This window comes from Pseudomonas sp. J452 (genome assembly GCF_024666525.1).
Taxonomy (GTDB): Bacteria; Pseudomonadota; Gammaproteobacteria; order Pseudomonadales; family Pseudomonadaceae; genus Aquipseudomonas.
Window position 1 is genome coordinate 2,836,207 of sequence record NZ_CP088294.1, and the last position, 226,609, is coordinate 3,062,815.

General features: G+C 63.8%; 206 protein-coding genes, 6 tRNA genes and 7 pseudogenes (1 of these 219 cut by a window edge). 138 read left to right on the top strand and 81 right to left on the bottom strand.

Going from position 1 to position 226,609, the window contains the following annotated elements; all coding sequences use genetic code 11:
• Positions 1–383, top strand: the 3' portion of a protein-coding gene (locus LRS11_RS12785) for an FMN-dependent NADH-azoreductase (protein WP_260493365.1). Its footprint begins 217 nt before the window's first position; 383 of the gene's 600 nt are visible here — the last part of the coding sequence; the start codon falls outside the window, past its left edge; its stop codon occupies positions 381–383.
• A 215-nt stretch (positions 384–598) separates the two neighbouring features.
• A complete protein-coding gene (rarD, locus tag LRS11_RS12790) occupies positions 599–1,495 on the top strand; it encodes an EamA family transporter RarD (protein ID WP_260493366.1) in 897 nt (298 codons plus the stop codon).
• 260 nt (positions 1,496–1,755) lie between these two features.
• Here rarD and LRS11_RS12795 read toward each other — a convergent pair whose 3' ends face one another.
• From LRS11_RS12795 to LRS11_RS12805, 3 genes are all read right to left on the bottom strand, one after another.
• The gene (locus LRS11_RS12795) at positions 1,756–2,319 is read right to left on the bottom strand and encodes a dihydrofolate reductase family protein (protein ID WP_260493367.1); all 564 of its coding nucleotides are present in this window, start codon (positions 2,317–2,319) and stop codon (positions 1,756–1,758) included.
• Positions 2,320–2,405: 86 nt separating this feature from the next.
• Complete coding sequence (locus LRS11_RS12800; RefSeq protein ID WP_260493368.1) at positions 2,406–2,819, bottom strand: RcnB family protein; 414 nt, start codon at positions 2,817–2,819, stop codon at positions 2,406–2,408.
• A gap of 114 nt (positions 2,820–2,933) precedes the next feature.
• Complete coding sequence (locus LRS11_RS12805; protein WP_260493369.1) at positions 2,934–3,587, bottom strand: 7-cyano-7-deazaguanine/7-aminomethyl-7-deazaguanine transporter; 654 nt, start codon at positions 3,585–3,587, stop codon at positions 2,934–2,936.
• Positions 3,588–3,820: 233 nt separating this feature from the next.
• Between LRS11_RS12805 and LRS11_RS12810 the strand changes: the two genes are divergently transcribed.
• Positions 3,821–5,158 (top strand): DEAD/DEAH box helicase, encoded by a 1,338-nt coding sequence (locus LRS11_RS12810; RefSeq protein WP_260493370.1) that lies wholly within the window; start codon positions 3,821–3,823, stop codon positions 5,156–5,158.
• 47 nt (positions 5,159–5,205) lie between these two features.
• Here LRS11_RS12810 and LRS11_RS12815 read toward each other — a convergent pair whose 3' ends face one another.
• A complete protein-coding gene (locus tag LRS11_RS12815; protein ID WP_409519813.1) occupies positions 5,206–6,009 on the bottom strand; it encodes a zinc-dependent alcohol dehydrogenase family protein in 804 nt (267 codons plus the stop codon).
• Positions 5,949–6,182 (bottom strand): hypothetical protein, encoded by a 234-nt coding sequence (locus LRS11_RS12820; protein ID WP_260493372.1) that lies wholly within the window; start codon positions 6,180–6,182, stop codon positions 5,949–5,951. The genes LRS11_RS12815 and LRS11_RS12820 overlap by 61 nt, the downstream gene beginning before the upstream one ends.
• Before the next feature lie 177 nt (positions 6,183–6,359).
• Here LRS11_RS12820 and LRS11_RS12825 point away from each other — a divergent pair, with 177 nt between their 5' ends.
• Positions 6,360–7,055: a substrate-binding periplasmic protein gene (locus tag LRS11_RS12825; RefSeq protein ID WP_260493373.1), complete on the top strand. Its 696-nt coding sequence runs from the start codon at positions 6,360–6,362 to the stop codon at positions 7,053–7,055.
• Positions 7,056–7,146: 91 nt separating this feature from the next.
• Here the strand turns inward: LRS11_RS12825 and LRS11_RS12830 are convergent, their stop codons facing one another.
• Positions 7,147–7,869: an rRNA pseudouridine synthase gene (locus LRS11_RS12830; RefSeq protein ID WP_260493374.1), complete on the bottom strand. Its 723-nt coding sequence runs from the start codon at positions 7,867–7,869 to the stop codon at positions 7,147–7,149.
• A gap of 420 nt (positions 7,870–8,289) precedes the next feature.
• Between LRS11_RS12830 and LRS11_RS12835 the strand changes: the two genes are divergently transcribed.
• A complete protein-coding gene (locus tag LRS11_RS12835; RefSeq protein WP_260493375.1) occupies positions 8,290–9,420 on the top strand; it encodes a PQQ-dependent sugar dehydrogenase in 1,131 nt (376 codons plus the stop codon).
• Between the two features lie 83 nt (positions 9,421–9,503).
• Here the strand turns inward: LRS11_RS12835 and LRS11_RS12840 are convergent, their stop codons facing one another.
• Positions 9,504–10,169, bottom strand: coding sequence for a COG3650 family protein (locus LRS11_RS12840; protein ID WP_260493376.1), 666 nt, complete (start codon positions 10,167–10,169; stop codon positions 9,504–9,506).
• A 179-nt stretch (positions 10,170–10,348) separates the two neighbouring features.
• Here LRS11_RS12840 and LRS11_RS12845 point away from each other — a divergent pair, with 179 nt between their 5' ends.
• The 9 genes from LRS11_RS12845 to LRS11_RS12885 all read left to right on the top strand — a co-directional run bounded on the left by LRS11_RS12845 (position 10,349) and on the right by LRS11_RS12885 (position 17,980).
• Complete coding sequence (locus LRS11_RS12845; protein ID WP_260493377.1) at positions 10,349–10,999, top strand: YceH family protein; 651 nt, start codon at positions 10,349–10,351, stop codon at positions 10,997–10,999.
• Between the two features lie 178 nt (positions 11,000–11,177).
• A complete protein-coding gene (locus LRS11_RS12850) occupies positions 11,178–11,852 on the top strand; it encodes a thermostable hemolysin (protein WP_260493378.1) in 675 nt (224 codons plus the stop codon).
• Positions 11,842–13,311: an AMP-binding protein gene (locus LRS11_RS12855; protein WP_260493379.1), complete on the top strand. Its 1,470-nt coding sequence runs from the start codon at positions 11,842–11,844 to the stop codon at positions 13,309–13,311. The genes LRS11_RS12850 and LRS11_RS12855 overlap by 11 nt, the downstream gene beginning before the upstream one ends.
• Positions 13,312–13,319: 8 nt before the next feature.
• Positions 13,320–13,994 carry a TenA family transcriptional regulator gene (locus tag LRS11_RS12860; RefSeq protein ID WP_260493380.1) on the top strand — a complete coding sequence of 225 codons (675 nt, stop codon included), beginning with the start codon at positions 13,320–13,322 and terminating at the stop codon, positions 13,992–13,994.
• The gene (locus tag LRS11_RS12865) at positions 13,981–14,778 is read left to right on the top strand and encodes an SDR family oxidoreductase (RefSeq protein WP_260493381.1); all 798 of its coding nucleotides are present in this window, start codon (positions 13,981–13,983) and stop codon (positions 14,776–14,778) included. The genes LRS11_RS12860 and LRS11_RS12865 overlap by 14 nt, the downstream gene beginning before the upstream one ends.
• Complete coding sequence (locus LRS11_RS12870) at positions 14,775–15,419, top strand: hypothetical protein (RefSeq protein ID WP_260493382.1); 645 nt, start codon at positions 14,775–14,777, stop codon at positions 15,417–15,419. Before LRS11_RS12865 ends, LRS11_RS12870 begins: the two co-directional genes overlap by 4 nt.
• A gap of 152 nt (positions 15,420–15,571) precedes the next feature.
• Positions 15,572–16,234, top strand: a complete 663-nt coding sequence (locus LRS11_RS12875; protein WP_260493383.1) for a response regulator — start codon at positions 15,572–15,574, stop codon at positions 16,232–16,234.
• Positions 16,231–17,604, top strand: coding sequence for an ATP-binding protein (locus LRS11_RS12880; protein ID WP_260493384.1), 1,374 nt, complete (start codon positions 16,231–16,233; stop codon positions 17,602–17,604). Before LRS11_RS12875 ends, LRS11_RS12880 begins: the two co-directional genes overlap by 4 nt.
• Before the next feature lie 55 nt (positions 17,605–17,659).
• Positions 17,660–17,980, top strand: a complete 321-nt coding sequence (locus LRS11_RS12885; protein ID WP_260493385.1) for a DUF5629 family protein — start codon at positions 17,660–17,662, stop codon at positions 17,978–17,980.
• Between the two features lie 123 nt (positions 17,981–18,103).
• Here the strand turns inward: LRS11_RS12885 and LRS11_RS12890 are convergent, their stop codons facing one another.
• From LRS11_RS12890 to LRS11_RS12925, 7 genes are all read right to left on the bottom strand, one after another.
• Complete coding sequence (locus LRS11_RS12890) at positions 18,104–18,451, bottom strand: hypothetical protein (protein ID WP_260493386.1); 348 nt, start codon at positions 18,449–18,451, stop codon at positions 18,104–18,106.
• Positions 18,452–18,589: 138 nt separating this feature from the next.
• Positions 18,590–19,810 (bottom strand): serine/threonine transporter SstT, encoded by a 1,221-nt coding sequence (gene sstT, locus LRS11_RS12895; protein WP_260493387.1) that lies wholly within the window; start codon positions 19,808–19,810, stop codon positions 18,590–18,592.
• A gap of 261 nt (positions 19,811–20,071) precedes the next feature.
• A complete protein-coding gene (locus tag LRS11_RS12900) occupies positions 20,072–20,773 on the bottom strand; it encodes an ABC transporter ATP-binding protein (RefSeq protein WP_260493388.1) in 702 nt (233 codons plus the stop codon).
• A 2-nt stretch (positions 20,774–20,775) separates the two neighbouring features.
• Entirely contained in the window at positions 20,776–21,543 is a 768-nt protein-coding gene (gene livG, locus LRS11_RS12905; protein ID WP_260493389.1) for a high-affinity branched-chain amino acid ABC transporter ATP-binding protein LivG, read from the bottom strand.
• 109 nt (positions 21,544–21,652) lie between these two features.
• On the bottom strand, positions 21,653–22,909 hold the full coding sequence (locus LRS11_RS12915; RefSeq protein WP_260496912.1) for a high-affinity branched-chain amino acid ABC transporter permease LivM: 1,257 nt from the start codon (positions 22,907–22,909) through the stop codon (positions 21,653–21,655).
• Complete coding sequence (gene livH / locus LRS11_RS12920) at positions 22,909–23,832, bottom strand: high-affinity branched-chain amino acid ABC transporter permease LivH (protein ID WP_260493390.1); 924 nt, start codon at positions 23,830–23,832, stop codon at positions 22,909–22,911. The genes LRS11_RS12915 and livH overlap by 1 nt, the downstream gene beginning before the upstream one ends.
• A 124-nt stretch (positions 23,833–23,956) precedes the next feature.
• The gene (locus tag LRS11_RS12925; protein ID WP_260493391.1) at positions 23,957–25,084 is read right to left on the bottom strand and encodes a branched-chain amino acid ABC transporter substrate-binding protein; all 1,128 of its coding nucleotides are present in this window, start codon (positions 25,082–25,084) and stop codon (positions 23,957–23,959) included.
• A gap of 323 nt (positions 25,085–25,407) precedes the next feature.
• On the opposite strand from LRS11_RS12925, the gene LRS11_RS12930 reads away from it, so the two are divergent.
• The 4 genes and pseudogenes from LRS11_RS12930 (at position 25,408) to LRS11_RS12945 (ending at position 29,660) form a co-directional block, all read left to right on the top strand.
• The gene (locus LRS11_RS12930) at positions 25,408–25,725 is read left to right on the top strand and encodes a DUF2288 domain-containing protein (protein ID WP_260493392.1); all 318 of its coding nucleotides are present in this window, start codon (positions 25,408–25,410) and stop codon (positions 25,723–25,725) included.
• 148 nt (positions 25,726–25,873) lie between these two features.
• Entirely contained in the window at positions 25,874–26,764 is an 891-nt protein-coding gene (locus LRS11_RS12935) for an NAD(P)-dependent oxidoreductase (protein ID WP_260493393.1), read from the top strand.
• A complete protein-coding gene (locus LRS11_RS12940) occupies positions 26,761–27,567 on the top strand; it encodes a hydroxypyruvate isomerase family protein (protein WP_260493394.1) in 807 nt (268 codons plus the stop codon). The genes LRS11_RS12935 and LRS11_RS12940 overlap by 4 nt, the downstream gene beginning before the upstream one ends.
• A gap of 97 nt (positions 27,568–27,664) precedes the next feature.
• Positions 27,665–29,660, top strand: a pseudogene (locus tag LRS11_RS12945) (polysaccharide biosynthesis protein).
• A gap of 73 nt (positions 29,661–29,733) precedes the next feature.
• Here LRS11_RS12945 and LRS11_RS12950 read toward each other — a convergent pair.
• A complete protein-coding gene (locus LRS11_RS12950; protein ID WP_260496913.1) occupies positions 29,734–31,785 on the bottom strand; it encodes a hypothetical protein in 2,052 nt (683 codons plus the stop codon).
• Between the two features lie 280 nt (positions 31,786–32,065).
• Positions 32,066–33,589: a GGDEF domain-containing protein gene (locus tag LRS11_RS12955; protein ID WP_260493395.1), complete on the bottom strand. Its 1,524-nt coding sequence runs from the start codon at positions 33,587–33,589 to the stop codon at positions 32,066–32,068.
• A gap of 368 nt (positions 33,590–33,957) precedes the next feature.
• On the opposite strand from LRS11_RS12955, the gene LRS11_RS12960 reads away from it, so the two are divergent.
• The 3 genes from LRS11_RS12960 to LRS11_RS12970 all read left to right on the top strand — a co-directional run bounded on the left by LRS11_RS12960 (position 33,958) and on the right by LRS11_RS12970 (position 36,172).
• Entirely contained in the window at positions 33,958–35,085 is a 1,128-nt protein-coding gene (locus LRS11_RS12960) for a CynX/NimT family MFS transporter (protein ID WP_260493396.1), read from the top strand.
• 273 nt (positions 35,086–35,358) lie between these two features.
• On the top strand, positions 35,359–35,787 hold the full coding sequence (locus LRS11_RS12965; RefSeq protein WP_260493397.1) for a hypothetical protein: 429 nt from the start codon (positions 35,359–35,361) through the stop codon (positions 35,785–35,787).
• Positions 35,788–35,839: 52 nt separating this feature from the next.
• On the top strand, positions 35,840–36,172 hold the full coding sequence (locus LRS11_RS12970; protein ID WP_260493398.1) for a YnfA family protein: 333 nt from the start codon (positions 35,840–35,842) through the stop codon (positions 36,170–36,172).
• 28 nt (positions 36,173–36,200) lie between these two features.
• On the opposite strand, the gene LRS11_RS12975 is transcribed toward LRS11_RS12970, so the two are convergent.
• The 7 genes and pseudogenes from LRS11_RS12975 to mnmC form a co-directional block, all read right to left on the bottom strand.
• Entirely contained in the window at positions 36,201–36,437 is a 237-nt protein-coding gene (locus LRS11_RS12975) for a YheU family protein (protein ID WP_260493399.1), read from the bottom strand.
• 82 nt (positions 36,438–36,519) lie between these two features.
• Positions 36,520–39,274 (bottom strand): annotated as a pseudogene (locus tag LRS11_RS12980) (7TM diverse intracellular signaling domain-containing protein).
• 110 nt (positions 39,275–39,384) lie between these two features.
• Positions 39,385–40,077, bottom strand: coding sequence for an MBL fold metallo-hydrolase (locus LRS11_RS12985; protein ID WP_260493400.1), 693 nt, complete (start codon positions 40,075–40,077; stop codon positions 39,385–39,387).
• A 1-nt stretch (position 40,078) separates the two neighbouring features.
• Positions 40,079–40,834 carry a sulfite exporter TauE/SafE family protein gene (locus tag LRS11_RS12990; RefSeq protein WP_260493401.1) on the bottom strand — a complete coding sequence of 252 codons (756 nt, stop codon included), beginning with the start codon at positions 40,832–40,834 and terminating at the stop codon, positions 40,079–40,081.
• Positions 40,834–41,376 (bottom strand): rhodanese-like domain-containing protein, encoded by a 543-nt coding sequence (locus tag LRS11_RS12995; RefSeq protein WP_260493402.1) that lies wholly within the window; start codon positions 41,374–41,376, stop codon positions 40,834–40,836. Before LRS11_RS12995 ends, LRS11_RS12990 begins: the two co-directional genes overlap by 1 nt.
• Before the next feature lie 19 nt (positions 41,377–41,395).
• Positions 41,396–41,662, bottom strand: coding sequence for a metal-sensing transcriptional repressor (locus tag LRS11_RS13000; RefSeq protein WP_260493403.1), 267 nt, complete (start codon positions 41,660–41,662; stop codon positions 41,396–41,398).
• Between the two features lie 97 nt (positions 41,663–41,759).
• A complete protein-coding gene (gene mnmC / locus LRS11_RS13005) occupies positions 41,760–43,721 on the bottom strand; it encodes a bifunctional tRNA (5-methylaminomethyl-2-thiouridine)(34)-methyltransferase MnmD/FAD-dependent 5-carboxymethylaminomethyl-2-thiouridine(34) oxidoreductase MnmC (RefSeq protein WP_260493404.1) in 1,962 nt (653 codons plus the stop codon).
• 85 nt (positions 43,722–43,806) lie between these two features.
• Between mnmC and pap the strand changes: the two genes are divergently transcribed.
• A complete protein-coding gene (gene pap / locus LRS11_RS13010; RefSeq protein ID WP_260493405.1) occupies positions 43,807–45,294 on the top strand; it encodes a polyphosphate:AMP phosphotransferase in 1,488 nt (495 codons plus the stop codon).
• A 36-nt stretch (positions 45,295–45,330) separates the two neighbouring features.
• Here pap and LRS11_RS13015 read toward each other — a convergent pair whose 3' ends face one another.
• The 4 genes from LRS11_RS13015 to LRS11_RS13030 form a co-directional block, all read right to left on the bottom strand.
• Positions 45,331–45,540: a DUF6316 family protein gene (locus tag LRS11_RS13015; RefSeq protein WP_260493406.1), complete on the bottom strand. Its 210-nt coding sequence runs from the start codon at positions 45,538–45,540 to the stop codon at positions 45,331–45,333.
• 208 nt (positions 45,541–45,748) lie between these two features.
• A complete protein-coding gene (locus LRS11_RS13020) occupies positions 45,749–46,369 on the bottom strand; it encodes an NAD(P)H-dependent oxidoreductase (protein WP_260493407.1) in 621 nt (206 codons plus the stop codon).
• On the bottom strand, positions 46,362–47,756 hold the full coding sequence (locus LRS11_RS13025) for a class II fumarate hydratase (protein ID WP_260493408.1): 1,395 nt from the start codon (positions 47,754–47,756) through the stop codon (positions 46,362–46,364). Before LRS11_RS13025 ends, LRS11_RS13020 begins: the two co-directional genes overlap by 8 nt.
• Positions 47,757–47,834: 78 nt before the next feature.
• Positions 47,835–48,848 (bottom strand): DUF2804 domain-containing protein, encoded by a 1,014-nt coding sequence (locus tag LRS11_RS13030; protein ID WP_260493409.1) that lies wholly within the window; start codon positions 48,846–48,848, stop codon positions 47,835–47,837.
• A 208-nt stretch (positions 48,849–49,056) separates the two neighbouring features.
• On the opposite strand from LRS11_RS13030, the gene LRS11_RS13035 reads away from it, so the two are divergent.
• The 5 genes from LRS11_RS13035 (at position 49,057) to LRS11_RS13055 (ending at position 53,540) form a co-directional block, all read left to right on the top strand.
• Positions 49,057–49,554 carry a DUF2059 domain-containing protein gene (locus LRS11_RS13035; RefSeq protein ID WP_260493410.1) on the top strand — a complete coding sequence of 166 codons (498 nt, stop codon included), beginning with the start codon at positions 49,057–49,059 and terminating at the stop codon, positions 49,552–49,554.
• Positions 49,555–49,564: 10 nt separating this feature from the next.
• The gene (locus LRS11_RS13040; RefSeq protein ID WP_260493411.1) at positions 49,565–49,861 is read left to right on the top strand and encodes a BolA family transcriptional regulator; all 297 of its coding nucleotides are present in this window, start codon (positions 49,565–49,567) and stop codon (positions 49,859–49,861) included.
• 326 nt (positions 49,862–50,187) lie between these two features.
• Complete coding sequence (locus tag LRS11_RS13045; RefSeq protein ID WP_260493412.1) at positions 50,188–51,123, top strand: rhodanese-related sulfurtransferase; 936 nt, start codon at positions 50,188–50,190, stop codon at positions 51,121–51,123.
• A 37-nt stretch (positions 51,124–51,160) separates the two neighbouring features.
• Positions 51,161–51,769: a DsbA family protein gene (locus tag LRS11_RS13050; protein ID WP_260496914.1), complete on the top strand. Its 609-nt coding sequence runs from the start codon at positions 51,161–51,163 to the stop codon at positions 51,767–51,769.
• Positions 51,762–53,540 (top strand): ABC transporter ATP-binding protein, encoded by a 1,779-nt coding sequence (locus LRS11_RS13055; protein ID WP_260493413.1) that lies wholly within the window; start codon positions 51,762–51,764, stop codon positions 53,538–53,540. The genes LRS11_RS13050 and LRS11_RS13055 overlap by 8 nt, the downstream gene beginning before the upstream one ends.
• A gap of 99 nt (positions 53,541–53,639) precedes the next feature.
• Here the strand turns inward: LRS11_RS13055 and LRS11_RS13060 are convergent, their stop codons facing one another.
• The 3 genes from LRS11_RS13060 to ccoG form a co-directional block, all read right to left on the bottom strand.
• Entirely contained in the window at positions 53,640–54,254 is a 615-nt protein-coding gene (locus LRS11_RS13060; protein WP_260493414.1) for a hypothetical protein, read from the bottom strand.
• 121 nt (positions 54,255–54,375) lie between these two features.
• Positions 54,376–55,785 (bottom strand): GntR family transcriptional regulator MpaR, encoded by a 1,410-nt coding sequence (gene mapR, locus LRS11_RS13065; RefSeq protein WP_260493415.1) that lies wholly within the window; start codon positions 55,783–55,785, stop codon positions 54,376–54,378.
• A gap of 64 nt (positions 55,786–55,849) precedes the next feature.
• The gene (ccoG, locus tag LRS11_RS13070; protein ID WP_260493416.1) at positions 55,850–57,265 is read right to left on the bottom strand and encodes a cytochrome c oxidase accessory protein CcoG; all 1,416 of its coding nucleotides are present in this window, start codon (positions 57,263–57,265) and stop codon (positions 55,850–55,852) included.
• A 209-nt stretch (positions 57,266–57,474) separates the two neighbouring features.
• Here ccoG and LRS11_RS13075 point away from each other — a divergent pair, with 209 nt between their 5' ends.
• From LRS11_RS13075 to LRS11_RS13115, 9 genes are all read left to right on the top strand, one after another.
• Positions 57,475–59,808 (top strand): multiheme c-type cytochrome, encoded by a 2,334-nt coding sequence (locus LRS11_RS13075; protein ID WP_260493417.1) that lies wholly within the window; start codon positions 57,475–57,477, stop codon positions 59,806–59,808.
• 202 nt (positions 59,809–60,010) lie between these two features.
• A complete protein-coding gene (locus LRS11_RS13080; protein WP_260493418.1) occupies positions 60,011–61,678 on the top strand; it encodes a nitrite/sulfite reductase in 1,668 nt (555 codons plus the stop codon).
• Entirely contained in the window at positions 61,675–62,184 is a 510-nt protein-coding gene (locus LRS11_RS13085) for a DUF934 domain-containing protein (RefSeq protein WP_260493419.1), read from the top strand. Before LRS11_RS13080 ends, LRS11_RS13085 begins: the two co-directional genes overlap by 4 nt.
• A 307-nt stretch (positions 62,185–62,491) precedes the next feature.
• A complete protein-coding gene (locus tag LRS11_RS13090; protein ID WP_409519814.1) occupies positions 62,492–64,939 on the top strand; it encodes an EAL domain-containing protein in 2,448 nt (815 codons plus the stop codon).
• A gap of 255 nt (positions 64,940–65,194) precedes the next feature.
• A complete protein-coding gene (gene hppD, locus LRS11_RS13095) occupies positions 65,195–66,268 on the top strand; it encodes a 4-hydroxyphenylpyruvate dioxygenase (RefSeq protein WP_260493421.1) in 1,074 nt (357 codons plus the stop codon).
• 61 nt (positions 66,269–66,329) lie between these two features.
• Positions 66,330–67,469, top strand: a complete 1,140-nt coding sequence (locus LRS11_RS13100) for a homogentisate 1,2-dioxygenase (RefSeq protein WP_260493422.1) — start codon at positions 66,330–66,332, stop codon at positions 67,467–67,469.
• 88 nt (positions 67,470–67,557) lie between these two features.
• A complete protein-coding gene (locus LRS11_RS13105) occupies positions 67,558–68,541 on the top strand; it encodes a fumarylacetoacetate hydrolase family protein (protein ID WP_260493423.1) in 984 nt (327 codons plus the stop codon).
• Positions 68,542–68,631: 90 nt separating this feature from the next.
• On the top strand, positions 68,632–69,282 hold the full coding sequence (maiA, locus tag LRS11_RS13110; RefSeq protein WP_260493424.1) for a maleylacetoacetate isomerase: 651 nt from the start codon (positions 68,632–68,634) through the stop codon (positions 69,280–69,282).
• Positions 69,283–69,626: 344 nt separating this feature from the next.
• Positions 69,627–71,036, top strand: a complete 1,410-nt coding sequence (locus tag LRS11_RS13115; RefSeq protein WP_260496915.1) for an amino acid permease — start codon at positions 69,627–69,629, stop codon at positions 71,034–71,036.
• A gap of 301 nt (positions 71,037–71,337) precedes the next feature.
• Here LRS11_RS13115 and LRS11_RS22510 read toward each other — a convergent pair whose 3' ends face one another.
• The 3 genes and pseudogenes from LRS11_RS22510 to LRS11_RS13125 all read right to left on the bottom strand — a co-directional run bounded on the left by LRS11_RS22510 (position 71,338) and on the right by LRS11_RS13125 (position 74,049).
• On the bottom strand, positions 71,338–72,201 hold the full coding sequence (locus LRS11_RS22510) for a methyl-accepting chemotaxis protein (RefSeq protein ID WP_409519815.1): 864 nt from the start codon (positions 72,199–72,201) through the stop codon (positions 71,338–71,340).
• Positions 72,193–72,945: pseudogene (locus LRS11_RS22515) on the bottom strand (HAMP domain-containing protein); the annotation flags it as partial. The pseudogene LRS11_RS22515 and the gene LRS11_RS22510, both read right to left, overlap by 9 nt.
• Positions 72,946–73,005: 60 nt before the next feature.
• On the bottom strand, positions 73,006–74,049 hold the full coding sequence (locus tag LRS11_RS13125) for a metal-dependent hydrolase (protein WP_260493426.1): 1,044 nt from the start codon (positions 74,047–74,049) through the stop codon (positions 73,006–73,008).
• Between the two features lie 177 nt (positions 74,050–74,226).
• On the opposite strand from LRS11_RS13125, the gene LRS11_RS13130 reads away from it, so the two are divergent.
• The 5 genes from LRS11_RS13130 (at position 74,227) to LRS11_RS13150 (ending at position 77,989) form a co-directional block, all read left to right on the top strand.
• Positions 74,227–74,649: a YciI family protein gene (locus LRS11_RS13130; RefSeq protein WP_260493427.1), complete on the top strand. Its 423-nt coding sequence runs from the start codon at positions 74,227–74,229 to the stop codon at positions 74,647–74,649.
• 10 nt (positions 74,650–74,659) lie between these two features.
• The gene (locus LRS11_RS13135; RefSeq protein ID WP_260493428.1) at positions 74,660–75,076 is read left to right on the top strand and encodes a VOC family protein; all 417 of its coding nucleotides are present in this window, start codon (positions 74,660–74,662) and stop codon (positions 75,074–75,076) included.
• A 164-nt stretch (positions 75,077–75,240) separates the two neighbouring features.
• Positions 75,241–75,654, top strand: a complete 414-nt coding sequence (gene arfB / locus LRS11_RS13140) for an alternative ribosome rescue aminoacyl-tRNA hydrolase ArfB (protein ID WP_260493429.1) — start codon at positions 75,241–75,243, stop codon at positions 75,652–75,654.
• Between the two features lie 57 nt (positions 75,655–75,711).
• The gene (locus LRS11_RS13145) at positions 75,712–77,031 is read left to right on the top strand and encodes a hypothetical protein (RefSeq protein WP_260493430.1); all 1,320 of its coding nucleotides are present in this window, start codon (positions 75,712–75,714) and stop codon (positions 77,029–77,031) included.
• A 4-nt stretch (positions 77,032–77,035) separates the two neighbouring features.
• Entirely contained in the window at positions 77,036–77,989 is a 954-nt protein-coding gene (locus LRS11_RS13150) for a diguanylate cyclase (RefSeq protein WP_260493431.1), read from the top strand.
• A gap of 79 nt (positions 77,990–78,068) precedes the next feature.
• Here the strand turns inward: LRS11_RS13150 and LRS11_RS13155 are convergent, their stop codons facing one another.
• The 5 genes from LRS11_RS13155 to LRS11_RS13175 form a co-directional block, all read right to left on the bottom strand.
• Positions 78,069–78,686, bottom strand: coding sequence for a DUF4157 domain-containing protein (locus tag LRS11_RS13155; RefSeq protein WP_260493432.1), 618 nt, complete (start codon positions 78,684–78,686; stop codon positions 78,069–78,071).
• Between the two features lie 136 nt (positions 78,687–78,822).
• A complete protein-coding gene (gene phnE, locus LRS11_RS13160; RefSeq protein WP_260493433.1) occupies positions 78,823–79,590 on the bottom strand; it encodes a phosphonate ABC transporter, permease protein PhnE in 768 nt (255 codons plus the stop codon).
• Entirely contained in the window at positions 79,587–80,414 is an 828-nt protein-coding gene (locus LRS11_RS13165) for a PhnE/PtxC family ABC transporter permease (RefSeq protein WP_260493434.1), read from the bottom strand. Before LRS11_RS13165 ends, phnE begins: the two co-directional genes overlap by 4 nt.
• The gene (locus tag LRS11_RS13170; RefSeq protein WP_260493435.1) at positions 80,408–81,205 is read right to left on the bottom strand and encodes a phosphonate ABC transporter ATP-binding protein; all 798 of its coding nucleotides are present in this window, start codon (positions 81,203–81,205) and stop codon (positions 80,408–80,410) included. The genes LRS11_RS13165 and LRS11_RS13170 overlap by 7 nt, the downstream gene beginning before the upstream one ends.
• The gene (locus LRS11_RS13175; protein ID WP_260493436.1) at positions 81,202–82,053 is read right to left on the bottom strand and encodes a putative selenate ABC transporter substrate-binding protein; all 852 of its coding nucleotides are present in this window, start codon (positions 82,051–82,053) and stop codon (positions 81,202–81,204) included. Before LRS11_RS13175 ends, LRS11_RS13170 begins: the two co-directional genes overlap by 4 nt.
• A 172-nt stretch (positions 82,054–82,225) precedes the next feature.
• Between LRS11_RS13175 and selD the strand changes: the two genes are divergently transcribed.
• From selD to LRS11_RS13190, 3 genes are read left to right on the top strand one after another with little or no spacing between them, the layout of a single operon-like run.
• Positions 82,226–83,260: a selenide, water dikinase SelD gene (gene selD, locus LRS11_RS13180; protein WP_260493437.1), complete on the top strand. Its 1,035-nt coding sequence runs from the start codon at positions 82,226–82,228 to the stop codon at positions 83,258–83,260.
• Positions 83,260–84,366: a tRNA 2-selenouridine(34) synthase MnmH gene (gene mnmH / locus LRS11_RS13185; protein WP_260493438.1), complete on the top strand. Its 1,107-nt coding sequence runs from the start codon at positions 83,260–83,262 to the stop codon at positions 84,364–84,366. Before selD ends, mnmH begins: the two co-directional genes overlap by 1 nt.
• Positions 84,363–84,734: a hypothetical protein gene (locus tag LRS11_RS13190; RefSeq protein WP_260493439.1), complete on the top strand. Its 372-nt coding sequence runs from the start codon at positions 84,363–84,365 to the stop codon at positions 84,732–84,734. Before mnmH ends, LRS11_RS13190 begins: the two co-directional genes overlap by 4 nt.
• A 404-nt stretch (positions 84,735–85,138) precedes the next feature.
• On the opposite strand, the gene LRS11_RS13195 is transcribed toward LRS11_RS13190, so the two are convergent.
• Both LRS11_RS13195 and phhA read right to left on the bottom strand, forming a co-directional pair.
• Positions 85,139–85,495 carry a 4a-hydroxytetrahydrobiopterin dehydratase gene (locus LRS11_RS13195; RefSeq protein WP_260493440.1) on the bottom strand — a complete coding sequence of 119 codons (357 nt, stop codon included), beginning with the start codon at positions 85,493–85,495 and terminating at the stop codon, positions 85,139–85,141.
• 134 nt (positions 85,496–85,629) lie between these two features.
• A complete protein-coding gene (gene phhA, locus LRS11_RS13200) occupies positions 85,630–86,415 on the bottom strand; it encodes a phenylalanine 4-monooxygenase (protein ID WP_260493441.1) in 786 nt (261 codons plus the stop codon).
• Positions 86,416–86,669: 254 nt separating this feature from the next.
• On the opposite strand from phhA, the gene LRS11_RS13205 reads away from it, so the two are divergent.
• From LRS11_RS13205 to LRS11_RS13235, 7 genes are all read left to right on the top strand, one after another.
• On the top strand, positions 86,670–88,223 hold the full coding sequence (locus LRS11_RS13205) for a sigma-54-dependent transcriptional regulator (RefSeq protein WP_260493442.1): 1,554 nt from the start codon (positions 86,670–86,672) through the stop codon (positions 88,221–88,223).
• A 265-nt stretch (positions 88,224–88,488) separates the two neighbouring features.
• Complete coding sequence (gene acs, locus LRS11_RS13210) at positions 88,489–90,444, top strand: acetate--CoA ligase (RefSeq protein WP_260493443.1); 1,956 nt, start codon at positions 88,489–88,491, stop codon at positions 90,442–90,444.
• A 528-nt stretch (positions 90,445–90,972) separates the two neighbouring features.
• Complete coding sequence (locus LRS11_RS13215) at positions 90,973–91,749, top strand: ABC transporter substrate-binding protein (protein ID WP_260493444.1); 777 nt, start codon at positions 90,973–90,975, stop codon at positions 91,747–91,749.
• 139 nt (positions 91,750–91,888) lie between these two features.
• On the top strand, positions 91,889–92,578 hold the full coding sequence (locus tag LRS11_RS13220) for an ABC transporter permease (protein ID WP_260493445.1): 690 nt from the start codon (positions 91,889–91,891) through the stop codon (positions 92,576–92,578).
• Between the two features lie 9 nt (positions 92,579–92,587).
• Positions 92,588–93,286, top strand: coding sequence for an ABC transporter permease (locus LRS11_RS13225; protein ID WP_260493446.1), 699 nt, complete (start codon positions 92,588–92,590; stop codon positions 93,284–93,286).
• A gap of 40 nt (positions 93,287–93,326) precedes the next feature.
• Complete coding sequence (locus LRS11_RS13230) at positions 93,327–94,091, top strand: ABC transporter ATP-binding protein (protein ID WP_260493447.1); 765 nt, start codon at positions 93,327–93,329, stop codon at positions 94,089–94,091.
• Positions 94,092–94,108: 17 nt separating this feature from the next.
• Positions 94,109–95,095 carry a GlxA family transcriptional regulator gene (locus LRS11_RS13235; RefSeq protein WP_260493448.1) on the top strand — a complete coding sequence of 329 codons (987 nt, stop codon included), beginning with the start codon at positions 94,109–94,111 and terminating at the stop codon, positions 95,093–95,095.
• Between the two features lie 15 nt (positions 95,096–95,110).
• On the opposite strand, the gene LRS11_RS13240 is transcribed toward LRS11_RS13235, so the two are convergent.
• On the bottom strand, positions 95,111–96,817 hold the full coding sequence (locus tag LRS11_RS13240) for a SulP family inorganic anion transporter (protein ID WP_260493449.1): 1,707 nt from the start codon (positions 96,815–96,817) through the stop codon (positions 95,111–95,113).
• A gap of 289 nt (positions 96,818–97,106) precedes the next feature.
• On the opposite strand from LRS11_RS13240, the gene LRS11_RS13245 reads away from it, so the two are divergent.
• From LRS11_RS13245 to LRS11_RS13315, 15 genes are all read left to right on the top strand, one after another.
• A complete protein-coding gene (locus tag LRS11_RS13245) occupies positions 97,107–98,888 on the top strand; it encodes a diguanylate cyclase (protein WP_260496916.1) in 1,782 nt (593 codons plus the stop codon).
• A 337-nt stretch (positions 98,889–99,225) separates the two neighbouring features.
• Positions 99,226–100,446, top strand: coding sequence for an aspartate aminotransferase family protein (locus tag LRS11_RS13250; RefSeq protein WP_260493450.1), 1,221 nt, complete (start codon positions 99,226–99,228; stop codon positions 100,444–100,446).
• Between the two features lie 161 nt (positions 100,447–100,607).
• Entirely contained in the window at positions 100,608–101,624 is a 1,017-nt protein-coding gene (aruF, locus tag LRS11_RS13255) for an arginine/ornithine succinyltransferase subunit alpha (RefSeq protein ID WP_173205212.1), read from the top strand.
• 88 nt (positions 101,625–101,712) lie between these two features.
• Positions 101,713–102,735 carry an arginine N-succinyltransferase gene (gene astA / locus LRS11_RS13260; RefSeq protein WP_260493451.1) on the top strand — a complete coding sequence of 341 codons (1,023 nt, stop codon included), beginning with the start codon at positions 101,713–101,715 and terminating at the stop codon, positions 102,733–102,735.
• Positions 102,735–104,201 (top strand): succinylglutamate-semialdehyde dehydrogenase, encoded by a 1,467-nt coding sequence (gene astD / locus LRS11_RS13265; RefSeq protein ID WP_260496917.1) that lies wholly within the window; start codon positions 102,735–102,737, stop codon positions 104,199–104,201. The genes astA and astD overlap by 1 nt, the downstream gene beginning before the upstream one ends.
• On the top strand, positions 104,201–105,547 hold the full coding sequence (astB, locus tag LRS11_RS13270; protein WP_260493452.1) for an N-succinylarginine dihydrolase: 1,347 nt from the start codon (positions 104,201–104,203) through the stop codon (positions 105,545–105,547). Before astD ends, astB begins: the two co-directional genes overlap by 1 nt.
• Positions 105,548–105,561: 14 nt before the next feature.
• A complete protein-coding gene (locus LRS11_RS13275; protein ID WP_160490414.1) occupies positions 105,562–105,849 on the top strand; it encodes a topoisomerase II in 288 nt (95 codons plus the stop codon).
• A 157-nt stretch (positions 105,850–106,006) separates the two neighbouring features.
• Complete coding sequence (gene astE, locus LRS11_RS13280) at positions 106,007–106,999, top strand: succinylglutamate desuccinylase (RefSeq protein ID WP_260493453.1); 993 nt, start codon at positions 106,007–106,009, stop codon at positions 106,997–106,999.
• A gap of 309 nt (positions 107,000–107,308) precedes the next feature.
• Positions 107,309–109,930: an alanine--tRNA ligase gene (gene alaS / locus LRS11_RS13285; protein WP_260493454.1), complete on the top strand. Its 2,622-nt coding sequence runs from the start codon at positions 107,309–107,311 to the stop codon at positions 109,928–109,930.
• 101 nt (positions 109,931–110,031) lie between these two features.
• Positions 110,032–111,270 carry an aspartate kinase gene (locus LRS11_RS13290; protein ID WP_260493455.1) on the top strand — a complete coding sequence of 413 codons (1,239 nt, stop codon included), beginning with the start codon at positions 110,032–110,034 and terminating at the stop codon, positions 111,268–111,270.
• A 184-nt stretch (positions 111,271–111,454) separates the two neighbouring features.
• The gene (gene csrA, locus LRS11_RS13295; RefSeq protein ID WP_069517029.1) at positions 111,455–111,640 is read left to right on the top strand and encodes a carbon storage regulator CsrA; all 186 of its coding nucleotides are present in this window, start codon (positions 111,455–111,457) and stop codon (positions 111,638–111,640) included.
• A gap of 62 nt (positions 111,641–111,702) precedes the next feature.
• Positions 111,703–111,793 (top strand) — tRNA-Ser (locus LRS11_RS13300).
• A gap of 53 nt (positions 111,794–111,846) precedes the next feature.
• Positions 111,847–111,923: transfer RNA gene (locus LRS11_RS13305), tRNA-Arg, on the top strand.
• A 72-nt stretch (positions 111,924–111,995) separates the two neighbouring features.
• Positions 111,996–112,072: transfer RNA gene (locus LRS11_RS13310), tRNA-Arg, on the top strand.
• Positions 112,073–112,144: 72 nt separating this feature from the next.
• Positions 112,145–112,221 (top strand) — tRNA-Arg (locus LRS11_RS13315).
• Between the two features lie 39 nt (positions 112,222–112,260).
• Here the strand turns inward: LRS11_RS13315 and LRS11_RS13320 are convergent.
• Positions 112,261–112,758, bottom strand: a complete 498-nt coding sequence (locus LRS11_RS13320) for an outer membrane protein assembly factor BamE (protein ID WP_260493456.1) — start codon at positions 112,756–112,758, stop codon at positions 112,261–112,263.
• 318 nt (positions 112,759–113,076) lie between these two features.
• On the opposite strand from LRS11_RS13320, the gene mgtE reads away from it, so the two are divergent.
• Positions 113,077–114,519, top strand: coding sequence for a magnesium transporter (mgtE, locus tag LRS11_RS13325; RefSeq protein ID WP_260493457.1), 1,443 nt, complete (start codon positions 113,077–113,079; stop codon positions 114,517–114,519).
• Between the two features lie 87 nt (positions 114,520–114,606).
• On the opposite strand, the gene LRS11_RS13330 is transcribed toward mgtE, so the two are convergent.
• Together LRS11_RS13330 and LRS11_RS13335 are read right to left on the bottom strand one after the other, a co-directional pair.
• Positions 114,607–114,933: an Arc family DNA-binding protein gene (locus LRS11_RS13330; protein WP_182834707.1), complete on the bottom strand. Its 327-nt coding sequence runs from the start codon at positions 114,931–114,933 to the stop codon at positions 114,607–114,609.
• 241 nt (positions 114,934–115,174) lie between these two features.
• Complete coding sequence (locus LRS11_RS13335) at positions 115,175–115,654, bottom strand: GNAT family N-acetyltransferase (RefSeq protein WP_260493458.1); 480 nt, start codon at positions 115,652–115,654, stop codon at positions 115,175–115,177.
• Between the two features lie 109 nt (positions 115,655–115,763).
• On the opposite strand from LRS11_RS13335, the gene LRS11_RS13340 reads away from it, so the two are divergent.
• Positions 115,764–115,840: transfer RNA gene (locus LRS11_RS13340), tRNA-Arg, on the top strand.
• 128 nt (positions 115,841–115,968) lie between these two features.
• On the opposite strand, the gene LRS11_RS13345 is transcribed toward LRS11_RS13340, so the two are convergent.
• On the bottom strand, positions 115,969–116,370 hold the full coding sequence (locus tag LRS11_RS13345) for a hypothetical protein (RefSeq protein WP_260493459.1): 402 nt from the start codon (positions 116,368–116,370) through the stop codon (positions 115,969–115,971).
• 120 nt (positions 116,371–116,490) lie between these two features.
• Here LRS11_RS13345 and LRS11_RS13350 point away from each other — a divergent pair, with 120 nt between their 5' ends.
• Positions 116,491–117,027: a methylated-DNA--[protein]-cysteine S-methyltransferase gene (locus LRS11_RS13350; protein WP_260493460.1), complete on the top strand. Its 537-nt coding sequence runs from the start codon at positions 116,491–116,493 to the stop codon at positions 117,025–117,027.
• A gap of 112 nt (positions 117,028–117,139) precedes the next feature.
• Here LRS11_RS13350 and LRS11_RS13355 read toward each other — a convergent pair.
• From LRS11_RS13355 to mobA, 3 genes are all read right to left on the bottom strand, one after another.
• Positions 117,140–117,216 (bottom strand) — tRNA-Pro (locus LRS11_RS13355).
• A 119-nt stretch (positions 117,217–117,335) separates the two neighbouring features.
• Complete coding sequence (locus LRS11_RS13360) at positions 117,336–117,557, bottom strand: YgdI/YgdR family lipoprotein (RefSeq protein ID WP_260493461.1); 222 nt, start codon at positions 117,555–117,557, stop codon at positions 117,336–117,338.
• A gap of 78 nt (positions 117,558–117,635) precedes the next feature.
• Complete coding sequence (gene mobA / locus LRS11_RS13365; protein WP_260493462.1) at positions 117,636–118,235, bottom strand: molybdenum cofactor guanylyltransferase MobA; 600 nt, start codon at positions 118,233–118,235, stop codon at positions 117,636–117,638.
• 65 nt (positions 118,236–118,300) lie between these two features.
• Between mobA and moaB the strand changes: the two genes are divergently transcribed.
• Together moaB and glp are read left to right on the top strand one after the other, a co-directional pair.
• Positions 118,301–118,840 carry a molybdenum cofactor biosynthesis protein B gene (moaB, locus tag LRS11_RS13370; RefSeq protein ID WP_260493463.1) on the top strand — a complete coding sequence of 180 codons (540 nt, stop codon included), beginning with the start codon at positions 118,301–118,303 and terminating at the stop codon, positions 118,838–118,840.
• Positions 118,837–120,033: a gephyrin-like molybdotransferase Glp gene (glp, locus tag LRS11_RS13375; protein ID WP_260493464.1), complete on the top strand. Its 1,197-nt coding sequence runs from the start codon at positions 118,837–118,839 to the stop codon at positions 120,031–120,033. Before moaB ends, glp begins: the two co-directional genes overlap by 4 nt.
• A 29-nt stretch (positions 120,034–120,062) precedes the next feature.
• Here glp and LRS11_RS13380 read toward each other — a convergent pair whose 3' ends face one another.
• Entirely contained in the window at positions 120,063–121,091 is a 1,029-nt protein-coding gene (locus tag LRS11_RS13380; RefSeq protein WP_260493465.1) for an AraC family transcriptional regulator, read from the bottom strand.
• A 126-nt stretch (positions 121,092–121,217) separates the two neighbouring features.
• Between LRS11_RS13380 and LRS11_RS13385 the strand changes: the two genes are divergently transcribed.
• The 7 genes from LRS11_RS13385 (at position 121,218) to LRS11_RS13415 (ending at position 129,312) form a co-directional block, all read left to right on the top strand.
• On the top strand, positions 121,218–122,816 hold the full coding sequence (locus LRS11_RS13385; RefSeq protein WP_260493466.1) for an FAD-binding oxidoreductase: 1,599 nt from the start codon (positions 121,218–121,220) through the stop codon (positions 122,814–122,816).
• 2 nt (positions 122,817–122,818) lie between these two features.
• The gene (locus tag LRS11_RS13390; protein ID WP_260493467.1) at positions 122,819–124,393 is read left to right on the top strand and encodes a glycerol-3-phosphate dehydrogenase/oxidase; all 1,575 of its coding nucleotides are present in this window, start codon (positions 122,819–122,821) and stop codon (positions 124,391–124,393) included.
• Between the two features lie 18 nt (positions 124,394–124,411).
• A complete protein-coding gene (locus tag LRS11_RS13395; protein ID WP_260493468.1) occupies positions 124,412–125,971 on the top strand; it encodes an FGGY-family carbohydrate kinase in 1,560 nt (519 codons plus the stop codon).
• A 66-nt stretch (positions 125,972–126,037) separates the two neighbouring features.
• Positions 126,038–126,451 (top strand): hypothetical protein, encoded by a 414-nt coding sequence (locus LRS11_RS13400; protein ID WP_260493469.1) that lies wholly within the window; start codon positions 126,038–126,040, stop codon positions 126,449–126,451.
• Positions 126,452–126,517: 66 nt separating this feature from the next.
• Positions 126,518–127,414 (top strand): lipid kinase YegS, encoded by an 897-nt coding sequence (yegS, locus tag LRS11_RS13405; protein WP_260493470.1) that lies wholly within the window; start codon positions 126,518–126,520, stop codon positions 127,412–127,414.
• An 89-nt stretch (positions 127,415–127,503) separates the two neighbouring features.
• Positions 127,504–128,430: a chemotaxis protein CheV gene (locus LRS11_RS13410; RefSeq protein ID WP_182834719.1), complete on the top strand. Its 927-nt coding sequence runs from the start codon at positions 127,504–127,506 to the stop codon at positions 128,428–128,430.
• A 78-nt stretch (positions 128,431–128,508) separates the two neighbouring features.
• Complete coding sequence (locus LRS11_RS13415; RefSeq protein WP_409519731.1) at positions 128,509–129,312, top strand: MOSC domain-containing protein; 804 nt, start codon at positions 128,509–128,511, stop codon at positions 129,310–129,312.
• A gap of 268 nt (positions 129,313–129,580) precedes the next feature.
• Here the strand turns inward: LRS11_RS13415 and LRS11_RS13420 are convergent, their stop codons facing one another.
• Positions 129,581–131,509 carry a transglycosylase SLT domain-containing protein gene (locus tag LRS11_RS13420; protein WP_260493472.1) on the bottom strand — a complete coding sequence of 643 codons (1,929 nt, stop codon included), beginning with the start codon at positions 131,507–131,509 and terminating at the stop codon, positions 129,581–129,583.
• 185 nt (positions 131,510–131,694) lie between these two features.
• Here LRS11_RS13420 and LRS11_RS13425 point away from each other — a divergent pair, with 185 nt between their 5' ends.
• Both LRS11_RS13425 and LRS11_RS13430 read left to right on the top strand, forming a co-directional pair.
• The gene (locus LRS11_RS13425) at positions 131,695–133,608 is read left to right on the top strand and encodes an ATP-binding cassette domain-containing protein (protein ID WP_260493473.1); all 1,914 of its coding nucleotides are present in this window, start codon (positions 131,695–131,697) and stop codon (positions 133,606–133,608) included.
• A 20-nt stretch (positions 133,609–133,628) separates the two neighbouring features.
• The gene (locus LRS11_RS13430; RefSeq protein WP_260493474.1) at positions 133,629–134,315 is read left to right on the top strand and encodes a DUF6901 family protein; all 687 of its coding nucleotides are present in this window, start codon (positions 133,629–133,631) and stop codon (positions 134,313–134,315) included.
• Positions 134,316–134,335: 20 nt separating this feature from the next.
• Here LRS11_RS13430 and LRS11_RS13435 read toward each other — a convergent pair whose 3' ends face one another.
• Positions 134,336–134,776, bottom strand: coding sequence for a universal stress protein (locus LRS11_RS13435; RefSeq protein WP_173205294.1), 441 nt, complete (start codon positions 134,774–134,776; stop codon positions 134,336–134,338).
• Positions 134,777–134,865: 89 nt separating this feature from the next.
• Here LRS11_RS13435 and LRS11_RS13440 point away from each other — a divergent pair, with 89 nt between their 5' ends.
• The 7 genes from LRS11_RS13440 to LRS11_RS13470 all read left to right on the top strand — a co-directional run bounded on the left by LRS11_RS13440 (position 134,866) and on the right by LRS11_RS13470 (position 143,218).
• The gene (locus LRS11_RS13440) at positions 134,866–135,303 is read left to right on the top strand and encodes a hypothetical protein (protein WP_260493475.1); all 438 of its coding nucleotides are present in this window, start codon (positions 134,866–134,868) and stop codon (positions 135,301–135,303) included.
• A gap of 382 nt (positions 135,304–135,685) precedes the next feature.
• Positions 135,686–137,833: a fatty acid oxidation complex subunit alpha FadB gene (fadB, locus tag LRS11_RS13445; protein ID WP_260493476.1), complete on the top strand. Its 2,148-nt coding sequence runs from the start codon at positions 135,686–135,688 to the stop codon at positions 137,831–137,833.
• 30 nt (positions 137,834–137,863) lie between these two features.
• Positions 137,864–139,039: an acetyl-CoA C-acyltransferase FadA gene (gene fadA, locus LRS11_RS13450; RefSeq protein WP_260493477.1), complete on the top strand. Its 1,176-nt coding sequence runs from the start codon at positions 137,864–137,866 to the stop codon at positions 139,037–139,039.
• A 75-nt stretch (positions 139,040–139,114) separates the two neighbouring features.
• Positions 139,115–139,351: a DUF1653 domain-containing protein gene (locus LRS11_RS13455; protein WP_173205307.1), complete on the top strand. Its 237-nt coding sequence runs from the start codon at positions 139,115–139,117 to the stop codon at positions 139,349–139,351.
• Between the two features lie 102 nt (positions 139,352–139,453).
• Positions 139,454–142,063 carry a type I DNA topoisomerase gene (topA, locus tag LRS11_RS13460; protein WP_260493478.1) on the top strand — a complete coding sequence of 870 codons (2,610 nt, stop codon included), beginning with the start codon at positions 139,454–139,456 and terminating at the stop codon, positions 142,061–142,063.
• A gap of 72 nt (positions 142,064–142,135) precedes the next feature.
• On the top strand, positions 142,136–142,654 hold the full coding sequence (locus LRS11_RS13465) for a DUF6586 family protein (protein ID WP_260493479.1): 519 nt from the start codon (positions 142,136–142,138) through the stop codon (positions 142,652–142,654).
• Between the two features lie 330 nt (positions 142,655–142,984).
• Positions 142,985–143,218, top strand: a complete 234-nt coding sequence (locus LRS11_RS13470; protein ID WP_173205314.1) for a hypothetical protein — start codon at positions 142,985–142,987, stop codon at positions 143,216–143,218.
• 111 nt (positions 143,219–143,329) lie between these two features.
• On the opposite strand, the gene sulA is transcribed toward LRS11_RS13470, so the two are convergent.
• Positions 143,330–143,803 (bottom strand): SOS-induced cell division inhibitor SulA, encoded by a 474-nt coding sequence (gene sulA, locus LRS11_RS13475; RefSeq protein WP_260493480.1) that lies wholly within the window; start codon positions 143,801–143,803, stop codon positions 143,330–143,332.
• Positions 143,804–143,836: 33 nt separating this feature from the next.
• Complete coding sequence (gene lexA / locus LRS11_RS13480) at positions 143,837–144,448, bottom strand: transcriptional repressor LexA (protein WP_160493274.1); 612 nt, start codon at positions 144,446–144,448, stop codon at positions 143,837–143,839.
• Positions 144,449–144,690: 242 nt separating this feature from the next.
• Here lexA and LRS11_RS13485 point away from each other — a divergent pair, with 242 nt between their 5' ends.
• From LRS11_RS13485 to LRS11_RS13500, 4 genes are read left to right on the top strand one after another with little or no spacing between them, the layout of a single operon-like run.
• Entirely contained in the window at positions 144,691–145,395 is a 705-nt protein-coding gene (locus tag LRS11_RS13485) for a TetR/AcrR family transcriptional regulator (protein WP_260493481.1), read from the top strand.
• Positions 145,396–145,439: 44 nt separating this feature from the next.
• Entirely contained in the window at positions 145,440–145,964 is a 525-nt protein-coding gene (locus LRS11_RS13490) for a L,D-transpeptidase (protein ID WP_260493482.1), read from the top strand.
• A gap of 21 nt (positions 145,965–145,985) precedes the next feature.
• Positions 145,986–146,984 (top strand): beta-N-acetylhexosaminidase, encoded by a 999-nt coding sequence (nagZ, locus tag LRS11_RS13495; protein ID WP_260496918.1) that lies wholly within the window; start codon positions 145,986–145,988, stop codon positions 146,982–146,984.
• 11 nt (positions 146,985–146,995) lie between these two features.
• Positions 146,996–147,733 carry an S-methyl-5'-thioinosine phosphorylase gene (locus tag LRS11_RS13500; protein ID WP_260493483.1) on the top strand — a complete coding sequence of 246 codons (738 nt, stop codon included), beginning with the start codon at positions 146,996–146,998 and terminating at the stop codon, positions 147,731–147,733.
• Between the two features lie 57 nt (positions 147,734–147,790).
• Here the strand turns inward: LRS11_RS13500 and LRS11_RS13505 are convergent, their stop codons facing one another.
• Together LRS11_RS13505 and mfd are read right to left on the bottom strand one after the other, a co-directional pair.
• Positions 147,791–148,315, bottom strand: coding sequence for a peptidoglycan binding protein CsiV (locus tag LRS11_RS13505; RefSeq protein ID WP_260493484.1), 525 nt, complete (start codon positions 148,313–148,315; stop codon positions 147,791–147,793).
• A 12-nt stretch (positions 148,316–148,327) separates the two neighbouring features.
• Positions 148,328–151,768 carry a transcription-repair coupling factor gene (gene mfd / locus LRS11_RS13510; protein ID WP_260496919.1) on the bottom strand — a complete coding sequence of 1,147 codons (3,441 nt, stop codon included), beginning with the start codon at positions 151,766–151,768 and terminating at the stop codon, positions 148,328–148,330.
• A 131-nt stretch (positions 151,769–151,899) separates the two neighbouring features.
• Between mfd and LRS11_RS13515 the strand changes: the two genes are divergently transcribed.
• Positions 151,900–153,366, top strand: a complete 1,467-nt coding sequence (locus LRS11_RS13515; protein ID WP_260493485.1) for a glyceraldehyde-3-phosphate dehydrogenase — start codon at positions 151,900–151,902, stop codon at positions 153,364–153,366.
• A gap of 202 nt (positions 153,367–153,568) precedes the next feature.
• On the opposite strand, the gene LRS11_RS13520 is transcribed toward LRS11_RS13515, so the two are convergent.
• On the bottom strand, positions 153,569–154,135 hold the full coding sequence (locus tag LRS11_RS13520; RefSeq protein WP_260493486.1) for a chalcone isomerase family protein: 567 nt from the start codon (positions 154,133–154,135) through the stop codon (positions 153,569–153,571).
• A gap of 266 nt (positions 154,136–154,401) precedes the next feature.
• Between LRS11_RS13520 and LRS11_RS13525 the strand changes: the two genes are divergently transcribed.
• The 9 genes from LRS11_RS13525 to sthA all read left to right on the top strand — a co-directional run bounded on the left by LRS11_RS13525 (position 154,402) and on the right by sthA (position 163,185).
• Complete coding sequence (locus tag LRS11_RS13525) at positions 154,402–155,739, top strand: Na(+)-translocating NADH-quinone reductase subunit A (protein ID WP_260493487.1); 1,338 nt, start codon at positions 154,402–154,404, stop codon at positions 155,737–155,739.
• 3 nt (positions 155,740–155,742) lie between these two features.
• Positions 155,743–156,951 carry an NADH:ubiquinone reductase (Na(+)-transporting) subunit B gene (locus LRS11_RS13530; RefSeq protein ID WP_260493488.1) on the top strand — a complete coding sequence of 403 codons (1,209 nt, stop codon included), beginning with the start codon at positions 155,743–155,745 and terminating at the stop codon, positions 156,949–156,951.
• Positions 156,944–157,729 (top strand): Na(+)-translocating NADH-quinone reductase subunit C, encoded by a 786-nt coding sequence (locus LRS11_RS13535; RefSeq protein ID WP_260493489.1) that lies wholly within the window; start codon positions 156,944–156,946, stop codon positions 157,727–157,729. The genes LRS11_RS13530 and LRS11_RS13535 overlap by 8 nt, the downstream gene beginning before the upstream one ends.
• Positions 157,726–158,400, top strand: coding sequence for an NADH:ubiquinone reductase (Na(+)-transporting) subunit D (locus tag LRS11_RS13540; RefSeq protein ID WP_260496920.1), 675 nt, complete (start codon positions 157,726–157,728; stop codon positions 158,398–158,400). The genes LRS11_RS13535 and LRS11_RS13540 overlap by 4 nt, the downstream gene beginning before the upstream one ends.
• The gene (gene nqrE / locus LRS11_RS13545) at positions 158,400–159,008 is read left to right on the top strand and encodes an NADH:ubiquinone reductase (Na(+)-transporting) subunit E (RefSeq protein ID WP_260493490.1); all 609 of its coding nucleotides are present in this window, start codon (positions 158,400–158,402) and stop codon (positions 159,006–159,008) included. The genes LRS11_RS13540 and nqrE overlap by 1 nt, the downstream gene beginning before the upstream one ends.
• A 155-nt stretch (positions 159,009–159,163) precedes the next feature.
• Positions 159,164–160,387: an NADH:ubiquinone reductase (Na(+)-transporting) subunit F gene (gene nqrF, locus LRS11_RS13550; protein ID WP_260493491.1), complete on the top strand. Its 1,224-nt coding sequence runs from the start codon at positions 159,164–159,166 to the stop codon at positions 160,385–160,387.
• Positions 160,388–160,442: 55 nt separating this feature from the next.
• Positions 160,443–161,441, top strand: coding sequence for an FAD:protein FMN transferase (locus LRS11_RS13555; RefSeq protein WP_260493492.1), 999 nt, complete (start codon positions 160,443–160,445; stop codon positions 161,439–161,441).
• Positions 161,438–161,671, top strand: coding sequence for a (Na+)-NQR maturation NqrM (gene nqrM, locus LRS11_RS13560; protein ID WP_260493493.1), 234 nt, complete (start codon positions 161,438–161,440; stop codon positions 161,669–161,671). Before LRS11_RS13555 ends, nqrM begins: the two co-directional genes overlap by 4 nt.
• A gap of 119 nt (positions 161,672–161,790) precedes the next feature.
• Entirely contained in the window at positions 161,791–163,185 is a 1,395-nt protein-coding gene (gene sthA, locus LRS11_RS13565) for a Si-specific NAD(P)(+) transhydrogenase (protein ID WP_260493494.1), read from the top strand.
• Between the two features lie 343 nt (positions 163,186–163,528).
• Here the strand turns inward: sthA and LRS11_RS13570 are convergent, their stop codons facing one another.
• Genes LRS11_RS13570 through LRS11_RS13580 form a run of 3 tightly spaced genes read right to left on the bottom strand, consistent with a single transcriptional unit; the run spans position 163,529 to position 165,128 of the window.
• Positions 163,529–164,248: a glycerophosphodiester phosphodiesterase gene (locus LRS11_RS13570; protein ID WP_173205354.1), complete on the bottom strand. Its 720-nt coding sequence runs from the start codon at positions 164,246–164,248 to the stop codon at positions 163,529–163,531.
• Entirely contained in the window at positions 164,245–164,556 is a 312-nt protein-coding gene (locus LRS11_RS13575; protein ID WP_260493495.1) for a phosphodiesterase, read from the bottom strand. Before LRS11_RS13575 ends, LRS11_RS13570 begins: the two co-directional genes overlap by 4 nt.
• On the bottom strand, positions 164,553–165,128 hold the full coding sequence (locus LRS11_RS13580) for a PilZ domain-containing protein (RefSeq protein ID WP_260493496.1): 576 nt from the start codon (positions 165,126–165,128) through the stop codon (positions 164,553–164,555). The genes LRS11_RS13575 and LRS11_RS13580 overlap by 4 nt, the downstream gene beginning before the upstream one ends.
• A 93-nt stretch (positions 165,129–165,221) precedes the next feature.
• On the opposite strand from LRS11_RS13580, the gene LRS11_RS13585 reads away from it, so the two are divergent.
• Genes LRS11_RS13585 through LRS11_RS13595 form a run of 3 tightly spaced genes read left to right on the top strand, consistent with a single transcriptional unit; the run spans position 165,222 to position 168,401 of the window.
• Positions 165,222–166,478: a lipoprotein-releasing ABC transporter permease subunit gene (locus tag LRS11_RS13585; RefSeq protein WP_260493497.1), complete on the top strand. Its 1,257-nt coding sequence runs from the start codon at positions 165,222–165,224 to the stop codon at positions 166,476–166,478.
• Positions 166,471–167,154 (top strand): lipoprotein-releasing ABC transporter ATP-binding protein LolD, encoded by a 684-nt coding sequence (gene lolD / locus LRS11_RS13590; RefSeq protein WP_260493498.1) that lies wholly within the window; start codon positions 166,471–166,473, stop codon positions 167,152–167,154. The genes LRS11_RS13585 and lolD overlap by 8 nt, the downstream gene beginning before the upstream one ends.
• 2 nt (positions 167,155–167,156) lie before the next feature.
• On the top strand, positions 167,157–168,401 hold the full coding sequence (locus LRS11_RS13595; RefSeq protein WP_260493499.1) for a lipoprotein-releasing ABC transporter permease subunit: 1,245 nt from the start codon (positions 167,157–167,159) through the stop codon (positions 168,399–168,401).
• Between the two features lie 58 nt (positions 168,402–168,459).
• Here LRS11_RS13595 and LRS11_RS13600 read toward each other — a convergent pair whose 3' ends face one another.
• A complete protein-coding gene (locus tag LRS11_RS13600) occupies positions 168,460–168,993 on the bottom strand; it encodes a DUF2062 domain-containing protein (RefSeq protein ID WP_260493500.1) in 534 nt (177 codons plus the stop codon).
• A gap of 122 nt (positions 168,994–169,115) precedes the next feature.
• On the opposite strand from LRS11_RS13600, the gene LRS11_RS13605 reads away from it, so the two are divergent.
• The 8 genes from LRS11_RS13605 to murB all read left to right on the top strand — a co-directional run bounded on the left by LRS11_RS13605 (position 169,116) and on the right by murB (position 175,989).
• Positions 169,116–171,341, top strand: coding sequence for a DNA internalization-related competence protein ComEC/Rec2 (locus LRS11_RS13605; RefSeq protein WP_260493501.1), 2,226 nt, complete (start codon positions 169,116–169,118; stop codon positions 171,339–171,341).
• A gap of 72 nt (positions 171,342–171,413) precedes the next feature.
• A complete protein-coding gene (locus LRS11_RS13610; RefSeq protein ID WP_260493502.1) occupies positions 171,414–172,088 on the top strand; it encodes a MotA/TolQ/ExbB proton channel family protein in 675 nt (224 codons plus the stop codon).
• Entirely contained in the window at positions 172,085–172,516 is a 432-nt protein-coding gene (locus LRS11_RS13615) for an ExbD/TolR family protein (protein WP_260493503.1), read from the top strand. Before LRS11_RS13610 ends, LRS11_RS13615 begins: the two co-directional genes overlap by 4 nt.
• Positions 172,516–173,520: a tetraacyldisaccharide 4'-kinase gene (gene lpxK, locus LRS11_RS13620; RefSeq protein ID WP_260493504.1), complete on the top strand. Its 1,005-nt coding sequence runs from the start codon at positions 172,516–172,518 to the stop codon at positions 173,518–173,520. Before LRS11_RS13615 ends, lpxK begins: the two co-directional genes overlap by 1 nt.
• Before the next feature lie 38 nt (positions 173,521–173,558).
• A complete protein-coding gene (locus LRS11_RS13625) occupies positions 173,559–173,744 on the top strand; it encodes a Trm112 family protein (RefSeq protein WP_160079593.1) in 186 nt (61 codons plus the stop codon).
• The gene (gene kdsB, locus LRS11_RS13630) at positions 173,745–174,509 is read left to right on the top strand and encodes a 3-deoxy-manno-octulosonate cytidylyltransferase (RefSeq protein WP_260493505.1); all 765 of its coding nucleotides are present in this window, start codon (positions 173,745–173,747) and stop codon (positions 174,507–174,509) included.
• The gene (locus tag LRS11_RS13635) at positions 174,509–174,973 is read left to right on the top strand and encodes a low molecular weight protein-tyrosine-phosphatase (RefSeq protein WP_260493506.1); all 465 of its coding nucleotides are present in this window, start codon (positions 174,509–174,511) and stop codon (positions 174,971–174,973) included. Before kdsB ends, LRS11_RS13635 begins: the two co-directional genes overlap by 1 nt.
• A complete protein-coding gene (gene murB, locus LRS11_RS13640; RefSeq protein ID WP_260493507.1) occupies positions 174,970–175,989 on the top strand; it encodes a UDP-N-acetylmuramate dehydrogenase in 1,020 nt (339 codons plus the stop codon). Before LRS11_RS13635 ends, murB begins: the two co-directional genes overlap by 4 nt.
• A 133-nt stretch (positions 175,990–176,122) precedes the next feature.
• On the opposite strand, the gene acnB is transcribed toward murB, so the two are convergent.
• Positions 176,123–178,732, bottom strand: a complete 2,610-nt coding sequence (acnB, locus tag LRS11_RS13645; protein ID WP_173205399.1) for a bifunctional aconitate hydratase 2/2-methylisocitrate dehydratase — start codon at positions 178,730–178,732, stop codon at positions 176,123–176,125.
• 462 nt (positions 178,733–179,194) lie between these two features.
• Between acnB and LRS11_RS13650 the strand changes: the two genes are divergently transcribed.
• Positions 179,195–179,671 carry a DUF1289 domain-containing protein gene (locus tag LRS11_RS13650; protein WP_260493508.1) on the top strand — a complete coding sequence of 159 codons (477 nt, stop codon included), beginning with the start codon at positions 179,195–179,197 and terminating at the stop codon, positions 179,669–179,671.
• A gap of 67 nt (positions 179,672–179,738) precedes the next feature.
• On the opposite strand, the gene LRS11_RS13655 is transcribed toward LRS11_RS13650, so the two are convergent.
• A complete protein-coding gene (locus tag LRS11_RS13655; RefSeq protein WP_260493509.1) occupies positions 179,739–180,602 on the bottom strand; it encodes a universal stress protein in 864 nt (287 codons plus the stop codon).
• Between the two features lie 252 nt (positions 180,603–180,854).
• On the opposite strand from LRS11_RS13655, the gene LRS11_RS13660 reads away from it, so the two are divergent.
• On the top strand, positions 180,855–181,463 hold the full coding sequence (locus tag LRS11_RS13660; protein ID WP_260493510.1) for a tRNA-(ms[2]io[6]A)-hydroxylase: 609 nt from the start codon (positions 180,855–180,857) through the stop codon (positions 181,461–181,463).
• Positions 181,464–181,551: 88 nt separating this feature from the next.
• Here the strand turns inward: LRS11_RS13660 and rne are convergent, their stop codons facing one another.
• Positions 181,552–184,611: a ribonuclease E gene (gene rne, locus LRS11_RS13665; protein WP_260493511.1), complete on the bottom strand. Its 3,060-nt coding sequence runs from the start codon at positions 184,609–184,611 to the stop codon at positions 181,552–181,554.
• A 566-nt stretch (positions 184,612–185,177) separates the two neighbouring features.
• Here rne and rluC point away from each other — a divergent pair.
• From rluC to sppA, 3 genes are read left to right on the top strand one after another with little or no spacing between them, the layout of a single operon-like run.
• Positions 185,178–186,131 carry a 23S rRNA pseudouridine(955/2504/2580) synthase RluC gene (gene rluC, locus LRS11_RS13670; RefSeq protein WP_173205414.1) on the top strand — a complete coding sequence of 318 codons (954 nt, stop codon included), beginning with the start codon at positions 185,178–185,180 and terminating at the stop codon, positions 186,129–186,131.
• Positions 186,091–186,819: an HAD-IA family hydrolase gene (locus LRS11_RS13675; RefSeq protein ID WP_260493512.1), complete on the top strand. Its 729-nt coding sequence runs from the start codon at positions 186,091–186,093 to the stop codon at positions 186,817–186,819. Before rluC ends, LRS11_RS13675 begins: the two co-directional genes overlap by 41 nt.
• Positions 186,809–187,786 carry a signal peptide peptidase SppA gene (sppA, locus tag LRS11_RS13680; protein WP_260493513.1) on the top strand — a complete coding sequence of 326 codons (978 nt, stop codon included), beginning with the start codon at positions 186,809–186,811 and terminating at the stop codon, positions 187,784–187,786. The genes LRS11_RS13675 and sppA overlap by 11 nt, the downstream gene beginning before the upstream one ends.
• Positions 187,787–187,836: 50 nt before the next feature.
• Here the strand turns inward: sppA and LRS11_RS13685 are convergent, their stop codons facing one another.
• Positions 187,837–188,415 (bottom strand): Maf family protein, encoded by a 579-nt coding sequence (locus LRS11_RS13685; protein ID WP_260493514.1) that lies wholly within the window; start codon positions 188,413–188,415, stop codon positions 187,837–187,839.
• 104 nt (positions 188,416–188,519) lie between these two features.
• On the opposite strand from LRS11_RS13685, the gene LRS11_RS13690 reads away from it, so the two are divergent.
• From LRS11_RS13690 to LRS11_RS13750, 13 genes are all read left to right on the top strand, one after another.
• Positions 188,520–189,047: a YceD family protein gene (locus LRS11_RS13690; protein ID WP_182834763.1), complete on the top strand. Its 528-nt coding sequence runs from the start codon at positions 188,520–188,522 to the stop codon at positions 189,045–189,047.
• Between the two features lie 13 nt (positions 189,048–189,060).
• A complete protein-coding gene (gene rpmF / locus LRS11_RS13695) occupies positions 189,061–189,243 on the top strand; it encodes a 50S ribosomal protein L32 (protein ID WP_003245185.1) in 183 nt (60 codons plus the stop codon).
• 3 nt (positions 189,244–189,246) lie between these two features.
• A complete protein-coding gene (plsX, locus tag LRS11_RS13700; protein WP_260493515.1) occupies positions 189,247–190,257 on the top strand; it encodes a phosphate acyltransferase PlsX in 1,011 nt (336 codons plus the stop codon).
• Positions 190,258–190,407: 150 nt separating this feature from the next.
• The gene (fabD, locus tag LRS11_RS13705) at positions 190,408–191,346 is read left to right on the top strand and encodes an ACP S-malonyltransferase (RefSeq protein ID WP_260493516.1); all 939 of its coding nucleotides are present in this window, start codon (positions 190,408–190,410) and stop codon (positions 191,344–191,346) included.
• Positions 191,347–191,366: 20 nt separating this feature from the next.
• A complete protein-coding gene (gene fabG / locus LRS11_RS13710; RefSeq protein WP_182834766.1) occupies positions 191,367–192,110 on the top strand; it encodes a 3-oxoacyl-ACP reductase FabG in 744 nt (247 codons plus the stop codon).
• A gap of 189 nt (positions 192,111–192,299) precedes the next feature.
• Positions 192,300–192,533: an acyl carrier protein gene (gene acpP / locus LRS11_RS13715; protein ID WP_160081363.1), complete on the top strand. Its 234-nt coding sequence runs from the start codon at positions 192,300–192,302 to the stop codon at positions 192,531–192,533.
• A gap of 112 nt (positions 192,534–192,645) precedes the next feature.
• Positions 192,646–193,890, top strand: a complete 1,245-nt coding sequence (gene fabF, locus LRS11_RS13720) for a beta-ketoacyl-ACP synthase II (protein ID WP_260493517.1) — start codon at positions 192,646–192,648, stop codon at positions 193,888–193,890.
• Positions 193,890–194,705, top strand: a complete 816-nt coding sequence (gene pabC, locus LRS11_RS13725) for an aminodeoxychorismate lyase (protein WP_260493518.1) — start codon at positions 193,890–193,892, stop codon at positions 194,703–194,705. The genes fabF and pabC overlap by 1 nt, the downstream gene beginning before the upstream one ends.
• 3 nt (positions 194,706–194,708) lie before the next feature.
• On the top strand, positions 194,709–195,746 hold the full coding sequence (gene mltG, locus LRS11_RS13730; RefSeq protein WP_260493519.1) for an endolytic transglycosylase MltG: 1,038 nt from the start codon (positions 194,709–194,711) through the stop codon (positions 195,744–195,746).
• A gap of 9 nt (positions 195,747–195,755) precedes the next feature.
• A complete protein-coding gene (gene tmk, locus LRS11_RS13735; protein WP_260493520.1) occupies positions 195,756–196,388 on the top strand; it encodes a dTMP kinase in 633 nt (210 codons plus the stop codon).
• Positions 196,381–197,367, top strand: coding sequence for a DNA polymerase III subunit delta' (locus LRS11_RS13740; protein WP_260493521.1), 987 nt, complete (start codon positions 196,381–196,383; stop codon positions 197,365–197,367). The genes tmk and LRS11_RS13740 overlap by 8 nt, the downstream gene beginning before the upstream one ends.
• 34 nt (positions 197,368–197,401) lie before the next feature.
• Entirely contained in the window at positions 197,402–197,758 is a 357-nt protein-coding gene (locus tag LRS11_RS13745) for a PilZ domain-containing protein (RefSeq protein WP_110682561.1), read from the top strand.
• Positions 197,759–197,832: 74 nt separating this feature from the next.
• Positions 197,833–198,615 carry a TatD family hydrolase gene (locus tag LRS11_RS13750; RefSeq protein ID WP_260493522.1) on the top strand — a complete coding sequence of 261 codons (783 nt, stop codon included), beginning with the start codon at positions 197,833–197,835 and terminating at the stop codon, positions 198,613–198,615.
• A gap of 383 nt (positions 198,616–198,998) precedes the next feature.
• On the opposite strand, the gene LRS11_RS13755 is transcribed toward LRS11_RS13750, so the two are convergent.
• A complete protein-coding gene (locus LRS11_RS13755; protein ID WP_260493523.1) occupies positions 198,999–200,132 on the bottom strand; it encodes an aminotransferase class V-fold PLP-dependent enzyme in 1,134 nt (377 codons plus the stop codon).
• A gap of 74 nt (positions 200,133–200,206) precedes the next feature.
• Between LRS11_RS13755 and LRS11_RS13760 the strand changes: the two genes are divergently transcribed.
• From LRS11_RS13760 to LRS11_RS13780, 5 genes are all read left to right on the top strand, one after another.
• On the top strand, positions 200,207–200,845 hold the full coding sequence (locus tag LRS11_RS13760; protein ID WP_260493524.1) for a TetR/AcrR family transcriptional regulator: 639 nt from the start codon (positions 200,207–200,209) through the stop codon (positions 200,843–200,845).
• A gap of 83 nt (positions 200,846–200,928) precedes the next feature.
• Complete coding sequence (locus tag LRS11_RS13765; RefSeq protein WP_260493525.1) at positions 200,929–201,897, top strand: GTP 3',8-cyclase MoaA; 969 nt, start codon at positions 200,929–200,931, stop codon at positions 201,895–201,897.
• 431 nt (positions 201,898–202,328) lie between these two features.
• On the top strand, positions 202,329–203,222 hold the full coding sequence (locus tag LRS11_RS13770) for a radical SAM protein (protein ID WP_260493526.1): 894 nt from the start codon (positions 202,329–202,331) through the stop codon (positions 203,220–203,222).
• Between the two features lie 83 nt (positions 203,223–203,305).
• The gene (locus LRS11_RS13775) at positions 203,306–203,911 is read left to right on the top strand and encodes a DUF4823 domain-containing protein (protein ID WP_260493527.1); all 606 of its coding nucleotides are present in this window, start codon (positions 203,306–203,308) and stop codon (positions 203,909–203,911) included.
• A 35-nt stretch (positions 203,912–203,946) separates the two neighbouring features.
• Positions 203,947–204,516: a DUF1285 domain-containing protein gene (locus LRS11_RS13780; RefSeq protein WP_260493528.1), complete on the top strand. Its 570-nt coding sequence runs from the start codon at positions 203,947–203,949 to the stop codon at positions 204,514–204,516.
• Between the two features lie 93 nt (positions 204,517–204,609).
• On the opposite strand, the pseudogene LRS11_RS13785 reads toward LRS11_RS13780, so the two are convergent.
• Positions 204,610–204,708 (bottom strand): annotated as a pseudogene (locus LRS11_RS13785) (RidA family protein); the annotation flags it as partial.
• 124 nt (positions 204,709–204,832) lie between these two features.
• Between LRS11_RS13785 and LRS11_RS13790 the strand changes: the two are divergent.
• Positions 204,833–205,726, top strand: coding sequence for a LysR family transcriptional regulator (locus LRS11_RS13790; protein ID WP_260493529.1), 894 nt, complete (start codon positions 204,833–204,835; stop codon positions 205,724–205,726).
• Between the two features lie 10 nt (positions 205,727–205,736).
• Here LRS11_RS13790 and LRS11_RS13795 read toward each other — a convergent pair whose 3' ends face one another.
• The 13 genes and pseudogenes from LRS11_RS13795 to LRS11_RS13855 all read right to left on the bottom strand — a co-directional run bounded on the left by LRS11_RS13795 (position 205,737) and on the right by LRS11_RS13855 (position 218,626).
• Positions 205,737–206,888 carry an aldo/keto reductase gene (locus LRS11_RS13795; protein ID WP_409519732.1) on the bottom strand — a complete coding sequence of 384 codons (1,152 nt, stop codon included), beginning with the start codon at positions 206,886–206,888 and terminating at the stop codon, positions 205,737–205,739.
• Positions 206,878–208,080: a carboxymuconolactone decarboxylase family protein gene (locus LRS11_RS13800; RefSeq protein ID WP_260493530.1), complete on the bottom strand. Its 1,203-nt coding sequence runs from the start codon at positions 208,078–208,080 to the stop codon at positions 206,878–206,880. Before LRS11_RS13800 ends, LRS11_RS13795 begins: the two co-directional genes overlap by 11 nt.
• A gap of 16 nt (positions 208,081–208,096) precedes the next feature.
• Complete coding sequence (locus LRS11_RS13805) at positions 208,097–209,179, bottom strand: alpha/beta hydrolase (RefSeq protein ID WP_260493531.1); 1,083 nt, start codon at positions 209,177–209,179, stop codon at positions 208,097–208,099.
• Between the two features lie 258 nt (positions 209,180–209,437).
• Positions 209,438–209,746, bottom strand: a pseudogene (locus tag LRS11_RS13810) (VOC family protein); the annotation flags it as partial.
• 77 nt (positions 209,747–209,823) lie between these two features.
• Positions 209,824–209,946, bottom strand: a complete 123-nt coding sequence (locus LRS11_RS13815; protein ID WP_260493532.1) for a hypothetical protein — start codon at positions 209,944–209,946, stop codon at positions 209,824–209,826.
• Positions 209,947–209,964: 18 nt separating this feature from the next.
• Positions 209,965–210,582: a hypothetical protein gene (locus tag LRS11_RS13820; RefSeq protein ID WP_260493533.1), complete on the bottom strand. Its 618-nt coding sequence runs from the start codon at positions 210,580–210,582 to the stop codon at positions 209,965–209,967.
• Positions 210,583–210,719: 137 nt separating this feature from the next.
• Positions 210,720–212,356 (bottom strand): annotated as a pseudogene (locus LRS11_RS13825) (BatD family protein).
• On the bottom strand, positions 212,353–214,137 hold the full coding sequence (locus tag LRS11_RS13830; protein WP_260493534.1) for a VWA domain-containing protein: 1,785 nt from the start codon (positions 214,135–214,137) through the stop codon (positions 212,353–212,355). The pseudogene LRS11_RS13825 and the gene LRS11_RS13830 overlap by 4 nt, the downstream one beginning before the upstream one ends.
• On the bottom strand, positions 214,137–215,156 hold the full coding sequence (locus LRS11_RS13835) for a vWA domain-containing protein (RefSeq protein ID WP_260493535.1): 1,020 nt from the start codon (positions 215,154–215,156) through the stop codon (positions 214,137–214,139). Before LRS11_RS13835 ends, LRS11_RS13830 begins: the two co-directional genes overlap by 1 nt.
• Positions 215,149–215,643: a DUF4381 domain-containing protein gene (locus tag LRS11_RS13840; protein ID WP_260493536.1), complete on the bottom strand. Its 495-nt coding sequence runs from the start codon at positions 215,641–215,643 to the stop codon at positions 215,149–215,151. The genes LRS11_RS13835 and LRS11_RS13840 overlap by 8 nt, the downstream gene beginning before the upstream one ends.
• On the bottom strand, positions 215,640–216,584 hold the full coding sequence (locus LRS11_RS13845; protein ID WP_260493537.1) for a DUF58 domain-containing protein: 945 nt from the start codon (positions 216,582–216,584) through the stop codon (positions 215,640–215,642). The genes LRS11_RS13840 and LRS11_RS13845 overlap by 4 nt, the downstream gene beginning before the upstream one ends.
• Before the next feature lie 85 nt (positions 216,585–216,669).
• Complete coding sequence (locus LRS11_RS13850; protein WP_173205513.1) at positions 216,670–217,629, bottom strand: MoxR family ATPase; 960 nt, start codon at positions 217,627–217,629, stop codon at positions 216,670–216,672.
• Between the two features lie 139 nt (positions 217,630–217,768).
• The gene (locus LRS11_RS13855; RefSeq protein WP_260493538.1) at positions 217,769–218,626 is read right to left on the bottom strand and encodes a DUF1353 domain-containing protein; all 858 of its coding nucleotides are present in this window, start codon (positions 218,624–218,626) and stop codon (positions 217,769–217,771) included.
• A gap of 330 nt (positions 218,627–218,956) precedes the next feature.
• Here LRS11_RS13855 and LRS11_RS13860 point away from each other — a divergent pair, with 330 nt between their 5' ends.
• A complete protein-coding gene (locus tag LRS11_RS13860) occupies positions 218,957–223,819 on the top strand; it encodes an NAD-glutamate dehydrogenase (protein WP_260493539.1) in 4,863 nt (1,620 codons plus the stop codon).
• 139 nt (positions 223,820–223,958) lie between these two features.
• Positions 223,959–224,696 carry a type 1 glutamine amidotransferase gene (locus LRS11_RS13865; protein WP_260493540.1) on the top strand — a complete coding sequence of 246 codons (738 nt, stop codon included), beginning with the start codon at positions 223,959–223,961 and terminating at the stop codon, positions 224,694–224,696.
• Positions 224,697–225,023: 327 nt separating this feature from the next.
• Here LRS11_RS13865 and LRS11_RS13870 read toward each other — a convergent pair whose 3' ends face one another.
• Complete coding sequence (locus LRS11_RS13870; RefSeq protein ID WP_260493541.1) at positions 225,024–226,376, bottom strand: SPFH domain-containing protein; 1,353 nt, start codon at positions 226,374–226,376, stop codon at positions 225,024–225,026.
• 114 nt (positions 226,377–226,490) lie between these two features.
• A pseudogene (locus LRS11_RS13875) lies at positions 226,491–226,571 on the bottom strand (UDP-2,3-diacylglucosamine diphosphatase); the annotation flags it as partial.
• Positions 226,572–226,609: the final 38 nt, after the last annotated feature.

Consider the following 226,609-nt stretch of genomic DNA (forward strand, 5'->3'; position numbering starts at 1 on the left):
CTGCCGCCCGTTCCAACCTGCTCACCGACGAACTGCTGGCCGCCGATGTACTGGTCCTGGCGGCACCGATGTACAACTTCGCCATCCCCAGCACCCTGAAATCCTGGCTAGACCATGTGCTGCGTGCCGGCGTCACCTTCAAATACACCGAAGCCGGCCCGCAAGGCCTGCTGACTGGCAAGCGCGCCTATGTGCTGACCGCCCGTGGCGGCGTCTACAGCGGCAGCGCGATGGATCACCAGGAGCCCTACCTGCGCCAGGCGCTGGCCTTCGTCGGCATCCACGACGTGACCTTCATCCATGCCGAAGGCCTGAACATGGGCGCCGAGTTCCTCGAAAAGGGCCTGGCCCAGGCGCGTGAGCAGCTGGCCAAGGTCGCCTGAAAACCTGTCTACGATCAAAAGATCGTAAACAGGCTCTGTAATACCGATCTTCCCTCCGGGCCGTGCTCCTCGGCCCGACGTTTGACCCGCTAGGCCTTGCGCCTGGCGGGTCATTTTTTATCCGGCTGTATGCCTGCTTTCCTGTGTAACTGTGTTTGAAATATTGCACATCCTGTGCTGATATCGTCGCCACTTAATCAGGGCCGGAGGCTCCCGTGCACTTGTCTGGTCGTGGTGTGGCGCTGTCGGTGGCAGCGTCGGTGCTGTTCGTGCTGATTCCCGGCTATGTGCGCGAGCTGGCACCGCTGGATGGCGTGCAGGTGTTCGCCCAGCGCATTCTCTGGTCGATTCCTGCCGTCCTGCTGCTGGTCGCCCTGGCGCGCCAGTGGACGGTATTGGGCGCAGCTTTTACGCGCCTGCGCCGCGAGCCGCTGCTGTTGCCGGCCCTGCTGCTGGCTGCGGCGCTGATGGGGGTGCAGTGGTTGCTGTTCGTCTGGGCGCCGCTGGCCGGGCGCATGCTGGAAGTGTCGCTCGGCTATTTCCTTCTGCCGCTGGCCATGGTTCTGGTCGGCCGGCTGTTCTACGGCGAACGTCTGCGCCCGCTGCAACGCCTGGCGGTGGTCTGTGCGCTGCTCGGTGTGGCCCATGAGTTGTGGCTGACCCAGGCGTTTTCCTGGGTGACGCTGGTGGCGGCCCTGGGTTATCCGCCGTATTTCATGCTGCGTCGCTGGATGCGCCTGGATGCGTTGTCCGGTTTCATCCTGGAGATGCTGGTGCTGACGCCCCTGGCGATCTGGCTGATCCATGCCCATGGCCCGCTCGGGGTATTCGACCAGGCACCGCAACTCTGGTGGTTGTTGCCGGGGCTGGGGTTGCTCAGCGCCCTGGCCTTCGGTGCGATGATGGCGGCCAGTCGCCTGCTGCCGTTGGGCCTGTTCGGCATCCTCAGCTATGTCGAGCCGGTGCTGCTGTTTGCCCTGGCGGTCTTGTTTCTCGGCGAGTCCTTCGATCCCCTGCAGCTGTGGACCTATGCGCCGATCTGGCTGGCCGTGCTGCTGACCGGTTGGGATAGCGCGCGCCTGTTGCGCAAGCAGGCGCGGCAGGTGCTCTAGGGGCTGTTCCCGTTTCGTTCGCGAACCGCGTTGCTGCGCAAAATCGCGCCAGGCTAGGCGTGGGACGCAGGCAATGGTCATTCCCTTGGCAAGTCCCGCAACGCCGCATGGCGCGATTTTGCGCGCAACCCGCAGGGGCCCGCTTTTGCGCGGGACGTTGTTACTCGACGGCTCATTTGGACAACCAAACCTCGCGTCTCGTGCCTAGCCCCGCGCAAAAGCGGGCTCCGTCGCGGCCGTGAACGAAACGGGAACAGACCCTATGTCTGCTGAAAACTGTCCGGCAGGGCGTTCTCTGGCAGGACCTGATAATGCAGCTGCACCACGCCGCTGCTGAAGCTGCGCTGCTCATGCAGCTTGAGGTGGCGTTCCAGGCCGGTGGCAAACAGCGGGATGCCGGCACCGAGCAGGTAAGGCACCAGGCTGACCACCAGTTCGTCGAGCAAACCTGCCGCAAAGCAGGTGCCGGCCAGGGCGCCGCCACCGACCAGCCAGATACGTTGGCAACCCAGTTCTTCGAGTTCGTGGAGGGCTTCCGCAGGGCTGGCATGCCGGGCGATCACGCCTGCCGGTGCCTGCTCCATGGGGTGGCGGGTCAGCACCCGGCAAGGTTTGTCGGGGTAGGGCCAGTCGCCGGCGAAGCCCAGCACCGTGTCATAGGTGCCGCGGCCCATCAGCAGGCCATCGATGCTGGCGTAGAAAGCCTGGTAGCCGTGGTCGTCGCCAGAGGCTTCGATGGGTTGCAGCCAGTCCACCCGCCCATCCGGACGGGCGATATAGCCATCCAGGCTGGCGGCCACGTAATAGATCAATGCTGGTTTCAAGTGCGCGGTTCTCAGTCAGCCCAAGGCGACCACCCGCGGGTCGCTAGAGTTTGGAGCCGCGTTGCGCCGGCAAAGTTTCCTGCGACTCAGTCCAGTACGTTCTGCAGCACTTCATAGATGATGCCGGTGGCAATGGCGACCAGTACCACATCGGTACCAACCTGCTGCCACTCGTAGCCAGCGTAGTACGGTAGTTGCCCCTGCAGGCGGCTGTCGAAGCGCTTGGCGATACCGGGCGGCAGCGGCTTGCCGCGCGCCAGGTTCTTGCGGATACCCGGTGGCAGCGCTTGCGCCGGACCGATCAGCTCGCGGTTGTTGCCGAGGGTGATACGCACCTGGCCGATGTCGATGGTCGGTCCGCGCAGGTCGACCTGAACATCCTCGCCACCACCATGCTTACCCTCATTGCTGTGTTTATCGTGCTTGGGTGCGGCGTTGGCAGCGTTGAGGCCAATGGCCAGGGCCAGGCCGGTGAGTACGAGAAGGGTTGAGCGCGACATACTGACTACTCCGTGTGGTGACAAGGCATTGGAGCCCGGTGGACGCTGGGTGTTCCCTGAGTGTTGCCGGGCTCCGGGGAAATGCCAAGGCCGTCTCCGCTTCCTGTGCAACCTTTAGGCTGCCACGCGAGCCCGCCCAGCCAGCAAACGCAGGATGGCGTTGAGCAGCAGGCCGTAGAGCGGCACGAACAGCATCAGGCTGACGGCCAGCTTGACGCCGTAGTCCACGCTGGCGATTTCCACCCAGTGCTCGGCCATGAAGGCATTGCTGCTGCGCCAGAAGGCCACGGAGAAGAAGGCGAAGGTATCCAGCAGATTGCCGACGATGGTCGACAGGGTAGGGGCGATCCACCATTGCGGCAGGCGGCGCAGACGGTCGAAGACCTGGATATCGAGGATCTGCCCGAGCACGTAGGCGAGGAAGCTGGCCACGGAAATGCGCAGGACGAATTCGTTGAACTCACTCAACGCCGCCAGGCCGTGGAAGGCGCCTTCCTGGAACAGCACCGAGACCACGTAGGAAGCCAGCAGCGCCGGCAGCATGACCCGGGCGATCACCTGGCGCGCCGGGCCCTTGCCGAGCAGGCGCACGGTCAGGTCGGTGGCGAGGAAGATGAACGGAAAGCTGAATGCGCCCCAGGTGGTATGCCAGCCGAACAGAGTGATCGGCAGCTGCACCAGGTAGTTGCTGGCGATGATGATGAGGATGTGGAAGGCAATCAGCACCGCCAGCGCAGAGCGCCGACGCTGCTCGGGAAGCAGGGACATAGCGGGACCTTTTTAATGAATGGGGTTAGGGAACCCATGCCTGCCGGGATTGGCAGGCGGCGCGCATTCTATCTGCTTGCTCAGCTTTGTACAAAAAACAAACAGCAGCTGTGGGGCGAAAAACTGCCGTTCGGCCGGTGCTGAGTGGCTTTTTGCATAACAGAGGCGGTCATTTACCCTGACAACCGGTAATCTATGCGGCTGTTTTGCTGATTTTTGTCGAGGTATCCCCCGTGTTCGCCCAATTCGCCCTGCATGAACGCCTGCTCAAGGCCGTCGCCGAGCTCAACTTCACCGAGCCGACGCCGGTGCAGCAAGCGGCGATTCCGCCGGCACTGGAAGGGCGCGACCTGCGGGTGACGGCGCAGACTGGCAGCGGCAAGACCGCGGCCTTCGTCCTGCCGCTGCTCAACCGCCTGATGGGCGATGCCCTGCCGCGGGTAACCATCCGTGCGCTGATCCTGCTGCCGACCCGCGAACTGGCGCAGCAGACGCTCAAGGAAGTCGAACGTTTCTCCCAGTTCACCTTCATCAAGTCGGGGATGATCACCGGCGGCGAAGACTTCAAGGTACAGGCGGCCATGCTGCGCAAGGTGCCGGACATCCTCATCGGCACTCCGGGGCGCCTGCTCGAACACCTCAACGCCGGCACCCTCAAGCTCAACGACGTGGAAGTGCTGATCCTCGACGAAGCCGACCGCATGCTCGACATGGGCTTCTCCGAAGACGTGCAGCGCCTGGGCAAGGAGTGCAGCAACCGTCAGCAGACCATGCTGTTCTCCGCCACCAGTGGCGGCAATGGCTTGCGCGAGATGGTCGCCAGCGTGCTGCGCGAGCCGGTGCACCTCAAGCTCAACAGCGTCAGCGAGCTGAACGAGGGCACCCGCCAGCAGATCATCACTGCCGACCACAACTACCACAAGGAACGGCTGGTCGAGTGGCTGCTGGCCAACGAGACCTACCAGAAGGCGATCATCTTCACCAACACCCGCGTCCAGGCCGATCGCCTGTGGGGCAAGCTGGTGGCGGCCGAGCACAAGGTGTACGTGCTGCACGGCGAGAAGGATCAGAAGGATCGCAAGCTGGCCATCGACCGCATCAAGCAGGGCGGGGCCAAGGTCCTGGTCGCTACCGACGTGGCCGCCCGTGGCCTGGATGTCGACGGTATGGATCTGGTGATCAACTTCGACATGCCGCGTTCCGGCGATGACTACGTGCACCGCATCGGTCGTACCGGGCGTGCCGGTGGCGAAGGCCTGGCGATCTCGCTGATTACCCACAGCGACTGGAGCCTGATGTCGAGCATCGAACGCTACCTCAAACAGCGTTTCGAACGGCGCAATATCAAGGACCTGAAGGGCATCTACCAGGGGCCGAAGAACCTCAAGGCCTCCGGCAAGCCGGTCGGGCCGAAGAAGAAAAAGGTCGACAAGAAGGACGCCAAGAAACCGGGCGCCAAGGCGGCCGCACCGAAGCGCAAGCCGACTGCGCGACCGAACAATGCCCCCTCCGCGGTGGTCAGCCAGGATGGCCTGGCACCGCTCAAGCGCAAGAAGCCGACGGCGGAATAAAAAGAGGGGGCCAGATGGCCCCCTTTTTTATTGCCTGGCTGGTTCTATCAGGGAACGATCAGGACTTTTCCGCCGCGTTCGCCACTGGCGGCTGCGGCAATGGCCTGCTTGATCTGGCTGATATTGAAGGTGGCGGCGACGCGTGCCTTGAGCTTGCCGGCAGCGATCAGTTGGGTCAGCTCGCCGAAGACCTTGAACTGCTCGGCCGGGGTGGCCTTCTGGAACCACTTGGCCAGCCAGAAGCCGCGCAGGGTCACGTCGCGGAAGACGAACGAGGCGGCCGAAACCTGGCACGGCTGGCCGCTCATCAAACCGTAGTTGACCAGAGTGCCGCCTTCGCCAAGGGAGGCGGCCAGGTGGTCGGTGGCCGTGCCGCCAATGGCATCGATACCCAGGAGTACCGGGGTGCCGCCAGTGGCTTCGCGTACCCGCTTGTGCAGGTCCGGACCATCCACCAGTACCACATCACCGCCTTCGGCCTTGACCTCGGCGATGGCCGACTCGCGGCGCACCACGTTGATGGTCTTGAAGCCGCGCAGCTTGGCCAGCTGGATCAGGTAGCCACCGACGCCCGAGTTGGCCGCGTTCTGGATCACCCAGTCGCCAGGCTTGAGGTCGACAAACTCGCTGAGCAGCAAGGAGGCGGTCGGTGGATTGATGGTCATCATCGCCAGTTGCTGCGGATCGGCGTCCGGCAGCGGAATCAGTTTGTTGGCGGCGGCGTGCAGGTGGGTCACCCAGGTACCGCTACCGACCGGCAGCAGCACGGTCTGGCCAACCTTGAGGTTGCTCACGCCTTCACCCAGGGCTTCGACGCGGCCGACGCCTTCGTTGCCGCCGATTGCCGGCAGGGGGGCAGCATGCCGTACTCGCCAGTCAGAGTGAGCACGTCGGACGGGTTGATCGGCGCAGCCAGCACCTTGACCAGTACCTGGCCGGCCGGCAGCGCTGGCAGGGTCAGTTCGACCGCTTCGATAACATCCTGAGGCACCTTGCCGCGGTGCTGGTATTCGGCTTTGAGCATGGGGTTTCTCCAAACGATCCATGGAACAGACCCACGCAGTCTAGCCCCTAGTCGCCGGCCATGGATGAATCCCCGGACATACGCCATGGTGATGGCGCGGCACGCGCTGCTGGGCCTATCCTAGAAAGATTCTTTGGGGGTGCAGGCATGCCGTGTCGCTGTTGGCTATGGGGGTTGATGCTGCTGGCATCCGGCGTAATGGCCGAGCCGCTACACATCGGTTTCGGCACGCACAAACCGCCTTACATCTTCGAGAATGAAGCACGCGGCCTGGAGTACGACATCGTCGCCGCGGCGGTGAGCGCCGCGGGCTTTACCCTGGAAGCACGCTACGCGCCGATGGAGCGCCTGCACCTGGCGCTGCGCCGGGGCGAGCTGGACGGCATCGCTACGACCAATCCGCAGAGCGGTATCGAGGCCTACTACTCGGTGCCCTATATCCACTATCACAACGCGGCGGTGGCCTTGTCCGCGCGCGGCTATCGAATCAGCAGTATCGCCGAGCTGGCGAATTACTCGATCAGCACCTTCCAGCGTGCCCGTTTTCTATTGGGGCCGGAGTTTCAGGCCATGGCCGAAGCCAATCCGCGCTATCGCGAGGAGGCCCAGCAGATCAACCGTAACCGTCTGCTCTACAGTGGCCGCATCGATGTGGTGGTGGGGGACTCGCGGATCCTGCGCTATTTCAATCGCGAAGTGGCCGAGCAGGTCGATACCACTCAGCCGCTGACCTGGTACATGTTGCTGCCGGCGACACCCTATAGCGTTGGTTTTCGCCTGGACGAGCAGCGCGAGCGTTTCGAACTCGGCCTGGCGACGATACGGGCCAATGGTGAGTATCTGCGGATCGAGCAACGCTACGCCGACTACTGAGGGCCGGTCTGCGATCTTTATCGCGACAATCGGCGCAGACTGGTGGTGGAAGCCGCATCGGTAGCCCAACTACAACGCCGCAATAGCCGGTTTAGAACTTCTCGTTCGGCCCCAGATAGCGCCACTGGCCAACCGGCAGCTTGGCCATGCCGGTGCGGCCGATACGCAGGCGACGAATTCCCACCAGCTGCAGGCCGACGCTTTCGCACATGAAGCGGATCTGTCCCGGCTGGGTCGCCTTGATGGCGAAGCGCAGGCGGTTTTCGCTCTGCCAGCTGACCTTGCACGGGGCCAGCGTCACACCCTTGTAGCTGAGACCGAAGGCCAGGCGCTTGAGGCCGTTGCCGACCATCTCGCCGCCGACCTCGACCACGTATTCGTGTTCCAGCTGGTCGGCGTCGTCCTTGAGCAGGCGGATCACCGAGCGGTTCTGGCTGAACACCAGCAGGCCGCTGGCATCGGTTTCCAGTGGGGTGAGCATGTCCAGGCGGGTGAAATGGCGCTGCAACGGGCGAATGCCGCTGGCATCGTTTTCCATCTGGTTGGCCAGTGTCAGCAGTTGCTGTACGGAGTTGGCCCCCATGCCGCAGCCCAGGCCGGCGGGCTTGTGCAGGATGATGGTCACCGGCGGCAGGGTTTCCGCCACGGCGCCGGGCAGCAGGGCGATGGTTTCGTCGCGCACCTTGAACTGCGGCTCTTCCACCACGCGCCCGTCGACGGTGACCCAGCCGTTCTCGATATACAGCTCCGCCTCGCGGCGCGAGCAGGGCAGCTGTTGGGTCAGGCGTTTGGACAGGCGCTCGGGTTCGCTCATGGTGGTAGCAGTCACAAAAGGAAATGAAAGGTGATTGTAACCGGCTGGGAGCCTCTACCGGGATTGGGCTACAAGAATGCGGTGCTAGGGTCTTTTGCCGTTTCGTTCACGGCCGCGACGGAGCCCGTTTTTGCGCGGGGCTAGGCAGCGCCCGCTCCCGGCGGGCTTGCTGCATTCACCACATCCATGTGGATCGCGCGAGACGCGAGGTTTGATCGTCCAAATGAGCCGTCGAGTAATGACGTTCCGCGCAAAAACAGGCCCGTCCCTGCGGGTTGCGCGCAAAATCGCGCCATGCGTCGTTGCGGGACTTGCCAAGGGAATGACCATTGCCGGCGTCCCGCGCCTAGCCTGGCGCGATTTTGCGCAGCAACGCGGTTCGCGAACGAAACGGCAACAGACCCTAATGGAGATATCAACATGGTCAGAAATTTCCTGCTCAGCCTGCTCCTGGGCTTGCCACTGCTGACGCTGGCGGATGTGGAGGAGAGCGAACTGGGCGTGCTGCAGCTGCACGAAGTGGTGCGTGGCCTGGAGCATCCCTGGAGCGTGGCTTTTCTACCGGATGCTCAGGGCAGCCTGATCACCGAGCGGCCGGGGCGCCTGCGCTGGCTGGATGCCAAGGGGCGGCTGTCGGCGCCGCTCGCCGGTGTGCCGCCGGTATTCGCGGTGGGCCAGGGCGGCTTGCTGGATGTCGTGCTGTCGCCAGACTTTGCTCGCGATCGGCTGGTCTATCTCAGCTATGCCGAGGCCGCTGCCAGTGGCGACTTGGCCGGTACGGCTGTGGGGCGCGCGCGCCTGGCGGACGATGGGCGCAGCCTGGAGCAGTTCCAGGTGATTTTTCGCCAGGCGCCCAAGCTGTCCAGTGGCATTCACTTTGGCTCGCGCCTGGTGTTCGATCGCCAGGGGCTGCTGTTCATCACTTTGGGCGAGAACAACCAGCGCGCTACCGCCCAGGAGCTCGACAAGTTGCAGGGCAAGCTGGTGCGCATCCAGGCGGATGGCCGGGTGCCGGCCGACAACCCCTTTGTCGGACGGGCCGGGGCGCGGGCGGAAATCTGGTCCTACGGCCACCGCAACCCTCAAGGTGCGGCGCTCAATCCCTGGACGGGCCAGCTGTGGCTGCATGAGCACGGTCCGCGCGGCGGTGACGAGATCAATATTCCCCAGGCCGGCAAGAACTACGGCTGGCCTTTGGCGACCCACGGCGTCAACTACAGCTTCCTGCCGATCCCGGAAGCCGAGGGGGAGCGAGTGGCCGGTACGGAGCCGCCGCTGCATGTCTGGGAAAAGTCGCCGGCGCTTTCGGGTATGGCGTTTTATTCGGCCGAGCGCTTCCCGGCCTGGCAGCACAGTCTGTTCATTGGTGCCCTGGCCGGGCAGGCGCTGATCCGCCTGCAGCTCGATGGCGACCAGGTGGTGCATGAGGAGCGCTTGCTGACGGAGCGCGGCTGGCGCATCCGCGACGTGCGCCAGGGCCCGGACGGCTATCTCTATCTGCTCACCGACGAGGCGGACGGCAAATTGCTACGCCTGGGGCTGCGGCCCTAGCAGTCTGGAGCTGAGTCAAGACGGGCATTGCCCCGAGGTGTGCACGCGCACCGTGCCCGTCTGGCTTGAGGTGGTGAACTGTTCTAGCGGTTACGCGCGCCGCCGAACGAGCCGCAGCCGCGGTAGATCTGTCCGTCCAGGCGCAGCTCGGCGCTCAGGTGCTGCACCGTGCCGCTCATGCTGTCGGTGCAGCGTTGCGGGGCGACCCACAGGTCCAGGCGCTGGCCGTTGGCTTCGCTGCTCAGGCTGAAGCGCCCGTCTGGCAGTGCTTCTTCCAGATAGGGCAGGGCGAGCGCCGGCTGGCCGGGGCGCAGCAAGGCCAGGCCCTTGCCGGTGACGTTGATGCTCCAGTCCGGCTCATGGCCATTGGCGCGCAGAAGCAGGCGCTGGAAGCCGGCTTCGTTGCAGGCCGGGCCTTCGCGCTGGATGCGGTACACCTCGCTGAGCAGCAGCTGACCATCGGCACCCTCTAGCGAACTGGCGCCGAGCTGGCCACTGACATCGGCGAACAGCGGGCCGGGGCCGTCGGCGAGCAGCTCTGCCGCTTCGCGCACGATGTCGGTACTGCCGTCGTTGCTGATGCTGAACTGACGTTGCTCGCCGCAGGGACGGAACTGCAGGCCGCTAGTGCCGGCGCTCAGCTCACCCTGCAGACGCTGCATGGGCAGCGGTGGCTCAGGCTGCTTGAATACCTGGCAACCGGCGAACAGCGGCACGAGGACGAACAACAGGGAACGGGCAGGCGACATGACGGGCTCTCCGGGCAAAGTGCGGCCACGTTACCCAGAGCCTGTGTCGATCTCAAGGGTTGCGGCGGTTTCCGGTGTACTGCCGGCTTGGCGATGTGCCCGACAGCATGACAGCGAAGATTCCCAGCCGGCCGTGCACATGTCAGGCTAGCGACCTTTGTCACTCCAGGGATAGCCGCATGTCCAGCGAAGCCGATACCACCCCGGGCATTGACCCGCTCAGCGCCATCGAGGCGCGCATCCTCGGTTGCCTGATCGAGAAACAGGCCACCACGCCGGAAACCTACCCACTCACCGTGAATGCCGTGGTCCTGGCCTGCAACCAGAAGACCAGCCGCGAGCCGTTGATGAACCTCACCGAAGGCCAGGTCGGCCAGGGCCTGCGCAGCCTCGAAGGACGCGGCCTGAGTCGCCTGGTGATGGGCGGCCGTGCCGACCGCTGGGAGCAGCGGGCGGACAAGACCCTGGAACTGGTCAAACCGCAGGTGGCGCTGATCGGCCTGCTGCTGTTGCGCGGCCCGCAGACCCTCAACGAATTGCTCACGCGCAGCAACCGCCTGTTCCAGTTCGATGATGTCGCCGAAGTGCAGCACCAGTTGGAGCGCCTGGCGGCCCGCGGCCTGGCATTTCTGCTGCCGCGTCAGTCCGGTCAGCGCGAGGATCGCTACATGCACCTGCTCGGAGAGCCAGCCGATCTGGACGCCCTGCTGGCTGCCCGTAGCCAGGCCGACAGCGCGCCGCGCAGCAGTGGCGTGGACGACAGCCGCATCGCCGAACTGGAAGCCCGGGTGACGGCGCTGGAAGAGCGCCTGGCGCGTCTGGAAGGCTGAGCCCACGCGGATGCCTCGGCTTCCATAGGGGCACTGGTGCACGCAGTGTTCAGTCGGGGGACATAGGTATCGGCTGAGCTGTCTGGGAAGATCGCCAGGCCCTTATCGCTAGCTTCAGGATTCATTAAGACTCGCTGCAGATACTCACCTCCACGAACTGTCCCGTGGAGGGAGCCCGATGCATCACCCCGAGTGGAATACCGTCTTCCCGCTGCACTTCGGTGCCGATCCGCAGTGCCAATCCAGCCTCTGCCTGGTGGGCGAGCAGGATCAGCAGCGTGCGGCTTACCAGCACTTCATCCAGCAGCGCTTCAACGAAGCCCATGGCGCCCGGGTCAGCCACTTCATGCCCGAACTGCTCGGCCTGCGCACGCCCCAGGCAGAGCTGACCGCCGTCTGTGGCGCACGCCTGGCCCGTAGCGAAGAGCTGTTTCTCGAGCAGTACCTGCAGGCGCCGGTGGAGAGCGTGATCGCCCGCCTGGCCGAGCGTCCGGTCAGTCGCAGTGAGATCGTCGAAGTCGGCAACCTGGCCGCGATCAGCCCCGGCAATGCACGCCTGATCATCATCGCCATGACCTGCCTGCTGGCCCGTCGTGGCCTGCAATGGGTGGTGTTCACCGGCGCCGCAAGCCTGATCAACAGCTTCCGCCGTCTGGGTCTGGAACCGCTGCGCCTGTGCGAGGCCGACCCGCAGCGTCTCGGCGAGCAGCAGCATGCCTGGGGCCAGTACTACGCGCAGCGGCCCCAGGTGTTTGCCGGCAATATCCAGCTTGGCTACCGCCAGCTGTGCGAGCAGGGCGTGCTGCAGCGCCTGGGTTTTTTCCTCTGTGAGGATGCCTCCCATGCAGCCTGAATTGCAGCACCTGCGCAACGCTCTGCAGCGCCATGCCGAGACGCAACCCCAGCGCCTGGCCTTGTGGGGCGACAGTGTGCGCGTGGATTACCAGAGCCTGCTGCAGGAAGTTCAGCGCTGTGAAGCCTTGCTGCGCATGCAGGGGGTCAAGGTTTTCGCCCTGGCCCTGGAAAACGGCACCGAGGCGGTGCTCTGGGACCTGGCGGGGCTGTTTGCCGGGATCGCCTGCGTGATCCTGCCGCCGTTCTTCAGTCCGGCCCAGCGTGCCCACTGCCTGCAACAGAGTCGGGCGACCCTGGTGATTGCCGAAGACAGCATGACCGAGGAGTTGCAGAGCTGCGGTTATCAGCACGACGGCCTGTTCTGGCGCCTGTCGGCAGACGCAGACAGCAGCCATCTGCCCGCCGGTACGGCCAAGATCACCTACACCTCCGGTACCACGGGCACGCCCAAGGGCGTGTGCCTGAGTGCCGAGGCCATGCTGCGCGTGGCCCGTGAGCTGGAGGACGTCAGCCGCAGCAGTGCGCCGCAGCATTACCTGGCGGTACTGCCGCTGGCCGTACTGCTGGAAAACCTCGGCATCTACGCCGCCTTGCTGGCCGGCGCCACGCTCAGTGTGCCGTCGCAACGCCAGCTGGGCATCCAGGGCGCCAGCGGCGTCGATTGGTCGCGCCTGCTCGGCCTGTTGATGGTACGCGGCGCGCAAAGCCTGATCCTGGTGCCGCAACTGCTGCTCGGCCTGGTCAGCGCCATCGAGCGCGGCGCCGTGCCGGCCAGTGGTTTCCGTTTTATTGCGGTGGGCGGCGCCAAGGTCTCGCCGGACCTGCTACAGCGTGCTGCCCGCGTCGGCCTGCCGGTGTATGAAGGTTACGGCCTGTCCGAGTGCGCCTCGGTGGTCTGCCTCAATCGTCCCGAAGCCAGACGCCCCGGCAGCGTCGGCAAGCCGCTCAGCCATGTGCAGGTACGCCTGGCCGAAGACGGCGAAGTGCTGGTCAGCGGCTCGACCCTGCTCGGCTACCTGGGCGAGCCGGCCTGGGCCGGCGCGTGGTGGCCCACCGGCGATATCGGCGAATTCGATGCCGATGGCTACCTCTACCTGCGCGGCCGTAAGAAGCACCAGTTCACCACCAGCTTCGGCCGCAACGTCAACCCGGAATGGGTGGAAGCCGAGCTGACCCAGCGCGGCGCCATCGCCCAGGCCTTCGTGCAGGGCGAGAGCCTGCCGCGCAACGTCGCGCTGCTCTGGCCCTTCGACCCGAGTTGCCCGGACAGCGTGCTGGAAGCGGCCGTGCAGGCGGCCAATGCCGGCTTGCCGGACTACGCCCGAGTCGGCCGCTGGCTACGCCTGGAACAACCCTTTAGCCCCGCCAATGGCCTGCTCACGGCCAATGGCCGGCCCCGTCGCGACGCCATCCTGGCGCACTACGGCGAACTCTTTTCCGAATCCTTAACCGCATGAGGTCAACCATGAAATTCTTCGACGAACTGCAAGCCGCCACCGCCCAAGAGCGCCAGACCCTGTTCAGCCTGCCGGTGATCCAGGATGCCCTGGCCGGCCAGGTCAGCCTGGACAGCTACATCGCCTTCCTGACTCAGGCCTATTACCACGTACGTCACACCGTGCCGCTGCTGATGGCCTGCGGTGCGCGCCTGCCGGCTCGCCTGGAATGGCTGCGCCAGGCCGTGTGCGAATACATCGAGGAGGAGTACGGCCATGAGCAGTGGATCCTCAACGATATCGCTGCCTGCGGTGGCGACGCCGAAGCGGTGCGCAACGGCCAGCCGTCCGCGGCCATCGAGCTGATGGTCAGCTACCTCTACGACACCATCGCCCGTGGCAACCCGGTCGCGCTGTTCGGCATGGTCAACGTGCTGGAAGGCACCAGCATCGCCTTGGCCAGCCAGGCCGCCGGCACCATCCAGAGTCGCCTGGGGCTGCCCAAGGAAGCCTTCAGCTACCTGTTCTCCCACGGCGCCCTGGACATCGGCCACATGGAGACCTATCGCGGCCTGATGGACCGGCTGGACTGTGCGGACGACAAGGCAGCGGTGATCCACGCCAGCCAAATGGTCTATCGCCTGTATACCGACATGTTCCGCGGCCTGCCGCGTAGCAGCGAGGTGCAGCATGCGGCTGCCTGAATGTCGCGCGTTGCTTACCGGCGCCAGTGGCGGCATCGGCCTGGCGCTGGCTGAGCAGCTCTGCGCCGGCGGCGCCCAGGTGCTCGCCGTGTCCCGCCAGGGGCAGGCGCTGGAGGAACTGGCGCGGCGCTATCCCAAGCAGCTGCGGCGGATCGAGGCCGACTTGACCAGCCTGGCTGGGCGCCAGGCGGTGGTCGAGGCGGCGCGCAGCTTGGGCGGCCTCAACCTGGTGATCAATGCTGCCGGGGTCAACCGCTTCGCCCTGCTGGAGCAGCTGGATGACCAGGAAATCGCCGAGATGCTCGGCCTCAACCTGGTCGCCACCGTACAGCTGACCCGCGCCCTGTTGCCGCTGCTGCGTCAGCAGCGCCAGGCCCTGCTGGTCAACGTCGGTTCGATCTACGGCTCGATCGGCTACGCCGGCTATGCCACCTACTGCGCCAGCAAGTTCGCCCTGCGCGGCTTCTCCGAGGCGCTGCGCCGGGAAGTGGCGGACACCGGCGTGGGCGTGCTCTACGTCGCCCCGCGCGCCACCCGTACCCGCATGAACAGCGCCGCCGCGGTGGCGCTCAATTCGGCGCTCAAGGTGAGCATGGACGCACCGGAGCAGGTGGCTGCCGAAGTGTTGAAAGCCATCGTCGGCGACCGCAGCGAGCTGTATCTCGGCTGGCCGGAAAAATTCTTCGTCCGCCTCAACGGCCTATGGCCCGGGGTGGTCGACAAGGCCCTGCGCAAGCAGCTGCCGCTGATTCGTCAATTCAGCAACAAGGAGTCTCATCTATGAACAAGCTGTTTTCCCTGCTGCTGGCCCTGAGCCTCAGTCTGCCCGCCTGGGCCCTGGACGAAGCCGGCACGCAACGCCTCAAGCAAGTGCAGACGCGCTGGGCACAGATCCAGTACCAGACCGACGCGGCGCAGAAGGAAAAGGCCTTCGAGCAACTGGCTGCCGACAGCGCCGCGTTTACCCGCGAGCAGCCGCAGGCGGCCGAGGCCTGGATCTGGCACGGTATCGTCACCAGCAGTTGGGCCGGTGCCCAGGGCGGCCTCGGTGCACTGGGCAAGGCCAAGAGCGCGCGCGACTCCCTGGAAAAATCCATCCAGCTCGATCCGGCTGCGCTGCAAGGCTCTGCCTATACCAGCTTGGGCACCTTGTATGCGCAGGTGCCGGGCTGGCCGGTCGGCTTCGGCGACGACGACAAGGCCCAGCAACTGTTGCAACAGGCGCTCAAGCTCAATCCCACGGGCATCGACAGCCTGTATTTCTGGGGCGACTACCTTTACCGCCAGGACAAATTCGCCGAAGCTCGGGAGGCACTGCTCAAGGCCAAGCAGGCGCCGGCACGGCCGGGTCGTGAGTTGGCCGACCAGGGCCGGCAGGGCGAAATCGATAGCCTGCTCAAGGCCGTGGAAGAAGAGCTGCAATAAAAACGGCTATGTCCCAGTCATGGGTTATACGGCGGCATAGCTCTAGGTAGGAGCCAGCTTGCTGGCGATCCAGTGCACCGCGAAAGGCATCGCCAGCAAGCTGGCTCCTACAGGCGCTGCGTTATAAAGAAGCACTGAACGAAGGGCACAGCATGCGTTTACTGTTGGTCGAGGATGACAAGGCGCTGGGTGAGGGCCTGCGCCTGGGTTTGCGTCAGGAAGGCTACACGGTGGATTGGCTGCAGGACGGCGCCAGTGCGGTGCATGCTCTGCTCAGCGAGAGCTTCGACCTGCTGGTGCTCGACCTCGGCCTGCCGCGCCTGAGTGGTATCCAGGTGCTGCAGCAGCTGCGCAAGAGCGGTTCGGCGCTGCCGGTGCTAATCCTCACGGCGCGTGACGCCACCGAGGACCGCATCGCCGGGTTGGATGCTGGCGCCGACGACTACCTGATCAAACCCTTCGACCTCGATGAGCTCAAGGCCCGCTTGCGCGCCTTGCTGCGACGTAGTGCCGGGCGCGCGGAAGTGCGCATCGAGCATGCCGGGGTCTGTCTCGATCCGTCTTCGCAGCAGGTCACCTACCTGGGCAAGGCCGTGCCGATGACGCCCAAGGAATACCTGCTGCTGCATGAGCTGCTGTCGCAGCCGGGCAAGGTGCTGACCCGCGAACGCCTGGCCCAGTCGCTCTACGGATGGGACGAGGAAGCCGAGAGCAATACCCTGGAAGTGCATATCCATCACCTGCGCAAGAAGCTGTTCAACAATCTGATCCGCACTGTGCGCGGGGTCGGCTACCTGGTGGAAGAGCAGCCATGACCTCGATTCGCCGGCGCATCCTCGCCCTGGTGCTCAGCCTGCTGCTGCTGGGCACGGCGCTGATCTCGCTGTTCAACTACCTCGACAGTTCCCACGAGGTGGAGGAGGTTTACGACGCCCAGCTGGCCAATACCGCGCGCCTGTTACAAGGGGTGATGCACATGCCCTTGCCCAGTGCCGAGCGCAGTGAGCTGTATGCCGCCTTCAACTCGGCGCTCGGTCAGGCCGGGCAGCACAAGGCGGGGCATCCCTACGAGAGCAAGCTGGCCTTCCAGGTCTGGGGGGCGGCGGGTGAGGTGCTGGTGCGTACTGCCAGCGCCCCGCAGTTGAGCGAGCCGCCGCGCCAGGCCGGGTTTGCCGATATCGACCTGGGGCCGCACCAGTGGCGTGGCTTCCTGCTGATCGACGAGCAGCAGGGCGTGCGCATCTGGATCGGCGAGCGCGACGATGTGCGTCAGGAACTGGTGGCCAGCATCGTGCGCCACACCCTGCTACCCAATCTGATCGGCAGCCTGGTGCTGGCGGCGCTGATCTGGTGGGCGATTGGCTGGGGGCTACAGCCCCTGCGCAATATGGCCGCGGTGATTCGCGCGCGGCATGCCGACTCGCTGGAGCCGCTGCAGCTGCAACCCTTGTCCAGCGAGCTGGAGCCGATGCAGGCGGCGCTCAATCGCCTGCTGGCGCAGATCGACCAGGTGCTGGAGCGCGAGCGGCGCTTTATCGCCGATGCCGCTCACGAGATGCGCACGCCATTGGCCGTGCTGCGCGTGCATGTGCAGAACGCCATCCAGGCCAGCGATGAGGCGCAGCGCAACGAGTCGCTGGGCTTCCTGATCGGCGGTATCGACCGTGCCACCCGGGTGGTCAACCAGTTGCTGACCATGGCTCGGGTCGAACCGACGCTAGCCAAGGGCAACTGGCCGATCATCGACTTGCAGGCGCTGACCCGCGAAACCCTGGCCGAGTTGACGCCCTGGGTGCTCAAGCAGGGGCTGGAGCTGTCACTGGAAGTGGCCGAGGGCGACTATCACCTCGCGGCGGACGCAGGCTCCATCGGCATTGCCCTGCAGAACCTGCTGACCAACGCGGCGAATTTCTCGCCAGCCCATGGCCAGTTGAAAGTGCTGCTCAGCGCTGATGCCCAGACGCTGCGCTTGAGCGTCGAAGACCAGGGCCCGGGTATTGCTGCGCAAGAGCTGGAGCGGGTCTTCGAGCGCTTCTACAGCCGTGACAACAGCCAGGGCGCCGGCCTCGGTCTGGCCATCGTCGAGATGATCGCCTCGCGGCTGGGCGGGCGTATCCACCTGAGCAATCTGCCCCAGGGTGGTCTGCAAGCCAGTCTGGAACTGCCCCGTCACCCGCCGGCCTAGGCCAGGGTAGCGTTGCATGGCTTATCATGGCGCTTTCTCTTTCGGTGATTGCCCCATGACCACGCCCAACCTGCTGACCCAACTGCAACACGCCGACATGCTGCTGATTGATGGCCTGCATGCCTGGCAGTTCGAACTTGTCGACGAGGCCAGCGGCGAGCAAGTGCAGCTGCGTGTGGAGTGCATGGATGGCCGCGAGCGCCGCGTGTGGAGCTTCAGCGCCGCTGCCATCGCTGCTGCCAGCCAGGGCGCGGCAGGTGACAGCTGGCAGCTCGCGGCTGGCGAGGCGAGCCACGAGCTGATTATTCTTAGTGGCGTCACTGCCAGCAATGACGATGACGACGAGGCGGCCAACGACGACGCAGTCGTCGACTGACTCCGCAATGATCCAGTGCAAGCCTGTGTATGCGCCGGATGATCTATGGGGGCAGCCCGAGTTCCTCAAGAAAGAACTGGAGTGCCGCGGGCCGCCCAGTTCGCCGGTGTGTTTCGCCAGCCTTCAGTACGCGCCTGAATCGTTGCACAGCAGCTCGTCGTCTGCGGCCACGGCGTAGCAGAGCATGCGCTCGTCCTTGAATGGCAGCTGCAGCACATAGCCCGGCTTGCCGTTGACCAGCGTGCCCTGCTTGTCTTCCGTCAGGGTGATTGCCACCTGGTTGCCGTTGTCCCAGTCCCAGGTGCTGAAGAAGTACTGGTCGGTGGCCGCACAGGTGGTCACGGCGCACTTGTCCTGGCCTTTCAGCTCGCCGGCCTTGTAGTAGTAACAGGTGCCACTGCCTTCGCCACAGCCGGCTGTTGCATTGCCGGCCAGACCGAGGCTGAGCAGCAAGAGGAGATGTTTGCGCATGGGGCGATATCCTTATCGATGAGGGGCGTGATTATCCGGTTTCCGCAGCAACAGGCCGGATGCAGGCCAGTGCTGCGCAGACTGTAAAAGAAAACCGCCCCGAAGGGCGGTTTCTCTTGTTGCACTCGACGTTGGCTATCAGCTCGCCGGGCGCTCTTCCTTGGCCAGGCAGGCCGCGGCGGTGAACAGCACGTCGGTGGAGGAGTTCAGTGCGGTTTCCGCGCTGTCCTGCAGGATACCGATGATGAAACCGATGGCCACCACCTGCATGGCGGTCTCGCTGGGGATGCCGAACAGGCTGCAGGCCAGCGGAATCAGCAGCAGCGAACCACCGGCCACGCCCGAGGCGCCGCAGGCACAGACGGCAGCCACCACGCAGAGCAGGATGGCGGTCGGCATGTCGACGACGATGCCGAGCGTGTGCGCGGCGGCCAGGGTCAGCACGCTGATGGTGATGGCGGCACCGGCCATATTGATGGTGGCGCCCAGCGGGATGGACACCGCATAGGTGTCTTCATGCAGGCCCAGGCGTGCGGCCAGCTGCAGGTTGACCGGCACGTTGGCCGCCGAGCTGCGGGTAAAGAAGGCGGTGATGCCGCTTTCACGCAGGCAGGTGAAGACCAGCGGATAGGGGTTGCGGCGGATCTGGCTGAAGACGATCAGCGGGTTGACCACCAGCGCCACGAACAGCATGCAGCCGACCAGCACCGCCAGCAGGTGGACATAGCCGAGCAGGGCATTCAGGCCGGCATCGGCGAAGGTGGTGGCGACCAGGCCGAACACCCCGAGCGGGGCGAAGCGGATCACCACTTTGACGATCAGCGAAACGCCTTCGGCCAGGTCACCGAATACGGCGCGGGTGGTTTCGCTGCCGTGGCGAATGGCAATGCCCAGGCCGATGGCCCAGGCCAGGATGCCGATGAAGTTGCCTTTGAGCAGGGCATTGACCGGGTTGTCCACCGCGCTCATGGCCAGGGTCTTGAGCACTTCGGCGATGCCGCCGGGAGGTGTGCTGCCGCTGGCCACATCGCTGAGTATCAGAGTCGATGGCCACAGGCTGCTGGCGATCACCGCGACGATGGCGGCGGCCAGGGTGCCGATCAGGTACAGCAGCAGGATCGGGCGGATATGGGTCGGTTGGCCGGGCTTGTGGTTGGCAATCGCCGAGGCCACCAGGATGGACACCAGGATCGGCGCCACGGCTTTCAGGGCGGAGATGAACAGGCTGCCGAGGAAGCCGACTTCATCGGTGGCTTGCGGCCACAGCAGGGCCAGCAGGATGCCGGCAACCAGGCCGATGATGATCTGGCTGACCAGACTGGTGCGGGTCAGCAGTTGCAGGATGGGACGATGGATCATGGTCGATGTTCCTGAGGTTCGGCATGCCGCGTCGGTGGACGCCGTGCATGCGGGGCGACAGTCCAGCCAGGCAGGGGTGGTGACCCATGCTGGCTGGACGGTCGGATTCCGGGTGTCTGCCGGGTGGCGGCAGATGCAGAAAACAAGGCGGCGATTCTAAAGGCCTGCACGGTTTTGTGCGGGCCTTCCGTCAGGCCGCTGCGAGTGTGGCGGACAAATGAAAACGGCCCGTGAGGGCCGTTGCCATTCACCCTGCGAGCATCAACCGCCGAGGTAGGCGTCGCGCACTTTCGGGTCGACCAGCAGGTCGGCGCCGCTGCCCTGCATGACGATGCGACCGTTCTCCAGTACATAAGCACGGTCGGCCAGCCTGAGCGCCTGGTTGGCGTTCTGCTCGACCAGGAACACGGTCACGCCATCCCGGCGCAGCTGTTCGACGATGTCGAAGATCTGCTGAATGATGATCGGCGCCAGGCCCAGCGACGGCTCGTCGAGCAGCAGCAGCTTGGGCTTGCTCATCAGTGCACGGCCGATGGCAAGCATCTGCTGTTCGCCACCGGACATGGTGCCGGCGCGCTGGGCGAAGCGCTCCTGCAGGCGCGGGAATAGCTGCAGGACCTTGTCCATCTGCTCCTGGTTGTCGCCCTTGCTGCCGAAGAAACCGCCCATGGCCAGGTTTTCTTCCACGGTCAGGCGGGCGAACACGCGGCGGCCTTCCGGGACCACGGCGATGCTCTTGCGCATGATGTCGCAGGAGTCCTGGCCGACCAGTTCCTCGCCCATGAAGCGGATGCTGCCACTGGCCGCGCGCGGCGAACCGCACAGGGTCATCAGCAGGGTCGACTTGCCGGCACCGTTGGCGCCGATAAGAGTGACGATCTCGCCTTGCTGCACTTCGATGCTGACGTCGTGCAGGGCCTGGATCTTGCCGTAGAAGGTGGAGACGTTATGGAAACTGAGCATGCTTACGCTTCCCCCAGATAGGCTTTGATCACGTCCGGGTTGTTGCGGATTTGCTCCGGCGTGCCGTTGGCCAGGGGGGTGCCCTGGTTGATCACGTAGATGTGGTCGGAAATGCTCATGACCAGCTTCATGTCGTGCTCGATCAGCAGCACGGTGACATCGTGGTCATTGCGCAACATGCCGATCAACGCCTTGAGGTCTTCGGTCTCGCGCGGGTTGAGACCGGCCGCCGGCTCGTCGAGCATGAGGATGCGCGGGCGCGTCATCATGCAGCGGGCGATTTCCAGGCGACGCTGCTGGCCGTAGGCCAGGGTGCCGGCCGGACGGTTGGCGACGTCGGTCAGGTTGACCTGTTCCAGCCAGTGCGCGGCGTACTCCATCGCGGCTTTTTCGCTGCGGCGGAAGGCCGGGGTCTTGAGCAGGCCGGCGAGGAAGTTGGTGTTGAGGTGGCGGTGCTGGGCGACCAGCAGGTTCTCCACCGCGGTCATTTCCTTGAACAGGCGAACGTTCTGGAAAGTCCGCACCACGCCTTTGCGGGCGATCTTGTGGCCGGGCAGGTGCTGCACCGGCTCGTCGTCGAGCAGGATCACCCCGCCGGTGGGCTGATAGAAACCGGTCAGGCAGTTGAACACGGTGGTCTTGCCGGCACCATTGGGGCCGATCATCGACACCACTTGCTTGGGCTGAACGGAGAGGGCGACATTGTTGACGGCCAGCAGGCCGCCGAAGCGCATGGTCAGTCCGCTGACTTCAAGTATTGGCCGGCTCATGCTTTCAACTCCACGGGTTGGGGCTGCACGCTGAGGGCCACGCCGTTGACGGGCTGCAAGAGGCCGCCGAAGCGCATGGTCAGCCCGCTGACTTCAAGAATCGGGCGGCTCATGGTTTCAACTCCAGGTGCGGGCGTTGCATGGGCAGCAGGCCCTGCGGACGCCAGATCATCATCAGGACCATCAGGGCACCGAACATCAGCATGCGGTACTCGCTGAACTCGCGCATCAGCTCGGGCAGCAGGATCATCACCACCGCAGCGAGGATGATGCCGAGCTGCGAACCCATGCCGCCGAGCACGACGATGGCGAGGATGATCGCCGACTCGATGAAGGTGAACGACTCCGGCGTGACCAAACCCTGGCGCGCGGCGAAGAAGCTGCCGGCGAAACCGGCGAAGGCGGCACCGAGGGTGAAGGCCGAAAGTTTGATGATGGTCGGGTTCATGCCCAGGGCGCGGCAGGCGATCTCATCTTCGCGCAGGGCTTCCCAGGCGCGGCCGATCGGCATGCGCAGCAGGCGGTTGATCACGAACAGGGTCAGCAGCACCAGTAGCAGGGCGATCAGGTAGAGGAAGATCACCTTGTTGATGCCGTTGTAGGCGATGCCGAAATACTCGTGGAAGGTCTGCATGCCTTCGGCCGCGCGGCGCTCGAACGACAGGCCGAACAGGGTCGGCTTGTCGATGTTGCTGATGCCGTTGGGGCCGCCGGTCAGCTCGGTCATGTTGCGCAGCAGGATGCGGATGATCTCGCCGAAACCGAGGGTGACGATGGCCAGGTAGTCGCCGCGCAAACGCAGCACCGGGAAGCCGAGGATGAAGCCGAAGAACGCCGCCATCAGGCCGGCGATCGGCAGGCAGATCCAGAAGCCAAAACCGTAGTAATGCGATAGCAGCGCGTAGCTGTAGGCGCCGACGGCGTAGAAACCGACGTAACCCAGGTCGAGCAGGCCGGCCAGGCCGACCACGATGTTCAGGCCGAGGCCGAGCATCACGTAGATCAGGATCAGCGTGGCGATGTCCACCGCGCCGCGGCTGCCGAAGAACGGCCAGGCCAGGCCGACGACGATCAGGCCGAGGATGATCCAGCGCTGGGTCGAGGGCAGGGTCAGGAAGTTGCTCGCACTGGCCGGTACGCTCGGCAGGCTGGGCACCTGGGCCCAGGCGCTGGACAGGCGATCACGGAACAGCTGCCAGGCAAACATGGCGATGGCGCAACCGGCGATGGTCCAGAGGATGGCCGGGCTGGCGCCATGCACTTCCAGCTGGATGCCGACCGTGGTCAGCTTCAGACCGAGCACCGGGTAGGCCACGGCCAGCACCAGCAGGGCGCTGAAGAAGGCGGTCTTGAGGTTCTTGGTCATCATACTTTTTCAACCTCCGGACGGCCCAGAATGCCGGTCGGCCGGAACAACAGGACCAGGACCAGCAGGCCGAAGGCCACCACGTCCTTGTATTGATCGCCAAAGATGTCGGCACCGAAGGCTTCGGCCACACCGAGCACCAGGCCACCGAGCATGGCGCCGGGGATGCTGCCGATGCCGCCGAGTACCGCGGCGGTGAAGGCCTTGATCCCGGCGAGGAAGCCCAGGTTGGGGTTGATCACCCCGTATTGCATGCCCAGCAGCACCGCGGCCACGGCCGCCAGGCTGGCACCGATGACAAAGGTCAGGGCGATGATGTTGTTGGTGTTGATGCCCAGCAGGTTGGCCATCTTGATGTCTTCCGCACAGGCGCGGCAGGCACGGCCGAGACGCGAGCGGGAGATGAACAGGGTCAGGCCGTACATCACGGCAAAGGTGACGATGAAGATCACCACCTGCATGTAAGAGATGGTCACGCTGTGCATGGCACTCTCACCGAACACGAAGTTCCCCGGAATCAGGTTGGGGATGGCTTTGTCCTTGGAGTCCTGGGCGAGAAGTACCTCGTTCTGCAGGAAGATCGACATGCCGATGGCGGAGATCAGCGGGATCAGGCGATTGCTGCCGCGCAGGGGGCGGTAGGCGACCCGTTCGATACTGTAGCCATAGGCACTGGCGACGATGATGCTGGCGGCAAACGCCGCAACCATCAGTAGGGGCAGGCTGTCCAACCCCATGAAAGTAAGGCCGGCGATGACGATGAAGGCCACGTACGAGCCAATCATGTACACCTCGCCGTGGGCGAAGTTGATCATGCCGATGATGCCGTAGACCATGGTGTAGCCAATGGCGATCAAGGCATAGGTACTGCCAACGGTGAGGCCGTTGATCAGCTGCTGCAGGTAGTGATAAAGATCAGGCATTGCCTAGCTCCTGGGTCGCTACGCAAGGCGGCGCTTGTGGCGCAGCGTAAGACCGGGATTCTTCGAATAAACAAAGCCCACTGCGTTTGCAGTGGGCTCTGGGTTCAGGCGGGAAGCCTTCTCTTTATTTAAGAGGGGCTTCGGTTTTGGTGCCGTCCTGGTGCCACTCGTAAACCACGAAGCTGAAGTCCTTCAGATCGCCTTTCTCGTCAAAGCCGAGGGTTCCGGTGGGGGTTTCGAAGCTGTTGGCGCGCAGTGCGGCAGCAACCTTGGCGGTGTCGGTGTCGCCAGCCTTCTTGATGCCTTCGGCAATTACTTGCACGGCGGCGTAGGCCGGGAAGACGAACGGGCCGCTCGGGTCCTGGTTCTTGGCCTTGAAGCCTTCTACCAACGCCTGGTTCTTCGGATCCTGGTCGAACGACTTCGGCAGGGTCACCAGCATGCCTTCGGAAGCCGGGCCAGCGATGGCGGAGATTTCCTTGTTACCCACGCCTTCCGGACCCATGAACTTGACGTTCAGGCCTTTCTCTTTGGTCTGACGCAGCAGCAGACCCAGTTCCGGGTGGTAGCCGCCGTAGTAGACGAAGTCGACACCGGCTTGCTTGAGCTTGGCGATCAGCGCGGAGAAGTCCTTGTCGCCGGCGTTGATGCCTTCGAACAGGGCGACTTTGGTGCCTTTGCCTTCCAGGGTCTGCTTGACCGCGGTGGCGATGCCTTCACCGTACTGCTGCTTGTCGTGGATTACGGCAACGGTTTTCGGCTTGACGTGGTCGGCAATGAAGTTGCCGGCAGTCGGGCCTTGCAGGCTGTCCAGGCCGATGGTGCGGAACACCAACTGGTAGCCGCGAGCGGTGATGTCCGGGCTGGTGGAGGCCGCGGTAATCATCAGAATGCCTTCGTCTTCGTAAATGTCGGACGCCGGCTGAGTGGAGCTGGAGCAGAGGTGGCCAACCACGAATTTGACTTCGTCGTTGACGATCTTGTTGGCTACGGCAACGGCTTGTTTCGGGTCGCAGGCATCGTCGTACTTGACGCCTTCGAGCATCGCGCCGTTCACCCCGCCGGCCTTGTTGATCTGCTCGATGGCCATTTCGGCACCGATGAACTGCATCTCGCCGTACTGGGCAACAGCACCGGTAACCGGGCCTGCCAGAGCGATTTTGATGGTGTCAGCGGCCATCGAATAGCTGGTCATGCCAGCCAGAGCCATGGCGGCGAACAGCTTGGATACTTGCTTGCTAGCCTTATTCATAGTGCTCCACTCTTTATTGGTGTTTTTCGTTGTTGTAATCCATGCGGCCAGAGCTGCAGGACCGGTTCAGTTTCCCCGGCCACACCCCCGGCAACTGTACCGGGACAGTGTAGAACTCCGTTTCCTGCCTTGAAAAGCGGGCAGTCCGGAGCGAAGAGGGGGTGTGTCGCTAAATTGAAACAAACGTACAGAATAACGGCGCAACTTTTGCTGACTGGCCAGTCGTTGGCGAAGGGCGGATCGCGCAACTGACTTGCCTGTCGGGCGTCCGACGCTATCATGCGCGCCGCACCCTCAACCAGCTGCTTGTAAACAGGCCAGTCATGACAGAACAACCTAGCACCCTCTATGCCAAGCTGCTTGGCGAAACCGCCCCGATCACCTGGCAGGAGCTGCAACCTTTCTTTGCCCGCGGTGCCTTGCTCTGGGTCGCTGGCGCGCTGGATCTGGTGGAGGTGGCGCTGGCCGTTGCCGAAGACGATCAGGCCAAGGTAGCGGGCTGGTTGCAGGCAGGGCTGGTGGCCAAGGTCGAGGAGGCGCGTGCCGAAGACCTGTTGGCCCGTGATCCCCAGCTCTGGGCCGTGGTGGTGGCGCCCTGGGTGCTGATTCAGGAACGTGCAGAAGCGCCCACGGTGCACTGAAACCGGGTGGCCAGAGTTGGGTCAAGGCTCGCGAGCTTTGCGTGGCAGCGGCTTGAGCCGTGAAAGAGCTTTCGCCACCGACGTTTTAGCGCAGATAAATCCGCCACAGGTCGATGAAAACCGTCGTTTCTAACTATTGGAGCCCTGCATGCCCGTATCCCCGCCCGTTTTGGCCTTCGCCGGTATTGGCCTGATGGGGCTGCCCATGAGCCGGCGCCTGCTGGCGGCGGGTTATCCGTTGCGGCTGTGGAACCGTTCGGCGGAAAAGCTGCAGGACTTGTTGGCGCAGGGCGCGCAGGCGGCGGCTGCGCCGGCTCAGCTGTGCGCCGAGGCTGAGATTGTCATGCTCTGCCTGGCCGACACTGCGGCGGTGCGCGAGGTGGTGTTCGGCCCCGGCGGCATCGTCGAAGGCGCGCGCCCTGGCCAGCTGCTGGTCGACTTCTCTAGCCTTGAGCCTGCCGCCACGCGTGCAATGGCGACCGAGCTGGAGCAGCGCACTGGCATGCGCTGGGTCGATGCGCCGGTGTCTGGCGGTACGCCTGGCGCAGAAGCCGGCAGCCTGGCGATCATGGCGGGTGGGCGGGTCGAGGATATCGAGCGGATCCGTCCGATCCTTGCCCATCTTGGCCAGCGTCTGACGCGCATGGGCGAGGTTGGCGCCGGGCAGGTGACCAAGGTCTGCAATCAGATGATCGTCGCCTGCAATGCCCTGGTGATCGCCGAGGTGGTGGCTCTGGCCGAGCAGGCCGGAGTCGATGCTCGTCTGCTGGCTCCGGCACTGGCCGGCGGCTTTGCCGATTCCAGGCCGCTGCAGATCCTGGCGCCACAGATGGCAGACAGCCAGTTCGAGCCGATCAAGTGGCATGTGCGCACCCTGCTCAAGGATCTCGATACGGCCAGCAAACTGTCCCGCGAGCAGGGCAGTGCTACGCCCATGAGCGGCCTGGCGGCCCAGTTGATGCGCTTGCATGGTAGTCAGGGACATCTTGAGCATGATCCCGCCACGCTGGTGCAGCTCTATCGCGAGACGGATGCATGAAGATCGCGGCCAATCTGTCCATGCTGTTCGCTGAACTGCCGCTGCTCGAACGTGTTCAGGCAGCCGCAGCGGTTGGGTTCGATGGCGTGGAAATCCAGTTTCCTTATGAAGTGCCGGCCATTCGTCTCAAGGAAGCGCTGGAGCGTGCCGGTCTGCCGCTGGTGCTGATCAACCTGCCAGCCGCTGACCTGATGACTGGCGGCCCGGGGCTGGCGGCAGTGCCTGCACGCCAGGCCGAATTTGCTGCGGCGCTGCAGGAAGCATTGACCTATGCCGCCATGGTCCAGCCGAGTTGTGTCAACGTACTGCCCGGGCGACTGGCCGAGGGTGTGATGCGCGAAGAAGCCCTGGCAGTCCTGGTGGCCAATCTGCGCAAGGCTGCCGAGGCTTTTCAGTGCCTGGGCATTCGCGTGCTGTGCGAAGCGATCAATCCACTCGATATGCCGGGCTTTCTGATCAACACCCCCGAACATCTGGATGAATTGCTGCGAGCAGTCGATCACCCCAACTGCCTGGCTCAGTTCGACCTCTACCACATGGCTCGGCAGGGGCTGGATATCGAAGCAGGCATGGGTTTGCTGGCGGGGCGCATCGGTCATGTGCAGTTCGCCGACTGTCCAGGCAGAGGAGAACCGGGGAGTGGCGAGCTGGATTTCCTACCCTTGATCGGGGTATTGCAGGCCCAGGGATATGGCGACTGGTTGGGCGCCGAGTACAAGGGAGGTAGACTGCGGGTCGGGTCGTTCGCCTGGCTCAGATTATGGCAGGACATCCTTAGGTATGATTGCGCAGATGGTGTATGAGTCAGCTGCCGGCTGACGCATGAAGTACTGTGGGTAAGTTAGGGTGTTGGGATTTTTGTCTATCAGGATGGAATAGCGTGTGATCAAGCCTACTGTATTGCGTGAACGCTTGTTGGGGCTGCGTCGCCGTCATAAACGTTTGTTGCAGGTTGCTGCCGATGTGGTGCTCGTCTGGTTGGCACTCTGGTTGGCATTTGTTGTTCGGCTTGGCTTCGATAACTCCATCAATGTTTTCAGCAAATATGGTTGGCTGTTTATTGTTGCGCCCTTGATCGCTATCCCCTTGTTTATCCGCTTGGGTATGTACCGTGCGGTACTGCGCTATTTGGGTAATGATGCGCTGTTGACCATTGCCAAGGCGGTTTCGGTTTCTGCGTTGCTTCTGGCCTTGGTTGTTTACTGGTACCGGGATGCGCCTGCCGTTGTTCCGCGTTCTCTGGTATTCAATTACTGGTGGCTGAGCCTGACCCTGATTGGCGGGTTACGTTTGGTCATGCGCCATTACTTTATGGGTGACTGGTACGGTATCGGTCGCAGTGCCACGCCTTCACAGAGTGACGGCAGAGCCCCGAAAGTAGCCATTTATGGCGCTGGCACTGCAGGAAATCAGCTGGTTGCTGCGCTGCGCATGGGGCGATCGATGAACCCCGTAGCTTTCATCGACGATGACAAGGGTATCGTCAGCCAAGTCATCGCCGGGCTCAAAGTATATAAGCCTGCCAGCATTACCCAACTGATTGAAGATACCGGCGTGCAGGAGATTTTGTTGGCCATGCCGTCGGTGTCGCGCATGCGTCGCCGGGAAATTCTCGAGTACCTGGAGCAGTTCCCTCTGCATGTGCGCAGTGTGCCTGACTTCACGGATCTGGCCAGCGGCCGAGTGCAGGTTGATGCGCTCCAGGAAGTCGATATTGCCGATGTGCTGGGGCGTGATGCCGTGCCCCCCCATGACGGGCCTGTTCGAGCGCTGCATCCGTGGGCAGGTTGTTCTGGTGACGGGCGCCGGCGGTTCTATTGGGGCCGAGCTATGCCGGCAGATCATCAGCGTGGAGCCAGCGGCCCTGATCCTGTTCGATCACGCCGAGTACAATCTGTATGCCATTCACGGCGAGCTGGAAGCGCGCATTGCGAGAGAGGCGCTGTCGATTCAACTGATCCCGATTCTGGGCTCAATCGGCAGTGCTTCCCGCTTGCTGGATGTCATGCGCTGCTGGAAGGTCAATACGCTCTACCATGCCGCGGCCTATAAGCATGTTCCGATTGTTGAGCACAACATCGCCGAGGGTGTGTTCAACAATGTGCTGGGCACCGTCAATGCTGCGCAAGCCGCGGTCAGGGCTGGAGTGGAACACTTCGTGCTGATCTCCACCGATAAGGCGGTTCGTCCGACCAATGTCATGGGCAGCACCAAACGCCTGGCCGAAATGGTGCTGCAGGCGCTCAGCCGCGAGACCGCTCCGGTGCTCCTGGACGACAAGGATGGCGTGCGGCAGATCAACAAGACGCGCTTTACCATGGTCCGTTTCGGTAACGTGCTGGGCTCTTCGGGCTCGGTTATTCCGCGCTTTCGCGAGCAGATTCGTTGCGGTGGCCCGGTGACGGTGACGCATCCGAATATCACCCGTTACTTTATGACCATCCCCGAAGCTGCCCAGCTGGTTATCCAGGCCGGCGCCATGGGGCAGGGCGGTGATGTGTTCGTGCTGAACATGGGGCAGCCGGTGAGGATCGTCGATCTGGCCGTCAAGATGATTCATCTGTCCGGCCTGACCGTACGCAATGAAAAAAATACCCACGGCGATATTGTCATCGAGTACAGCGGCCTGCGCCCGGGCGAAAAGCTCTATGAAGAGTTGTTGATCGGTGACAATGTGCGGCCCACAGAGCACCCGATGATTCTCTCTGCCAGCGAAGAGCATCTGGACTGGGACAGCCTCAAGCAGCGCCTGAGCGAGTTGCTGGCCGCTGTAGATGCGGGGGATTACGCCAAGGTGCGCCAACTGCTGCGGCAAACGGTCAATGGCTATACGCCGAGTGATGACATCGTCGATCTGATGTATCTGCAGCAGCAGGGGCCTGGCCACGCTAATTGACGCCAATCGACACGCATAACGAAAAGGGTCTGCAATTGCAGGCCCTTTTCGTTGGTGCGGGGTCGTTAGCTGTTCAGTCCTCGCCGCTGTAGTCATTGAGCGAGATGACTCGCGTCTTGCCGACACGGTGGCGGTAGATCTCGCGCAGGTACTTGATGGCTTTCTTCACGCTCTCGCGCGACAGGCGGATGTCGTTGATCGAGACGAACTTGTCCTTGTCGTTGATCAGCTCGCGGTACTTCTTCTCGTACATCGGCTTGATCGCGTACCAGTTGGTATCGAGGATCTTCGCTGGGTTCTCGTACTCGTTAAGCATGGCCTCGATGCGCTCTTCGTCGAACTCCTCGGAGACGATAAAGTCGAGCATGGAGTTGTCCAGGCTGTCGTCGTAGCGGTACTGGTCGCGGGCGAAGCAGCGTTTGATGAAGGCTACGATCAGAGTCAGGAAGTCGTCTGACAGGCACGGGCTCTTGACGATCAGGGTGGTCAGCGACAGGTTGGCCGAGGCGCCGATCACCAGGGCGTAGCGCTTCAAGGTGGTGTTGGGGAACAGGCTGTTGAGGTGGCTCTTCAGGCGGTTGAGGTCCATGTAGGACAGCTTGTAGTCCTTCGGCAGGGAGACGATGGATACCACCGAGGAGCAGTTCTTGAAGAAGTGCAGGTCGCTCAGGGCGCTGGCGTCGAAATTGGACTTCTTGTATTGCTCCAGCGCCGCACGGTAGCGCTTGGATTCGATCGGCAGCAGGCTGATGCCTTCGATGGCCTGGGTCGCCTTGTTGAAGTGCGGCAGGTCGATGGAGCGGAAGAACAGGTCGTCGATATTGAGCTTGGGCTGTTCCTTCTCGAATACCTTGAATTTGTCGGTGGTGGTCGGCGCTGCCTGTTCGGCCACTACCGATTCGGCATAGGCCACGGCCACCGGGCCGGCCAAGCTCATGAACAGGTCGTTGGCATCCAGACGGATGGTTTCGCCGATGTCGATGCCGGCACGGCGGAAGTAGTTCTGGTCGTAGTCGGTGGTCACCGCCTGGGCGGTGAGGATGTTGAAGATCTGCTGCGAGATGTACTGGTTGGCGTGGCGCTCCATGGCGTTCACGTCGATGTTCTGGATATTGCCGCCGTCGCTTTCCTCGGCGTAACGCATGATGTCGTTGGAGATCAGCATCATCGCGTTCCACGGGCGGATGCGGCGCATCACGCTTTCTTCGCCGGTTTCCTCGTTGTCGAAGTTGTAGGAGAAGTCCCACTCCTCGGCGAGGTACTTGCACAGCAGGCGGCCGGCGTTGATGTGCAGGGCTTCGGACATCTCGATGCGCTGGTCGGAGATGTTCGGCAGGATGCAGATACCGCTGGTGAAGATCGGTTCGAAAACGAAGGAGTGGTCGCGGTTTTCGTCGCTACCTTCTTCGGCCTTGGTCTCGAAGGTCTTGCTCATGTAGGCAAATTGCTGGGCCAAACCGAACTCCGAGGCCATGCCCGAGCCGGTGCCGCCGCCAGCACTGAAGATGTAGAAGTACAGGCGCGACTGGTTGGCTTTGATCCCGCAGGAGTCGATCAGGTAGCTGTGGATGAATTTCCAGTCGGCATTGCTGAAGCGCTGGGTGTCCTTGTTGAGGATGATCTTGGCCAGGTACTGGCCGAGGATCGGTGCGTTACCGGCGCCACCGGCATGCACCTCGGACAGGTCCATGATCTTCATCTTGCTGTAGTCGCTGAGGAAGCCGCTTTTCTCGGTCTTGCGCGAGAAGCGGATGCGCCCTTCGATGTCCTTGTCCAGATCGCCGAGCATCACCAGTGGCTCGATGAGGAACACCGGCTTGGCTGCACGACTGGGCGCCAGGCGCAGGTTGCTGCGGATCCAGCTGGTCGGGCGCTGTTCGTTGGCCGGTTTTTCCTGGCTGCTGAATTCGTTGAGGTAGAACTTGCGCGCGTTGTACACCAGGGAGGCGACGTCCAACGCAATGTTGGAGCCGCAGCGGCCAAGACCAATCAGGCATACGGAAGGGAAATGCTGGCTGGAGCGCACGTCACTGCCATCGTCGCCCAGTACCTTGGGGAATACCCGCTCACGCAGGCCGTCGAGATTTTCCAGAATGCGGTCGATGTCGCGCTCGGTGAAGTACATGTACTGCTCACCATTGCCGGCCGGGCTGATTCGCACGCGGGGCGCTAATAGGCTTTCAGTAACTTCAGCAATCTCGGCGACCACTGGGCGCGCTTCGGAAACGGTGGAATCTGCGTCTTTTGTTGTTTTCATCATCGACATTCCGTGGATGTGTGCGGCGTATCAGGGATTCGAATTTAGCTTGATACATTCTTGTTGCATGGATAAGCACTATATACAGCGAATTTGCATTGTTCGAGGTAGATGCCGGATTGCTGGCGGCTTTTTATTGACCTTCTGTTTATGCCTCCACCCGATTACGGCCCAGTTGTTTGGCTCTGTAGAGTGCGGCATCGGCATTGCGTACCAAGTCGCGCAGTAACTCTCCGGACGCCAGTTGGGCAATGCCGAAACTGGCGCTGATGGGCTGCTGTTCCAGCAATGTTGCTCGGGCTACCAGTTCGCGCAGCTTCTCCGCCAATTGCTCGGCTTGCTGCTTGTCTGTATGGGGCATGAGGATGAGGAATTCCTCACCACCCCAGCGGCACAGGCTGTCAGATTCACGCAGGTGCCCGCTGACCAGTTGGGCCAGGCGGCACAGCACCTGATCGCCCACCTCGTGGCCATGCTGGTCGTTGATGTCCTTGAAATGGTCGAGGTCGAAGAATACCAGCGACAGGGGGTAGCCATAACGCTCGGCGCGGCTCACCTCCTGGTGGGCCACTTCCTCGAACTTCAGGCGATTCCACAGGCCGGTCAGGCGATCGGTATTGGCCAGGCGTTCCAGCGTGCAGTTGCTGGTGAGCAATTGCTCTTCGGTATTCTGCCGGCGGTTCACTTCGCGTTGCAGGGCGCGTGACAGCGCGGCGAAGCGCAAGGCAATGGCGCCGACCAGCACGATGACCAGCAGGGCGAGCATGCCGCCCAGGTAGACCATGCGGTAATCCTGCTCGACCTGTTCGCTGTAGAGAAACCCCTGCAGGTCGACCGGCCCTGGCGCCATGCCCAGTTGTACATAGCTGTTGGCGATGTACTCCCAGCGCCCGGGGTTCATGTGCCCGAGCTGCACCAGTTCCGGCATGATCAGTTTGTGCAGGGCCTCGGCCTCGAAGCGCAGGTGCTCCAGGGTTTTGTCGGGCGCATAGCGTTGCTGGATCAGGCGAATGGTTTCTTCCCGGTGTTCCAGGGCGTACTGCCAGCCTTTGAGGCTGGCCTCGACGAAGGCGGCGACCTGGGCGGGTTTGTCTTCCAGCAATTGCTCGCGGGTATACAGCACATCGTTGTAGAAGTTGACGCCATACTCGCGCGGGTTGATCAGGCGGTAGTCGGCGCCATGCTGGCTGAGCCAGTAGGGTTCGTTGGAGATATAGCCATCGTAGGCGTCGGTTTTACCGTCGATCAGGTCCTGCGGGTTGAAGCTGGTGGGCTGGATGGTCAACTGGTCGATGTTGATGCCTTCACGGCGCAGGGTGATCAGCAGCTCGGCGCTTTCTGGCGCAGGCATCAGCATCAGGCGCTTGCCGGCCAGGTCCATCGGCGTGCGGATGCCGGAGTCGGCGCGCACGATCCATACGATTGGCGAGGTCTGCATGATCGCCGCCAGCGCCACCACTGGCCTGCCGGCCATGCGTTCGATGACCATGCCACTGTTGCTGATGGCGAAGTCGCTGTCGCCTGCCAGCAAGGCATCCACCGGTTTGAGCGCGCTGGGGCCGCCCTCGAGGATTTCCACGTCCAGCCCGGCGTCGCGGTAATAACCCTTTTCCAGGGCCATGTAGTAACCGGCGAACTGGAACTGGTGCAGCCAGCGCAGTTGCAGGCGCAATTTGTCGGCGGCCAGGGCCGTGCCCGCAGGCAGTGAACAGAGGGCGAGCAAAGCCAGCAGGCATAGGCATATAGCCCTCTGGCTGGCATGGCGGCGCGAGATGAGTGGCTGGCTGGACGGCACGGGATACTCAGGGTGTGGCACTTTGCTTTCACTGTAGCGGTTTCTGGCGCTTTCTGGATATCCGCAGATTGCCTGATCAGAGCCTTGGGTGAATGTGCTGAGGTGATTTCTACTTGTCTGTCCGGTCAGTATTTTCCTGTGCAGGCTTGCCCGGCGCGCAGCCTGCGGGGTAGGGTGGCGGGCCCGGTCCAGGTGGCCGTTCTGCGTGTGGATGTGTTGTGAAATCTGCTTCTCGGGCCTTGCTGATGCTGGCTCTGTTGCTGGCGGCGATCAATTTGCGCCCCGGCATCACTTCCCTTGCTCCCTTGATCGAGCGAATTGCCAGTGAGCTCGCGCTGAGCCGTGGCCTGATCAGTCTGACTACGGCCTTGCCCGTGTTGTGCATGGGCCTGCTGGCTCTGCTGGCGCCCCGCTGTGCGGTACGTTTTGGCCTGGAGCGCACGATTACCGGCTGCCTGTTGCTGATCGGCCTGGCCCTGCTGCTGCGCCTGGGCAGTCATGCTAGTGCTTTGCTGATCGGCAGTGCCGTGCTGCTGGGCTGTGCCATCGCCGTGGCCGGGCCGCTGCTGTCGGCCTTTATCAAACGTCATTTCGTCGGCCATATCGGCCGGGTGGTCGGCTGGTATTCGTTTGGCATGGCGATTGGCGGGGCGGCCGGGGCGGTGCTGACCATTCCGCTGACCCGCGCGCTGGGGGATAACTGGAGCTTCGGCTTGGCTGGCTGGGCGTTGCCCGCATTGATCGCTGCGGCGCTGTGGGCGTGCTTGCCGAACAGCAAGGAAATTCCCAGTGAGAACGATGGCCAGGGTTTGCCCTGGCGTGAGCCGCGGGCCTGGCTGGTGACCGGTTTCTTCGCCATTCAGGCGGGCATGTTCTACACGCTGGCCACCTGGCTGGTAGCGCGTTACCACGAAGCCGGCTTCAGCCTGCTGTACAGCAACGGTTTGTTTGGCAGCTTCATGCTGGTCGGCTTGCCCAGCGCCTGGCTGCTGCCCTGGCTGGCCCAGCGCTTCGATATCCGCCAGCCGCTGCTGGTGTTCTGTGGTCTGACGATGACCCTGTGCCTGGGCATGATCAGCGTTGTCCCGCAATGGCTGCCGGAAGTCTGGGCGCTGCTCATGGGCCTGGCTCTGAGTGGCTCTTTCGCCCTGTCGCTGGTGCTGCCGTTGTACGAGGTGCATACGCCGCTGGCGGTTAGCCGCTGGACGGCGATGATGCTCTGCGCCGGTTATTGCATGGCCTGCCTGGCGCCCATCCTGGCCGGCCTGGCACGCGACCTGGCGGGTAACTATCAGGTACCGTTCATGGTGCTGGCTGGCCTGGGTGTGCTGATGACGCTGATTGCCTGGTGCCTGCGCACGCCCAATCGGTAGAGTTAGAGCCTGCTTTGGGTCTTTTGAGCTAGAGCCAGGCAAGGCGCAACGACCACCGGGAGTAACAGCCGTAGGCTGGCCCGAAGGGTGAGCGCCAGCGAATCAATTGGCCGAGGAAGCGCAGTTTACAAGCTGTAAATGAGCATTCCGAGGCTGTTTTTAACGCGGTATGGTCGACAGTCAGGAGATCGAAAACAGGTTCTTAGGCAGTGGTTCCTTTGCAGAGGCAAAGCCCTGTGATAGAAGGCAGCCTGCATTTTCTGGAGTACCCGCGTGGAGCCTGAATCCATCGTCTACGGCTGCATCCGCGACTGGCCATCGGGCGAGCGTGAACAGCGTGTGTTGCGCCGCAGCACCAATCACCGCGTGCTCGATCAATTGCCGCAGGGCGAAGGCTGGTCGTTTCTCGGTCGCGAGATGTTTTCCTTCTGTGCCCGTGAAGATGAGGGGCTGTACCAGACCCAGGTGATCCACTTCGGTGCCAGTTACCGCGCGGTGGAGTACGAATGGACGCTCTGGGTGCAGGAGTTTGAGGCTCTGCTCAAACGCCTGTACTGGGCCAGTGCGGTGGTGCACCTGGAGACCGAACTGAACGGCGTACATACCTTTCGCTGGGAATCCGAGAGCGGTTTCCATAGCCCGCAGGAAGGCGATCTGCGCATGCGCTGCGTGTGGGAACGCGAAGGCAGCCTGCGTGGTTGAGTGCTTGCAGGCCGGCGCTATCTACCGGCACAACCGCTGAAGGGATGTTCGGATGCTCAACTACCTGTGGTTCTTTCTCGCTGCACTCTTCGAGATCGCTGGTTGCTATGCCTTCTGGATGTGGCTGCGGCTGGGCAAGAGTGCCTGGTGGGTGATTCCCGGCCTGCTCAGCCTGAGCCTGTTCGCCCTGCTGTTGACCCGTGTCGAGGCGGCCTACGCGGGGCGCGCCTATGCCGCCTATGGTGGGGTCTATATCGTCGCTTCGCTGCTCTGGCTGGCGGCCGTCGAACGTACTCGGCCGATGCTCAGCGACTGGCTGGGGGCGGCTATCTGCCTGCTCGGTGCCACGATCATTCTGCTCGGGCCGCGGCTGGGCTGGCGTTAAGCGCCGCCCTGGCGCTCAGAGCCTGGTCTCAGTCCTGATCCTGCAGCCACTCGCGCGGCACTTCCTCTTTCAACAACAACTGGCATTGCTGGCTTTCCGGATCGAAAACGATCAGCGCCTGGCCCTTGAGCAGTGCCTTGCGTGCCCGCTCGACGCGGGTGGCCAGCGGGGTTTCGTCACCGTTGTCGGTACCGTCGCGGCTGACGAAATCCTCCAGCAGGCGGGTGAGGGTATCGGCTTCGAGCATCTGGTAGGGGATCAGCATGGCGGGTCCTTTTGGCGGGCGGCCATCTTAGAGCATGTGGCGCCGTTGCAGGGCTAGCGCTGCGTGCCAGATCCGCACCGATCTAGTCGTTACTCACTGACTGAGCGAGCAGGTAGCGATCCAGGGTGGCATAGAGCAGCTGGCAATCCAGCGGTTTGCCGAGGAAGTCATTCATGCCGGCTTGGGCGCCATGTTCGCGGTGTTCGTCGAGGATATGTGCAGTCAGGGCGATGATTGGCACTGCTGGCAGGCGCTTGTTGTGCTCCAGCTTGCGGATCTGCCGGGTGGCTTCGAAACCGTCCATTTCCGGCATCTCGCAGTCCATCAGGATCAGCTGGATCGAGGCCGGATCGCGGTTGTACTCGGCAACGGCGGCCAGGCCGGTGGTGACCAGGCGCACGCAGTAGCCGCGCTTCTTCAGAAAACCCTGCACTACCAATTGGTTCACCGCATTGTCTTCGGCGACCAGGATGCACGGGGTGGCGCTGCCATCGCTGCGCAGTTCGCTCACCGCGGCGCGTGGCTCGACCCGGCGCTCGCTGTAGAGCTCCTGCAGGGCTTCGCGCAGGCTGGTGATGGCCACCGGCAATGCCAGGTTGAGCAGGCGCAAGCCGCGGGTATCGGGGATTGGCTGGCTGTGCTGGGGCGGATGCAGCAACAGCACCCGCTGGCCGCGTTCCAGCAGTGGGCTGAGACTGTCCAGCCAATGGCCGATGCTGCCCGGCCAGGGCGCCATCAACACCAGCAGCGGCGGGTTGCTGAAGTCTTCCAGGCAGTCGCGCAGGCGCTCCGGGTCCTGGCAGCGCTCGGTACGCATGCCCCAGCGGCCGAGCAGGTGGCTGAGGGCGTCCAGGCCCAGGCTATCCAGCGAGCAGAGCAGGGCGGTACGGCTGTTGAGCAGCTGGGCCAGTTCATCCGCCTCGGCGCGAGCGGCTTGCAGCGGGATGTCGAAGGCAAAGCGCGAACCCTGGCCCTGACTGCTCTGTACTTCGATATGGCCGCCCATCATCTCCACCAGCTCCTTGCTGATGGCCAGGCCCAGACCGCTGCCGCCGTAACGGCGGGTGGTGCTGGAGTCGCCCTGGGAGAAGGATTTGAACAGCTGACTGAGCGTTTCGCTGTGCATGCCAATACCGCTGTCGCGGATGGCGAAGAGCAGATGTTCGCGGCCCTGGCTGTCACTGCGTTTGCCCACCTGCAGGGTGACATGGCCTTCCTGGGTGAATTTCAGGGCATTGCTCAGCAGGTTCATCAGCACCTGCTTGAGGCGGGTCGGGTCGCCCTTGATCTGCCGCGGCACACCGCCTTCCAGGCTGACGTACAGGCGCAGGCGTTTTTCCAGGGCCTGGCCGGTGAACAGGCTGAGGGTGTCGGACACCAGCTGCTCCAGGTCGAATTCGATTTCTTCCAGGCTGAGCTTGCCGGACTCGATGCGTGCATAGTCTAGGATGTCGTTGATCACCGCCATCAGCGAGCTGCCGGAACTGCTGATGGTGTCCACATAGAAGCGCTGGTTGCGATCCAGCGGGGTGTCACGCAGCAGCTGCAGCATGCCCAATACGCCATTCAGCGGGGTGCGGATCTCGTGGCTCATCTTGGCCAGGAAACGGCTCTTGGCCTGGTTCTCGAAGGCCGCCTGCTCGGCGGCCTGGCGCGAGCGGAAGCCTTCCTCCTTGAGCAGGTTGATGCGATCGGCCAGGCCGATGGACAGGGTCAGCAGCTCGACCGTGACCCCCATCTTGACCACCGCCGAGCCGTAGATGCCGAAAATCTCGACACCCAGCGAGCCGCTGGTGACCAGCATGAAGGCCACCAGCAGCACGCTCCAGGCCAGCACATAGTAGGAGCCGTGGCGGATGCCCTGGCGCCAGACGTAGATGCCGGTCAGCAACAGCAGCAGCGAGACCACCAGTACCGTCAGGCTGGCCAGGATGTTCCAGGCCTGCAGGCCGATCAGCGGCACCGACAGCAGGCAGCCGAAGATCGCCAGCATCAGCAGGCGCAGGCTGCGGTCCAGGCGCGGGAAGTGCTGGCGAGTGTGCAGAAAGTGGCGACTGAACTGGGTGGCCGTCAGGCAGTGGAGGAACATCAGGATATAGATGCTCACTGACTGCAGGGCCACGTGCTCGGGCAGCAGCTTGAACAGCATGCCGTCGAAGCAGGCGGCGAACAGGCCGACGTTGATGTTGTAGAGCAGGTACCAGAAGTAGGCGCGTTCGCGCAGCGAGATGAACAGGAACAGGTTGTAGATGAACATGGCGAACAGCACGCCATAGAAGGCGCCGTTGATGCCCATCAGGTTTTCCTGGGCCGCCGCGCTGGCACCGTAGGTGCTGAAGAACAGCGGCACGAACACCGTACTGGTGGTTTCCACGCGCAGCAGCAGCTCGTTGCTGCCGTGCGGCAGTTGCAGCGGAAACCAGAAATGGCGGACTTGCACCGGGCGCTGCACGAAGGCGAAGCGGTCGCCGCCCCGCTGGGCCTGCAATTGGCCACCGGCGCCGGCCAGGTAAACGTCGATCTGGTCGAGCAGGGCGTAGTTGACTTCCAGGTAGCCGTTCAGCGGCTGCGGGCGGCTGTTGACCAGGCGCACCTTGAACCACCACACCGAATCATTCTTGCCCAGGTTGGCGTGATCGCCGCTGACGCCGGTAAAGGCGCTGTCTGGCAGTTGCTGGACCTGTTCGGCGCTGAGGTTGCCAGCCCGGTCCTCGTAGTAGCCCATGTAGGGCGCTAGCGACAGGCGCAGTTCGTCTTGATCCAGGGGGGGCGGGGGAAAGCGCCCAGAGTGGAAAGCTGAGGCACAGCAGGAGGAAACCAAGACAGCAGCGAGGCATCCGCAAACCTCATTATTTTTATACGCCTGTCACCGCACTTTGCCCGGATGTGGGCGGGGCTTCAAGCGCAGCTCTCACTCCTCTGCTGCACGCCTGTACCGTGGGCTGGCTCAGGCCTGGCCACAGGCGCGGTTTGCGGGCACGGCGATGTCCATCAGTTTTGGGTTGGGCAGTTTCAGGCTAGCCATCAGTTGCGCATAGGCGTCGGCATCGGCGACTTGCAGGCGCGGGTTGTGCGCGGCTTCCTCGGCAATGCTGGAACGGGTCCAGCCGCGATAGTCGTGGCCCGGCCAGACCACGGTGTCGCCGGGCAGGGCCAGCAGGCGCTGCAGGCTGGCCCATTGGCTGCGCGCGTCGCCGTTCTGGAAGTCGGTACGGCCACTGCCACGGATCAGCAGGGTATCGCCGCTGAACAGTTGGGCCGCTTCGTTTTCGGCTGCGGGCAGCAGGAAACAGTAGGAATCATCGGTATGCCCAGGCGTATGCCAGGCGATCAACTGGCGCTGGCCGAAGGTCAGGGCCTGGCCGTCGGTGAAGGTGAAGCTGGCGCACTGGCTGCCGCTCTGCGTGCCGAAGCCGCTACGGCAGCCGGTGGCGCTGCGCAGCTCGCCAAGGGCGGTTATATGGTCTGCGTGGGTGTGGGTGTCGAGCGCCAGCACCAGCTTGAGGTCCAGCTCGCGCAGCAGGCGCAGGTAGTCGTCCAGTTTGTCCTTCACCGGGTCGATCAAGACGGCTTCGCCCTGGTCGGCCAGCAGATAGCTGTAGGTCGAGCTGGCGCTGTCGAACAATTGGCGTAGCAACATGTCAGGCTCCTCCAAAGAGTTTCTGCGCGGCCAGCGACAGGCTGACCACGACGAGCATCAGGGCGAACAGGCGCTGCAGCAGTTGCCCGCCGAGGCGCAGGGCCCAGTAGTTGCCGGCCAGCACGCCGAGCGCTCCGCCGCCGGCCAGGCCGAGTAACAGGAGTGGCGAGGGATTGGCCTCGCTCAGGTAGAGCAGGAAGCCACCGCCGGAAACGATGGCGATCAAGGCCATCGAGGTGGCGGTGGCCGCCAGCATCGACAACGGGGTGAACCAGAGCAACGCCGGCACCACCAGGAAACCGCCGCCGACCCCCATCAGCCCCGACAGCAGGCCGACGCCCAGGCCGATGCCCAGCAGTGGCAGGTTGCGGGTGCGCTCCTGGTTGCTGCGCGGCAGCTTGGCACCGCGCCACATGCGCCAGGCCGACCACAACACCAGCAGGCAGAAGGCGATGATCAGCAGGCTTTCCGCGATGAACTGCCCCAGCCATTGGCCCAGGGCATTGCCCGGTAAACCGCAGAGGCTCAGCAGAAGCACCGGGCGCCAGGCCACCAGGCCCTGGAAGGCGCGGGGGATGGCGCCGACCAGGGCGGTCAGCGCCACGGCGCCGAGGCTCACGCCGATCGCGTCGCGCAGCGGCAGATGCAGGCTGAGCAGCAGGGGCAGGGCCACCAGCGAGCCGCCGGCACCGGTCAGGCCCAGCAGCAGGCCGAGGATCGCACCGACCCCGAGCGCTTCGAGGAGCAGCAGATCCATCAGCGATTCCAGGGCATGCGGGCCAGCAGCAGAGCCATGGCGCAGGTGTTGCTGAGGCCGGCAAAGGTCAGCCCGGCGCCGACGAATGCCGCCAGGCCGTACCAGCCCGGATGTAGCCAGGTGCCGAGCGCGCAACCGAGCAGCACCAGGCTGCCGGCGCTGATCTGCACCTGCTGCTGCAGGCTGATCACGCCACTGGCACCCTGATTGGTAGCCATGCCACAGGCCACGCAGGCCTCGGTGCCGCCGTCGATCACCTGCACGCCGGGGAGCAGATGTTGCAGCTGCTCGGCGGCGCGTTGTGCCCGTTGTCCGCGCTGGCAGAGCAGGAACAGTTCATCGCCGGCGCGCAGACCTTCGCGCTTGAGCTGAGCAACCAGTTGCTCGGGTTGCAACTGGTCCAGCGGTACGTTGCGGGCGCCGGCAACATGCTGAGCGCGGAATTCGGCCGGGCTGCGCACGTCGATGAGGAAACGCACCTGGCCCTGGTGCTGGGCAGCCGCGAAGCGTGGGGCGTCGATCAGGCAGATTGGCTGGTTCATTGGGTACTCCCGGGGGGTATCAGGTGTATTTGGTGAAAATGGCACGGACCCGGGTCAGGGTCTCGGCATCATCGCGCTCGGGGTCGAGCATGGTTTCTTCCAGCAGGCAGGCGAGCATTTCCTGGTAGGCCTTATCCAGGGCCTTGCGCGCGGCGGCGAACTGCTGGGCGATGGCCTCGCATTCCTCACCGCGGCGGATCATCGCCTGAATGCCACGAATCTGCCCTTCGACACGGGCCAGGCGTTTGAGCATGGCGTCTTGTTGCTGCAGGTTGGCGGCGGTCATCTGTGCTCTCCTGGTATACCCATGGGGGTATAAAGTTACTGGGGGGAGTATGTGTTGGGGCTGGCCGGCAGGCAAGTCCGCCTGTCGGCGCAGAGAGTCAGGCGTTGCGGATCAGCTTGCGCAAAACGAAGCGATTGGGGTGACAGGCTTCGGCCACGCTGCGTGGTACGGGCAGCGGCTCGTCATTCAGCCAGGCGGCCAGTAGTTCGCCGGACAGCGGGGCAGTGATCAGCCCGCGTGAACCGTGGCCGCTGTTGACGTACAGGCCATCGAGCCAGGGGCAGGGGCTGTCCGGCACCTGACGCGCATCCTTGCCGAGCACGGCATAGGCCGCAGCGAAGGCTGCGCTGTCGGCCAGCGGACCAACGATCGGCAGGTAGTCGGGGCTGGTGCAGCGGAAGGCGGCGCGGCCTTCGAGCTGCGCCGGGTCGAGCTGGTCGGCCTGTAGGCGTTCGGCTAGGTCGCGGGAAATGTCCTGCAGCAGCTGCAGGTTGCCGGCATGTTCGGCGGCAGTCGGCGTGAGGTCGTCGCTGTGGAAGTCGAAGCTGGCGCCCAGGGTGTGTTCGCCGTGGCGCGCCGGGGCGACATAGCCTTCGGCGCAGACCACGCAGGTCAGTGCGGTGCTGGCAGTCGTTTGCGGCAGGCGGCTGATCTGTCCGCGAATGCGCTTGAGCGGCAGTTCGACGGCAGCGGCGAAGCGTTTGACCTCGGCCGCGCCGGCCAGCACGGCGACCGCCGCACTGGCCAGCAGGCGCTCGCCATCCAGGGCCTGCCACTGGCCATCGACCCGGCGCAGCTGCAGGGCTTCGCTATGTGGCAACAGGCGGATCTGCGGGTGCTCGGCCAGCAGTCGGCAGAGTGCCGGCGGATGCACCCAGCCGGCCTCGGGATAGAACAGGCCGCCGGCCGGCAGGCGAATACCGGCGTGGTCTTCGGCCTGGGCCTGGTCGAGGCTATGCAGCAGCTGACTGGGGAAGGCGGCAGCCAGGCGCGCCTGGCGTTCTGCTTCCTTGCTATCGAAGGCCAGTTGCAGCACGCCGCAGGGAGCCCAGTCGCTGCCGGCCTGCAAACGCTGGAGCAGGCGGCGGGTATGGCCGAAGCCGCTGACGATCAGCTGCGACAACGCCGTGCCGTGGGCAGAGAGCTTGAGGTAGAGCACGCCCTGGGGGTTGCCCGAGGCTTCCTGGGCCACGTCGGCGTGGCGCTCCAGCAGGCTCACCTGCCAGCCCCGTGCGGCCAGGCTGGCGGCCGTGGAGCAGCCGGCCAGGCCGGCACCGATCACCAGGGCGGTGCGTTGCGGTGGACGGTATTGCGGGCGGGCAAACCAGGGTTTTTCCGCTGTTGCGGCGGGCCCGGCGTAATGGCCGTTGAGGTTCTCCCATTTAGTGCCATAGCCCGGCACGCGGCGCATGGCGAAGCCGGCTTCGATCAGCGCACGCCTGACGAAACCACTGCTGGCGAAGGTGGCCAGGCTGGCGCCGGGAGCAGACAGCCGGGCCAGTTGCTGGAACAGCGGCAAGCCCCACATGTCCGGATTCTTCGCCGGGGCGAAGCCGTCGAGGAACCACACGTCGATCCGCCCATCGAGCTGTGGCAACAGCTCCAGGGCATCGCCGATCAGCAGGGTCAGCACCACCCGGCCGCCGGCCAGCAGCAAGCGCTGGAAGCCGGGGTGGATGGCTACGTATTGCTCCAGCAACTGAGTGGACCAGGGCGCCAGTTCCGGCCACAGGGCCAGGGCGCGTTGCAGGTCGGTGGGGCTCAGCGGGTATTTTTCCACGCTGACGAAATGCAGCTGGGCGTCGCTCGGCGCGCTCTGCTCGAACAGCTGCCAGGCACAGAGGAAGTTGGTGCCGGTGCCAAAGCCGGTCTCACCGATGCACAGGCGCCCGCCGGCGGGCAGTGCGGCACAGCGTTCGGCCAGCTGGTTGCCGGCGAGAAACACATGGCGGGTTTCGCCCAGGCCATCTTCGCGGGCGAAGTACACGTCGTCGAACTGGCGTGACAGCGGTTGGCCTTGGGCATCCCAGTCGAGCTGGGCGTAGGGAGAGTCGGACATGCGGACACCTGTGCAGAGGCGCGCATTGTAATGCCAGCAGCGCGCCGACGGGCTAGGCTGTGCACATCACATCAGGGAGCTGCACATGTTCGAATCCGCCGAGTTGGGTCACGCCATCGATGAGGAAACCTTCGACAAGGAAGTGCCGGCGCTGCGCGAAGCGCTGCTGGAGGCCCAGTACGAGCTCAAGCAGCAGGGGCGTTTCCCGGTGATCATCCTGATCAACGGAGTCGAGGGCGCCGGCAAGGGCGAGACGGTCAAGCTACTCAACGAGTGGATGGACCCACGGCTGATCCAGGTCAGCACCTTCGACCAGCAGACCGATGAGGAGCGCGCGCGGCCGCCGGCCTGGCGCTTCTGGCGGCAGCTGCCACCCAAGGGGCGGATCGGCATCTTCTTCGGCAACTGGTACAGCCAGATGCTGCAGGGGCGGGTGCATGGCCACTTCAAGAACGCGGTGCTGGATCAGGCCATCGATGGCGCGCTCAACCTGGAACAGATGCTCTGCGACGAGGGCGCGCTGATCTTCAAATTCTGGTTCCACCTGTCCAAGAAGCAGATGAAGGCGCGCCTCAAGTCACTGCGTGACGATCCGCTGCACAGCTGGCGCATCAGCCCGCTGGACTGGCAGCAATCGGAGACCTACGACCGCTTCGTGCGCTACGGCGAGCGGGTGCTGCGGCGTACCAGTCGCGATTTCGCGCCCTGGTACGTGGTCGAGGGTGCCGATGAGTATTACCGCAGCCTGATGGTCGGACGCATCCTGCTCGACGGCCTGCAGGCAGCGCTGAAGGCCAAGGCACGGCGGCCGGTGCAGCCGCATGTGGCGCCGCTGACCGCCAGCCTGGATATCCGCGGCCTGCTCGACAGCCTGGACATGAGCCAGGCGCTGGAGAAGGAGGACTACCAGGAACAACTGACCACCGAACAGGCCCGCCTGGCCGGGCTGATGCGTGATAAACGCATGCGCCGACATGCCCTGGTGGCGGTGTTCGAGGGCAACGACGCCGCAGGCAAGGGCGGCGCCATTCGCCGGGTGGCGGCAGCACTGGATCCACGCCAGTACCGTATCGTACCGATTGCCGCACCCACCGAGGAGGAGCGTGCCCAGCCGTATCTGTGGCGCTTCTGGCGGCATGTGCCGGCGCGCGGCAACTTCACCGTGTTCGATCGCTCCTGGTATGGCCGGGTGCTGGTCGAGCGCGTCGAGGGCTTCTGTGAACCGGCCGACTGGCTGCGCGCCTACAGCGAGATCAACGATTTCGAGGAGCAGCTCAGCGAGGCCGGGGTGGTGGTGGTGAAGTTCTGGCTGGCCATCGACGAAGACACCCAGTATCAGCGCTTCAAAGAGCGTGAGCAGATCGCCTTCAAGCGCTTCAAGATCACCGAGGAAGACTGGCGCAACCGTGACAAGTGGCGGGATTACTGCGATGCGGTAGGCGACATGGTTGACCGCACCAGTACGGCGATTGCGCCCTGGACCCTGGTCGAGGCCAATGACAAGCGCTTTGCCCGGGTCAAGGTGCTGCGCACCATCAACGAGGCGCTGGAGAAGGCCTTTGCCAGGGATTGAGCGGTACTGGCGTGAGCCCGGCAGGCGCCCTGATGCCTAGTGCACCCTGCTAGCGGCGAGTTGGTTGGCCTGCATCATGCGGCGAATATAGGAGCCGATCTCACGTTCGGCATCGACGCGGGTGAAGTAAGGGCCTTCCAGGGTGCCTTCGCGGGTGGAAAAGAAATACTGGCCGTTGACCGCACTGACCCGCTCGCTGCGGTAATGGGTGCCGGCGGTCGGGTCGACGCGACGCTGACCAAACATAGTGGAATCTCCTGCTCGAAGCTGCACTGTTTTTAGTCTAGCGGCTGCATTGCGCCGAGCAGGCGTGGGCGACAAGTGGTCAAATTTTGTTCAGCTGCAGGCGGCGGATCTGATCACCGTCACCTGCGGTCGTCTGCTCGGCGCGGGCTGTTGGGGCCGACCTGGTGGATGGGGAGCAAGGCGCCTCAGGTCGTCGATCAATAGAGATTCAGGCGCGGACTCCCAGACGTTCCGCGCGGCGCAGCCAGCCCTGGCGTTGCTCTTCGGTGGACGGGCGCACGGGGGCGAACTCGGCCAGGCGGCGGGTCTTGATGCCGCTGAAGCCGAGGATGGTGCGGGTCATCTGGCGGTGCGCCGGCGCGCCGTAGATCCAGCGGAAGTACCAGGGTGGCGTGTCCAGGGTCACCAGCAGGTCGGCAGTGCGGCCGCTGAGCAATTTGTCCCACAGCTGCGAGCGGTTTCGGTACTTGAAGGCAAAACCGGGCAGGAAGGTGCGGTCGAAGAAGCCCTTGAGCAGAGCCGGCACGCCACCCCACCAGACCGGGTAGACGAACACCAGGTGTTCGGCCCAGTGGATCTGCCGCTGCGCTTCCAGCAGGTCCGGCTCCAGGGCCTGGCCCTGACTGTAGCCATCGCGCAGGATCGGATCGAAGTGGATCTCCCCCAATTTGAGCTGGCGCACCACGTGGCCTTCGCCGCGCGCGCCATTGCTGTAGGCCTCGGCGAGGGCATGGCAGAAACTGTCGGACTTGGGCGTGCCAAGGATCATCAGGATACGTTTGCCGTCGCCTTCCAGTGGCGTGGCGCCGCTTTTCACTTCATCAACCATGTTGACCGGACTCCAGCATGTCTTGCGGACGCACCCAGGCGTCGAACTGTTCGTTGTTCAGGTAACCCAGCTGCAAGGCCGCCTCGCGCAGGCTGAGGTCTTCGGCGTAGGCCTTCTTGGCGATCTCGGCGGCCTTGTCGTAGCCGATATGGCGGTTCAGCGCGGTGACCAGCATCAGCCCGCGCTCCAGGTGCGCGGCCATCTGCCGGGCGTCCGGCTCGAGGCCGGCAATGCAGTGCTGGTTGAAGTTGCGGCAGCCATCGGCGAGCAAGCGGATCGATTGCAGCAGGTTGTGGATGATTACCGGCTTGAACACGTTGAGCTGCAGGTGCCCCTGGCTGGCGGCGAAGGCGATGGTGGTGTCGTTGCCCAGCACCTGGCAGGCGAGCATGGAGAGGGCCTCGCACTGGGTCGGATTGACCTTGCCGGGCATGATCGAGCTGCCCGGCTCGTTGGCCGGCAGGCGCACTTCGGCGAAGCCGGCGCGCGGTCCGGAGCCGAGCAAACGCAGATCGTTGGCGATCTTCATCAGCGCCACGGCCAGGGTCTTCAGCGCACCGGACAGGCTGGTCAGCGGCTCGTGACCGGAGAGGGCGGCGAACTTGTTCGGCGCCGGGACGAAGGGCAGGCCGGCCAGTGCTGCCAGCTCGGCCGCCATGGCCTCGGCAAAGCCGTGCGGGGCATTCAGCCCGGTGCCCACGGCAGTGCCGCCTTGGGCCAACTCGCAGACGGCGGGCAGGGTGGCGCGAATCGCCCGCTCGGCGTAGTCGAGTTGCGCGACGAAGGCCGACAGCTCCTGGCCGAAGGTGATGGGCGTGGCGTCCATCAGGTGGGTACGCCCGGTCTTGACCAGGTCCATGTGCCGCGCCGCCTGTTCGGCCAGGCCACCGGACAGCTCGGCGATGGCCGGTAGCAGGTCGTGCTGCACGGCCTGCATGGCGGCGATGTGCATGGCGGTGGGGAAGCTGTCGTTGGAACTCTGGGCGCGGTTGACGTGGTCGTTGGGATGCACCGGGCTCTTGCCGCCGCGTGGGTTGCCGGCCAGTTCATTGGCGCGCCCGGCGATCACCTCGTTGACGTTCATGTTGCTCTGCGTGCCGCTGCCGGTCTGCCACACCACCAGCGGGAACTGCGCGTCATGCTGGCCGGCCAGCACCTCGTCGGCGGCCTGTTCGATCAGCCGGGCGATATCCGGCGGCAGCTCGCCGATGCGGTCATTGACCCGCGCCGCGGCTTTCTTGATCAGTGCCAGGGCATGCACCACCGCCAGCGGCATACGCTGCTCACCGATGGCGAAGTTGAGCAGCGAGCGTTGCGTCTGTGCGCCCCAGTAAGCCTCGCTGGGCACTTCGATGGCGCCGATACTGTCGGTTTCGATGCGGCTCATGGGCTTTCTCCTGATGGGCTTCCGGCAGTTTAGGCCGCGCCAGGCTGGAGCGGTTCCCGGCTATCTCTATCGCAGTGATTACCAGCGTGCGTGGGTCGCCCCGACCCAGCCATAGGCATTCGCCACCGGCACCTTCTCGCCGTGCGGGCCGCGCAGTACACCATCGAAACAACCGAACCACTGGCGGGTGTCGGCGTAGAGCGGGCCGATCTTCGGGTAGGCCTGATGCTGCTGGCGTGGCGTGAAGGTTAGGTCGACCTGGCCACTGGCGCTGCTCAGGCGCCAGGGCGCCAGCGGGCCCTGCGGGTTCTGTTCGATCTGCACCGGTTCATCCAGGTGCAGCAGCTCGCCACCGAACCACAGGGCGTTTTCCGACAGCCCGCTGTAGTCGCTCCAGCCGGCGCCGAAGTTGCCGGCGATGCCGCCGGCGCTGGCGAAGGCGGCGCGCGTCCAGTGACTGCGCAGGGGCCAGATACCGCGGGCGAAATCCAGCGAGGCAAAGCTCTGCCCCGGCACGCAGTGGTACTGGCGCCCGCCCAGCTGCACGCTACCGCTGACCGGCAGGCCCAGTTGGCGGCAGGTGGCGTGGAACGCGCGGCCGCCCATGGGGCAGATCAGGTTGACCGAGTCCAGGTGCGCGGGCCGCAGGATATCCAGGGCCGCCTGCAGGGGCTGACCACCGATATCCGCCGCCATGGCCGTCAGGCGTACCGCCGAGCCACGGTCATCGGCGCGCAGGTGCAGGCGGTTGTCACAGAATTCATGGCTCTCCAGCGGTGTGTCGGGGAGCGTGCAGCCACGCCCGAACAGGCGCAGCTGGGTGTGGCTGACCAGCTTGCCGCTGTCGAGGTCGAGGAAGTAGGCCGCGCCATAGCCCAGGTAGTCGAGGTCGGCGAAGGTCATCGCCAGCATCCAGTGCGGAGTGGTGATGCACCAATGGTTCCAGCGCTTGCGCCGGCCGACGTTGCCGGGCAGGGCACAATGCACCAGCGGGCGTGACGACCAGCCCACGGCTTGTGGGTTGAGCCGCCCCTGGCTGTCGCACAGCGGCTGTAGTGGTGGGGAGGTGATGCTATTGATGAAGCTGTTCATCAGACACGTCCATGTGCAAGGCGTAGCCGGGCGCTGCCGGCGACGTATATAGAGTGGGGCAGCTGCGCAGCATGCCTCCATGGCTCAAGGATGGGCAAGTGCTGGCCTTTTGACAACCGCTGCACGGTGCTGCTGGCTTGAGCGGAGCAGGCGGTGGGCGCAGAATGTGCGCCCGCACTTTTTTGCCTTTGTTAATCCAGGAAATGCCATGAGCCGTCTGCGCCTTGTTTGTTCTGCTTTGCTGCTGGCCGTCAGTGGTCCGCTATTCGCCGATGCCGCCAGCCATGCTGCCCAGGCCGAGCGCTTCCTCGAACTGACCCGTGCCGACAAACTGGCCGTGCCGGTGTATGCCCAGGTGCAGCAGATGTTCGCCCAGCGCTTCGCCCAGGCCCAGGCGCCGGCCGACAAGCAGGCCCTGTTGGAGAGCTATCAGGCCAAGGCCGATGCGGCGCTGAACCGTGCCATCGGCTGGGACAAGCTGGAACCGGACATGATCAAGCTCTACACCAGCACCTTCAGCGAGGCCGAGCTGCAGGAGCTGATGGCCTTCTACCAGAGCCCGATCGGGCGCAAGGTGCTGGAGAAGATGCCGGTGCTGGCGGCTCAGTCGGTACAGATTTCCCAGTCGCGCCTGCAGGCCGCAGTACCGGAAGTGAACAAGCTGCTGGAAGCAATGAGCGCCGATCTGGACAAGCAGAAGCCCTGAGGACTGACCGATGAACATGCGCGAGCAGATTCTGCAGGCCCTGGATGCCCTGCAACCCGAACACCTAGAGGTGCTGGACGAGAGTCACATGCACAGCCGTGGCCAGCAGACCCACTACAAGGCAATCATCGTCAGCCCGCTGTTTGCTGGCCTCAACGCGGTCAAACGGCACCAGAAGGTCTACGCCAGCCTGGGCGAGCTGATGGGCCAGTTCCATGCGCTGGCCTTGCACACCTATACCCCCGAGGAGTGGGCGGCGCAGGGCGTGGCCCCGGCATCGCCAACCTGTAAGGGCGGTAGCCATTGAGAACCGGTTTACGAGCTTTTGTGCATCGATTTAGCGGCGTGTAGAGGTGGCTGCGGATCGCTTTGCCCCCTCTCCCGTTCACGGGAGAGGGCTGGGGAGAGGGTGTTTTAAAAAGTACCCTCTCCCCCAGCCCCTCTCCCACAAGTGGGAGAGGGGAGTTTCCGAGGTCCTAGACAGCCTGGTTAGATCATCGCCTCCGTTGATCCAGCCAGGCTGCAGCGCCGCTTCACCCTGCGTTAGAATCGCCTCCGCGCCGGCCCTTGCCGGCGCAGTCGTTTAAACCCCGGTCCGTCCTTTGCGAGGACGACCACTGGAGAGAAGTCCCGATGACTGCAAAGATCGTCGTCGCGGCGCTGTACAAGTTCGTCTCCCTGCCGGACTACGAAGCGCTGCGCGAACCCCTGCTGCAAACCCTGCTCGATAACGGCATCAAAGGCACCCTGCTTCTGGCCCAAGAGGGCATCAATGGCACCGTTTCCGGCACCCGCGAGGGCGTCGATGGCCTGCTCGCCTGGTTCGCCCTGGATGCGCGCCTGGCCGATATCGACCATAAAGAATCCTACTGCGACGATCAGCCGTTCTACCGCACCAAGGTCAAGCTGAAGAAGGAAATCGTCACCCTCGGCGTGCCGGGCGTGGATCCGAACAGCAAGGTCGGCACCTATGTCGAGCCGCAGGACTGGAATGCCCTGATCAGCGACCCCGAAGTGCTGCTGATTGACACCCGCAACGATTACGAAGTGGCCATCGGTACCTTCGAAGGCGCCATCGACCCCAAGACCAAGTCGTTCCGCGAGTTCCCCGAGTACATCAAGGCGCACTTCGACCCGAGCAAGCACAAGAAAGTGGCGATGTTCTGCACCGGTGGCATCCGCTGCGAGAAGGCCTCCAGCTACATGCTGGGCGAAGGCTTCGAGGAGGTTTACCACCTCAAGGGCGGCATCCTCAAATACCTCGAAGAAGTGCCGCAGGACGCGACCAAATGGCGCGGTGACTGTTTCGTGTTCGACAACCGGGTCACCGTGCGCCACGATCTCACCGAAGGCGATTACGACCAGTGCCACGCTTGCCGTACGCCGATTTCCGTGGAAGATCGCCAGTCCGAGCACTATGCCCCCGGCATCAGCTGCCCGCACTGCTGGGATACGTTGTCGGAGAAGACCCGCACCAGTGCCCGCGAACGGCAGAAGCAGATCGAGATCGCCAAGGCGCGCAATCTGCCACACCCCATAGGTTTCAATTACAAGGCCCTCGACCAGTAAGGATCCGCCTGTGCGCCCACCCCGCCTGCTCTATGTGATGGACCCCCTGTGCTCCTGGTGCTGGGGCTTCGCTCCGGTGGTTGCGGCGTTGGCGCAGCAGGCGGCGGCCGGCGGGGTGCCGCTGCATATCGTGGTGGGCGGTTTGCGCCAGGAGCGCGCCGCGCTCGACCCAGTGAGCAAGGTGCGCATCCTCGCGCACTGGCAGGCGGTCAACGCGCGTACCGGCCAGCTGTTCAACTTCCATGACGCCTTGCCCGATGGCCTGGTCTACAACACCGAGCCGGCCTGTCGTGCCCTGGTGGCGGCGCGCAGCCTGGACGAGCAGAGCGTGTGGCCGCTGCTGCAGCTGATCCAGGAGGCCTTCTACGCCGAGGGTCGCGATGTGACTCGCCCGCAGCTGCTGGTGGAACTGGCCGAGCAGGCCGGTATCCCGCGCATCGAATTCGCCGAGCTGTTCGACAGCGAGCAGATGCACGCGGCGACTGCTGCCGATTTTTCCTGGGTGCAGGATCTTGGCATCGCCGGCTTCCCCACCTTGCTGGCCGAGCGCGATGGCCAGCTGGCGCTGCTGACCAATGGCTACCAGCCGCTGGAGGAACTGGCGCCCATGCTCGATCGCTGGCTGCAGCGAGGTGCGCGTGGCTGATCGGCTGACCTGGGCGGAGATCCGCCAGCTGGCCTTGCGCCATCGCAAGGGCTTGCTGTTGGCCAACCTGATTGCCGTCTTCGCCACCCTGTGCAGCGTACCGATTCCCCTGTTGCTGCCGCTGCTGGTCGATGAAGTCCTGCTCGGCGACGGCAATGCCGCGCTCAAGGTGATGGACCGGTTCCTCCCGGCCGCCTGGGAAAACGCCGCCGGCTATATCGGCCTGATGCTCGGCCTGACCCTGTTGCTGCGCCTCGGCGCCCTGGCCAGCAACGTGCTGCAGGCGCGCCTGTTTGCGCGGCTGTCCAAGGATGTGATCTATCGCCTGCGCATTCGCCTGATCGAGCGGCTCAAGCGCATCGCCCTCGGCGAGTACGAGAACCTCGGTGGCGGCACGGTCAGCGCGCACCTGGTGACCGATCTGGACACCCTCGACAAGTTCATCGGCGAAACCCTCAGTCGCGTGCTGGTCGCCCTGCTGACCCTGACCGGCACGGCCGCGATTCTGCTGTGGATGCACTGGCAACTGGCGCTGCTGATCCTGCTGTTCAACCCGCTGGTGATCTTCGCCACGGTGCAGCTGGGCAAACAGGTCAAGCACCTGAAGAAGCTGGAGAACGACAGCACCTCGCGCTTTACCCAGGCCCTCACCGAAACCCTCGAAGCCATTCAGGAAGTACGCGCCGGCAATCGCCAGGGCTTCTTCCTCGGTCGCCTCGGCCTGCGCGCCAAAGAGGTGCGCGACTACGCCGTGGCCTCGCAGTGGAAGAGCGATGCGGCCAGCCGCAGCAGCGGTCTGCTGTTCCAGTTCGGCATCGACCTGTTCCGAGCCGTGGCCATGCTCACCGTGCTGTTGTCCGACCTGTCGATCGGGCAGATGCTCGCCGTGTTCAGCTACCTGTGGTTCATGATCGGCCCGGTGGAGCAACTGCTCAGCCTGCAATACGCCTACTACGCGGCCGGTGGTGCGCTGCAACGGATCAACGAGCTGTTGGCGCGTGCCGACGAGCCGCAGTATCCCGGCCGTTTCGACCCGTTCAAGGGCCGCGATACGGTGGGTATCGAGGTGCGCGGGCTGAGTTTTGCCTACCGCGAGGAACCGGTGCTGGATGACCTCAACCTGAGCATCGCGGCGGGTGAAAAGGTCGCGATCGTCGGCGCCAGCGGGGGTGGTAAGAGCACCCTGGTGCAATTGCTTCTCGGCCTGTACTCGGCCCAGGCCGGCAGCATCCGTTTCGGCGCGGCCAGCCTGGAGGACATCGGCCTGGAAACCGTACGCGAGAACGTGGCCGTGGTGTTGCAGCATCCGGCGCTGTTCAACGACACGGTGCGCGCCAACCTGTGCATGGGCCGCGAGCGTGACGACGCGGCCTGCTGGCGAGCCCTGGAAATTGCTCAGCTGGCGGCGACCATCCGCGCGCTGCCGCAGGGGCTGGACAGCATGGTCGGTCGCTCCGGCGTGCGCCTGTCCGGTGGCCAGCGTCAGCGCCTGGCCGTGGCGCGCATGGTGCTGGCCGAGCCCAAGGTGGTGATCCTCGATGAAGCCACCTCGGCCCTGGATGCGGCCACCGAATATGCCCTGCACCAGGCCCTGACCAGCTTCCTCTGCGGCCGCACCACGCTGATCATCGCCCACCGCCTGAGTGCGGTGAAACAGGCCGATCGGGTGCTGGTGTTCGACGGCGGGCGCATCGCCGAGGACGGCGATCACCAGCAGCTGATCGCCGAGGGCGGGCTGTATGCCAAGCTCTATGGGCATCTGCAGCACTGAACTAGTTATGCGCTATACGCTGTTTTGAGTAGCGGCTAGCCGCCTTTGCTCCCTCTCCCGTGTCCGGGAGAGGGTTGGGGAAAGGGCGTGAAAGGTATGTTACTCAGCCGGCTTGCCGTTGGCCCACTGCTGCAGTGCCTTGGCCCGCGCCTGGCTTTCTGCCAGTGGCTTGTTCAGGTCGGATTCATAGTCTTCCAGCCAGCTGCGCGAGCCGGCGATCATCCCGGCCAGGTCGCGCATGCCGCTTTTCAGGGCGGTGATGGTCTTCTGGTAACTCTGCTCCTGGCCGATCAGGGTTCTGGCCACCATCAGCTTGGTCTCACTGGCAGACTTGTCGGGCTCCGTGCTGGCGGTCACAGCCGCATCCTTAGCCGGCGCTGGCGTGGCAGCGGGTGCCGGTAGCCCGTCCTTGAGCAGGTTGAACAGTGCTTGCTGGTTCTGCACCTGCTGCTTGAGCGGTTCGACCTGCTGTTCCAGGCTGGCCAGCCGCTCTTCCAGCGCCTTGACGCTGGCCAGAGTCGGGCCTTTTTCCGCTTCGTCTTCTTCACCGCCGCCGAGCAGGCCGACCAGCAGGATGGCCAGCAGCGCCAGTAGCAGTCCGCCGCCCAGGCCGTAAATCAGCAGGCGGTTGAGTTTGCCGGTTTTCTCCAGCAGCTCGATACGCTGCTGGTCGCTGAGCATTTCGTTGGTGCTGGTATCGCTGTCAGTGCTCATGGCGCTTCACTCTATTGTGGTTCTTGTCGTGGTGTCGGCTGGATAAGTATCAGTGTGTCACTATTTCGACGTCGGCTTTACCAGGTATCGGCACAGTTGCCGCGCTGATCAGTGCGCACGCTCAAAATGAGGCCAGAATCCGCCCGAGGAGTTCCATCGCCTGCTCGCTCTGCGCATCCCAGGGATGGCCATGGTTGAGCCGTGCGCAGTTGCGAAAACGTCGGGTAGCAGAAAAGATCGGCCCCGGCGCCAGGCTGATGCCCTGGGCCAGGGCCAGCTGGAACAGCTGCAGCGAATCGACCGGTTCGGGGAACTCGAACCAGAGGAAGTAGCCGCCGCTGGGCCGCGTCACCCGCGTGCCGGCCGGGAAGTGCCGGGCGGCGGAGGCGAGCATCGCGCCCTGCTGGGTTTCCAGGGCATGGCGCAGCTTTCGCAGGTGGCGGTCGTAACCGCCGTGCTGCAGGTAGTCGGCGATCGCCGCCTGGGCCGGCACCGAGGGCGAGATGGTGGTCATCAGCTTGAGCCGGCTGATTTGCTCAGCGTAACGGCCGCCGGCTACCCAGCCGACCCGGTAGCCCGGCGCCAGGCTCTTGGAGAATGAGCCGCAGTGCATCACTAAGCCGTCGCGGTCGAAGCTCTTCACCGGTTTGGGCGGCTGCGCTCCGTAGTACAGCTCGGCGTAGACATCGTCCTCGATCAGCGGCACCTGACGCTGGTGCAGCAGTTCATAGAGCGCCTGCTTCTTGCTGTCGCTCATGCTCGCGCCCAGCGGGTTCTGCAGGCTGCTCATAAACCAGCAAGCCTTGATCGGCAGATCGGCCAGGCGCTCGGCCAGCACCTCCAGGTCGATTCCTTCACGCGGGTTGACCGGGATTTCCACCGCCTTGAGCTTGAGCCGTTCCAGCACCTGCAGGGTGGCGTAGAAGGCCGGCGCCTCGATGGCCACCAGGTCGCCGGGGCTGGTTACCGTCTGCAGGCACAGGTTCAGCGCTTCCAGGGCGCCGTTGGTGATGACCAGCTCGTCGAGTGGCAGGCGCACGCCGGCGACCATGTAGCGCAGGGCAATCTGCCGGCGCAGGTCGGGGTTGCCGCTGGTCATGTCGGCGATCACCGCATGCGCCGGCATGTCGCGCAGGGCGTGGGCCATGGAGCGCGCCAGGCGTTGCAGGGGGAACAGCTGCGGGCTGGGGAAGGCCGAGCCGAAGGGCACGGTGTGCGGGTCTTTCAGCGAGCCGAGCACGGAGAACACCAGTTCGCTGACGTCGACCTCGGTGGTCTGCGCCGCCTGCGCGCTGGTCTCCGGCTCGGCCAGGGAATGCCGCGCCAATTCGCGGACGAAATAGCCGGAGCGCGCCCGCGCCTGGATCAGCCCGCGGTCCTCCAGCAGGTAATAGGCTTGGAATACGGTGGACGGGCTGACCCCATAGGTGCGGCTGGCGTGGCGCACCGAAGGCACTTTCTCGCCGGGCGTGAGCATCCCCGAACGGATCAGTTCGGCTATCTGGTCGGCGAATTTCTCGTAGCGTTTCATCGTATCCGTAGGGGCGGCCAGCAGATGGCCGCACTGTACGGGGAGTTTCGCGCCCACGCGACTGTCAGCGCCTGGCCGGGGCGATAAACATGCTCTGGGTCTGCGCGCTTTCACCGGTGTCGGCCAGGTTGCTGACCTCGAAATGGATCGGCATAGCGGTGGCGCTGGCCTGCTCGGCGAGCTGCACCAGGGTCACCGGCACGTCGAGAATTTCCCCCGGGGCCAGCAGCAATTGCTGGGGCGCGTCCAGGCGCAGGCCGGGGTTGTCGACCAGGGTCAGGCGGTAGCGCTGCGCCTGCTGGGTCTTGTTGATCACCTTGAGGCGGTAGGTGTTCTCGATCTGCCCGGCGGCGTTTTCGCGGTACAGGCTGCGGTCCTTGGCGGCGTCGATGGACACCAGCGAGCGCGCTTCCAGGGCCCAGACGAAGGCGCCGATCATCAGCGTTAGGGCCACGCCGTAGCCAAGCAGACGCGGGCGCAGCCAGTGGGTCTTGCCGCCCTGTAGTTCGCGCTCGGAACGGTAGCCGACCAGGCCCTTGGCATAGCCCATCTTGTCCATGATCGAGTCGCAGGCGTCGATGCAGGCAGCGCAGCCAATACAGTCGATCTGCAGACCGTCGCGGATGTCGATGCCGGTCGGGCAGACCTGCACGCACAGCTGGCAGTCGATGCAGTCACCGAGGCCCTCGGCTCTGTAGTCGCTGTCTTTGCGCCGTGGGCCACGGCCTTCGCCGCGCTGGGCGTCGTAGGCCACCAGCAGGGTGTCCTGGTCGAACATGGCGCTCTGGAAGCGCGAGTAGGGGCACATGTGCACGCAGACCTTCTCGCGCAGCCAGCCGGCGTTGAGGTAGGTGGCGGCGCTGAAGAACAGCACCCAGAACAGCGTGGCACCCTCGATCTGCAGGCTGAACAGCTCTGCGCTCAGTTCGCGGATCGGCGTGAAGTAGCCGATAAAGGTCAGCGCGGTGAGCAGGCTGACCGCCAGCCAGATGGCGTGCTTGGCGCTGCGCCGGGCCAGCTTGTTGAGCGACCATGGCGCCGCGTCCAGCTTGACCCGCTGGTGGCGTTCGCCCTCGGTGATCTGCTCCGCCCACATGAACACCCAGGTCCACACACTCTGCGGACAGGTGTAGCCGCACCAGATACGCCCGGCCACCACCGTGGCGGTGAACAGGCCGAAGGCGGCGATGATCAGTAGCGCCGAGAGCAGGATGAAGTCCTGCGGCCAGAAGGTCGCACCGAAGATGTAGTAGCGGTGCTCGGCCAGGTTCCACAGCACCGCCTGGCGCCCGTCCCAGTCGAGCCAGGCGGTACCGAAGAAGATCAGGAACAACAGACCGGCGCCATACAGGCGCAGGTTGCGGAAACGCCCGCTGAAACTGCGGGTATGAATCGGCCCGCCGGCCAGGGATGGCGTCAGCCGCACAGGCTGGGTGACGTCGATGGATTCCACGATCCGCGCGGGGATGCGTTCGCTCATGACAGGTGCCTCATCAAGCTTTCCAAGATGAGGCAATGGTCGGCGCGTCAGCGTTTACATAACAGATTCAGGTTGATCGATAAAAAGCGGATCAGATGCAGTGCTTGGACCACTGCGTGGCGGCATATTGGCAATTCATGCAGGTGAGTGATTCAGGATCACCCCAAGGTTGCCTTACAGTAGGCGCACTTTTTGGACCAGTCCGCCCAATGTCGAAAGCACACAAGAAGAACCAAAGCCCTGCGGTTGAGCCTGCGTCCTCCAGTCGAGCATCTGGCTGGGGCTGGCCGCTGCTGGCCTGTTGTCTGCTGTTGTTGGCGCTCGGCATCTGGCTGGTTCAGGTGGCGAAGCCGCAGGCACCGGCTGCCCCACTGGGCACGACAGTCCAGAGGCCCATGCCCGTGAAGCATGACGGCAAACTGGTCGATGAGCGGCAGTGCCAAGGCTGCCACGCCGAACAGTTTGCTCAGTGGCAAGGCTCGCACCATCAACTCGCCATGCAGGAGGCTAGCGACACATCCGTCCTCGGTGACTTCAACAATGTCAGCTTCAAGAGTGACAGCGAGACCACGCGCTTCTTTCGAAAAGGCCGTGAGTTCTGGATTCATGCGCCTGGCGCCGATGGCCAGCCGCAGGATTTCCGCGTGGCTTATGCCTTCGGTATAGAGCCGCTACAGCAGTACCTCATCGATACCGGCAAAGGCCATCTGCAAGCACTCGGCGTGGCCTGGGATACCCAGAAAAAATCCTGGTTCCATCTCTATCCCGGGCAATGCGTGGATTTCCGGGATCCGCTGCACTGGAGCACGCCCCAGCAGAATGCCAATTTCATGTGCGTCGAGTGCCATACCACGGGCTACCAGCGCAATTACAACAGCGCGTCCAATACTTACAGCAGTGCCTGGCATGCCTTGGGCGTGGGTTGTCAAAGCTGTCATGGTCCGGCGTCGAATCATCTGGCATGGACGCGAGAGCCGCAGGGCTGGAGCAACGCCGGGTTCAGCCAGGCAGCTCATGAAAAAGACAATCTCAACGAAGTGGAAACCTGTGCCCGCTGCCATTCACGGCGTGCCAACCTGGGCGATGGATTCCGTTCCCACCTGCGCCTGATGGACGATTACTTGCCGAGCGTACTGGCCCCTGTGCTGTATGAGATAGACGGCAAGATCAAGGACGAAGTCTTCGAATACGGCTCCTTCACCCAGAGCAAGATGTTCGCCAAAGGCGTGCGTTGCAGTAGCTGCCACAACCCCCACAGCGCCAAGCTGCGCCAGGAGGGCAACGAGCTGTGCACCCAGTGCCACAATCCGTCCGGCCAGGCCGCGCAGGTGGGGATTGCAGGCCAGGGGCTGCTGGCGAAAAACTATGATTCCCCCGAGCATCACCGCCACCCGGCCGGTAGCCCGGCCGCGCAATGCACGAGCTGTCACATGCCCGGCAAGCTTTACATGGTCAATGACTACCGGCATGACCACAGTTTCAGCCTGCCCAATCCCGAGCGTGCGCTGAAGCTCGGAACCCCGGATGCCTGTATCGCTTGTCATACGGCAATGCCCAGCGCCAAGCTCGCCGAGCAATTCCAGCAGTGGTTTGCTCAGCTGCCGACCAAAGAGCCGCGCTACGACGAGGCCCTGCTGCGTATCCGCCAAGGCAGCCACGGGGCGGCCGCTGCGCTGCTGGAACAGCTGGCACGCCAGGAGTTGCCCGCCATTCGCCGTGCAACCCTGCTCGCCGAGGTGGCCAATTACCCCGGTCAGCCGCTCTTCCAGGCGGCAATCAATGATCTTCGCCATACCGCTCCCCAGGTCAGGGAGGCCGCGGTATCGGCGGTTGCAGCACTGCAGCCGCAACGGGTCGACATCCTCGGGCCGCTTCTCGATGACCCTGTGCGGGCGGTCAGAATCAATGCCGGCTTCCAGCTTCTGGGCCTGTCGCCGCCGCAGCTGGGTCCCTATGCGGAGGCCTGGCGCAAGGCGATTGGCGAGTATGAGCAGGTTCAGGCCAGCCTGGCCGAGCGCGCAGAGAGCCATCTCAACCTGGCCATGCTCTATCAGGCCGATGGCCGCTCAGGCTTGGTCGAGCCTGCCCTGCGTACGGCTCTGAAACGCGATCCAGACTTTCTGCCAGCCCGGATAGCACTCGCCCAGTGGCTGGAAAACAACGCCCAGGTGGAGCAGGGCCGCCAACTGCTGCAAGAGTCTCTGCACCAGCACGCCGATTCGGCGCTGTTACAACATGCCTGGGGGCTGGCGCTGGTGCGCACCGGTGAGCATGCCCAGGCACTGCACGCGCTGGCCCAGGCGGCACAGCTTGAGCCGGACAATCCCGAGTATGGCTACGTCTATGCCATTGCCCTGCATGACACCGGCAAGGGGGATCTGGCGCGTGAGCAGCTGCAGGCGCTACTGGCGCGCCAACCGAGCAATCGCGCCGCGCGATTTGCGCTCATGAACTACTTGAAAGAGGTTGGTCAGGACGCGCAAGCGCGGCAACTGGCCGCAGAGCTGGCCTTGATCAACCCGGCAGACCCTGCATTGCGTTAGCGGCATATAAGAGCAGCGGAAATCGCAGTGAGCGACCAGTCGCTGCTCTGCATCACCGGGTGAGCGTCTGTGGTGTGTGGCAGATATTGGCGTATCTGCTCCGTATTTTCTTCCCCAATCTGAGTCTGTTCTGCTCGCACTCCGCAACGCCATAGTCACCCCGACTTGAACCCGCCGTGCGGGTAGTGGATGAGGGGGCGGGATGTACCAGTACGACGATTACGACCACGCGCTGGTGCGCGAGCGGATGGCGCAGTTTCGCGACCAGGTGCAGCGCCGTCTGAGTGGCGAGCTGAGCGAGGAGGAGTTCCTGCCGCTGCGCCTGCAGAACGGTCTGTACCTGCAGAAGCACGCCTACATGCTGCGGGTGGCGATTCCCTACGGCACCCTGTCGTCGACCCAGTTGCGCGCCCTGGCGCGGATCGCCCGCGAGCATGATCGCGGCTACGGCCACCTGACCACGCGGCAGAATATCCAGTTCAACTGGATCGAGCTTGAGCAGGTGCCGGATATCCTCGAGCAGCTGGCGGCGGTAGAGATGCACGCCATCCAGACCTCCGGCAACTGCGTGCGCAATGTCACCACCGAGGCCTTTGCCGGGGTGGCGGCTGACGAGCTTCTCGACCCGCGGCCGCTGGCGGAAATCCTCCGCCAGTGGTCGACGGTCAACCCGGAATTCCTGTTCCTGCCGCGCAAGTTCAAGATCGCCCTGTGCGCCGCTGCTGAAGACCGCGCCGCGGTGCAGGTCCACGATATCGGCTTGCAGCTCTACCGCGACGCCGGCGGCGAGCTGCTGTTGCGGGTGCTGGTCGGCGGTGGCCTGGGGCGTACGCCGATCATCGGTGTGCCGATCCGCGACGACCTGGCGTGGCGCCACACCCTGAGCTACGTCGAGGCCATCCTGCGCGTGTACAACCGCCACGGCCGGCGCGACAACAAGTACAAGGCGCGGATCAAGATCCTGGTCAAAGCCTTGGGTATCGAAGCCTTTGCCCGCGAAGTGGAGGAGGAGTGGGCGACGATCAAGGATGGCCCGGCCGAGCTGACCGAAGCGGAATACCAGCGGGTGGCCATGCACTTCCAGCCACCTGCCTATGCCGCGCTGGCCGATGGTGGCGTGCGATCGGGTGAGCAGCTGCATGACCCGCAGTTCGCCCGCTGGCTGGCGCGCAACGTGCACCCGCACAAGGTGCCGGGTTATGCCAGCGTGGTGCTGTCGAGCAAGCCGGGTGCGGCGTTGCCGCCGGGCGATATCACCGCCGCGCAGATGGAGGCGGTGGCCGACTGGGCCGAGGCCTTCGGCTTCGGCGAAGTCCGTGTCGCCCACGAGCAGAACCTGGTGCTGCCGGATATACGCCAGAGCGATCTGTATCACCTTTGGCAGCTGGCCACGGTGGCCGGCCTGGCCACGCCGAATATCGGCCTGCTCAGCGACATCATCGCCTGTCCGGGCGGCGACTACTGCGCGCTGGCCAACGCCAAGTCGATCCCCATCGCCCAGGCTATTCAGCAGCGTTTCGCGGACCTCGACTACCTGCACGATATCGGTGAGCTGAGCCTGAATATCTCCGGCTGCATGAACGCCTGCGGCCACCACCATATCGGCAACATCGGCATTCTCGGCGTGGATAAGAACGGCAGCGAGTGGTACCAGATCACCCTCGGCGGGGCCCAGGGCCACGGCGCCGCGCTGGGCAAGGTGATCGGCCCGGCGTTCGGCGCCGACGAGGTGCCGCAAGTGATCGAGAGCCTGATCCAGGTCTACCTGCAGCAGCGTGCGCTGGGCGAGCCCTTTGTCGACTGCGTGGCGCGTATCGGCCTGGAACCGTTCAAGCAGCGGGTCTATCGCCAGCAGGAGCAGCCGGCATGAACAACCTGATCAGGCTGGCGGATGGCGCGGCGCGGCTGATTGATGACGATCCCTGGCAGCTGCTGCGCGAGGGCGAACACGCGCCCGAGCAGGCGCACCTGATCCTGCCGCTGGCACAGTGGCGCGAGCGCCAGGACGATGCGGTACTGACTGGTCGCACGCTTAGCCGTGATGGTCTGTGGCTGGCGCCGGACGACGAGGTGGAAAGCCTGGCTATCTGCCTGCCGGCGCTACCGCTGATTGCCGTGGATTTCCCCAGTTTCCGCGACGGCCGCGGCTACAGCCAGGCCTACCTGCTGCGTACCCGCCTGGGCTGGCGCGGCGAGTTGCGCGCGGTGGGCGATGTGCTGCGCGACCAGCTCAGCCATATGCGCCAGTGCGGCTTCGACAGCTTTGCCGTGCGTGCCGACAAGTCGGCGTCGGATGCGCTCCAGGGCCTGGCCGGTATGAGCGTGCAGTACGGCCGCTCGGTTATCGAGCCGCGGCCGCTGTTTCGCCGGCGCTGAGTGGCAGTCGATTTGACGTAGGAGCGAGCTCTGCTCGCGAACCTCTGCCGGCCTACTGCAAAGTGCTTCACGAGCAGAGCTCGCTCCTACAGGTAGCGCGCTTCGCGCTTATGCAGCGGAGTTGACCTGTCGCTCAGCAAAAAAGCCATCTATACCTCATCCATATGCCAATGCCTCTTGGGCAGGGCTATGGCTGCCTTGTTGTTCTCGCCCTGAGCTTCGGCGCAAGGGAATGATGCATCTACCGGCGCCGTGGCCCATGCCCACGCGCGGTACGCTCAGGAGAAAGGGATTGATGAGTGCAGAGATCAGTGCCAGGCGAGCGCGTACCACTGCCCAGTTGCTGCGGCTGGTCTGGCCGTTTGCCCTGGTGATTCTGCTGCAGTCGCTGCTGGCGGGTGGCAGTCTTTATGTGATGTCGGCCGTGCGCGGCTATGTGGGCGGCGAAAGCCTGTGGTCGAAAGGCCTCAAGGATGCCATCCACCATCTCGATCGCTATGCGCAGAGCCAGGATCCTGTGCACTTTCAGCAATACCGCCAGGCGATTGCCGTGCCCCTGGGCGATCACATTTTTCGGGTCGAACTGAGCCGCGCCGAGCCCGATCTGCTGGCGGCGCGCGCCGGCATTCTGCAAGGCAAGAATCATCCCGACGATGTCGAGGCGATGATCTGGCTGTTCCGTAATTTTCGCGATTTCAGCTACCTGCAGCTGGCCATCGAGCAATGGACGCTGGGCGACCGCTATATCTTCGAACTCACTGCATTGGCGGACGAGATGCACGCCAGCATCACCCGCGGCCGGGTCAGCGCCTGGCAGAGGGCCGACTGGCAGGCACGGATCGAGCAGATCAACAACGGCGCCACGCCGGCCGCCGAGGCGTTTTCCAGCATCCTCGGCGAAGCCTCGCGGGTGGTTCTGCGTCTGCTGATGCTGCTCAATTTGTTCACCGCCACCCTGTTGATCGGCCTGGCGGTGCTGCGCACGCGCAACCTGCTGATCGAGCGCGAGTATGCCGATCACGCCCTGGAACGCGAAAAACAGCGCGCCCAGGTGACCCTGGCGGCGATTGGCGATGCGGTGATCAGCCTCGACCGGCATGGCCATATCGCCTACATGAACCCCACCGCGGAGCAGCTGATTGGCTGCCGGATCGAGGATGCCCAGGGCCAGGCCTTCGATGCGCTGTTCTCGATTGTCGACGAGCAGCCGGGCGAGGGTGGCGAGCCGTTCGTGCAGGCGATTCTGGCGGGCAGCAGCCAGAGTGTGTGTGATCACACCAAGCTGATCCTGCGTCCGGACGGCAGTTCGGTGGCGGTCAACCTGGTCGGTACGCCGATCCTCATGGCCGGCCGGGTCAGCGGTGCGGTGATGGTGCTGCACGACATGACCCGTGAACGCCAGTTCGTCGCCAGCCTATCCTGGCAGGCCAGCCACGATGCACTGACCGGCCTGGTCAACCGCCGCGAGTTCGAATACCGCCTGGCCCAATTGCTGGAGCGCCTACAGCACGAACAGCGCCGGCATGCCCTGATGTTCCTCGATCTCGATCAGTTCAAGCTGGTCAACGACACCAGTGGCCACGCCGCCGGCGACGAGTTGCTGCGCCAGGTCTGCAGCGAGCTGCAGCAGCACCTGCGCGAGGGCGACACGCTGGCGCGTCTGGGCGGTGACGAGTTCGGCATTCTCCTGGAGAACTGCCCGGCGCAGGCCAGCGAGCGGATTGCCGAGGCCTTGCGCAAGTCGGTGCAGGATTTGCGCTTTATCTGGAACGGCCGCCCCTTTGCCATCAGCGTCAGCATCGGCCTGGTGCAGATTGCCGAAGGTCACAGCAGCCTGGAGTCGCTGCTGCGCACCGCCGACATGGCCTGCTATTCGGCCAAGGAGAAGGGCCGCAACCGCGTGCACGCCTACCAGCCGGATGACTCCGAGCTGTCTCTGCGGGTCGGCGAGATGAGCTGGGTGCAGCGCATCCACACGGCCCTGCAGGAGGACCGCTTCTGCCTCTACGCGCAGAAGATCATCGCCCTACGCGACGAGGTCGAGAGCGTGCATGTGGAAATCCTCCTGCGTCTGCAGGACGAGCACGGCCAGATCATCGGCCCCGGCAGTTTCATCCCGGCGGCCGAGCGTTACGGCCTGATGCACCTGATCGACCGCTGGGTGCTGCGCCACACCCTGCAGGCCCTGGCCGAGCAACTGGCCAGCGGCGCCCTGCAGGCCAGCGCTACCTGTGCCGTCAACCTGTCGGGGGCGAGCATCGGCGATGGCGCGTTTCTCGATTACATCCGCGAACAGTTCGCCAGCCAGCCGGTGCCGCCGCAGATGATCTGCTTCGAGATCACCGAAACCACGGCGATCACCAACCTGGCCGAGGCCACCCGTTTCATCGGCGAGCTGCAAGGCCTGGGCTGTCGCTTCTCGCTGGACGATTTCTGCGCCGGCATGTCGTCCTTCATGTACCTCAAGCACCTGCCGGTGGATTACCTGAAGATCGACGGCAGCTTCGTCCGCGACATGCTGGAAGACCCGATCGACCGGGCCATGGTCGAGGTGATCAACCATATCGGCCATGTCATGGGCAAGCTGACCATCGCCGAGTTCGTTGAGTCCGAGGAAATTCTGCAGGTCTTGCGCGAGATCGGCGTCGACTACGCCCAGGGCTACGTGATTGCCCGGCCGCAGCCTTTTGCGCTGCACGGCGAACTCAGCGCGCCGCTCGACGCGTGTTTGTCGGCGACCGACCCGGCGACCTAGGGCGTGCCGCGCCGTCTGCTGGCAGCTTCCTGAGCCGCATTGGCAAGAAATCGTTACGCGTGGCAGGCCGTTGCGGTGGCGCTTTACGGTGATTTCGGGGGTGTAAGGAAAACCTGCCGATCAACCGGGCAGGGTGGTGGTCACGCTGTCGCAGGTCGGCTTGTTCGCCTGCGGTTCGCGGGTTGTTATGGGGCTATCCACAGCGCGCTGCCGCCAGGGCAGGGTGCATGCCTAGAAGAACAACGAGGAGGCCGGATGAACGCCGTGGCCATGATCGAACAGCACAACCCCATTGGTACCGACGGCTTCGAGTTCGTCGAATACACCGCCCCCACCCCGGAAGGTATCGAGCAGCTGCGTCAGTTGTTCACCGCCATGGGCTTCACCGAAACCGCCAAGCACCGCTCCAAGCAAGTCTGGCTGTTCCAGCAGAACGATATCAACTTCGTCCTCAACGGCAGCCCCACCGGGCATGTGCGCGAGTTCGGCCTCAAGCACGGGCCGAGTGCCTGCGCCATGGCCTTCCGGGTGAAGAACGCGGCCCAGGCCGCCGCCTATGTCGAGGCCCAGGGCGCCACGCTGGTCGGCAGCCACGCCAACTTCGGCGAGCTGAACATCCCCTGCGTCGAAGGCATCGGCGGCTCCCTGCTGTACCTGGTCGACCGCTACGGCGACAAGACCATCTACGACGTCGACTTCGAGTACATCGAAGGCCGCACGCCGCACGACAACGCGGTGGGGCTGCAGACCCTCGACCACCTGACCCACAACGTCAAACGCGGGCAGATGGACGTCTGGTCGGGCTTCTACGAGCGCATCGCCAACTTCCGCGAGATCCGCTACTTCGATATCGAAGGCAAGCTTACCGGCCTGCTGTCGCGCGCCATGACCGCGCCGTGCGGCAAGATCCGCATCCCGATCAACGAGTCGGCCGACGACAAGTCGCAGATCGAGGAATTCATCCGCGAGTACCACGGCGAAGGCATCCAGCACATCGCCCTGAGTAGCGAGGATATCTACGCCACCGTGCGCAAGCTGCGCGCCAACGGCGTGGAATTCCTCAGCACCCCGGACACCTACTACGCCAAGGTCGACACCCGTGTTGCCGGGCATGGCGAGTCGACCGAGGTGCTGCGCGAGCTGAACATCCTGATCGACGGTGCGCCCGGCGACGACGGCATCCTGCTGCAGATCTTCACCCACACGGTGATCGGTCCGATCTTCTTCGAGATCATCCAGCGCAAGGGCAACCAGGGTTTCGGCGAAGGCAATTTCAAGGCGCTGTTCGAGTCCATCGAGGAAGACCAGCTGCGCCGTGGCGTGATCTGAGGATGAGTGCCTTGTTCAGACCCTTGTGGTGCGCACGGCGCACCCTACCTGGAGCTTCGCGATGAGCCGCCAATGGATTAGCTTCCCCCTGCGTGAAGGCGAATGTTCGCGTCAGGCGCACTGCGACTTCCCGCAGGGCACCTACGAGCGCGAGATGGGCCGCGAGGGCTTCTTTGGCCCGGTGACTCACCTGCACCACAAGCATCCGCCGACCGGTTGGGTTGATTGGGAAGGCCCGCTGCGCCCGCACGCCTTCAACTTCAACCAGATCGCCAGCGAGCGCGACTGCCCGCTGCAGGCGCCGCTGACCCTGCACAACGCCGACGTCAAGCTGCGCGTGTGGAAGACCCACGGCGCCATGCGCCACCTGGTGCGCAACAGCGACGGCGACGAGCTGCTGTTCGTGCATGACGGCGCCGGGCATTTCTACTGTGATTTTGGCCACCTGGAATACCGCGACGGCGACTACCTGGTGATCCCGCGCGGCACCGCCTGGCGCATCGAGCCGACGGCACCGAGCCACTTCCTGCTGATCGAGAACACCGACGGCGCCTACCAGCTGCCGGACAAGGGCCTGCTCGGCGCGCAGGCGATCTTCGACCCGGCGGTGCTCGACCATCCGCGCATCGACGCCGCCTTCAAGGCCCAGCAGGACGAAAACCCCTGGCAGATCCACATCAAACGCCGTGACCAGATCAGCACGGTGACCTATCCGTACAACCCGCTGGATGTGGTCGGCTGGCACGGCGACAACACCGTGGTGCGCCTCAACTGGCGCGACATCCGTCCGCTGATGAGCCACCGCTACCACCTGCCGCCGTCGGCGCACACCACCTTCGTCGCCAATGGCTTCGTCGTCTGCACCTTTACCCCGCGGCCGATCGAGTCCGATCCGGGCGCGCTGAAAGTGCCGTTCTTCCACAACAACGACGACTACGACGAGGTGCTGTTCTACCACCGCGGCAACTTCTTCAGCCGCGACAACATCGAGGCCGGGATGGTCACCTTCCACCCCTGCGGCTTCCCCCACGGCCCGCATCCGAAGGCGCTGAAGAAGGCCCAGGAAGACCCGGCGACCTTCGCCGAGGAAGTGGCGGTGATGATCGACACCCGCCGCGCCCTGGAGGTGGCCGAGGCCGCCGCCGGCGTGGACGTCCCCGAATACGTGAACTCCTGGCGTGCGCCGGGGAAATCAGTCTGAACAAACCTGTAGGAGCCAGCTTGCTGGCGATGCTGTTGACCTGCTGATCGCCAGCAAGCTGGCTCCTACATATTGACGGAAACTGCTTATGAAACTCGCATCACTGAATCAAGGCCGCGACGGCTCGCTAGTCGTCGTATCCCGCGACCTGACCCGCGCGGTCAAGGTGCCGCAGATTGCCGCCACCCTGCAGGCCGCCCTGGACGACTGGGCGATCAAACGCCCGCACCTGGAGGCGACCTACCAGCGCCTCAACGATGGTCTGGAGCCGGATGCCTTCTACTTCGACCAGGCCGACTGCCACAGCCCGCTGCCGCGTGCCTATCACTGGGCCGACGGCAGCGCCTACGTCAACCATGTCGAGTTGGTGCGCAAGGCCCGCGGCGCCGAGATGCCGGAATCCTTCTGGCACGACCCACTGATGTACCAGGGCGGCGCCGACAGCTTTATCCCGCCGCACAGCCCGATTCTGATGGCCGACGAAGCCTGGGGCATCGACCTGGAAGCCGAGCTGGCGGTGATCACCGACGACGTGCCGATGGGCGCCAGCGCAGCCGAGGCCGCCGGGCATATCCAGCTGCTGATGCTGGTCAACGACGTGTCGCTGCGCAACCTGATCCCTGGCGAGCTGGCCAAGGGCTTCGGCTTCTATCAGAGCAAGCCGTCGTCGAGCTTCTCTCCAGTGGCGGTGACCCCAGACGAGCTGGGCGACGCCTGGAAAGATGGCAAGGTGCATCGCCCGCTGGTCTCGCACATCAACGGCGCGCTGTTCGGCCAGCCGGATGCCGGCACCGACATGACCTTCAACTTCCCGACCCTGGTCGCCCACGCCGCCAAGACCCGCCCGCTGGGCAGCGGCAGCATCATCGGCTCAGGCACCGTGTCGAATTACGACCGCAGCGCCGGATCAAGCTGCCTGGCGGAGAAACGCATGCTGGAAATCGTCGAGAGCGGCGAGGCGAAGACGCCGTTCCTCAAGTTTGGCGACCGCGTGCGCATCGAGATGTTCGACGCCGCCGGCCACAGCATCTTCGGCGCCATCGACCAGGCGGTGGAGCGCTATGCGCACTGATTGCTCCCGCATGCGTAGGAGCCAGCTTGCTGGCGATCCGGCGCTAGCAAGCATATCGCCAGCAAGCTGGCTGCTACAGGGAGGTTTGGCATGCTGACGCTCTATTCCTACTGGCGCTCCAGCGCCGCCTACCGGGTGCGCATCGCCCTCAACCTGAAAGGCCTGGCCTATCAGCAGGTACCGGTGCACCTGGTCAAGGACGGCGGCCAGCAGCACTCTGCCGACTACCTGGCGCTCAACCCGCAGGGCCTGGTGCCGCTGCTGGTGGACGCCGGTAATAGTGGGGTGCGCATCGGCCAGTCGCTGGCCATCCTCGAATACCTTGACGAGGTGTTCCCGGTGCCGGCGCTGCTGCCAGCCGACCCGGCCCAGCGCGCCCAGGTGCGCGCCCTGGCCCTGCATATCGCCTGCGACATCCATCCGCTAAACAACCTGCGCGTGCTGCAGTACCTGTCCACTGAACTGGGCGCCTCGGACGAGGCGAAGAACGCCTGGTATCGCCATTGGGTCGACAAGGGTCTGGCAGCGGTGGAGCAGGGCCTGGCCGTATTCGATGGGCGCCTGTCACTGGGCGAACGCCCCGGCTACCTGGAAGCCTGCCTGATTCCGCAGCTGTACAACGCGCGGCGCTTCGCCTGCGACCTCAGCGTTTACCCGCGCCTTCTCGCCATGGAGGCGCGCTGCGCAGCCCTGGATGCCTTCAAGAACGCCGCTCCAGAGGTGCAGCCCGACGCGCAGTAGGGTTTCTCCTGGGAGAGGGGGCTGCCCGTGTGGCCAGGCAGCCGTAGCCCGGATGCAATCCGGGAAGCAGGCAGCTCCGCTCCCGAATTGCATCCGGGCTACCACGCGACTATTCCCTTCCTGTTTACCGAGCCTGCTGTCCTTTGCACACGCGGCGGGGGCAACGCGCCAGTCTGATTCCGCGGTGTATACTGCGACCCGCCCAGCATGGCTACAGGTCAGGCGGGCCGCGGCTTATCGCTCAGAAAATCTCTGCTGGATCACGAGTCCGGCGGCTTATTTCGACAGTCAGGTGACCCCATGCCTTGCACTTGCCTTGCCCTCCGTCCGCTGCGGAGCCTTCGCTGATGTCCGAACATCTGCACGCCGGCCCGCTCAAGCGCGGCCTGAAGAATCGCCATATCCAGTTGATCGCCCTCGGTGGCGCCATCGGCACCGGCCTGTTCCTCGGCTCGGCCGGAGTGCTGGAGAGTGCCGGGCCGTCGATGATTTTGGGCTATGCCATCGGCGGCTTTATCGCCTTCCTGATCATGCGCCAGCTCGGCGAGATGATCGTCGAAGAGCCGGTGGCCGGTTCCTTCAGCCACTTCGCCCACAGCTATTGGGGGCCGTTCGCCGGCTTCCTGTCTGGCTGGAACTACTGGGTGCTCTACGTGCTGGTGGGCATGGCCGAGCTCACTGCGGTGGGCAAGTACGTGCAGTACTGGTACCCGGGGATTCCTACCTGGGCCACGGCGGCGGCGTTCTTCGTGCTGATCAACGCGATCAACCTGGTCAACGTCAAAGCCTTCGGCGAGACCGAGTTCTGGTTCGCCATCATCAAGGTGGTGGCGATCATCGGCATGATTCTGCTCGGTTGCTACCTGCTGTTCAGCGGTGCTGGCGGCGAGCAGGCGAGCATCAGCAACCTGTGGAGCCACGGCGGCTTCTTCCCCAATGGCATCTCGGGCCTGGTGATGATGATGGCGATCATCATGTTCAGCTTCGGCGGCCTGGAGCTGGTCGGCATCACCGCCGCCGAAGCGGACCAGCCGAAGACGGTGATCCCCAAGGCGATCAACCAGGTGGTCTACCGCATCCTGATCTTCTACATCGGCGCGCTGACCGTGCTGCTCTCGCTGTACCCCTGGGACAGCCTGGTGCAGACCCTCACTGCCGGCGGCGACGCCTATGGCAGCAGCCCGTTCGTGCAGATCTTCTCGCTGATCGGCAGTGATACCGCCGCGCACATCCTCAATTTCGTGGTGCTCACCGCCGCGCTGTCGGTCTACAACAGCGGCGTGTACTGCAACAGCCGCATGCTCTACGGCCTGGCCGAGCAGGGCGACGCACCCAAGGCGCTGATGAAGGTCAACAGCCGCGGCGTGCCGGTGCTGGCCATCGGTCTGTCGGCGGCGGTGACCCTGCTCTGCGTGGTGGTCAACTACCTGGCGCCGGAGGGCGCGCTGGAGTTGCTGATGTCGCTGGTGGTGGCCTCGCTGGTGATCAACTGGGCGATGATCAGCCTGACCCACATCAAGTTCCGCAAGGCCATGCAGGCCAAGGGTGTGGAGCCAAGCTTCAAGGCCTTCTGGTTCCCGCTGAGCAACTACATCTGCCTGGCCTTCGTGCTGTTCATCCTCGGCGTGATGCTGCTGATTCCGGGGATTCAGGTGTCGGTGTATGCGATGCCGGTGTGGGTGCTGTTCATCTGGGTCTGCTACCGCATCAAGCTGGCGGCGGGTAGCCCGAGTGCCGAGGTCAGCAATCGCTGAAACCCGCAGCCATGAAAAAGCCCGGCTCAGGCCGGGCTTTTTTTATGTGGGCAAAGGAGCTAGCAGTTGTAGCCCGGATGCAATCCGGGAGCGGGGCTGCCTGTTTCCCGGATTGCATCCGGGCTACGACTGTAGGAGCGTGCTCTGCTCACGAACTGGAGAGCGGCGCTTTTTCTTGCGGCACATGCAGCGGCTATGCACTGGGATAATGACTTTCTGGCAACACGGGTAGTCCCCTCTCCCACTTGTGGGAGAGGGGAGAAAGTCAGGCCGGGCTTCTGTGCGTGCGCAGCACCAGACCCTAGGTCTGGAACTGCAGCACCGAGCTCTGCATGCTGCGCGCCACGCGGTCCAGGCTCTGCGCCGCGTCTGCCAGCTCGTGCACGGTGCGGGTGTTGCTCTGTGACATCTGCGCGATATGTTCGACGCGCTGGGCCACTTCGCTGCTGGCCTTGCTCTGTTCGCTGATGGTGTGGGAAATCTCTTCCACCATCTCCGCGGCGCGGTGGGCGCCGCCACGGATCTCGTTGATCGACTCGCCGGCCTGGCGGGCCAGGGCCACGCCATCGTTCACCCGCTCCACGCCGGTCTGCATGCTGCTCACCGCCTGCGCGGTGCTGCTGCGGATACGTTCGATCATGCCGGTGATTTCCTGGGTCGATTGGGCGGTGCGCGCCGCCAGGTTGCGCACTTCGTCGGCGACCACGGCGAAACCGCGGCCGGCCTCGCCAGCGCGCGCCGCCTCGATGGCGGCGTTGAGGGCCAGCAGGTTGGTCTGTTCGGCGATGCTCTTGATCACCTGGATGATCGAGTGGATTTCCTCGGACGACTGGCCCAGGGCGGTGATGGTGCTGGACGATTCGTTGACTGCCTCGGCGATCCGGCTCATGCCGTCGACCACGCCCATGATCACCTGGCCGCCACTGCTGGCCAGCTGTTCCGATTGCGAGGAAATGGCCTGGGCACTGCGGGCGTGGCCGGCAATCTGGTCGATGTTGTGGATCATCTCTTCCATGGCCGCCGCCATGCTGGTGGCGCTGTCCGACTCTTCGCTGGTGCTGCGCACAATGCTCTGCGAGGCCCCGCTGAGGTTCTGCGCGGTGTGCTGCAGTGTCTCGCCCTCGTGGCGGATGCTGTCGATCATCTGCCGCAGGTTGCCCTGCATGTCGGCCAGGGCCTGCTGCAACTGGCCGGCTTCGTCGTTGCTGTCGATATGGATCACGCTGCGCAGATTGCCCTGGGCGATGGCCCTGGCCACCTTGATGGTCTTTTCCAGGGGCCGTAGCACGGCCTTCATCAACTGGGTGGTGAGCAGGCAGAGCAGGCAGCACACCACCAATATGCCGCCGATCAACAGCCAGGCGGCTTGGCGCACGGCGGCTTCACTGTCGCTGCGGGTCTGCGCGGAGTGGTCTTCGATCAGCCCACTGAGAGCTTCGTTCTTCTCTTCCAACACGCCAAAGCTCTGGTCGAACGCAGCCATTTCGTTGCGTGCGGCCTGTGGGTCGGCCAGCGCCAGGGCGACGATGCGCTCGGCCTGGGCGATGTAGTCGGTGAGTGCCGGCTGCGATTCGGCAATCGCCTGGCGGATGTTCTCGCTCAGCGGCAGCTTGGCGTTGTCTGCTAGGGTGCGCTGGAACCACTGGCTGTGTTCGCGCAGGTCCGTACGCACCTGCTCGGCCGCCGCACTGTCGCCGGGCTCGATATAGAAGGCGGCGAGCACGTCGGCGCGCAGGGCGTCGTGCATCATGTCGCCTTCCAGGTGGTTGCGCAGGGCGCTGACGCTCAGCTCGTTCTCGGCCAGCGAGGCGGCCAGCTGGGTCTGCCCCCAGAAGCCGATGCCGCCGAGCAGGGCGGCGGCAATCACGCTGATGGCGCCACAGGCGATCATTTTCTGGCGGATGTTCATGCTGGCGCTCTCCGGTGTCGGCTTTCCGTCAAGCCTAGTCCAGAACAAGAGCGCCTGAGCTCAGGGTTTTCCTTGCAGGGCGTTGGCCCAGCTCAGTAGTTGTACGGGCTCGCGGTCGTTCCAGATGCGTTGCCAGAGCACCAGCAGGTGTTCGGGCTGGCCACGCGAAAAGGGCAGGCGCTCGACATTGGCCAGTGGCTGCCAGCGTCCGTCACGGCGCTCGGCGAAGATGAAGCGGAACGGGTGAAAACCGGTCATGCCCAGGCGCAGGTCGGTGACGATCAGCTGCTCACCGATCTGGTCGTAGCGCAGCACATCGTGGGTGAACCAGGCCAGGCGTGCGTGCTGGGGCGAATGCTGCAGCGGCTTGGCCAGGGCCGTGCCACGGGGAATGCGTTCCAGTTGTGGCGGTTTATCGTCGAGCCAGCCGACCAGGGCCTCGTGGTAGTCCGCACCGTCGATCACGATGACCCGCCAGAGCAGGCTGTTGAACGGTGTCGGCGTGCTGAACACTTGCTCGGCCTGGATGCCGCGCTGGGCCAGGACCTGTTCGACCTGCTGCTCGGCCATCCACTTGCCGGCCACGGTAAAGGCCAGGTACAGGCTGGACAGACCCAGTGCAGAGATGGCCAGCCATTGCGGCCGCTCGCGCAGGCCACGCAGCAGGCCGGCGATCACCGCTACCAGCAAGGGTAGGGTGTAGAGCGGATCGATGATGAACACCGAGGACCAGGCCACCGGCGGAAGGGGCATGGGCCAGAGCAGCTGGGTGCCGTAGCTGGTGAAGGCATCCAGCAAGGGATGGGTGATCAGCGCCAGCCAGACGGTGAAGAATAGTCGTCGTGTCGAATAACCGGGGTTGGGCTGCAGGCGCCGGGCGACCAGGGTAATCAGCAGGGCCAGGGCGCTGAGCACCAGCAGCGAATGGCTGAAGCCGCGGTGATAGGTCATGTCGGCTACGGCGTCGCCGTAGTCGATCAGCACATCGAGATCCGGCAGCGTGCCGAGTATGGCGCCGTACAACAGCGCGCGGCGGCCTTGCCAGCGGCCGAGCAACGCGCCCTGGATACTGGCGCCGAGTACCGCCTGGGTGAGCGAATCCATGCTGTTACCCCCTGGAAAAATCAGATGCTTAACTTACCGCCGAGTTGGCTTCCTGGCAGTGCAGAAATTCCGACTAAAAGTTTCAGCGGCCTGTCGATTTTCCCGGCAGCGGTTCGACTACTAGCTAGAACCGCGGCACAACCCGGTTCCTTTAATGACCAACAAGGAGAATGAACGATGCGATTCATGGTGATAGTCAAGGCAACTGCGGACTCGGAAGCCGGTGTGATGCCCAGCGAGGAGTTACTGGCGGCCATGGGCCAATACAACGAGGAGCTGGTGGCGGCTGGTGTGATGAAGGCCGGCGAGGGCCTGCACCCGAGCAGTCGCGGTGTGCGGGTGAAGTTCTCCGGCAGCCAGCGCAGTGTGGTCGATGGCCCGTTCGCCGAGACCAAGGAGCTGATCGCCGGCTTCTGGCTGTGGGAAGTGGCCTCGTTGGCCGAGTGCATCGATTGGGCCAAGCGCTGTCCCAACCCGATGCCGGGCGATTCGGAAATCGAGATTCGGCAGATCTTCGAGGCCGAGGACTTCGGCGCCGAGTTCACGCCCGAGTTGCGTGAACAGGAAGAGCGTCTTCGGGTGCAGATGGGCAAGGGTTGAGGAGCGCGCGATGAACATGCATGCCTACCTGATTTTCGACGGCCAGTGCGCCGAGGCCTTCCGCTTCTATGCCGAGGTCATCGGCGGCGAGCTGCAGGTGATGCCTTTCGGCGATAGCCCGGAGTGCGGCGAGATCCCACCCGAGCACCGCGACCGCACCCTGCACGCCTGCCTCAATTGCGACGGCCAGCTGTTGATGGGATCCGACACCATGCCGGGCCAACCCTACGAGGGCATCAAGGGCTGCCACATGTCCCTGCAGGCGGACGACATGGCACAGGCCGAGCGCCTGTTCCAGGCCTTGTCCGCCGGCGGCCAGGTGCAGATGCCGCTGCAGCGCACCTTCTGGGCCGAGGGCTTCGCCATGCTCACTGATCGTTTCGGTGTGCCCTGGATGGTCAACTGCTCCGGTGATTGTCAGCTCTGAGCCCAGGTGCGCACGGCGCACCCTACGCCGAGCCGCCCAAGCCGGGATCAGCCGCGTAGGGTGGATAACGCTCTGCTTATCCACCCGCGTGCTGCTGGATCGGCTCAACAGCGTGAGGGGCGCCGGGTTATCCTGAGCGCCCCTCAGCTTTCCGGCCCCACCCCATGCTGGTGATTTCCAACAGCGTCCACCTGCCCGACGATGAAGTCGAGCTGACCGCCATCCGTGCCCAGGGCGCCGGCGGGCAGAACGTCAACAAGGTGTCCAGCGCCGTGCATTTGCGCTTCGACAGCCAGGCTTCGTCGTTGCCGCCGTTCTACAAGGAGCGTTTGCTGGAGCTGCGCGACAGCCGCATCACCGCCGAAGGCGTGGTGATCATCAAGGCCCAGCAGTACCGCACCCAGGAGCAGAACCGCGCCGACGCCCTGGAGCGCCTGGCCGAGCTGATCCGCAGCGCCGGCAAGACCGAGAAGGCGCGTCGTCCGACCAAACCCACCCTGGGCTCGAAGAAGCGCCGCCTGGAGGGCAAGAGCAAGCGCGGAGCGATCAAGGCCGGGCGCGGCAAGGTGGATTTCTAGACGGCGTGCAACGGCCCTGGTGTATAAACAGTCCCAGCCAACGACAGGGACCGTGATATGCCTATGCCAGCAGCCGCACAGCAAGCCCGCCAGCACCTAGCCGCCGCCCAGGAGAAGATCGAGCGCCTGCGCAACCTAGACCCCTATCTGATCGATCTGTCCCTGCGTGAGAACCCGGTGGGTGCGCGGATTGGCCAGACCCTGGCGGACAAGCTGGCGATCCTGCCCAAGCTGCGCGAGTTCGGTTTCCGCAACATCCACCTCGGCACCCTCGATTATTCCTACCCGGACGAACTGGAAGTCGACGACGACTTCATGATGTATCTGCGCGACCAGCAGATCGACATGACCGGCTGCTTCGCCTTCACCGCCATGGGCCTGGTGGATGCCGGCGGCACCTTCGTGCCCGATCCGTCGCAGCTCAAACTGCGCGACTACCGGGTGCCCAACACCCTGCACGAAATCTACCTGAGCAAGGAGGGTATGGCCGGCCAGTACGACCTGGCCACCGTGCTGCGCAGCCTGCCGGCCAGCATCCAGTGGCTGCAGGAGAACATTCGCGGCGATCACGGCGGCGCACCGCGCATCCTGATCAACATCGTCGATGGCTGCGACGCCTTTGCCGAGAACCCGGACGGCGTGTTCGAGGTGCTGGCCATGCTCGCCGAGCAACCGATCGAGGGCGTCAGCATCGAGGACGACCGTGGCACCTACCTGCCGTTGCAGGTCGGCGCCTTCATCGCTGCCGCGCGCAGCTTCCTGCCGCCACCGCTGAAGATCGTGGTGCACATGCACGCCGGCGGCGGCTTCGAGAACGCCTCGCTGATTGAGGCCCTGCTCAACGGCGCGGACGGTGCCTGGGGCGGCCTGCCCAAGCGCGCGGCGATCATCGGCCACGCTTCGCTGGGTGAGCTGATCGCCAACCTGGTGCGGGTCGGCAACCCGCATATGCAGCAGTACCAGCTGGATCGCCTGCTGCCGCTGGCCACCAACCTGCAGGAACTGGACGACGAGGCGCAGGTGCCGGACGACCTGCCGATTCTTGGCCACAACGCCTACCGCCTGCCGCTGAGTTTCTTCCGGCAGATTCCCGGGCGCTTTATGGATCTGCCGCCGGAGGCCATTGGTGGCACCTATCGCTACCGCATCTGCCCACTGGTCAGCGACACCGCGGTGATTGCCGGTCGTCTGCAAGAGGTCTGTGGCCGGCCGGCGGGGGATTTCCCCCAGGCTGTGTTGGAGCAGATGATCTTCATCATGCGTCGTGACCTGCGCGCCGGCGAACGGATCGCCTACGATCAGCCGGAAAATCTGATGCAGCTGTACGCACGCGCTGTGCGCGCGTGCGAGACTTTAGCTCCGCAAGCCGAGGCCTGAGACCGTGGAAACCGACAGCGCCGTCTACAAGACCCTGCTCGAGTCGACCAAGGCAATTCCCTGGAAGATCGACTGGAAGAGCATGACCTTCGCCTACATCGGCCCGCAGATCGAACCGCTGCTGGGCTGGACGCAGCAGAGCTGGATCAGCGCGAACGACTGGGCCGAGCGCATCCACGAGGAAGACCGCGAGCGCGTGGTGAACTTCTGCATCGCCCAGTCCCAGTGCGGCATCGACCATGAGGCCGACTACCGGGCGCTGACCAAGGACGGCGACTATGTGTGGATCCGCGATGTGGTGCACGTGATGCGTGACGCCAACGGCGAGACCGAGGCACTGGTCGGCTTCATGTTCGACATCAGCGAGCGCAAGAAGACCGAGGAACAGCTGCTGGCCCTGCAACGGCAGCTGGAGGAGTACTCCTACAAGGACGGCCTGACCGGTATCAACAACCGACGCATGTTCGACTCGATCCTCGACATCGAATGGGGCAACGCCCAGCGTACCCGCCGGCCGCTGTCGCTGATCCTGCTGGATATCGACTTCTTCAAGCAGTTCAACGACCACTACGGGCATATCCGCGGCGACGACTGCCTCAAGCGCATCGGCCAGGCGCTGCAGGGCGCGGCGGTGCGCCCGCGTGATTGCGTGGCGCGCTACGGTGGCGAGGAGTTCGTGCTGGTGCTGCCGGAGACCGACGGCGAGTCGGCGCAGAAGATCGCCGAGCGCTGCCGCAAGCTGGTGCGCAAGGAGCAGATCAGCCACGAACAGTCCAACGTGGCACAGCTGGTGACCGTCAGCCTGGGCGTCGGCACCATCATCCCAGAGGCGCATGACACGCCGCTGGCCTTTATCGAGGCGGTGGATCGTCTGCTCTACCAGGCCAAGCAGCAGGGCCGCGACCGCCTGCAATATGGCCACTGTGGTGGTGGCGAAGCGGACGCCTGCCAGGCCTGAAAGTCTCGCGAGCTAGAGCCGGGGCGTCCGTAGCCCGGATGCAATCCGGGAGATCAGGCGACACCTCTATGACGAAGCCCTAGCGCACCTGCCCGTTCTGCGCCACCTGGGCGCGTAGCGCGCGGGCGACTTCGATTTGCAGCTTGTAGGCGGGGGCTTCGATGGCGTCGTGGTCGCGGGTGTAGCGGCGGGCGAATTCGCGCACGCCCCACTGCTGGTACTGCTGCACATGCAACAGCTCGTGGGCCCATAGCGCGACATTGTCCTGCGCGTCTGCGGCGTTACGGAAAACGATGATGTCGATCAGCGTCACCGCCTGCACATCGGGGTTCTGCAGCATGGTATTGGCGGCGCCCAGGGTTTCGCCGTCACCCACCTTGTAGCGCGCCGCGTCGAGTACGCCGATGTCGTAGTAGGGCTCCAGTTGGGCGCGGATATGCAGCGGAATCGGTTGGGTGCCGCTGGCGGCCGCCGTCTCGCGTGACTGCAGCAGCCACTGCTCCAGGCCCGAGGCGGCCATCTGGCTGACGTCTTCGTAGAGCACCTCGATGTCTGCCTGGCTGATCGGTGCACAGAAGCACACCACCGCGCAGACCTGCTGCTGCCCGCTTGGGCAGGCCAGCACCGAGGCGGCCAGGCCGAGCCCGCCAAGCAGGGCGACCAGGCGAAAAATGCGACGTGAAAATACAGCAGGCAAGGCAGTCTCCCGTAACCATGATGTGCGGCCCGTGCCGCCTGGACGGTGCCGCGCCGGGTTGGACAGTGGCGACCGGCTTTGGTGCCGAGTAGGGCGGGTGAAACCCGCGTGGCGCGCACCGCGGGTTTCACCCGCCCTACGCCCGCACCCAGCGTTGCCGCGTCCAGCCGCTCAGCGCATCGACGCCGAACACCAGCACCAGCATGGCCAGAATCACCGTACTGGCCTGGGCCTCCTGAAACAGGCTGAGGCTGACGTAGAGCATCTGCCCCAGGCCGCCGGCGCCGACGAAGCCGAGCACGCTGGCCATGCGGATATTGTTTTCCCAGCGGTACAGGCAGTAGGCCAACAGCTGCGGCCACAGGTTGGGCAAGGTGCCATAGCAGAAGGCCGCGACCTGGCTGCCGCCCTGCAGGCGGATGGCCTCGGCCGGCGCCGTCGGGGTGTTTTCCAGGGCCTCGGCAAACAGCCGGCCGAGCACCCCGGCGGTGTGCAGGGCCAGGGCCAGGGTGCCGGCATTCGGGCCGAGTCCGGCGGCCAGCACCATCAGCGCCGCCCAGACCAATTCGGGAATCGCCCGCAGCGCATTCAGTAGCAGCCGCGCGGCGCTCTGCAGCGGCCAGCCGAAGCGCCCGGCGGCGGGCAAGGCCAGCAACAGGCCGAATACCGCCGCGAGCAAGGTGCCGATGGCCGACATGGCCAGGGTTTCCATTGCGCCACGGCCGATGGCGGCGAGGTGCGCGGTGCTCAGGTCCGGGCTGAGAAAGCGCCGCACATAGCCGGCCATCTGGCCCAGGCTGTCGCCATGGGTCAGCGCGCCCAGGTCGATACCCAGGTAAACGAACGAGGCGATCACCGCCGCGCCGATGCCGAGCAGCAACAGCAGATTGATCAGCCGGTTCATGCCAGCCTCCCGCGCAGCACGCGGCTGAGCTGATCGGCCAGCAGCACCAGCAGCAGGAAGGTCAGCAGCATGCTGGCCACCTCACCACCGGCGAACATGCGCATCGACAGGTCGATCTGCTGGCCCAGGCCGCCGGCGCCGACGAAGCCCATCACCACCGAGGCGCGGATCGCGCATTCCCAGCGGTACACCGTGTAGGAAGTCAGCTCCGCCGCGGCATTCGGCAGGATGCCGTAGACAAAGGCCGTCAGCCGGCCGCTGCCGGCCTGCAGCAGGGCGTGGGCCGGGCGCTGGTCGACCGACTCGAAGATTTCCGCATAAACCTTGCCGAGCATGCCGCTGTAGGTGATGGCGATGGCCAGTACCCCGGCGGTAGGGCCGAGGCCGACCGCGCGGACGAACAGCAGGGCCCAGACGATTTCCGGCACGCTACGCAGGAAAATCAGCAGCCCGCGTACCGGCCAGCGCAGCAACTGCGCCAAGGGTTTGGGCCGCCCGCCACGGGAGGCGGCGGACAGCGACAGCGCGCGACTGGCCAGCAGGCTGGCCGGAATCGCCAATAGCAGCGCCAGGCCCATGCCCGCGGTGGCGATGGCCAGGGTTTGCAGGGTGGCCTGCAGCAGCAGTTCGAGGAATTCCGGGGCATGCGCCGGCGGCCAGAAGGCGGCGACGAAACGGCCCATCTCGCTCTGGCTGTCGGTTTGCAGCAGCACGCCCAGGTCCAGTTCGCTGAGCTGAATACCCGGCCACAACAGGGCCAGCGCCAGCAGGGTGAGCAGCAGGCGGGGCAGGGCGGCCGGGTCGCGGGTGTCGCGGTTTAGCATCGCGGGATCTGCAGGCTCAGGGTCACGCTGGGCGCGGGCGGCGAGAGCAGCTGTTCGTTGGCATACAGAGCGTCGAGTTGCGCCTGGTCGACTTCGCCGGCTGGGCGGTCGAAGAGGATCTGCCCGTCACGCAGGCCGATAATCCGCGGGAAGTGCGCCAGGGCCAGCTCCACCGCATGCAGGCTGGCGACCAGGGTCACGCCATGCTGTTCGGCATGCCGACACAACACATTCAGGGTGTGTTCGGCCAGCACCGGGTCCATGGCCGATACCGGTTCATCGGCCAGCAGCAGTTCGGGCGCCTGGTACAGCGCACGGGCGATGCCGACCCGCTGCAACTGGCCACCGGACAGCTGCTGGCACTGGGCGAACAGCTTGTCGGCCAGGTCCAGCTTGGCCAGCTCGCGGCGAGCGCCGGGAACATCCACGGGATGCAGCAGATTCAGCAGGCTCTTGCCCAGGCTCCACTGACCGAGCTTGCCGGCCAGCACGGCGGTAACCACCCGTTGCCGCGCCGGCAGGGGCGGCGCCTGGTGGATCAGACCGATGCGTGCACGCAGACGTTGGCGTTGGCGACTGGACAGCTGCCAGGGCTGTTCACCGAGCAGCTGAATCTCGCCGCTGCTCGGTTGCAGGGCGCTGGCCAGCAGGTTGAGCAGGCTCGACTTGCCGGCCCCGGACGGGCCGATGATGGCGACCCGCTCGCCGGCGCCGATGTGCAAATCCACGCCGCGCAGGGCGTGGACTCCGTTGCCGTGGCTGAGGCGGGCGCCGGACAGGCGCAGGGTCATTTCAGCAGGTCGGCGGCGCGTGCGGCGTCCTCGATGCCTTTGTAATTCTCCGGCTTGGTCTCGATGAAGCGGCTGGCGGCTTGCAGGTCGAGGATCGCCTTGTGCTCCGGGTTGGCCGGGTCGAGGGCGAGGAAGGCAGCCTTGATCTTCGCGGCCAGGGCCGGGTCGAGGGTGCCACGCACGGTCCAGTTGTAGTCGAAGTAGGTCGGGGTGGTGGCGAAGACCTTGACCTTGCTGGTGTCGACCTTGCCGGCGGCGACCAGCTTGTCCCACACGCTGGCGTTAAGCACGCCGCCATCGACCTTGCCGGCCTGGACCCAGGCGGCGGTGGCGTCATGGGCGCCGGAGTAGCCGACGCGGCTGAAGAAGGTTTCCGGCTTGATGCCGTCCTGCAGCATGAAATAGCGCGGCATCAGGCTACCGGAGGTGGACGATACCGAGCCGAAGGCGAAGGTCTTGCCCTTGAGGTCGGCCAGGGATTTCACGTCCGGGTTGGCGCTGATGAACTTGCTGGTGAACTGGGCATCCTGCTCGCGCTGTACCAGCGGGATGGCGTTGCCGGTCTTCAGGCGCACCTGAACGAAGGTGAAACCGCCCAGCCAGGCCAGGTCCAGACGGTCGGTGGCCAATGCCTCGACCACGGCCGGGTAGTCGGCGACTGGGACGAACTCGACTTTCATGCCCAGCTGTTGTTCCAGGTAGGCGCCCAGCGGTTTGAACTTGCGCAGCAGTTCGGTGGGGGCTTCGTCGGGAATGGCGGAGACGCGCAGCACGTCGGCGGCCTGGGTCAGGCTGGCGGACAGGGACAGGGCAAAGCCGGCGGCGAGCGCCAAAGTACGCTTGAGCATGGGAGTTCTCCGGTTCAATAGCGGAAAAAACGAGGAAGCGCAGGCGAGCCCTTGGCCGTGCCTGCGCTCCGACAGGTTAGTAGAAGCGGCGGCGATTATATGAGGCGCTGCGGGAAAGAACAGCTTTGCTAGAATCCGCGGCCTGTTTTCCGATTTGCCGAGAGCGTTACCGATGAGCGAGCCGATCCGCCTGACCCAGTACAGCCACGGTGCCGGTTGTGGCTGCAAGATTTCCCCCAAGGTGCTGGAAGTGATCCTCGCCGGCAGCGGCGCACAGAACCTCGACCCCAAGCTGTGGGTTGGCAACGCCTCGCGTGACGATGCGGCGGTCTATGCCCTGGACGACGAGCGCGGGGTGGTCTCGACCACCGACTTCTTCATGCCGATCGTCGACGATCCCTATGACTTCGGTCGTATCGCCGCCACCAATGCGATCAGCGACATCTACGCCATGGGCGGCGACCCGCTGATGGCCATCGCCATCCTCGGCTGGCCGGTCAACCTGTTGCCGCCGGAAGTGGCCCGCGAAGTGATTCGCGGTGGCCGTGCGGTGTGCGACGCGGCCGGTATTCCGCTGGCTGGCGGTCACTCGATTGACGCCCCGGAGCCGATCTTCGGTCTGGCCGTCACCGGTGTGGTCGAGAAAAAGCACATGAAACGCAATGACACCGCCACGGCCGGCTGCCAGCTGTACCTCTCCAAGCCGCTGGGCATCGGCATCCTCACCACCGCCGAGAAGAAGGCCAAGCTGCGCGCCGAGGACGTCGGCCTGGCGCGCGACTGGATGTGCACCCTGAACAAGCCTGGCGCGCGCTTCGGCAAACTGGCCGGGGTCACGGCGATGACCGACGTCACCGGTTTCGGCCTGCTCGGCCACCTGGTGGAGATGGCCGATGGCGCCAATCTCACCGCCCAGCTCGACTACGCCGCCGTGCCGCGCCTGCCGGGGGTCGACTACTACCTGGCCGAGGGCTGCGTGCCGGGCGGCACCCTGCGCAACTTCGACAGCTATGGCGACAAGATTGCCCCGATCAGCGATGCGCAGCGCGATCTGCTCTGTGACCCGCAGACCAGTGGCGGCCTGCTAGTGGCCGTCACCCCCGAGGGCGAGGCCGAATTCCTCGCCGTGGCCGCCGAGCTGGGCCTGAAGCTTTCGCCGATCGGCCGTCTGGTCCCGCGACAGACTTACGCGGTCGAGGTGCTGTGATGCGTGATAACAGCAGCGACTACCGCGACATCTTCCTCAATGACCGGCCGATGATGGATGCCCGCGCCCCGGTGGAATTCCACAAGGGCGCCTTCCCCGGCGTGCTCAACCTGCCGCTGATGAACGACATCGAGCGGCAGAAGGTCGGTACCTGTTACAAACAGCATGGCCAGGACGCCGCCATTGCTCTCGGCCACCAGCTGGTCGGCGGCCAGGTCAAGGCCGAGCGGGTCGCGGCCTGGGCCGCTTTTGCCAAGGCCAATCCCGAGGGTTACCTGTACTGCTTCCGTGGCGGCCTGCGCTCGCAGATCACCCAGCAGTGGCTGGCGGAGGCGGGCATCGACTACCCGCGGGTGATCGGCGGCTACAAGGCGATGCGCACCTTTTTGCTGGAAACCACCCAGCAGGCGGTGGTCGAGTGCGATTTCGTCATCGTCGGCGGCATGACCGGCACCGGCAAGACCGAGGTGATCGCGCAACTGGGCAACAGCCTGGACCTGGAAGGCCACGCCAACCACCGCGGCTCCAGTTTCGGCAAGCGCGCCACCGGCCAGCCGGGGCAGATCGACTTCGAGAACCGCCTGGCCATCGACATCCTCAAGCAGCGCGCCGCCGGCACCGAGCAGTTCGTGCTGGAGGACGAGAGCCGCCTGGTCGGCAGCTGCTCGCTGCCGCTGGAGCTGCACCAGGGCATGCAGGCGTATCCGCTGGTGTGGCTGGAAGACAGCTTCGAAGGCCGCGTCGAGCGCATCCTCGGCGATTACGTGATCGACCTGTGCGCCGAGTTTCTCAGCGTGCATGGCGCCGAGGACGGCTTCCGTCTGTTTGCCGAGCGCCTGCTGCAGAGCCTGAGCAATATCCAGAAACGCCTGGGCGGTGAGCGTTACCAGCGCCTGCTGGCGATCATGCAGGCGGCGCTGGCCGAGCAGCAGGGCAGTGGCAGCGTGGATTTGCATCGCGGCTGGATTGAAGGCCTACTGCGCGAGTACTACGACCCCATGTACGCCTTCCAGCGCGAGAGCAAGGCTGAACGCATTGAATTTGCCGGTGAGCAGGCGGCCGTTGTGGCCTACCTGCGTGACCGTGCCCTACGGAGAAAGTCATGACCACGCCACACAGCTTGCTGGACCACGCCGATGCCCAGGATTGCACGGTCTACCGTCCGGACGATCTCGATCCGGATGCCGACGAGCTGGAACTGGGCGATGCACGCATCCTCTTGACGGGCCCGTTCGTGGCGCCGGCCGACTGGGATGCCCTGGCCCGCGAGGACTACTTCGATGGCCATGAGGAAGACCTGTTCGTGACCGCGCGCATCGAGAGCGAGGCGGTCAAGGGCACCCAGGGCTATTTCGTCGCCGAGCCGGGTGACTACGCGGCCGTGGTGGTCGATGGCGAAGTGCAGATGTACTACGTCTATGACCTGGCCGACGGCAGCTACGTGCTGATCCGCGACGACGAAACGCTGGAGTGATCCCGTAGCCCGGATGCAATCCGGGAACGGAGTTGCCTGCATCCCGGATTGCATCCGGGCTACGTCAAGGTTGAGTGAGGGCGCGGACTGCTCCCTCTCCCGTTCACGGGAGAGGGCAGGCCTGTACCCTCTCCCCCGGCCCCTCTCCCACAAGTGGGAGAGGGGAGACGTCAGGCGCACACTCTGGCCATCGCCGTCGGCAGCTATGTCAGGCGCTGTTCCGCCATCCCCGCCACGCTGGCGCGGCCGCTGCTGACCCTCTACATGCTGAATTCCTCACGCAGGCTGGCGATGCGCCGGCGCATGGCGTCCCACTTCCTCGGCGACACTCAGCTACCCGCCCGGTGGGCCGAAGATCGGGTCGCCCGGCACCCTGGCGACGTTGGCGACGTTGGCGAAGTGGCTCACTTGCGGCCCTCGGCGCTGGCGGCGAGCACATCGGTGCGCGCGGCCATGATGAAGTCGTTGCGGTGCAGGCCTTTCATTTCGTGGCTCCACCAGGTGACGGTGACCTTGCCCCATTCGGTGAGCAGGGCCGGGTGGTGGCCGACTTCCTCGGCGATGGCGCCCACCGCATTGGTAAAGGCCAGGGCATGACGGAAGTTCTTGAACAGGAACAGGCGCTCCAGCTCCATATGGTCGTCGCGCACTTCGATGTTCCAGTCCGGGATCTCGCGGATCAGTTCGGCCAGTTCCTCGTCCGACACATGGGGCGCGTCGGCGCGGCAGGCTTCGCATTGGGCTTGGCTAAGGGCGGTCATGTCGGGTTCCTCTGGGATTCGTGGGCAGAGCATAGAAGGTCAGGGGGGGGGCGGATCAGTTCCCTCTCCAGCTTGCGGGAGAGGGTTAGGGAGAGGGCGCTGTTTGGTTCGACCCTCTCCCCCAGAGCCAAAGCCTACGCCGCCTTCGGCGGAAATTTCGGCGTATGCAGGCCCAGTGTCATGGCGTGCTGGACCATGCCCATGATGTCCTCGTGGGCCAGTTCGAATAGACGCTTGAGCTGCGGCAGGACAAAGTACAGCGGTTGCAGGATGTCGATGCGATACGGCGTGCGCATGCATTCCAGCGGGTCGAAGGCCTGGTGCTCGGGGGCGTCGGACAGACTGTAGACCGTCTCCTTGGGCGAGGAGAGGATGCCGCCGCCGTAGATGCGCCGGCCCTGCGGGGTGTCGACTAGGCCGAACTCGATGGTCATCCAGTACAGCCGCGCCAGGTACACGCGCTGTTCCTTGCTCGCGGCCAGGCCGAGCTTGCCGTAGGTGTGGGTGAATTCGGCGAACCAGGGGTTGGTCAGCAGCGGGCAGTGGCCGAAGATCTCGTGGAAGATATCCGGCTCCTGCAGGTAGTCCAGCTCCTCGGGTGTGCGGATAAAGGTGGCCACCGGGAATTGCTTGCTGGCCAGCAGCTCAAAGAAGGTCTGGAACGGAATCAGCGCCGGCACTCGCGCCACGCTCCAACCGGTGGCGGCTTGCAGCACCTTATTGATCTCGCCGAGCTGGGGGATACGCTCGTGGGGCAGGCCGAGCTGCTCGATGCCATCCAGGTATTCCTGGCAGGCGCGACCCTCGATCACCTTGAGCTGGCGGGTGATCAGGGTGTTCCACACCGCGTGTTCGCTGTCCGGGTAGTGGATAAAGCCAGTCGCGTCGGGTTCGCGGGCCAGGTACTGCGTGGTCTTCATCGTCGCCTCCAGCAGGTTTTTGTTGTTGTATTGGACAACAGATAACCCGCTGGCAGTCCGCGGGAAGGTGGTGAGCAGGCATATGCGGCGACTGGTTCAGGCTTATTCGTAAAGAAATGGTTACGCGATTGGCGATGTGGCGTGTCATCGCCTTGCTGCATTGCTTATCTGTCACATATTCTTGACGAATAAAATGTCGCAGCGCCCTCTAATCGAGCCGCTGCGTCCATAACAAGCCCGAGCCGAGCCCCGCCATGCGTATCAAAGTCCACTGCCAGAACCGCGTCGGCATCCTGCGCGACATCCTCAACCTGTTGGTCGACTACGGCATCAACGTCGCCCGTGGCGAAGTTGGCGGCGAGCAGGGCAATGCCATCTATCTGCACTGCCCGAACCTGATCAACCTGCAGTTCCAAGCCCTGCGTCCCAAGCTGGAGGGCATCGGCGGGGTGTTCGGGGTCAAGCGCGTGGGCCTGATGCCCAGTGAGCGCCGCCATCTGGAGCTGAATGCGCTGCTCGGCGCCCTGGATTTCCCGGTGCTGTCGATCGACATGGGCGGCTCTATAGTCGCCGCCAACCGCAGCGCCGCGCAGCTGCTCGGCGTGCGCGTGGACGAGGTGCCGGGCATTCCGCTGTCGCGCTACGCCGAGGATTTCGATCTGCCGGAGCTGGTGCGCGCCAACAAATCGCGGATCAACGGCCTGCGGGTCAAGGTCAAGGGCGACATCTTCCTCGCCGACATCGCCCCGTTGCAGTCCGAGCACGACGAGAGCGAGGCGCTGGCCGGCGCGGTGCTCACCCTGCACCGCGCCGACCGCGTCGGCGAGCGCATCTACCATGTGCGCAAGCAGGAGCTGCGCGGCTTCGATAGCATCTTCCAGAGCTCCAAGGTAATGGCCGCCGTGGTGCGCGAGGCGCGGCGTATGGCACCGCTGGATGCGCCGCTGCTGATCGAAGGTGAGACCGGTACCGGCAAGGAGCTGCTGGCGCGCGCCTGCCACCTGGCCAGCCCGCGCGGCCAGTCACCGTTCATGGCGCTGAATTGCGCCGGGCTGCCGGAATCCATGGCCGAGACCGAGTTGTTCGGCTACGGCCCCGGTGCCTTCGAGGGCGCGCGCCCGGAAGGCAAACTCGGTTTGCTGGAGCTGACTGCCGGCGGCACCCTGTTCCTCGATGGCGTCGGCGAGATGAGTCCGCGCCTGCAGGCCAAGCTGCTGCGCTTTCTGCAGGACGGCTGCTTCCGTCGCGTGGGCAGCGACGAGGAGGTGTACCTGGATGTGCGGGTGATCTGCGCCACCCAGGTCGACCTGTCCGAGCTGTGCGCCAAGGGCGAGTTCCGCCAGGACCTCTACCACCGCCTCAACGTGCTCAGCCTGCATATTCCGCCGCTGCGTGAGTGCCTGGATGGCCTGGCGCCGCTGGTCGAGCACTTCCTCGACCAGGCCAGCCGGCAGATCGGCTGCCCGCTGCCCAAACTGGCGCCGGCGGTGTTGGACAAGCTCGGTCACTACCACTGGCCGGGCAATGTGCGCCAGCTGGAGAACGTGTTGTTCCAGGCCGTGTCGTTGTGCGACGGCGGCACGGTCAAGGTCGAGCACATCCGCCTGCCAGACTACGGCGCGCCGCAGCCGCTGGGTGATTTCTCCCTGGATGGCGGGCTGGATACTATCCTCGGCCGCTTCGAGAAGGCGGTGCTGGAGCGCCTCTACCACGAACACCCGAGCAGCCGCCTGCTGGGCAAGCGCCTGGGGGTGTCGCACACCACCATCGCCAACAAGCTGCGCCAGCATGGTTTGGGCAAAGAGTAGAACTACGACCTTGGTGCAATAGGCAGCGAGGCGGGGTGGGGGTAAAAAGTCAGGCGTCCGGTTCCTGCGAATCCCGGACGGCGTTTCTAGCATTCCTCCCCCGGAATGAATTGGCAGGCGGCCTCCGGGTCGCCTTTTTTTGCCCGCCGAACGCCGCCAGGATCTTGGTCGTAGAGCGCTAAGACCATGGTCGAATGGCCCTACGGGCTGTCGGGGGATACAACAGGCCCCATAGAACAACAACTACCCGCCGAGGTGTTTAGTCATGAGTTCCGCTTCCCTGTATCCCGTGCGCCCCGAGGTCGCTGCCCAGTCACTGACCGACGAGGCGACCTACAAAGCCATGTACCAGCAGTCGGTGATCAACCCCGACGGCTTCTGGCGTGAGCAGGCCAGGCGCCTGGACTGGATCAAGCCGTTCAGCAAGGTCAAGCAGACCTCCTTCGACGACCACCACGTCGATATCAAGTGGTTTGCCGACGGCACCCTCAACGTCTCGGCCAACTGCCTGGACCGTCACCTCGCCGAGCGCGGCGACCAGTTGGCGATCATCTGGGAAGGTGACGACCCGTCCGAGCACGAGGAAATCACCTACCGCCAGCTGCACGAGCAGGTGTGCAAGTTCGCCAACGCCTTGCGCGGCCAGGATGTGCACCGTGGCGATGTGGTGACCATCTATATGCCGATGATTCCGCAAGCCGTGGTGGCCATGCTGGCCTGTGCCCGCATCGGCGCCATTCACTCGGTGGTGTTCGGCGGCTTCTCTCCGGAAGCGCTGGCCGGGCGCATCATCGATTGCCAGTCGAAGGTGGTGATCACCGCCGACGAAGGCCTGCGTGGCGGCAAGAAGACCCCACTCAAGGCCAACGTCGATGACGCCCTGACCAACCCGGAAACCAGCAGCGTGACCAAGGTCATCGTCTGCCAGCGCACCGGCTCCGAGATCAAGTGGAACCAGCACCGCGACATCTGGTACGAAGACCTGATGAAGGTCGCCGGCAGCGTCTGCGCGCCGAAGGAGATGGGCGCCGAAGAAGCGCTGTTCATCCTCTACACCTCCGGCAGCACCGGCAAGCCCAAGGGCGTGCTGCACACCAGCGCCGGCTACCTGCTGTATGCCGCGCTGACCCATGAGCGGGTGTTCGACTACAAGCCGGGCGAAGTCTACTGGTGCACCGCCGATGTCGGCTGGGTCACCGGCCACAGCTACATCGTCTATGGCCCGCTGGCCAACGGCGCGACCACCCTGATGTTTGAAGGCGTGCCGAACTACCCGGACGTGACCCGCGTCGCCAAGATCATCGACAAGCACAAGGTCAACATCCTCTACACAGCGCCGACCGCCATCCGCGCCATGATGGCCCAGGGCAAAGCCGCCGTTGCGGGTGCCGATGGTTCCAGCCTGCGTCTGCTCGGTTCGGTCGGCGAGCCGATCAACCCGGAAGCCTGGCACTGGTACCATGAGAACGTCGGCCAGTCGCGCTGCCCGATCGTCGATACCTGGTGGCAGACCGAAACCGGTGGGGTGCTGATCAGCCCGCTGCCGGGCGCTACGGCGCTCAAGCCGGGCTCGGCGACCCGTCCATTCTTCGGCGTACAGCCGGCGCTGGTGGACAACCTGGGCAACCTGGTCGAAGGCGCGGCCGAAGGCAACCTGGTGATCATCGATTCCTGGCCGGGCCAGGCGCGCACCTTGTACGGCGACCACGACCGCTTCGTCGACACCTACTTCAAGACCTTCAAGGGTATGTACTTCACCGGTGACGGTGCCCGTCGCGACGAAGACGGTTACTACTGGATCACCGGGCGGGTCGACGACGTGCTCAACGTGTCCGGCCACCGCATGGGCACCGCCGAGATCGAGAGCGCGATGGTCGCCCACCCGAAAGTCGCCGAGGCCGCCGTGGTTGGCGTGCCGCACGACCTCAAGGGGCAGGGTATCTACGTCTACGTGACCCTGAACAACGGCGAGGAACCTTCCGAGCAGTTGCGTCAGGAACTGAAAAACTGGGTGCGCAAGGAGATCGGCCCGATCGCCTCGCCGGATGTGATCCAGTGGGCGCCTGGTCTGCCCAAGACCCGCTCGGGCAAGATCATGCGCCGCATCCTGCGCAAGATCGCCGTCGCCGAATACGATGCCCTCGGTGACATCTCCACGCTGGCCGATCCTGGCGTGGTGCAGCATCTCGTCGATACCCATCGCACCATGCAGGCGGCCTGATTCGTCAGCTTCCGCGCAGCGTGCACAACCCCGGCCACAAGCCGGGGTTTTTCTTTTCTGGCGGGGAAGGGGGATGAATATCGGGATTTGTCCGCTTCTGCCCGGCGACGTAACACCCGGCGGTAACGCGCTGCGCGGTTTCGGGGAGGGCGGAAACACTGTACGCCGGGATGGTGCGCAAAAGCCTGCGGGAAAATCCTGTTAGATCGCTGAAAAGCCGCATTGCAGGGGCTTTCAGGTTTTTATGGCGTGGATATTGCTGGCATCTAAGGTTAATGTTTTTGTCTCTCTGGTCATGTTTTTCATGGCCTGTCAAGCCGCCTTGCGCGCCTCTCCTGTGGTTCTGTAATTAGTTGTCGCTTTGAGGAAATATCGGTCTTCCCCTGCTCGCTAGAATGCCGCCCACCTGGCCGCACCACTTGTGGCGCCTTTCGGGGCGGCAAAGCTGGTGACACTTCCTACAATTTACCCACGGCCCTGGCGAACCTCATTCTGCCAAACGATGTCCCCATTCGAAGGAGTCACACCATGAAGAAGATCGTACTTCTCGGCGCCCTGGCGCTGTCCGCGTTCAGTGCGCTGGTTCAGGCAGAAGACAAGCCGCTGCGTATCGGTATCGAGGCAGCCTACCCACCGTTCGCCTTCAAGCAGCCCGATGGCAGCATCACCGGCTTCGACTACGACATTGGTCAGGCCCTGTGCGCCGAGATGAAGGTCGAGTGCAAGTGGATCGAGCAGGAATTCGACGGTCTGATTCCGGCCCTGAAAGTACGCAAGTTCGATGCCGTGCTGTCGTCCATGTCGATCACCGAAGAGCGCCTGAAGTCGGTCGACTTCACCGCCAAGTACTACCACACCCCGGCCAAGCTGGCGATGAAGGCCGGCACCGTGATCACCGATCCGCTGGTTGACCTCAAAGGCAAGAAAGTTGGCGTGCAGCGCGCCTCGATCTACGACCGCTACGCCACCGACGTGTTCGCTCCGGCAGGTATCGAAGTGGTGCGCTACAGCTCGCAGAACGAGATCTTCCTGGACCTGGCTTCCGGCCGTGTCGATGCCACCCTGGCCGATGTCGTCAACATCGACGATGGCTTCATCAAGACCGATGCCGGTAAAGGCTTCGCCCTGGTAGGCCCGGACTACACCGAGGAGAAGTACTTCGGTAACGGCGCGGGTATCGCCGTACGCAAGGGTGACAAGGCCCTGGCCGACAAGATCAGCGCCGCCATCCTGGCCATCCGCGCCAACGGCAAATACAAGGAAGTGCAGGACAAGTACTTCCAGTTCAACGTTTACGGCGAGTAAGGCCGGGCTGACCTGCCTTCGCCACTGAAGGCAGGTGCTCCGCCGGGCCGGTTGCAGGGCGCCGCTATCGGGCGCCACTGCAGCAGCCTGCTCCCCTGGCGCAGGGGCGTTCCTCCTGTTTTTCCCTGAGGATTAATTCATGCTCAACGGCTATGGCTCGACCATTCTCGATGGTGTCTGGCTCACCTTGCAGCTGGCTCTGCTGTCGATGGCGGTGGCTATTTCTCTCGGCTTGCTCGGTGCGGCCTGTCGTCTGTCGCCGATCAAATGGCTGGCGCTGTTGGGTGAGACGTACGCCACGGTGATTCGCGGGATTCCCGACCTGGTGCTGATCCTGCTGATCTTCTACGGCGGCCAGGACCTGGTGAACCGTATTGCCCAGCTGGTGGAGTACGACGGCTACATCGATATCAACCCGTTTATCGCCGGGGTCGGCACCCTGGGCTTCATCTATGGCGCCTACCTGTCCGAGACCTTCCGCGGTGCCTTCATGGCCATCCCCAAGGGCCAGGGCGAGGCGGGCATGGCTTACGGCATGAGTTCGCTGCGGGTGTTTTTCCGCATCCTGGTGCCGCAGATGATCCGTCTGGCGATTCCCGGCTTCACCAACAACTGGCTGGTGCTGATCAAGGCTACCGCGCTGATTTCCCTGGTCGGCCTGCAGGACATGATGGCCCGCGCCAAGAGCGCCGGCGATGCGACCCGCGAGCCGTTCACCTACATCCTGCTGGCGGCGGCCATCTACCTGGCCATCACCAGTGTTTCCCTGCTCGTTCTGCGCTACCTCGAACGCCGCTATTCGGTGGGCGTCAAGGCGATGGAAATTTAAGGGGCTGCCATGATTTTCGATTACAACGTGGTACTCGACAGCCTGCCGCTCTACTTTGGCGGTGTGCTGATCACCCTCAAGCTGCTGGTGATCGCCCTGGCCTTCGGTCTGGCCCTGGCCGTGCCGCTGGCGCTGATGCGTGTGTCCAAGCAGCCGGCGGTGAACTTCCCGGCCTGGCTGTACACCTACGCCATTCGTGGTACGCCGATGCTGGTGCAGCTGTACCTGCTGTACTACGGCCTGGCCCAGTTCGAAGCGGTGCGCGAGAGCGTGCTCTGGCCTTACCTGTCCAACGCCACTTTCTGCGCCTGTCTGGCCTTTGCCATCAACACCAGCGCCTATTCGGCGGAGATCCTCGCCGGCAGCATCAAGGCCACGCCTTATGGCGAGATCGAGGCGGCCAAGGCCATGGGCATGTCGCGTTTCAAACTGTACCGGCGGATTCTGCTGCCCTCGGCCCTGCGCCGTGCGCTGCCGCAATACAGCAACGAAGTGATCATGATGCTGCACACCACCAGCCTGGCGTCCATCGTCACCCTGGTCGACATCACCGGTGCGGCCAAGACCGTCAGCTCGCAGTACTACCTGCCGTTCGAGGCCTATATCACTGCCGGTCTGTTCTATCTGGTGCTGACCTTCATCCTGGTGCGCCTGTTCAAACTGGCCGAACGTCGCTGGCTGGCCTATTTGGCCCCGCGCAAAGCCTGAACCACCGATTCCACCGCATTCGCATACGAGAGCCGAGACCATGTACAAACTTGAAGTCCAGGATCTGCACAAACGCTACGGCGACCACGAAGTGCTCAAGGGTGTATCCCTGGCGGCCAAGGCCGGCGACGTGATCAGCATCATCGGCTCCAGCGGCTCGGGCAAGAGCACCTTCCTGCGCTGCATCAACATGCTCGAGCAGCCCTACGGCGGCAAGATCCTGCTCAATGGCGAAGAGCTCAAGCTGGTGAAGAACAAGGACGGCGCGCTCAAAGCCGCCGATCCCAAGCAGCTGCAGCGCATGCGCTCGCGCCTGTCCATGGTGTTCCAGCACTTCAACCTGTGGTCGCACATGAGCGCCCTGGAAAACGTCATCGAGGCGCCCGTGCATGTGCTCGGCGTATCGAAGAAGGAAGCCCTGGAAAAGGCTGAGCACTACCTGGCCAAGGTCGGTGTGGCGCACAGAAAAGACGCCTATCCGGCGCACATGTCTGGCGGCGAGCAGCAGCGCGTGGCGATTGCCCGTGCCCTGGCCATGGAGCCGGAAGTGATGCTGTTCGACGAGCCGACTTCGGCGCTCGATCCCGAGCTGGTCGGCGAAGTGCTCAAGGTCATGAAGGACCTGGCCCTGGAGGGTCGCACCATGGTCGTGGTCACCCACGAGATGGGTTTTGCCCGCGAGGTGTCCAACCAGCTGATCTTCCTGCACAAGGGCATAGTCGAAGAAACCGGTTGCCCGAAAGAAGTGCTGGCCAATCCGCAGTCGGATCGCCTCAAGCAGTTCCTTTCCGGCAGCTTGAAGTAGGAACTAGACTGCGAGCCATGACTGCCACTTCCCACTGCATCGGTTTCCTTATCTGGCCAGAAACCAGGCCCATGACCCTGGCCCTGGCCGAGGAAGCCCTGCGCGTGGCGCAGCGCGTGCACCCGGAGGTGGTCTACGAACTGCGCTTCCTGCACGCCGAGCCACTGGCCGAAGGCGGTTGGCAGATGCCGGGCGAGCCCTGGGCCGGGCGCCTGGACGGCTGCCAGAAGTTGTTCCTGCTGGCCGACGAGCCGCCGGTGCATGTCGCGCCGGCATTGGCTTCCGCATTGAAACAGCTGGCCCGTGCCGGTGCGCAGCTTGGCGGGTTGTCGGCCGGGGTTTATCCGCTGGCCCAGCTCGGCCTGCTCGACGGCTACCGCGCTGCCGTGCACTGGCGCTGGCAGGATGATTTCACCGAACGTTTCCCCAAGGTCATCGGCACCAGTCACCTGTTCGACTGGGACCGTGATCGCCTCAGCGCCTGTGGCGGCCTGGCCGTGCTCGACCTGCTGCTGGCCGTGCTGGCCCGTGACCACGGCGCCGAACTGGCCGGGGCGGTCAGCGAAGAGCTGGTGGTCGAGCGCATCCGCGAAGGTGGCGAGCGCCAGCGCATTCCGTTGCAGAACCGCATTGGCTCCAGCCACCCCAAGCTGACCCAGGCCGTGCTGCTGATGGAAGCCAATATCGAAGAGCCGCTGACCACCGACGAGATCGCCACCCATGTGTGCGTGTCGCGGCGCCAGCTGGAACGCATCTTCAAGCAGTACCTCAACCGCGTGCCGAGCCAGTACTACCTGGAGCTGCGCCTGAACAAGGCGCGCCAGCTGCTGATGCAGACCAGCAAGTCGATCATCCAGATCGGCCTGTCCTGTGGCTTCTCCTCCGGCCCGCACTTCTCCAGCGCTTACCGCAACTTCTTCGGCGCCACCCCGCGCGAAGATCGCAACCAGCGTCGCAGCACCAGCCCCTTCGAAATCGCGCCGAGCCCGTCAGAGCGCGGTTGAGCGGCGCTTCGCCGGTCAGTCGGGCGCTATGCCCAGGTCGCCATTGCGCTGGATCTGTTGCGGTTGTGAGGCCTGATCGGCGCGCTGCTGCGCCTGGTACTGGGCGATGGCCTGGCGGGCATTGAACAGCAGATGCTCGCGGCCCAGTTGATCTGCCAGGCCGCTATGCCGAACCATTTTCAGCACTTCCGGGTTGAGGCCGGCCAGCCACAGGCTGATGCCCTGCTCGGCGGCGCGTTGCTGGGCCTCCTGGAGCATCTTGAAGGCGGAGTACTCGATGTCCGGCACCCGGCTCAGATCGAGGGTCAGCACCTTGGGTTGGTACTGCGTCAGCAGGGTCTTGATCTGATCGGCAACCAGCTGGACATTGACGAAGAACAGGCGGCCTTCCGGGCGTACCAGCAGCAGGCCGTCGAAGGTCTCGTCGTTCGGGTGCTCTGGCGAGAGCGGGCGCAGCACATCGGTGCCGGGCTTGCGGGCCAATACATAGACATGGGGTTTGGCGGTCTGGCTGGCGAGGCCGATCAGCGACACCACGATGGCCACCACAATGCCTTGCAGCGTGCCGAACAGCAGTACGCCGATACAGGCGATGCAGGCCCAGCGGAACTCCATGCTGCGCACCTGCAGGATCGAGCGGAATTCGCCGGGCTGGATCAGGCCCACCGAGTAGACGATCACCACGGCCGCCAGGGTGGCGTGTGGCAGCAGGCCGAGTAGTGGCGCGAGCAGCAGCATGGTGGCCGCGGCTGTGCCGGCAGTCACCAGCGAGGCCAGCTGCGAGCGGCCGCCGGCGGCCTTGACCACGGCGGTCTGCGAGGTGCCGCCGCCCGCCGGCATGGCGCCGAACAGGGCGCCGCCCAGGTTGGCCGCGCCGGTCGCCAGCAGTTCGCGGTTGGCATTGATCGGTGGTTGGTTGGTTTCGGCAAAGGCGCGCCCGGCGGCAATCGACTCGGTAAAGCTCATCAGCGCGATACCCAGTGCGCCCGGCAACAGCAGCATCACCAGATGAGTGTCCGGCAGGGTCAGCGATGGCAGGCCCTGCGGGATCAAGCCGACAATCGCCACGCCCTGTGCCTGCAGGCCGAACCACCAGGCGGCGGCGATGCCGCCCGCCACCGCCACCAGCGGGGCGGGGGAGTGCGGCAGCAGGCGCTCCATGCCGATCAGTACGACCAGGGTGGCCACTGCCACGGCAAGGGTCAGCAGCGAGGTTTGTGGCAGCAGGCTGAACAGGCTCAGCAGGTCGGGGAAGAAACCCTGTTTGTCGAGGTGTAGCCCCAGCAGCTTGGGTATCTGGTCGAGCACGATGACCAGGCCGATGCCAGCCTTGAAGCCGGTCAGCACCGGGGTGGAAATGAAATTGGCGATAAAGCCCAGGCGCAGCACCGACGCCAGCATCAACAGAACGCCCACCAGTGCGCTGAGCGTGGCCACCGCAACAATCAGCTTGTTGGGGTCGCCATCCGGCACCGCCAGGCCGAGCTGGGTGCCGGCCAGGATCGCCAGGGTGGTGGTGGAGCTGACGCTGAGCACGCGCGAGCTGCCGAGCAGGGCGTAGATCAGCATGGGCACGAAGGCGGTATACAGGCCGATCGCCACCGGCAGCCCGGCAACGGTGGCATAAGCCATGGATTTGGGCAGCACCACGGCGGCGGCGGTTAGCCCGGCTACCAGATCCAGGCGCCAGGTTTTACCGAGACCGCTGAGAAATGTTGTCATCGTTTGGTTTCCTTGGTGCCGGTCTGTTTACGCTTGATGTAGGCAGGCAAAGTCTCGCTTCGGCTTTGGTATCACGTATTGATCTGGGTTGGCTGAACCGTGCATGTCTGAAGATGGCTGTGCGAGCCACTTGCGCCGGTGGATGCGTGCTTTTGCTATGCCTCGGTGAGCTCGTCGGCGATGGCTTCGTGCCGCTTTTGCAGCACCATAAATCGGCCTATGCTCAGTGCGGTACAAGCCGGATAACTATAAGAAGATGCGCTTATTACAGATACTGCTGTTTTGCTGGATGAGTTCCGGCGCTGCCGCTGTGGCTGCTGCCAGTGATGCGTTTCTGCTCCTGGATGAGAGAAATCCGCGCGTCGAGCTCAATGCCTATTTCGAATATCTCGCGGATCCGGGTTCCGTAGAAGATGTCTATGGCATTCACGCGCTGCCTGCCCAGCGCTTCACCCGCCATTTCGCCGAGGTGCCGAACTTCGGTTTCACCGGGCAGCGCTATTGGTTCCGCACCCAGTTGCGGCAGAGCGCTGGTGATGAGAGCTGGTTCCTGGAGTTCGATTATCCGCCCCTGGATAACATCGATGTGTATCTGCTCGATCAGCATGGCGAGGCGCTGGTCGCCGAGCATGGTGGGGATCGGCGACAGTTTGACCGGCGCTCGATCAAAAGCCGGCAATTCACCGTGGAGTTGCAGCTACCGCTGGATGAGCCGGTCTGGCTGTATGTAGCGGTGCAGACCGAGGGCTCGCTGCAGGTGCCGGCGGTACTCTCCAACGCCACCCACTATGTGTCCAAGAGTCGCACCGAGTATTACCTGCTGGGGCTCTACTACGGCGCTCTGCTGTCGATGCTGCTCTACACCCTGCTGACCTATCTGTCGGTCCGGGATGTCAGCCACCTCTATTACATTGCCTACATTGCCGCCTATGGGTTGTTCCAACTGACGCTCAATGGCCTGGCCTTTGAGTATCTGTGGCCACAGTGGCCAGAGTGGAACAACCGCATGCTGCCGCTGTCGATCTCGGTGGCCACGCTCACCCTGATTGCATTGACCCGCTCGTTCCTGCAGACCCGCATATTGGTGCCGCGCATCGATCGCCTGCTGTTGCTGATGCTGTGGTTCTATGCCCTGTCAGCACTGGCCTGTCTGGCCATTTCCTATAACTGGGCGATTCGCTTGAGCACCGCGTCCGTGGTGATTTCTCCGCTGGTGGTGTTTGCGGTGGCGGTGCGGATTTTCTGGGCCGGCTATCGGCAGTCGCGCTTTTTCCTCCTGGCGTTCACGGCGCTGCTGCTGGGCATGGTGCTTTACGCACTGAAGACCTTTCATGTGCTGCCGGGTAACCCTCTTACCGAGCACGCCCTGCAGTTCAGCTCTGCGCTGCAGATGATCCTGCTGGTGGTGGCGCTGGCCGACCGCATGCGCCTGTTGAAGCAGGAAAATCTGCGCATCGAGCAAGAGGCGCGAGTGCTGCTCGAACAGCGTGTGTTGGAGCGCACGGAAGAGCTCAACAGTGCCCTGCGCGAGCTGAGCGACAAAAACCGCCAGCTCAGCGAGCTGAGCACGATCGATGGGCTGACCGGGGTGTATAACCGCGCCCATCAGGAAGAAGTCCTCGCCACAGAGTGGGCGCGTGCCTGCCGGCAGAAAGGCCCGCTGTCCGTGCTGATGGTCGACATCGACCATTTCAAACGCATCAATGACAATTATGGGCACCAATCTGGTGATGCCGTGCTCCAGACGGTCGCGGCGCTTATCAAGAGCTTTGCCAAGCGCAAGGCCGATGTGGTGTGCCGTTATGGTGGCGAGGAGTTCATGGTGATTCTGCCGGATACCACCGCCGAGGGCGCCCAACTGGTCGCCGAGGGTATTCGCCAGGCCCTGGCTGAGCTCGATATTCCGCTGGCTGGCGAAGTCCTCAGGGTCACCGTCAGCATCGGCCTGGCATCGGCGATTCCCGATTCGCCGGCCCAGAATGAGCTGGTGGCGCTGGTTGGTGCGGCAGATGCCGCGCTCTATCGGGCCAAGCAGGAAGGGCGCAATCGGGTCCGCCAGGGCGGTCTGTAGCTCGCGGCCTGATTGTCGCGGGCCGTCTGGCGGGCTGGCGAAGGCATCAGGCGCAGCAGCCCGGCTTTGTCAGCGGCGGCTAGAGTCGCAGCCCGTTGCACCGCTACAGGACATTTCGCCTCCTGCTTTTTTCCCCTCAGCAGCGCCGATGCCGCTGCGCAGCGTTTAAACTGCGCAATTCCGCTGCTTTCTGTCGCATTGCCGAAAGCCCCGGAAAACCACGGGTTGCCGCTGTAAGAAGTTGTCGCATGGCGGCAATGCGGGCCCGTAACCAGCCCCTACAATCCTTTCATCACCTGCCATTCAGTGCCGGTGCTGCTTATTCAGGAGAGCTCAGATGTCCGTTCAGCACGATCCGGTGCAACGCGCCGATTTCGACCAGGTCATGGTCCCCAACTATGCGCCCGCCGCTTTCGTGCCGGTGCGTGGTCAGGGTTCGCGAGTCTGGGATCAAAGCGGTCGAGAGCTGATCGACTTCGCCGGCGGCATCGCCGTCAACGTGCTGGGTCACTGCCATCCGGCATTGGTCAGCGCGCTGACCGAGCAGGCCAACACCATGTGGCACATCTCCAACGTGTTCACCAACGAGCCGGCCCTGCGCCTGGCGCACAAGCTGGTCGACGCGACCTTCGCCGACCGCGTGTTCTTCTGCAACTCCGGCGCCGAAGCCAACGAGGCCGCCTTCAAGCTGGCCCGTCGGGTTGCCTTCGATAAGTTCGGCGAGGACAAGTGCGAGATCATCGCCGCGACCAACAGCTTCCACGGCCGTACCCTGTTCACCGTCAGTGTCGGTGGCCAGCCGAAGTACTCCGACGGTTTCGGGCCGAAGATCCAGGGCATCAGCCATGTCCCGTATAACGATCTGGACGCGCTGAAAGCGGCGATCTCCGACAAGACCTGCGCCGTTGTGCTGGAGCCGATTCAGGGCGAGGGCGGTGTGCTGCCGGCCGACCAAGCCTACCTGGAGGGCGCGCGCAAGCTGTGCGACGAGCATAACGCGCTGCTGGTGTTCGACGAAGTGCAGACTGGCATGGGCCGCAGCGGCGAGCTGTTCGCCTACATGCACTACGGCGTGACCCCGGACATCCTCTCCAGCGCCAAGAGCCTGGGTGGCGGTTTCCCGATCGGCGCCATGCTCACCACCACCGAGCTGGCCAAGCACCTGGCCGTCGGCACCCACGGCACCACCTACGGCGGCAACCCGCTGGCCTGCGCCGTCGGCGAGGCGGTGATCGATGTGATCAATACCCCGGCCGTGCTGGCAGGGGTGAAGGCCAAGCATCAGCAGTTCACCAGCCGCCTGCGCGCGATCGGCGAGAAGTACGGCGTGTTCAGCGAAGTGCGTGGCCTCGGCCTGCTGCTCGGCTGCGTGCTTTCCGATGCCTGGAAAGGCAAGGCCAAGACCGTGCTGGATGCCGCCGCCGCCGAAGGCGTGATGGTGCTGCAGGCCAGCCCGGATGTGGTGCGCTTCGCCCCGAGCCTGGTGGTGGAAGACGCCGACATCAACGAGGGCCTGGACCGCTTCGAGCGCGCCGTGGCCAAGCTGGTACAGGGCTGATGCCCTGGCCGCGCCTGCGGGCGCGGCCGGTTGGCGGCACAGGCAGTGCCGCCTGCTTTCTCAGGACGAGCAATTCCATGCGTGATCGGGCCATGGCCCGGTCTTTCTCCAGCGCCTTCCATTGAGGCGCCTGGAGCTTTTATTGAAAAAGGAGTGACGCCATGCTGGTGATGCGCCCCGCGCAACTGTCCGACCTTGCCGAAGTGCAGCGTCTGGCTGCGGATAGCCCGGTAGGTGTCACTTCACTGCCGGACGACGCAGCCCGCCTGAGCGACAAGATCGCCGCCTCGGAGGCCTCGTTCGCCGCCGAAGTCAGCTTCAACGGCGAGGAGAGCTACTTCTTCGTCCTCGAAGACACCGCCAGCGGCCGTCTGGTCGGCTGCTCCGGCATCGTCGCCTCGGCCGGCTACTCCGAGCCGTTCTACAGCTTCCGCAACGAGACCTTCGTGCATGCCTCGCGCGAGCTGAAGATCCACAACAAGATCCACGTCCTCTCGCTGTGCCACGACCTCACCGGCAACAGCCTGCTGACCAGCTTCTACGTGCAGCGCGAACTGGTCGACAGCGCCTTCGCCGAGCTCAACTCGCGGGCCCGTCTGTTGTTCGTCGCCAGCCACCCGGAGCGTTTCGCCGACGCCATGGTGGTGGAGATCGTCGGCTCCAGCGACGAGCAGGGCGACTCGCCGTTCTGGGATGCGGTCGGGCGCAACTTCTTCGACATGAGCTACACCGAGGCCGAGCGCCTGTGCGGCCTGAAGAGCCGCACCTTCCTCGCCGAGCTGATGCCGCATTACCCGATCTACGTGCCGCTGCTGCCCGATAGCGCGCAGGAGGCCATGGGCCAGGTCTACAGCCGCGCCCAGGTGACCTTCGACATTCTCATGCGCGAAGGCTTCGAGACCGATCACTACATCGACATCTTCGACGGCGGCCCGACCCTGCATGCGCGTACCTCGGGCATCCGCTCGATCGCCCAGAGCCGCGTGGTGCCGGTGCGCATCGGCGAGCCGGGCAAGGGTGGCCGCCAGTACCTGGTGAGCAACGGCCAGTTGCAGGACTTCCGCGCCATCGTCGCCGACCTCGACTGGGTACCCGGCAAGCCGGTGACCCTGTCCGCCGAGGCGGCCGAGGCTCTGGGTGTCGGTGAAGGCGTCAGCGTCAGGCTGGTCGCGGTTTAAATACAAGCGGCGCGCTGCACGCAGCACGCCTGGACGCATTTCAAACTCGTAGCTGGCCGCCGCAGGCAGGCCGCTATCCGGAGGATCTATGATCGTTCGCCCCGTCCGTAGTGCCGATTTGCCGGCGCTGTTCGACCTGGCCCGCAGTACCGGCGCCGGGCTGACCACCTTGCCGGCCAACATGGAGCGGCTGGCGCATCGGGTCAGCTGGGCGGAGAAGACTTTTCGCGGCGAGGCCGAGCGCGCCGATGCCGACTACCTGTTCGTGCTCGAAGACGATGACGGCCAGGTTGTCGGCATCTCCGCCGTGGCCGGCGCCGTGGGCATGCGCGAGCCCTGGTACAACTACCGCCTGGGCCTGACCGTGAGCGCCTCGCAGGAGCTGAAGATCTACCGCGAGATCCCCACCCTGTTCCTCGCCAACGACCTCACCGGCAACTCCGAGCTGTGCTCGCTGTTCCTGCATGCCGACCACCGCAGCGGCCTCAACGGCCGTCTGCTGTCGAAGGCGCGCTTCCTGTTCATCGCCGAGTTCCGTGAGCTGTTCGGTGACAAAGTGATCGCCGAGATGCGCGGCATGTCCGACGCCAATGGTCGCTCGCCGTTCTGGGAAAGCCTCGGTCGGCACTTCTTCAAGATGGAATTCAGCCAGGCTGACTATCTCACCGGCGTCGGCAACAAGGCCTTCATCGCCGAGCTGATGCCCAAGTTCCCGCTGTACACCTGCTTCCTCTCCCCGGAGGCGCGCAGCACCATCGGCCGCGTCCACCCGGACACCGAGCCGGCGCTGGCCATGCTCAAGGGCGAGGGCTTCGCCTACCAGGGTTATGTCGACATCTTCGACGCCGGCCCGGCCATCGAGGTGCCCACCGACAAGATCCGTGCGGTGCAGAACAGCCAGACCCTGGTACTGGCCGTCGGCACGCCGGGCGATGACGCCACGCCTTACCTGATCCACAACCGCAAGCGTGAAGACTGCCGCATCACTGCTGCCCCGGCGCGCGTCGCCGCCGGCACCCTGGTGGTCGATGCGCAGACCGCGAAACGCCTGCAACTCGCCGTCGGTGCCCAGGTGCGCGCGGTACCGCTGTCGGCCAAGGAGACAAAATAATAATGACCACTCACTTCATCGCCGGTCACTGGCAACCCGGCCAGGGCGAGGCCTTCACCTCCCTCAATCCGGTGACTCAGGAAAGTATCTGGGCTGGCCAGGGCGCCAGTACTGCGCAGGTCGAGGCTGCCGTGCAGGCCGCCCGTGCCGCGTTCCCGGCCTGGGCCCGGCGCTCGCTGGAAGAGCGCATCGCCGTGCTCGAGCAGTTCGCCGTCACCCTCAAGGCGCACAGCGACGAGCTGGCGCGCACCATCGGCGAGGAAACCGGCAAGCCGCTGTGGGAGTCCGCCACCGAAGTGACCAGCATGGTCAACAAGGTCGCCATCTCCGTGCAGAGCTACCGCGAGCGCACTGGCATCAAGAGCGGCCCGCTGGCCGACGCCACCGCCGTGCTGCGGCACAAGCCGCATGGCGTGGTGGCAGTGTTCGGCCCCTACAACTTCCCCGGTCACCTGCCCAACGGCCATATCGTGCCGGCGCTGCTGGCCGGCAACGCGGTGGTGTTCAAGCCCAGCGAGTTGACGCCGAAAGTCGCCGAGCTGACGGTCAAGTGCTGGATCGAAGCCGGCCTGCCGGCTGGTGTGCTCAACCTGGTGCAGGGCGCCCGCGAAACCGGCGTGGCCCTGGCCGCCAGCGCTGGCATCGACGGCCTGTTCTTCACCGGCTCCAGCCGTACCGGCAACCTGCTGCACAGCCAATTCGCCGGGCGTCCGGACAAGATCCTGGCCCTGGAAATGGGCGGCAACAACCCGCTGGTGGTGGATCAGGTCGCCGACCTGGATGCCGCCGTGTACACCATCATCCAGTCCGCCTTCATCTCCGCTGGCCAGCGCTGCACCTGTGCGCGGCGCCTGCTGGTGCCGGCGGGCGCGTGGGGCGATGCCCTGCTGGCGCGGCTGGTAGCGGTCAGCTCGACGATCAAGGTCGGTGCCTTCGACGAACAACCTGCGCCCTTCATGGGTTCGGTGATTTCCCTGGCGGCGGCCGAGCATCTGCTCAAGGCCCAGCGCCAACTGGCCGACCAGGGCGCCAGCGTGCTGCTGGAGATGATCCAGCCGCTGCCGAACGCCGCGCTGCTGACCCCGGGCATCATCGACGTCACCGCGGTTGCCGAGCGCATCGACGAGGAGTTCTTCGGCCCGCTGCTGCAGGTGATTCGCTACGCCGATTTCGACGCTGCCATCGCCGAGGCCAACAACACCCAGTTCGGCCTGGCCGCTGGTCTGTTGTCGGACTCCGCCGAGCGCTACCAGCAGTTCCTCATCGAGAGCCGCGCCGGCATCGTCAACTGGAACAAACAGCTGACCGGCGCCGCCAGCAGCGCGCCCTTCGGTGGCGTCGGCGCCTCCGGCAACCACCGCGCCAGTGCCTACTACGCGGCTGACTACTGCGCCTATCCGGTCGCCTCGCTGGAAAGTGAAACCCTGAGCCTGCCCGCCACCCTGACCCCGGGAGTGAGTCTGTGATGTCCGCCTATGAGATGAACTTTGACGGCCTGGTTGGCCCGACCCACAACTACGGCGGCCTGTCCTACGGCAACGTGGCGTCGCAGAGCAACAGCCAGGTGGCGTCCAATCCCAAGGAAGCGGCGCTGCAAGGCCTGGGCAAGATGAAGGCGCTGATGGAGATGGGCTTCAAGCAGGGCGTATTCGCCCCGCAGGAACGCCAGGATGTCGCCGCTCTGCGCAGCCTGGGTTTCGCCGGCAGCGACGCCCAGGTGATTGCCCAGGCGGCGAAACAGGCGATGCCGTTGCTGGCTGCTGTCAGCTCGGCCTCCAGCATGTGGACGGCCAACTCCTGCACCGTCAGCCCGAGTGCCGACACCGCCGACGGCCGCGTGCATTTCACTGCGGCCAACCTCAACTGCAAGTTCCACCGCAGCATCGAGCACCCGACCACCAGTCGCGTGCTCGGTGCCATGTTCGCCAGCGAGCAGCACTTCGCTCACCACGCCGCGCTGCCGGCCGTCGGCCAGTTCGGTGACGAAGGCGCGGCCAACCACACGCGCTTCTGCAAAGGCTATGGCGATGCCGGCGTGGAATTCTTCGTCTACGGCCGCAGCGCCTTCGACAGCCGCTACCCGGCGCCGCTGCGCTACCCGGCGCGGCAGACCCTGGAAGCCTCGCAGGCTATCGCCCGGCTGCATGGCTTGAGCGACGAGGGTGTGGTCTATGCTCAACAGAACCCGGCGGTGATCGACCAGGGTGTGTTCCACAACGATGTGATCGCGGTGGGTAACGGCGAAGTGCTGTTCTACCACCAGGATGCCTTCCTCGACACCGAGCAGGTGCTGGCCGAACTGGCCGCCAAGCTCGGGCGCCGCGGCGGTAACTTCCAGGCGGTCTGTGTGCCGCGTGAAGCGGTGACGGTGGACGATGCGGTGCGCTCGTACCTGTTCAACAGCCAGCTGCTGACCCGCGCCGACGGTAACATGCTGCTGATCGTGCCGGAGGAGTGCCGCAACAACGCCAACGTGTGGGGCTACCTGCAGCAGCTCACCAGCGGCAACGGCCCGATTCGCGAGGTCAAGGTGTTCGACCTCAAGCAGAGCATGCAGAACGGTGGTGGCCCGGCTTGCCTGCGCCTGCGCGTGGCGCTCAAGGACAACGAACTGGCGGCGGTCAATCCAGGCGTGATCATGACCCCGAGCCTGTACGAAACCCTGACCGTCTGGGTTGGCAAGCATTACCGCGACCGCCTGGCGGAAAGCGATCTGGCCGATCCGCAACTGCTCATCGAATGCCGCACGGCATTGGATGAACTGACGCAGATCCTTAAACTAGGCGCGGTTTATCCTTTCCAATTGGCTTAAAGAGTACTTATTTCATGTCCGACGCCCTGCAACTCATCCTCGAAGACACCGACGGCACCCAGCTGGAAACTTCCTGCACACGCTTTGCCGTCATCTGGCAGGGCAAGGAAGTGTGGATTCAGACTGCCGGCAACGGTCAGCTGCTGATCGGTGTGGATGTGGAGGAAGGCGACGCCGAATACGCCAACCTGCTGCTGCGTCCGCTGGCCACCAACCTGGTCAGCCTGCAGCTGGAAATGGAACCGGCCGAGGTCGGCGACGAAGATGACGACCATGTGCATGGTCCGGACTGCAACCACTAAGAGCCGATTCCAAGTCTGCTGCGCGTCGGCCCTGCCGCGTTAACAACAGGCTCGGAATGCTCATTTACAGATCGTAAACTCCGCTTCCTCGCCTGTTCTTGCCTTGCATGGCTCTAGCTCGCGAGACTTTGAACCGGCTCTAAGGGAATCTGCTGCCATGCTCGCCCTCGGCAAACTGCTTGAACTGACCCTGGCCGGCCGCGAGCCGACCGAGAAAATTCAGCTGACCCGCGAGGGCGCGCGCCTGCACTGGCTGGGGCTCGGGGCGCTGGAAGTGACCCCGCCGGCCAGTGTTGATAGCGGTCTCGATCTGCTGCTTTCCGCCGGTATCCACGGCAACGAAACCGCCCCAATCGAATTGCTCGATCGCCTGCTGCAACGCATTGCCTCCGGGCAGCTGATTCCGCAGGCGCGCATTCTCTTCCTGTTCGGCAATCCCGAGGCCATGCGCCGCGGCGAGCGCTATATCGAGCAGGACATCAATCGTCTGTTCAGCGGTCGCCACGAGCAGAGCAGTGGTCCGGAGGCCTTGCGTGCCAACGAGCTGGAGCGCCTGGCCGCCGCCTTCTTCAGCAAGGCCGGGCGTGCCCGTCTGCATTACGACCTGCACACCGCCATCCGTGCCTCGAAGATCGAGCAGTTCGCCCTCTATCCCTATGCGGAAGGGCGTGAGCACTCGGCCAGCGAACTGGCGCGCCTGCGTGCCGCCGGTATCGATGCGGTGCTGCTGCAGAAGAAGGTCGGCATCACCTTCAGCTCCTACACCTATGCCCACCTGCAGGCCGAGGCCTTTACCCTGGAGCTGGGCAAGGCGCGACCGTTCGGACAGAACCAGGAGGTCAACCTCGACCTGCTGGAAAAGCGCCTGCAGCAACTGATCGAGAACAACGAGCCGGCCGATGCCCAGCTCGATGGGCTGCAGCTGTTCAGCGTGGCGCGCGAGGTGATCAAGCACAGCGATGCGTTCAAGCTGAACCTGCCCAGCGACGTGGAGAACTTCAGCGAGCTGCCGGTCGGCTACCTGCTGGCCGAAGACATTGCTGGTACCCGCTGGCTGGTTGAAGAGCAGGGTGCACGGATCATCTTCCCTAATCCGAAAGTGAAGAACGGCCTGCGCGCGGGGATTCTAATCGTTCCCACCACCCTCTAAGAGCCTGTTCAAAGTTTCGCGAACTAGAGCCAGGCAAGGCGAAATCGGGCGAAGAAGCGCAGTTTACGAGTTGTAAATGAGCATTCTGAGCCCGGTTTCAACGCAGCATGGCCGACGCGCAGCAGACTTTGAGCAGGTTCTAAGCCGCTGAGCAAAACCGGCTCGTCGGTCATTTTCTGCGCGCTTCATCCAGTCGATAGCCGTTTTCTATCCTTTTTCCCTGCAAACGGGCTGTGCCTGCCGCGCGGGGCCGATATAATGCGGCCCTTTGCCGGCTTGCCGTGGCCGTCGTTTGCCTGGAAGAAATACATGAAAAGCGCAGAAATCCGTGAAGCCTTCCTCCGCTTCTTCGAAGAGAAGGGGCACACCCGTGTCGCATCCAGCTCGCTGATCCCGGCGAACGACCCGACCCTGCTGTTCACCAACGCCGGGATGAACCAGTTCAAGGACTGCTTCCTCGGCCTGGAAAAGCGCGCCTACACTCGCGCCACCACCAGCCAGAAATGCGTGCGTGCCGGCGGCAAGCACAACGACCTGGAAAACGTCGGCTACACCGCGCGCCATCACACCTTCTTCGAAATGCTGGGCAACTTCAGCTTCGGCGACTATTTCAAGCGTGACGCCATCACCTATGCCTGGGAGTTCCTGACCAGCGACAAGTGGCTGAACCTGCCGAAGGAAAAGCTCTGGGTCACCGTCTATGCCACCGACGACGAGGCCTACGACATCTGGAATAAGGAAGTCGGCATCCCGGCCGAACGGATGATCCGCATCGGCGATAACAAGGGCGCGCCGTACGCCTCCGACAACTTCTGGGCGATGGGCGATACCGGCCCGTGCGGCCCGTGCACCGAAATCTTCTTCGACCACGGCGACCACATCTGGGGCGGCCCGCCCGGCTCAAAGGAAGAAGACGGCGATCGCTACATCGAGATCTGGAACAACGTGTTCATGCAGTTCAACCGCACCGCGGACGGCGTGCTGCACGCGCTGCCGGCGCCGAGCGTGGACACCGGCATGGGCCTGGAGCGCATCAGCGCAGTGCTGCAGCACGTCAACTCGAACTACGAGATCGACCTGTTCCAGAGCCTGCTGAACGCCGCGGCCAAGGCCATCGGCTGTGCCAACGAAGCGCAGGCTTCGCTGAAAGTGGTGGCCGACCATATCCGTTCCTGCGGCTTCCTGATCGCCGACGGCGTGACCCCATCCAACGAAGGGCGCGGCTATGTGCTGCGCCGCATCATCCGTCGCGCCTGCCGCCACGGTAACAAGCTGGGCGCCAAGGGCAGCTTCTTCTACCAGATCGTTGCCGCGCTGGTTGGCGAGATGGGCGAAGCCTTCCCCGAGCTGAAACAGCAGCAGGCGCACATCGAGCGCGTGCTGAAGACCGAGGAAGAGCAGTTCGCCAAGACCTTGGAGCAGGGCCTGAAGATCCTCGAACAGGATCTGGCCGAGCTGAAAGGTAGCGTCATCCCCGGCGAAGTGATCTTCAAGCTGTACGACACCTACGGCTTCCCCATGGACCTCACCGGCGATATCGCCCGTGAGCGTGAGCTGACCCTCGACGAGGAAGGCTTCGAGCGCGAAATGGATGCCCAGCGCGAGCGCGCCCGCTCCGCCAGCGCCTTCGGCCTGGACTACAACAGCCTGGTCAAGGTCGATGTCGACACCGTGTTTACCGGTTACGCGGGCACCCAGGGTGCCGGCAAGGTCGTCGCCTTGTTCAAGGCCGGTGCCGCCGTCGACAGCCTGGGCGAGGGCGAGGAGGGCGTGATCGTCCTCGACCAGACGCCGTTCTACGCCGAATCCGGCGGCCAGGTCGGTGACACTGGTTACCTCACCGCCGCTGGCGTGCGCGTCGATGTGCGCGATACCACCAAGGCCGGTGGTGCGTTTCTGCATCACTGCATCGTCGCCCAGGGCGGCATCAAACTCGGCGCCGAGCTGCAGGCGGAGGTCGATGCCTCGGTACGCCAGGCTACTGCGCTGAACCACTCCGCGACCCACCTGCTGCACGCGGCGCTGCGCCAGATCCTCGGCGAGCACGTACAGCAGAAGGGCTCTCTGGTCGACAGCCAGCGTCTGCGCTTCGACTTCAGCCACTTCGAGGCGATCAAGCCCGAGCAGCTGAAAGCGCTGGAAGAACTGGTCAACGCCGAGATTCGCAAGAATCTGGCCGTCGAAACCATCGAGACCGATATTGAAACCGCCAAGCAGAAAGGTGCCATGGCGCTGTTCGGCGAGAAATATGGCGATGAAGTGCGCGTGCTGAGCATGGGCGACTTCTCCGTCGAGCTGTGTGGCGGTACCCACGTCTCGCGTACTGGCGACATCGGCTTGTTCAAGATCACCAGCGAAGGCGGTGTGGCCGCTGGTGTGCGCCGCATCGAGGGTGTCACGGGTGGCGCGGCACTGGCCTGGCTGAACGGCGCGGAAGAGCAGCTGAAAGAAGCTGCTGCGCTGGTCAAGGGCAGTCGCGATAACGTGCTGGACAAGCTGGCCGGCCTGATCGAGCGCAATCGTCAGCTGGAAAAAGAGCTGGAGCAGCTCAAGGCCAAGGCCGCCAGCGCGGCGGGCAATGACCTGGCCGGCTCGGCCGTCGAGGTCAAAGGCATCAAGGTTCTGGCCTCGCGTCTCGATGGTCTGGACGGTAAGGCCCTGCTGGCGATGGTCGACCAATTGAAGAACAAACTCGGCAGTGCGGTGATCCTGCTCGGCGGCGTATTCGAGGACAAGGTCGTGCTGGTCGCTGGCGTGACCCAGGACCTGACCGCCAAGCTCAAGGCCGGTGACCTGATGCGTCAGGCTGCTGCGGCTGTCGGCGGCAAGGGCGGTGGTCGTCCGGACATGGCTCAGGGTGGCGGGGTGGATGCCGGCAAACTGGACGAGGCCCTGGCCTTGGCTGCGAGCTTCGCCGAACAAGGCTTGTAAAACAGCGAAAGCCAGGCCTGCAGTGCGTCCGGCAGGCCTTGGCAGTATGACCCGATGCGGGTTTAATGGGCGCCCTTCGAGGAATCAGGCGGCTTTTTGACATGGCTTTGATCGTACAGAAGTTTGGGGGCACCTCCGTCGGCACCGTCGAGCGTATTCAGCAGGTGGCCGAGAAGGTGAAGAAGTTCCGCGCAGGCGGCGATGATATCGTCGTCGTGGTTTCCGCCATGAGTGGCGAAACCAACCGCCTGATCGAACTGGCCAGACAGGTCAGCGACGGTCAGCCGGTGCCGCGTGAACTCGACGTGATGGTTTCCACCGGTGAGCAGGTGACCATTGCCCTGCTGGCCATGGCCCTGATCAAACTGGGCGTGCCGGCGGTGTCCTACACCGGCAACCAGGTGCGCATCCTTACCGACAGCGCCCACACCAAGGCGCGTATTCTGCAGATCGATGACCAGCGCATTCGCACCGACCTCAAGGCCGGTCGCGTAGTCGTGGTTGCCGGTTTCCAGGGTGTGGACGAGGAGGGCAACATCACCACCCTCGGCCGTGGCGGCTCCGATACCACCGGCGTGGCCCTGGCCGCGGCACTGAAAGCCGACGAGTGCCAGATCTACACCGACGTCGATGGTGTCTACACCACCGACCCGCGCGTAGTGCCCAAGGCCCAGCGCCTGGACAAAATCACCTTCGAAGAGATGCTGGAAATGGCCAGCCTCGGCTCCAAGGTCCTGCAGATCCGCTCGGTGGAATTCGCCGGCAAGTACAACGTCCCGCTGCGCGTGCTGCACAGCTTCCAGGAGGGGCCAGGCACCCTCATTACCCTTGATGAAGAGGAATCCATGGAACAGCCGATCATCTCCGGCATCGCTTTCAATCGCGACGAAGCCAAGCTGACCATCCGTGGCGTGCCGGATATTCCGGGCGTGGCCTTCAAGATTCTCGGTCCGATCAGTGCCGCCAATATCGAAGTGGACATGATCGTGCAGAACGTGGCGCACGATAACACCACCGACTTCACCTTCACTGTGCACCGCAACGACTACCAGAGCGCCATGGGCGTGCTGGAAAACACCGCGCGCGAGCTGGGTGCTCGTGAGGTGATCGGCGATACCAATATCGCCAAGGTCTCCATCGTCGGTGTTGGCATGCGTTCCCATGCCGGCGTTGCCAGTCGCATGTTCGAGGCGCTGGCCAAGGAAACCATCAATATCCAGATGATCTCGACTTCGGAAATCAAGGTTTCCGTGGTGATCGAAGAGAAATACCTGGAGCTGGCGGTGCGCGCGCTGCACACTGCCTTCGAACTGGACGCTCCGGCCCGACAGGGCGAGTGATGCGTTGCCCAAAAGGCGCGGACTAGTCCGCGCCTTTTGTCTTTTTGAGTGGTGCGGCGGAACTTTCCTTTTGCCCGCACTGGTCAATACTTGAGTGAAGGTTCCGATTAGAGCTTCGCGGGGCTGCCACTATTTTATTTTCTGCAGACTTGTTGTCCTGAACTAAATCCGTGAGGAGAAAGGAATGCTGATTCTGACTCGCCGGGTCGGAGAGACCCTGATGGTCGGTGATGAAGTGACCGTCACTGTGTTAGGCGTGAAAGGTAATCAGGTGCGCATCGGCGTCAACGCTCCGAAGGAAGTTGCCGTGCACCGTGAGGAAATTTACCAACGTATTCAGAAAGAGAAGGGCGACGAACCAAGCCACTAATTTTTATCGAAATTTTGGCTTTGCAAACGGGGAAAACATGGTTATCATGCGCCCCGTGTTGCGGAGAGGTGGCCGAGTGGCCGAAGGCGCTCCCCTGCTAAGGGAGTACACCTCAAAAGGGTGTCGGGGGTTCGAATCCCCCCTTCTCCGCCATTATTTAGTGCTGTAGGCGTTAATGTTGGATGTCTACAGTGCAAGCGTTACATGCACTCATAGCTCAGCTGGATAGAGTACTCGGCTACGAACCGAGCGGTCGGAGGTTCGAATCCTCCTGAGTGCACCAAATCGGAATGGCTTGCAGCGATGCAGGCCATTTTGTTTCAGCCAGGGGTGATCTGGTTAAAAAGCGCCATTTGCACTCATAGCTCAGCTGGATAGAGTACTCGGCTACGAACCGAGCGGTCGGAGGTTCGAATCCTCCTGAGTGCACCATTTAAGAATCATGCGCAGCAATGCGGTTGATTCGGTTTCAACCAGTGGTGATCTGGTCTAAAAGCGCCGACTGCACTCATAGCTCAGCTGGATAGAGTACTCGGCTACGAACCGAGCGGTCGGAGGTTCGAATCCTCCTGAGTGCACCAAACCCCAAAAGGCCCGCATTGATGCGGGCCTTTTGCTTTTCAGCGTTTGCCCTTCACGCAGCCGCCTTCATCGAACGTCACCTGGCGTCGATTGCCATCCGTATCTGTGTACTGATAGCGGGTCTGGCCATCCTGGGTAGTGACCTTGTCCGGCTTACCCAGGCTGCTTTCCACGTCACTCTGGGTCATGCCGCTGCGCACTTGCTGGCGGATAATGGCGTTGCGCCGCTCGCTGCCAGTAACTCGATTGCCGCAGCCGTCCTGCGTCTCGCCTGTGACGAGCACCTGCATGCCGTTGTTTTTATCACTCTTGCTGCTCTGGCTCTTGCTGGTCTTGGCCAGTGGTACCGGCTTGCCCTGGCCTGGCGTTTGGTTGTCGGCACTCTGCAGGGCTTGGCTGGCATCTAGTGGGCAGCCGTTGCGGGTGTAGGTGATATGGCCGCTGGCATCCTCGCAGCGAAATACGGTCGAGGCGAGTGTGGTCTGGCTTGAGTAGAGCAGGGTTGCGCAAAATCCTGCGCATATCAGTCGTAGCATAAGGCGTCCTCCATGACGTTCCTGGCCAAGCCTAGTCGCGGCTGCGTAATGCGCCAGTGGTGTCTTGTGATGCGCTGCAAACGTCAGAGCCAAGCCTGTAATCACCGCTGAGGTATGTGATGCAAGCGCTTGTTCTTACCGTGATTTTGTCGCGTCCCGGGCTGGTTGGAGTGCTATCATTGCCTTGTCAGCCCCGCCGGGGCTTGTGGAATCCCACCATGGACTTACCCAGTAGTTACTCAACACCTCGATTGCCCAATCGCGAATTGACTGATTGATCCCCGTGGCGTGCTCTGCTGCTGGGGTGGAGCGCGCCATATGACTGAAGTAGAAGCCAAAAAGCCGCAAGAGAGCATGCAGGACCGCCTGGCGCAGGTGGTTGATCTGCTGCATCGGCACAAGCTGGTCGAAGGCCTGGCGCATCGCCAGGAAGGCCAGCACCGGGACCTGGTGGAAAACCTGGTCCATCGGCAAAACCTCGCCGAGTTGCAGCGCAAGCTCGATGAGCTGCACTCGGCCGACGTCGCCCATATCCTTGAAGCCCTGCCGCTCGCTGAGCGCCTGACCGTCTGGCAGCTGGTCAAAGCTGAGCGCGACGGCGACATCCTCCTCGAAGTTTCCGATGCCGTCCGTGAGTCGCTGATTGCGGACATGGATGATCACGAGATCCTCGCGGCTGCCCGCGAAATGGATGCGGACGAGCTGGCCGATCTGGCGCCCGAGCTGCCGCGTGATGTCGTGCTCGAACTGATGGAGTCCCTTGATGCACAGCAGCGCGAGCGTGTGCGCTCGGCGTTGTCCTACGAGGAGGATCAGGTCGGTGCATTGATGGACTTCGAGATGGTCACCATCCGCGAGGATGTCAGTCTCGAAGTGGTGCTGCGTTATCTGCGGCGCCTCAAGGAGCTGCCTGGGCATACCGACAAACTATTCGTGGTCGACTATGACGGCATCCTCAAGGGTGTGCTGCCAATCAAGCGCCTACTGGTCAATGACCCGGACAAACAGGTCGGCGAGATCATGGCCAGCGACCCCGTCAGTTTTGGTCCGGATGAGGATGCTTATGATGCGGCGCAGGCTTTCGAGCGTTACGACCTGGTTTCTGCGCCCGTAGTCGATGGCTCTGGCAAGTTGATCGGTCGACTGACCATCGACGAGATGGTCGACCTTATCCGTGAGGAGAGTGAGACCGAAGTCCTCAATATGGCCGGTCTGCGCGAAGAAGAAGACCTGTTCGCATCGGTGTGGAAGTCACTGGGCAACCGCTGGTCCTGGCTGGCGATCAACCTGATCACCGCCTTTGTCGCCTCGCGGGTGATCGGCCTGTTCGAGGGTTCGATCGAGAAGCTGGTGGCGCTGGCCGCGCTGATGCCGATTGTGGCGGGTATCGGGGGCAACTCAGGCAATCAGACCATCACCATGATCGTGCGCGCCATGGCGCTGGATCAGATCGGCACCGGCAATACCTCGCGCCTGGTGCGCAAGGAATTGGGGGTGGCGCTGGTCAATGGCCTGGTCTGGGGCGGGGTGATCGGTGTGGTGGCTTTCCTGTTGTATGACAGCTGGTCTCTGGGCGTGGTGATGACCGGGGCGATGACGCTCAATCTGCTCCTGGCGGCGCTGATGGGTGTGCTGATTCCGATGACGCTGGTACGCATGGGGCGCGATCCGGCCATGGGTGCCAGTGTGATGATCACGGCGATGACCGACAGTGGCGGCTTCTTCATCTTCCTGGGCTTGGCCACTATTTTTCTGCTGTAGCCCGTCGCAATAAAAAAGCCGCCTACGGGCGGCTTTTTCACGGGCATGAAAAAGCCGGCGATCAAGCCGGCTTTTTCGGTTTATGGCTTATGCCTGTTCGGCAGCCAACTCAGCATCGTGGGCGATCAGGGCAACCAGGGCATTCTGCTGGCGGTGCGACAGCTGACGGAAACGCTGCAGCAGTTCGCGCTCGTGCAGGGAAAGCTCTGGGCTGTCCAGGCGTAAGCCTTGGTCATCTCCCAATACGCCTTCCTGCAGCAGAGTCTGCTCCAGGCGGGCGATGATTTCCGAGTTCATGCTGCGATGATGGTTGCGCGCCACGTCAGCGATGCGCTCGCGCATGCCGTCGGGGAGGCGAACCACAAACTTGTCAGCCGTACGGCTGGAATAGATAGCTTGTTTCATAGGGCGCATACATTAAACCGGTTAGTTCAGGAAAGCGATGCTGGCATTGGGCTATGCGATTGTTACTGCTATGACTGCGTTTGGCACTAGCCGTTCACCGGTTGCATCGACATTTCGTTAGTGGGCCGAGTATTTGACGCCAATTACGTGTCGGATTTTGCCCCCTGATGCAGGCTCATTGCCAGCACCAGTTGTCTGAAATGCGTGCCACTATGCAAAACGATCGTACCAGTATCCCCAGGTGCTCTGGCTAGAGCGGGGCTTTCAGGTTGAGGGCAAGGCTAATTCCATGTTGCTCGAAGCCCAGGCTCCGATAGAAGTGATGGGCAGCCTGGCGCGATGCCGCGCTCGATAATCCCACTTTGTAGCAATCCCAGAGGTTTGCCTGGTCGATGGCGTGGAGCATCAAGGCTCTGCCTATCCCGCGCCCGCGTTGTGCGCTGTCTACCACCATGTCCTCGATGATCGCCGAGCGGGCGAAGCCATGGGCAAGGTGTTCGATCAGGTGCAGCGTGCAGGTTCCCAGCAGCAGGTTATCCCGTTCTGCCACCAGAACTTCGCGGTTGGCTCTTGGGCTCAGTTGCCGTGCAAGGCTGACGCTGTCTGCCGCCTGCTCATCGTGGCCGAGTTGTTTGAGCAAACTGGCCAGTTGCTGGGCGTCGTCGGGGCGGGCGCGGCGAATTTTAAGATTGCAGTCCGTGGTTTTGCCGGGGGAGGAATGACTCGGCATGCTGGATACCGCGCTGATGAGTAAAACAGGGTGTACGGCATGACAAATTCAGGCATGCCCGTTAACATGCGGGCCCGTCAGAGGTGGCTCAGCTTGCCGCTTCTTGCAGGTCCCAGTAGCTCAATTGGATAGAGCATCCCCCTCCTAAGGGGAAGGTTGGTGGTTCGAACCCACTCTGGGACGCCATTTGCTCAGCGGCTGCAGAATCTGTGTTGATGATTCGGGCCGGTTTTGCCAATTTCTTCTTTTTCTCTGCGCGCGCTGATCCAGCCTCTACAGGCATTTTTCTGTTCGACGATCCGTGTCCGGCTGCCTCAGGCATCCCGCAGGAGGTCGTGGGCGTTGAGCAGCTCGTAGGCGATCTCCGGATGTTTTTCCAGACCACGCCGAATTGCAGCCGGGATCGACTGGCGGGTTTTGCGGCACAGCCCAGGTAGTTCATCGAGCCTGATCGCAATACCGCGCATGCTGCGGACTTCATTGAAGCCGGGCGCAATCTCCAAGCGAATGCCTAGCTGTTCATGGAGGCGCCGCTGCATGTGCTCGAGATCGTTCAGATCGGCAATGTTTTCCAGCCGATCGAGCAGGCGCTTCTCCTCCGTGCGGGTCAGAAGCAGGATGCGCAGATCGGCGCCGGGTTTATCCAGCAGATCGTCACGTCCGCAGTTGCAGGCACCGGGCGGACAGGGTTGGCGGACTTGGACAGGGGAAGTCATGGTGTCCGATCATAGCCATGCGGTGGCACGCTTGCCTATCGGCGTGGTGGCGCTGCTGGTCAGGTATTCTCGGTGCTATCGCCATTAATCCAGTGAAGCGCCCCGACAGCATGAGGCCCTATGCCGAGAACAACTGATCAGGAAATGGTCTGCGGCGACCTGTTCGATTCCCCGCTGGGGCCGATGCTGGCTTTGTTGAATGAGCAGGGCGCGTTGTTGCGTCTGGATTTTTTGCCTGACGAGCATGTGCCTGCGCAGTGGCATGGTTATACCTGGCAGCGCGATACGGCGGCGGTGGCCGCAGTGGCCCGGCAACTCGACGAATACTTCGCCGGTCAGCGCCGGGTTTTCGATCTGCCCTTGGCGCCGCGTGGCACGCCTTATCAGCATGAGGCCTGGCGCCATCTGCGCCAGGTGCCTTATGGCGTCACCCTGACCTATGCCGAGCTGGGTATGCGATTGCTGCCACACAAGACTTCGGCGCGGGCCATCGGCCGGGCCAATGCGCTCAATCCGATCTCGATCATTGTGCCGTGCCACCGCATCATCGGTGCCGATGGCAGCCTGACCGGCTATGCCGGCGGTCTGCAGCGCAAGCTGGCCCTGCTCGAGCTGGAAGGTGTGCCGATCACGCGACAGCAGTCACTCATGCTTTAGCGTTGTGCCACCAGGCAGTGAAATGTATGGGCGGGGCTGAAACGAAAAAACCGGCCACTGGGGGCCGGTTTTCGGAGTAGATCACTCGCTGAGTTTTCTACTTTCGGGAATTTGGTCGGAGCGACAGGATTCGAACCTGCGACCTTCTCGTCCCGAACGAGACGCGCTACCAAGCTGCGCTACGCTCCGTTCAATGGCGCGCATTGTACCGAAAAGGTTTTGCTGCACAAGGGGTTAGCGCGAACATTTTTGTTCCCGCAGTGGTTGCTCAGGTCCTTGAACAGCCACTGCGGGAGCGGGGTGAAGGCTCACAGTTCCTTGACGCTGAGTACCTCGTCCTTGTTGATTCTGGCCGGCTTGCCGTCGAGCTGTTCGAACTCGTAGAAACCCGCCTCGTCGTCATATTCCGGCGCGTCCACGGTCTGGATTTCGCGGCCGTCATTCAGGGTGATCACGCTGGGCGTGGCACAGCCGACCAGGGTGCTGAGGCCGAGGGTGATAAACAGGCTGGCAAGGATTTGTCGAGTCATGGGGTTCTCCCGTCTTTTCAGGTGGGTACCCGGTTTCTGACGGGGCGGTGCTGGGCAAGTTCCGCAAAAAAGTGCCTGTCAGCCTCGCGGTGCGCTCGCCGCTAATAGCTCGGGGGTGTTCAGATTGGCCAGGCGCGGATCGTCTTCGCCGCAGTCGAAGGCCTGGGCGCCGAGCTGCAGCAACAGGCGCCGCGGGCTGCGCTCGCCGGCTTGCCAGGCCTGTTCGATGGCATCGGCGAGGCTGCGTGGCAGCAGGCAGAACAATGGTTCCCACTGCTCGCCACGACGGATCAGCAATGGCTTGTCCGGCTGTTCGGCGGCGCGGGCGCGCATGGCCTGCAGCAGGGCGGCATCGATCAGTGGGGCATCGCAGGGCAGGACCAGCAGCCAGGGTTGGCGGGCGGCCTGGAGACCGGCACGGATGCCGGCTAGCGGGCCGGGGAATTCGCCGTCGTCATCCGCAACCAACTGATCGGCGTAGGCCGCGTAGCGCTCGGCGTTGCGGTTGCAGGAGATGATCAGGTCGTCGCTCAGCGGGCGCACCACGGCGTGCAGATGGGCGATCAACGGTTGCCCGCACCAGTCCAGCAGGCCCTTGTCCTGGCCGCCCATGCGCTGCCCGCGACCGCCGGCGAGGAGCAGGATGGAGCAGGCGGGAAGGGGGCTGGAGTCGGTCATGGCGGTGCTCTGGCTGGGGCCTGTGATATAACACCGGCCTGTTTTCGCCACAACCGGATTGCGCCATGAGCCACAAGGCCGAGGCGGCATTCGTGCCGCTGAATATCGCCGTTTTGACCGTCAGTGATACCCGCAGCTTGGAGACCGATACCTCGGGCCAGCTGTTCGTCGATCGCCTCAGCGCCGCCGGGCACACCCTGGCCGCGCGGGTGCTGCTGAAGGATGACCTGTACAAGATCCGCGCCCAGGTCGCCAGCTGGATCGCCGAGGATCAGGTGCAGGTGGTGCTGATCACCGGCGGCACCGGCTTCACCGGCCGCGACAGCACTCCGGAAGCCGTGCGCTGCCTGCTGGACAAGCAGGTGGATGGTTTCGGCGAGCTGTTCCGGCAGATTTCCGTGGCCGATATCGGCACCTCCACCATCCAGTCGCGCGCCCTGGCCGGCCTGGCCAACGGCACCCTGGTGTGCTGCCTGCCGGGTTCGACCAATGCCTGCCGCACCGCCTGGGACGGCATCCTCGCCGAGCAACTGGACAACCGTCACCGGCCCTGCAACTTCGTGCCGCACCTCAAAGCGGTCGGGGCCTGCGAGAGCCGCGGATGAGCCTGTTGCCGGTCGAGGACGCCCTGGCGCGCCTGCTGGCCCAGGCTGCGGCGGCGCCGATTGGCGAGTGCGAGAACGTGCCCTTGGTCGATGCCGATGGCCGCGTACTGGCCGAGGCGCTGGTCGCTACTCTGGACCTGCCGCCATGGCCGAACAGCGCCATGGACGGCTATGCCCTGCGCCTGGCCGATTGCAGCGGTGAGCCGTTGCCGGTCAGCCAGCGCATCCTCGCCGGCCAGGCGCCCGCGTCGCTGCAGCCGGGAACCTGTGCCCGAATCTTTACCGGCGCACCGATGCCGGCCGGGGCCGACTGCGTGGAGATGCAGGAAAACGCCGAAGTGCTGGCCGATGGCCGAGTGCGTTTCAGCGAGCCACTACGGGCGGGGCAGAACGTGCGGCCGCAGGGCCAGGAAACCCGCGCCGGCGAGCAAGTGCTGGCAGCCGGCACGCGCCTGGGCCCGGTCGAACTGGGCCTGGCCGCTTCCCTTGGCCGTGCCGAGCTGGCGGTGCGGCGCCGACTGCGGGTCGCGGTGCTGTCCACCGGCGACGAGCTGATCGAGCCTGGCCTGCCGCTGGGCCCGGGGCAGATCTACAACAGCAATCGCAGCCTGCTGTGCGCCTGGTTGCGCCGCCTCGGTTGCGCGGTGGTGGATGCCGGCATCCTCGCCGACGACCTGCAGCGCACCCGTGATGCCCTGACGGCGCTGGCCGATGTCGACCTGATCCTGTCCACCGGCGGGGTGTCGGTGGGTGAGGCGGATTTCCTCGGCCAGGTGCTGCAGGAAGACGGCGAGCTGACTTTGTGGAAGCTGGCGATCAAGCCGGGCAAGCCGCTGACCTGCGGCCACTACCGCGGTGTGCCAGTGATCGGCCTGCCCGGTAATCCGGCCTCGACCCTGGTCACTTTCGGCCTGCTGGCGCGCCCCTATCTGCTACGGCGCCTGGGTGTGGTCGAGGTCGAGCCGCTGGCCATCCAGGTGCCGGCCGGTTTCGTCTGGAGCAAGGCCGGCAAGCGTCGCGAATACCTGCGCGCGCGCCTCGAAGGCGGCCGCGCGGTGCTCTATCCGAACCAGAGTTCCGGCGTGCTGCGCAGCGCCGCCTGGGCCGATGGCCTGGTGGAAGTGCTGGAAGACAGGACTTATGCCGAAGGCGAGCTGCTGCGCTTTATTCCGCTGTGCGAGCTGCTGGGGTAGGGCGGGCGCAGCCTGCGACTTGCCCCGCGCTACAGCGGATTGCCCTTGTGCCGTTCGCGGTACTCGCCCGGGGTCATGCCGGTGCGCGCCTTGAAGCTGCGGTGCAGCGAGCGCGCCTCGGTAAAGCCCAGGTAGCTGGCGATATCCTCGATCGCCAGGTCGCTGCGCAGCAGGTAGTGCTCGGCCAGTTCCTGGCGCAGCTGGTCGAGGATTTCCTGGTAGCTGGTGCCGGCGTTCTGCAAATGGCGCTGCAGGGTGCGCACGGTCATGTGGAACTTCTCGGCGACCTTTTCCTTGCGCGGCAAACCGTCCTTGAGCAGCAGGCGCAGGGCGTTCTTTACCCGTTGCGGCAGCGGCTCGTTGTCGTCCAGGCCGGCCATCAGGGTCAGCGCGTGTTCTTCCAGGGTGCGCAGCAGGTTGGCATCGGCCTGGCGCAGGGGGATGGCCAGGTAATCCATGGGTACCAGCAGGGCGTTGCAGGCCTGCTCGAACAGCACCGGGCAGCCAAACACCGCTTCGTAATCGGCCTGGGTGGTGCCGTCGGGGCGGGCGTGCTCCATCCACACCTCACGCGGCGACTTGTCCATGTCGGCGATCCAGCGCGCATAGAGCATCCACGACGCGAGGACACCCTCGACCATGTGCCGACGAATGTCCGGGCGTTCGTGGCGGCAGTTCCAGACCAGCTTGACGTGGTCGCCTGCGGCCAGCAGCTGGCTGGTGCCCATGTCGCCGACCAGTTTCTCGTAGGGCACGATGCGGCTCATGGCTTCGCCCAGGGTGGCGCAGTTCATGGTGATGTAGCCGAGCACGCTCCAGTAGCCGGGCTGCACGAACTGCGCCGAACGCAGGCCGAACAGCGGGTCGCCGGAGACTTCCAGCAGGTGGCTGAGCAGGCGCTCGTGCAGCTCGCTGGGGATGCGCTTGCCGTTGTCGGCCAGGTCTTCGGCGCTGATGCCGACGGCGGTGCGCACGGCTTCCACGTCCAGGCCGAGGCGCTCGGCATGGCGCAGGTATTTGATCAGGGCGGGAACCGAGGTATAGCCAAGGGTCAGCATGGTTCTTGTTGTTCTGCTTGTCTTGATTGGCGATAACCGCTGTCCCGATCTGACAGTGACCGGATGACGCGGCCGGCTAGTATAGGCACCCATCGATGGTCAGCGGAACACACAGGGGAGCGGCAGATGCGACGTTGGAACGGATGGGGTGACGAGGCCACGCAGGTGGTGCTGCCGGCTAATGGCGGCGCCTTCCTTGAGGCGCGGGTCGGCACGGGCCAGGCGCTGGCCGATGCCAGCCTGGCGCAGGTGCTGGCCCAGGTGCCGGTGTCGCGTCTGCTCGCTCGCCATCCGCTGGTCTGCCTGGACGCCGAGGTGCGTGTGCGGCATGCCCGTGGGCAGAGCCTGCCGGACTGGCTGGCCATGCGCTCCGGCGACTTCGGCGTGTTCCCCGATGGCGTGGCCCTGCCGGAAACGCCGGCGCAGATCCGCGAGCTGCTGGCCTGGGCCCGCCAGCACGACGTGATCCTGATCCCCTATGGCGGTGGCACCTCGGTGGCCGGGCATATCAACCCGGTCGAGTCCGAGAAACCGGTGCTGACCCTGTCGCTGGAGCGCATGACCCAGTTGCTCGACCTCGACGAGAGCAGCCTGATCGCCACCTTCGCCCCCGGCGCCAACGGGCCGCAGGTGGAGGCGCAACTGCGCGCCCGCGGCTACACCCTCGGTCACTTCCCGCAGTCCTGGGAACTGTCGACTCTCGGCGGCTGGGTCGCCAGTCGTTCCAGTGGTCAGCAGTCGCTGCGCTACGGACGCATCGAGCAGCTGTTCGCCGGCGGCAAGGTCGAGACTTTTGCCGGCACCCTGGAGATCCCGACCTTCCCGGCCTCGGCCGCCGGTCCCGACCTGCGCGAGCTGATCCTCGGTTCGGAAGGGCGCTTCGGGGTGATCTCCGAGGTCAAGGTGCGGGTCACCAAACTGGCCGAGCAGGAGAAGTTCTTTGCCGTGTTCCTGCCCAGCTGGCAGCAGGCCCTGGCCGGCATCCGTGCCCTGGTGCAGGCGCGCGTGCCGCTGTCGATGCTGCGCCTGTCCAACGCCATCGAGACCGAGACCCAGCTGGCCCTGGCCGGCCACCCCGAGCAGATCGCCTGGCTGGAAAAATACCTGGCCCTGCGTGGCGCCCGTGCCGGCAAGTGCATGCTGACCTTCGGCGTCACCGGCAACCGCGCGCAGAACGCGCTCTCGGTGAAACAGGCCAAGCGCCTGCTCAAGGGGTTCGGCGGGGTGTTCACCGGCACTCTGCTGGGCAAGAAGTGGGCGGAAAACCGCTTCCGTTTCCCCTACCTGCGGCATGGCCTGTGGGAGGCCGGTTATGCGGTGGACACCCTGGAAACCGCCACCGACTGGAGCAACGTCGACAACCTGCTGAACAAGGTCGAGGACAGCCTGCGCCATGGCTTGAGCGAGGAGGGCGAGCGGGTGCACGTGTTCACTCACCTGTCGCATGTCTACGGCCAGGGTTCGAGCATCTACACCACCTACGTGTTCCGTCCCGGCAGCAGCTACGGCGAGACCCTGGCGCGCTGGAGCAAGCTCAAGCAGGCGGCCAGCCGGACGATTGCCGACAACCGCGGCACCATCAGCCACCAGCATGGTGTCGGTCGTGACCATGCACCGTACCTACAGGCGGAGAAGGGCGCGCTGGGTATCGCCGCGCTGAGGAGCATGGCGCAGCATTTTGACCCGGATGGGCGCCTGGCTCCCGGCGTGCTGTTGGAAGACTGAATATGGCCTGGAACGCCGCCTGGCGTGAGGCGGCGCTGCCCGAACTGGCGGCGCGCGACTGGGACCTGATCGTCGTCGGTGGCGGCATCAGCGGCGCCGGCATCCTCCGTGAGGCGGCGCGGCGCGGCTGGAAATGCCTGCTGCTGGAACAGCGCGACTTCGCCTGGGGCACCTCCAGTCGTTCCTCGAAGATGGTGCATGGCGGCCTGCGCTATATCGCCAAGGGCCAGCTCGGCCTGACCCGCGACTCGGTGCGCGAGCGCCAGCGCCTGCTCGGCGAGGCGCCGGGGCTGGTGGATGCTCTGCCGTTCCTGTTCCCCCATTACCGCGGGCAGTTTCCCGGGCCCAAGGTCTTCGGTGGGCTGCTCGGTGTTTATGACGCCCTGGCCGGCCAGCGCCTGCACCGTTATCAGCCACTGCGCGAGCTGCGCTTTCTCGCTCCCGGTTTGCAGGACGAGCAACTGCTGGGTGCCACCCAGTTCACTGATGCGGTGACCGACGATGCGCGTCTGGTCATGCGCGTGCTGGGCGAGGCGCGAGCCGAGGGTGGCGAGGCGCTGAACGGTCTGCGGGTGGTCCAACTGACTCGCGACAATGGCCGGGTAGTCGGGCTGCAGGCCGAGGACAGCGAGTCCGGCCAGCGCTACGCCTTGCGTGCCCGCGTGGTGGCCCAGGCCACAGGTGCCTGGGCCGATGAGCTGCGCCACCGGGATGGCCTCGAACATATCCGCCCGCTACGTGGCAGCCACCTGCTGCTGCCGGCCTGGCGCCTGCCGGTGGCGCAGGCGATCAGCTTTATGCACGGCCAGGATCAACGCCCGGTATTCGTCTTCCCCTGGGAAGGTGCCACGGTGATCGGTACCACCGATCTTGACCATGACGAGGCGCTGAACCGCGATGCGCGTATCACCCGCGAGGAGGTCGATTATCTGCTGGCCGCCTGTGCCCAGGTCTTCCCCGCGGCCGGCATCGCACGGGACGATGTGCTGTCGAGCTGGGCCGGGGTGCGGCCGGTGGTCAGTGCAGACGCGGCACCCACCAGCAAACCATCGGACGAGAAGCGCGAACACGCCCTGTGGATCGAGCCCGGCTGCGTGACCCTGGCTGGCGGCAAGCTGACCACCTTCCGCCTGCTGGCCCTGGAGGTGCTGCGCGCCTGCGCGCCCTTTGCCGGCAAGACGGTCGAGGATGTCGGGCAGCCGGTGTTTCAGCGGCCAGCGCCGCTGCTGCTGCCGGGCCTGAGTGCGACCCAGCAGCGCCGCCTGGCCGGCCGCCATGGCCTGGCGCTGCCATGTCTGGCGGCATTGCTGGACGAGCTGGGTAACGCACGCATCGGCGCCAGCGACACCCTGTGGGCCGAATTGGTCCAGGCCTGCGACGACGAGCTGGTGTTGCACCTGGACGACCTGTTGCTGCGCCGCACGCGCATCGGCTTGCTCCTGGCCGCAGGTGCCGCCGCCGAGCTGCCGCGTATCCGTGCCCTGTGCCAACCGCGCCTGGGCTGGAGCGATGCGCGCTGGGACACCGAACAACAACGCTATCTGGAGCTGTGGCGCCGTTGCTACAGCCTGCCGTGACCTGCCGTGGAAACCGACGTGACCGAACAACGCTACCTGCTGGCCATCGATAACGGCACCCAGAGCGTGCGCGCGCTGCTCTTCGACCTGGCCGGCAACCTGCTCGGCAAAGGCAAGGTCGAGCTTGAGCCCTATTACTCGGAGCACCCCGGCTGGGCCGAGCAGGACCCGGAGTACTACTGGGCCAGCCTCGGCGAGGCGTGCCGGCGGCTGTGGGCCAGCGTCGAGATCGACAAGGGCCAGATCGCCGGCGTCTCCGTCACTACCCAGCGCGGCACCCTGATCAACGTGGACGAGGCCGGAAAACCGCTGCGCCCGGCGATTCTCTGGCTGGATCAGCGCCGCGCCGAGGTGGCCGGGCACATCAAGGGTCCCTGGGGTTGGCTGTTCAAGCTGATCCGCGAAGAGGCCACGGTGGATTATTTTCGCGCCCAGGCCGAGGCCAACTGGATTGCCCAGCAGCAGCCGGACATCTGGGCGCGTACGCACAAGTTCCTCTTGCTGTCGGGCTTTCTCACCCATCGCCTGAGCGGCCGTTTCGCCGACTCGGTGGGCAGTTGCGTGGCCTACCTGCCGTTCGACTACAAGCGCCTGTGCTGGGCCAAACCCAGCGACTGGAAGTGGCAGGCCATCCCGGTCCGGCCGTCGATGCTGCCCGAGCTGGTCAAGCCGGGTGAGCGCCTGGGCTGCATTACGGCCGAGGCCAGCCGGCATACCGGCATCCCCGCAGGCCTGCCGCTGATCGCCGCGGCCTCGGACAAGGCCTGCGAGGTGATCGGTGCCGGCGGCGTGGAGCCGAGCACGGCCTGCCTGTCCTATGGCACCACGGCGACCATCAACACCACGCGTTCGACCTACCTGGAAACCATCCCACTGATCCCGCCCTATCCGGCGGCGATTCCCGACCACTACAACACCGAGGTCATGATCTTCCGTGGCTTCTGGATGGTCAGCTGGTTCAAGGAGCAGTTCGGCCACGCCGAGCGCCAGCGTGGCCTGGAGCTGGGGGTGGAGGCGGAAACCCTGTTCGATGAGCTGGTCAACAGCGTGCCGCCCGGCTCCATGGGTCTGACGCTGCAGCCGTTCTGGTCGCCGGGCATCCGTGAGCCGGGCCTGGAAGCCAAGGGCTCGATCATCGGCTTCGGTGACGTGCACACCCGTGCGCACCTCTATCGCGCCATTCTCGAAGGCCTGGCCTATGGCCTGCGTCAGGGCAAGGAGAAGATCGAGAAGCGCTCGGGCACCCGCATCAGTCGCTTGCGTATCTCCGGCGGCGGCTCGCAGAGCGATGCGGCCATGCAACTGACCGCCGACATCTTCAACCTGCCGGCCGAGCGCCCGCACCTGTACGAGACTTCCGGCCTCGGTGCGGCCATCGATTGTGCGGTCGGCCTCGGTCTGCACCCGGACTTCCCCACCGCCATCGCGGCCATGACCCGCGTGGGCAAGGTGTTCCAGCCCAACCCGCAGGCGGTGCAGGTCTACGAGCGGCTGTACCGCGAGGTCTATCTGCGCATGTACCAGCAGTTGCGCCCTCTGTACCGCAGTATTCGCGAGATCACCGGCTACCCGGCCTGACACTGCTATGGACAGCTGGTGGGCGGATGGTTAGCGTCTGTCGACCACTTTTCATGGAGGATCACAATGGATAACCCTTACGCGGCACCTAAAACAGCACTCGCAGAAACCGACGAGTCCAGTTTGCAGATCAAGCGAGTCGTGAGCGGGCAGAAGTTTATGATCTCGGCTCTCGGTCTCTATCTGCTGCTAATTGGTGCTTATGCTGTGATTGCTGCGCAAGACGCTGGAAAGGTGACCGTTGAGGCCTTGTCCATCGCTTCACTGGTGGTTCCGGTGTGCTGTCTGGTTCTTGCCATTATCGGCATTCTAAAAGTAGGTGCTGGCATGGGGCGCAGCCGTTTGGCCCGGGCCTTTCATGTGTTCTGTCTATTCCTGCCAACGATCAATCTAATCATTCTTCTCGTGATCAATGCTCGCGCCACCCGCTTCCTTAAACAGGCCGGCTATTCTGTCGGCCTATTCGGCGCTCGGGGGTAGTCGCCAGCACTTTCATGCTATCGACCTGGTCTGCTGTACTCGAATGGGTGAAGAAGAGGGTGTCGCATGAGCGAACGCAAGGCATTGCTGATCCTGCACGGCAAGCAGGCCCTCAACGAAGAAGTACGCGCCGCTGTGCTGGCGCAGCGTGAGGCCGGCTGGGAGTTGGCCGTGCGCCTGACCTGGGAAGCTGGCGACGCCGCGCGCCTGGTCGACGAGGCGCTGGCCGCCGGTTATTCGACTCTGATTGCCGGTGGCGGGGATGGCACCCTGCGCGATGTCGCCGAAGCCATGGCGCTCAGTGATACCCAGGCTTCCCTGGTACTGCTGCCGCTGGGCACGGCCAATGACTTTGCCCGGGCGGCGGGCGTCCCCCTGTTGCCGGGCGAGGCCCTGGCCCTGCTGGATGAGCGGCCCAGGCCCATCGATCTGGGTGAAGTGGATGGCCAGTTGTTCCTCAATATGGCCACCGGTGGTTTTGGTTCGAAGATCACCGCTAATACCTCGGAAGACCTGAAGAAACTGCTCGGTGGTGCGGCCTATTTCCTCACTGGGCTGACGCGCTTCTCCGAGGTGCATTCGGCGTTCGGGCGTTTCCAGGGGCCGGATTTCAGTTGGGAAGGTGAGTTTCTCGCCCTCGGCATCGGCAATGGGCGCCAGGCCGGCGGTGGTCATTTGCTGTGTCCACAGGCGCTGGTGGATGACGGTTTGCTGGATATCTGCATCGTGCCGGCACCGCAGGATCTGGTCGGCACCCTGGGCACCTTGCTGTCCGGCGGCATTCTCGGTCTCGAATCGGTATCGGTCAGCGCGCGCTTGCCCTGGGTCGAGGTCGAGGCGGCAGAGGGGCTGGATATCAACCTCGATGGCGAGCCCCTGGAGAGTCGGCGCCTGCGCTTTGCCGTCCGCCCGGGCGCCTTGCGCGTCCACCTGCCGGCGGGCTCGCCACTGCTGCTTGGCTGATGCATGATGGCGCCTGGCCATATGCTTTCATTTAGCCCGCAACTGGCCGATACACTGGCTAGACTCGATTTAGTTAACAGGAGCGCGTAATGGCCGGCATTCTCGATTCAGTGGATCAACGCACCCAACTGGTGGGAGAGAACCGCCTGGAAATCCTTATGTTCCGTCTGGCTGGCAGGCAACTGTTCGCCATCAACGTGTTCAAGGTCCAGGAAGTCCTGCAGCTGCCCAAGCTGACCCTGATGCCGCAGCGCCATCCGCACGTCTGCGGCGTGGTCAACCTGCGCGGGCAGACCCTGCCGGTGATCGACCTGTCCCAGGCCATCGGCATGCGGCCGATTACCCCGAGCGAGAACAGCACCATCATCGTCACCGAGTACAACCGCTCGGTGCAGGCCTTCCTGGTCGGTGGCGTGGATCGCATCCTCAACCTCAACTGGGAATCCATCCTGCCGCCGCCCGGTGGCGCCGGTCGCCAGCATTACCTGACGGCGATCACCAAGGTCGACGACCAGATCGTCGAGATCATCGACGTGGAGAAGGTGCTGTCGGAAATCGCGCCGATGAGCACCAAGGTTTCCGACGAGAAACTCGCCGATCCGCTGCTGGCCAAGGCCGTGGGGCGCGAAGTGCTGCTGGTGGACGACTCCACCGTGGCCCTCAATCAGCTGCGCGAGACCATGTCGCAGCTGGGCCTGCGTACGCATTCGGCCAGCGACGGCCTCAAAGCCCTGCAGCTGCTGAAGAAGTGGGCGGACAGCGGCGAGGTGATGACCGACAAGCTGCTGATGATCTTCACCGATGCGGAAATGCCGGAAATGGACGGTTATCGCCTGACCACGGAGATCCGCAACGACCCGCGCCTGAAAGACCTCTACGTGGTGCTGCACACCTCGCTGTCCGGCAGCTTCAACGAGGCCATGGTGAAGAAGGTCGGCTGCGACAACTTCCTTTCCAAGTTCCAGCCGGACAAGCTGGTCGATGTGATTCGCGAGCGCCTGCAGCTCGACGAATAAGCTGCCACTGGCGCGACGGGCTTGAGCTGGTCGCGTGCTCGCCGTATAACCGGCATCTTTCCCTCAAGGATGCCGGTCATGCAACTCGCCTCCCTCTATCGCTACCCACTCAAGTCAGGCAAGGCCGAAAGCCTGGCCAGCGTGCGCCTGGATGCCTTGGGCGTGGTCGGCGATCGGCGCTGGATGCTGGTGGAGGAGGGCAGTGGCCGTTTCCTCACCCAGCGCCTGTTGCCGCAGATGAGCCAGCTCTCGGCGCTGTGGAATGCGGCGGGCGGGCTGACCCTCAGCGCGCCGGGGCATGACAGCCTGGATGTGCCGCTGCCGGAGGCCGATAGCGACTTGCGCGGGGTGACCGTCTGGCGCGACAGCCTGCGCGTGCCGGATGCCGGTGATGCCGCCGCCGAGTGGCTGAGCTCCTTTATCGGCCGTGCCTGCCGCCTGGTGCAGGTGCCGGAAAGCCGCGCACGGCAGGTTGATACCGGCTATGCCCAGCCCGGCGACAAGGTGGCGTTTGCCGACGGTTTTCCGCTGCTGCTGATTGGCCAGGCTTCGCTGGACGACCTGTCGGCACGCGTCGGCCGGCCGCTGGAGATGCTGCGCTTCCGCCCAAACCTGGTGGTGCAGGGCAGCGCGGCCTTTGCCGAGGACAGCTGGAAGCGTATCCGCATCGGTGCGCTGGAATTCGAGGTGGCCAAGGGCTGCAGCCGCTGCGTGCTGACCACCATCGACCCGCAGACCGGCGAGCGTAGCGCCGACCGCGAGCCGCTGACCACCCTGAAGACCTACCGCGAGCGCGAAGGCGAGGTGTATTTCGGCCAGAACCTGTTGCCGCGTGGTATCGGCGAATTGCAGGTCGGCATGTCAGTGGAAGTGCTGGAGTAGCCCGGATGCAATCCGGGGGCTTTCTCGGTAGCCATTCCCGGATTGCATCCGGGCTACGGTTCTGTTTGCTTTAGAACCTGTTCATGAGCTTGCGAGCTAGAGAAAAACAAGGCGAAGACAGCTGAGGAAGCGGAGTTGACTGGTGTCAATGAGCATGACTCGTTGCACTCGCCCTGCGGGTCGCGCTAAAGCGCGCTAGTCACAGGTGACTTTCCGAAGCTGTCTTCAACGCAGTTTTTCCGACGCGCAGCTGCTCATGGGCAGGTTCTCACTGATCGTCGAAGAAGCGTTCATGCCAGTCCACCAGCGGTGTGGGGGCGTTGAGCTTCTGTCCGTAGATCACCGAGTAAGACAGCACGTTCTGCACGTACTGGCGGGTTTCGTCGAACGGGATGTTCTCCACCCACACGTCGAAGGCCAGGTGGTCGGCGCCGCGCAGCCACTGGCGCACGCGCCCCGGGCCGGCGTTATAGGCAGCCGAGGCGAGCACGCGGTTGCCGTTGAACTGGCCGTGCACCTGGCTCAGGTAGGCGGCGCCGAGCTGGATGTTCTTCTCCGGCACTAGGGCCTGCTGCGGGTTAGCTAGGGCAATGCCGAACTTGCGCGCGGTTTCCTTGGCCGTGGCCGGCATCAGCTGCATCAGGCCCATGGCGCCGACCGGTGAGCGGGCGTCGGCCATGAAGGCGCTTTCCTGGCGGGTGATGGCGAACACCCAGCTGGAATGCAGGCCGCGCAGCTTGGCCTGTTGCGTCAGGCTGGCTTTGTGCGCCATCGGGAAGCGGATATCCAGGTCGTCCCAGTACTGCGCCTGGCTGATGGTGCGGATGGCCGGGAAGTACCACTCTTTATCGAAGGCCAGGCGGGCCTGGGCGACCAATTCGTCGCGGCTGAACAGGCGACTGACGTGATACCACTCGCGGCGCCCGTCGACGATCTGGCCACGGTCGTGGAACTCCAGGGCGCGGCGAATGCCGGCGGTATTGCGGACCTTCTGCACCAACTGCGGGTCGAGGGCCAGTGGCTTGTTGTTCAGGCTGTAAGGCGATTCGATGCGGTCGGCGGCGAGGAAGCCGTAGAAGTCACGCTCCTTGGCCAGCGGCTGATACAGGGCCTGCACTTGCGGGTTTTGCGGCTGCGCCAGTTGCAGACTGCGTGCTTGCCAGTAGCGCCAGCGGGGCGTTGAGGCCAGATCGGCCGGTAGGCGGCTGGTCAGCTGGTAGGCATCGTCCCAGCGCCCGTGGCGCAGCAGCAGGCGGGCGCGCCATTCGGAAACGGTGTTGTCGCGCAGCTGCGGATCGTACTTGCTCATCACGTCCAGGCCGCGCATGTCGAAGCGCTTGGCCAGGGTCAGGCCGATCTCGCGGGCGATGGCGACTTTCTCATCGTCGGAGAAACTCATCTTGCCGGCGTAGACGTCGAGCAGGCTCAGGGCCTTCTCCGGATCCTGGCGGGCCAGGCGGCGCAGACCCAGGCCGACGACATCGGCCATGGCCCGGTCGGCCGGGGTGAAGCGGGCGCTCTGAGTCAGCAGCAGCGGCTTTTGCGCCACCTCGACCAGCAGCTTGCCTTGCTTGTCGAGGCTCGGCAGGCCTTTGACCAGGTAGCTGGCGAGGCCATAGTTGCGCGCTTCGGCGGCCAGTTTGGCGCGTTTCCAGCGGCGCTCCTCGGTCAGTTGGCCGTCGGCGCGCCAGATGTTGAAGAGTACGTCGCAGGCTTCCGGCTGGGATTTGCCGACCAGCCAGAGCTTCTCGGTGGTGACATTGCCTTCGGCCTTCATGCCGTGCTTGAGCTGGTACTGGCCGTAGAGGCAGTCCAGTTCGGTGAAATTCAGCTTGGGATCGTAGTAATTGATGAAGGTCTGCCATTCACCGCGTTCGGCCAGCCAGCGCAACCAGCGCAGCTTCATCCAGCCGGCTTGTGGCAGGTCGCCATGCTCGGTGAGAAATTTCTCGATTTCTTCATTGCTGGCCCATTTCAGCCGGGCGGTCAGCTCGTCATAGGCCAGATAAGGTTCCAGCGGGTAGTCGCGCAGGGCATCGGCATAGCGCAGGTAGGGGCCCTTGTTGCCCTTGGCCAGGGCGCGCTTGGCCTCGTCGTACATCTGGCGTTGTTGCGCCAGGCTGGCCGCATGGGCGCTGGGCAGGCTGAAGGTGCAGAGAAGCAGGCAGGAACACAGGCTGAGCAGAGAACGGCGCATGACACTTCCGGGCAGAAGACAGTAGGGTGCAGGCTTCGCCGAGCACCAAATATGTCTAGCTTAGCCTTTTGCGCGATGTCGGTGAAAGCACGCCGCGTTAGCGTGATGTGTGATGCATAAATGCCAGCATGGATTGCCGGCAACTCAGTTAGAATGCGTCCCCGGTTTTTTGGAAGTCGCTCGTCATGACCCTGCTCAAGTTCACCGAAGTTTCCCTGGCCTACGGCGCCATGCCGCTGCTGGACAAGGTGTCCTGGCAAATTGCCCGTGGCGAGCGCGCCTGCATCATCGGTCGTAACGGCACCGGCAAGTCGAGCATGCTGCGCCTGGTCAAGGGCGATCAGATGGCCGATGACGGCGAAATCTGGCGCGCGCCAGGGCTGAAAATCGGCGAACTGCCGCAGGAGCTGCCGCGCGCCGACGAGCGGACGGTATTCGATGTGGTGGCCGAGGGCCTGGCCGGGGTCGGCGAGTTGCTGGCCCGTTATCACCACCTGAGCCAGAACATCCACACTGACGAAGACCTCAACCAGCTCATGCATGTGCAGCAGGAGCTGGAGGCGAAGGACGGCTGGCGCCTGCAGCAGCTGGTCGACAGTACCCTGAGCCGCCTGCAGCTACCGGCCGACAAGACTCTGGCCGAGCTCTCCGGTGGCTGGCGTCGCCGTGTGCTGCTGGCCCAGGCGCTGGTCTCCGAGCCCGATCTGCTGCTGCTCGACGAACCAACCAACCACCTGGATATCGGCGCCATTGCCTGGCTGGAAGAAGCGCTGCTGGGTTTCAACGGTGCGGTTCTGTTTATTACCCACGATCGCTCCTTCCTGCAGAACCTGGCTACGCGCATCCTCGAGCTGGATCGCGGCGGCTTGATCGACTGGAACGGCGACTACGCCAGCTTCCTGGTGCACAAGGAGCAGCAGCTGGCGGCGGAAGAAACCGCCAATGCCCTGTTCGACAAGCGTCTGGCCCAGGAAGAAGTGTGGATTCGCCAGGGCATCAAGGCCCGCCGCACCCGCAACGAAGGGCGCGTGCGCGCACTCAAGGAAATGCGCCAGGAGCGCAGCGAGCGGCGTGAGCGCCAGGGCAAGGCCAATATCCAGCTGGAAACCGCGGACAAGTCCGGCAAACAGGTGATGGTGGTGGAGAGCGTCAGCTTCGCCCACCCAGGCGGCCCCAAGCTGGTCGACGATTTCTCCTTCGTTCTGCAGCGCTCCGACCGCATCGGCCTGCTCGGCGCCAACGGTACGGGCAAGACCACGCTGCTGAAGATGTTGCTCGGCGATCTGCAGCCGACCAGCGGTAAGATCGAGGTGGGTACCAAGCTGGAAGTGGCGTATTTCGACCAATTGCGTCACCAGCTGGAGCCGGAAAAGACGGTGATCGACAACGTCGCCGAGGGTCGCGACTTCATCACCATCGATGGCCAGAACCGCCATGTGCTTAGCTATCTGGGCGACTTCCTGTTCAGCCCGCAGCGTGCCCGTACCCCGGTCAAGGCGCTGTCGGGTGGCGAGCGGGCACGACTGTTGCTGGCCAAGCTGTTCAGCAAACCGGCCAACCTGCTGGTGCTGGACGAACCGACCAACGACCTCGACGTGGAAACCCTCGAGTTGCTCGAAGAGGTGCTGTTGAATTTCCCGGGCACCGTGCTGATGGTCAGCCACGACCGGGCCTTCCTCGACAACGTGGTGACCAGCACCCTGGTGTTCGAGGGCGAAGGGCGCGTGCGCGAGTACGTCGGCGGTTACCAGGACTGGCTGCGCCAGGGCGGTTCGCCACGTCTGCTCGGTGTTGGTGAGAGCAAATCAGGTAAAGCAGAACTGAGCGCGGTGGCACCCGCTGCGCCGGTAGTGGAGCCCGCGGCGGAAGTACCGGCGGCCAAGAAGAAACTCAGCTACAAGCTGCAGCGTGAGCTGGAAGCGATTCCCGGGCAGATCGACGCCCTGGAAAAGCAGCTCGCAGAGCTCCAAGCGCAGATCGCCGCTCCGGCGTTCTATCAGCAGCCGGCGGTTACCACCGCGGCCGTGCTGGATCGCCTGCAGAGCCTGCAAGAAGAACTGGACCAGCTCTTGGAGCGTTGGGCCGAACTGGAAGCCTGAAGAGCCTGTCGGAGAGACGCATGGCGATTGAGTACCGCATCACCCTGGATGACAACCATCAGTTCAGCTACAGGATCGAGCTGGACCGGCCGTACGATGCCCAGAGTGCTGAAACGATGCCCAAGTGGACGCGCCTGGAGCATAACCAGTGCAGCAACTGCCCGTTGAGCAAGGACGAGTTCAGTCACTGCCCGGCTGCCGTCGATCTGCATCGAGTGATCGAGGATTTCCAGGGCTTGCCGGCCGTGAAGAAGGCGCAGGTCTGGGTGCGTACCCCGGAGCGCGAGTACAACAAGCTGGTCGGCTTGGAGGAGGGCTTGCGCTCCTTGCTCGGGGTGATCATGGCGACCAGTGCCTGCCCGGTGCTGGCACGCCTGAAGCCGATGGCGCACAACCACCTGCCGTTCGCCAGCAGTCAGGAGTTCATCCTGCGCACCATTTCCCTATACCTGACCCGCCAGTATTTCAACTTCCGTGAGGGGCGTCGCCCGGATTGGGAGCTTAAAGGGTTGGTCAAGCAGTTCCAGCAGTTGCAGCTGGTCAATCAGGCCTTCTGGCAGCGGATTCTGGATGTCTGTGAAGGTGATTCAAACCTCAAGGCCTTCCTCACCTTCTTCTCCATGTCGTCGAGCATGACCGTGTCGCTGGAGACGCAGCTGCAGAAGATCCGCCCGCTGGTCATGAGTGCCGGCGACGCCATCGAATAGGGCGCCTCGGCGCCCGGGGTTCAGCTCGGCTTCTTCAGGCGCACGGCCAATACGTCGCATGGCGCACCATGCAGCACGTCATTGGCCGTTGAGCCGAGCAGCAGGGCCAGGCCGTGGCGCCCATGGCTGCCGACCACGATCAGATCGCAGCCCTGTTCCGTCGCCAGGCGGTGAATCTCCTGGCGCGGTTGGCCGTATACAAGATGGCGCTGTTCGCTGACCAGTTGTGGGTAACGCCCGGCAAAGCTTTGCAGGCGCTCACGGGCCTGGTCGAACTGCTGCTGTTGCAGCAGCGACAGATCCATCGGCACGTCACCGCCAAAGGCCATCGCCATCGGTTCGATGATATGCACCAGGGACGCCTTGGCCGTGCTGCTGGTCGCCAGCTCCAAGGCGCGAACCACCACTGGGTGGCATTCTTCGGTCAGGTCGACGGCAATCAGAATGTGCTGATAGGGCATGAGCGTTTCCTCCTTGGTTGAGGCAGCCTTTTATAAACAGTATGGCTTGCCTGCTTCATAACACAGGCTTTTGCCGCAGGGTGACAGATATGACCTGGTGGATCGTGGTTTTGCTGGTTGCTATGGCGCTCAGTCCGCTGGTCTGGCTGCGCCCTTCGCGCCTGCAGAGTGGGCAGATGGCCCAGCGTCTGGCGGCGCGTCGTCTGGGGCTGGGCATGCAGCTGACGCAGCAGGAGTGGCCGCATTGGCTGGAGTCCAGCCCGCCTCACAGCTGTGCCCAATACCATCGGCCCCGGCGCAGTGGTCGTAGCGATTGCTGGAGCTATTGGCAGAGCGCTCCGGGGCTGTGGCTCAACCAGTGGCGCGAACCTTGTAGCGACCCTGCGTTGCAGGAATGCCTACGCGAGTTGCCAGCGGATGTCTACAAGGTAGAGGCCGGGGCGCAGATGATTGCGTTGTACTGGGGGGAGCGGGGTGGCGAGGTCGAGCTGGGTGCAATCGCCGGTGCATTAGCCAAGCTGGCCTGATAGGTTTAGTGCCGCTATCCGTAGCATTATTTGCCCTGTGAATGTCCTTTATCAGAACGTCGAAGTGCTCTGGAATGCGGGTGTCGCTAGTGTTTTGTGGCTTTTAGGTCGATTCTGGTCATTGCGTGACGCTGTGCTCATTTGCTGCACCAGTGTCGGGCAATTGACAATTGCCTGGTTTTCACAGAATGTGTGCGCACCCAAGTCAAACGGGCGTATGAATTGAGTGTTTGCCGACCTCGGCAGCGCCTATACAGCCCGATTATCGCATCGGTGGGTGTGCCAAGCCGATTGCGGCTATGCTCGACGGCTGCGCCGCGGGCAAGCCTGCTAGTTGGCTCCGATGTGTACTGTTCAGCTTCCATACCGTGGAGATCAGTTGATGATTTACGAAGGTAAAGCCATCACGGTTAAGGCTCTTGAGAGCGGCATCGTCGAATTGAATTTCGACCTCAAGGGTGAGTCCGTTAACAAGTTCAACCGTCTCACTCTGAGCGAGTTGCGCCAGTCCGTAGACGCCATCAAGGCTGACGGTTCGATCAAGGGCGTAATCGTTACCAGCGGCAAAGACGTGTTCATCGTCGGTGCCGACATCACCGAGTTCGTCGATAACTTCAAGTTGCCCGACGAAGAGCTGGTAGCCGGCAACCTCGAAGCCAACAAGATCTTCAGCGACTTCGAAGACCTCGATGTGCCGACCGTAGTGGCCATCAACGGCATCGCCCTGGGTGGCGGTTTCGAAATGTGCCTGGCCGCTGACTACCGTGTTGCTGCAGAAACCGCCAAGGTTGGCCTGCCGGAAGTCAAACTGGGTATCTACCCGGGCTTCGGTGGCACCGTGCGCCTGCCGCGCGTGATCGGCACCGACAACGCCATCGAGTGGATCGCTTCCAGCAAGGAAGCCAAAGCTGCCGATGCTCTGAAAGTAGGCGCGGTCGACGCTGTCGTCGCTCCGGCCAAACTGCAGGAAGCTGCCCTGGACCTGATCAAGCGCGCCATCTCCGGCGAGCTGGACTACAAGGCCAAGCGTCAGCCCAAGCTGGAAAAGATCAAGCTCAACGCCATTGAGCAGATGATGTCCTTCGAAACCGCCAAAGGTTTCGTTGCTGGCCAGGCCGGCCCGAACTACCCGGCACCGGTCGAAGCGATCAAGACCATCCAGAAAGCCGCCAACTTCGGTCGCGACAAGGCGCTGGAAGTGGAAGCCGCTGGCTTCGTCAAGCTGGCCAAGACTTCGGTTGCGGAAAGCCTGATCGGTCTGTTCCTGAACGACCAGGAACTGAAGAAGAAAGCCAAGCAGTACGACGAAATCGCGCGTGACGTGAAACTGGCCGCCGTACTAGGCGCGGGCATCATGGGTGGCGGTATCGCCTACCAGTCCGCTTCCAAGGGCACCCCGATCCTGATGAAGGATATCCGCGAAGAGGGTATCCAGATGGGTCTGGCCGAGGCTTCCAAGCTGCTCGGCAACCGCGTTGCCAAAGGCCGCATGACCCCGGCGAAGATGGCCGAAGCCCTCACCGCCATTCGTCCGACCATGTCCTACGGTGATTTCGGTAACGTCGACATCGTCGTTGAAGCCGTAGTCGAGAACCCGAAGGTCAAGCAGATCGTTCTGGCCGAAGTGGAAGGCGTGGTTCGCGAAGACGCGATCCTGGCTTCCAACACCTCGACCATTTCCATCAACTTGCTGGCCAAGGCCCTCAAGCGTCCGGAAAACTTCGTCGGCATGCACTTCTTCAACCCGGTGCACATGATGCCGCTGGTTGAAGTCATCCGTGGCGAGAAGTCCAGCGATGTAGCCGTGGCTACCACCGTTGCCTACGCCAAGAAGATGGGCAAGAGCCCGATCGTGGTCAACGACTGCCCGGGCTTCCTGGTCAACCGCGTGCTGTTCCCGTACTTCGGTGGCTTCTCCAAGCTGCTGGCTTTCGGTGTCGACTTCGTGCGTATCGACAAGGTCATGGAGAAGTTCGGCTGGCCCATGGGCCCGGCGTACCTGTCCGACGTGGTCGGTATCGACACTGGCCACCACGGCCGTGACGTGATGGCTGAAGGCTTCCCGGATCGCATGGCTGTTGAAGGCCGTACTGCGGTTGACGTGATGTATGAAGCAGATCGCCTGGGCCAGAAGAACGGCAAAGGCTTCTACTCCTACGAAATGGACAAGCGCGGCAAGCCGAAGAAAGTTTCCGACCCGGTTGCCTACGACCTGCTCAAGTCCATCGTGACCGAGCAGCGTGAAGTAACTGACGAAGACATCATCAACTTCATGATGATCCCGCTGTGCCTGGAAACCGTTCGTTGCCTGGAAGACGGCATCGTTGAAACCGCTGCCGAGGCCGATATGGGCCTGATCTACGGCATCGGCTTCCCGCCCTTCCGTGGTGGTGCACTGCGTTACATCGACTCCATCGGTGTAGCCGAATTCGTGGCCCTGGCTGACAAATATGCCGACCTGGGCGCGCTGTACTACCCGACCGCCAAACTTCGCGAAATGGCCAAAAACGGCCAGAAGTTTTTCGGTTAATCGCGCAACGATCAGAGCGAGAGTAGAGATATGAGCCTGAATCCGAGAGACGCAGTCATTGTCGACTTCGGCCGTACCCCGATGGGTCGTTCCAAAGGTGGCATGCACCGCAACACCCGTGCCGAGACCATGTCGGCACACCTGATCAGCGGCGTCCTGGCCCGCAACACCAAGCTGGACCCGGCTGAAGTCGAAGACGTGATCTGGGGCTGCGTCAACCAGACCCTGGAGCAGGGCTGGAACATCGCGCGCATGGCGTCGCTGATGACCCCGATCCCGCACACCAGCGCTGCGCAAACCGTGAGCCGCCTGTGTGGTTCCTCCATGAGCGCCCTGCACACTGCCGTGCAGGCGATCCAGACCGGCAACGGCGACGTGTTCGTGGTTGGCGGCGTGGAGCACATGGGCCACGTCAGCATGATGCACGGCGTCGATCCGAACCCGCACCTGTCCCTGTACGCTGCCAAGGCGTCGGGCATGATGGGTCTGACCGCTGAAATGCTCGGCAAGATGCACGGCATCAGCCGCGAGCAGCAGGATGCGTTCGGTGAGCGTTCGCACCGCCTGGCCCACAAGGCCACCGTCGAAGGCAAGTTCAAGGATGAAATCATCCCGATGCAAGGCTACGACGAGAACGGCTTCCTGAAGGTGTTCGACTTCGACGAAACCATTCGTCCGGAAACCACCCTGGAAAGCCTGGCTGCACTGAGGCCGGCGTTCAACCCGAAAGGCGGCACCGTGACTGCGGGTACTTCCTCGCAGATCACCGACGGCGCTTCCTGCATGATCGTCATGTCCGCCCAGCGCGCCCAGGACCTCGGCATCCAGCCGCTGGCCGTGGTGCGTGGCATGGCCGTACACGGTGTCGATCCGGCGATCATGGGTTACGGCCCGGTGCCGTCGACTCAGAAAGCCCTCAAGCGTGCCGGTCTGACCATGGACGACATCGACTTCGTTGAACTCAACGAAGCCTTCGCCGCCCAGGCCCTGCCTGTGCTGAAAGACCTGAAACTCCTCGACAAGATGGAGCAGAAGGTTAACCTGCACGGCGGCGCCATCGCTCTGGGCCACCCGTTCGGCTGCTCCGGTGCGCGTATCTCCGGTACCCTGCTGAACGTGATGAAGCAGAATGGCGGCACCCTCGGTGTATCGACCATGTGCATTGGCCTCGGCCAGGGCATCACCACCGTCTTCGAACGCGTCTAAGCGTTTCGAGATGGAAGAACCGGGGCCCTGTGCCCCGGTTTTTGTTTTTGGGTAACCCGCTGCGGGAGTCGAATCATGCAACTGCAACCCGGCTTGTACCGTCACTACAAGGGCCCGCAATACCGTGTGTTCGGTGTCGCCCGGCATTCCGAGACGGAAGAGGATGTGGTGGTTTACCAGGCCCTGTACGGTGAGTTCGGCCTGTGGGTCAGGCCGCTGGAGATGTTCTGTAGCACGGTCGAGGTGGACGGCGAGACAGTCCCGCGCTTTGCTTTGATCGAGGCCGAACCGGCACGTTTCGCCAAGGAGTGAGCAAGCAGCGCGCTTGACCTCACCTCGACGGCCACTATATATAGCGGTGCCTTTAGCGGCGCCGCCCGCTTTTACTCTCAGAATTCAGGAATTTTCCAATCCATGGGCAAATCGCTGGTCATCGTGGAATCCCCGGCCAAGGCCAAGACCATCAACAAGTACCTGGGCAACCAGTACGTGGTGAAGTCGAGCATCGGCCATATCCGTGACCTGCCTACCAGCGGTTCGGCCAGTAGCGCCAAGGAGCCCGTCAAGCGCGGCAAGGCTGCCGCGGGCGAGGCGCCGGCACTGTCGCCCAAGGAAAAGGCCAAGCGTCAGCTGGTGTCGCGCATGGGCGTCGATCCGGAACATGGCTGGAAGGCCAAGTACGAGATCCTCCCCGGCAAGGAAAAGGTGATCGAGGAGCTGCGCCGCCTGGCCAAGGATGCCGACACCATCTATCTCGCAACCGACTTGGATCGCGAGGGGGAAGCCATTGCCTGGCACCTGCGCGAAGCCATCGGTGGTGATGACAGCCGCTACAAGCGCGTGGTGTTCAACGAAATCACCAAGAAGGCCATCCAGGAGGCCTTCTCCCAGCCCGGCGAGCTCGATATCAACCGGGTCAATGCCCAGCAGGCGCGGCGCTTCCTCGATCGCGTGGTGGGCTACATGGTCTCGCCGCTGCTGTGGCAGAAGATTGCCCGTGGCCTGTCCGCCGGCCGCGTGCAGTCGGTGGCGGTGAAGCTGGTGGTCGAGCGCGAGAAAGAAATCCGCGCCTTCGTCCCGGAAGAATACTGGGAGCTGCATGCCGACCTCGGCACCGCCAAGGCCGCCACCGTGCGTTTCGAGGTGGTCCGCGAGAAGGGCGAAGCCTTCAAGCCGGTCAATGAAGCGCAGGCCATGGCCGCGCTGGAAAAGCTCAAGTCGTCCGCCTACAGCATCGCCAAGCGTGAAGACCGACCGACCAGCAGCAAGCCGTCGGCGCCGTACATCACGTCGACCCTGCAGCAGGCGGCGAGCAACCGCCTCGGTTTCGGCGTGAAGAAGACCATGATGATGGCCCAGCGTCTGTATGAGGCTGGCTACATCACCTATATGCGTACCGACTCGACCAACCTCTCGGCCGATGCCGTGGAGATGGTGCGTGGCTTCATCGAGAGCGAGTACGGCAAGAAGTACCTGCCGGCCAAGCCGAATGTCTATTCGAGCAAGGAGGGCGCCCAGGAGGCGCACGAAGCGATCCGTCCGTCCGACGTCAACCTGCGTCCGACCCAGATTTCCGGCATGGAGCGCGACGCTGAGCGCCTCTACGAGCTGATCTGGCGCCAGTTCGTCGCCTGCCAGATGCCGCCAGCCGAATACCTGTCGACCAGCGTCACCGTGGCCGCCGGCACCTTCGAGCTGCGCGCTAAGGGCCGTATCCTCAAGTTCGACGGTTACACCAAGGCGCAGCCGCAGCAGAGCAAACCCGGCGAAGACGACGTACTGCCGGATATGAACGAGGGCGAGGCGCTCAAGCTGATCAAGCTCGACCCCAGCCAGCACTTCACCAAACCGCCGGCACGCTTCTCCGAAGCTAGCCTGGTCAAGGAGCTGGAGAAGCGCGGTATCGGTCGTCCGTCGACCTACGCGGCGATCATCTCGACCATCCAGGAGCGTGGCTACGTGGCGGTGCAGAACCGTCGCTTCTACGCCGAGAAGATGGGTGATATCGTCACCGAGCGCCTCAACGAAAGCTTCTCCAACCTGATGGACTACGGCTTTACCGCCGGCATGGAAGAGCATCTGGATGACGTGGCCCAGGGTGAGCGCGACTGGAAGCACGTGCTTGACGATTTCTACGGCGACTTCAAGAAGAAGCTGGAAGTGGCGGAAGTGGCCGACAGCGGCATGCGTGCCAACCAGCCGACCCTGACCGATATCGCCTGCCGCGATTGCGGGCGGCCGATGATGATCCGTACCGCCTCCACCGGCGTGTTCCTCGGCTGCTCCGGCTACGCCCTGCCGCCGAAAGAACGCTGCAAGGCCACCATCAACCTGATTCCGGGCGACGAAATCGCCGCCGATGACGAAGGTGAGTCCGAGTCGCGTGTGCTGCTGAACAAGCACCGTTGCCCGATCTGCGCCACCGCGATGGATGCCTACCTGCTGGATGAAACCCGCAAGCTGCATATCTGCGGCAACAACCCGGATTGCTCAGGTTACGAGATCGAACAGGGCCAGTACCGCATCAAGGGCTACGAAGGGCCGAGCCTGGAGTGCGACAAGTGTGGCAGTGAGATGCAGTTGAAGACCGGTCGTTTCGGCAAGTTCTTCGGTTGCACCAACAGCACCTGCAAGAACACCCGCAAGCTGCTGCGCAGCGGCGAGGCGGCGCCGCCGAAGATGGACGCGGTGCAGATGCCCGAGCTCAAGTGCGAGAAGGTCAACGACACCTACGTGCTGCGTGACGGCGCTTCCGGCCTGTTCCTGGCTGCCAGCCAGTTCCCGAAGAACCGCGAAACCCGTGCGCCGCTGGTGCTGGAGCTGATCCCGCATAAAGACGAGATCGATCCCAAGTATCACTTCCTGCTGGAGGCGCCGAAGAAGGATCCGGAAGGCCGTCCGGCGGTTATCCGCTACAGCCGCAAGACCAAGGAGCAGTATGTGCAGAGCGAGGTGGACGGCAAGCCCACCGGCTGGCGCGCCTTCTTCTCGGGCGGCAAGTGGAAAGTGGAAAGCAAGGGCTGAGTCGTCCTGCTTGCCCGCTGGCTGCTGGAGCCAGCGGGTGATTTGCCCCGCATGAGTTTGGAGGGCCTTGCCATGGCGCATGAGCTGTATACCCGCACCAATCAGAAGATCTATTTCGCCGGTCTGGCGCTGGAGAACCTGCGCAAGGCCGAGGCGGGCGCGTCCATGCACGGCCAGGGGCAGGTGCAGGCCGAACGTGAGGCTGCGCTATTCCATCTGTACGGCGCGTTGCTCGGGCTGTGCCATGAGATTGCCGGCTACTACCGTCTGCCGGAAGCCAATGTGCCGCGTGCCGAGTTGTTGCTGAATCAGGCTGTGTTGCAGGCGGCGCCGAGTCCTGAATTGGCCGAGCTGGTCGAGCTGGCACAGCAGTCGGAAACCTGGCTGGCGCAACTGCTGCAGGCCTACGCCAAGCTGTTCCAGCCACCACTGGCGCCGAAGACGGCCAAGGTCGATCCTACCTTGCCGCTGATCCAGGCGGTCAGTGTCGAAGAAGAAGTGCCGCAATTGGGGCGCGAAGAGCTGGAAGCCTGGCGTCAGCAGCTTAAGCAGCTGGCCCTGCGCTTTCGCGAGTCGCTCAGCGAGTGCTGAGTGCAAAGAACCTGTTTACGATCTTCTGAATTAGAGCCAGGCAAGGCCAAACGACCAACGGGAGTAACAGCCGCAGGCTGGCCCGAAGGGTGAGCGCCAGCGAATCAAACGGCCGAGGAAGCGCAGTTTACGAGCTGTAAATGAGCATGACTCGTTTCACTCGCCCTTCGGGTCGCGCTGAAGCGCGTTAGCCGCAAGCGGCTTGCGGAGGCCGTTTTTAACGCGGTATGGCCGCGAGTCAGGAGATCGCAAACAGGTTCTAAGGGATGGGTGGGCTAGGGCGGTTCTCCCTTGGCTGGTACACTGCCCATCTGATTGGAGAATTTTGCTATGCCTACATCCTTCCTGGAAATCGTTGAGCTTCCTGACGGCCGCATTGCCTTGCGTCGTGCCGAGGATGAGGAAACCCTGGTAACCCTGGATTTCTCCGCCGATGCCAAAGCCTTTTTGCAGGGGCAACACGTCGAAGTGGCCAAGGCCATGCTCAATGTCGGCGTGCAAATGGCCGGGCGCCTTGCCGAAGGCGATATGGAGCATGACGATCAGCCGCGGGTGCTGCACTGATCCAGCCCGCATGAGTGACGCTTGATCATTTCAGGCAAGCGTTAGCGCAATACCCTCTTGCACAGAAACATCTTCCACAGACTTCGGGTGGGGCAAGCTGCCCCTGGCCAATCAATCCAGACGAATATTCAGACTCTGTGCACTGCCCAGTCGGGCTGAGCAGCTCAGGCTCAGGCGTTGAGCTGGTTGCAGTTTGATCCAGCTGATCACGGTGTGGCTGCGGCCCAGGCGCAGTGCTTCACTGGCGAGATCGAAGCTGTTCTGTCCGGCGCGCGGCTGCAGCACCAGCAAGCGATCCAGGTTGAGACCGGCACTGCGCAGCCAGGCATTGGTCAAGCCGGCGGGTGGGGCGATAAGGGTCAGCCAGCGGGCGTCCTGATTCTGGCTCAGTTCGCGCAGTACCGGGCCCAGCAGGTGGCGGCAGTGATTCAGCGAGCCAGACAGCGATAGCTCGCTGAAGGGCTCTGACTCTTCTGCCCAGGAGGGCAGTTCAACGCTATCGGTGAGTTGAGGAACCAGGCTCTGGCCCAGGAAAGCTTCGAACAGCGGAAGTTGCGAACGATTCAGCGACTGCGGGAACTGCATGAAGCTCTCCTTACGGCCTAGTGGCGTATCACGTTAGCGACGGATTACACCGACACTCAAACCTTCGATGATCAGATCCTGTTCTTCCAGATTCACTTCGATCGGGGCGAACTCGGGGTTTTCGGCAATCAGCAGCACCTTGTTGCCGCTGCGCTGGAAGCGCTTGACCGTAACCTCGTCGTCGATGCGGGCGACTACTATCTGGCCGTTGCGGGCTTCGCGAGTGGTGTGCACGGCGAGCAGGTCGCCGTCGAAAATGCCGATGTCCTTCATGCTCATGCCGCGTACCCGTAGCAGGTAATCGGCACGTGGATGGAAGAAGCCGGGATTGATCTGGCAGGACTCTTCGACATGCTGCTGGGCCAGGATCGGTGCACCGGCGGCAACCCGGCCGATAATGGGCAGGCCTTCTTCTTCCTGCGCCTCCGGCTCGTAGCCAGGTATGCGGATGCCACGCGAAGCGCCCGGGGTCATCTCGATGGCGCCTTTGCGGGCCAGCGCCTTGAGATGTTCCTCGGCGGCGTTGGGCGACTTGAAACCCAGCTCCTGGGCGATTTCGGCACGGGTAGGCGGGTAACCGTTGGCTTCCAGGCAGCGCTTGATGAAGGCGAGGATTTCAGCTTGGCGAGGCGTGAGCTTGAGCATGATGGTGGTCTGTCTGTTTATACAGTTGCTGTGATTATATACAGTGATATTGGTCTGGCAACAGTCTTTTTTGCTCAGGGCAGTGTGGCCATTTCTGCCGCTTGCCGGCATTGCGCAAGGTTCTGCCAATCTGCTCTATGGTTAAATGCGTGACTGGTCAGCCATGAAAGGGCCTGTGAGGCTTGACAGGGCATCGGCCTGAAACGTATGTTTCAAACAAGTGTTTGTCAGGTGGATATTTCATGGCTCAGTCAGAAACAGTCGAGCGCATTCTCGATGCTGCGGAGCAGTTGTTTGCGGAAAAAGGCTTCGCCGAGACCTCTCTGCGCCTGATCACCAGCAAAGCTGGGGTCAATCTGGCGGCGGTTAACTACCACTTCGGCTCGAAGAAGGCGCTGATCCAGGCGGTGTTCTCGCGCTTCCTCGGCCCTTTCTGCGCCAGCCTGGAAAAGGAACTGGATCGCCGTCAGGGCAAGCCGGAGAGCAAGGCCAGCCTCGAAGAATTGCTGGAAATCCTGGTAGAGCAGGCGCTGGCAGTCAAACCGCGCAGCGGTAACGACTTGTCCATCTTCATGCGCCTGCTGGGTCTGGCGTTCAGCCAGAGCCAGGGGCACCTGCGGCGTTACCTGGAAGACATGTACGGCAAGGTGTTCCGTCGCTACCTGGTGTTGTTGCATGAGGCTGCGCCGCGCATACCGCCGCTGGAGCTGTTCTGGCGCGTGCATTTCATGCTGGGCGCCGCGGCGTTCAGCATGTCCGGGATCAAGGCGCTGCGGGCCATCGCCGAGAACGATTTCGGTGTGGATACCTCGATTGAGCAGGTCATGCGCCTGATGGTGCCGTTCCTCGCCGCAGGCATGCGCTCGGAGACCGGGGTCAACGATGAAGCGCTGGCCAGTGCTCAGCTAAAGCCGCGCGCCAAGGTAGCGGTCGCCGCGAAAGGCTGATTGCGGCTGTGCCCGAGCGGGCTGATCGGCTAAGCTAGCCGCCCATGTGCCCGCTCGATTTCCTGCATATTTCCATTGCTGATCAGTGCCTGTACGGCTTTGCCGACGGGCATTTGCTGCTGCGCCTGGCCGTCTCCACGGCGCTGAATGGGGCGGGGGAGCGCAGCGGTTCCAACTGCACGCCACGCGGCCGTCATCAGGTGCGGGCGAAGATCGGTGAGGGCTTGCCGCTGGGTGCTGTTCTGCGCGGGCGCCGTTGGACCGGTGAGGTCTGGTCCCCTGAGTTGCACCAGCAGTTTCCCGGTCGCGACTGGATTCTCACCCGCATTCTCTGGCTCAGTGGCTGCGAGCCGGGCATCAATCGCCTGGGCGCCGTCGATACCTTTCGCCGCTACATCTACCTGCACGGTACGCCGGACACCGAGCCGCTGGGTGTGCCGCTGTCCCATGGCTGCGTGCGCCTGCGCAACGCCGACCTGCTGCAACTTTTCCCCCGTGTGCCGCTGCACTGCGCGGTACTGATCGATGAGGCGCCGTGTCCCGCATGGGCGGCCGCCGATCTCGTTTAAGGACTATTCGTGAAGACTCCCCTGTATGGCTCCCTGATGCTGGACGTGCATGGCACCTGGCTGACCGCCGAAGACCGGCAGATCCTGCGCCAGCCCGAAGTGGGCGGGCTGATCCTGTTTGCCCGCAATATCGAAGACCCGCGCCAGGTGTGTGAGCTGAGTGCGGCCATCCGTGCCGTGCGCCCGGATCTGTTGTTGGCGGTGGATCAGGAAGGCGGTCGCGTGCAGCGCCTGCGTCAGGGCTTCGTGCGTCTGCCAGCCATGCGCGCGCTGGCCGATAACGACAACGCCGAGTACCTGGCCGAGCAATGCGGCTGGTTGATGGCCACGGAAGTGCTGGCGGTCGGCCTCGACTTGAGCTTCGCCCCGGTGCTGGATCTCGATCACCAGCGCAGCGCGGTGGTGGGTAGCCGTAGCTTCGAGGGTAATCCCGAGCTGGCAACTAAGCTGGCCGGTGCCTTCATCCGTGGCATGGCGGCGGCCGGCATGGCCGCTACCGGCAAACACTTCCCCGGGCATGGCTGGGCCGAGGCCGACTCCCACGTGGCCATCCCGGTGGATGAGCGCAGCCTGGAACAGATCCGCAGCAACGACCTGATTCCCTTCCAGCGCCTCAGCCAGCAACTGGCGGCGGTGATGCCGGCTCATGTCATCTACCCGCAGGTCGACAACCAGCCGGCCGGCTTCTCGCGGCGCTGGCTGCAGGACATCCTGCGTGGTGAGCTGGGTTTCCAGGGCGTGATTTTCAGCGACGACCTGTCCATGGCCGGCGCCCATGTGGTCGGCGATGCCGCCAGCCGCATCGAGGCGGCGCTGAGTGCCGGTTGCGACATGGGCCTGGTGTGCAACGACCGCGGCGCCGCCGAGCTGGCCCTGAGCGCCCTGCAGCGCCTGCAGGTGCAGCCGCCCAGGGGCCTGGCGCGCATGCGCGGGCAGGGCTTTGCCAGCACCGAATACCGCCAGCAGCCGCGCTGGCTGGCTGCCGTGGCCGCCCTGCGCGCCGCGCAGCTGATCGATTAAAGGATAAACGTATGACTGTCTACGCCATTATCGGCGGCACCGGCCTGACCCAACTGGAAGGCCTGACCCTGAGCGAAGAACTGTCGCTCGACACGCCCTATGGCGCCCCTTCGGCCGCCATTCAGCGTGGTGAGTACGCCGGGCGCGAGGTGCTGTTTCTCGCCCGTCACGGTCACCCGCACCGTATTCCGCCGCACCAGGTGAACTACCGCGCCAACCTCTGGGCGCTGCAGCAGGCCGGCGCCGAGGCGATCATCGCGGTCAACGCGGTCGGCGGCATTCATGCCGCCATGGGCAGCGGCCACCTCTGTGTGGCGCACCAGATCATCGATTACACCTGGGGTCGCGAGCACACCTACTTCGCCGGCGACATCGAGCACGTCACCCACATCGACTTCAGTTACCCCTATGACGAACCGCTGCGCGGCAAGCTAATCGACGCCCTGCAGGCGCTGGGCCATGCGCACAGCAGTCACGGGGTGTACGGCGCCACCCAGGGCCCGCGCCTGGAAAGCGTGGCCGAGATTGCCCGCATGGAGCGCGACGGCTGCGATATCGTCGGCATGACCGGCATGCCCGAGGCGGCTCTGGCCCGTGAGCTGGAGCTGCCCTATGCCTGTCTGGCGCTGGTGGTCAATCCGGCGGCCGGCAAGTCCAGCGGCATCATCACCATGGCTGAGATCGAGCAGGCCCTGGCCGACGGCATTGGCAAGGTCAAGGCAGTGCTGGCGCGGGTGCTGAGCGAGTAGTTTTTCGCGGGTAGAAAAAAGCCCCGCACTGCGGGGCTTTTGCTTTCTCGGCCGGGATTACTGCGGCGTGACTTTCACCAGCATGCCCAGGCTGCCGTGATCGAGGTAGGTCAGCTCGCCATTCTTCAGGCGGCTGCGCTGCTTGATGCGCTCGCTGCCGGTGAGCAGGGCGTCGGCGTCAAACTGGTTGACCCAGATATCGGCGTCGATATCGACCAGGCGCTCCAGCAGGGTGAGGGCGATGGTGCCTTCCACCGGGTAGTGGCCGAACTGCTCGTTGCCGCTGCTCAGCGCCGACTTGCCGGGGATCGCGCCGAGGGTCTGGGCCCAGGCCTTGTGCAGCAGCACCTGATAGCCGCTGCCCGGGTTGAGCTTGGCCGCTACGTCTTCCAGGGCAATGCCGCGCTCGTTGCCGGCAAGCGATTGGGCGCCTGCGGCCCAGTCGTCCGGCGCCGGTTGGCTGGCGACCACCGGCTGGCCGGCCTGACGGAACACGATGACCTCGATCTGGTACAGCGCATCGGCGAAAGCCGACGGTGCCAGCAGGCAGAGCAGCAGGGTGAAATGGCGGAATGCGCGCATGGGGTCAGTCCTTTAAACAGATTGCGAGAGTAGACGCTCGAGCAGGGCTTCGAGGGTATTGAAACGTTCTTCCGGGCGCTCCATCGGCACCTGGAACTTGAACATCGTTGCGCCTTCGAACTTGTAGCGCTTGGGCTGGCTCTGGATCAGCTTGATCAGCGTCAGCGGATCGACGCAGGTAGTGGCGGCGAACTCGATGCGTCCGCCTTGCGGGCCGGCATCGATCTTCTTGATCCCGAGCTTTTCCGCCTGCAGTTTGAGCAGGGTGATGCGCACCAGATTCTTGGTCGGGTCGGGCAGCAGGCCGAAGCGGTCGATCATCTCCACCTGCAGCTCTTTCAGGCCATCCTCGTCGGCGGCGTTGGCGATGCGTTTGTAGAGGATTAGCCGCGCATGCACGTCCGGCAGGTAGTCCTCGGGGATCAGCGCGGGAACCCGCAGGTTGATCTCCGGGCCGCCACCGAGTGGCTGGTCGAGGTTGGGCTGCTCGCCCTTGCGGATGGCCTTGACCGCACGTTCGAGCATTTCCATGTAGAGGGTGAAACCGACCGCCTGGATCTGCCCGCTCTGGCCGTCGCCGAGCAGCTCTCCGGCGCCACGGATTTCCAGGTCGTGGGTGGCCAGGACGAAGCCGGCGCCGAGGTCCTGGGCGTTGCTGATGGCCTCCAGGCGCTTCTGCGCGTCTTCGGTCATCTGCTTGCGCGGCGGGGTCAGCAGGTAGGCGTATGCCTGGTGGTGGCTGCGGCCGACGCGGCCGCGCAGCTGGTGTAATTGCGCCAGGCCGAACTTGTCGGCGCGCTCGATGATGATGGTGTTGGCGCTCGGCACGTCGATGCCGGTTTCGATGATGGTCGAGGCGATCAGCACGTTGAAGCGCTTGTGGTAGAAGTCGCTCATCACCTGTTCCAGCTCGCGCTCGCGCATCTGCCCGTGGCCGATGCCGATACGTGCTTCCGGCACCAGCTCGGCCAGGTCGGCGGCGCACTTCTCGATGGTCTTCACATCGTTGTGCAGGTAGTACACCTGGCCGCCGCGCAACAGTTCACGGAGCAGGGCTTCCTTGATCGTCGGGTTGTTCTGCTCCATGACGAAAGTACGCACCGACAGCCGGCGCGCCGGCGGGGTGGCGATGATCGACAGGTCGCGCATGCCGGCCACGGCCATGTTCAGCGTGCGTGGAATCGGCGTGGCGGTCAGGGTGAGGATGTCCACCTCGCTGCGCAGGGCCTTGAGCTGCTCCTTCTGGCGTACGCCGAAACGGTGCTCCTCGTCGATGATGCACAGGCCCAGGTCCTTGAAGCGCACATCGTCCTGCAGCAGCTTGTGGGTGCCGATGACGATGTCGATCTTGCCTTCGGCCAGCTTGGCCACCGCCTCGTTGACTTCCTTGGCCGACTTGAAGCGGCTCATCACCTCGACCGTCACCGGCCAGTCGGCGAAACGGTCGCGGAAGCTGTTGTAGTGCTGCTGGGCGAGCAGGGTGGTCGGCACCAGTACGGCCACCTGGCGGCTGCTGTGCACGGCAATAAAGGCCGCGCGCATTGCCACTTCGGTCTTGCCGAAGCCGACGTCGCCGCAGACCAGGCGGTCCATCGGCTTGGGCGCGAGCATGTCGGCCAGTACGGCTTCGATGGTGGTCTGCTGGTCCGGGGTTTCCTCGAAGGGGAAGCCGGCGCTGAAGGTGGCGTAATCGGCCAGCGGGTCCTTGAACGCATAGCCTTCGCGGGCGGCGCGGCGGGCGTAGATATCCAGCAGCTCGGCGGCGACATCGCGCACTTGCTCGGCGGCCTTGCGCTTGGCCTTCTGCCAGGTCTCGGAGCCGAGCCGATGCAGCGGGGCGAGAGCGTCGTCGCTGCCGGTGTAGCGGGCGATCAGGTGCAGGCTGGCCACCGGCACGTAGAGCTTGGCTTCCTCGGCGTACATCAGGGCGAGGAATTCGGCGGCCTGGCCGTCGATTTCCAGGGTGATCAGGCCCAGGTAGCGGCCGACACCGTGGTCGATATGCACCACCGGCGAGCCTTCGCGCAGCTCGGTGAGGTTCTTGATCACGTTGTCGCCGCCATCGCGCGACTTCTCGCGGCGACGGCGCTGCATCACGCGCTGGCCGAACAGCGGGCTCTCGGCGATTAGGGCGATGTTGTCGAGCAGCAGGCCTTCATCCAGCGGCGCGATGCAGATGCCCAGGCGCGAGGTGCTGGCGGCGAACTCCGGCCAGCCGCTGACTTCAACCGGTTTCAGTTTGAGGCGGGCGAGCAGCTCCAGCAGCACTTCGCGCCGGCCGGCCGATTCGGCGCAGAACAGCACGCGGCCGGGGTATTCCTCGATAAAGCGCCGCAGCGCCGCCAGCGGCTCGCTGGCCTTGGCCTGGATCGCTAGGTCGGGCAGGGCGCGAGCATCGAAGCGTTCGCGGCCGACGCCGGTTTCGATATCGGCCTGGTCGGCGACCACTCGTGGCCAGTTCTTCAGGCGGCCGAAGCAGTCGTCCACCGGCAGGAACAGATCGGCCGGCGGCAGCAGCGGGCGCTCGGGGTCGACCTTGCGGTCTTCATAGCGGTTGCGCGCATCAACCCAGAACTGCTCGGCGGCCTTTTCGATGCCGGGCAGGGAAAACACCTGGGTGTCGGCCGGCAGGTAGTCGAACAGGGTGGCGCTGTCTTCGAAGAACAGCGGCAGGTAGTACTCGATGCCGGCTGGGGTGATGCCGGTACTCAAGTCCTGATAGATCGGGCAGCGGCGGAAATCCACGTCGAAACGCTCGCGGAAGCGCCCACGGAAATCGGTGACGGATTTCTTGTCCAGCGGGAACTCGCGCGCCGGCAGCAGGCGGATCGACTCGACCTTGTCCACCGAGCGCTGGGTTTCCGGGTCGAAGGTGCGCAGGGTTTCGATCTCGTCATCGAACAGGTCGATGCGGAACGGCGTTTCGCTGCCCATTGGGAACAGGTCGATCAGCGCACCACGCACGGCGAATTCGCCGTGTTCATAGACGGTATCCACGCAGCGGTAGCCAGCGGCTTCCAGGCGCGCGCGCATTTCGTCGACATTCAGCTTCTGGCCGACATCCAGCACCAGCCCGGAGCCGAGCAGGAAGCGGGTTGGCGCCAGGCGGTGCAGGGCGGTGCTGATCGGCACCACCAGCACACCGTGCTTGAGCTGCGGCAGGCGGTAGAGTGCGGCGATGCGCTGGGAAATAATGTCCTGGTGCGGCGAAAACACGTCGTAGGGCAGGGTTTCCCAGTCGGGAAAGTGCAGCACCGGCAGTTCCGGGGCGAAAAACGCCAGCTCTTCCTGCAGGCGTTCGGCGCTCTGGCTGTCCGCGGTCAGCAGCAGGGTGAAGCGCTTGGCGGCGCTGGCGGCTTCGGCAATCGCCAGGGACAGCGCGGCACCGGGCAGGTTGCCCCAGTGTTGCTTGCCAGTGGCGGCGGGTAGTTTCGGTAGGCGCAGGACGGACACAGGCAACGCAACCCCAGATTGGCGAGCGTGCGATTGTAGCCAGGGGAGATAGCGGCTGTCAGTCGCGACAGGCGCGCATTGCTCAGGCGCGCGTGCGCCGTCATAATGTAGCCCCTTTTTTCAGCCCCTACATGTGGAAGGTATTGCCCGTGACCCAGAAGCCCGACCAGTGTCTCGGTGAGTGGATCGATCGTGAAGCCCTCGCAGAAGCGATGATCCCGATGATCGGCCAGCTCTACCGCAACAACAGCGTGGTGACCTCGATCTACGGCCGTGGTCTGATCAACCGTTCGGTGATCGACATTCTCAAAGCCCACCGCTTCGCCCGTCACCGTCTGGCCGACGACAGCGAACTGTCGGTACACGATACCTTCCCGATCCTCAAGGCCATGGGCGAGCTCAAGCTGGGCGCCGCTTCCGTGGACTTGGGCAAGATGGCCAGCAAGTTCAAGAGCGAAGGCAAAGGCCGCAGCGTCGAGCAGTTCGTCAAAGACGAGCTGGCCGATGTAGTGGGCAAGCAGAACGGCTCCGGCCGTGAAGGCACCGACGTGGTGCTGTACGGCTTCGGTCGCATCGGCCGCCTGCTGGCGCGCATCCTGATCGAGAAAACCGGTGGTGGCGACGGCCTGCGTCTGCGCGCCATTGTCGTGCGCAAAGGCGCGACCAATGACCTGGTCAAGCGCGCCAGCCTGCTGCGCCGTGACTCGGTACACGGCAAGTTCGATGGCACCATCACCATTGATGAAGCCAACAACACCCTGACCGCCAACGGGAACCTGATCCAGGTGATCTACGCCAAGTCGCCGGCCGAGGTGGACTACACCCAATACGGCATCAAGAACGCCCTGCTGGTCGACAACACCGGCGTATGGCGTGACGCCGAGGGCCTGGGCCAGCACCTGGCCTGCCCGGGTGTCGACCGCGTGGTGCTGACCGCACCGGGTAAAGGCGCGCTGAAGAACATCGTGCATGGCATCAACCATGGCGAAATCACCGCCGACGACAAGATCGTCTCGGCGGCTTCCTGCACCACCAACGCCATCGTGCCGGTGCTGAAAGCGGTGAATGACCAGTACGGCATCGTCAACGGCCACGTTGAAACCGTGCACTCGTACACCAACGACCAGAACCTGATCGACAACTTCCACAAGGGCGATCGCCGTGGTCGTAGCGCGCCGCTGAACATGGTAATCACCGAAACCGGTGCCGCCACTGCCGCCGCCAAGGCCCTGCCGGTGCTGAAAGGCAAGCTGACCGGCAACGCCATTCGCGTACCGACGCCGAACGTTTCGATGGCCATTCTCAACCTCAACCTTGAGAAAGCCACCACCCGCGAAGAGATCAACGAGTACCTGCGCCAGATGGCCATGCACTCGGATCTGCAGAAGCAGATCGACTTCGTGCAGTCGCAGGAAGTGGTTTCCACCGACTTCGTCGGTTCGCGCCACGCCGGTGTGGTCGATGCCGAAGCCACCATCTGCAACGACAACCGTGTCGTGCTGTACGTGTGGTACGACAACGAGTTCGGTTACAGCTGCCAGGTGGTGCGCGTGATGGAAGAAATGGCCGGGGTTAACCCGCCAGCCTTCCCGCGCTAAGAAACTGAATAGGAGCAGCTGCGCGTCGGTCATGCTGCGTTGAAATCGGGCTCGGGCTGCTCATTTACAGCTCGTAAACTCCGCGCCCTCGCCCGATTTCGCCTTGCCTGACTCTAGCTCGCAAGCTCCTAGTCAGTTTCTCTGTGCAAATACCAAAAACGGGAGCCTAGGCTCCCGTTTTGCATTTCAGCGACTGGCGAACTCAGCGATCGGCCAGCAGTTGTTCGCGCAGTTTGTCCGACAGGCCCTCGGGAGCGAGCCAGATGCCCAGGTAGGCGCGGGCCAGCTCGCTATTGCTGCTGCGGAAAACCTCGTTACCGTTGCGCTCCAGGGTCAGGCCCTGCTGGGTCGTGTAGTTCAGGGCGTAACGATCGCCGGGGCGGATATCGCGGAACGTGGCGTGCAGGGCATCCACTTCAGGTTTCAGTTTTTCCAGCTGGGCGGCGCTGTGTTGGCGCTCCAGGGTGACCCAGGCGGCCTTGAGCACATCTTCCTTGGCGATGTCGCGGTAGTAATACAGTTCCAGGCGCTGCGCCATGGGTTGGCTGACGGCCAGGCTCGGGTTGATGCTGGCTTCGGCGTAGAAGGCGGCGGAATAGACGTCGGCCCATAGATAGGTGAGCAATGCCTGGTTCTTGCGTTCCAGTGGCGTGCCAGCCAGCACATAGGTGCTGCTGAAGCCCGCCTGGTCGATGATGGGGGTGTCGCTCTTGGCCAGCAGATTGCCGTTGCCGATGAGCAGTAGGGTCAGTATGAGCAGGTAGCGCATGGTGCAGGCTCCTCGGAGTTTCAGTGGTTTTCGCTGGCGCTGACCGGTGCGTCAAGTATCCCGCTGTTGCTTGGTGTTACGACTTGCGGGTCGAAACCGGAACCAGCGGGTGGGCAGTACGGGGTTATCTCCTTATAATTCCAAGGCTTTTCACTTCGGGGCGACTTTTTGGCCGTTATTGGCTTTGGCTGTGCTAACTGCAGCTGAAGTGTCCCGGTTGTGTTCCAACTCTGCAAAAGCACTGGTTTCAGTGTTTGGACCACTCAATGATCAAAATAAAATGTGGGCTGGATTTGCCCATCAGCGGCGCCCCCGAGCAGCGCATCGATGATGCCCGTGCCGTGCGCAGCGTTGCCTTGATGGGGTGTGATTACCACGGGATGAAGCCGACCATGGCTGTGCAGGTCGGCGACCGGGTCAAGCTCGGTCAGCTGCTGTTCTCCGACAAGAAGAATCCGGGCGTGCATTTCACTGCGCCGGGCGCCGGCGTGGTCAGTGCCATCCATCGCGGCGAGCAGCGCGTGCTGCAGTCGGTGGTGATCGACCTGGAGGGCGAAGACGCCATCGCCTTCGCCCGCTACGAGGCGGCCCAGTTGGCCAGCCTGGAGCCCCAGGCGGTGCGTGACAATCTGCAGCAGTCCGGTCTGTGGACGGCGCTGCGCACGCGCCCGTTCAGCAAGGTGCCGGCCGTCGATGCGGTGCCCCGTTCGATCTTCGTCACGGCCATCGATACCCAGCCCTTGGCGGCAGATCCTGCGCTGATCATCGCCGAACAGGCGGCCGACTTCGAAAACGGTCTGCAAGTCCTGGCGCGTCTGGCCAAGGTCTTTTTGTGCAAGGCCGCAGGCGTGCAGTTGCCGGGTGAAAACCTGCCGGGCGTGCACTGCGAGGCCTTCAGTGGCCCGCATCCGGCCGGTCTGCCGGGTACCCACATTCACTTCCTCGATCCGGCCAGCGCGACCAAGAGCGTGTGGCAGATCGGCTGTCAGGACGTGATTGCCATCGGCCAGCTGTTCACCAGCGGGCGATTGAATGTCGAGCGCGTGGTGGCCCTCGGTGGCCCGGTGGTGGACAAGCCACGCCTGCTGCGCACGCGCCTGGGTGCCAACCTGGAGGAGCTGACCTCTGGCGAGCTGCAGCCTGGCCACAATCGGGTGATTTCCGGTTCGGTGCTGGGCGGTCGTACTTCGCGCGGCGCGTTCGCTTTCCTGGGGCGTTACCACAGCCTGGTTTCCTGCCTGCACGAAGGCCGCGAGCGCGAGTTCCTGCATTACCTGCGCGCTGGGGTGAACAAGCACTCGGTGCTGAATATCTTCGTGTCTAAATTGATGGCGGCCAAGCGTTTCGCCTTCGACACCAGCACCAATGGCAGTCCGCGCGCCATGGTGCCGGTGGGCAACTACGAGGCGGTGATGCCGCTGGATATCCTGCCCACCCAGCTGCTGCGCTACCTGATCGTCGGTGATACCGAGATGGCGCAGAAGCTCGGCTGCCTGGAGCTGGACGAGGAAGACCTGGCGCTGTGCACTTATGTCTGTGCCGGCAAGTACGAATACGGCCCGATCCTGCGGGACAACCTGACCCGCATTGAGAAGGAGGGCTGATCCATGTCCTTGCGTAAGTTCCTCGACAAGATCGAGCACAACTTCGAACAGGGTGGCCGCTTCGAGAAGTGGTATGCGCTGTACGAAGCCGTCGACACCTTTTTCTACCGCCCGGCCAGCGTGACCAGGACCACCGCCCACGTGCGTGACGGCATCGACCTCAAGCGCATGATGATGACGGTGTGGTTCTGCACCCTGCCGGCGATGTTCTTCGGCATGTGGAACATCGGTTTTCAGGCCAATAGCCTCATGGCCGCTAATCCCGAGCTGCTGGCGGCGCAGGACGGCTGGCGCTTCGGTCTGATCGGCATGTTGGCCGGTTTTGATCCGAACAGCCTGTGGGACTGCTTTATCCAGGGCGCGGCGTATTTCCTGCCGGTGTATCTGGTGACCTTTATCGTTGGTGGTTTCTGGGAGGTGCTGTTCGCCTCCATCCGCCGTCACGAGGTCAACGAAGGTTTCTTCGTCACTTCCGTACTGTTCGCCCTGACCCTGCCGCCGGATATCCCGCTGTGGCAGGTGGCCCTGGGCATCAGCTTCGGCGTGGTGATCGGCAAGGAAGTATTTGGCGGTACCGGCAAGAACTTCCTCAATCCGGCCCTGGTCGGCCGCGCTTTCCTGTTCTTCGCCTACCCGGCGGATATCTCCGGTGATGCAGTGTGGACTGCGGTGGACGGTTATGCCGGCGCCACTGCGCTGTCCGTGGCCGCGGCTGGTGGTGTCGAGCAGGTCACGGCCAATGGCCTTTCCTGGTGGAACGCCTTCGTCGGCCTGGAACCTGGTTCGATGGGCGAAACCAGCGTGCTGGCGATCTTCATTGGCGGCGCCTTCCTGTTGCTGAGCAAGATCGCCTCCTGGCGCATCGTCAGTGGCGTGATGCTGGGCATGATCGCCATGAGCTACCTGTTCAACCTCATCGGCTCGGACAGCAATCCGATGTTCTCGATGCCCTGGCACTGGCACCTGGTGGTCGGCGGTTTCGCCTTCGGCATGATCTTCATGGCCACCGACCCGGTGTCGGCGTCCATGACCAACACTGGCAAGTGGCTGTTTGGTGCCCTGATCGGGGTGATGGTGGTGTTGATCCGCGTGGTCAACCCGGCCTATCCGGAGGGCATGATGCTGGCGATCCTGTTCGCCAACCTGTGTGCACCGCTGATCGACCACTTCGTCGTGCAGGCCAATATCAAGCGGAGGCTCGCCCGTGGCTAAGCAAGAATCTACTGCGCGCACGCTGACCGTGGCGCTGCTGGTGTGCCTGGTCTGCTCGGTGTTCGTCGCCGGCGCGGCCGTGGCGCTGAAGCCGACCCAGGTGGAGAACCGCGAGCTGGACAAGCAGCGCAGCATCCTGGCGATTGCCGGTTTGGGCGAGGAGGGCATGTCGGCCAAGGCGATCAAGGCACTGTATGCCGAGCGCATCAAGGCCCGAGTAGTCGACCTGCAGAGCGGCACCTTCAGCGACGCCCAGGACGCCGCCAGCTTTGACCCGCTCAAGGCGGCCAAGGACCCGGCGCTGTCCGACACCCTGTCGGGGGCACAAGACATCGCCTCGATCAAACGCCGCGAGCGGCTCTCCACTGTGTATATGGTGGAAACCGCCGGCCAGCTCGACACCCTGATCCTGCCGGTGCGCGGCTACGGCCTGTGGTCGACCCTGTACGGTTTCATCGCGATCAAGGGCGACCTGAATACCGTGGTCGGCTTCGGCTTCTACCAGCACGGCGAGACCCCAGGTCTGGGCGGCGAGGTGGACAATCCGAAATGGAAGGCGCTGTGGGCCGGCAAGACCCTGTTCGACGAGCAGGGGCTGCTGGCCGTGGAAATCATCAAGGGCAGCGTCGATCCGCAGTCGGCCAAGGCCGCGCACCAGGTTGACGGCCTGGCGGGCGCCACCCTGACCAGCAAGGGCGTCAACAACCTGCTGCATTTCTGGCTCGGCGAGAGCGGCTTCGGCCCGCTGCTGGCCAATCTGAAGAAAGGGGAGGCATAAGCATGTCGCAACCTACCATCAAGAGCGTGCTGCTCGACCCGATCGTGCACAACAATCCCATCGGCCTGCAGATCCTCGGCATCTGCTCGGCCCTGGCGGTGACCTCCAACCTGAAGACCGCGCTGGTGATGTCGATCGCCCTGACCCTGGTGACGGCCTTCTCCAACCTGTTCATCTCGATGATCCGCCAGCAGATCCCCAGCTCGATCCGCATGATCGTGCAGATGGTGATCATCGCGTCCTTGGTGATAGTCGTCGATCAGGTGCTCAAGGCCTTCGCCTACAGCCTGGCCAAACAGCTCTCGGTGTTCGTCGGCCTGATCATCACCAACTGCATCGTCATGGGCCGCGCCGAGGCCTTCGCCATGCAGAACCCGCCGTTGCTGTCGTTCTGTGACGGTATCGGTAACGGTCTGGGCTACAGCGCCATGCTGATCATCCTTGGCGTGGTTCGCGAGCTGTTCGGTGCCGGCAAGCTGCTGGGTTACAGCGTGCTGCCCACGGTCAGCGAGGGCGGCTGGTACCAGCCCAATGGCCTGCTGCTGCTGCCGCCCTCGGCCTTCTTCCTGATCGGTCTGATCATCTGGGCGCTGCGCAGCTGGAAGCCGGCGCAGAAGGAGGCACCGAGCTTCCGCATGGCGCCGCAAGTCTCGGATAAGGAGGCCTATTGATGGAGCACTACCTCAGCCTGTTCGTGAAGTCCGTGTTTATCGAGAACATGGCCTTGGCCTTCTTCCTCGGCATGTGCAGCTTCATCGCCATCTCCAAGAAGGTTGAAACGGCCATCGGCCTCGGCATTGCCGTGGTGGTGGTGCAAGCCATCACCGTGCCGGCCAACAACCTGCTGTACACCTACCTGCTCAAGGAAGGCGCACTGGCCTGGGCCGGGCTGCCGGAGGTCGACCTGAGCTTCCTCGGTTTGCTCAGCTACATCGGGGTGATCGCCGCCATCGTGCAGATCCTCGAAATGCTCCTGGATAAGTACGTGCCGGCGCTCTACAACGCCCTCGGCGTGTTCCTGCCGCTGATCACGGTGAACTGCGTGATCATGGCCGGCTCGCTGTTCATGGTCGAGCGCGACTACAACCTCGGTGAGAGTGTGGTCTATGGCTTCGGCTCGGGAATTTCCTGGGCCCTGGCCATCGCCTTGCTGGCTGGCATCCGCGAGAAGCTCAAGTACAGCGATGTTCCGGATGGCCTGCAGGGCCTGGGCATCACCTTCATCACCATCGGTCTGATGTCGTTGGGTTTTATGTCCTTCGGCGGCATTCAACTGTGAAACACCGGCAAAACTACTGCGCTTGCCCAGGCTGTGTTGAAAACAGGCTCGGACTGCTCATTTACAGGCCCGTAAACTCCGCGTCCTCGCCTGTTTTCGCCTTGCCTGAGCTGCACTCGCTACGTTTTTCCGGCGTTTCAAAAAGGGGTTAATGAATGGGTTTCGAGATTTCCCTAGCCATCGGCATGTTCACCGCCATCGTCCTGGCACTGGTGGTGATCATTCTGGCGGCGCGCGCCAAGCTGGTTTCCAGCGGCGACGTCAACATCGTCATCAACGGCGAGCGCACCCTCACCGTGCCGGCTGGCGGCAAGTTGCTGCAGACCCTGGCGGCGAACAACGTGTTCCTCTCGTCGGCCTGCGGTGGCGGCGGTACCTGTGCCCAGTGCAAGTGCGTGGTCGAGTCGGGCGGTGGCGAAATGCTGCCGACCGAGGAATCGCATTTCACCAAGCGCGAGGCCAAGGCCGGCTGGCGCCTGTCGTGCCAGACCCCGGTCAAGCAGGACATGCACATCGAAGTCTCGGAAGAAGTGTTCGGCGTGAAGAAGTGGCAGTGCACGGTGGAGTCCAACCCCAACGTCGCCACTTTCATCAAGGAACTGACCCTGCGCCTGCCGGAAGGCGAGAGCGTCGACTTTCGCGCCGGCGGCTACGTGCAGCTGGAGTGCCCGCCGCACGAGGTGGCCTACAAGGACTTCGACATCCAGCCCGAATACCGTGGCGACTGGGACAAGTTTAATCAGTGGAAGTACCTGTCCAAGGTCGACGAGACGGTGATCCGCGCCTACTCCATGGCCAACTACCCGGACGAGAAGGGTATTGTCAAATTCAACATCCGCATCGCCTCGCCACCGCCGGGCAAGGATCATCTGCCACCAGGGCAGATGTCGTCCTGGGTGTTCGGCCTCAAGCCGGGCGACAAGGTCACCGTGTACGGCCCGTTCGGCGAGTTCTTCGCCAAGGACAGCGCTGCCGAGATGATCTTCATCGGCGGCGGTGCCGGCATGGCACCGATGCGTTCGCACATCTTCGACCAGCTCAAGCGCCTGGGTTCCAAGCGCAAGATCAGCTTCTGGTACGGTGCGCGCTCGCTGCGCGAAGCCTTCTATGTCGAGGAATACGACCAGCTGCAGGCGGAGAATCCGAACTTTGAGTGGCACCTGGCACTGTCCGACCCGCAGCCGGAGGACAACTGGAGCGGCCTCAAGGGCTTTATTCACAACGTGCTGTTCGAGCAGTACCTCAAGGACCATCCGGCGCCGGAAGACTGCGAGTTCTACATGTGCGGCCCGCCCATGATGAACGCCGCGGTGATCAAGATGCTGCTGGACCTGGGCGTCGAGCACGAGAATATTCTGCTGGACGATTTTGGTGGTTAAAACTCGGCTTGATTGGCTACTGCGCTCGCTGCGCCATTCGCGCCAAGTTTTCAGTGTGCTGTGCGCTGGTCTGGCCAGCCTGCTGCTGGCTGGTTGCGGCGAGAAGATCGAGGAATTCGGCGGCCCGACCATGGGTAGCCACTACTCGCTGAAATATGTGGCGGGCGAGGGTGTCCCTGATTCTGCTGCGCTGCAGGCGGAGGTGGACGGCCTGCTGGCCGAGGTGGACCAGCAGATGTCCACCTGGCGCGCGGATTCCGAGCTGTCCGTGTTCAACCGTCTGCCGGCTGGCAGCTGCCACTCCATGCCGGCTGCGGTGCTGGGGCTGGTACGCGCCGGCGAACAGTTGTCGCTCGACAGCGGCGGTGCATTCGATCTGACCATCCAGCCGCTGCTCGATCTGTGGGGCTTCGGCGCGCAGTCACGCGGCGAGCGGGTGCCGAGCGCCGAGCAGATTGCCGCGGCGCGGGCCAATGTCGGCCACCGGCACCTGCGCATCGACGGCGCACAGCTGTGCAAGGACGCCGCCGTGCAGCTCGACCTCAACAGCATTGCCGCCGGTTACACGGTGGACCGCATCGCCGCACGCCTGGCCGAGTTGGGCGTGCGCAGCTACCTGCTGGATATCACCGGCGAACTCAAGGCGCTCGGGCGCAAGCCGGATGGCTCGCCCTGGCGCATTGCCATCGAGGCGCCGCGCGACGACCAGCAGGTGGCGCAGCGGGTGCTGGCGCTAGATGGCCTGGGCGTTTCCACCTCTGGCGACTATCGCAACTACTTCGAACAGGATGGCAGGCGCTATTCGCATACTATCGACCCGCAGAGCGGCGCGCCGATCAGCCATCGCCTGGCAGCGGTGACGGTGGTCGATGCGTCGGCCCAGCGCGCCGACGGCCTGTCGACTTTACTCATGGTGCTGGGGCCCGAGCGCGGCTTCGCCTACGCTGAACAGGCTGGCGTCGCGGCGTTCTTTGTCAGTCGCAGCGACACCGGCTTCGCCACCCGTGCAACGCCGGCTTTCGAGCGCCAGTTTGGCGCAGGAGCAGAACAATGACCTGGTTGCTGGTATTCATCGTCATGCTGCTGGTGGTGCTGGGCATGGCCGTTGGCGTGATCATGGGGCGCAAGCCGATTGCCGGCTCCTGCGGCGGCATTGCGGCCCTGGGCATCGAGAAAGAGTGCTCGATCTGTGGTGGCAACCGCGAGAAGTGCGAAGAAGTGAATCGCGACAAGTCGGACGATGTAGTGGATACAAAGCTCGCCTACGACGCGACCAAGCGCTAATGTGCAGCGCAAATCGGCATGGCTAGGCTATGTCGTTGATCAAAAGTGCCGTGGCCATGGGGTGTCGCGGTACCTTCAGGGCGCCGCTGGCGCCCTGAGCAGTTCTGAAAGGAGTAAGCATGGCGGTCTACAACTACGATGTGGTGGTGCTGGGTTCCGGCCCGGCGGGTGAAGGCGCGGCAATGAACGCGGCCAAGGCCGGGCGCAAGGTGGCGGTGGTCGACAACCGCCCGCTGGTTGGCGGCAACTGCACCCACCTCGGCACCATCCCGTCCAAGGCCCTGCGCCACTCGGTGCGGCAGATTATGCAGTACAACACCAATCCGCTGTTCCGCCAGATCGGCGAGCCGCGCTGGTTCTCCTTCCCCGACGTGCTGAAAAGCGCCGAGCGGGTGATCTCCAAACAGGTCGCCTCGCGTACCGGTTACTACGCGCGCAACCGCACCGACGTGTTTTTCGGCACGGCCAGTTTCGCGGATGAGCAGACGATTGAAGTGGTCTGCCCGAGCGGCGTGGTCGAGAAGCTGGTGGCCAAGCAGATCGTCATCGCCACTGGTTCGCGCCCCTATCGCCCGGCTGACGTGGACTTCCACCACCCGCGTATCTACGACAGCGACACCATCCTCAGCCTGACCCACACCCCGCGCCGCATCATCATTTACGGCGCTGGGGTGATCGGTTCCGAATACGCCTCGATCTTCAGTGGCCTGGGTGTGCTGGTCGACCTGATCGACAACCGCGATCAGTTGCTCAGCTTCCTCGATGACGAGATTTCCGACGCCCTCAGCTACCACCTGCGCACCAACAACGTACTGATTCGCCACAACGAAGAGTACGAGCGCATCGAGGGGCTGGAAAACGGCGTGATCCTGCACCTCAAGTCGGGCAAGAAGATCAAGGCCGACGCCTTCCTCTGGTGTAACGGCCGTACCGGTAATACCGACAAGCTGGGCCTGGAGAACATCGGTATCAAGGTCAACAGTCGCGGCCAGATCGACGTCGATCAGCAGTACCGCACGCAGGTGAGCAACATCTTCGCCGCCGGCGATGTGATTGGTTGGCCGAGCCTGGCCAGCGCCGCCTATGACCAGGGCCGTTCGGCTGCCGGCAGTGCGGTGGAAAACGACAGCTGGCGCTTCGTCGATGATGTGCCGACTGGCATCTACACCATTCCCGAGATCAGCTCGATCGGCAAAAACGAGAAGGAGCTGACCCAGGCCAAGATTCCCTACGAAGTGGGCAAGGCCTTCTTCAAGGGCATGGCGCGGGCGCAGATTTCCCACGAGCCGGTGGGCATGCTGAAGATCCTGTTCCACCGCGACACCCTGGAAATCCTCGGCGTGCACTGCTTCGGCTACCAGGCCTCGGAGATCGTCCACATCGGCCAAGCGATCATGAACCAGAAGGGCGAGGCGAACAGCATCAAGTACTTCGTCAACACCACCTTCAACTACCCGACCATGGCCGAAGCCTATCGGGTGGCGGCGTTCGACGGCCTCAACCGGCTTTTTTGAGCGACTCCGACCGGTGGCCTGAGCCGGTCGGGGTAGATCCCTTCAGCGATTCCCGCGGGTGGCGCTGGCCGAACCGGGAGAGCTTCTGACCAGGCATTACGCATAAACAAAAAACCGGCCCAAGGGCCGGTTTTTTGTGGCCTACCATCCCTGACGGCCACCCTCCGGGCCGTCGCTGCGCGACGTCAAAAATGGCTCCCGGCCATTTTTTGTTGGGCTGCTTTCTCCCCTCTCCCGCTTGCGGGAGAGGGGCCGGGGGAGAGGGGGCATTTCGTGCGCGCCAGCTATATCGGGCGCAGTTCGTAGCCCGGACGCAATCCGGGATGGCCGGCGGCTCGACTGCCTAACGTTTCAGCGTATTGACCGCCAGCCCAGGGAAGTCGGTGATGATGCTGTCCACGCCGAAGTCGGCCAGGCGGCGCATCAGTGCGGCATCGTTGACCGTCCACACGGTCACGTGCAACCCGGCTTTCTGCGCCTTGGCCAGGCGCTCCGGGGTGCATAGGGTCCAGTTCAGTGCGAGCATCGAGCAGCCATGGTGGGCGGCGACCTTGAGCGGGTCGAGCCAGTTGTATTCGGCGACCAGGCCGCGCGACAGCTCCGGCGCCAGGCGTTTGAGCGCGCGCAGCACTTCGCGCGAGCTGCTGGTTACGGTGATGCGTTCGCTGATGGCGAAGCGCTCGGCCAGCGCCTGGATCGCCAGCACCGTACGGGCGGCGCGTACCCGCGAGGCGCTTTTGACTTCCAGTTGCCAGTGCTCGAAATCGCATTGCTCGAACAGCTGCTCCAGGGTCGGAATCGGGCAGGGGGTCTTCCAGCCCGGACCACCCTGGCGCGCGTCGTAGCCGAGCAGTTCGGCGGCGTCGTGCTCGACCACCTTGCCGCGGCGGCCGGTGGTGCGCTTCAGGGTCGGGTCGTGAATCACCATCAGCTGGCCATCGCGCGACAGATGCAAATCCAGCTCGCAGCGTTTTACCCCGTGCCCGAGGCAACGCTGGAAGCTGGCGAGGGTGTTTTCCGGTGCTTCGCCCTTGGCGCCGCGGTGGCCGTAGATAAGGGTCACTGTTGTTCCTTGGGAAGGGGATGGCGGGGCTGATGATGAGTCACGCTGTTGACCACGTGATCGTATTCGAAATACACGCTGAACTCGCGGTAGTCCCAGCGCGTGATCGGCGGTTGGCCGATCGGCGCATGTTCCTCGTCGGCCAGGCCGAAACGCTCCAGTACCGCACGTTGCGACTGGCCGCGCTGGGGCTGCTCGATAGTGCTCTGGCCTTGCTGGCCAAGCGGAATCTCGATGGTTTCGGCGGCGGCTGGCAGAGCCAAGCTGAAGGCGAACAGACCAATCAGATACGGCAAACCTGGCCTCATCGTGGCAGCTCGCGGGCCAGGCGGCGCTGTTGTGCCTGTTTCTGCAGGATGTGTCGGGCCAGCAGCTGACGTTGGGCATCGGTCAGGGCCTCGAACTCGGTGCCGATCTCGAACTGGCCATCGTCGCGGGCTCGGCAATGCATGACCTGGGCTCGCAGCAGCAGGCCAAGGGCCTGCGGCATCAGCACCATCTTGATCGCCAGGTGGCTGCCCGCTGCGACGGCCTGCGGGTGCAGGAAACTCAGCCCACCTTCCGACAGCGAAACCTGCCGGGGCGCGCCGATATCGCGCAGCAGACTCTGTGCCAGGGCCTGGCCGAGCAGATCGATGCGCTTGTTCATCACTTTCAGGTAATTGGCCAGGGTGCGATCGCGTTCGCTGATATGGCGCAGCAGGTGCTGCGATTCGAAGTCCATCAGGTGCAGATCGCTGAGCAGATTGAACAGCGGTGACGGGTCATGCAGGGTATCGGTGGCCTGCGCTGCGGGCCCGGAAAGCAGGCTGAAATCCAGTGCGATCGTGTCATCGATACGGTAGTATTCGCGGCGATCATCAGCGTCTTGATACGACATGGCGAACCCATGGCAGCAGTGGTGGTCTGAGTGTAAAGCTGCTCGCCAAGCCCCGCCACAAGGACGTTCCTTCTTTCGCCAGCGAACCCATACATGTTCAGACCCTTGCCGTTCTTTATCGGCTTGCGTTACACGCGGGCCAAACGTCGTAATCTTTTTGTTTCCTTCATCTCCCTCACTTCCATCATCGGCCTCGCCCTGGGCGTACTGGTGATGATCGTCGTGCTGTCGGTGATGAATGGCTTCGACCGCGAAATGCGTGACCGCGTGCTGGGCATGGTGCCGCATGCCACGCTCGAAAGCGGCCAGCCCCTGCCGGACTGGCAGCGGATCGCCACCCAGGTGGCCGAGAACCCGCAGGTGCTGGCGACGGCGCCCTTCACCCAGATGCAAGGCCTGCTGACCCACAATGGGCAGGTGCAGAAGGTGCTGATCAACGCCATAGATCCGCGCGAAGAGCACAAGGTCTCGATCATCGGCAACTTCTTCCTCAAAGACCAAGGCTCTCTGGAAGCCCTGAAACCGGGCGAATTCGGTATCACCCTTGGTGATCTGGCGGCGAAGAAGCTCGGTCTGGCGCTTGGCGACAAGGTCACCTTCGTCGCCCCCGAGGTCGCGGTAACCCCGGCCGGCATGTTCCCGCGGATGAAGCGCTTCACCGTGGTCGGCATCTTCCATGTCGGTGCCGGTGAGATCGATGGCCATGTGGCCATGGCCCATGTCCAGGATGCCGGCCGACTGCTGCGCATGAAGCCGGGCGAAGTACAGGGTATCCGCCTCAAGCTGCGCGACCTGTTCGAGGCGCCGCGGGTGGCCTGGGAGTTGTCCCAGTCCCTGCGCGAGGAGAAATTCTATGCGCGCGACTGGACGGCGACCCACGGCAATCTCTACCAGGCGATCCGCATGGAGAAGGCCATGATCGGCCTGCTGTTGTTGCTGATCGTCGCGGTCGCTGCCTTCAATATCGTCTCCACCCTGGTCATGGTGGTCACCGACAAGCAGTCGGACATCGCCATCCTGCGCACCCTCGGCGCCACGCCGCGGCAGATCATGCTGACCTTTATGGTGCAGGGCACCGTGATCGGGGTGGTCGGCACTCTGGTCGGTGGTGTGCTGGGTGTGCTCGCCGCGCTCAATGTCAGCGCGGCGATCAAGTGGCTGGAGGGCGTGCTGGGCATGCAGTTCCTCAATGCCGAAGTGTATTTCATCGACTATCTGCCCTCGCAGGTGCAGGTCGAAGACGTGGTGCTGGTGTGCGCCGCGGCGTTGCTTCTGAGTTTCTTTGCCACCCTTTACCCGGCTCGGCGTGCGGCTCGCACCCAGCCAGCGGAGGCTTTGCGTTATGAGTGATAAGGCAGTCCTGAGTTGCCGCAACCTGGGCAAGAGCTATGAGGAAGGGCCGCAGACGGTCGACGTGCTGACCAACGTGGCACTGGAGCTGTTGCCGGGCGAGCGCGTGGCCATCGTCGGCAGTTCCGGTTCCGGCAAAAGCACCCTGCTGAACATGCTTGGCGGTCTGGATACCCCGAGCCAGGGCAGCGTCTGGCTGGCCGGCGAGGAGCTGTCGGCGCTGAACGAGAAGGCGCGCGGCCTGCTGCGCAACCGGGCGCTAGGCTTCGTCTACCAGTTCCATCACCTGCTGCCGGAGTTCACCGCGCTGGAGAACGTGTGCATGCCGCTGCTGATTGGCAAGACGCCGATCGCCGAGGCGCGTCAGCGCGCCACTACACTGCTGGAGCGGGTTGGCCTGGGCCATCGCCTGAGCCACAAGCCGGCCGAGCTGTCCGGTGGCGAGCGCCAGCGTGTGGCTATCGCCCGTGCCCTGGTCAATCGTCCGGCGCTGGTACTGCTCGACGAGCCCACTGGCAACCTCGACCAGCACACCGCTCATGGCATCCAGGAGCTGATGCGTGAGCTCAGTGCTTCGTCGCAGACCGCCTTTCTGGTGGTGACCCACGACATGCAGCTGGCCCAGCAGATGGATCGGGTGCTGCGTCTGGAAGAAGGCAAGTTGGTGGCTGCCTAACCATGTTCCGGCCTATCGCGATCTTTATCGGCACCCGTTACACCCGCGCCAAGCGGCGCAATCACTACATCTCCTTTATCTCGCTGACCTCGATGATCGGCCTCGGTCTCGGCGTGCTGGCGATGATCGTGGTGCTCTCGGTGATGAACGGTTTCCAGAAGGAAATGAGCACGCGCATCCTCGGCATGGTGCCGCACGCCACCCTCAGCGCCGAACAGCCACTGGCTGACTGGAATGCCGTGGCCGAGGTGGCCAAGCGCAACCCGCAGGTAACCGGCGCGGCGCCTTTTGCCGAGCTGGAGGGGATGTTCTCCTACCGCGGCATCATGCAGCCGATCCAGATCAACGGCGTCGAACCGGCCCAGGAACAGCAGGTTTCGATCATCGGCCAGCATATGGTCCAGGGGCGCCTGGACGATCTGCGTCCCGGCGAGTTCGGCGTGATCATCGGCGAGGTGACGGCGCGGCGCTTCCGTCTCAATGTCGGCGACAAGCTGACCCTGATCGTGCCCGAAGTGAGCAGTGCGGCCGGTGGCATCACCCCGCGGATGCAGCGCCTGAATGTGGTCGGCGTGTTCAAGGTGGGCGCCGAGCTGGATGGCAGTCTGGCCCTTATCAGCATCGCCGATGCTTCGAGCATCCAGCGCTTCGCCCCGCCACAGGTGCAGAGCGTGCGTATCGCGCTCAAGGACCTGTATCAGGCGCCGCAGGTTTCCGCCGCCATCGCCGCCAGCCTGGGCGCCGGCTACAAGGCCAATGACTGGACCCACACCCAAGGCAGCCTGTTCAGTGCGATGAAGATGGAGAAGACCATGATCGGCCTGCTCCTGCTGCTGATCATTGCGGTGGCCGCGTTCAACATCATCGCCACCCTGGTCATGGTGGTGGCCGACAAGCGCTCCGATATCGCCATCCTGCGTACCCTCGGCGCCACGCCGTGGCAGATCATGAGCACCTTCATGGTCCAGGGCACCGTGATTGGCAGTATCGGCACGCTGATCGGTGGTGTGCTGGGGGTGATTGTCGCCCTCAACGTGAGTGGCTGGATGGCCTGGCTGGAGCGGGTCAGCGGCACGCATGTCTTCAGTTCCGATGTCTACTACATCAACAATCTGCCATCCGACCTGCAGGTCGCCGATGTCCTGTTGATCTGCGGCGCGGCGTTGCTGATGAGTTTCCTGGCCACCCTGTACCCGGCCTGGCGCGCTTCCCGCACTCAACCGGCGGAAGCGCTGCGTTACGATTGACGTCGCTGAGCCGGCAGGTTCGCGCCAATAAAAAACGCCGCTATTTCGCGGCGTTTTTTTATTCTGGCGAGGCCTGTTGCTGGCGCCGCTCCTGGCGCTTGCGCCAGTTGTGGCGCACCCACCAGCGCCAGTAGAGCATGGTCAGGTTGTAGGCCAGCAGGGCAAAGGTCAGCCCGGCAATCAGCGAGCCCAGCAAGAATGGCTGCCACAGCGTGGCCAGTTCCCCGGTGATCCACTCCCAGGTCAGTTCGTCGGGCAGCAGCATCGGCGGAATACCCATGATCCAGGCTCCCAGCTTATAGGTGCAGTAGAACACCGGCGGCATGGTGACCGGGTTGGTCAGCCAGACCAGGCCCACGGATATCGGCAGGTTGGCCCGCACAGGTACGGCAAGACTGGCGGCGAGCAGCATTTGCATGGGCAACGGCACAAACGCGGCGAACAGGCCCACGGCCATGGCTCGCGCCACCGAATGACGGTTGAGGTGCCAGAGGTTGGGGTCGTGCAGCAGGGTGCCGAGGAAACGCAGCGATTTATTGGTCCGGATACTCTCCGGATCGGGCATGTAGCGTTTGAATAAACGACGCGGCATGAAAACTCTCGGGTGGCTGAAGCGCGGCTATTATGCACCGATTGCCGGTGACTGGCTTGTGACAGGCCGGCAACGCGAGATAGGCGGCGCCCCAGGACGGTGGCGCCCACGGGGAGAACGGGATGCGCACAGGGATGTTGGCGCTGGCCGCCGGATTGGCCAGCCTGCCCGTATTGCCGGCTTTGCCGCCGACCTGGCTGCTGTGGCTGGTGCTGCCGGTCGGGCTGATGCTGTTGCCCTACCGCAGCTATCCGCTGGCCTTGTTTCTCTTTGGTTTCGGTTGGGCCTGCGTTTCTGCGCTGTGGGCGCTGGACGAGCGGCTGTCTGCCGAACTGGATGGGCAAACCCTGTGGTTGGAAGGGCAGGTGGTCGGCCTGCCGGAGCAGCGCGCGGGTGTGGTGCGCTTTCATCTCACTGATGCCGTGGCGCGGCGCCATGCCTTGCCGGACAAGCTGCGCCTGGCCTGGTATGACGGCCCGGCGCTGCAGGCTGGCGAACGCTGGCGTCTGGCGGTGCGCCTCAAGCGCCCGCAGGGGCTGGTCAATCCCCAGGGCTTCGACTACGAAGCCTGGCTGCTGGCGCAGCGCATCGGTGCAACGGGTACGGTCAAGCAGGGCGAGCGTCTGGCCTCGGCGGGCGGCATAGCTGCCTGGCGCGACCAGCTGCGCCAGCGCCTGTTGCGTGTCGACGCCCAGGGGCGGGCCGGGGCGCTGGCTGCCCTGGTGCTGGGCGATGACTCGGGGCTGACGCTGGCGGACTGGCGCCTGCTGCAGGACACCGGCACGGTGCACCTGCTGGTCATCTCCGGCCAGCATGTGGCGCTGCTGGCGGCCTTGCTCTATGGCCTGGTTGCCGGGCTGGCACGACTCGGTTGTTGGCCGCGTTACCTGCCCTGGTTACCGGCGGCCTGCATCCTGGCCTTCGTCGGTGCGCTGGGCTATGGCCTGCTGGCGGGCTTCGAGGTGCCGGTGCGGCGGGCCTGCGTGATGATCGCGGTGGTGCTGCTCTGGCGCTTGCGCTTTCGTCATCTGGGCGTGTGGACGCCGCTGCTGCTGGCCTGGATTGCGGTGCTATTGATCGAGCCGCTGGCGGTGCTGCAGGCGGGTTTCTGGCTGTCGTTCGGCGCGGTGGCGCTGCTGGCTCTGGTCTTCAGTGGTCGACTCGGCGCCTGGCCCTGGTGGCTGGTGTGGTGGCGCGCGCAGTGGACGCTGGCACTCGGCCTGTTGCCGCTGTTTCTTGCCCTGGGCCTGCCGATCAGCGCCAGCGGGCCGCTGGCCAACCTGTTCGCGGTGCCCTGGGTGAGTTTTCTGGTAGTGCCCTTGTCCTTGCTGGGGACGCTGTTGTTGCCAGTGCCTGGGGTGGGCGAGGGGCTGTTGTGGCTGGCCGGTGGGCTGCTCGAACTGCTGTTCCAGCTGCTCGGTCTGCTTGCTGCGGCGATGCCGGCCTGGCTGCCCATGCAGTTGCCCGTCTGGGCCTGGATGCTGGTCAGCCTCGGCGTCGGGCTGCTTCTGTTGCCGGCAGGTGTGCCGTTGCGTGCGCTGGGGCTGCCATTACTATTGCCGCTGCTGTATCCGCCGCAGCAGCTGCCGGCACAGGGGCAGGCGGAGGTCTGGCAGCTGGATGTCGGCCAGGGTCTGGCGGTGCTGGTGCGGACCCGCGAGCATGCCTTGCTGTATGACGCCGGGCCGCGCTACGGCGATTTTGACCTGGGCGAGCGGGTGGTCGTGCCATCCCTGCGGGCTCTGGGGGTGAGCAGGCTGGATGTCATGCTGCTCAGTCACGCCGACAGCGACCATGCCGGGGGTGCGCTGGCCGTGCAGCAGCGTTTGCCGGTGGCGCGGGTCCTGAGCGGTGAGGCGTCGGTATTGCCGCAGCAGCTGGCGGCTGAGTCCTGCTTGGATGGCGCCAGTTGGCTCTGGGAGGGTGTGCGTTTCACCACCTGGCGCTGGGCGCGGGCGGAGGAGGGCAATCAGTCGTCCTGCCTGCTCAAGGTCGAAGCGGCGGGTGAGACGCTACTGTTGACTGGCGATATCGATGTGGCGGCCGAGCGGGCCTTGCTGGTAGAGGGGCGCGCGTTGCGCGCGGACTGGCTGCAGATCCCCCATCACGGCAGCCGCAGTTCGTCCTCGGCGGCTTTTCTCGATGCAGTCGCACCTTCTGCGGCGCTGCTGTCGCGGGGCAGCAACAATCCTTTCGGTCACCCCCATCCGCAGGTCGTGGCAAGCTACCAGGCGCGCGGGATCACGCTGCATGACAGCGTGGCCAGTGGCGCCATCCGCATCCGTCTTGGGGCTCATGAGGCGGCCAGCGGCTGGCGTGAACGCCGGGTTTTCTGGCGGGAAAAATGAGAACCGGGGAGGTCTGTTCGGCGGTATCCCTATGCTAGAGTGGCGCCACTTTTCCGAGGGGGATGCACTACCGTGTGGGAACTGGTCAAAGCGGGCGGCTGGATGATGCTGCCGATCATTCTGTGTTCCATCGCAGCCGCCGGCATCATTGCCGAACGCCTGTGGACCCTGCGGCCAAGCCGCATCACGCCACCCCATCTGCTCGGTCAGGTGTGGCGCTGGATCAAGGACAAGAAACTCAACAACGACAAGCTCAAGGAGCTGCGCGCCGACTCGCCGCTGGGGCAGATCCTTGCCGCCGGTCTGGCCAACTCCAAGCATGGTCGCGAGATCATGAAGGAGTGCATCGAGGAAGCCGCAGCCCGCGTCATCCATGAGCTGGAGCGCTACCTAAACGCCCTCGGCACCATTGCCGGCATCGCGCCGCTGCTCGGCCTGCTGGGTACCGTGCTGGGCATGATCGACATCTTCAGCGCCTTCATCGGCAACAGCACGGCGAACGCCTCGGTGCTGGCCGGCGGTATTTCCAAGGCCTTGATCACCACTGCAGCTGGTTTGATGGTGGCGATTCCGGCGCTGTTCTTCCACCGTTTCCTGCAGCGTCGGGTCGACGAGTTGGTGGTGGGCATGGAGCAGGAAGCGATCAAGCTGGTGGAAGTGGTGCAGGGCGATCGTGAGGTCGACCTGACCGAGGCGCCTGCTGTGGCGACCAAGGCGGAAACCCGCAAAGAGGGCAAGAAGGCGTGAAGTTCCGGCGCAAACCGCGGGAAAGCGTCGAGATCAACCTGGCTTCGTTGATCGACGTGGTGTTCATCCTGCTGCTGTTCTTCGTGGTCACCACCACCTTCACCCGCGAGACCCAGCTCAAGGTCGATCTGCCGGAAGCGGCCAGCGGCACGCCGCCGGAAGAAACCGCGCTGAAGCAGATGGAAGTCCTGATCAGTGCCGAAGGCAGCTACTCGCTGAATGGCCAGGCCCTGCTGAAAAGCGACCTGGAAAGCCTGATGGCGGCCCTGGGCAAGGAATCCGCGGGTGACAACAGCCTGCCGCTGGTGATCAGCGCCGATGCGCAGACGCCGCACCAGGCAGTGATCACCGCCATGGATGCCGCCGGCAAGCTGGGCTTCGCTCACCTGCGCATCACCACGGTCGAGGCCGAAGCGGCCAAGCCCTGATGGCGCTCTCTGACCGCCTGCTCGATGCCTGGTACCGCGGCCATCCGCTGCTGACCCTGCTGCGCCCGCTGGAGTGGCTGTACCGGCGGGTGGTGCGCAGCAAGCGCCAGGCGTTCGTCGCCGGGCGTGGCGAGATCTATCGCGCGCCGGTGCCGATCATAGTCGTCGGCAATATCACTGTCGGCGGCACCGGCAAGACCCCGCTGATTCTCTGGCTGATCGAGCACTGCCGCCGCCGCGGCCTGCGCGTCGGCGTGGTCAGTCGTGGCTACGGCGCCCAGCCGCCGCAGCTGCCCTGGCGGGTGCGCGCGGAACATTCGGCAGCCGAGGCGGGCGACGAGCCGCTGCTGCTGGTGCAACGCAGTGGCGTGCCGCTGGTGATCGACCCGCAGCGCTCGCGTGCCGTACAGGCGCTGCTGGCGCAGGAAGCGCTGGACCTAATCCTCTGCGACGACGGTCTGCAGCACTACCGCCTGGCCCGCGACCTTGAGCTGGTGCTGATCGATGCCGCCCGTGGCCTGGGTAATCGCCGTTGCCTGCCTGCCGGGCCGCTGCGCGAGCCGGTCGAGCGCCTGGCTGAGGTGGATGCCGTACTGTTCAATGGCGCCAGCGCCGACAGCGAGGAGGGCTATGCCTTCCGTTTGCAGCCGACGGCCCTGGTCAACCTGCGCAGTGGCGCGCGCGCCGCGCTCGATCATTTTCCGCCCGGCCAGGCGGTGCATGCGGTGGCCGGCATCGGTAATCCGCAGCGTTTCTTCAATACCCTCGAGGCGTTAAACTGGCGGCCAATCGCGCATGCCTTCGCCGACCACGCCAGTTACAGCCCGCAGCTGCTCAGCTTCAGCCCGCCACTGCCGCTGCTGATGACCGAGAAGGACGCGGTGAAATGCCGGGCCTTTGCCGTCGATGACTGGTGGTACCTGGCGGTGGATGCCGTACCGTCGGAGGCGTTCGTCGCCTGGCTGGATGGCGAGCTGAGCCGCCTGGTACCGCTCAAGCGCTGACTCTTTCTGCTGTTTTCACTCTTTCCAAGGACATCCCCATGGATCCCAAACTGCTCGATATCCTGGCCTGCCCGGTCTGCAAAGGCCCGCTGCAACTGAGCGAAGACAAGACCGAACTGATCAGCAAGGGCGCCGGCCTGGCCTACCCGATTCGCGACGGTATCCCGGTGATGCTGGAGAGCGAAGCCCGCACCCTCAACGTCGACGAACGCCTGGACAAGTAAATGACTGCCGCCTTTATCGTTGTCATTCCCGCGCGTTTCTCCTCCAGCCGCCTGCCGGGCAAGCCGCTGCAGGACATTGCCGGCAAGCCGATGGTCCAGCATGTCTGGGAGCAGGCTAAGAAAAGCAGTGCGGCGCGGGTGGTCGTGGCCACCGACGATGCGCGCATCTTCGAGGTATGCCAGGGCTTCGGCGCCGAGGTGCTGATGACCGATGCCGCGCACAACTCCGGCACCGACCGCCTGGCCGAAGTGGCCACCCAGCTGGGTCTGGCCAGCGACGCCATCGTGGTCAACGTGCAGGGCGACGAGCCGTTGATCCCGCCGAGCATCATCGATCAGGTGGCGGCCAACCTGGCGGCCAACCCGCAAGCTGGCATCGCCACCCTGGCCGAGCCGATCGAGGATGTGCAGGCGCTGTTCAATCCCAACGTGGTCAAGGTGGTCAGCGACAAGAGCGGCCTGGCCCTGACCTTCAGCCGCGCGCCGCTGGCCTGGGCCCGCGATGCCTTCGCCAAGAACCGTGACGAGCTGCCGGCGGGCGTGCCCTATCGTCGCCATATCGGCATCTACGCCTACCGCGCCGGCTTCCTGCATGACTTCGTGGCCTGGGGCCCGTGCTGGCTGGAAGACACCGAGTGCCTGGAGCAGCTGCGCGCCCTGTGGCACGGCGTGCGTATCCATGTTGCCGATGCCTTGGAAGCGCCGCCGGCCGGGGTCGATACCCCGGAAGATTTGGAGCGGGTACGCCGTCTGCTGGGGGCCTGATGAAGGTTCTGTTCGTCTGCCTGGGCAACATCTGCCGCTCACCGACTGCCGAAGGCGTGTTGCGTCAGCGCCTGCAGGCGGCCGGTCTGGCCGAGCGGGTGCAGGTTGACTCCGCCGGCACCGGTGACTGGCATGTCGGCAAGGCACCGGATCAGCGTACCCGACTGGCCGCTCAGCGCCGCGGCTATGACCTGGCGCCGCTGCGCGCACGCCAGGTGGTAGTCGAGGACTTCCAGCGCTTTGACCTGATCCTGGCGATGGACCACAGCAACCTCAAGCATCTGCAGGCGCTGCGCCCAGGGGCTGCGTCGGCTGAGCTGGACCTGTTCCTGCGCCGCTACCAGCTGGCCCTGGATGAAGTGCCGGACCCTTATTACGGTGGTGACGACGGCTTCGAGCAGGTACTCGACCTGATCGAGCAGGCCAGCGATGCCCTGTTCAATGAAATCAGGGGGCGCCTGTGAACCTGCCGCTGCACGAAAACCGCTCGCTCAAGCCCTTCAACACCTTCGGCGTCGATGTGTCGGCGCGCCTGTTCGCCGAGGCGAGCAATGACCAGCAGGTGCGCGAGGCGCTGGCCCTGGCCGCGCAGCGCGAGCTGCCGCTGCTGGTGATCGGCGGCGGTAGCAACCTGTTGCTGACCGGCGCCGTCGAGGCCCTGGTGCTGCGCATGGCCAGTCGCGGCCTGCGCATCCTCAGCGATGACGGTGAGCGTGTGCTGGTCGAGGCCGAGGCCGGTGAGCCCTGGCATCCCTTCGTTCAGTGGAGCCTGGCGCAGGGCCTGGCCGGCCTGGAAAACCTCAGCCTGATCCCCGGCACGGTCGGTGCGGCGCCGATGCAGAACATCGGCGCCTACGGCGTGGAGATCAAGGATGTGTTTGCCGGCTTGACCGCCCTGGATCGACAGAGCGGCGAGCTGCGCGAGTTCGCCCTGGAGGAGTGCGCCTTTGCCTACCGTGACAGCTTGTTCAAGCAGCAGCCGGGGCGCTGGCTGATCCTGCGGGTGCGTTTTGCCCTCAGCCGCCAGACCGCGCTGCACCTGGATTACGGTCCGGTGCGCCAGCGCCTGCAGGCCGAAGGCATCGAGCAGCCCACGGCCAGCGATGTCAGTCGCGCCATCTGCGCCATCCGCAGCGAAAAACTGCCGGACCCGGCGCTGCTGGGCAATGCCGGCAGCTTCTTCAAGAACCCGCTGGTAGCGGCTGAGCTGGCCGAGCGTATCCGCACCGAGCAAGCCGATCTGGTCAGCTACCCGGCGGCTGATGGTCAGGTCAAACTGGCGGCCGGCTGGCTGATTGAGCGGGCAGGCTGGAAGGGCTTTCGTGACGGTGATGCCGGCGTGCATCGCCTGCAGGCGTTGGTGCTGGTCAATTACGGCGCGGCCACGGGCGCGCAGTTGCTGGCCCTGGCGCGGCGTATCCAGGCGGATATCCTGGCGCGTTTTGGCGTAGAGCTGGAAATCGAGCCGAACATCCTTTGAATTAAGTCTGCATCTGTCGGAGCCGCTTCAGTCGCGAATTTCGTGAATTAGTTCGCTCCGACAACATCACTCACTTTATTCCGGACATAAAAAAGCCCCGCACCAGGCGGGGCTTTTTCATTGCAGCTAACGCTTAGACCTGAATAGCAGGGATCTTGGCGTTGGCAGCGGCTTCGCGGAACTCGGCGATCTGGTCGAAGCTCAGGTAGCGGTAAACGTCGGCAGCCATGCTGTCGATGTCAGCCGCGTACGCCATGTACTCCTCGACGGTCGGCAGTTTGCCGGTGATCGAGGCAACCGCTGCCAGTTCGGCAGAGGCCAGGTACACGTTGGTCGCGTCGCCCAGGCGGTTCGGGAAGTTGCGGGTCGAAGTGGAAACCACGGTCGAACCGGTCTGTACGCGCGCCTGGTTACCCATGCACAGCGAGCAGCCCGGCATTTCCATGCGTGCGCCAGCCTTGCCGTAGATGCCGTAGTAGCCTTCTTCGGTCAGCTGGTGGGCGTCCATCTTGGTTGGCGGCGCCAGCCACAGACGGGTTGGCAGGCCACCCTTGACCTTGTCCAGCAGTTTGCCGGCGGCGCGGAAGTGACCGATGTTGGTCATGCACGAACCGATGAACACTTCGTCGATCTTCTCACCGGCAACGGTGGACAGCAGGCGGGCGTCGTCCGGGTCGTTCGGCGCGCAGAGCACCGGCTCTTTGACGTCGGCCAGGTCGATCTCGATGATCTCGGCGTATTCGGCGTCCTTGTCGGCTTCCAGCAGTTGCGGGTTGGCCAGCCAGGCTTCCATGGCTTTGGCACGACGTTCCAGGGTACGGGCGTCGCCGTAACCTTCGCCGATCATCCAGCGCAGCATGGTGATGTTGGAGCGCAGGTACTCGGCGATGGCCTTTTCCGGCAGCTTGATGGTGCAACCTGCAGCGGAGCGCTCGGCGGAGGCGTCGGACAGCTCGAAAGCCTGTTCAACGGTCAGCTCGTCCAGACCTTCGATCTCGAGGATGCGGCCGGAGAAGGCGTTGATCTTGCCCTTCTTCTCGACGGTCAGCAGGCCAGCCTTGATTGCGTAGTAAGGGATGGCATGCACCAGGTCACGCAGGGTGATGCCCGGTTGCAGCTTGCCCTTGAAGCGCACCAGTACCGACTCCGGCATGTCCAGCGGCATCACACCGGTGGCAGCGGCGAAGGCGACCAGGCCGGAACCGGCCGGGAAGGAGATACCCATCGGGAAGCGGGTGTGCGAGTCGCCACCGGTACCGACGGTGTCCGGCAGCAGCATGCGGTTCAGCCAGCTGTGGATGATGCCGTCGCCCGGACGCAGGGACACGCCGCCGCGGGTCATGATGAAGTCCGGCAGGGTGTGGTGGGTGGTGACGTCGATCGGCTTCGGATAGGCCGCGGTGTGGCAGAAGGACTGCATCACCAGGTCAGCGGAGAAGCCCAGGCACGCCAGGTCTTTCAGCTCGTCGCGGGTCATCGGGCCAGTGGTGTCCTGGGAGCCGACGGTGGTCATCTTCGGTTCGCAGTAGGTGCCCGGACGGACGCCTTTGCCTTCCGCCAGACCGCAGGCGCGGCCGACCATTTTCTGCGCCAGGGTGAAGCCCTTGCCGCTATCAACCGGGGATTCCGGCTTCTTGAACAGGGTGGACGGAGCCAGACCCAGCTCGGCGCGGGCTTTCTCGGTCAGGCCACGGCCGACGATCAGCGGAATACGGCCGCCGGCGCGAACTTCGTCGAGCAGTACGTCGGTTTTCAGCTGGAAGCTGGTGACCAGTTCGTCGCTGCCATGGCGGCGCACTTCGCCTTTGATCGGGTACACGTCGATGACGTCGCCCATGGCCAGGTTGCTGCAATCGAATTCGATCGGCAGGGCGCCGGCGTCTTCCATGGTGTTGTAGAAGATCGGAGCGATCTTGGTGCCGAAGCAGAAACCGCCAGCGCGCTTGTTCGGCACGTTGGGGATGTCGTCGCCGAAGAACCACAGTACCGAGTTGGTAGCGGATTTACGGGAAGAACCGGTACCGACCACGTCACCGACGTAGGCAACGGGGAAGCCTTTGGCTTTCAGGGCTTCCATCTGCTTGATCGGACCAACGGTGCCCGGAGCGTCCGGGTTGATGCCGTCGCGGGCCATTTTCAGCATGGCCAGGGCGTGCAGCGGGATGTCCGGGCGGGACCAGGCGTCCGGAGCCGGCGACAGGTCGTCGGTGTTGGTTTCGCCGGTGACCTTGAACACGGTCAGGGTGACTTTTTCCGGAACGGCAGGGCGGTTCTGGAACCACTCGCCTTCGGCCCAGGAGGCCAGCACGGCTTTGGCGTTGGCATTGCCGGCCTTGGCTTTCTCGGCGACGTCGTGGAAGGCGTCGAACATCAGCAGGGTGTGCTTCAGTTGCTCGGCGGCAACGGCCGACAGCTCGGCGTCGTCCAGCAGTTCAACCATGGTGGTGATGTTGTAGCCACCTTGCATGGTGCCCAGCAGCTCGACGGCGCGGGTCTTGCTCAGCAGCGGGGAGCTGACTTCGCCCTTGGCCAGGGCAGAGAGGAAACCGGCCTTGACGTAGGCAGCTTCGTCCACGCCAGCAGGTACGCGGTTGGTGATCAGGTCGACCAGGAAGGCTTCTTCGCCGGCCGGAGGATTCTTCAGCAGCTCGACCAGGCCTGCGGTTTGTTCGGCGTTTAGCGGCTGGGGCACGATACCCTGAGCGGCACGCTCTGCTACGTGGTTGCGATAGGCTTCAAGCACAGTTTTTACCCTCATCAGTGGTTGCGAGGTGGCTCGCAACGCTCATCCAGAAAACCATCGCACACTGCGCTTCAGCGCTTTTTGAGCGCCTTGGCCGGTGTGTCGATAGCCTCATACAAGAAGCTGTTTTCAAAGTTTTACGCCGCAGGAACAAGGGCGATGAGGGCTGGCGCAGGTCGTGAGGAGGGCTCGCAAACCTGGCGCCAACGTCGTTCCTGGCGGATTAACTGTGCTCGTGACGCTTTGAAAACAGCTTCTGACGGACATCGACGCCTAAAATGGCGGTCCGATTCTACTGGAACAAGACGTTAAAGTTAAGCGCAAAGCCCGATGCGACTGGCCTGCTGACCTGCGACCAAGGTCTGGCTGCAAAAGTCGATAAACGTCTGGCCGGTCAGGGTGACCCACTCAGGCTAAGCGGCTAATATGACCTGCCTGTTTCAGCGTCCAACTCTACTCGTCATGTCCAATCAGCGCATCAAGACGCCCTGCGTCGGCCTCTGTTCCACGGTTTACGGTGACCTCGTGTGCCGCGGCTGCAAGCGCTTCCATCATGAGGTGGTGAACTGGAACCTGTACGCCGAGGATGAGAAACGCGCCGTCTGGCGCCGCCTGGAGATCCTTCTGGTGCAGGTGATGCAGGGCAAGCTGGAGGTTTTCGATCCCCAGCGCCTGCGCGCGCAGCTGGAACAGCATCAGGTGCGCTTCGTTCCGGATCAGTCGGTCTACTGCTGGGCCTATCAGCTGATTGCGCGGGGCTCGCGGCTGATCAATCGGCTGGATGCCTATGGCGTGGTGCTGATGCCGGAGTTCCGTGACTGGGCGCTGCCAGAGCTGCGCGAGGCGATCGATCGCGAGTTCTTTCTGCTTTCCGAGGCCCATTACGAGCGCTATATTGCCCCCAGGTTTCTCCTCGAAGGCATGGAAATCCGCGTCTGAGCGATCCGAATGCATGAAAAAGCCGCCCGAGGGCGGCTTTTTCATGCGGCAGTCTTTGCGCTGGCTCCTAGTGCTGGGCGACCAGCTCTTCCAGGTGGGCGATGATTTCGTCCGGCTTGAGCACTAGCACATCGCTTTCCAGGGTATCCAGCACCACTTCCGCCGTGTTGCCGATCAGCGCGCCGGACAGGCCGGTGCGCGCCACGGTGCCGATCACGGTGACCACGGCCTTGAGCTTGTCGGCGGTGTAGGGGATCAGTACGTCGGCCGGGCCTTCCTCGACATGCAGGCGGTCATTGCTCACGTCGAACTCGGCCTGGAAGGCCTTGCACTGCTCGCGGTAGCGCGCCTCGATGGTTTCCTTGAGCTGGAAGGTCGGATCGGCGGCCGAGAGCATGGGCGACGGATGCGCGCTGATTACATGCAGCGTGCCCTTGGCCAGTGCGGCGATGTCGTAGCCGTGGCTGACAATGCCGGAATGCAGGGTGCGGTGTTCGGCATCGCGGTTGCCCACGTCCACTGCGGCGAGGATGACGCCACCGGTCCAGGGTGTGTCGGTCTTGACCATCAATACCGGGCCTGGGCAGTAGCGCAGCAGCTTCCAGTCATCCGGGGTGAGGATGGCTTTTTTCAGTGGGTTGTCCGGGAAGTGCTGCTTGATCACCAGGCCACAGCCTTCGGCCTGTTGCACGGTGATGATGGTTTGGTAGAGGTTTTCGTGCCAGGCCTGCTGACTGCTGACGCTGTAGCCTTCCTTGAGCAGGCTGGCCTGGGTGCTGTCGAGGAGGGCGGCATGCTCCTGCTTCTTGTCGCAGACCAGTAGGTGCAGGTGGGATTGCGTGACCCCGGCAATCAGTTTGGCGCGTTTCAGTGCCAGGCACTCGGCCTGTTGTGGATCCATGACTACCAGAATGCTGCGAATAGCTTGCATGACCGTCTCCCTGAACATGAATGCTTATCTCTGGCTTCACTATAGTCGCGTGAGGTGCCTGCGGTCTTGACCCGCGTCACGACATCGCTGGCTCTGGGCGCCGCCGCTCGTATAATGGCGCGCCCTTGGCAAGCCTGCCAGAGTTGCAGGCTTGCGTAGTGGAATTGCCGGTGATGACTGAAAACCAATCCTTCTTGTTGACCTGATTTCTGCCTGGCCATTCCCTGGCGTGGTGGTGGAGGGCGTTGCGCCATGATTTTTCCCGAGATTCATGACTTTCTCGGCTGTGTTACGCCGGATGCCTGGGTGCGTGCGGCGCTGGCTGATCAGGAGATCCTGCTGATCGATCACAAGAACTGCGAGTTCAAGGCGGCTTCCACGGCGCTCAGCCTGATGGCCAAGTACAGCTCCCATGTCGATCTGCTCAACGCCATGTCGCGCCTGGCGCGTGAGGAGTTGGTGCATCACGAGCAGGTCCTGCGCATCATGAAGCGGCGCAAGATCGGCCTGCGCCCGGTTTCGGCGGCACGCTATGCCTCCGGCCTGCGCGCCTTGGTGCGCACCCATGAGCCGCACAAGCTAGTGGATACCCTGGTGGTCGGGGCGTTTATCGAGGCGCGCTCCTGTGAACGCTTCGCAGCATTGGTGCCGCATCTGGATGAAGAGCTGGGCAAGTTCTATGGTGGTTTGCTGAAGTCCGAGGCGCGGCACTTTCAGGGCTATCTGAAACTGGCCTATCAGTACGGCGAGGAGGCAGATGTGACGCGTACGGTGGAGCGGGTCAGGGCGGCTGAGCGCGAGCTGATCGAGTCGCCGGATAGCGAGTTCCGTTTTCACAGTGGTGTACCGGTCGCCTGCTAGGGACTGATTGATCTCATGGTTTGCCTGCTGGCTGAATCGCAGGCATAAAAAAGCCGGACACTAGGTCCGGCTTTTTATTGCCTCAGTATCAGGCTTGCGGCTTGGCCTCTTCAGCATCCTGCTGCTGAGCGGCCTCGACGAGCAGGGCCGGAACTTCTTCCACTGCTGCCTCGGTCTCGGTTTGCTCACTGGTCGGAGCTTCCACCACGACAGCTTCGGCAGGTGCCTCGGCTTCGACGGGGGCGGCTTCAACCACTTCGGCTACCGGTGCTTCAACCGCGACTGCGTTCGGCGCTTGCGGGGCAGCGGCGGCTTCGGCAGCCAGGTGCTCGGCTTCGCGCTGACGACGACGCACTTCACGTGGATCGTTCGGCGCGCGGCCACCGCTGACGACCGGGGCGGCTGCTTCGACAATCACTTCGGCAGCGGCGGAGGCCACTTCTTCAGTGCTGACGCTGGCTGGTGCAGTTTCAGCAACCACCGGGGCAGCTTCCACGACAGCGACTTCTACCACTGCAACGTCGGCCGGGGCTTCGCTCTGGACGGGGGCTTCAACAACCACGGCCGGTGCTTCCACTGCTACGGCAGTTTCAACCACGGCTTCGGCAGTTTCAGCAGCTTCGTTGCGGCTGTCGATGACCGGAGCGCTTTCCACGACTTCGTTCGGTTGCTCGCTGGTCGGTGCAGCTTCTGCGCTGACCAGTGCGGTGCCGGCAACGGCAGCGGTCACGACGACGGCGCCTTCAGTGCCTTCTTCTTCGGCACCTTCTTCGCTGCCTTCGATCAGGTTGCCATCAGCATCACGCTGACGCTCGCGACGATTGCTGCGACGACGCTGACCGCGCGAGCGACGACGCGGACGATCGCCACCTTCACCACCTTCCTGGCCATCATCGAGCTGCTCGCCGTTTTCCAGTACTTCTTCTTCGGCTACGGCAGCGGCCTGTTCGGCACGCGGCTGACGCTCTTCACGCGGCGGGCGCGGTTGGCGCTCTTCGCGTGGCTTGCGCTCGGCACGTTCTTCGTTGCGCGGTTGCTCGCTACGGGCTTCGTCAGTGACGACGGCGTTGGCATTGGCATCCAGCGGCTCGCGCAGTTCGCGTGGGCGACGCTCTTCGCGCGGCTCACGGGCTTCGCGTGGCGGACGCTCGCGACGCGGCTCCTGGCCCTCGCGGGCTTCGCGCGGCTGACGCTCTTCACGCGGCTCGCGTGGCTCGCGGACTTCACGGGGCTCACGTGGTTGGCGCTCTTCACGTGGCTCGCGAGGTTCACGGGGCTCGCGGGCTTCACGCGGCTTGCGCTCTTCGTCACGGCTGCCGCGGTTACCACGGTTGCCGTCACGACGGTTCTGCGGACGGCCACCACGACGCTGTTCATCGCTGCGTGGTTTACGCTCGGCCGGCTTCTCTTCGGCTGCCGGGGCGACTGCCTCTTCCTTGCTGGCGAACAGGCTGACCAGCGACTTGACCAGGCCTTTGAACAGGCTCGGTTCCGCGGTCGCTGCGGCTGGGGCCAGCGGGGCCGGCGCTGCAGCCGGGGTCGGAGCAGCAGCGCGTGGCGGAGTAGTTTTCAGCGCCGCTTCCTGACGCACCAGGGTGCGGGTGGCGGCTGCCGGCTGGACGTCTTCGACTTCGGCCGGGGTCATCTCGTAGCTGGATTGACCGGTCATCACTTCCGGGCTGTCATCGCGCAGACGCTGCACTTCGAAGTGCGGGGTCTCCAGGTGATCGTTCGGCAGGATGATGATGCGGGCGCGGGTGCGCAGCTCGATCTTGGTGATGCTATTGCGCTTCTCGTTGAGCAGGAAGGCGGCAACCGGGATCGGCACCTGGGCGCGGACTTCGGCGGTGCGGTCCTTCAGGGCTTCTTCTTCGATCAGGCGCAGGATCGCCAGCGACAGCGATTCGACGTCGCGGATGATGCCTTGGCCGTTGCAGCGCGGGCAGACGATGCCGCTGCTTTCACCCAGGGACGGGCGCAGGCGCTGACGGGACATTTCCAGCAGGCCGAAGCGCGAGATGCGGCCGACCTGGACGCGGGCACGGTCGGCTTCCAGGGCTTCGCGGACTTTCTCTTCCACGGCGCGCTGGTTCTTGGCCGGGGTCATGTCGATGAAGTCGATCACGATCAGGCCGCCGATGTCGCGCAGGCGCAGCTGGCGGGCGATTTCTTCGGCCGCTTCCAGGTTGGTCTGCAGGGCGGTTTCTTCGATGTCGCCGCCTTTGGTCGCACGCGCCGAGTTGATGTCGATGGACACCAGGGCTTCGGTCGGGTCGATGACGATGGAGCCGCCGGACGGCAGCTTCACTTCGCGCTGGAAGGCGGTTTCGATCTGGCTTTCGATCTGGAAGCGGTTGAACAGCGGCACGCTGTCTTCGTACAGCTTGATCTTGCTGGCGTACTGCGGCATGACCTGCTGGATGAAGGACAGGGCTTCTTCCTGGGCTTCGACGCTATCGACCAGTACTTCGCCGATGTCCTGGCGCAGGTAGTCGCGGATAGCGCGGATGATGACGTTGGATTCCTGGTAGATCAGGAACGGCGCGGCGCGATCCAGCGAGGCTTCCTTGATCGCGGTCCACAGCTGCACCAGGTAATCGAGGTCGAGCTGCAGTTCGTCGCTGGAGCGGCCGAGGCCGGCGGTACGCACGATCAGGCCCATGTCGCCCGGGGCGTCGAGGCCGTTCAGCGCTTCACGCAGTTCGTTGCGCTCTTCGCCTTCGATGCGGCGGGAGATGCCACCGGCACGCGGGTTGTTCGGCATCAGCACCAGGTAACGACCGGCGAGGCTGATGAAGGTGGTGAGGGCGGCGCCTTTGTTGCCGCGCTCTTCCTTCTCGACCTGGACGATGACTTCCTGGCCTTCCTTGAGCACTTCCTTGATGTTGACGCGACCGCCTTCCGGGGACTTGCTGAAGTACTCGCGGGAGATTTCTTTCAGCGGCAGGAAGCCGTGGCGCTCGGCGCCGAAGTCGACAAAAGCCGCTTCGAGGCTGGGCTCGACGCGGGTAATGCGACCTTTATAGATGTTGGCCTTTTTCTGCTCACGAGCGCCGGACTCGATGTCCAGGTCGTAGAGTTTCTGGCCGTCTACCAGGGCTACACGCAACTCTTCGGGCTGAGTTGCGTTGATCAGCATTCTTTTCATGTTGTACCAATGGTTTCCGGAGCTGCCGGAAACGGCGGTTGGCACACACGACTCTCACGGTCGGTGTCAGGGCGCGTCAGGAATGGGCGTAAATCATTCCAGTGTCTAGCAACCGTTGGCCTGTGGCGTTTGGGTTGCGACGACGCTCCTGCTTGCTGTGGTGACAGAAGCACTCAGTCAGGGGAGGAATCAACCAGTCGCTGCGGACGATAGTGAAGCGTCTTGATAAAGCTTGTTGCTACGCAGTCCGACGGTTGTGCATCTCCACCCTACACGTATCGCTAAAATCGGGTGCCGCTCGCAGAATCCGCAGCGGGTTAGCATTTTCCGCAAGCTCCCAAAGGGAAGGCTTGCGCGTCTATGGCTCAAGGCGTTGTTTCCGGGATCTTCGCGCTCTTGTGCGGCGAAAGCCCCGTCGGACGGCCTCACGTCCTGAATGGGTTGCGCTCGGCAGGGATGGCAATGTGGCGATCATCCGCTGGCCGGGCCGCTTTTGGCGGCGCTCCCGAGCATATCAGCAATGATTAAGTGCTTCAATTCAATAAAAAATTGTTATGATCGCGGGCATGACTACTCCTGCCTCTCCAACCTCCGGCGTCCAGCTGCTTGAGGTTGCGCCGGATCATGCCGGCCAACGAATCGATAATTTCCTGCTCGCGCGCCTCAAGGGTGTGCCGAAGACGCTTATCTACCGCATTCTGCGCAAAGGCGAAGTGCGGGTTAATAAAGGTCGGATCAAGCCTGAGTACAAGTTGCAGGCTGGCGATATCGTGCGGGTTCCGCCGCTGCGTCTACCTGAGCGTGACGAGCCGGTGCCGCTTGCTCAGGGGTTGCTTGAGCGTCTGGAGGCGGCCATCGTCTATGAGGACAAGGCGCTGATCGTGCTGAACAAGCCGACCGGGATTGCCGTGCATGGCGGTAGTGGCCTGAATTACGGGGTCATCGAAGCTTTTCGTCAGTTGCGCCCGGATGCCAAGGATATTGAGCTGGTCCATCGCCTGGATCGCGACACCTCCGGCCTGCTGATGATTGCCAAGAAGCGCAGCATGCTGCGTCACCTGCACGAGGCCTTGCGTGGTGATGGCGTCGACAAGCGCTACATGGCGCTGGTGCGCGGCAGTTGGCCGACGGCAAAGAAGAAGATCAGTGCGCCGTTGCTGAAGAGCAACTTGCGTTCCGGTGAGCGCATGGTCGAGGTCAATCCTGAGGGTAAGGAGGCTTTGACCGTATTCCGCGTGCTGCGCCGTTTCGGCGAGTTCGCTACGCTGGTCGAGGCGAGTCCGATTACCGGGCGCACCCACCAGATTCGCGTGCATGCCCAGTACGCCGGACATTCGATTGCCGGTGACCCCAAGTACGGCGACGACGACTTTTCCCACGAAGTGCGCGACCTGGGTGGCAAGCGCCTGTTCCTGCATGCCTATGCACTGAAGATCACCTTGCCGGAAGGGCAGGTGCTCGAGGTGGAGGCGCCCGTCGATGAAATGTGGGTGCGTACCCTGGAGCGACTCGGTGCGTGACTATCGGCTGTTGATCTTCGATTGGGATGGCACGCTGGTGGATTCCATTGGTCGTATCGTTGCGGCCATGCGTCTGGCGGCCGAGCAGTGCGGCTTGCCGCAGCTTGATGATGCGGCGATCAAGGGCATTATCGGCTTGGGTTTGCCCGAGGCCATTCGCAGTCTGTATCCGCAGATTGAGGACTACGCGTTGGTCGAGCGCTTTCGCGCTGCTTACAGTGATCAGTATCTGCTGCTGGAAGGTGAGCCTTCGGCTTTGTTTCCTGGCGTAGCCGATTCGCTTGAGGTATTTCGTGCGCAGGGCTATCGCCTGGCGGTGGCGACCGGCAAGAGTCGCCATGGCCTGCAGCGGGTGCTGCGGGGGCGTGGCTGGCTGGATTATTTCGATGTCACGCGCTGCGCCGACGAGACGGCCAGCAAGCCGCATCCGCTGATGCTGCACGAAATCCTCACCCATTGCCGCATGGCGCCCGAGCAGGCGCTGATGGTGGGGGATTCGGTGTTCGATCTGCAGATGGCCAGCAATGCCGGTATCGATTCGGTGGCGGTGGGTTTCGGCGCGCAGCCACTGGACAGTTTACGGGCTCACGGGCCGCGCCTGGCCATCAATGAGTTTTCCGAGTTGCGCACCTGGTTGGGTGCGCGCACACATGAAAAGACGCTTGGGGTGGGTGAATATGTCGGATGAATGGAAAGCATCGGCCGCTGGTGGCGACGATAAGAGCTGGAAGTTGCTGGAAAAAACCCTGCTGGCCGGTGTGCAGGAGCAGCGTCGTGCGCGGCGCTGGGGGATTTTCTTCAAGGCGCTGACCTTTATCTACCTGTTTGGTGCGCTGGCGCTGTTCATTCCCAAGCTGGATCTGCAGCAGAGTGCCGGGGTCGGCAAGGAGCACACCGCGCTGATCGAGGTGCGCGGGGTGATCATGGCGGATGAAGAGGCCAGTGCTGACAATGTGGTCAGCAGTCTGCGTGCCGCCTTCGAGGACCCGAAGACCAAGGGCATCGTGCTGCGCATCAACAGCCCGGGCGGCAGTCCGGTGCAGTCCGGCTACATCTACGACGAGATCAAGCGCCTGCGCGGCGAGCACCCGGACACTAAGGTGTATGCGGTGATCAGCGATCTGGGGGCTTCCGGCGCCTATTACATTGCCAGCGCTGCCGATCAGATCTATGCCGACAAGGCCAGCCTGGTGGGGTCCATCGGCGTTACGGCGGCCACTTTCGGTTTTGTCGGGGTGATGGAAAAGGTCGGCGTGGATCGTCGCGTCTACACCTCGGGTGAGCACAAGGCATTCCTCGATCCGTTCCAGCCGCAGAAGGCCGAGGAAACCCAATTCTGGCAAGGCGTGCTGGAAACCACCCACAAGCAGTTTATCGATAGCGTGAAGAAGGGCCGTGGCGAGCGCCTGAAAACTGCAGAGCATCCGGAGTTGTTCTCCGGGTTGATCTGGTCGGGTGAGCAGGCCCTTGAGCTGGGGCTGATCGACGCGCTGGGTAGCAGTAGTTTCGTCGCGCGCGAAGTGATCAAGGCGAAAGACATCGTCGATTACACGCACGAAGATACCCCGTTCGATCGCTTTGCCAAGAAACTGGGCGCCAGTGTGGCGGAGCGTCTGGCCATCGTGATGGGCTTCCAGGGGCCGTCGCTGCGCTGAGGTGTTGCTGTCGAAGAGGCCCGGCTTGCCGGGCTTCTTCATTTATAGGTTCAGGGAATGCTCAGGCCTTCGTTGTGCAGCATGCTGACCAGGCGGATCAGTGGTAGGCCGATCAGGCTGGTGGCGTCCGTGCCTTCGGTGGCGCGGAACAGGCTGACGCCGAGTCCTTCGGCCTTGAAACTGCCGGCGCAGTCGTAGGGTTGCTCGGCCTGCAGATAGCGGGTGATCTGCGCTTCGTTGAGTGAGCGAAAATGTACGGTGAAAGGCGCGACGTCGACCTGGCACTGCCCCGTGCTGCTGTTGAGCAGGGCCAGGCTGGTGAGGAAAGTAACGCTGTTGCCGCTGGCTGCCAGTAGCTGATGTTTGGCGCGGGCAAAGTCATGGGGCTTGCCGATGATCTGCTCGCCCAGCACGGCGACCTGGTCCGAGCCGATGATCAGGTGGTGTGGATATTGTTCGCTCAGGGCGCGCGCCTTGGCTTCGGCGAGGCGGCGTACCAGCGCTACGGCGCTTTCGCCCGCTACCGGTGTTTCGTCGATATCCGGGCTGCTCCATATAAAAGGATGGCGCAGGCGGGCCAATAGTTCGCGGCGGTACGCCGAGCTTGAGGCAAGTACCAGAGGTAGCATGGGCTTCTCCCGAAAAGAGGCGGATTTTAGCCAGTGCGCTGCCTGGCGCACAGGGCCGAATTTCCTTTGACAGGGTGGGGGTGCATCCCTAGAATGTCGCGCCTATGTTGAATGGACCGATTCCACCCCACGTTGATCCGCGCAAACTCGCTGATCGCGGCGTTACCCTCGAAGGGTCGATGCCGCTGGCAAGTTTCGAGCGTCTCTGCGACCCGCTGGTCGATAACGCCGGCATGGTGCACGCGAAGCTAGCCTTCGTGCGTGGTGAGCGACGTGCTGTGAGTATTCACAGTGAGCTCAAGGTTGAGGTCAAGATGATTTGCCAGCGTTGTCTGGAACTGGTCGTCCTGCCGATCCAAAGCGAGTGTGATTACGCGGTGGTGAAGGAAGGTGCGGATACCCAGTCGCTGCCCCAGGGCTATGACGTGCTGGAAGTGGGTGAGGATCCTCTGGATCTGCTGGCGTTGGTCGAAGATGAGCTGTTGCTCGCTCTGCCCATCATTCCGGCCCACGCCCATGAAGATTGCCAGCAGCCGGCCGGTCTCGAAGAGCCCGAGTCGAGCGAGGACGAGGTACCGCGGTCCAACCCGTTCAGTGTTTTGGCGCAGTTAAAGCGTGACCCAAACGTTTAGGAGTTAATCAGTTATGGCTGTTCAGCAGAACAAAAAATCCCGCTCTGCCCGCGACATGCGTCGTTCCCACGATGCGCTCGAGGCCAGCACTCTGTCCGTCGAGAAGAGCACCGGTGAAGTTCACCTGCGCCACCACGTATCTCCGGAAGGCGTATACCGTGGTCGCAAAGTGATCGACAAGGGCGCTGACGAGTAATCCTTGTCCGCTCCGTTGATCGCGATTGATGCAATGGGTGGGGACTTCGGTCCCCACTGCATTGTTCCAGCCAGCATCGCCTGTCTGGTTGAGTTCCCCTCGTTACATCTGGTCCTCGTCGGCCAAGCCCCCATTCTTGAAGAATTGATCGCCCGGCATCCTGCTGTGGATCGCGCACGCCTGCACGTTGAGCATGCCAGCGAAGTGATCGGCATGGACGAGCGTCCCTCCCAGGCGCTGCGTGGCAAGCCGGATGCCTCCATGCGTGTGGCGCTGGAGCTGGTGCGCAGTGGTCGCGCGCAGGCCTGCGTCAGTGCCGGCAATACCGGGGCCTTGATGGCTCTGTCGCGCTATGTGCTGAAAACCCTGCCGGGCATCGATCGCCCGGCGATGGTCAGTCCAGTGCCGACCGCTACCGGCAGTTGCCAGCTGCTCGATCTGGGGGCGAACGTCGATTGCAGTGCCGAGCACCTCTACCAGTTTGCCGTAATGGGCTCGGTGGCCGCCGAAGCGCTGGGTGTCGCCAATCCGCGAGTGGCGCTGCTGAATGTCGGCACCGAAGAAGTAAAGGGCAATCAGCAGGTCAAGCTGGCGGCGAGCCTGTTGCAGCAGGCCCAGGGCTTGAATTACACCGGGTTCATCGAGGGTGACGGCCTCTATCGTGGCGAGGCGGATGTGGTGGTGTGCGACGGTTTCGTCGGCAATATCCTGCTCAAGTCCAGTGAAGGTTTGGCTGCGATGATCTCGGCACGGATCGAAAACCTGTTTACCGCCAATATCGCTGCGCGACTGGTAGGCAGCATGGCCTTGCCACTGCTGCGTCGTTTGCAGGGCGATCTGACGCCGGCGCGGCACAACGGTGCAAGCTTTCTCGGCCTGCAGGGCATTGTGGTGAAAAGCCACGGTGCCGCGGGTGTCGAGGGTTTCCAGAGTGCCATTCGTCGCGCCCTGATCGAAGTACGCGAAAACCTGCCGCAGCGCCTGCATGGGCGCCTCGAAGATCTGTTGCTCTAGCCGATTCCACGGCGTGCATTCGAACATCTGAGAAAACCTGCGGTCTGGTCTGTGACCGCAGGTTTTTCCGTGTCATCCAATCTGCAGTCCTGTGCCTGGCTCTGCCGGGTATGCAATCCCCCAATGATCAGTAGATAAGGGAAAGTTTTGATGTCTACCTCCCTCGCATTTGTCTTTCCTGGCCAAGGTTCGCAATCGCTCGGCATGCTGGCCGAGATCGGCGCACAGCAGCCGCTGATCCGCGATACGTTCAGCGAAGCAACCGATGCCCTCGGCTATGACCTGTGGGCACTGACCCAGCAAGGGCCGGAAGAGCAGCTCAACCAGACTGACAAGACCCAGCCGGCCATCCTGGCGGCTTCCATTGCTCTGTGGCGTCTGTGGCAGGCTGAAGGTGGTGCGCAGCCATCTTTCGTCGCCGGGCATAGCCTGGGCGAGTACTCGGCGCTGGTGGCGGCTGGCAGCATCGGCTTTGCCGAGGCGATCAAACTGGTCGAGCTGCGTGGCCAGTTGATGCAGCAGGCCGTGCCGGCCGGGCAGGGCGGCATGGCGGCGATTCTCGGCCTGGACGATGCCGATGTACTGGCAGCCTGCGCCGAAGCAGCCAATGGCGAAGTGGTCAGTGCGGTGAATTTCAACGCCCCGGGCCAAGTGGTAATTGCCGGTGGTGCGGCCGCCGTCGAGCGCGCCATCGAGGCGTGCAAGGCGCGTGGCGCCAAGCGTGCCATGCCGCTGCCGGTCAGCGTGCCGTCGCACTGTGCGCTGATGCGCCCGGCGGCAGAGAAATTCGCCGAGGCGGTCGCCGCCCTGAACTGGCAGGCGCCGCAGATTGCCCTGGTGCAGAACGTCACGGCGGCGGTGCCGGCTGACCTCGATAGCCTCAAGCGTGATCTGCTGGCACAGCTCTACAGCCCGGTGCGCTGGGTGGAAACCATCGTGCTGCTGGCTGAGCAAGGCGTCACCGACCTGGTCGAGTGCGGCCCCGGCAAGGTCCTTGCAGGCTTGAACAAGCGCTGCGTCAAAGGCATCAATACCCACAACCTGGAAACCCCGGACGCTTTCGCAGCGGTTCGCGCGGCGCTGGTTTGATTAAGCAAGGAGAGACCTCTATGAGTCTGCAAGGCAAGGTTGCATTGGTAACGGGCGCCAGCCGTGGCATCGGTCAGGCTATCGCTTTCGAACTGGGTCGCCAGGGCGCCGTGGTCATCGGTACCGCCACCTCCGCAGCGGGTGCTGAGCGTATTGGTGAAGCGCTCAAGGCCGAGGGTATTCAGGGCGCTGGCCTGGTTCTGGATGTCGGCAGCGATGAGTCGGTAGCTGCCGTTCTCGAGCAGATCCAGAAGGATTTCGGTGCCGTGGCCATTCTGGTCAACAATGCCGGCATCACCCGCGACAACCTGATGCTGCGGATGAAGGATGACGAGTGGTTCGATGTCATCAACACCAACCTCAACAGCCTGTTCCGCCTGTCCAAGGCCGTGCTGCGCGGCATGACCAAGGCCCGTTGGGGTCGCATCATCAGCATCGGCTCGGTGGTCGGCGCCATGGGCAACGCCGGGCAGGTCAACTACGCTGCCGCCAAGGCCGGTCTGGAAGGCTTTGGTCGCGCCCTGGCGCGTGAGGTAGGTTCGCGTGCCATCACCGTTAACTCGGTGGCGCCGGGCTTTATCGATACCGATATGACCCGCGAGCTGCCGGAAGCCCAGCGCGAAGCGCTGTTGACCCAGATTCCACTGGGCCGTCTGGGCCAGGCCGAGGAAATCGCCAAGGTGGTCGGCTTCCTCGCCTCGGACGGCGCAGCCTATGTCACTGGCGCGACTGTGCCGGTGAATGGCGGCATGTACATGAGCTGAATGTGACTCGGCGCTTCAGGAAATTGTCATAAAAGCTGTCTAAAGTCCGTTACAAAAGTGCAATCAGCGGCAGACAGCGCTGTGAACTGTTCTGGAAGGGCTTGGCGTTTGGCTTGAAAGTTAGAAAACCCTTTCTATACACTGCGGCTCAGCTGCACGGATCTTTTTCCATAGGAGTGAAAACTAGACATGAGCACCATCGAAGAACGCGTCAAGAAAATCGTCGCCGAGCAACTGGGCGTTAAAGAAGACGAAGTCACCAACAGTGCTTCCTTCGTCGAAGACCTGGGTGCCGACTCCCTTGACACCGTTGAGCTGGTGATGGCTCTGGAAGAGGAATTCGAGACCGAAATCCCGGACGAGCAAGCTGAGAAGATCACCACCGTTCAGGAAGCCATCGACTACATCAACGCCCACGGCTGATTGATCGTAATCGACGGTTTTCGGACCAGGAAAAGCCGCACTGCCCCTCACGAGGCGTGCGGTTTTTCTTTAATGGGCCGCTTAGTGGCAAATAGAACAAGAGGATTTCGCAGTGTCGCGTAGACGCGTAGTGGTTACCGGTATGGGCATGCTGTCGCCTTTGGGCGTCGATGTAGCCAGCAGTTGGCAGGGCATTCTGGCCGGCCGCAGTGGCATCGGCCTGATCGAGCATATGGACCTGTCCGCTTACTCCACTCGTTTCGGCGGCTCGGTCAGGGGCTTCAATGTCGAGGAGTACCTGAGCGCCAAGGAAGCCCGCAAGCTTGACCTGTTCATCCAATACGGTCTGGCAGCCAGCTTTCAGGCGATGCGTGATTCCGGTCTGGAAGTCACCGACGCCAATCGCGAACGCATCGGTGTGGCCATGGGCTCCGGTATCGGCGGCCTGACCAACATCGAGAACAACTGCAAATCGCTGTTCGAGCAGGGGCCGCGGCGCATTTCGCCGTTCTTCGTGCCTGGCTCGATCATCAACATGATTTCCGGCTTCCTGTCGATCCACCTGGGTCTGCAGGGGCCGAACTATGCCATCGCCACAGCATGCACCACGGGCACCCACTGCATTGGCATGGCCGCGCGCAATATCGCCTATGGCGAAGCCGACGTGATGGTTGCTGGCGGCGCCGAGATGGCCACCAGTGGCCTGGGCATGGGCGGTTTTGGTGCTGCCCGTGCGCTGTCGACCCGTAACGACGATCCGACCAAGGCCAGTCGCCCGTGGGACAAGGGGCGTGATGGCTTCGTCCTGTCCGACGGTGCCGGCGCCCTGGTTCTGGAAGAGCTGGAGCACGCCAAGGCGCGCGGCGCGACCATCTATGCCGAACTGGTCGGTTTCGGCATGAGTGGCGATGCCTACCATATGACCTCGCCGCCAGAAGACGGTGCCGGTGCGGCGCGCTGCATGAAGAATGCGCTGCGCGATGCCGGTTTGAACGCCGATCAGGTGCAGTACATCAACGCCCACGGCACCTCGACCTCGGCGGGCGACAAGGCCGAAGCGGCGGCGGTCAAGTCGGTATTTGGTGATAGCGCCTACAAGCTGTCGGTCAGCTCGACCAAGTCGATGACCGGCCACCTGCTCGGTGCTGCCGGTGCGGTCGAGGCGATCTTCAGCGTGCTGGCCCTGCGTGATCAGGTGGCGCCGCCGACCATCAATCTGGATGAGCCGGACGACGGTTGCGATCTGGACTTCGTCGCCCATCAGGCCAAGGCCCTGCCGATCGACGCGGTACTGTCCAACTCCTTCGGTTTTGGCGGCACCAACGGCTCGCTGGTGTTCCGCCGGTTCGCCGGCTGATGCTGAGCTGGGTCGACGGCCAGCCGGCCACGCAGCTGTCCATCCTGGATCGCGGCCTGGCCTATGGCGATGGTCTGTTCGAGACCATCGCCGTGCAGCGCGGCCAGCCGCGCTTGCTGGCGCGGCACCTGGGGCGCCTGCAGCAGGGCGCGCAACGCCTGTCCCTGGCGCTTGATCTGCAAATCGTGCAGGACGAGTTATTGGCCTTCTGTGCCGAGCTGGGCGAAGGCGTGGCCAAGTTGATCGTCACCCGTGGCGAAGGCTTGCGCGGTTATGCGCCGCCGCAGCCAAGCCGGCCCTGCCGCGTTCTGTTGGGTAATTCCGCACCTGCCTATCCAGCTGTGCATGCCGAGCAGGGCGTGCGCCTGTTCCCCTGTGCCACTCGCCTGGCCGAGCAGCCGCTGCTGGCCGGTCTCAAACACCTCAATCGCCTCGAACAGGTCCTGGCCCGTGCCGAATGGCAAGACCCGGCTTATGCCGAGGGTTTGATGTGCAACAGCTCGGGGCGGGTGATCGAAGGGGTCTACAGCAACCTGTTCCTGTGCCGGGATGGTCAGTTGCTGACGGCCGATCTGTCGCGCTGTGGCGTGGCGGGCGTAATGCGGGCCGAGGTGCTGGCCCAGGCCGAAGCGCTCGGGATAGCCGTGCAAATCCGTGATATCAGCCGTGCTGAGCTGCTCGGCGCCGATGAAGTGTTTCTCTGCAACAGCCTCTATGGCATCTGGCCGGTGCGTGAATTGCAGGGCCACGACTGGCCGGTAGGCCCGCTCACCCGTAAACTGCAGGCCATTATCCGCAGTCTTCTGGATTCCTGATTCGTGATTCGCAAGTTTTTGCTGCTGCTCACCGCAGCTGTGCTGCTGCTCGTGTTGTCTTTGGCGCTGGCGGCCTGGCGTATGCATTCGGTGTTGCAGCAACCGCTGCAGCTCAGCGAGGAGCGCCTGCTGATTGTCGAGCCGGGCGCTACACCCGGCGGTCTGCTCAATCAGCTAGAGAGCGAAGGCGTGCTGGATGGCGCCTTCTGGTTGCGCCTGTACTGGCGTTTCAACCTGACCGGGCAGCCGCTGCACAGTGGCGAGTATCGCCTGCTGCCAGCCCAGACTACCAAGGATCTGCTCGGCATCTGGCAGCGTGGCGAGGTGGTGCAATACAGCCTGACCCTCGTCGAAGGCTGGAGCTTTCGCCAGGTACGCGCAGCCCTGCACAAACAGGTTGCCCTGAAGCAGACCCTGGCCGAGCTCGACGATGCGGCCCTGATGGCCAAACTCGGTCAGCCTGGCGCCAACCCCGAGGGGCGCTTCTTCCCGGACACCTATCGCTATGTGCGCGGCATGAGCGACTTCGATCTGCTCAAGCAGGCCCATGCTCGCCTGACCGAGGTGCTGGAAGAGGAGTGGCAGCAGCGCGCCGAGGGTCTGCCCTATCGCAAGCCTTACGATGCGTTGATCATGGCTTCCATGGTGGAGAAGGAGACCGGTGTGCCGGCCGAGCGTGGCCAGATCGCCGGTGTGTTCGTCCGCCGTCTGCGTATGGGCATGCGCCTGCAGACCGATCCGACAGTGATCTTCGGCCTCGGCGAGCGTTATAACGGCAACCTCACGCGCGCCCATCTGCGTGAGCCGACGCCGTATAACACCTACACCATCGATGGCATGCCACCGACGCCGATTGCCCTGGTCGGCCGCGAGGCGATCCATGCTGCATTGCACCCGGTGGCGGGCAAGAGCCTGTATTTCGTCGCGCGCGGCGACGGCAGCCATGTATTCTCCGACTCCCTGGAGCAGCACAACCGCGCGGTGAGCGAATATCAGCTCAAGCGGCGTGCCGACTACCGTTCCAGTCCAGCCCCCCAATAAGGATCATCCGTGAGCGGTCTGTTCATCACCCTCGAAGGCCCGGAAGGGGCCGGCAAAAGCACCAACCGCGAGTACCTTGCCGAGCGCCTGCGCGAGCAGGGCATCGAGGTGCTGCTGACTCGCGAGCCGGGCGGTACACCGCTGGCCGAGCGTATCCGCGAGTTGCTGCTGGCGCCGAGCGCTGAGCAGATGGCCGCCGATACCGAGCTGCTGCTGGTCTTTGCCGCGCGTGCCCAGCATCTGGCGCAGGTCATAGTGCCGGCACTGGGCCGTGGCACGGTGGTGCTCTGTGACCGTTTTACCGATGCCACTTATGCCTATCAGGGCGGCGGGCGCGGCCTGTCCACGGCGCGTATCGCCCAGCTGGAAAGTTTCGTGCAGGGCGAGCTGCGTCCCGACCTGACCCTGGTGTTCGACCTGCCGGTGGAAGTCGGCCTGTCGCGCGCGGCTGCCCGTGGTCGTCTGGATCGCTTCGAGCAGGAAGGCCAGAGCTTCTTCGAAGCCGTGCGGCAGACCTATCTGCAGCGTGCAGCCGCCGCGCCGGCACGCTACCGCGTACTGGACGCCGCGCAGTCGCTGGCTGGCGTGCAGCAGTCCATCGATCGACTGCTGCCGGAAATCCTGGAGCGTTGCCGTGGCTGAAGCCTATCCCTGGCAGCAGGGCCTGTGGCAGCAACTGGCCGGTCGCCAGCAGCATGCCCATGCCTACCTGCTGCATGGCCCGGCCGGCATTGGCAAGCGTGCTCTGGCCGAGCGCCTGATGGCGTTGCTGTTGTGCCACAAACCGGTTGGCCTGGAGGCCTGCGGGCAGTGCAAGGGCTGCTACCTGCTGGCCGCGGGGACTCACCCGGATAACTACGTGCTGGAGCCGGAAGAGGCGGACAAGGCGATCAAGGTCGACCAGGTCCGCGATCTGGTCAGTTTCGTGGTGCAGACCGCCCAGCTCGGCGGACGCAAGGTCGTCCTGCTGGAGCCGGTGGAGGCGATGAACATCAATGCCGCCAACGCCCTGCTGAAGAGTTTGGAAGAGCCGGCCGGCAACACTGTGCTGCTGCTGGTCAGCCATCAGCCCAGCCGCCTGTTGCCGACCGTGAAAAGCCGCTGCGTGCAGCAGGCCTGCCCGCTGCCGGACCAGGCCAGCAGCCTGGCCTGGCTGGCCGAAGCACTGCCGGAGTGCGGCGAGGACGAGCGCCGCGAGCTGCTCACCCTGGCTGCCGGTTCGCCACTGGCCGCTCGCCGCCTGCACCAGCAGGGCGTGCGCGAACAGCGCGCACTGGTGGTCGATGGGGTGAAGAAGCTGCTCAAGCAGCAGGCCAGTGCCAGCCAGTTGGCCGAGGCGTGGAAGACCATGCCGATGATCATGCTGTTCGACTGGTTCTGTGACTGGAGCCAGGCCATGCTGCGCTACCAGCTGACCCGCGACGAAGCGGGGCTGGGCCTGGCCGATATGCACAAGGTGGTGCAGTATCTGGCAGACAAGACCCCGCAGCCGAAGCTGCTGGCCATGCAGGATTGGCTGCTACAACAGCGGCAAAAAGTGCTCGGCAAGGCCAACCTGAACAGTGTCTTGCTTCTCGAAGCATTGCTGGTGCAGTGGGCAAGCCTGCCTGGACCGGGCTAGAATCGAAAATTGGATAGTTTGCTAGGAATGCCGCATGAGCTTGCCACCCAATCTTGGCCCGCGTAACGGAATCCTGTCCCTGACCATCAAGGACAAGTCCGTGCTCTACGCCGCCTATATGCCTTTCATCAAGAATGGCGGCTTGTTCATTCCCACCGCCAAGAGCTACAAGCTCGGTGATGAAGTGTTCATGTTGCTCAACCTGATGGACGAACCGGAGAAGATTCCGGTCGCCGGCAAGGTCGTCTGGATCACCCCGAAAGGTGCCCAGGGCAACCGCGCTGCCGGCGTCGGTGTGCAGTTCAACGATGGCGACAACACCGCGCGCAACAAGATCGAGACCTACCTGGCCGGCGCGCTGAAGTCGGATCGTCCGACCCACACCATGTAAGATCGCCTCGCCCGAGGCTGCAGTCGAAAGCGCCCGGATCGGGCGCTTTGTCATTTTCAGAGATTAGAAACACCATGCTGGTTGATTCCCACTGCCACCTCGACCGCCTCGACCTGGCTATCCATAACGGTTCCCTGGATGCCGCCCTCGACGCGGCGCGCGTTCGTGGTGTGCAGCATTTCCTCTGCATCGGCGTCAGTGCCGCCAACGCCGCTGCAGTCAAAGGCCTGGCCGAGCAGTACGCCGATGTCGATTGCTCGGTGGGTGTGCATCCGCTGGATCTGCAGCCGGGCGCCGCTCCGGTTCTTGACTGGCTGCTGGCCGAGCTCAACCACCCGCATGTGGTGGCCATCGGCGAAACCGGTCTGGACTACCACTACGAGCCCGAAGCAGCGGAGCTGCAGCAGCAGTCCTTTCGCCTGCATCTGGACGCCGCGCGCATCACCGGCAAACCGGTGATCGTGCATACCCGCGAGGCGCGTGCCGATACCCTGGCCTTGCTGCGCGAAGCCGCCTTGCCGCAGGCCGGCGTACTGCACTGTTTCACCGAAGACTGGGACATGGCCAAGGCCGCGCTGGATCTGGGCTTCTATATTTCCCTGTCCGGTATCGTCACCTTCCGCAATGCCGATGCCTTGCGCGAAGTGGCGCGCAAGGTGCCGGCCGATCGCTTGCTGGTGGAGACCGACTCGCCTTACCTGGCGCCGATTCCCTACCGCGGCAAGGCCAACCTGCCGCAGTACGTGCGCGAGGTGGCCGAGTTCCTGTCGCTGGTGCGCGGCGAGCGTTTCGAGGATCTGGCCGCGCAGACCACGGCCAACTTCAAGCGTTTGTTTCCGCTGGCCCGCGTAGCCTGAGACATTGCCCGTAAGGAGTGAGCCCGCCGTCTTCGACGGAGCGCTGTCGCGCAGCAAGCTGGCTCCTACAGGTCTCCGTGCAGATTTGATTTTTACATGTAAAACAAAGAGTTATTTTTTGTTTGATGAGGGTGAGCCCGCTGGCGGAGGGGGATCTCGCCAAATCGCAGGCAAAAAAAACCCGGACTCTGGGGGATGAATCCGGGTTAAGACCATTAGGAGTAAATCAAGATACGCGGTCCACGGTACCTTGACTGGCGGGGCACTTGGGGGGAGATGCCGCGCACCAGTAAGCTCAAGTATTGGTCATGTTTCCTCATCGTCCAGGCAGGTTGCCGCGGTTTTTTAAACAGATTTGGAATACCGCGATGGCTGCTGAGCACTCAGCCATGTGCCATCTGGCCCAGTAGCGCCAGCGTCTGCTCGATCACAGCAAAATCCGTGTAGAAATGCGGTGAAAAGCGCACACCTTTACCCCGTTGCGCACAAATCACCTGTTTTGCCCGCAGCTGGGTAAACAGCTGCTGGTTATTCCAGCCAGCCAGGCTGAAGGTGAGGATGCCGGCACGGCGCGCCGTTTCCACTGGGCTGTGCAAACTGATGCCGGGCAAGCGCAACAAACCTTGCTGCAGCTGCAGCATGCGCTCCTCCAGCAGTGCGCCGACCTTGCTCATGCCGACCTCTTCCAGTAGCGAAAGACTCGCCTCCAGGGCCATGGCGCCGAGCATGTTCGGGCTGCCGCATTCAAAGCGGCGGGCGCTGCGGGCCGGTTGCCAGTCAGTGCGGTCGTAATCGCCGGCATGCTCGAGCATGTGCCAGCCGTATTCATGCAGGGTCAGTTGCTCGCGCAGATCACTGCGGCAATAGAACACGCCCAGGCCTTCCGGGCCGAGCAGCCACTTGTGCCCGTCGGCCATGGCGAAGGCGCAGCCGCTGGCCTGTACATCGAAGGGTAGGGCGCCGAGCTGCTGGATGGCATCGACGCAGAACAACACGTCCTTGCCCGCGCAGCCGGCACCGAGGCGCGGGAGATCCAGGCGCAGGCCGCTGGCGTATTGCACGGCACTGATCGACAGCAGTCGCGTGCGCGGCCCACAGGCGGCCAGCAGATCGGCTTCCGGATCGCGGCCTTGTAGGCTGACCTGGATCACTTCGACGCCGCGCGGCTTGAGTGCCTCCCAGACGATGCGGTTGGACGGGAACTCTTCGTCGCTGATGACGACCTGGTCGCCGGGGCGCCAGTCGAGACCGAAGGCGACGAACGACAGGGCCTCTGAAGTGTTCTTGACCAGGGCGATATCGGCGCGGCTCGGTGCATTCAGCAGGCGCTGCAGGCGTTCACGCAAGCTCTGCTCGACCTTCAGCCACTGCGGGTAGTCGCGGGCGCCGAGCCGGCTGTTCTGCTCGGCAAACTGGCGCACGGCCTCTGCGGCGCGCTTGGGCCAGGGGGCTACAGCGGCATGATTGAGATAGAACAGGCCGGGTTCCTGGGGAAACTCATCGGAAAACACTGACATAGGCGATGATCCGTGCAATTTGGCGCTGAACAGGCATAATAACGCGCCCTGATTTTTCATCCTGTAGTCACTTTATGAACAAAGAACCTCGCAAAGTCCGTGAATTCCGCCGTCGCGAACAGGAAATTCTCGATACCGCGCTGAAGCTCTTCCTCGAGCAGGGTGAAGACAGCGTAACCGTTGAGATGATCGCCGACGCGGTGGGCATCGGCAAAGGCACCATCTACAAGCACTTCAAGTCGAAGGCGGAGGTCTACCTGCGCCTGATGCTCGACTACGAGCGCGATCTCAACGAGCTGCTGCACTCGGCCGATGTCGACCGCGATAAGGAAGCCCTGTCGCGTGCCTACTTCGAGTTCCGCATGCGTGACCCGCAACGCTACCGTCTGTTCGACCGCCTGGAAGAGAAGGTGGTCAAGGGCAATCAGGTACCGGAGATGGTCGAGCAGCTGCACAAGATCCGTGCCTCCAACTTCGAGCGTCTGACCTTGCTGATCAAGGGCCGCATCGCCGAAGGCAAGCTGGAAGACGTACCGCCGTACTTCCACTACTGCGCGGCCTGGGCCCTGGTACACGGCGCCGTGGCGCTGTACCACTCGCCGTTCTGGAGCAACGTGCTGGAAGACCAGGACGGTTTCTTCCAGTTCCTCATGGACATCGGCGTGCGCATGGGCAACAAGCGCAAGCGCGACGGCGACACCCCGGCTGCCTGACGTGATATTCAGCCTGCCAATGATGCACTTTGCGCAGTCGGCGGCGGGCATATACTCCGGCTTATACCCAGTCGGAGTTGCCCATGATCGTTGACCGCCAGGGCAGACGCTTTCGCAATCTGCGCATCAGCCTGACCGCTGCCTGCAACTATGCCTGCACCTACTGCGTGCCGGACGGCAAGCGTCTGGTCGCCGCCCAGGACGAGTTGTCCGCCGAGGCCATGGTGCGCGGTGTCGCCTACCTGATCGAAGCCGCCGGTATCGAGCGCCTGCGCATCACCGGTGGCGAGCCGCTGGTCAGTCCCAAGCTCGACCCGTTCCTGCGTGAAGTCAGCCAACTCGGCCTCAGCGATATCAGCCTGACCAGCAATGGCCAGTTGCTCAGTCGCAAGCTGCCGCTGCTGCTGGAAAGCGGCATGCGTCGGCTGAATATCTCCCTGGATACCCTCGACCCCGATGCGTTCAAGCGCATTGCCCGGGGCGGCGACCTGGCCACTGTGCTGCAGGGGCTGGAAGAGGCGCGCGCGGCGGGCATGCAGATCAAGATCAACATGGTGCCGCTGCGCGGGCAGAACCATGAGCAGGTCTTGCCGATGCTCGACTACTGCCTGGAACGCGGCTTCGAGCTGCGCTTCATCGAACTGATGCGCATGGGCCATCTGGCCCGGGATGGCAATGCGTTCCTGCAGCAGTTCTATGGCATGGACGAGTTGCTGCTGCGCATCGGCGAGCACCATGAGTTCGTCCAGGCCGATGCGCCGCTGGATGCCACCGCCTTGCGCTACCAGATTCCCGGTCAGGGCTACTTCGGCGTCATCGCCAACGAAAGCGTGCCGTTCTGCCGCACCTGCTCGCGGCTGCGCCTGTCGTCCACCGGCTGGCTGCATGGTTGCCTGTCGTCGAGCAACCGCCACTATGTCGGTGACCTGCTCGACAAGCCGCGTCACCAGGCCTTGCCGGCTCTGCAGCGGCTGCTGGTGCGGGCGCTGGGCGACAAACAGGACATTGCCTTTGCGGGCGGTGTTACCGTGATGAAAATTATCGGCGGCTGATGATCTGCTGCGCGTCGGCGATACTGCGTTAAAAGCTGCCTCGGGATGCAAATGCCGTTCACTTAAGAAAACGCCGCGATATCCGTCCGGATCGCGGCGTTATTCTTGGCGGCCAATGCAGCGGCCATGCAACGGGATAATGACTTTCTGCCAACGCGGACAGTCCCCTCTCCCACTTGTGGGAGAGGGTTAGGGAGAGGGGCGAACTCGACCACTACAAGTGGCCTGCCCAACCCTCTCCCCCGGCCCCTCTCCCGTAAACGGGAGAGGGGAGCAAAGCGCTTAAGTGAATGGCATTAGCCTCGGGCTGCTCATTTACATTGTGTAAACTCCGCTCTCTCGGCATCTTTGACCAGCCGAAGGCTGTTACTAACGTAGGTCCTTGTCTCGCTCTAGCTCGCGAGATCATCAATTATTTGTGTATCTCAAAAATGTCTGCCGAATTCCCCATCGCCTATATCGAACCGGTATTCCGCCCACCGAGTGAAGCCCACTCGCTGATCCTGCCGGTGACCAACGGCTGCTCGTGGAACCATTGCACCTTCTGCGAGATGTATACCCAGCCGCAGAAGAAATTCCGCGCCCGCGACGAAGCCGAGGTGCTCGAAGAGATCCGCCGTAGCGGCCGGCAACTGATCGTCCAGCGTGTGTTCCTCGCCGATGGCGATGCCCTGGTGCTGCCGACGCGGCGCCTGCTGAGTATCCTCACCGCCATCCGCGAACACATGCCCGAGGTGACGCGGGTTTCCAGCTACTGCCTGCCGCGCAACCTGCGCAAGAAGTCGGTGAGCGAGCTCAAGGAGCTGGCCGACGCCGGGTTGAAGATGGCCTATGTCGGTTGCGAGTCCGGCGACGATGAGGTGCTGGCGCGGGTCAACAAGGGCGAGACCTACGAGTCCAGCCTGAGTGCCCTGGAAAAGCTCGGCGAGGCGGGCATCACCCGCTCGGTGATGATCCTCAATGGCCTGGGTGGCACCGTGCTCAGCGCCCAGCATGCTGACAATTCGGCGCGCCTGATGAACGCGGCCCAGCCAGAGTTTCTCTCGACCCTGGTGGTCAGCTTTCCCACCGGCGAGGCACGTTTTCGCGAAGGCTTTGCCGACTTCCAGCCGCTCGGCCAGCATGAGCTGTTCGTCGAGGTCGAGCGCCTGCTGCAAGGGCTGGAGCTGCGTGACACGGTATTCCGCAGCGACCACGCCTCCAATTACCTGGTACTCAAGGGCAATCTGGGCGCCGACAAGGCCCGCCTGTTGGCCCAGGTGCGTCAGGCCATCGAGCAACCTCAACAAGCGCGGTTGCGCCAGGAGTGGCAGCGCGGCTTGTGAGGGATTGGCTGCTGAGCTTGGCGCGGAAGCTGCAGTGGTCGTCTATCCGCCGGTTTTCCGTCACCGGCTCGGGAGGATTTGCGATGCGTAGCTTGATTCTGCTGCTGGCCCTGTTCGGCCTTACCGGCTGCATGAAGGTCAGTGATATGGCCGCCGGTACCGAGTACCACCTGCGCGATGCCGGGGTGCTGGAACACAGCGACACCCGTCGCGCCAACACCTGGCGTCTGCAGGCCGATTCGTTCGTGTTCATCGCCCAGAGCCATTTCGTGCCGCCTGGCAGCGCCTATCCACGGCCCAATGTGGTGGCCGAGGAAGCCTTCAAAGCCTTCGTCGAATACTTCCCGCTGGTGCGCCGCTCCCCAAAACCGCAGGGCCTGGAAGAGGCGATGAACGAGGCCCGCAGCAGCGGCGCCCATTATCTGCTGTACACCCGCTTTGCCGGCGCCGACGACCGTATCGGCACCGTGGTGGAGTGGGAGGATCAGGAAGCCCTGGATCGCCTGGGGATCGATAGCGGCGTGATCCAGCTGATGCTGATCGAGACCAATACCCGCTACCTGGTGGATACCGCCAGTATCCGCAATCGTGGCGGTTTCCTGACGTTCTATGACAATAAGCCCGAAGATATGCTGCGGCAGCCTTTCGAGCGTTATGCTCGTAGCCTGCTCGGTGTGAGCGAGCAATAAACGCTGCCGCTGAGCGGGGCGATGAGGAGTACGTGATGAGTGATCCGGGCAAAGCCGGCGACCTGCTGGCGCAGATTCCCAAGGGCGAAGGCAAGAGCCTGCCGCCGGTGCACCTGTGGAATCCGGATTTCTGTGGCGATATCGACATGCGCATCGCCCGCGACGGCACCTGGTTCTACCTGGGCACGCCGATCGGCCGCAAGCCGATGGTCAAGCTGTTCTCCACCATCATCCGCCGCGACGGCGACGACTACTTCCTGATCACCCCGGTGGAGAAGGTCGGCATCAAGGTCGACGACGCGCCGTTCGTGGCCGTGACCCTGCAGGTCGAAGGCGAGGGTGAGCAGCAGGTGCTGCGCTTCACCAGCAATGTCGACGACGAGATCGAGGCCGGTGTCGAGCACCCGCTGCGGGTCGAACTGGACCCGCTGACCGAGGAGCCGGCGCCTTACCTGCATGTGCGCAGCAATCTGGAAGCGCTGGTGCACCGCAACGTGTTCTATCAGCTGGTCGAGCTGGCCGTGCCACGCCAGATCGACGGGCAGACCTGGCTGGGCGTCTGGAGCAACGGCGAGTTCTTCCCCATCGGCCCGCAGCCGGAATAGGCGCTCCCTGTTCCGACTCGCATCCCCTCACGTAGGCTGGGTTAGCCACAGGCGTAACCCAGTCATCTGAACACCTCTCCTGCCCGTCGCGGGCTACTGCGGCAGCCTGGCGATCACCTTGATCTCGAAGTCGAAGCCAGAGAGCCAGGTCACGCCGATAGCGGTCACTGTTGGGTAAGGTGTGTTCTGCCACCGCACATTACTGAATTCCCCCCCACACTCACAGAAACCGTTGTCTATTGGGGCAATGTGGAACCAAGCAGTTGGAGCTGGCCGAGTGGCATAATCGCAGCTAGTTCATAACGGGCGCGCATAAATGACCACTGAAAGCTACGACCAGCTCGCGATCTTCGCGGCCGTGGCGCAGGAGCGCAGCTTTACGCGCGCCGCTGCCAAGCTTGGCATGTCGCAGCCGGCCCTGAGTCGGGCCATGCGTCAGCTGGAAGAGCGCCTCGGCGTCAGGCTACTCGCGCGCACCACTCGCAGCGTTGCCCCCACGGAGGCGGGAGAACATCTGCTGCGGGTGGTCGCACCCAGGTTCGAAGAAATCAATAACGAGCTGGGGTTGCTCAGCGAGTTTCGTGACAAGCCGGCAGGCAAGCTGCGCATCACGGCTGGCGAGCATGCGGCGATCACTATCCTGCAACCCGTACTGGCAACACTGCTACCGGATAATCCGGATCTGAGCATCGAGGTCATCGTCGACTACGGCCTGACCGATATCGTGGCGGAAGGCTACGACGCCGGCGTACGTCTGGGTCAGCAAGTGGCCAAGGACATGATCGCGATGCGCATTGGCCCCGATATGCGCATGGCGGTGGTCGGTTCCCCGGCGTATTTCGCGAGGCATCCGCAACCAATAATTCCGCGCGACCTGATGCAGCACAATTGCATCAACATCCGCATGCCCACCTACGGCGGCATCTTCCCTTGGGAGTTCGAAAAGCAAGGAGAAGAACTGAAAGTGCGTGTCGAGGGCCAACTGGTGTTCAACAACATTGCCATGCGCCTGGAGGCTGCTCTCCAGGGGCTAGGTTTGGCCTACATGGCCGAAGACCTGGTGCAGGCGCATGTCGACGAAGGCCGACTGATTCGCGTGCTGGCGGACTGGTGCGAACCCTTTTCGGGCTACCACCTGTATTACCCAAGCCGGCGGCAGAGCTCACCGGCTTTTACCTTGCTGCGCGATGCTCTGCGTTATCCGGGCTGAACCGAAAGCATCACTGCGTTGGGGCTTCGACCCCGCTATAGGCGAGCACTACCGGCGGTAGCCGTTCACCCTGGATGCTGATGTCCGCTAGGGCCGTATTGAGCTGCGCAAGCTCCTGATTGCCGAAGGTCACTTGTGCCGCTGCGCTGTTTTCGAGCATATGCGCCATCTGTGTCGTGCCTGGGATGGGCACAATCCAGCTCTTTTGCGCCATCAGCCAGGCCAACGCGAGCTGGGCGGGTGTCACGCCCTTGCGTTCGGCCCATGCCTGCACCAGGCGCACGAGTTTCAGGTTATTGGACCGATTCTCCGGCGCAAATCGGGCTTCGATCCCGCGGATATCACCCTCGGCAAAACGTGTTCTTTCGTCGATTGCCCCGCTGAGGAAACCGACCCCGAGTGGGCTCCAGGGGACGAAGCCGATGCCCAATTCCTCGCATAGAGGAATCACTTCCTTTTCCGGGCCTCGCCACAGCAGCGAATACTCGTTCTGCACTGCGCTAACGGGCAGTTCGGCATGTGCGCGGCGCAATGTCTTCAGCCCCATCTCGGATAAGCCCCAGTGCAGCACCTTGCCTTCAGCGATCAAGTCTTTGACCGCACCCGCCACGTCCTCAATCGGTATCTGCGGGTCGACGCGATGCTGGTAAAGAAGATCGATACGGTCTGTACGCAGGCGCTTGAGCATGCCCTCAACGACTAACTTGATGTGCTCTGGGCGACTATTCAGCCCTGGGCGACGCTCACCGGTTTGCTGATCGATGTTCCAGCCGAACTTGGTGGCGATCACCACCTCATTGCGAAACGGGGCCACACCTTCGCCGAGAATCCGCTCCACTTCATGGGGTCCATACGCCTCGGCCGCGTCATAGAAGGTGACGCCGTGGTCGAAGGCGGTGCGAATGATGTTGTGCATCTCCGCCCGGTTAGGGATCGTCGTCTGGTAGGTGCGACTCATGTTCTGCACGCCCAGGCCCACACTCGAAACTTCCAGGGAGCCGAGCTTGCGCCGACCGACCAGGGCAGTGGTCTTCGTCGGTTGTGCAGGGCCAGCAGCCTCACTGGCGCTGGCCGTCATTCCCGGGATCAGTGGGGCCACGGCTAGCGCCGTTGCGCCGATCAGCAGGTTGCGCCGGCTGCTATCAGTTGGATTACTGTCCACGTTGCTCTCCTTGAGGTGTCGAAGTGCTTTTGGGGGCTGGCGTCATCGCCAGCGCTTGCGCCAATGCCTGACTGGCGCGCTCGGCAGCCTGTTCATCGCCGTGCTGGGCCAGCACCTGGATCAGTTGGCGCAGCTGTGATTCGGTCAGACCAACCCTGATGCTGGCAGCCATATGCGAACGCAGTTGCGCCTCCACACCGGGAGTGGCGGCCAGTGCTCCGACGGTAGCCAGTTCGCGGCTTTGCCAATCCAGATTGTCACGTTCGAAGATGGCACCGAACAGGTGCCCTTGCAGGTACTGATTGATCACCGGGGCGAAATCGAACAGCGGGCCCTGAACGGGTGCTCCGGCAATCTGGGTCTGGTTGGCCTTGCCCACTGCCAGCAATGCATCGCCGCTGGGTATGGCGCGGCTGGGTTCGCGCCCGGCTGTATCCTTGATGCCGCGCTGTTTGCGTGCTTCAACTATCTTCATCAGCTCGCCCAGTGCGTTTAGGCTGCGCGGAAAGCCGCTGTAGGCGTAGAGCTGTACGAGGATTTCCTTCGCCTCGCTGATGCTCAGGCCCGCGTCCAGCCCTTGATGCAAGGCTGCGCTGAGCCTGGGCATATCGCTCGTGGCCATGGCGGCGGCAATCAACGGGATCGCCTGCTGCCTGGCGGACAGCGTCTCGGAGGCAGCGGGCCTGGCCTGCAATGCCACGGGGCTGTGGACCGCGCTGTATTGCTCATCGCTGACGTGCTCCAGCCACTCGACACTCTTGCCATCCACTGCGCCACTCACCGCCAGGTGGGTCATTGCTGTTGTCGCTGCGGCACCGTGCCAGTGCTTGACGCCAGGAGGGCAGATGACCACGTCTCCAGGGTGAATGTGCTGTACGGGTTTGCCCCATTCCTGGGTCAGGCCCATACCGGACACCACAACCAGCCGCTGCCCGGCTGGATGGGTGTGCCAGGCCGAGCGTGCGCCAGGCTCGAAGGTGACATAGGCAGCGGATGCATTGATCTCACTGCTGGCGGGAAACAAGGGATCGACGCGTACCCGCCCGGTGAAATAGTCCGCTGATCCCGTCACCGATACCTGAGTGCCGGCGCGACTGATCTGCTGGGTGGCCACAGACTCACCGGCCTGGCTGGCCGCGTTGGCGAAAGGCATCGCAGCGCATAGCGCGACCCCAAGCAAAGTAGTGTTCACGATGGTTGATCCTTACCTAAAGAGTTCTACCGAAGAACGCCGTCAGCTTGTCCATCGCGGCATCCACATACTTCGGCACCCAGTAGGTTTCGATATGGGTAGCCCCCTCGATCTTGAACAGCTCTTTGTCCTGGGTGCCGGTAGCCTTGGCGAAGGCATCCTCAGTCATGTACAGGCTGTCGGCCTCACTGCCTGCGATCATCAGCAACGGTTGCTGGATCAGTTCGATCTGGTTGGTGGCATCAAAGCGCATCAAGTCCAGCAGGCTGCTGGTGGTGTACTTGAAGGTCGAGTTGGGATGCGCGTGGGTCTTCCAGTAGTACTCGTAGCCCTGCCGATACAGCGCGAACGGCAACTTGGCGATCTGCTCATCGGTCAGGTTGGCATCCCCTGAATAGACCACCTCGCCGCCAGCTGCTTGCTGGGCGCGGGCATTGGATGCCTGCTGCAAACGCTCCTGGATGGTGCCCAGTTGCGAATCCACGTAGCCATTACGGCGAACCCGGCCTGAGTTGAACATGCTCAAGGTCGCGACCGACTGAAAGCGTTTGTCGGTCTGAGCGGCGGCCAATGAGTAGCCGCCACCGCCGCAGAGGCCGAGCAGGCCCAAACGCTGCTGGTCGACGCCGGCATACTGAGTAAGGAAGTCCGCCATGCCATGGATGTCTTCGATGCGGTACGCAGGCTTGTCCACATTGCGCGGCTGGCCACCACTGGCACCTTGGTAAGCCGCATCGGCGGCAACGGTGATATAGCCTTGCTCCGCCAAACGCTGGGCATACAGGCCCGCGACCTGCTCCTTCACCCCGCCATTAGGGTGCGCTACGACTACTGCGGGGTATTTCTTCGCAGGGTCGTAGTTCGCCGGGGTGTAGACGTTGGCAGAAATATCCAGGCCATTGAGCCTGTAGGTGACTGGATGGATGTTGACCTTGCCCGGCTCGTTCTTCGCAATTGCACCGTCATAGGCCAAGGTGAAGGGGTTCTGCTGGTAATCGGCGGCCCCGACCTCGGCAGCAGAGAGCCCAACAATAGTGGCCATAAGCGTGGCCTTGATCGTTTTACGTTGCGTACGAACAGTAGTGATGTGCTGGGTCATGGCTTGCTCTCAACTTGAAAACGCTGAGTAGCAACTTACGCCATGGTTATTGATCGATAAATGGCATCAATTAGATAGCAGTCATGCCTGAAATGCATAAATTTAGTACTGCTGTTGCAGCCGACTTCAATCTGCATTGGCATTACTAGGTCGATTCAACGTGCTCCAGACCGGCCGCTTTTGGCCGATTGCCCCCCCTCAACTGTCGCCCTTTGAGCCTCTGGACAACCTCTGCATAAATCGAGAAGCGGCCACCCTCTAAGTATTCTGCGCGATATGCCAGAGCACGCCGCTCGGGTCGAACAGTACGAATTCCCGCATCCCCCAGGGTTGATCGACAAGGTCGCCCATGCGCACGGCAAAGCGTTCGGCCAGGCTCGACTCGTTCAGGTGGCGGTGCCAGGCATCCACATCCTCCACCAGCAGGTGCATGACGAAGTTTTCCGCCTGTTCGCGCACGTAGAAGTTCTGCAGCAGGAAGCTGCAGTTGCCGTGGCGCAGGTAGGCCAGGTTGTCGTCGCTCCAGGGCATGCTGAAGCCCAGGGCCTGGTAGACGTCCTGGGAGCGGGCGAAGTCCTTAGAACCTGTTCACGATCTCTTGGCCGTCGGCCATACCGCGTTAAAAACAGGCTCGGAATGCTCATTTACAGCTCGTAAACTCCGCTTCCTCGCCTGTTTTTGCCTTGTCTGGCTCTAGTCCAAAAGATCGTGAACAGGTTCTTGGCGGGCACCAGGGTCTTGAGTTCCACGCTGTTGAGGTTGCTCATCGGCGGTTTTCCTTGTGCTCAGTACAGGTCGTTGCGTTTGGCTGGCTTGATCACCTGGAAGAAGCTGTAGCCCAGGCCGATATCGGTCACCACGCGGGTGCAGAGGGCGGGGATGGCGATAAGCGCGTGAATGAGCATGGCCGTGGCTGTGTAGGCGCCGAATTCGATCCTGCGCAGGGCTGACGGCAGGGGATCGCGGCGACTCTCCAGCAGCTCCTGGCGCAGGGCGGGCAGGTCGGGCCAGTGCTCGCTGTCGATCTGCGTGCGCATGGCTTGCGGGTAGAGGTTGCGGCTGCGGCAGCCACGGCGGAAGGCGCGCCACATGCGTTTGGGTTCGAGCACCAGGCCGGTGGACAGGGCGATCAGGTTCATGGTGCCGAGCAGTGGCGAATTGAGCATCGAGCCGGTGCCCAGTTCCCAGGCGCTGACTTCGCCTTCGCCGATACGCCCGGTGCTGTAGCCGGTCGCGACGTGGTGCAGGTCGTGGTACTTGAGGTAGCGGTGGCGGGTCTCGATATTCGGCAGCGGCACCAGCATACAGCCGGTGTAGACCGGCACGGTGCAGGCCTGGCGATCGGCGGTGCCGCTGAAGCCGCAGCGGCGGTAGAAGGCCGCCAGTTCTTCCTTGAGTGTCATGGGGTGCTTCCTTGTGTTTGTAGGAGCCAGCTTGCTGGCGATCTTGGCAAGTCAAAAGCATCGCCAGCAAGCTGGCTCCTACAGAGTTTGCTGCGCGACAGCGCTCCGTCGAAGACGGCGGGCAATCTCCTACGGCGTTAGCGGGGGTACAGCGGCGGCAGCGGGCTCGGTTCCTGTTGGCTGCTCGGTGCTTCCAGGGCTGGCAGGCTGCGGATCGCCTTCCACAGGCTTTCGCCTTGCCAGTGCTGGCCGCTCTCGCTGTACAGCGCGCCGTTGAGGCCATCCATTGCATCGGACAGCGGCACGAAGCGGGCGGCCATATCGGCCAGGGTTTCCGGTTGTTGGCGTGCCCAGGCGTCCAGGGCCTGGCGGGTGGCCTGGCTGTCGTTGGCTAGGCAGGCGCGCTTGAGGTCGTCGAGCAGGGTGCGTGGGCTGGGGCCGGTTTGCGCCGTCGGCAGGATCGCCGGCTGGCGGCGGGCGCGCCACCACAGGCCGAAACCGAGCAGGGTGGTACAGGCGAGCAGGGCGCTGCTCAGTTGCCAGGGCCACAGCAGGGGGACCTCGCCAACCCCGAGCGGCGCCGGGCTGTCGACTGGGGTATCCACCTCCAGGGCCGGGTTGATGGCGACTTCCAGGGTGCGTGCCGGCAGGCTGGTGCGTTCCAGGCGGTCCTCGTGGGTGTTCCACCACACCACCTCGACGGGCGCCAGGTCGATCCGTCCGCTGCGGCTGGCGACCAGGGCTTCGCGCTCCTCGCGGCTGCCGATCATGCCGCGTTCGCCGCTCTCGTTGTTCAGCAGGGGCTGGTCCGGATAGCGGCGCAGGCCGTCGCTCTGGCTGGGGGGAGCGGCGGCAACTGGGCGCTGGACAGGCCCTCGGCGCGCAGCATGATGTTGCGTGTCAGCGAGTCGCCGGCGCGCACCTTGTTCGGTTCCGGGCTCCAGGCTTCGGCCAGGCTGAGGGCGCGGGCGGGCAACCACGGTGCATCCTTGGGATAGCTGGCGGGCTTGGCTTTGACCGTCAGCGGGATTTCCGGCGATTTCACCCGGGTCTGCCGGCCGGGGCGCGGGCCGAAGGGGTTGAAGTCGCCATCGGCGGAACGCTCCACCGGGGTGGCGCTGAACAGCTGCGCGGGGATGCTCAGCTCACCGCTTTTCTGCGGGAAGATCGCATAGCGCACTTCGATCACGCCGTGGCGCACGTCATTGATGGTCTTTTCGTAGGTGCGCGGCTCACCCAGCTGCTCGACCAGGGCGTCGGCGACCTGCAACTGGGTCAGGCTGCTGTCGTCATACAGCGACACCGAGTGGTAGATGCGCAGGGTCAGTACCGCCTGGGCCTGCACGTAGACGCTTTCCTGATCCAGGCTGGAGTCGATGAAGATCGGCGCGAGCTTGCCGCCACTGTCGCTGCCGTCGGCCTTGAGGATTTGCAGAGTGATGGCCTGGCTGCTGGCGTCGCCCATCTGCAATGGTGGAATCACCACATAGCCGCTCTGCTTGGGCAGCAGGGTGACGATCCAGCGGGTGGTGGCCTGGGTCTTGCCATCGAAGGTGGCCAGGCGGTTTTCCTGGCGCGTGCTGATGACCTCGAACAGTGGCTCAAGGGGCGCCAGGTCGGGCTTGCCGAACACCGTGACATCATCCGATTCGAGGATCAGGTCGAGGCTTTCCCCCTCGCTCAGGCGGGCGCGGTCGACCGTGGCGGTCAGGCTGGCGGCGCTGGCCTGCAGGGCGAAGAGGCTGAGAAAGAGGACGCAAAGCAGGCGGCTCATCGAGACTGTTCCTGGCGCTGTTGCTGTTCATAGAGAAATTTACGTCGCAGCAGCTCGCCGGGTTCGTCCGGGATCTGCCGCAGCCATTGTTCCAGGGCATCGCGCTGCTCGTCGCCGAGGGCCTGCCCGCTGCCGGCCTGGGCTTCGGCGGCAGCGCTGTCCTGCGCGGCCTGCGACTGGTTTTCGCTGCCGTCATCGCCGGGCTTTTCCGCCGGGCCTTCACTCTGTTGCTCGCCCGGCTTGGCGGGGTTGTCGGCAGTCGGCTGCTCGGCAGCGTCTTCTCCGTCGGGCTGCGACTGCGGTTCGCCGGAGGAGGGTTGCTGCTGACCTGGGCTGCCCGACTGCGGCTGTTCACTGCCGGGCTCCTGCGGCTCACCTTCTTGCCCGGATTGCTGCTGTTGTTGCTGTTGCTGTTTTTGCTGCTGCAGCAGTTGCTCGACCAGGGTCTTGTTCTGCTGCGCGGCATGCAGGTCCGGCTGTTGCTCCAGGGCCTGGTCATAGGCGTCCAGGGCCGCTTCCAGCTCGTTGCTCTTGGCCAGGGCATTGCCGCGGTTGTAGTGGGCGCTGGCGCTGTCGCTCTGGGCGAAGCGCTCGGCCGCGGCGGGGTAGTCGCCGGCGCGATAGAGGGCTTCGCCCTGCCACTGCGGGTCGGCAAAACGCTCGGCGGCTTCCTTGGGTTTCTCCGCTTGTAGCAGGCGCTGGCCTTGCTGGTCCGGGCGCAGCCACAGGTCGCGGAATTCGAAGGCATAGCTGGGTTGCGGCAGGGCCAGCAGCAGCGGCAGGCAGAACAGCCAGCCACGGCGCCCGGCACAGGCGGCCAGCAGCAACAGCGGCAGCAACAGCCAGTGGCCCTGGTCGGCCCAGGTGGTCAGCTGGGTCGGCTCGCCGTCTTCGCGCAGGCTCTGCGGGCCGTCGAACAGGCCGAGGCCGCGCAGGTCTCGGTCATCCAGGCTGGCCTGGCGATACTGGCCGCCCAGTTCGCTGGCGAAGCGTTTGAGGCCGGCGGCATCCAGGCGCGGCAGCAGGATCGCGCCCTGAGCATCCTTGAGGAAGCTGCCGTCTTCACCGAGGATCGGCGCGCCCTGCGCCGTACCGATGCCGAGGATGCGCAGCTGCGCGCTGCGCTTGCCCAGCACGCGCTGAATACCGCTGCGCTCGTCCTGGCTCAGTTCACTGGTGATCAGCAACAGGCGGCCGCGGCCCTGGGCGCCCTGTTCGAGCAGGCTGATGGCCTTGCTCATGGCCAGGTCGGCGCGTCGTCCCGGCTCCGGCATGATCGACGGCTTGAGCGCGTCCAGCAGGTTGCTGGCCGTGGCTAGGTCATCGGACAGCGGCACCAGGGTATGCGCGCTGCCGGCATACACCAGAATCGCGGTCTGCGCATCCTGGCGCGCCTGCAGCAGGTCGAGCAGCTTGCGCTTGGCCTGGCTCAGGCGGTCCGGCGCGGCATCGCCGGCGAGCATGGCCGGGGTCAGTTCGAGCATCACCACCAGCGGGTCGGCGCGCTTCTGGCTGGCCTGCTCCATGCGCTGCCAGCTGGGGCCGAGCAGGGCCAGCACGGCCAGCAGCCAGCCCAGGCCGAGGGCGATCCACGGCAGACGATTCTGCCGGGTGCGCCCGCCAGTGAGCAGGGCGCTCTGGAATAGCGCCGGCAGCAGCAGTTGCCAGCGCCCGCTGCGCCGTTCGCGGTGCCACAGCTGCCAGATCAGCCAGGCGCACAGGGGCAGAAGAGCCAGGCTCCAGGGGCGCAGCCAGTGTGGCCAGAGGGCGGCGAAGTCCATCAGCGGTTTCTCCGCAGGCGCTGGCTGAGGGTCTGCAGGCTGTGCGGCCACAGTTCATGGGCCACCAGCAGCAGGCTGAGCAGCAGCGCCGCGCCGAGCGGCCAGCCGTACAGGGCCAGGGCCGGACGCGCGCGGGTCGGCAGCTGGGCAGCCGGTTCCAGGTGATCGAGGGCGGCCTCGATATCCTGCAATTCCTCGCTGGTGCGCGCGCGGAAGTAGCTGCCGCCGGTCTGTTCGGCGATGTCGATCAGGGTCGCTTCGTCCAGGTCGATACCGGGGCTGAGGCCGAGCATGCCCATGATCCCGCTTTGCTCGGGGTCGGCACCGACACCGATGGTGTAGATCTTCACCCGTTCCTCGGCGGCCAGGCGCGCGGCGGTACGCGGTTCGATCTCGCCGCCGTTGTTGGCGCCGTCGGTGATCAGCACCAGTACCCGGCTGTCGGCCGGGCGCTGGCGCAGGCGCTTGACCGCCAGGCCGATGGCGTCGCCGATGGCGGTCTGCGGGCCGGCGATATTGATCAGCGCCTCATCCAGCCAGACCCGCACGGTGTGGCGGTCGAAGGTCAGCGGCGATTGCAGGTAGGCGCGGCTGCCGAACAGGATCAGGCCGACGCGATCGCCCTGGCGATCCTCGATAAAGTCGCCGAATAGCTGCTTGACCAGCTCCAGGCGCGAGACCTCTTCGCCGTCCCACTGCATGTCGCGCTGTTCCATGGAGCCGGACACGTCCACCGCCAGCAGCAGGTCGCGGCCGCTGGCCGGCAAGGGCAACGGCTCGCCGACCCATTCCGGGCGTGCCGTGGCGAGCAGCAGCAACAACCAGAGCAGGGCGAACGGCGCTTGCTGGCGCCAGGCCGGCAGGCTGGCACGGGCGCGGCGGCCGCTGAGGCCTTCCAGTTCGCTGAGGAAACTGATCTTTAGCGCCGCTTCACCGCTGTCCGCCACCGGCAGCAGCAGGCGCAGCAGCCAGGGCAGCGGGGCGAGGAGAAAGGCCCAGGGCCAGGCGAACTCAAACATGCTTGCGAATCCAGGTATCGACGGCCTGGCTGAGGCCGGCGATGGCCTTGTCATCCAGGGTGCAGCCGGCGCGGTAACCACCTTCCACCAGCACCATGTAGCGGGTTAGCCCGGCGGCCGGGCAGCGGCTGTCGAGGAAGGCCAGCCAGGCGCGGCCGCTCAGGGTGTGGCTGTGATCCTGCGGATAGTGGGCGCGGCACAGGCGCTTGAGCAGGGCATTCAATTGCTGCAGCCAGGGACCGGCAGGCACGCCGTCGTAAGGTTTGCTCAGGCGCTCCAGCTCGGCCAGGGCGGCCAGGCGCAAGGGGTCGAGCTGTATTTCGGCCTGCTTGGTTTGTTTCTTCTTGGGCAGGTAGCGGCGCAGGACCCACAGGCCCCAGAGCAGCAGCGGCAGCAACACGGCGAGCAGCCACCAGCCGGGTGCCGGCGGCCACCAGGCCACGGGCGGCGGGGCGATGGTCGGTTGCAGCTGGTCGAGCGGGTTCACGGGCGTTTCCCCCCGCGTTGCTGGCTGTTCAGGTGGTCGCGCAGTTGCTCGACCAGGTCGCTGGCGGTGGACAGCGGCAGCAGCGGCACGCCGAGCTTCTGCGCCAGGCGCTGCCAGCGCGCACGGCGTTGTTCGCCGAGGGCATGGTAGGCGGCGCGCAGGTCGGGGTTGTGGGTGTCCAGTTCGAGCTGCGCGCCGTGCTCGAAGAAGCGCAGCAGACCGGCGGCCGGCAGGGCATGGTCGAGCGGATCGGAAACCGGCAGCAGGAGCAGGTCGGTGTGCCGGGCGAGCAGGGTCAGTTGCTGCTCGGCGGCATCGCCGAGGGTGCGCTCGTCGCACAGGATGATCGCCAGGCTGCCCGGGCGCAGTACCTCGCGGGCGCGGCGCAAGGCCAGGCCGAAGGTGTCGCGGCCGTTCTGCGCTTCGCCATGCAGGGCCTGGTTGGCGCGCGCTAGGCGGTTGAGCAGTTGCAGCAGGCTCTGCTTGCTGCGCCTTGGCTTGATCTCGTGGTGCTCGTGGTCGCCGAACACCAGGCCGCCGATGCGGTCGTTGTGGGTCAGCGCGGCCCAGCCGAACAGGCTGGCGGCCTGGGCGGCGAGTACCGATTTGAACTGCAGGCCGGAGCCGAAGAACAGCCGCCGGCTTTGCTCGACCATGATGAAGATCGGCCGCTCGCGCTCCTCGTGGAACAGCTTGGTGTGCGGCTCCTGGGTGCGTGCGGTGACACGCCAGTCGATGGTGCGCACGTCGTCGCCGGGCTGGTAGACGCGCACCTGGTCGAAGTCGACGCCACGCCCGCGCAGCTTGGAGTGGTGCAGGCCGATCAGCGGGCTGCGCTTGGCCGGAGTGGAGAACAGCTGCACCTCGCGCACGCGGTGACGCATCTCGATCAGCTCGGCGAGGCTGACGCGGATACCGGGTTGCGTGGGTTGGCTGTGCATGGTTGTCAGCGCATGGCCCGGATGCAATCCGGGAGCGGTGCGTGCAGATTCCCGGATTGCATCCGGGCTACGGGGCGACGCTGCATCACGCCACCGCCACCACATCGAGAATGCGCTGGATCACCCGGTCCTGGTCGATGCCAGCGGCCTCCGCCTCGAACGACAGGATGATGCGGTGGCGCAGTACGTCGAACAGCACCGCCTGGATATCTTCCGGGCTGACGAAATCACGCCCGGCCAGCCAGGCATGCGCGCGCGCGCAGCGGTCGAGGGCGATGGAGCCGCGCGGGCTGGCGCCGTAGGCGATCCACTCGGCCATCTCCGGGTCGAACTTGCCCGGGGTACGCGTGGCCATCACCAGTTGCACCAGGTACTCCTCCACCGCGTCGGCCATATACAGGCCGAGGATTTCCTTGCGCGCGGCGAAGATCGCCTGCTGGGTCACCCGGTGTTCCGGCTTGGCTTCGCCGTTGAGCGCATCGCCGCGGGCCTGGGCGAGGATCTTGCGTTCCACGCTGGCATCCGGGAAACCGATCTTGACGTGCATGAGGAAGCGGTCGAGCTGGGCTTCGGGCAGCGGGTAGGTGCCTTCCTGCTCGATCGGGTTCTGCGTGGCCATCACCAGGAACAGCGGCGACAGATCATAGGTGCAGCGCCCGACGCTGACCTGGCGCTCGGCCATGGCTTCGAGCAGCGCGGATTGCACCTTGGCCGGGGCGCGGTTGATCTCGTCGGCCAGCACCAGGTTGTGGAAGATCGGTCCCTGCTGGAACACGAAGCTGCCGGTTTCCGGGCGGTAGATCTCGGTGCCGGTGATGTCGGCGGGGAGCAGGTCGGGGGTGAACTGGATGCGGTGGAATTCGGCCTCGATGCCTTCGGCCAGTTCCTTGATCGCCTTGGTCTTGGCCAGGCCGGGAGCGCCTTCGACCAGCAGGTGGCCGTCCGCCAACAGGGCGATCAGCAGACGCTCGATGAGTTTTTCCTGGCCGAGAATCTGGGTTGCAAGAAAGTGTCGCAGCGCGAGTAGCGCCTCACGATGTTCCATCGAGGTTCTTCCTGGAAAGGGACTGGGTAGCCGAACACACCCGATCGGGGTGGTAACTCTACTGCATTGCGCGGCGATCTGGCATAGCCGCGGTGGTGCAGTGCCGGCCAGTTCCGTTTTCGTGCGGAATGGGCGCGGCTCAAGCAGACCGCGGCATGTCGACTAAGTTCTCTGGCGCTGCCGGCGTGCCGTGCGGCAAGGCGCTGATGCAGCGCAGCGTGCTGTTGGCGCGCGCCGGCCCACGGATATCCGGCGCGCCGAACAGACGCACGCTGAGGTAGTAGGCGAACGCCAGTGGCCAGGTCATGCCGGCCTCGCGCAGCATGCGCATGAACAGCCGGTCGGCCTCGTGCTTGGCCACTGGCGCAACGTTGAGGTACTGGTACAGCGCGTCATGCACCAGGCTGGCGGGGTGGGCCAGCGGCCAGAACACCTGGCTTTCCTGCACCTGGCCCTGCTGCAGGCGCTGGATGCGGTGGAGCTTTTCCCACCAGTCGGGAATGCCGAGGATGGCCACCCAGTAGAACGGCACCTTGGGCGTGCAGCCGTCCCAGGCGTAGGTGTTGCTGCACGTGAAGTCATAGCGGACTTCGCCGTGTTCCAGGTCGACCCGCGAAGGGCCGGGATTGACGATCAGCAGGCCGTCGTGGATCACCAGCCACTCGCTATAGAAGAAGCGCCCGGCCAGCCATGGCTCATGGCGCAGCAGGGGATAGTCGATGTAGTTGAGCCAGGGGCCGGCATGATCGCGGCAGTGGAAACCCCACTTGGCCACCCCGGCCTGGCGCGCGGCTTCGGCGCGGCGCAGGCGTTCGCTGCGGCCGATCCAGCGCGGCAGCAAGACGCCCAGGTAGACCAGTACGCCACAGGCCAGCAGCAGGGGAATCAGCTGCGGTGCCAGCCACCAGGCCAGGGCCAGCAACAACAGGCCGATGGCGCTGACTAGCAGGTTGCCGAAGTTGCGCACGAGGGAGCGCGTGAGAGGACGGTACTGCATGGTTTCCCTACCAGACTGCGAGGAAGCCGGCACCTTAGCAGCTCAGTTGTGAAGCGTGTAGGCGCGCGCTGTTGGCTTCGTCAAAAGCTTCGCGAGCAGAGCTCGCTCCTACAAGTGCCAGCCTGGGCCTGCATGGCGATGAACGAATATGTCGCAGGGCTGCAAGCGTGCTTTCACACGCACTCGCTAAGCTTGCCGTGACCTATGGGTCGTCGTGCGTACTGCCGAGTTTCCATCATGGCCTAGACTTGCCTGGAGCCGGCGGTGCAGCTTCCTGCCTGGGAGCACGCGCGGCGCCTCCACGAATAACAAGTCCAGCGGAGCATCACCATGGCGTTTTTCACTGCGGCCAGCAAAGCCGACTTCCAGCACCAACTGCAAGCGGCCCTGGCCCAGCACGTCAGCGATCAGGCGTTGCCACAAGTGGCGCTGTTCGCCGAGCAATTCTTCGGCATCGTCGCCCTCGACGAACTGACCCAACGCCGCCTCGGCGATCTGGCCGGCTGCACCCTGTCGTCCTGGCGCCTGCTCGAGCGTTTCGACGCCGCCAAGCCGCTGGTGCGGGTGTACAACCCGGATTACGAGAAGCACGGCTGGCAGTCCACCCACACCGCCGTGGAGGTGCTGCATGTCGACCTGCCATTTCTGGTCGACTCGGTGCGCATGGAACTGAACCGCCGTGGCTACAGCATTCATACCCTGCAGAACAGTGTGTTCAGTGTGCGCCGTGAGAAGAACGGCGGGCTGCAGGAAATCCTGGCCAAGGGCAGCAGCGGCAAGGGCGTGCAGCAAGAAGCGCTGATGTACCTGGAGATCGACCGCTGCGCCAACGTGGGCGAGCTGCGCACCCTGGAAAAGGCCCTGCAGGAAGTGCTGGAGGAAGTGCGCCTGGCGGTGGCCGACTTCCAGCCGATGAAGGCCCGTGCCGAAGAGCTGCTGGCCTGGCTGGACAAGGCCAAGCTCAAGGTCGACGGCGCCGAGCTGGCGGAGATCAAGGTGTTCCTCGGCTGGCTGCTGGATAACCACTTCACCTTCCTCGGCTACGAGGAATTCACCGTGGCCGAAGAGAAGGATGGCGGCCATCTGGTGTATGACGAAAAATCCCTGCTCGGCTTGTCGCGCGGCCTGCGCAAGGGCCTGAAGAAGGACGAGCTGCATATCGAAAAGGAGGCCGTGGAGTTCCTGCGTGAACCGCGTCTGCTGTCCTTCGCCAAGGCCGCCACGCCGAGCCGCGTGCATCGCCCGGCTTATCCGGACTTCGTCTCGATCCGCGAGCTGGACGCCAAGGGCAAGGTGATCAAGGAGTGCCGCTTCATGGGCCTGTACACCTCCTCGGTGTACGCCGAAAGCGTCAGCCGCATCCCCTATATCCGCCGCAAGGTGGCGGAAATCTCCGCGCGCTCCGGCTTCGACCGCAAGGCGCACCTGGGTAAGGAGCTGGAGCAGGTGCTGGAAGTGCTGCCGCGCGATGACCTGTTCCAGACCCCGGTTGATGAGCTGTTCAACACGGCCATCGCCATCGTGCAGATCCAGGAACGCAACAAGCTGCGCCTGTTCATCCGCCGCGACCCCTACGGTCGTTTCGCTTACTGCCTGGCCTATGTGCCGCGCGATGTGTACTCCACCGAGACGCGGGTGAAGATCCAGCAGATCCTCATGGAGCGCCTGGGCGCCAGTGACTGCGAGTTCTGGACCTACTTCTCCGAGTCGGTACTGGCGCGGGTGCAGTTCATCCTCAAGGTCGACCCGAAGAACCGTGTGCAGATCGACCCGGTACGCCTGGAGAAGGAAGTCATCCAGGCCTGTCGTTCGTGGAAGGACGACTACGCCAGTCTGGTCGTGGAAAGCTTCGGCGAGGCCCAGGGCACTCAGGTGCTGGCGGATTTCCCGAAAGGCTTCCCGGCCGGTTATTGCGAGCGCTTTGCCCCGCATTCGGCGGTGGTCGACATGCAGCACCTGCTCAGCCTGTCCGCAGAGCGCCCGCTGGTGATGAGCTTCTACCAGCCGCTGGCCCAGGGCGAGCAGGAGCTGCACTGCAAGCTGTACCACGCCGACACGCCGCTACCGCTGTCGGACGTCTTGCCGATCCTGGAAAACCTCGGCCTGCGCGTGCTCGGCGAGTTCCCCTACAAGCTGCGCCGTGCCGATGGCCGCGAGTTCTGGATTCACGACTTCGCCTTCACCAGTGCCGAGGGCACGGCGGTCGACATCCAGCAGCTCAATGACACCCTGCAGGACGCCTTCGTGCAGATCGTCGGTGGCGCGGCGGAGAACGACGGCTTCAACCGTCTGGTGCTGACGGCTTCCATGCCCTGGCGCGACGTGGCGCTGCTGCGCGCCTACGCGCGCTACCTCAAGCAAATCCGCCTGGGCTTCGACCTGAGCTATATCGCCGCCACCCTGGTCAACCATGCCGATATCGCCAAGGAGCTGGTGCGCCTGTTCAAGACGCGCTTCTACCTGGCGCGCAAGCTGGTCGGCGAAGACCTAGAAGACAAGCAGCAGAAACTGGAGCAGGCGATTCTCGCCGCTCTGGACAATGTCGCGGTGCTCAACGAGGACCGCATCCTGCGGCGCTACCTGGACCTGATCAAGGCCACCCTGCGCACTAACTTCTATCAGCCGGACGCCGATGGTCAGGCCAAGCATTACTTCAGCTTCAAGCTCAGCCCGCGGCTGATTCCGGACATCCCGCGGCCGGTGCCGAAGTTCGAGATCTTCGTCTACTGCCCGCGCGTCGAAGGCGTGCACCTGCGCTTCGGCGACGTGGCCCGTGGCGGCCTGCGTTGGTCCGATCGCGAGGAGGACTTCCGCACCGAGGTGCTCGGCCTGGTCAAGGCGCAGCAGGTGAAGAACGCGGTGATCGTGCCGATGGGCGCCAAGGGCGGTTTCATCCCGCGCAAGATGCCGGTGGGCGCCAACCGCGACGAGGTGCTGGCCGAGGGCATCGCCTGCTACCGCATCTTCATCAGCGGCCTGCTCGACATCACCGACAACCTCAAGGACGGCGCTGTGGTGCCGCCGCAGAACGTGGTGCGCCACGATAACGACGACCCCTACCTGGTGGTGGCCGCCGACAAGGGCACCGCGACCTTCTCCGACATCGCCAACGGCATCGCCCTCGACTACGGCTTCTGGCTGGGTGACGCCTTCGCCTCCGGTGGTTCGGCCGGCTACGACCACAAGGGCATGGGCATTACCGCCAAGGGCGGCTGGGTCTCGGTGCAGCGCCACTTCCGCGAGCGCGGCATCGATGTGCAGAAGGACAACGTCACCGTCATCGGCATCGGCGACATGGCCGGCGACGTGTTCGGCAACGGCCTGCTGCTGTCGGACAAGCTGCAGATGGTGGCGGCCTTCAACCATATGCACATCTTCATCGACCCCAATCCGGATGCGGCGAAGAGTTTCGTCGAGCGCCAGCGCCTGTTCGACCTGCCGCGCTCCAGCTGGGCCGACTATGACGCCAAGCTGATCTCCGAAGGTGGCGGGATCTTCCTGCGCAGCGCCAAGAGCATCGCCATCAGCCCGCAGATGCAGGCGCGCTTTGACATCAGCGCCGACAAGCTGGCGCCCACCGAACTGCTCAATGCGCTGCTCAAGGCACCGGTCGATCTGCTGTGGAACGGCGGCATCGGCACCTACGTGAAATCAAGCAAGGAAAGCCACGCCGACGTCGGCGACAAGGCCAACGATGGCCTGCGCGTCAACGGCAACGAGCTGCGCGCCAAGGTGGTGGGCGAGGGCGGCAACCTCGGCATGACCCAGCTCGGCCGGGTCGAATACGGCCTGAGCGGCGGCGCCAGCAACACCGACTTCATCGATAACGCCGGCGGTGTGGACTGCTCCGACCACGAGGTCAACATCAAGATCCTGCTCAACGAGATCGTTGGCGCCGGTGACATGACCGGCAAGCAGCGCAACAAGCTGCTGGCCGAAATGACCGATGCGGTAGGCAGCCTGGTGCTGGGCAACAACTACAAGCAGACCCAGGCCTTGTCCCTGGCCGAGCGTCGCGCCCGCGAACGCCTGCCCGAGTACAAGCGCCTGATGGCCGCGCTGGAAGCGGCCGGCAAGCTGGACCGTGCCCTGGAGTTCCTGCCCAGCGACGACGAGCTCAACGAGCGCGCCGTGGGCGGCCATGGCCTGACCCGGCCGGAGCTGTCGGTGCTGATCTCCTACAGCAAGATCGACCTCAAGGAAGCGCTGCTCAAATCCCTGGTGCCGGATGACGACTACCTGGCCCGTGAGATGGAGACCGCCTTCCCGGCGCAGCTGAGCAAGAAGTTCGCCGAGCCGATGCGCCGCCATCGCCTGAAGCGCGAGATCGTCAGCACGCAGATCGCCAACGATCTGGTCAACCACATGGGCATCACCTTCGTGCAGCGCCTGAAGGAATCCACCGGCATGAGCGCGGCCAATGTCGCCGGCGCCTATGTCATCGTGCGTGACGTGTTCCGTCTGCCGCACTGGTGGAAGCAGATCGAGGCGCTGGACTATCAGGTGCCGGCCGAGCTGCAGTTGCAGTTGATGGACGAGCTGATGCGCCTGGGTCGCCGGGCTACCCGCTGGTTCCTGCGCAGTCGCCGCAACGAGCTGGATGCCGCCCGCGATGTCGGCCACTTCGGCCCGCGCGTGGCCGAACTGGCCGGGCGTCTGGACGAACTGCTGGAAGGCCCGGCCCGCGAGCAGTGGCTGGCGCGCTACCAGGGCTTCGTCGAAGCCGGTACACCGGAGGAACTGGCCCGCGTGGTCGCTGGCACCAGTCACCTGTACACCCTGCTGCCGATCATCGAAGCAGCGGATGTCACCGGCAAGCCGGCCTCGGAAGTGGCTACCGCCTACTTCGCCGTGGGCGGGGCGCTGGAGCTGTCCTGGTACCTGCAGCAGATCACCAGTTTGCCGGTGGACAACAACTGGCAGGCCCTGGCCCGCGAGGCGTTCCGCGACGACCTGGACTGGCAGCAGCGCGCTATCACCATCGCGGTGCTGCAGATGGCCGACGGTCCGGTGGATGTGGAGGAGCGCGTGGTGTTCTGGCTGGAGCAGCATAAGGCACTGGTGCAACGCTGGCTGGTGATGCTCGCAGAGCTGCGTGCAGCGACCACGACGGACTACGCCATGTATGCGGTGGCCAACCGCGAGTTGATGGATCTGGCGCGTAGCGATCAACAGGCGGTCAGCATTGCCTGATGCTGCAGGTTTGTCCGTGCCGGCACTGGTCGGTCACGGGCGACTCGGTTAGCCTCCGTAAAAAAGTTCGCAGAATTGCCGCAAGGTTCCGTGCTCCGGCACGGGCCTTGCCTATTCCAGCGGACATCGGAGAGAAGTCATGACCGACATTCTAATTCTAACGCACGTCGATTATTGTTCTCCGGGCCACCTGGCAGCAGTGCTGGAGGCCCATCAGCTCGACTACACCGTGTTGCGCTGCGACCTCGGTGAACTCGATGGCTACGACCTTGACCGCCCGCATGCCGTGGCGGTGATGGGCGGGCCGATGAGCGTCAACGACGATCTGCCCTGGATCGGGGCAGAAGTTGCCGCTTTGCAGCACATCATCCAACGCGATATTCCCTTGATCGGCCACTGCCTGGGTGGGCAGATGATTGCCCGTGCCCTCGGCGCGCCGGTGCATCGCATGCCCTATACCGAAGTCGGCTGGCAGCCGCTGGTGCGCCGCGACAAGGCCAAGCCCAATCCCTGGCTAACCCATCTGCCGGCGGAGTTTCCGGTCTATCAGTGGCACAGCGACACCTTCGAATTGCCGGCCGGTGCCGAGTGGCTGCTGTCCAGCCCCTGGTGCCCGAACCAGGCCTTCGCCTGGGGCGACAAGGTGCTGGCCCTGCAGGGCCACCCGGAAATGACCGAGGCGCTGGTCACCGACTGGTTGCGCGACTGGGCGCACCTGCTCGACGAAACCCAGGCCAGCCAGCAGGGTCTGCGGCAGATGCTGGTCGACCTGCCGGCGCGGGTGGCGGCGCTCAATCGGGTGGCTGAAGGCTTTTATCGCCACTGGCTGCAACTGGCCTTTGGCGACTTGCGCCTGCCGGCGTGCCCGGCGGCCTGAGGCTCCCAGCTGAAACAGAACGCCCTGCTCAGTGCGGGTAATACCGTTCACTTAAGCGCTTTGCTCCCCTCTCCCGTTCACGGGAGAGGGGCCGGGGGAGAGGGTTGGGCAGGCCACTTGTAGTGGTCAAGTGCGCCCCTCTCCCTAACCCTCTCCCACAAGTGGGAGAGGGGACTGTCCGTGTTGCCAGAAAGTCATTATCCCGTTGCCTGGCCACTGCATTTGCCGCAAGAAAAAAACGCCGCTTTCCATGAGGAGGAAGGCGGCGTTTTCCTTAAGTGCACAGCATTACGCTCAGTGCGGGGCGTTTTCAGTTCTGCCTGAAGCTTATTCCTTGACCTTCATGTCCAGCGACAGGTCGCGGGCGGCCTTGGTGGCGAGGATGCCCATCAGTTGGCCGATCTCGTCCTGGCGGCTGGCGCTGGCTCCCGTGCCCGAGCCACCCATCATCACACCGGGTACCGGCGCCTGGGCGGCGGCTTCGGCCCAGACCTTGTTGATCGAGATCAGCGCCTCCAGTTTCGGCTGCAGGGCGCCGTCCGCCTCGATCACTGCTTTGCGTGCATAGGCCTCGGCGTCGGCGGTGATTTTGGTGGCGTCGGCGGTGATTGCTGCCTTGTCGCGCAGCAACTCGGCGGTCTGCTTCTCGATCTCGGCGCGGCCTTTTTCGCGCTCGGCGTTGATCCGCGCCAGTTGCTTCTCGGTCTCGGCCTGGGTGGTGCGCTCGATCTGGTCGCGCAGGGTTTCCTGACGGCGGGCTTCCACTTCCTTCTCACCGCGGGCGGTGACCAGCAGCTTCTCTTCCTCTTCCTTCAGGCGGTTCTGCCGGGCCACGGCCAGCTCGGCCAGGGCCTGCTGGACCTTGACCATGCGCTGCTTGTACTGCGGGTTGGGGTCGACGTTGGTGATGCGCGCCTCGACCACTTCCACCCCGTATTTACGGAATTGCTGCTGCTTGCGTACCGGGATGCCCTTGTTGTCCATGACCTTCTCGGTGACGAACTGGCTGGCATTGTTGTCGCCGAAGCTGCCCTGTTCGGTGCCGGCCTGGAGAATCGCCGTCTGGCTCGGCTGGTGGCCGCGCGGGCCACGCACTTCCTTGCGCTTGATCAGGTACAGGCCGTCGTTCAGCTGGTTCTCGAACTCGGCGGCGAACTCGCTGCGCGCGCCGGCGTAGAAATCGTCGGCGCTCATCAGCGAGGCGGTGGCCTGCAGGGTTTCCTTGATGGCCGGCACCAGGGCGGTCTTGATGAAATTTTCCGGGTTGCGGTACTCCTGGGCGATCTTCAGGAACTGCTCGCCAGCCGGCAGGCGAAAGCGCGCCGAAGATTCGACCTGGGCGTCGACGTTGCCGAGAAACACGATGGGGAAGGCTTCGATGGTCGCACCGAGCGAATCGTTGTCGCTGCTGTCGTCGATGGCCAGGGCCTCGGTGAGCACCGACTGCACGCTGAGGGCCTTCTTCCAGGCGGTGGCACGACCGAACCATTTGGTCGCGTAGCCGACGTCGTCGACTACCTTCTCTTCGCCGAAGATGGTTCGCACATGGGTGGCGAAACCGGCTTCGTTATAGAAGAACACCCCGTTGAAAGTGACGAAGCCGATGGCGGCGACCAGTACGGGCATGCCGACATACTTGATGAGGGAGAGTTTCGAGGAGGCTCCGTTGGTGATTTCCATGATCTGTCCTTGACTGCGGGAAAAGAACGCGAATGCTGCTGAGCCGGCGCGGGGGCGTCAAGTGGCGGCTGGCCAGTATGTGGCGTGCCTCGCGCAGATTACTTAGATGAGCGGGAAGGGCGTCATGCCGTCGTCGCCGATCCATACCTCGAAGAAGTCACCGAGGATCTACAGGGCTTCGGCCGTTCTGGCGCGGCAGGAGTCCGGCGCATTCCCCGGAGCCTATTACACTG

Coding starts and splice junctions, on each gene's coding strand:
- LRS11_RS12800 (WP_260493368.1), bottom strand. CDS start 2,819: ATGTCGCGCTCAACCCTTCTCGTACTCACCGGCCTGGCCCTGGCCATT.
- LRS11_RS12805 (WP_260493369.1), bottom strand. CDS start 3,587: ATGTCCCTGCTTCCCGAGCAGCGTCGGCGCTCTGCGCTGGCGGTGCTG.
- LRS11_RS12820 (WP_260493372.1), bottom strand. CDS start 6,182: ATGCTCAAAGCCGAATACCAGCACCGCGGCAAGGTGCCTCAGGATGTT.
- LRS11_RS12825 (WP_260493373.1), top strand. CDS start 6,360: ATGCTGCTGGCATCCGGCGTAATGGCCGAGCCGCTACACATCGGTTTC.
- LRS11_RS12830 (WP_260493374.1), bottom strand. CDS start 7,869: ATGAGCGAACCCGAGCGCCTGTCCAAACGCCTGACCCAACAGCTGCCC.
- LRS11_RS12835 (WP_260493375.1), top strand. CDS start 8,290: ATGGTCAGAAATTTCCTGCTCAGCCTGCTCCTGGGCTTGCCACTGCTG.
- LRS11_RS12840 (WP_260493376.1), bottom strand. CDS start 10,169: ATGTCGCCTGCCCGTTCCCTGTTGTTCGTCCTCGTGCCGCTGTTCGCC.
- LRS11_RS12845 (WP_260493377.1), top strand. CDS start 10,349: ATGTCCAGCGAAGCCGATACCACCCCGGGCATTGACCCGCTCAGCGCC.
- LRS11_RS12850 (WP_260493378.1), top strand. CDS start 11,178: ATGCATCACCCCGAGTGGAATACCGTCTTCCCGCTGCACTTCGGTGCC.
- LRS11_RS12855 (WP_260493379.1), top strand. CDS start 11,842: ATGCAGCCTGAATTGCAGCACCTGCGCAACGCTCTGCAGCGCCATGCC.
- LRS11_RS12860 (WP_260493380.1), top strand. CDS start 13,320: ATGAAATTCTTCGACGAACTGCAAGCCGCCACCGCCCAAGAGCGCCAG.
- LRS11_RS12865 (WP_260493381.1), top strand. CDS start 13,981: ATGCGGCTGCCTGAATGTCGCGCGTTGCTTACCGGCGCCAGTGGCGGC.
- LRS11_RS12870 (WP_260493382.1), top strand. CDS start 14,775: ATGAACAAGCTGTTTTCCCTGCTGCTGGCCCTGAGCCTCAGTCTGCCC.
- LRS11_RS12875 (WP_260493383.1), top strand. CDS start 15,572: ATGCGTTTACTGTTGGTCGAGGATGACAAGGCGCTGGGTGAGGGCCTG.
- LRS11_RS12880 (WP_260493384.1), top strand. CDS start 16,231: ATGACCTCGATTCGCCGGCGCATCCTCGCCCTGGTGCTCAGCCTGCTG.
- LRS11_RS12885 (WP_260493385.1), top strand. CDS start 17,660: ATGACCACGCCCAACCTGCTGACCCAACTGCAACACGCCGACATGCTG.
- LRS11_RS12890 (WP_260493386.1), bottom strand. CDS start 18,451: ATGCGCAAACATCTCCTCTTGCTGCTCAGCCTCGGTCTGGCCGGCAAT.
- sstT (WP_260493387.1), bottom strand. CDS start 19,810: ATGATCCATCGTCCCATCCTGCAACTGCTGACCCGCACCAGTCTGGTC.
- LRS11_RS12900 (WP_260493388.1), bottom strand. CDS start 20,773: ATGCTCAGTTTCCATAACGTCTCCACCTTCTACGGCAAGATCCAGGCC.
- livG (WP_260493389.1), bottom strand. CDS start 21,543: ATGAGCCGGCCAATACTTGAAGTCAGCGGACTGACCATGCGCTTCGGC.
- LRS11_RS12915 (WP_260496912.1), bottom strand. CDS start 22,909: ATGACCAAGAACCTCAAGACCGCCTTCTTCAGCGCCCTGCTGGTGCTG.
- livH (WP_260493390.1), bottom strand. CDS start 23,832: ATGCCTGATCTTTATCACTACCTGCAGCAGCTGATCAACGGCCTCACC.
- LRS11_RS12925 (WP_260493391.1), bottom strand. CDS start 25,084: ATGAATAAGGCTAGCAAGCAAGTATCCAAGCTGTTCGCCGCCATGGCT.
- LRS11_RS12930 (WP_260493392.1), top strand. CDS start 25,408: ATGACAGAACAACCTAGCACCCTCTATGCCAAGCTGCTTGGCGAAACC.
- LRS11_RS12935 (WP_260493393.1), top strand. CDS start 25,874: ATGCCCGTATCCCCGCCCGTTTTGGCCTTCGCCGGTATTGGCCTGATG.
- LRS11_RS12940 (WP_260493394.1), top strand. CDS start 26,761: ATGAAGATCGCGGCCAATCTGTCCATGCTGTTCGCTGAACTGCCGCTG.
- LRS11_RS12950 (WP_260496913.1), bottom strand. CDS start 31,785: ATGTACTTCACCGAGCGCGACATCGACCGCATTCTGGAAAATCTCGAC.
- LRS11_RS12960 (WP_260493396.1), top strand. CDS start 33,958: ATGCTGGCTCTGTTGCTGGCGGCGATCAATTTGCGCCCCGGCATCACT.
- LRS11_RS12970 (WP_260493398.1), top strand. CDS start 35,840: ATGCTCAACTACCTGTGGTTCTTTCTCGCTGCACTCTTCGAGATCGCT.
- LRS11_RS12975 (WP_260493399.1), bottom strand. CDS start 36,437: ATGCTGATCCCCTACCAGATGCTCGAAGCCGATACCCTCACCCGCCTG.
- LRS11_RS12985 (WP_260493400.1), bottom strand. CDS start 40,077: ATGTTGCTACGCCAATTGTTCGACAGCGCCAGCTCGACCTACAGCTAT.
- LRS11_RS12990 (WP_260493401.1), bottom strand. CDS start 40,834: ATGGATCTGCTGCTCCTCGAAGCGCTCGGGGTCGGTGCGATCCTCGGC.
- LRS11_RS12995 (WP_260493402.1), bottom strand. CDS start 41,376: ATGAACCAGCCAATCTGCCTGATCGACGCCCCACGCTTCGCGGCTGCC.
- LRS11_RS13000 (WP_260493403.1), bottom strand. CDS start 41,662: ATGACCGCCGCCAACCTGCAGCAACAAGACGCCATGCTCAAACGCCTG.
- mnmC (WP_260493404.1), bottom strand. CDS start 43,721: ATGTCCGACTCTCCCTACGCCCAGCTCGACTGGGATGCCCAAGGCCAA.
- pap (WP_260493405.1), top strand. CDS start 43,807: ATGTTCGAATCCGCCGAGTTGGGTCACGCCATCGATGAGGAAACCTTC.
- LRS11_RS13015 (WP_260493406.1), bottom strand. CDS start 45,540: ATGTTTGGTCAGCGTCGCGTCGACCCGACCGCCGGCACCCATTACCGC.
- LRS11_RS13020 (WP_260493407.1), bottom strand. CDS start 46,369: ATGGTTGATGAAGTGAAAAGCGGCGCCACGCCACTGGAAGGCGACGGC.
- LRS11_RS13025 (WP_260493408.1), bottom strand. CDS start 47,756: ATGAGCCGCATCGAAACCGACAGTATCGGCGCCATCGAAGTGCCCAGC.
- LRS11_RS13030 (WP_260493409.1), bottom strand. CDS start 48,848: ATGAACAGCTTCATCAATAGCATCACCTCCCCACCACTACAGCCGCTG.
- LRS11_RS13035 (WP_260493410.1), top strand. CDS start 49,057: ATGAGCCGTCTGCGCCTTGTTTGTTCTGCTTTGCTGCTGGCCGTCAGT.
- LRS11_RS13040 (WP_260493411.1), top strand. CDS start 49,565: ATGAACATGCGCGAGCAGATTCTGCAGGCCCTGGATGCCCTGCAACCC.
- LRS11_RS13045 (WP_260493412.1), top strand. CDS start 50,188: ATGACTGCAAAGATCGTCGTCGCGGCGCTGTACAAGTTCGTCTCCCTG.
- LRS11_RS13050 (WP_260496914.1), top strand. CDS start 51,161: ATGGACCCCCTGTGCTCCTGGTGCTGGGGCTTCGCTCCGGTGGTTGCG.
- LRS11_RS13060 (WP_260493414.1), bottom strand. CDS start 54,254: ATGAGCACTGACAGCGATACCAGCACCAACGAAATGCTCAGCGACCAG.
- mapR (WP_260493415.1), bottom strand. CDS start 55,785: ATGAAACGCTACGAGAAATTCGCCGACCAGATAGCCGAACTGATCCGT.
- ccoG (WP_260493416.1), bottom strand. CDS start 57,265: ATGAGCGAACGCATCCCCGCGCGGATCGTGGAATCCATCGACGTCACC.
- LRS11_RS13075 (WP_260493417.1), top strand. CDS start 57,475: ATGTCGAAAGCACACAAGAAGAACCAAAGCCCTGCGGTTGAGCCTGCG.
- LRS11_RS13080 (WP_260493418.1), top strand. CDS start 60,011: ATGTACCAGTACGACGATTACGACCACGCGCTGGTGCGCGAGCGGATG.
- LRS11_RS13085 (WP_260493419.1), top strand. CDS start 61,675: ATGAACAACCTGATCAGGCTGGCGGATGGCGCGGCGCGGCTGATTGAT.
- hppD (WP_260493421.1), top strand. CDS start 65,195: ATGAACGCCGTGGCCATGATCGAACAGCACAACCCCATTGGTACCGAC.
- LRS11_RS13100 (WP_260493422.1), top strand. CDS start 66,330: ATGAGCCGCCAATGGATTAGCTTCCCCCTGCGTGAAGGCGAATGTTCG.
- LRS11_RS13105 (WP_260493423.1), top strand. CDS start 67,558: ATGAAACTCGCATCACTGAATCAAGGCCGCGACGGCTCGCTAGTCGTC.
- maiA (WP_260493424.1), top strand. CDS start 68,632: ATGCTGACGCTCTATTCCTACTGGCGCTCCAGCGCCGCCTACCGGGTG.
- LRS11_RS22510 (WP_409519815.1), bottom strand. CDS start 72,201: ATGCAGGGCAACCTGCGGCAGATGATCGACAGCATCCGCCACGAGGGC.
- LRS11_RS13125 (WP_260493426.1), bottom strand. CDS start 74,049: ATGGATTCGCTCACCCAGGCGGTACTCGGCGCCAGTATCCAGGGCGCG.
- LRS11_RS13130 (WP_260493427.1), top strand. CDS start 74,227: ATGCGATTCATGGTGATAGTCAAGGCAACTGCGGACTCGGAAGCCGGT.
- LRS11_RS13135 (WP_260493428.1), top strand. CDS start 74,660: ATGAACATGCATGCCTACCTGATTTTCGACGGCCAGTGCGCCGAGGCC.
- arfB (WP_260493429.1), top strand. CDS start 75,241: ATGCTGGTGATTTCCAACAGCGTCCACCTGCCCGACGATGAAGTCGAG.
- LRS11_RS13145 (WP_260493430.1), top strand. CDS start 75,712: ATGCCTATGCCAGCAGCCGCACAGCAAGCCCGCCAGCACCTAGCCGCC.
- phnE (WP_260493433.1), bottom strand. CDS start 79,590: ATGAACCGGCTGATCAATCTGCTGTTGCTGCTCGGCATCGGCGCGGCG.
- LRS11_RS13165 (WP_260493434.1), bottom strand. CDS start 80,414: ATGCTAAACCGCGACACCCGCGACCCGGCCGCCCTGCCCCGCCTGCTG.
- LRS11_RS13170 (WP_260493435.1), bottom strand. CDS start 81,205: ATGACCCTGCGCCTGTCCGGCGCCCGCCTCAGCCACGGCAACGGAGTC.
- LRS11_RS13175 (WP_260493436.1), bottom strand. CDS start 82,053: ATGCTCAAGCGTACTTTGGCGCTCGCCGCCGGCTTTGCCCTGTCCCTG.
- selD (WP_260493437.1), top strand. CDS start 82,226: ATGAGCGAGCCGATCCGCCTGACCCAGTACAGCCACGGTGCCGGTTGT.
- mnmH (WP_260493438.1), top strand. CDS start 83,260: ATGCGTGATAACAGCAGCGACTACCGCGACATCTTCCTCAATGACCGG.
- LRS11_RS13190 (WP_260493439.1), top strand. CDS start 84,363: ATGACCACGCCACACAGCTTGCTGGACCACGCCGATGCCCAGGATTGC.
- LRS11_RS13195 (WP_260493440.1), bottom strand. CDS start 85,495: ATGACCGCCCTTAGCCAAGCCCAATGCGAAGCCTGCCGCGCCGACGCG.
- phhA (WP_260493441.1), bottom strand. CDS start 86,415: ATGAAGACCACGCAGTACCTGGCCCGCGAACCCGACGCGACTGGCTTT.
- LRS11_RS13205 (WP_260493442.1), top strand. CDS start 86,670: ATGCGTATCAAAGTCCACTGCCAGAACCGCGTCGGCATCCTGCGCGAC.
- acs (WP_260493443.1), top strand. CDS start 88,489: ATGAGTTCCGCTTCCCTGTATCCCGTGCGCCCCGAGGTCGCTGCCCAG.
- LRS11_RS13215 (WP_260493444.1), top strand. CDS start 90,973: ATGAAGAAGATCGTACTTCTCGGCGCCCTGGCGCTGTCCGCGTTCAGT.
- LRS11_RS13220 (WP_260493445.1), top strand. CDS start 91,889: ATGCTCAACGGCTATGGCTCGACCATTCTCGATGGTGTCTGGCTCACC.
- LRS11_RS13225 (WP_260493446.1), top strand. CDS start 92,588: ATGATTTTCGATTACAACGTGGTACTCGACAGCCTGCCGCTCTACTTT.
- LRS11_RS13230 (WP_260493447.1), top strand. CDS start 93,327: ATGTACAAACTTGAAGTCCAGGATCTGCACAAACGCTACGGCGACCAC.
- LRS11_RS13235 (WP_260493448.1), top strand. CDS start 94,109: ATGACTGCCACTTCCCACTGCATCGGTTTCCTTATCTGGCCAGAAACC.
- LRS11_RS13240 (WP_260493449.1), bottom strand. CDS start 96,817: ATGACAACATTTCTCAGCGGTCTCGGTAAAACCTGGCGCCTGGATCTG.
- LRS11_RS13245 (WP_260496916.1), top strand. CDS start 97,107: ATGAGTTCCGGCGCTGCCGCTGTGGCTGCTGCCAGTGATGCGTTTCTG.
- LRS11_RS13250 (WP_260493450.1), top strand. CDS start 99,226: ATGTCCGTTCAGCACGATCCGGTGCAACGCGCCGATTTCGACCAGGTC.
- aruF (WP_173205212.1), top strand. CDS start 100,608: ATGCTGGTGATGCGCCCCGCGCAACTGTCCGACCTTGCCGAAGTGCAG.
- astA (WP_260493451.1), top strand. CDS start 101,713: ATGATCGTTCGCCCCGTCCGTAGTGCCGATTTGCCGGCGCTGTTCGAC.
- astB (WP_260493452.1), top strand. CDS start 104,201: ATGTCCGCCTATGAGATGAACTTTGACGGCCTGGTTGGCCCGACCCAC.
- LRS11_RS13275 (WP_160490414.1), top strand. CDS start 105,562: ATGTCCGACGCCCTGCAACTCATCCTCGAAGACACCGACGGCACCCAG.
- astE (WP_260493453.1), top strand. CDS start 106,007: ATGCTCGCCCTCGGCAAACTGCTTGAACTGACCCTGGCCGGCCGCGAG.
- alaS (WP_260493454.1), top strand. CDS start 107,309: ATGAAAAGCGCAGAAATCCGTGAAGCCTTCCTCCGCTTCTTCGAAGAG.
- LRS11_RS13290 (WP_260493455.1), top strand. CDS start 110,032: ATGGCTTTGATCGTACAGAAGTTTGGGGGCACCTCCGTCGGCACCGTC.
- csrA (WP_069517029.1), top strand. CDS start 111,455: ATGCTGATTCTGACTCGCCGGGTCGGAGAGACCCTGATGGTCGGTGAT.
- LRS11_RS13320 (WP_260493456.1), bottom strand. CDS start 112,758: ATGCTACGACTGATATGCGCAGGATTTTGCGCAACCCTGCTCTACTCA.
- mgtE (WP_260493457.1), top strand. CDS start 113,077: ATGACTGAAGTAGAAGCCAAAAAGCCGCAAGAGAGCATGCAGGACCGC.
- LRS11_RS13330 (WP_182834707.1), bottom strand. CDS start 114,933: ATGCGCCCTATGAAACAAGCTATCTATTCCAGCCGTACGGCTGACAAG.
- LRS11_RS13335 (WP_260493458.1), bottom strand. CDS start 115,654: ATGCCGAGTCATTCCTCCCCCGGCAAAACCACGGACTGCAATCTTAAA.
- LRS11_RS13345 (WP_260493459.1), bottom strand. CDS start 116,370: ATGACTTCCCCTGTCCAAGTCCGCCAACCCTGTCCGCCCGGTGCCTGC.
- LRS11_RS13350 (WP_260493460.1), top strand. CDS start 116,491: ATGCCGAGAACAACTGATCAGGAAATGGTCTGCGGCGACCTGTTCGAT.
- LRS11_RS13360 (WP_260493461.1), bottom strand. CDS start 117,557: ATGACTCGACAAATCCTTGCCAGCCTGTTTATCACCCTCGGCCTCAGC.
- mobA (WP_260493462.1), bottom strand. CDS start 118,235: ATGACCGACTCCAGCCCCCTTCCCGCCTGCTCCATCCTGCTCCTCGCC.
- moaB (WP_260493463.1), top strand. CDS start 118,301: ATGAGCCACAAGGCCGAGGCGGCATTCGTGCCGCTGAATATCGCCGTT.
- glp (WP_260493464.1), top strand. CDS start 118,837: ATGAGCCTGTTGCCGGTCGAGGACGCCCTGGCGCGCCTGCTGGCCCAG.
- LRS11_RS13380 (WP_260493465.1), bottom strand. CDS start 121,091: ATGCTGACCCTTGGCTATACCTCGGTTCCCGCCCTGATCAAATACCTG.
- LRS11_RS13385 (WP_260493466.1), top strand. CDS start 121,218: ATGCGACGTTGGAACGGATGGGGTGACGAGGCCACGCAGGTGGTGCTG.
- LRS11_RS13390 (WP_260493467.1), top strand. CDS start 122,819: ATGGCCTGGAACGCCGCCTGGCGTGAGGCGGCGCTGCCCGAACTGGCG.
- LRS11_RS13400 (WP_260493469.1), top strand. CDS start 126,038: ATGGATAACCCTTACGCGGCACCTAAAACAGCACTCGCAGAAACCGAC.
- yegS (WP_260493470.1), top strand. CDS start 126,518: ATGAGCGAACGCAAGGCATTGCTGATCCTGCACGGCAAGCAGGCCCTC.
- LRS11_RS13410 (WP_182834719.1), top strand. CDS start 127,504: ATGGCCGGCATTCTCGATTCAGTGGATCAACGCACCCAACTGGTGGGA.
- LRS11_RS13415 (WP_409519731.1), top strand. CDS start 128,509: ATGCAACTCGCCTCCCTCTATCGCTACCCACTCAAGTCAGGCAAGGCC.
- LRS11_RS13420 (WP_260493472.1), bottom strand. CDS start 131,509: ATGCGCCGTTCTCTGCTCAGCCTGTGTTCCTGCCTGCTTCTCTGCACC.
- LRS11_RS13425 (WP_260493473.1), top strand. CDS start 131,695: ATGACCCTGCTCAAGTTCACCGAAGTTTCCCTGGCCTACGGCGCCATG.
- LRS11_RS13430 (WP_260493474.1), top strand. CDS start 133,629: ATGGCGATTGAGTACCGCATCACCCTGGATGACAACCATCAGTTCAGC.
- LRS11_RS13435 (WP_173205294.1), bottom strand. CDS start 134,776: ATGCCCTATCAGCACATTCTGATTGCCGTCGACCTGACCGAAGAATGC.
- LRS11_RS13440 (WP_260493475.1), top strand. CDS start 134,866: ATGACCTGGTGGATCGTGGTTTTGCTGGTTGCTATGGCGCTCAGTCCG.
- fadB (WP_260493476.1), top strand. CDS start 135,686: ATGATTTACGAAGGTAAAGCCATCACGGTTAAGGCTCTTGAGAGCGGC.
- fadA (WP_260493477.1), top strand. CDS start 137,864: ATGAGCCTGAATCCGAGAGACGCAGTCATTGTCGACTTCGGCCGTACC.
- LRS11_RS13455 (WP_173205307.1), top strand. CDS start 139,115: ATGCAACTGCAACCCGGCTTGTACCGTCACTACAAGGGCCCGCAATAC.
- topA (WP_260493478.1), top strand. CDS start 139,454: ATGGGCAAATCGCTGGTCATCGTGGAATCCCCGGCCAAGGCCAAGACC.
- LRS11_RS13465 (WP_260493479.1), top strand. CDS start 142,136: ATGGCGCATGAGCTGTATACCCGCACCAATCAGAAGATCTATTTCGCC.
- LRS11_RS13470 (WP_173205314.1), top strand. CDS start 142,985: ATGCCTACATCCTTCCTGGAAATCGTTGAGCTTCCTGACGGCCGCATT.
- sulA (WP_260493480.1), bottom strand. CDS start 143,803: ATGCAGTTCCCGCAGTCGCTGAATCGTTCGCAACTTCCGCTGTTCGAA.
- lexA (WP_160493274.1), bottom strand. CDS start 144,448: ATGCTCAAGCTCACGCCTCGCCAAGCTGAAATCCTCGCCTTCATCAAG.
- LRS11_RS13485 (WP_260493481.1), top strand. CDS start 144,691: ATGGCTCAGTCAGAAACAGTCGAGCGCATTCTCGATGCTGCGGAGCAG.
- LRS11_RS13490 (WP_260493482.1), top strand. CDS start 145,440: ATGTGCCCGCTCGATTTCCTGCATATTTCCATTGCTGATCAGTGCCTG.
- LRS11_RS13500 (WP_260493483.1), top strand. CDS start 146,996: ATGACTGTCTACGCCATTATCGGCGGCACCGGCCTGACCCAACTGGAA.
- LRS11_RS13505 (WP_260493484.1), bottom strand. CDS start 148,315: ATGCGCGCATTCCGCCATTTCACCCTGCTGCTCTGCCTGCTGGCACCG.
- LRS11_RS13515 (WP_260493485.1), top strand. CDS start 151,900: ATGTGGAAGGTATTGCCCGTGACCCAGAAGCCCGACCAGTGTCTCGGT.
- LRS11_RS13520 (WP_260493486.1), bottom strand. CDS start 154,135: ATGCGCTACCTGCTCATACTGACCCTACTGCTCATCGGCAACGGCAAT.
- LRS11_RS13525 (WP_260493487.1), top strand. CDS start 154,402: ATGATCAAAATAAAATGTGGGCTGGATTTGCCCATCAGCGGCGCCCCC.
- LRS11_RS13530 (WP_260493488.1), top strand. CDS start 155,743: ATGTCCTTGCGTAAGTTCCTCGACAAGATCGAGCACAACTTCGAACAG.
- nqrE (WP_260493490.1), top strand. CDS start 158,400: ATGGAGCACTACCTCAGCCTGTTCGTGAAGTCCGTGTTTATCGAGAAC.
- nqrF (WP_260493491.1), top strand. CDS start 159,164: ATGGGTTTCGAGATTTCCCTAGCCATCGGCATGTTCACCGCCATCGTC.
- nqrM (WP_260493493.1), top strand. CDS start 161,438: ATGACCTGGTTGCTGGTATTCATCGTCATGCTGCTGGTGGTGCTGGGC.
- sthA (WP_260493494.1), top strand. CDS start 161,791: ATGGCGGTCTACAACTACGATGTGGTGGTGCTGGGTTCCGGCCCGGCG.
- LRS11_RS13575 (WP_260493495.1), bottom strand. CDS start 164,556: ATGAGGCCAGGTTTGCCGTATCTGATTGGTCTGTTCGCCTTCAGCTTG.
- LRS11_RS13580 (WP_260493496.1), bottom strand. CDS start 165,128: ATGTCGTATCAAGACGCTGATGATCGCCGCGAATACTACCGTATCGAT.
- LRS11_RS13585 (WP_260493497.1), top strand. CDS start 165,222: ATGTTCAGACCCTTGCCGTTCTTTATCGGCTTGCGTTACACGCGGGCC.
- lolD (WP_260493498.1), top strand. CDS start 166,471: ATGAGTGATAAGGCAGTCCTGAGTTGCCGCAACCTGGGCAAGAGCTAT.
- LRS11_RS13595 (WP_260493499.1), top strand. CDS start 167,157: ATGTTCCGGCCTATCGCGATCTTTATCGGCACCCGTTACACCCGCGCC.
- LRS11_RS13600 (WP_260493500.1), bottom strand. CDS start 168,993: ATGCCGCGTCGTTTATTCAAACGCTACATGCCCGATCCGGAGAGTATC.
- LRS11_RS13605 (WP_260493501.1), top strand. CDS start 169,116: ATGCGCACAGGGATGTTGGCGCTGGCCGCCGGATTGGCCAGCCTGCCC.
- lpxK (WP_260493504.1), top strand. CDS start 172,516: ATGGCGCTCTCTGACCGCCTGCTCGATGCCTGGTACCGCGGCCATCCG.
- LRS11_RS13625 (WP_160079593.1), top strand. CDS start 173,559: ATGGATCCCAAACTGCTCGATATCCTGGCCTGCCCGGTCTGCAAAGGC.
- kdsB (WP_260493505.1), top strand. CDS start 173,745: ATGACTGCCGCCTTTATCGTTGTCATTCCCGCGCGTTTCTCCTCCAGC.
- LRS11_RS13635 (WP_260493506.1), top strand. CDS start 174,509: ATGAAGGTTCTGTTCGTCTGCCTGGGCAACATCTGCCGCTCACCGACT.
- LRS11_RS13650 (WP_260493508.1), top strand. CDS start 179,195: ATGTCCAATCAGCGCATCAAGACGCCCTGCGTCGGCCTCTGTTCCACG.
- LRS11_RS13655 (WP_260493509.1), bottom strand. CDS start 180,602: ATGCAAGCTATTCGCAGCATTCTGGTAGTCATGGATCCACAACAGGCC.
- LRS11_RS13660 (WP_260493510.1), top strand. CDS start 180,855: ATGATTTTTCCCGAGATTCATGACTTTCTCGGCTGTGTTACGCCGGAT.
- rne (WP_260493511.1), bottom strand. CDS start 184,611: ATGAAAAGAATGCTGATCAACGCAACTCAGCCCGAAGAGTTGCGTGTA.
- rluC (WP_173205414.1), top strand. CDS start 185,178: ATGACTACTCCTGCCTCTCCAACCTCCGGCGTCCAGCTGCTTGAGGTT.
- LRS11_RS13675 (WP_260493512.1), top strand. CDS start 186,091: ATGAAATGTGGGTGCGTACCCTGGAGCGACTCGGTGCGTGACTATCGG.
- sppA (WP_260493513.1), top strand. CDS start 186,809: ATGTCGGATGAATGGAAAGCATCGGCCGCTGGTGGCGACGATAAGAGC.
- LRS11_RS13685 (WP_260493514.1), bottom strand. CDS start 188,415: ATGCTACCTCTGGTACTTGCCTCAAGCTCGGCGTACCGCCGCGAACTA.
- LRS11_RS13690 (WP_182834763.1), top strand. CDS start 188,520: ATGTTGAATGGACCGATTCCACCCCACGTTGATCCGCGCAAACTCGCT.
- rpmF (WP_003245185.1), top strand. CDS start 189,061: ATGGCTGTTCAGCAGAACAAAAAATCCCGCTCTGCCCGCGACATGCGT.
- fabD (WP_260493516.1), top strand. CDS start 190,408: ATGTCTACCTCCCTCGCATTTGTCTTTCCTGGCCAAGGTTCGCAATCG.
- fabG (WP_182834766.1), top strand. CDS start 191,367: ATGAGTCTGCAAGGCAAGGTTGCATTGGTAACGGGCGCCAGCCGTGGC.
- acpP (WP_160081363.1), top strand. CDS start 192,300: ATGAGCACCATCGAAGAACGCGTCAAGAAAATCGTCGCCGAGCAACTG.
- pabC (WP_260493518.1), top strand. CDS start 193,890: ATGCTGAGCTGGGTCGACGGCCAGCCGGCCACGCAGCTGTCCATCCTG.
- LRS11_RS13745 (WP_110682561.1), top strand. CDS start 197,402: ATGAGCTTGCCACCCAATCTTGGCCCGCGTAACGGAATCCTGTCCCTG.
- LRS11_RS13750 (WP_260493522.1), top strand. CDS start 197,833: ATGCTGGTTGATTCCCACTGCCACCTCGACCGCCTCGACCTGGCTATC.
- LRS11_RS13755 (WP_260493523.1), bottom strand. CDS start 200,132: ATGTCAGTGTTTTCCGATGAGTTTCCCCAGGAACCCGGCCTGTTCTAT.
- LRS11_RS13760 (WP_260493524.1), top strand. CDS start 200,207: ATGAACAAAGAACCTCGCAAAGTCCGTGAATTCCGCCGTCGCGAACAG.
- LRS11_RS13765 (WP_260493525.1), top strand. CDS start 200,929: ATGATCGTTGACCGCCAGGGCAGACGCTTTCGCAATCTGCGCATCAGC.
- LRS11_RS13770 (WP_260493526.1), top strand. CDS start 202,329: ATGTCTGCCGAATTCCCCATCGCCTATATCGAACCGGTATTCCGCCCA.
- LRS11_RS13775 (WP_260493527.1), top strand. CDS start 203,306: ATGCGTAGCTTGATTCTGCTGCTGGCCCTGTTCGGCCTTACCGGCTGC.
- LRS11_RS13780 (WP_260493528.1), top strand. CDS start 203,947: ATGAGTGATCCGGGCAAAGCCGGCGACCTGCTGGCGCAGATTCCCAAG.
- LRS11_RS13790 (WP_260493529.1), top strand. CDS start 204,833: ATGACCACTGAAAGCTACGACCAGCTCGCGATCTTCGCGGCCGTGGCG.
- LRS11_RS13805 (WP_260493531.1), bottom strand. CDS start 209,179: ATGACCCAGCACATCACTACTGTTCGTACGCAACGTAAAACGATCAAG.
- LRS11_RS13815 (WP_260493532.1), bottom strand. CDS start 209,946: ATGAGCAACCTCAACAGCGTGGAACTCAAGACCCTGGTGCCCGCCAAG.
- LRS11_RS13820 (WP_260493533.1), bottom strand. CDS start 210,582: ATGACACTCAAGGAAGAACTGGCGGCCTTCTACCGCCGCTGCGGCTTC.
- LRS11_RS13830 (WP_260493534.1), bottom strand. CDS start 214,137: ATGGACTTCGCCGCCCTCTGGCCACACTGGCTGCGCCCCTGGAGCCTG.
- LRS11_RS13835 (WP_260493535.1), bottom strand. CDS start 215,156: ATGTTTGAGTTCGCCTGGCCCTGGGCCTTTCTCCTCGCCCCGCTGCCC.
- LRS11_RS13845 (WP_260493537.1), bottom strand. CDS start 216,584: ATGCACAGCCAACCCACGCAACCCGGTATCCGCGTCAGCCTCGCCGAG.
- LRS11_RS13850 (WP_173205513.1), bottom strand. CDS start 217,629: ATGGAACATCGTGAGGCGCTACTCGCGCTGCGACACTTTCTTGCAACC.
- LRS11_RS13855 (WP_260493538.1), bottom strand. CDS start 218,626: ATGCAGTACCGTCCTCTCACGCGCTCCCTCGTGCGCAACTTCGGCAAC.
- LRS11_RS13860 (WP_260493539.1), top strand. CDS start 218,957: ATGGCGTTTTTCACTGCGGCCAGCAAAGCCGACTTCCAGCACCAACTG.
- LRS11_RS13865 (WP_260493540.1), top strand. CDS start 223,959: ATGACCGACATTCTAATTCTAACGCACGTCGATTATTGTTCTCCGGGC.
- LRS11_RS13870 (WP_260493541.1), bottom strand. CDS start 226,376: ATGGAAATCACCAACGGAGCCTCCTCGAAACTCTCCCTCATCAAGTAT.